Here is a 230,686-nt window from a genome sequence, read left to right on the forward strand (position 1 = left end):
ACAAATGTTTTTTTCCAAAACCGCTCACTCTGAGGACTCCATTCAAATAGTCTTCGTTTACCCATTAGGTAGCCAAGCAGGAAAAGTCCCAAAATAGTAAAAAAGCGACCATTTTCCCAGTTCCATAACATCACCGCCATCTTCCCATTAGTGAGATTCCCAATTATTGTGTCCCATAAGGAGGATTTCCCTACGTAAATTATCATTTTATCAAAATAACTCCAAGACTCCGGATTACTAATGCTCTCGTGAGGATGCTGCAAAGCATACAAAAGATTCATCCATTCATAAGGAAGTAATAGTAAAATAACAGCAATACCAAAAATAGCTTTTTCAGCTAACTTGCATAAAGGAATTAACAGCAGTCCCAAAACAGCATAAATTTCTAAGATATCTCCCTGATAAAAAGCAGAGTTGAATATTCCGAAGCCGAATAACAAGAGCATACGCCAGGCGAAGATGCCATCAAATGATTTTCCTTTTTCTTTTTGTCGGCTGAGCTGGATGGCATAGGTTACGCCAAAAAATAACGCAAAAATAGAATAGGATTTTCCTCCAAATAAGAAAAACAAGCTATCCCAAATGATCTTGTCCATACTTTTCATCCACAACGGTAAGTTTTCGGGGAGGAAGTAAAAGTCAAAATGTTCTATGTTGTGCAAGAGCATTATAGAAACTATGGCAAATCCTCTTAGAACATCTAAGACATCAATTCTGCGAAGGTTAGTTATAGCGGTATTCATGTATCACAAAAATTGAATTAATTATTGCATGCTCTTTTTAGCTTTTAGCCATTGCTACTGTTCCGGATTGTAGTGAGAGTTTTTTTCTAAACCCACCGCTACCACACGAAATGAATTCGATGTAGTCAATCCTTTCGTGTGTTGTCATTGCGAGGAACGAAGCAATCTCACTACAAAGAGCAGATAAGTTGAGCAACTTAGTAAGATGGCGTCCGTTCCTCGCAATGAACTTATACCAACTCCCTACTTACTTTTTAAAACCATATAAAGCGTTTGCAACGCGGCTCATACTGTATTTAGACATTATACATTACAAAACACAGTATTATTTTTCGTCATAATTTCTATCATGAAATATAATTCCAGCTTCTAAAGATAGCCGCGTTGCAAACGCTACGATTTATCTTTTAATTGATAATTGGTACTCGCCGCAGGCAAGCACCAGAGTTGCGGACAAACGAGACCCAGTGGGTGTATACTGTAAATATAAAATTTAGTTTAATATCACGAACCACACGAAAGGATTCGTGCGGTAGCGGGGAGGCAATTTGCTCAAATACTACTCATACATTTCAGGTTTGATAACATATGTTGTAACAAAATCCCCCATTTTATCATAATAAGAATAATTTAAAGTAACTTCATTGTCTCTCAAGAGCTTCATTGTTGGATCTGTTTTTACGTTTTGTAAAAGTTGAGGGAAAAAATATTTTTTCACTGTATCCAGTTTAACCTCTGCTTTTGTCATTTCTACCAAAGTATAATTATACTGCAAGGTTTTATCGGGCAGGGCAACAACATTTTTTAAAATGGTATATTGATCTACATTCATAGGACAGCTTTTATTCATTTCGTCGGCTATTGATTTTAATTTTGAGTCAATAGATGGGCTGAATAATGATTGAGAAACGTAGAACATTACAATAAATGCTATTACAAACCCAATCATTGCTTTCACATTCAATGGTCTTTTAGTTTTAGCAGCTTTTTGCTGTTCACTTACTGTTTTTGTAGTTTGGTTTTCAACAACAGCGAGCTGATACCCACAAACAGAACAATATTTTAAACTACTATCATTTTCTGTCTGGCAGTGGGTACAAATATTTTTCATCATTTTAGGTTATTAATGGTTATTTATGGGAAAACTTTATCAATTTCAAATATATTAAATTATTTTTACAAAAGTATTTTTAGTTAACAAACGTAACTACCCACAAACTTGTCATGCTGACGAAGGAAGCATCTTCGTAAGATGCTTTTTTACTCATTGTTGCTGGCACGGATTGCAAATCCGCGCGACCGGGTAGCTGTTGGCAGTAGCTTTTTATAATATAGGTTTTCGCATTGATGTTTTTCCGTTTGAAGGTTTTCCAGTTTTGTGGCAAAAATTTTCCGGATAATTTTCATTACCAAAAGATGCCCAACTTCTATAAGCTTGATTTGATAATGGTTTTTTTATATTAAATGCTATTTTTTCTCCTGTTCTAATACAAAATCCATTTGTTGGATTTTCAATTTCTTCTCTATTTGGCCTTGATTTTGGTTCTGAACCTAATTCTAATTCAAATGGGAAATCGTTTAATGTTTTTAGATCACTTAATTTATTTCTATTCCACGAAGAATAAAATTTGTCTGTAGTGTCGAATAAAACATCTGATTTTATGTAATTTTTACCAAGCAATGAACTTAATAATTTCTTTTCATAAACTGGTCGCTTAATATATATAGCCTCGCTTTTTTCTGCAAGTTCATAACAAGTTTGCCAAGCTTCATTGTCTGCGTTTGTTGTAAACTTATCTATAATGCTTATTTCAGAATAGACTCCAAATTCGACATTGTTTTTAAATGAGTAGTCATATAAGTTTATAGAAGTTATTACTCCTTTTTTCTCATTTCCATAATATTTTGCGTGTAGATTTGGTACATAAACTATGCTTATGTTTAGGAATTTTTTAAAATAGTCAAAATCATTTTTGCTTAAACTTCTGCTAACTTCTCTTTCATTTTTTCCAAAAACAATTAATATGTGAAGTTTTGGATTATTTATGTGATTGTCGAAAAGACTTTTAAAATAGTCATCTAGTTTTATAAATGGAGAAACAATTAAAAGGTTGGTTTTTGCTTCCCAAATTATTTCATAAACTGCATTTTCAAGATTTTCTCCTGTAATAAATTTTCCCATTTTAGTTAATTGTATTGAGTACGATTTTTTTAATTTTTTTTGGCTAATATATAAATAAATCTTACAAAATTTATGCTTGTGTATCATTCTCTTAAGGTTTCACTGCTACCTCACGAATCCTTTTGTGTGGCTCGTTGTTATCTTGTCTTGTGTTGTCATTGCGAGCGATAGCGTGGCACCCGAGCACAGCGAACGGAGCGTAGCTAATCTCACTACAAAGAGCAGATAAGTTGAGCAACTTAGTGAGATGGCGCTCGTTCCTCGCAATGAACTTATACCAACTCTCTCAAACTGGTGCTCGATTGTATCGAGTACCTACTTAATTTTGAAAACCATATAAAGCGTTTGCAACGCGGTTCAATACTGCTTTTAGACTTATACATTACAAAACACAGTTTATTTTCGACATAATTTCTATAATGAAATATAATTCCAGCTTCTAAAGATAGCCGCGTTGCAAACGCTACGATTTATCTTTTAATTGATAATTGGTACTCGCCGCAGGCAAGCACCAGAGTTGCGGACAAACGAGACCCAGTGGGGTGGTTTTATATTCCTAATTCTATTGATTTAATATTGAATAAGTTAATTTGACCAATTTTATCTTTATGAATAACAATTGTTAATTTAGCAGGATGTTTAAATTTCATTTCACTTAATTTAAATGTCCATAACATTATCTTTAATAAATCTTCATCGCTTATATTTTTGTGTTCTTTTATTCGTGTGATGCCAGAACCGAAAACAGGAACGGAAACAGTTTTTTGAGCGTAAACACGGTTGACTCTATCCCAAAAATTAATCAAAAATTCTATGTATTCGGGCATTGTCAGAGTTGCTTTATTATGCTCATCAAATTTAGAAAATGCAGTTAGTATAAATTCGTCATAAACAAAAATTGTACTTAATTTAAATTGAACTGTTTTACCCCCCAATCTTCTATTAACTTGATTATTAATCACGTCTAATTCATCTGATTTTTCTACTATAAAATTATCAAGTTCCTGTATCTTCCCGCTAAAATATTTATTAATAAAAATACCATTAAGTGATTTGTTAGATATTATTTTATCATCAACTATAGTATCAAAATACTCGTTAAATGCTATAGTTTTAAGACCGTCTTCGGAAAATAAATCTCCACATTTTATATTTACATTACTACCATCTATATCTATATCAATATTCTTAAGTTTATTAGCTCTACACCAAATAATTAAATATATAATTATCAAAATAAAAAAAGATAGATAACCAAAATATTTTAGACATTCTTTATGCTCTTCAGGTACAATATTAAAAAGCAATATGAATGATAAAATACCAGATATTACTGAAAAATAAATCCAGAATTTGTTTCTAACAGCTTTGTCAAAAAAATTAACTTTCATTGGTTATTTTTTATAACTATAATCATCAGGATTTTTTCCAGAATCAACTATAAAATCAGAATTATTTAAAGAATCTCGTATAACATCTTTGTTCATTGGAATATGTAGTACAGGTACTTTTGATTTAGAATCTCTGAGAATTGGTAATTTATTCCATAAATTTTTCACAGTATTGTTTAAATCAGTTTTAGCATTGTTAAGCAAATCTTCCTTTGTTTTTAAATCAGGATATATTACAATTACAGGTAAGTTTAAAGTGTTAATTCCGTAATCAATTTCTTCTCGTAAAGCTCTTGAATTCGTAGTATTCTCACTCAAAAATAAGATAATGTTCTTAGAATTTCTAAGTCTTTCCCTAAGTCGTGGTTTAAGAGTCAAATCCCAATCACTATTATCACGAACATTATAAGTTGTATCGTGTGCATTTTTAAATGGAAATGAATTATCTGAACCTTTCCACGCTTTGAGCAAATTATAATGACAAAAATCTTTAGTTGCGTGAGCACCTAGAGATGATTCATTGAATGGTTCATTTACATAAAAAGCGCAATAATTGTAAATTTTACTCATAATTTATTTTAAATAATTGGTTATTAAATTTAGGCGTTGTTTTGGTACCATTGCCTATAACGTTCTCGCGCTACAGCGGGTTTGGGACTAAATTAAGCCCTATTTTCGGATTTGCCAAATGATCCCAAATACAAAACCAACTTTCCATTAAGTCAATTGCCCAAATCCGTTGTAGCGTGTGTTGGCAGATCGTTGCTATTTTTCAGTTGCTATTTCAGTTTTCATAAAATCTAACATTAATATGTTTTCTTTGTTAACATTTTCCCAATCACTAAACTTTATATTCCATCTTTTCTCTAAAAAAGAAAGCATTTTTTTTCCTCTAATTTCAATTTCTTTTGGTGTCCAATTGTCAAAAGAAGAAACTTCAATTTCACTATATGCTCCATTATAAAAACCTACTTCTGAATTTAGATTATTCGTATGTTTCTTTTTAAAACTAAAACATTTGTTTTGGAATTCTGAATTTTTAGATTGACCTAATAATACTAAATTTCCCAAATTATTAAGTAAAATACTCCTCTCTTTTTTGTTATACATATTGAATTCAGTACTCCAACATTTATCAGTTGCAGTTTGTGGGTAGATATGTTCAATTGTGTCTTCTTTTTTTCTCTTATTAAAGTCAGACCATTTTACTTTTTGATTTCCGTTTGCTTTTTGTTGTAAATAAAGTTCATACTCAAAAAGAAAATATCTTAAACCATTCCAAGAATAAAAACCTTCACCTCTTTGATATTGGTCTTGAATATAAGTTTGAAATTTCCCTAAATCAAACCAACCGTGATAAACGTAATCGTCTCCTTCTCCAGATTCCCCTTGCGTTAACCAGTTTATATTTGAAATTACTGATTTTATTGTAGTTTCTTCTTTACCAAAATAAAATGAATTTGCGAGTCTATAAAAATGACTGTTTTTTGTGTTTGATGGTCTTTGAGATAATCTAAACACAAGAAAAATAAATTTTTCTGCGGATTGAAAAAGTGGCACAAATTCTTCTTCTGTGCACTTATTCATACTTGCCATAAATAAAGGAGGAAATGCACTCATAGATATTCTATTAAGTTTTTGAATCCATTCCTTTGTATCATCTGAATAAGAAGAAAATTGTGGATTAAATAAATAAAACCAAGATTTTACAGATTTAGCCAAACTATCTATATAGACCTTAATTTCTTTTAAATCTATTTTCCCCTTTATGGTGTTTTTTGCAGTAAATTTTTCATTCAATAAATATTTTGCATATGAACCGGATTCTTTTCTGTCATATTTAAAATACATAATCCAATGGTTTCTTAAAAACTCATCATCATCCATTGGATTATATTTATTCTTTCCTAAAAACTCATAAATAGTTTTCCACGTTTCGTTAATATCATTTCTTAATCTATTTCTAGTTGCTAAATCTATTTCCAATAATGTTGATAGATAAATTAATCTATTTTTTAACAACTCTAAATTTGATAAAGATTTTCCACGATTATTCATTGTTTCAAACGTAACAAATACATCTAACTCCTCATCAATTTCATAAAAATTAAACTTAAATTTCGAAATGATTTTTTTAAAAATATCTTCTAATTCAACTTTGTCTATTTTTTCTAATTTTTTTTCAAAAAAATGTTTTGAAGATTTTAAGTTTGCTGTATATAATGTTTCTTCGGGGAATTTATCCGCAGTAGATGATTCTTGATTTAGAATTTTTGTTTTGAAATATTCATCGCTTGGATTATCTTTTTCATATCCAAAAATATAAGATTTATAATCTTCGCCATATTTTTCAAATAAAAATTTGTTTGCCCAATACTCTTTGGATTTAAAATTTATACCTTCTTCATCTTTAAATTTATTTAATATTTCATTTATTAAAATGATTGAAGTCGTTAATCTTTGTTGACCATCAATTAAATAATATGCATTTAAACCTCGTTCAAAAAGCCACAAATCATCTTGCCATTTTTCAATTTTTTAAATATCTTTTTTTGAAACTGATTCAACAGTAAGTAGCCCAGTATAATGAATTTTATCTCCTTTAAGATTCATTAAATCTTCCCAAAAATCTTCTAATTGATTATTTTCCCAAGAATAACCTCTTTGAAAATCTGGAATTCTAAAAATTTTCTCGTTAAATATTTCAGTCAAAGATTGAAGTTTATTTTCTGCCATTTTTGATGTATTTTTCTTTGGTTCTTGTTTTTCCTGAGGTTCTAGGGCAATGTCTGCCAACTTGTATATAGGTCTGATAAAATCTGACTTATTATCCCAAAAATGGGTGGATAGGTCTGACGGCAATCAGATTTTATTTATTTTCAAATATATTCTTTTTCTTTCAGAATTTTACTCCAAAATACATTCTTATTTGTAAACGATTACTGTAAAATCTTTAAAAAGCATAATAACTCGTTGAAATACTCTTTTTTGTAGTAAAAATAGGCTTTTAAGTCATTGAGAAATTAAAAAGTAATGAATAGCCCTGATCGAGACGATATCCTCGTGTAGTGCAACGGAACGAGATAAAGGCAAGAGCAGGAGGGAAGTACTTATGGAAAATTATCCGTTATGCTCCTAAAAAAAAACACCAGCCGTGATGACTGGTGTGGTATGGTTAATCTTGTTAGATTTAGACACTCTGATAGGATTTTACGTAATGTATTATTGTGCTGCAGGAATGTAAATGTTAAAGGTGGCACCCTTATTTAATGTGGCATGGGCGGTAATAACGCCATTATGGTTTTCTACTATTTTTTTAGCAATGGTGAGCCCTATTCCGGTGCCTTCATATTTTCCTTTTTCATGCAGGCGCTGGAAGATTTCGAATATTTTATGTTTGAATTTTGGGTCGAAACCTATTCCGTTATCAGCAATGCTAATATGATGGTAATCCATTTTCAGAGCAGGTTTTTTAGTGTCTGACGGGTTGTATTCTATAAAATCACACTTGATGGTGATGTGTGATTTCTGTTCCGGGCTGCAAAACTTAAGGGAATTATTGATGAGGTTTTGCAACAGCTGACGAAACTGAAAAGGGATAATGTTAACGTTGCAAAGGGGATAGACTTCGATGGTGGCTTCTTTTTCCTGTATCTGTTCTTTGAGCGAAGCCATTACTTCCTGAACAATTTTATGAAGATCGCTGATTTCAAATTTCCTTTCGGTAACGCTGGTGCGGGAGTAGGCAAGGAGATCATTGATGAGATTTTGCATGTGCAATGCCGAAAGCCTGGTGCGTTCTACATAATATTTTCCTTTTACAGATAAATTTTCAGACTCTTCCTCGATGATTCTGGCAGAAAAAGCCTGAATTTTCCGCAAAGGTTCTTGTAAATCGTGGCTTGAAATGAAGGTGAAAGACTGGAGTTCTTTATGGGCAATGAGCAATTCGGCGGCACGTTTTTCTTTCTCTTCGTTTTGATAAGCCAGCTCTTTATTAGCTATTACGAGTTCGGCGGCGCGTTTTTCTTTTTCCTTATTTTGATAAATAAGCTCTTTGTTGGCGATGATTACTTCGGCAGCCCGTTTTTCTTTCTCAGTAGCCTGAATTTCCAGTTCTTTGTTGGCGATTATCAATTCGGCAGCCCTATTTTCCTTTTCCTGATTTTGATAGGCGAGTTCGATATTAGCGAGTACCAGTTCGGCAGCGCGTTTTTCTTTTTCTTTATTTTGAAAAACCAGCTCCTTGTTAGCGATGACTAATTCGGCGGCACGTTTTTCTTTTTCAATGATCTGAAATGCCAATTCTTTATTAGCAATTATTAATTCGGCTGCTCGGTCTTGTTTTTCCTGATTCTGATAAGCAAGTTCGATATTGGCAATTACCAGTTCGGCAGCGCGCTTTTCTTTTTCCATGTTTTGAAAAACAAGCTCTTTGTTGGCGATAATTAATTCGGCAGCGTGTTTTTTTCTTTCAATAACCTGTAGTGCCAGTTTTTTATTGACTATCATTAATTCGTCAGCACGTTTTTCCTTTTCGATGTTTTGAAGAGCAAGTTCTTTATTGGCGAGGATTAATTCTTGGGCATAATTAGTGTCTTCTGGCTGAAGAGCATTATTTGTAGTTGCGGGGATTGATTTTTTGCTCATCTATTTTTGGGATATCTTCCAAAGGTAGTTAAGTATATTGAGATTCAGTTATTTTCAGTGGAATGTTCCCATAATCTGAAACCGCTTTTTAGGAATTAGAAAAAGAGAAGTATAGTAAAAAAAACACCAGCCGTGATGACTGGTGTTAGGGGATTTTGTTGTTGTGTCATTGCGAGCACAGCGAATGGAGCGTAGCTAATCTCACTAAGTTATTCAACTTATCTGCTCTTTGTAGTGAGATTGCTTCGTTCCTCGCAATGACTTATACCGACTCAGTTTGATTTCTAAAAACCAAATGTCCGTCAAAAGCATCCAGAAGGATAATGCTGTCGGTGGTGATTTTGCCGGCCAGAATTTCTTTGGACAGCTGGTTCAACACCTCTCGCTGAATGACACGTTTTACAGGACGGGCTCCAAATTGCGGGTCAAATCCTTTGTCAGACAAGTACGCAATGGCTTCCGGTGTGGCGTCCATCGTAATGCCTTGCTGTGCCATCATCTTCGTTACTGATTTGAGTTGGAGGCCTACAATTTGCGCAATATTAGCATTGGTCAGCGGTGTAAACATCACAATTTCGTCAATACGGTTGATGAACTCCGGACGTACAGTTTGCTTCAGTAAGCCTAAAACTTCTGTTTTGGCAGCTTCCGTTGCGGCTTCAACGCTACCTTTCAGGTTTTCAAATTTCTCCTGAATAATCTGGCTTCCCATATTAGAAGTCATGATGATAATGGTGTTCTTGAAATCGGCAAGGCGTCCTTTGTTGTCTGTCAAACGACCTTCGTCCAAGACCTGCAACAAGATGTTAAACGTATCGGGATGCGCTTTTTCAATCTCATCCAGTAAAATCACCGAATAGGGTTTTCTACGTACTGCTTCGGTCAATTGTCCGCCTTCATCATAACCCACATATCCCGGAGGCGCTCCTACCAGGCGGCTCACAGCGTGGCGTTCCTGATATTCACTCATATCAATACGCGTCATGGCGTTTTCATCGTCGAATAAATATTCGGCTAAGGCTTTTGCCAATTCGGTTTTACCCACACCGGTTGTTCCCAGGAATAGGAAGGTTCCCACAGGTTTTTTCATGTCCTGCAATCCGGCACGGCTACGGCGTACGGCATCACTCACGGCTTCAATGGCTTCTTCCTGACCTACCACACGGCGGTGCAGTTCTTCTTCCAGATGCAGCAGTTTTTCACGCTCGCCCTGCAGCATTTTCACTACCGGAATTCCGGTCCATTTAGCCACCACTTCGGCAATGTCTTCACGGGTGACTTCTTCTTTTATCAACGAACTTCCACCGGATTGATTCTCTTGTAGCTCTTTTGTTAATTTGTCTAATTGTTCCTGAGCTTCTTTGATTTTTCCGTATCTTATTTCGGCTACTTTTCCATAATCACCATCACGCTCGGCACGTTCGGCTTCGTATTTAAAGTCTTCGATTTCTTTTTTAACCGCCTGAATGTTATCTACAACGTCTTTTTCGGTTTTCCACTTGGCGAAAATTTTGTTTCTTTCTTCTTTCAGGTTGGCTAATTCCAGACCTAAAATTTTCAATTTCGCCTCGTCTTTTTCTCTCTTAATCGCTTCAATTTCAATTTCGAGTTGCATTATTTTACGGTCTAAAACATCCAGTTCCTCCGGTTTTGAATTAATCTCCATTCGGATTTTTGAAGCGGCTTCGTCCATTAAGTCGATGGCTTTATCCGGTAAAAAACGATTGGTAATATAACGTTGCGACAATTCTACCGCAGCAATAATGGCTTCGTCTTTAATTTGTACCTGATGGTGTGTTTCGTATTTTTCTTTGATACCACGCAAAATGGAAATGGCACTTTCGGTATCCGGTTCTTCGATTTGTACTTTTTGGAAACGACGTTCCAGTGCTTTGTCTTTTTCGAAATATTTTTGGTATTCGTCCAAAGTCGTTGCCCCAATTGCTCTTAGTTCTCCACGAGCCAGAGCCGGTTTCAGGATATTTGCGGCATCCATAGCGCCTTCGCCACCGCCTGCACCTACAAGTGTGTGGATTTCGTCAATGAAAAGCACAATATCTCCTTCGGCAGAAGTAACTTCTTTCACTACCGATTTTAAACGTTCTTCAAATTCTCCTTTGTACTTCGCACCTGCAATCAAGGCTCCCATATCCAGTGAATACACGATTTTTTCTTTCAGGTTTTCAGGAACGTCGCCATCTACAATACGGTGTACTAATCCTTCGGCAATGGCGGTTTTACCCACACCGGGTTCTCCCACAAGCATCGGGTTGTTTTTGGTTCTTCGGGTTAGGATTTGTAATACTCTTCGAATTTCTTCATCACGACCAATTACCGGATCCAGTTTGCCTGATTTGGCCAACTCGTTCAGGTTTTTAGCGTATTTATTCAACGAATTATAGGTTTCCTCAGCCGATGCCGACGTAACTCTTTCGCCTTTACGTAATTCATCAATGGCTGCTTTCAATCCTTTTTCGGTAACGCCCTGATCTTTTAATATCTGGGATACTTTAGACTTAGAGTCAAAAATAGCTAAGATTAAATGCTCGATAGAAACATATTCATCGTTCATTTTTTTAGCAATATTTTCGGCTTCGTTCAATGCTTTATTGGCATCGCGTGAAAGCATCACATCACCGCCCGAAACTTTGGGGAAGCTTTGAATGGTGCTGTCCAGAACCTGTAAAAACAACGGCACATTTACATTGAGTTTTTTCAAAATAAAAGGTGCCACGTTTTCATCCACTTCAAAAATAGCTTTGAAGAGGTGTTCGTTTTCTATTTGCTGTTGGCCATTACTCTGAGCAAGTTGCTGAGAATGCTGAATAGCTTCCTGCGATTTAATGGTAAATTTATTAATGTTCATTTTTTTATAGATTTGGTTTGAAACTTAATACTTAACTTTGCAGAAAAGGGACAAATTATATTCCATCTATAAAATTACGGACAAAAAGGCATTTAAAAGCTGATTTTTATCATTTTAAAACGCCAAAAAGTCAGAAAATATGTCAAAATATGAGTTTTTTAAAAAATATTTTCGGGAGTGACGAAACTCCAAAACAACAAGAGTCTAAAATAAACTGGGTAAACCTGACCGATATGGATCAGTTAGGCGAAATCGTTTTTAATTCGAATGAGAAACCGGCGGTTATTTTTAAGCACAGTACCCGTTGCAGTATTAGCAGAATGGCTTTAAAGCAATTTGAAAGGGAGTTTGATTTGCAGGATGAGGTTACGCCTTATTTTCTGGATTTAATCGCTTATCGCGAAATTTCGAATGAAATAGCGAATCGTTTTAATGTGTATCATGAGTCGCCACAGCTTCTTTTGATTAAAGACGGGAAATCGGTTTATGATGCTTCGCATTCGGATATTGATGCTGTGGCGTTGAAAGGGAGGCTGTAGTGTTTTTTAGCCACGAATTCACGAATTATAATTCCTTTTTTTACTGCAGATTACACAAATTTTCGCAGATTTAAAGGATTTGAAAGGTTTTTTAGCCACGAATTCACAAATTAAATTTCCTGTTTTTTTACCGCAGATTACACGAATTTTAGCAGATTTATATTTGAAAAATTAAAAGCCACGAATTCACGAATTATTATTTTTAATTCGTGAATTCGTGGCTTTAAATATATTTGAATTTTCTTTTTAAAAAGCGCGGTTCATTTTTCCTTTGATTTCTTTCAGGCAAAGGTTGTTGATACTTCCTTCGTGGGTGTGTTTCGTTTCTTTTGGAGATTGGTAGGTTCCGGCTTCTAATTGCTCGGCAACGGCTTTGTAAGCATCTCTAAAAGGCATTCCGGCAACTACCATTTCGTTTAAGGTATCTACGGTAAACAGGTAATTGTATTTAGGATCGTTTAAGATTTCGTCTTTTACTTTGATGTCTTTAATAGAGAAAATAGCAATGTCCAGACAAGCTTGCAGGTTTTGGATAGCAGGAAACAATCCTTCTTTCAATAACTGCAAATCACGGTGGTAGCCACTTGGAAGATTATTAGTAATCAAAGTGATTTCGTAAGGTAAGGCCTGAATTTTGTTGCATTTTCCACGGATTAATTCAAAAACATCGGGGTTTTTCTTGTGCGGCATGATGCTGGAACCTGTAGTTAAATGAGCAGGTAAAGAGATAAAATCAAAATTCTGACTCATGTACAAACACACATCCATAGAAAACTTAGCCAGAGTTGCCGCCACACTGCTCATAGCAAAAGCGACTGTTTTCTCTGATTTTCCGCGGCTCATTTGTGCTGCCACCGAATTGTATTTTAAGGTTTCGAAACCTAATTCTTTTGTGGTATAGCTACGGTTGATAGGGAAGGAGCTTCCGTAACCGGCAGCCGAACCTAAAGGGTTTTGATCTACTACTTTTAAAGCAGCATTCAGCATCGTGATATCGTCAATCAAAGTTTCGGCATAAGCTGAAAACCACATTCCGAATGAGGATGGCATGGCGATTTGTAAATGGGTGTACCCCGGCAATAATACATTTTGATGTTGTTCTGCCGATTCCATCAACAAATCAAACAATGTTTTTACTTGTGTTTTAAGGTCTTTTACAACGTCTTTTAAGTACAAGTTGACATCGACTAAAACCTGATCGTTACGGGAACGGGCAGTATGGATTTTTTTTCCGGCATCGCCTAATTTCACCGTTAAAAGATATTCTATTTTGGAGTGTACATCTTCAAAACTGTCTTCGATTTCGAAATCTCCTTTTTCAACATCAGCGATAATTTCGTTTAACGCAAGTACTAATGAATCTGTTTCGGTCTGGGTCAATAAACCTATCTGTCCCAGCATTTTAGCGTGAGCAATAGAACCTAAAGCATCATATTTAGCTAATACTAAATCCAGTTCACGGTCGTTTCCTACTGTAAATTGTTCTATTTGTTTATCGGTTGGTATTCCTTTTTCCCAAAGTTTCATACGATATTTATTTTTTGTTGAAGGACAAGTCGCGACTTGTCCGTACTTATTATCCTTTATAATTTTTAGCCCCGATAGCAGCGAAAATCCTTTTTATCCCTTCTTTTGGGATAAAAAGATTGCAGCGAATAGCGGGATTAGCTCCTGAATATTCTAAATTTTAAAGAAATCGCTTAGTATTTTGATATACAATTCGATTCCTTCTTCGATTTCGTTCAAATAAATAAATTCATCTGCCGAATGCGAACGCAGACTGTCTCCAGGTCCTAATTTTAATGATTTACAATTCAAAACCGATTGATCAGAAAGGGTAGGAGAGCCATAAGTGGTTCTTCCCAGTGTGATTCCTGCCTGAACTAATCCGTGAGAAACAGGGATAGATGAGGCGTTTAAATGCATGGATCGCGGATTTACTTCGGCGTCAACATTAGCTCTTACCGTTTCTAAAATCTGACTGTTATTGTAGCAATCATTTACCCGGATATCTACGACCAAATCACATTCTGACGGGACTACATTGTGCTGTTTCCCGGCATTGATTTGAGTTACCGTCATTTTTACAGGTCCTAATTGCTCCGAAACTTTTTCGAAAGAATAGTTTTTAAACCATTCCACGATAGGCAATGTTTTATAGATGGCGCTGTCATCGTTTTGATGAGCCGCGTGACTTGGTGTTCCTTTTACCTTTACATCCAGGACTAATAATCCTTTCTCAGCAACGGCTAATTGCATTAAAGTAGGCTCGCCCACTATAGCGCATTCCAGTTCCGGTAAGTGTTTTAAAACGCTGTTTAAACCGTTTTTTCCGCTGCTTTCTTCTTCTGCAGAAGCAACCATTACAATATTATGTGCTAAGTTTTCTTTTTCATAAAAATAGACAAACGAAGCCAATAAGGAAACCAGACAGCCTCCGGCATCATTACTGCCTAAACCGTATAATTTTCCATCCTCAACAATAGCTTTAAAAGGATCATTAGTATACGCCTGATTAGGGCGTACGGTATCGTGGTGTGAATTTAATAAAAGGGTAGGTTTGTTTTTGTCAAAGTGTTTATTGAATGCCCAAACATTGTTGTTCTCTCTCTTGAAAGGTATTTCATTTTGGTTAAACCAATTTTCTATTAAAAGAGCTGTTTGTTGTTCTTCACTTGAAAAGGAAGGGGTTTCAATCAGGTTTTTTAATAGTGTAATTGCTTCTTGAGTAAGTGTTTCGATGTTTTTCATTGTGTTTTGTTTTTCCAATAAGAATTTACTCTTGGAGTTTTTTTAGAAGTTTTTCTTCTAATTTTTCAACGGTTGTTTTTTATTTAAAAAAAACGACTGTTGCTTATAATTGGATGCTTGTGCATACAGCAGCTGCATTTTTTAACATTTTGTGATGTCCTATTCGGATTTTCTGAACCCCTTTAGACAAGCTGTTAAAACAATTATCTAATTTAGGAATCATCCCGGAATGGATAGCACCTTCTGCTTTTAATTGGGCATAAAGCTCAGAATTTATTTGTTCAATTACGGAGTTTTCATCTTCAACATCGGTCAAAACGCCTGCTTTTTCGAAGCAATAATTCAAAGTTACTTCGAATACTTCTGATAAAGCTATCGCTAATTCGCTGGCAATAGTATCCGCATTTGTATTTAGTAATTGACCGTTTTTATCGTGGGTGATAGCGCAAAAAACAGGAACAATTCCGTTAGTAATTAAGGTTTCTAATAAAGGTGTATTTACTTTTTGTACATCACCTACAAATCCGTAATCAATCGTGGGATGATTTCTTTTAGTCGATTGAATCAAATTTCCGTCAGCTCCGGAAAAACCCATCGCATTGGTATTATTAGCCTGTAACTGCGCAACAACATTTTTATTAATTTCGCCGGCATAAATCATCACTACAACATCAAGCATGGGTTGGTCAGTAATGCGTCGTCCATCAATCATCTGAGGGACTAAACCAATACTTTGCGCCATTTTAGTTGCTGATTTTCCACCACCATGAACAAGTACTTTATTGCCTTCTATTTTAGAAAAATCAGCAAGAAACTGCGTTAATTCTGTGGGATTATCAATGATATTGCCGCCTATTTTTATTATCGAAAGTTGTTGTTTCATTATTTTAAAATTTTGAAGTACTGGTAAAATAGTAGTTTCGGTATTACTTATACACTTTTTTTAATATTTTTTCTAATACTAACTGAGCAGCATAGGTTCTGTTATTGGCCTGCTGAATTACAATGGAGTTTTCACTGTCAATTACTTCATCGGCAACAATTACATTACGTCTTACCGGCAAACAATGCATGAATTTGGCATTATTAGTCAAAGCCATTTTTTCGGCTGTTATTGTCCAGTTGGTATCCGCATTGGTAATTTGACCGTATTCTATATAGTTACTCCAGTTTTTTGCATAAATGAAATCGGCATTTTCAAAAGCCTTATCCTGATCGTGTTCTATTTTAGAATCTTTGGTAATTTCAGGATTCAATTCGTATCCTTCCGGATGCGTAATCACAAAATCAGCATCTTGTAACTGCATCATTTCTACAAATGAATTGGCAACAGCCTGAGGTAAAGCTTTAGGATGTGGTGCCCATGTTAAAACAACTTTTGGTCTGTGAGGTGTTTTAAATTCTTCCATAGTAATGGCATCTGCCAATGATTGTAATGGATGTCCCGTGCAACCTTCCATGTTTACAATAGGCACTGTAGCGTGTTTTAAGAAACCGGACAATACGATTTCGGCATTGTCTTTTTCTTTTTCTACCAATCCGGCAAAAGCTCTGATAGCGATAATATCACAATATTGAGACACTACTTCGGCAGCTTCTTTGATATGTTCTGAAGCGCCCTGACTCATAATAGCACCATCTTCAAATTCAAGTGTCCAGCCTTCATTAGTAAAGTTCATTACCATTACATTCATGCCTAAATTCAAGGCTGCTTTTTGAGTACTTAAGCGGGTTCTCAAACTAGGATTAAAAAATAACATTCCTAAGGTTTTGTGTTTTCCCAGTTTTTTATTCTTAAGAGGATTGGCTTTTATTTTAAGTGCATCCTGAACCCATTGGGATAAGTTGTCAATATTTTGAATGGAAATGTAGTTCATAGTGTAGAGGGTTATTTGTTAATCAGTTATTTGTTTATTGGATATCCAAATCAACAAATCACCGAATAGCTTCTTATATTATTTTAGTAAAAAGTATTTCGTTTTTTAATGCGTTCAATATAAAATTGTCGTTGAGACCATTCACAATCCAGGTTTCAATATTAGCTTCTTTTGCAATGGCTGCAGCTTCTATTTTAGATTGCATTCCGCCTGTTCCATGAGATGATTTTGATTCGCCAATTTCTTTTTCTAAAATTGTTAAATCATTTACAATCGCTATGGTTTCAGGGTTTGGATTGCTAATAGATGCTTTTGTGTAAATTCCATTGGTGTTTGTAGCAATAATCAAAATATCAACTTTTAGTAATACGGCAGCTAAAGCTGCTAATTTATCATTGTCACCAAATTTAATCTCATCCGTAGCAACGGTATCATTTTCGTTGATAATAGGAATGTAATTATTCTTTACTAATACGTTGATCGTATTTACAATGTTTTTCTTGGTCTGTTCTTTTTCGAAATCAGAATAAGAAAGCAAACACTGCGACGTATTTAAACCTAAATCCTTAAAGTTTTCATTGTAAATCCGCATTAAATGAGGCTGACCTATTGATGCTAAAGCTTGTTTGATAAAAACATCTTTATCATTATTGTCTAATTTGACAAATTGTTTTGCCGCAGCAATAGCCCCGGAACTCACAATGATAAATTCATATTCGTCATTTAAAGCAGCGATTTGCATACCAATATCCTCAATCTTTCCTCTCGAAATATGATTGGTTTCCTTGGTTAGCGTGTTGCTTCCCAGTTTTAATAAAATTCTTTTCTTCGCCATTCTTTTTTATTTTGTACAGACAAGTCGCGACTTGTCCCTACCTGATTTGCCCTTCGCCGTAAATATACCATTTATTGGTAACCAAATGCTGTAAACCAATAGGTCCTCGTTGGTGTAATTTATCGGTACTGATAGCTAATTCTCCACCTAAACCAAATTGTCCTCCATCCGTAAAACGGGTAGAAGCATTGTGATAAACTGATGAAGCATCAATATTTTCCATAAATTCCTGAGCTAAATCCCGGTTTTCAGTAATGATTGAAGCAGAGTGTCCTCCACAATATTTATTAATCATTTCAATCGCAGCCTGGTTTGAATTTATTGTTCCAATGACAATTTTGTAATCCAGAAACTCTTCGTACCAAATCAAATCATTTTCTATCGCAGGAACCTGAGTCGCTTTTGCGAAAGCGTCATCACCTAAAACAGTTACGTTGAAGTTCTTTAATTTAGTAACTAATTCATTAGCAAATGACTCCCAGTTGGGTAGATTTACATCAATTAATACTTTATCTAAAGCGTTGCAAACTGATATGTTTGAGGTTTTTCCGTTGATAATAATGTTCATGGCTTTGTCCAAATCGGCATCGGCACTTACATATACAAAATTGTTTCCGCGACCACTTACAATCACCGGACAACTTGCGTGTTTTTTAGTAAACTCAATCAGTTTTTCACCACCACGAGGTACAATTAAATCCACTCTTTGTGTTGGTTTTTCTAAGAAAGCCTGCGTTTGTACCCGGTCATAATTCAGATATTCGACCCAGTCAGTTGAAACTCCATTGCTTTCCAAAGCTTGGTGCCAAAGGCTTACAATCTTCTGGTTTGAAAGCAAGGATTCTTTTCCGCCTTTCAACAAAATTTTATTTCCTGATTTGAAAGCGATTCCGCCAGCTTCCACCGTTACATCAGGACGCGACTCGTAAATAATCAAAATCGTTCCAAAAGCAGCCGTTTTATTGCTGATTCTCATTCCGTTCTCATGAGTAAATTCATAACGAACCTGACCCACAGGATCTTCCTGACTAGCCAATTGTTGTACCGAAAGTATCATTCCGTCCACCTTAGCATCATCAACGAGTAGCCGTTTCTCCATAGCTAAGTCTTCACCGTTGTAATTGGCTAAATCCTGTTGATTGATAGCTTTCAAAGCTTCTCTTTCTTGTTCTAAAAGATCTGCCATCGTATTCAATACCGCGTTTCTTTTTTCTATGGATAATAATGTACTCATTTTGTTCTAGTATAAATGTTATTTTGTTTTGGACGTGTCCCTTCGTAAAAAAAACTCAGGGTCGGGCTATTCGCTGCAATCTTTTTTATTCATTTCCGCTACGCTACAATTAATAAAAAAGGATTTTCGCTGCTATCCCTCACGCAAACCAATCTTTGGCTTAAAAAAAACAGTCCTTATCTTTTTAATTTGCCCTGCCCCGCAAAGTCTGTGACTTTGTGGATGCGTTTGAAGGTTTTTAACCTTCGTTTTGTATGCGGTCAGAGACCGCTTATCACTTCCTCAAAGTCGGAGACTTTGCGGAGCGACCTTTAAAATTTTTTTAAATCTGCGTGAAAATAATAGCACGCTGATTTTACAGATTTTTACATTATTTTTAATTGTTACAACTAAAAATCTTGCTCCGCAAAGTCTGTGACTTTGTGGATGCGTTTGAAGGTTTTTAACCTTCGTTTTTGTTTATTCGGTCAGAGACCGTTTATCACTTCCTCAAAGTCACAGACTTTGCGGAGCGATGAGCGAAATGTTATTTCAATTCTGCCAGACTTTCTTGTAATGCTACGATAAAAGTATCAATTGCATCCGTTGTAATTGTCAATGGAGGAAGGATTCTCAATAAGTTTTTATTATTGGCTCCACCTGTAAAAATGTATTTTTCAATAATCATTTTCTTTCTCAAAGCACTCACGTCAAAATCAAATTCGACTCCTAACATCAGTCCTCTTCCTTTTACTTTGATGATTTCAGGAATTACTTTAATGGCTTCAAAAAAGTATTCAGATACTTTATTCGTGTTTTCGATTAGGTTTTTAGCTTCCATCACGTCTAAAACAGCAATTCCTGCAGCACAAGCCAAATGGCTTCCGCCAAAAGTAGTTCCTAATAATCCGTAACTTGCCTGGAATTTAGGAGAAATCAAAACGCCTCCAATAGGGAAACCGTTCCCCATTCCTTTAGCAGTAGTTACAATATCCGGATGGATTCCGTGGTGTTGAAAAGCAAAGAATTTTCCGCTTCTTCCGTAACCTGATTGTACTTCGTCCAAGATCAAAACTACGTCATTCGCTTTACATGCTTTTTCCAAAGCCTGAAAAAACTCAGTTGTTCCCTGGTCTAAACCACCAACACCCTGAATAGGTTCAATTATAACCGCACAAACATCACCTTTTTGCAATTCAGCTTCTACCAAATCAATTTGGTTCAACGGCAGGAAAGTAACCACTTGTTGTGCGTTTAATGGCGCTACAATTTTTTTGTTATCGGTAACTGCAACTGCTGCCGAAGTTCTTCCGTGAAACGAATTGTCAAAAGCAATTACTCTTGATTTATTCGTATGAAAAGAAGCTACTTTTAAAGCATTTTCATTGGCTTCAGCACCAGAACTACAAAGAAATAAGCTGAAATCAGTCAAGCCCGAAGCTTTTCCTAATTTCTCTGCTAATTCTACCTGTAAGGGATTCTGAATCGCATTCGAGTAAAAACTCAAATTATCCAGTTGTGCTTTTACTTTAGCCACATAATCCGGTTGGGTGTGACCAATAGAAATCACTCCGTGACCGGAGTATAAGTCTAAATATTCAATTCCTTTATCATCTGTAATGGTGCAATCTAATGCTTTTACAGGTGTAATAGGGTATAATGGGTAAACGTCAAATAAGTTCATTTTTTTCCTCCCCCTAACCCCCTCCAAAAGAGGGGGAATAAATATGTACAACGGGGGGTGTTGCTTTTGAGTTTTTATTTATTCTTTCTCTCTTTAGAAGAGAAAGAATAAATATTTCACGATTATATTAATTTAATTTATTTTTAATTATTTAGTCGCTAAAGACTAAAATAATTGACAATGTTGATAAAGGCTTGTCTCCCTCCCCTTCGGGGAGGGCTGGGGTGGGGATTAAAATCCACACGGTTTCAAATGCAATCCTGTAGTCTCGTCTAATCCAAACATTAAATTCATGTTTTGAATTGCCTGACCAGAGGCGCCTTTTAATAAATTATCAATTGTTGATGTTATTAAAACCCGGTTTCCTTTTTTCAATAAACTAATAATACATTTGTTCGTTTGTACTACCTGCTTCATGTTGATGTTAGTAGTTGTAACGGTTACAAACGGTTGATCAGCATAAAAAGCTTCGTATTTAGCCACTAAATCTTCTAAACTTTCTTCTGATTTTGTATATAATGTTGCAAAAATTCCTCTTGGAAAATCACCTCTGTTGGGAACAAAAATTAATTCGTCACTATACGAAGCCTGCAATTGATTGATGCTTTGATTGATTTCGCCCAAGTGTTGGTGTTCAAATGCTTTGTAATGAGAGAAGTTGTTGTTTCTCCAGCTAAAATGAGAAGTGGCAGCTAAACCAACTCCGGCACCGGTACTTCCTGTTGTGGCATTGATGTGAACATCATCATTCAATAATCCATCAGCTGCTAATGGCAGTAAAGCCAGTTGGATAGCGGTAGCAAAACAACCTGGATTAGCAATATAATTCGCTTTTTTAATATCGGATTTGTTGAGTTCAGGCAAGCCGTAAACAAATGTTTTTCCGTCAAATACTTTGTCTTTTGTCAAACGGAAATCGTTTCCTAAATCGATGATTTTTGTGTTGTCAGAGAATTTATTGTTCTCTAAAAACGAAATTGATTTTCCGTGACCCAGACATAAGAAAAGTACATCTACATTAGGATTAACGGTATCAGTAAAATTCATTTCGATATCACCCATCAAATCCTGATGTGCAATTGAAAGTGGTTTTCCGGCGTTGGTTGTACTATACACAAAATCCAATTTAGCATTAGGGTGGAACATTAATATTCTAATTAATTCTCCTGCTGTGTATCCTGAACCTCCAATTATTCCAATAGTAATCATAATCTTTATTTTTTTATTGAACCATTAAGAAATTAAGGTTATTAAGCTTAATGAAACTTAATTTCTTAATGGTTTAAAATTGTGTTTAAGTTTTAGATAAAACTCAGACTTTTTTAATTTGAAAACATTCTTAAAAAGCAAAATGTTTCTTTTTAGCCCCGATTGCAGTGAAAATCCTTTTCCTTTTTTAAGGAAAAGATTGAAACGGAAAGCGGGACGATTGTTTCCTATAAAGCAAATGTTTCTGCTCCAGAGAAAACTTTATATGCTATTCGTAAGTTTCATTGTTTACAGATGAAAATATGTTTTGAGCATTACCTAAAATTTTGATAAATCCTTTAGCGTCATCTGAAGTCCAGGCATTGTTCATTTCGCCATACTGACCAAAACCGGTATTCATTAAATCATTTTCAGATTCGATTCCGTCTAATGAAAAATGATACGGTTTCAACGAAACAAAAACTTTTCCGTTTACTGTTTTTTGAGTATCCTCAAGGAAAGACTCGATGTTACGCATTACAGGATCTAAAAATTGACCTTCATGGAATAACATTCCGTACCAGTTGCCCAATTGTTCTTTCCAGTATTGTTGCCATTTTCCAAGTGTATGCTTTTCTAATAAATGGTGCGCTTTGATGATGATAAGCGGAGCAGCAGCTTCAAAACCAACTCTTCCTTTGATCCCGATAATAGTATCACCCACGTGAGTATCCCTGCCGATAGCATAAGCACTGGCTAATTTTTCAAGTGCTACAATATTATTCGAAGGTTTATCAGCTACACCGTTTACGGCTACTAATTGGCCGCCTTTGAATTCTAAAGTTACTTTTTCTTCTCCTTCTTTCGTTAATTGAGAAGGATACGCTTCACTTGGTAAAGACTGGTGAGAAGTTAAGGTTTCTTTTCCGCCTACACTTGTTCCCCAAAGTCCTTTATTGATAGAATATTGTGCTTTTTCCCAGGAATAATGCACGCCGTTTTTAGACAGATAATCTACTTCTTCCTGACGAGATAATTTCAAGTCACGAATAGGAGTGATGATTTCGATTTCCGGAGCAATAGTCTGGAAAATTAGGTCAAAACGAATTTGGTCATTTCCGGCACCGGTACTTCCGTGTGCGATGGCACTTGCGCCAACCGATTTTGCATATTTTATAGCTTCAATTGCCTGAAAAACTCTTTCAGCACTTACTGATAGTGGATAAGTATTGTTTTTTAGAACATTACCATAAATCAAATATTTAATGGCTTTGTCGTAATATTTGTCTAAAATAGTCAGGTTAGCGTGTTTAGCGCTTCCCAATTCGTAGGCTCTGTCTTCAATCGCTTTTAATTCGGCATCATCAAAACCTCCTGTATTAATTAATACGGTGTGAACTTCATATCCTTTTTCATTTTTTAGATATTTAAGGCAATATGAGGTGTCTAAACCTCCACTATAAGCTAATACAACTTTTTTCATTTTTGTAACTATTATATATGCTATCCGCTTTTGGCTTTTAGCTGATTAGATTTAATTTTTTAAATAATTTGACATATTCGTCTTTATTCTCTAAAAACAAAGCTTGTTTGATTTTCTTTAAACGATTCCAAATCCGGACATTGAAAGGATGTTTAGGCGGATCTTTAGGTTTTTCGGCAGGATCATAAAGCATTCCTGTACACAAACACATTTTGTAATCTTTACTTTTTAAGATTTCAAAATTAGTACAGGTTTTACAGCCGGACCAAAAGGTAGGATCGCTGGTTAACTCAGAAAAAGGCACGGGTTTGTATCCTAAATCAGAATTAATTTTCATCACCGCTAAACCGGTTGTGATTCCAAAAACTTTAGCACCCGGATATTTTTTTAAGGAATAATCAAATACGAAGGTCTTTATTTTTTTGGCTAAGCCTAAATTTCTAAAATCAGGATGTACAATCAATCCGGAGTGAGCAACAAATTGTCCGTGTTGCCAACTTTCGATATAGCAGAAACCTGCAAAGTCACCGTTTTTATCTAATGCGATAACGGCATCCCTTTTTTCCATTTTTTTCTGGACATATTCAGGAGTTCTTTTTGCAATTCCGGTTCCTCTCAATAGGGCAGACGCTTCTATCGTATCACAAATAATTTGCGCATACTTAAAATGTTCTTCCTGAGCTATAACAATAGAGATATTCATTTCAAAAGATGAATTTTGGGTTAAAAAAAGTTGAATAATTATATTTTAGTTTTGAACCTTTTTTGAAATTGCTTGCAAAATTAACATAATAAAACCAACAAGAAAAAATGTAGGAATATAAAATAAATAAAATTTCACTTTCTGGATATATAAACCCAACGGATAACGGCTGTAATTTCAATGTGGTACTAATAAAATAATGAATATAATAAAACAAAAACATTTTTAGATACTATACAAGTATCCGTACTTCGGGCGAAGTAACTGGTTTGTCTATCCGTGACAATGTAGTAATATGTACACTTTTGTAATTCATTGCAGCAAAAGTAAGCATATTTTTGAAACTGAACACGGTTTTACAATTTATTTTAACATTTGGATACTCAGTTTAAATAGTTTAAATCTATTACAGATTACTCCGTAGGGTGGATTAATTACTAAATTTGTTTTTAGTAAAAATGTCTTTTAATCTCAGTTTTAAATCTTCTCCGGTGTTGTAAACCATTTGTTCATTGCTGGGAAACGGAACTAATTTTCGATTAAAATAAGAGTAATAAGCTTCTTCAGTAGCTCTTTTATCACCTTTGTAAGTTGCATAATCATTCCTGAAAACAGATTCAGAGGCTAAAGGAAAACTTTGTAAAAGCTGTTTGTTTTTATAATCAATATAATCCACATTGGCATTAATCTGACATGCTTTAAACTGATTAAATTCTCTTATTCTGATGACAATGGTTTTTAAATTATCCACTTTAATCACTTTTCCAAGGCTGTCTTTTACCTGCTTTCCGTTTTTATCTAAAAGATCTTTTAGACCATCTTTTATTATTTTTTCTTTAACAAATTCCTTTTCTTTAATTTGTTCCGGCGTGATATTGATGGCTTTAAAATTAACAATAATCTGGTAGTCATAGTGCACCTGATTTTGAAAAGTATTGTGATAAACGGTCCATTTATCATTCATCCCAAAAGTGTTAAAATCCAATAAATCATTTTGCAAAGCCACAGGAATAACCATATTAGTCTGATTGCGCAATGCTACATTTACATAATACCTTCCTTTGTTCAGTGCTTCTTGCTGAAGTTGTAAGCTGTTGCTGTAGTTAGGATTAATCTGATTCAGATATTCTAAATCGTCATACGCTTTTCTGATTTGCATTTTATCGGAAGATTTTAATAATGCCACACTATTAGCATATAAAAACTTAGATAAGGCAGTTTTACTTTCTGCAATTTGTTTGTTATAATTATCGAATGGAAATTTGGCATTCTTACCTTCTTTTAGAAATTTTAAAGGAAGCAAAGGTTTGATTTTTTCCTGTCTGTTGTTTAACAGAGCATAAGTATTAAAAATTTTCTCCAGATTCAATGGATTTTTCTCCTGTTCTAAAAGGTTTAAACTGTTTAAATCTCTTTCTTTTGCTTTTGCAAAAGCTTCTTCGAGTAAATAAACATAATCCTGATTTCCTTTCTTGTCTTTATTGGAACGCAAATTATAAATGGCATTATCAATGGCTTCGTCATAATTGCCGGAAGTCAGCAGGTTTCGGGTTTGTTTTACACCACAAGAAGTAATAAAAAGGATGCTTATAAAGAGGAGTAATTGTTTTTTCATTTTCAAAATTTTGAACAAATATATTTTTAAAAAAGCAATTAATCTATAATTTAAATCCCGAATCTGGTTTTCAAACAAAAAAGTCACCAAAAATAAATTTTGATGACTTTTTTGAATACTATAATAAAGCTTTTCTAGTGAGCTCCACCTTCGGTTTCGACATGAAAAACACCTTGTTTTTTTAGAATCCTTGGACAGTAAAAACCATAAAAACCTAAATAGGCAAATCCTAAAAGCGGTACAATATAAGAGAAATGAGTCCATGAAATCCCCATAATTCCTTCGGGATTACTTAAATCAATATCACATATTCCTCCCTGAATCAATGGAATTATACCACCTCCCAGAATCATCATAATCAGAAAAGAAGATGCTTTTCCGGTATTTTTTCCTAAACCAGCAATGGCTAAGTCAAAGATAGAAGGCCACATAATGGATAAGAACAATCCGCCGGAGATAAAAAAGAACATTGCAATTTCTTTATCGGGACAAACTAATCCAATAAACATCATTAGTAAGCCTGAAATCCCATACAGCATTAGCGTTTTTCCGGCATTTTTTCCGCCAATAAAACTAACAAATATGAAAATCAAGATCCAAACCGGATAGATATAAAAAGCAGAAACATCGTGTTGCGCAAAAATATTGGCAAAAATAATAACTCCAAAAGCCAGAGCAGGTACGATGAATTTAAGAGCTGTATTTACCATTTTAGAAGTATTAAATACGTTGACTCCTCCATTCCAGCGACCAATCATTAAACTCCCCCAATACAAAGCGATAAAAGGAGGGATGGCTTCTTCTAAAATATTTCCAAATTCACGAGTGTGTAATAAAGCCGGAAGATTACTGATGATGGTTACTTCGGTACCTACGTAAATAAAAATGGCAAGCATTCCTAAATACAATTGTGGATAATCCATAATGCTGAAATTTTTATGACCATCCTCAATTTTAGCTTCCTCTTCTTTAACCGGATCTTCAATTTTAGATAACAGCATAAAAATAGCTACCAGAATAAAAGCCAATCCAAGGATTATAAAGGGAAGTTTGATGTCTTCAAGAGAAAGCGTTGTGTTTTTATTGTCACCCATTCCAAATAAAGCGATACCAAGTAAAATAGCACCAATAGTGGTTCCGAATGAATTAACTCCTCCGGCTAATGTTAATCGGTGTGCTCCGGTTACAGGACTTCCCATTTTTATAGCTAACGGATTAGCTACAATTTGCTGGATTGAAAAACCTAATCCAACCGTAAAAAGGGCTGTTAAAAAGAACGGGAAACTTTGCATAGTTGCTGCAGGAACAAACAGGAAGGAACCAAATGCTGAAAGCATTAATCCGGCAGCCAGTGTTTTTTTGTATCCAAATCTTTGTAATACATCAGACTTTAAGGATATCAGGAAAAAAATTAAAGAACCCACAAAATACGCGGCATAAAAAGCCCAGGCTACTAATTGTGACTGAACTTGGGATAAAGTAAATACTTTTTTAAAGACAGGTATTAAAATGTCATTGGCGGAGCCCACAAAGCCCCAGAAAAAAAATACGGTTACAAGGGAGATAAATTGTCCCCATTTGGTTTGTGAATTTTCAGAATTCATAATTTTTAAGGTGTTATTTTTAGGTATGTGTTTTTTAGTTGCCGTAAATGTATGTTTTTAGTAGGCAACTAAAAAATAATTTATACATAACACCTGAATAAAAATACGAACGACATTTTTTAAGATATAAACGACCTGAATTAATTAAAAAAATGCTGAAAATACTATAGCTGAAGCAAGATTTTTATTCTAAAATTCTGCTCTTTACGTCTTTACTGTAGTTTCTCCCGATGGGTAATGTAAAGTTCATAATCTGGATTCGGTTTCCTTCTATAAATTTAATTTTATTTAATGCAATTGTATATGATTTGTGAATGCGGGCAAATTGATCTTCGGGTAATTCTTCAGACAATGAAGTTAATGATCTGTGCGTAATATAAGTTTTATCGGTTGTAACCACCTTTATGTATTCTTTCATTCCTTCGATAAAAAGAATATCATCAATAAAAATTTTCACCATTTTTTTATCCACCTTAAGAAACAGGTGTGGTTCAACTCTGAAATTTTCAACTTTAATATTGCTTTTAAAATTAATTTCAGTCATGATTTTGTTAATACACTTTATGAATCGTGGTAGCGGAATAGGTTTTACCAGATAATCTAAAACATCCAGGTCATAACTTTCGGCAGCAAACTCTCTAAATGCAGTGGTGATAATAATTTTGATTTTGTTCTTGTTTTCAATTAATTTAACAAGTTCAAATCCGGTCATCATAGGCATATTAATATCTAAGAATATCACATCTACAGCATTGTTGTTAATGTAATCCAGACCCATTATGGAGTTTGTAAATGTAGCGACGATTTCAAAATCAGGAAAATTACTAAAATAATTCTGCATCACTTTCATAGCAAGTGGTTCATCATCTATTATAACACATTTAATTTTCATTTTTGAAGTGGTATTTGCAGGTTAACAATGTAGTAATTAAACTTAATTTTTTGTTCCAATGTGTAATTGTTTTTAAAAATTAATTTTAATCTCTTTCTGGTGTTTGTTAATCCAATTCCGTTAGTAGATTTAGTATTTTCCGATTGCATAAAATTATTGATGATTACAAAATCTAATATATTGTCATTAATGATTTTAAAATTAATTCGGATACTTAGATTTTTGTTGTTATATCCTCCATGTTTAAAAGCATTTTCTAAAAGTGTAATAAGTAAAAGCGGCGGGACTTTAACATTATCAACATTAGAATTAATAGTAATGTTTACTTCGGCATTTTCAAAGCGGAGTTTTTCAATTTCGATATAATTTTGAATATAGTTTATTTCATGAATTAACAACGCATAGTTTTCTTTTTCAATACCATAAAGTACATATTCCATCAAACCGGAAAGCTTAAGAATAACATCAGGTACCTTATCTGATTTTTCTAATGAAAGCGCATAAAGGTTATTCAGGGTATTAAAGAAAAAATGAGGCTGAATCTGGTTTTTCAGGTATTTTAACTTAATCTTAAATTGTTCTTCTCTCAGAACTCTGTTTCGCTCTCTTTCTTTCAGCCATATTAACGTAAGATAAATAGAGGAAGCCATTGCAAGAACATATAATTCTCCTATACAAACCGCAATGATGTGATTGATTTCAAATGATTTGTATTCTCTGTTGGCTTCAGGCCAAATATTATTGGATATCAAAGAATAAGTAAGACCTGTTTTTAGTAAATATACAACAAACAAACTCACTAAAAGCAATGCTACATAGGTGATGTATTTGCCTTTTAAAACATAACGGGGAACTAAATAAAACAGGTTTAAGTATACCAGCGGAATATGGATAGAAAATTCAATAAGGTTTGAATTAAAAGAATATCCGTAATCATTAAAATAAGCACCCCAACGAAGAAAATTTAAAATAAAATAAATAGTCCAGAACCAAAAATGAAATTTAAATTTTATGTCAAATTTTATATCTTTTATCTTACTCATTTCAAAAACAACTAAGTATTAAATTATTAAAAAAATTAAGTATTTGTTTGGGATTTGATAGCTAATATAGGATGTTTTATAATAGAACACATAAAAACAATTAAAAAGTTATAAAAAATAAATTATGATTATCCTGTCATAGATGGATTTATGTCGTTCGTTTAAAAAAAGATACTGTTGGTTTAATTTATTTTTTTTAACATTATCTTAAGAATAAATTTACCGCTATAACTAACAAAAATAAATAAATATGAAAAAAATTATCTTAATCTTTATGATTGTTTTTACGGCGCAGGTTTCTCTTGCTCAGGTAAAAAATGTCAAGGGAGTTGTTACAGATTCTGACGGAGGACCTTTACCAGGAGTGTCTATCGCTGTACAAGGTGTGCAAAAAGGAGTCAGTAGTGATCTTGACGGTAAATTTACTATTCAGGTGCAAAAAGGACAAACTTTAATTTTTAGCTATGTAGGTTTAGAAACCCAAAATATTGTAGTGGGTGATGCTGAAACGATGAATGTAAAATTATTAGCAGCAGCATCAAATACGCTTAATGAAGTTGTGATTACTTCATTAGGTATTAAGAAAACAAGAAAATCTCTTACTTATGCTGCTCAGGAACTAAAAGGTGAAGAGCTGACACGTGTGAAAGATGCAAATGTTATTAATACTATTGCGGGTAAAATTGCTGGTGTAACTGTAACTAAAAGTTCATCAGGAACAGGAGGATCTACAAAGGTAGTCATTCGTGGAAATTCTTCTATTACTAACAATCAGCCTTTGTATGTTATTGATGGTGTACCGTTGTATAATTCAGGTTCAGGTCAGCCAAATGAATCTTTTGGTAATTTGGCCGGAGGTAATCGTGATGGAGGAGATGTTGTTTCTCTTTTAAATTCAGATGATTATGATGGTATGACTGTTCTTAAAGGTGCATCTGCTACTGCTTTATATGGTAGTGAAGGAGCTAATGGTGTTATTTTACTGACATCTAAAAAAGGAAAAGAAGGAAAATCAAATTTTGTAGCTTCTTCTGTTACTACTTTCGAAACAGCAGCTTATTTGCCAGAATTTCAAACCGATTATATCGCTGCTGCAGGTGCTGAAGAATCATGGGGAGCAAAACAAGCTTTTAAGGATCATGTGAAAGATTTCTTTAATACAGGAACTACACAAATAACATCATTACGATTCTCAACGGCTTCATCAGTTGCTTCAACAAGTATTTCTTATGCTAATACTTCGGCAACAGGTATTATTCCTGGAAATTCTGTTAAGAAAAACAACTTTGGAATAAATCAGTCAGGTAAGTTTTTTGATGACAAATTAACGGTTACAGGAAAAGCAAATTATACCAGTCAAACAGCAGTAAATCGTCCTGTGAATGGCTTTTATTTTAATCCGCTGACTGGGGTTTATTTGATGCCAAGAGGAAATGATTTTAATTCTTATAAAGAAAATTTCGAGGTATTTGATCCGGTAAGAAATTTAATGGCTCAAAACTGGATGACAGACAGAGATATTATGCAAAATCCGTATTGGGCAATAAACAGAAATAAATCTGAGGATAAGGACAATTATTTTAATGGAACTTTAGGATTGAATTATAAAGTTAATGATTGGTTAACAGTGGCTTCCAGATATAGTTTTAACCGTGTAGAACGCAACTTTGAGAAAAAGATTTACGCCACTACTCAAGGAACTCTTTCTCATGTAAATGGTAGATATATTGATATAAAATCGATAGGAACGCAACGCTATGGAGACATATTAGCAACAATTAATACCAAATTTAATGATGATTTTAGTTTTGTAGCTAATATTGGAGCAAGTATAAAAAACACCGTTTCAGATGATAAGACTGTTTTAGATTCCGGTATTGGAGGAGGTTTGGCTTATGCGAACTGGTTTACGTTAGGGAATTTTGTTAATAATGCCGAAAATATTCAGACTATTGGTGATAAAAGAGAAACTCAATCCGTTTTTGGAGCGACAACTTTTGGTTATAAAGATTATTTGTTTTTAGATGTTTCAGGCAGAAATGATTGGTCCTCTACATTGGTTAATACAAATAAAAAGGCTTTCTTCTATCCATCTGTTGGTTTGACAGCTATTATAAGCGATATGACAACAATGCCGGACTTTATCAATTTTAGTAAAGTCAGAGCTTCTTATGCACAGGTGGGTAATGATATTTCAGCATTTGTAACTTCCCCAACTTCTACTATTAAAGGAGGTGTTATTACGAATCCAACAGTAGGTCCAAGACCGGGAGAAACGTTGAAACCAGAATTGAAGTCAGAATTTGAAATAGGTACAGAATGGAGAATGTTTAATAACAAATTAGGTCTCGAAGTATCTTACTATAATTCGGTAACTAAAAATCAATATGTACAAGTTCCTGCACCATCAACAAATCCATATGGTTATATTAATTATGGTTTTAATGCCGGAAGTATTGAAAATAAAGGTGTCGAAATTATTTTAACCGGAAAAATAATTAATAAGGATAAATTTAATTGGGATACAACAGTAAACTTCTCTAAAAATAAAAACACAGTAAAAGAAATTCCATCAGAATTAGGAGGTCACATCAATTTAACTGATCCGGGGGTTAATAGCTACCGATATGCATTAGTAGAAGGAAGACCATTTGGAGTTATTGAAGGAATTAAAGTGAAGAAAGATGATCAGGGAAGAGTGCTTATGGCTGCACCTCAATATGACGGAAGCGGAGCATTAATTGCAGGAAGTGATCAGGTTATTCAAAAAAGTGCTGATTTTGAAGAGATTGGTAATTCAAATCCGGACTTTATGATAGGTTTTTCAAACTCCTTTAGAATGGGAGCATTTACAGCAAATGTTTTAATTGATGGTCGTTTTGGTGGGAATGTAATGAGTCTGACTCAGGCACAAAATGATTCTTTCGGAGTTTCTAAAGCAAGTGGTGATGCCAGAAATAACGGGGGAGTTGCTCTTAATGCAGTGTACCCTGATGGTTCTCCATATGCAGGAAAAATGAATGCTCAAACTTATTACTCACAAATAGGAGGCAGAGCAGGTGCAACGGGAGAATATATTTACGATGCAACAAATGTAAGTGTCAGAGAAATTTCTATAGGATATAGTTTTAACCCTAAAGTTTTACCTTTTATTCAAGCAGCAAGCATTTCACTTATTGCAAGAAACTTGTTCTTTATTTATAAAGATGCTCCTTTTGATCCAAATATTGCAATGAGCACCGGAGAAGGTTTACAAGGTGTTGATATCTATGGATTACCTTCAACCAGAAGTATCGGTCTTAATTTAAATGTAACTTTCTAATATAAAATATCATGAAAATAAATAATATAAAAAAATCATTAGTCTGTTTAGGACTTCTGAGTTTAGTAAGTTGTACTGATGATTTTCAGGAAATCAATACAAACACATATGGAGCTTCTAATGAACTTCTGGAACAGGATTTTAATAATATCAGAACATTATTTCCTCCTATTTTTAATAACATTATTGTATTAGATCCCGTATGGTGGTATCAGGTACAGCAAGGTTTACAAGGAGATATTTGGTCTGGTTATATGGCAACACCAACTCCTTTTGCAGGAGGAACTAATAATACAACTTATGATTTAGTTGACGGATGGAACGGCTATGCATGGACTTCCGGTTATAAAGATATTATGGCGAATGTTTACAAATTAGAACAAAGAACTAAAGGTAAATACGATCAGTTTTATGCGCTTTCTTTGATTTTAAAAGTAGAAGCAATGCATAGAATAACAGATACTTACGGCCCAATTGTTTATTCGGAATTTGGTACTGAAGATGCTCTGATTGAGTATGATGAACAAAAAGAGGTGTATAACCAAATGTTTAAAGAATTAGATATTGCTGTTACTGAACTTACGCCAAGAGCTACTGCTGATGGAGTTACTGAATTTACAGGAACTGATATAACAGGATATAAAGGAGACTTTAAAAAATGGGTAAAGTTTGCAAATACGTTGCGTTTAAGACTTGCAATGCATATTGTAAAAATTGATCCTTCATTAGCCAAAACGGAGGCTGAAAAAGCAGTTAGTCATTCTTTTGGAGTTTTAACTACTAATGAGGATACGTTTAAAATTATTTCTCCAAACTATAACAACCCAATTGCAACCATTAGTGATGCCTGGCAGGATATCAGAATGTCGGCTGATATGGAATCAATTATGGGTGGTTATAATGATCCAAGAACCTCCGTTTATTTTAAAACTTCTGATCAGTTTTCAGGACAGTATAAAGGTGTCAGAACAGGAATAGAAATTGCTGCTAAATCAGATCATTCCGGTTTTTCAGGTATTGGTTCTGTAGTAAACACTAAAGAGATTGTTTTGATGACAGCTGCTGAGGCTTATTTTTTAAGAGCAGAAGGTGCTTTAAGAGGCTGGAGTATGGGAGGAGACGCAAAATCCCTATATGAGCAAGGTATAACAACTTCTTTTAGTCAATATGGAGTTTCAGGAGCTGCAACATATATAGCTGACGGAACAGCTACTGCTAAACCGTATGTAGATCCTAATTTTCCAGTAAATAATTCTCCAGCAGTTAATACTGTTACAGTTGCATGGGATGCAGCAGCAACTAATGAAGTGAAATTACAAAAAATCATTACTCAAAAATGGATTGCTGGCTTCCCCGAAGGACAAGAAGCCTGGACGGAATGGCGAAGAACAGGATATCCAAAACTTTTTCCGGTACTTAAAAATACTAGTGGAGGAAAAATTACAACTCAGTTTGGAGTTAGAAGACTTAATTATCCTCAATCTGAAAAAGCAGGTAATCCGGATGGTTTAGCTACAGGAATCGCTAAACTGGGCGGTTCTGATACAGGAGGAACAAGATTATGGTGGGATGTTAATAAAGCAAACTTCTAAGAAACAAAGTTCAAAATAAAAATGAGTTGGGTTAATAAATGGTATAAGCAATGCAAGTTGCTTATGCCGTTTTAACAACTCTGGTAATTACTATAAAAAGAAAAAAATGAAAAGTGCTTTAGAAATAAAACCTGATATTAGTTACAAAAGTGCCGGTAAATTTGAAGAAACCAGATATGAAAAAATTCATAATGAAATCTTCAAAAATTCTGCAGAAGCGTCAAAAATTGTAGCAGAGGAAATTGCTCAGTTAATTAGATCTAAACAAGAAAAAAATAAAACTTGTGTGTTGGGTTTAGCAACAGGCTCGTCTCCTATTAAGGTTTATGAAGAATTGGTTAGAATGCACCGGGAAGAAGGACTAAGTTTTAGTAATGTAATCTCTTTTAATCTGGATGAATATTATCCAATGTCTAAAGAAAATAATCAGAGCTATCATTATTTCATGCATCAACATCTTTTTAATCATATTGATATTAAGCCTGAAAATATAAATATTCCTGACGGTACCGTATCGATTGATAAACTCAATCAATATTGTATTGATTACGAAATGAATATTAAAAATGTGGGTGGTCTTGATTTTCAATTATTAGGTATTGGAAGAACCGGTCACGTGGGTTTTAACGAACCCGGATCGCACATTAATTCAGGTACCCGAATTATTACTTTGGATCACATTACCAGAGTCGATGCTTCATCAGATTTTAATGGTATAGACAATGTTCCTAAAAGAGCTATCACGATGGGAGTTTCTACCATCATGAGATCTAAGCGGATTGTATTGATGGCCTGGGGACAAAACAAAGCAGATATCATCAAAAGAACAGTTCAGGGTGATATCAGTTCTGACGTTCCTGCTACATTTTTACAAAATCACAATAACGCTACTTTTGTTTTAGATCAGTCTGCTGCTTCCGAATTAACCCGATTTAAAACACCGTGGTTAGTAGGGCAATGCATCTGGACACACGAATTAAAAAGCAAAGCTATTGTATGGTTGTGTCAAAAAACCAAACGTACCATTTTAAAACTGACTGACCGTGATTACAACAACAACGGAATGTCTGATTTATTAGCTCAGGAAGGTTCAGCTTATGATTTGAATATTAATATGTTCAATGTACTACAGCATACCATTACGGGTTGGCCGGGTGGTAAACCCAATACAGATGATTCACATCGACCGGAAAGAGCTAACCCGGCTAAAAAACGGGTGATTTTATTTAGTCCGCATCCGGATGATGATGTCATTTCTATGGGGGGAACTTTTTCTAAATTAATTAAACAAGGACATGAGGTACATGTAGTGTATCAAACTTCCGGAAACATTGCTGTAACGGATGATGAGGCCTTAAAGTTTGCCGAAGTATGTAATGATTTTGTTGGTGATGCAGGCAACGGAGTAGACTTTAAATCCATAATTGACTTTTTGAATAATAAATCAGAAAACCAAATAGATTCATTAGAAGTTCGAAAATTAAAAGGGCTGATCAGAAGAAGAGAATCGTATGCTGCAACCCGATACATTGGCCTAAAAGATGAAAATACACATTTTCTCGATCTTCCTTTTTATGAAACCGGACAAGTAAAGAAAAAACCTTTAGGAACTGATGATATTGCTATCGTAAAGGATATTATTGCCAAAATAAAACCGCATCAGGTATTTGCTGCAGGAGATCTTGCTGATCCTCACGGAACTCACGAAGTTTGTCTGAACGCCATTTTTGCGGCTATGAAGGAACTTAAGCCGGAAAAATACATGAATGATTGTTGGTTGTGGTTGTACCGGGGTGCCTGGCACGAATGGGATATTCACGAAATTGATATGGCTGTTCCGTTAAGCCCATCAGAGGTGTTACTAAAACGTCACGCTATTTTATACCATCAGTCACAAAAAGACAGAGTGATGTTCCAGGGAAATGATTCTAGAGAATTCTGGGTCAGAGCCGAAGACCGTAATAAAAGTACAGCCATTTTATATGATGAATTAGGCTTGGCAGAATACGAAGCCATTGAAGCTTTTAAACGTTTTGATTACTAAAAAGTGCTCTGATTCGTATCAAACGGTCTGATAACAAAATCCGGATGGATTTCAAAAATGGTGATAAATTGTAATGGAAGTCACTCTGGATTTTGTTTGCTTTTAATTTTAAATAGAATGCTATCTAAACAGATTACATTTTTCAAACAGATGAAAATGAAATATTTAATAATTCTACTATTTGTAGGTCTGGTCTCGAATGCTCAAATGCAAAAGGAGTCATTAAATTTGATGCCCTGGCCTCAGAATATCGTTTTAAAGGAAGGTAATTTTGCTTTGACTAAAAATTTCAAAGTGAATATCAGCGGTAATCCTAATCCCCGGATTTTTGCAGGAGTAACTCGTTTTTTACGTCGCCTTGATGGGAGAACCGGACTTTTTTTCGAACAAGGTTTTATCACAAAACTAAACGAATTTCCTAATGCTGAATTACAAATTAACTGCACTAAAAGTGGCAAAATTGGTTTATATGAGGACGAAAGCTATGTTGTAGAGATTACAGCAAACCAGATCAAAATTAACGCTACCAGTGATTTAGGAGCGTTGCATGGTTTGGAATCCTTGTTACAAATGCTGCAAAACAACAGTACTTCTTATTATTTTCCAAATGCTCAGATTTTTGATTTTCCAAGGTTTACCTGGAGAGGTTTGATGATTGATGCTGCCAGACATTTTCAGCCAGTGGATGTTATCAAAAGAAATTTGGACGGATTAGCGGCAATGAAAATGAATGTTTTTCACTGGCATTTGGTAGATGATCAGGGATGGAGAATCGAAATGAAAAAGCATCCAAAACTAACCGAATTAGCTTCTGATGGTCAGTATTATACTCAGCAAGAAATTAAAGATATTGTAAAATATGCTGACGAACGCGGGATATTAATTGTTCCTGAAATAGACGTTCCTGGACATGGATCAGCAATATTAACGGCTTATCCGGAGATAGGCAGCAAATTTATTTCGTTAAAAACGGACTTTGAGAAAAAAAATCAGGGAGCAGCGATTGTTAATTATGGAATAGAAAGAAACGCAGGTGTTTTTTCGCCTACATTAGATCCTTCAAATCCTAAAACGTATCAGTTGTTAAGTGAATTTTTTGATGAGGTTTGTCCGTTGTTTCCGGGCGCTTATTTTCATATTGGAGGAGATGAAAATGAAGGCAAGGACTGGGATGAAAATCCTAAAATTCAGCAGTTTAAAAAAGCACATGGTTTAACTACTAATCATGAGTTACAGACTTATTTTACGATGCAATTAGTCCCGATGCTTAAAAAACACGGAAAACAATTGATGGGTTGGGAAGAAATTATGACTAAAAACATGTCTAAAGATGCTATTATTCACTCGTGGAAAGGGGTGAATGAAGGTGTACTACCCGGAAAATCATTGGTTGATGCAGTTAAAAATGGATACAAAACTGTTTTATCAAATGGGTTTTATATTGATTTGATGTATCCAGTTGCGAGTCATTATCTTACGGATCCCATGCCTCAAAATGCTGATTTATCTGCTGAAGAGAAAGCCAGAATTTTAGGAGGTGAAGCAACTATGTGGACAGAATTAGCCAGTTCAACAACTCTGGATTCCAGGATTTGGCCCAGAACAGCGGCAATTGCCGAAAGACTTTGGTCCGCTGAGGATATTAAACATGTTGCTAATATGCGTAAGCGTTTAGAAAATGTTTCTTTTAGATTAGAAGAGTTAGGATTAACACACATTCGCAATAAGGAAGTAATTTTAAGGAATATTGCTAACAACCAGAATACTGCTTCGTTAGCGGATTTTTCGAATGTTTGTGAACCTCTAAAGGGCTATTCCCGTAACAAAGGAGGGACGGAATACCAAATGTATTCACCGTTGACACTTTTTGCTGATGCTTGTACTCCTGATGCAACTGATGCTCTTGTTTTTAATAATGCTGTTGATGCATATTTAACGAATAAAACTCCTGAAAATAAAGCTAAAGTGGTGGTGTTTTTCAACAAATGGATTTCCGTTAATAAGGATTTAAAGACCTTGAGTGCTAATGCTCCATTGGTACAATCAATTTTGCCATTGGCACAAAAATTAAATAATGCTTCGGTGGCACTGTTATTAGTTTTAGATAATAAATCAACTTTGCAAAAAGAGGAATTGAAAAAAATAGTTGAACAATGTAATACTAAAGAACATGCAGATGTAGAGTTGGCAGTATATGAAAGCCTGCTCAAACTTATATAAAATTTTGGTTAAATTAGATTGTTATTTTGAATCATCTCTGCTCATTTTTAGTAGAGATGATTTTGTTTTTACCAGATAACGCATTTCCGGTTTTATACAATTAAAACCTGGCTTAAATTTTTATCTTTATGGAAATAAAAAAGAAACTACGTTTAATTCTGAAATAATGGGTACTATTAAAAAATTCTGTTTCCTGCTGCTGTTTGTTTTTGTGTCAAATGCCCAAATCAAAAAAGAACAATTAAATGTAATGCCATGGCCTCAGCAAATAGCAACTTCAGATGCTGTTTTTTTACTGAGTAAGAATTTTAAAATCAATTGTAATGCTACTGCTGATTCCAGAATTTATAAAGGTGCTACGCAGTTTTTAAGAAGACTGGACGAAAGAACCGGATTGTTTTTTACTCAGGATTTTATCAATAAACCGAATGAATTTCCGGAAGCCGAATTGCAAATTAATTATTTGCGAAAAGGCAAAAATGAATTATCCGAAGATGAAAGTTATCATTTGTCGGTGCTCTCCAATAAAATTGTAATTACCGCAACTACTGATTTAGGTGCTTTGCATGCTTTAGAAACGCTTTCGCAAATGGTACAAAACAATGGAAGTGAATTTTATTTTCCGGCAGTAGAAATTGAAGATAATCCAAGGTTTGCCTGGAGGGGATTAATGATTGATGCTGCCAGACATTTTATGCCTGTTGAGGTTATCAAAAGAAATTTAGACGGAATGGCTGCCATGAAAATGAATGTTTTCCATTGGCATTTAGCCGATAATCAGGGCTGGCGTGTTGAAATAAAAAAATATCCTCAATTGACCGCATTGGCTTCGGATGGTTCTTTTTATACTCAGGAAGAAATTAAAGCTGTTGTACAATATGCGGATGAAAAGGGGATTATGGTTGTGCCTGAAATTGATGTTCCGGGTCATGCTTCGGCATTGTTGACGGCATTTCCGGAAATTGGGAGTAATATCGAAAAAACGTATGCTGTATCCAGAAAATCGGGTATTCACGATGCCGCTTTAGACCCGACAAATCCTAAAACCTACCAGATTTTAGAAGCTATTTTTGATGAAGTTTGTCCGTTGTTTCCAGGTGCTTATTTCCACATTGGCGGAGACGAAAATAACGGAAAAGAGTGGAACGCTAATCCTAAGATTCAGGAATTTAAAAAGAAAAATAACTTGGCAACTAATCATGATTTGCAGACCTATTTCAACATGAAATTAATTCCTATTCTTAAAAAACAAGGAAAACAATTAATGGGCTGGGAAGAAATCATGACAAAGGACATGTCTAAGGATGCTATTATTCATGCCTGGCGTTCCGTTAAAGAAGGAATGGAAGCGGAGGGAGGATTAGCAAAAGCAGCTAAAAATGAGTATAAAGCCGTTTTGTCAACAGGTTTTTATATAGATTTAATGTTGCCTGTAGACAGTCATTATTTAAATGATCCTATGCCTAAAAATGTAGTTTTTACCGCGGAAGAAAAAGCAAGAATTCTGGGTGGCGAAGCGACTATGTGGAGCGAATTAGTAACGCCTTTGAATATTGATTCCAGAATTTGGCCCAGAACTGCCGCCATTGCCGAAAGATTATGGTCTAATGATACAGTGACAAATCTGGAAAGTATGCACAAACGATTGAAGCAAATTTCCTTTCGATTAGAAGAAATTGGTTTGACACATATCAGAAACAAAGCAGTGATTTTAAGGAATATTAGCAATTATCAGGATACAAAAGCGCTGCATGATTTTACTAATATTTGTGAACCTTATAAATTGTATAAACGCAATGGCGGAGGAAAAAAATATTTTATGTTTTCGCCGTTAACCTTATTTGCTGATGCTTGTACTGCCGATGCTTCGGATGCTTATGAGTTTAATAAAGCGGTTAATCGCTACCTGACAGATAAAGATGAACTCTCGCAAGAAGAAATTAAATATTATTTGAAACAGTGGATCAATATGAATATCGAATTGATTGTACTGAGTAAAAAAGCTCCTTTAATTCAACCGCTTTTGCCTTTGTCTAAAAATTTGAGTTTGGTTTGTAAACAACTTTTGGCTGCAATAGAACAAAAACAAAGCATTAATAAAACGGAGTTGAACATGTTATTCGAACAAATAAACACCAGAAATTCTGCCGATGTGGAACTGGCGGTTTATGATAGTTTAAAAAAGCTGGCAGAGTAAAAAAAGAATATTTAATGTTACACAAAAAAAGGAGATTAGAAAAGGATTGAGTGGGGCTTAATTTTGGATTAAATTAACAATTGCACCGCTTTAGTACTCAACATTTTTGAGTACTTTTGTCGCACTTTTATAAAACGCAATCCCTTTAAAATGGATAAAAAAATCTACTCTTTTTTGTTTTCTACTCGCTTAATGGCTTTTCTTTTTATTGCTTTTGCAGTAGCAATGGCAACTGGAACTTTCATCGAAAGTAAATACAATACGGATACCGCCCGAATCTGGATTTATAACACCTGGTGGTTTGAGGGAATTATGGTGTTTTTTATGATTAACTTCATTGGGAATATCAAGCGTTACCAATTATTGAAAAAAGAAAAATGGGCTACTTTATTGTTGCATTTGGCTTTTATTTTAATTCTGTTAGGTGCTTTTATCACGCGTTATATCAGTTATGAAGGAGTGATGCCTATACGCGAAGGCGCTGCCGAAAATCAATTTTATTCTGAGAAAACTTTTTTATCTGTTTTTGTTGATGGAGAATATAAGGGCGAAATGAAACGCCGCGTTTTTGAAAAACGTTTGTTGCTTTCGCCTGTAACCAATAATAATTTTTCGGTTTCAGGACAATTTGCCGATACCCCATTTGAAGTAAAATACAAAAACTTCATCATGGGAGCAAAGGAGTATATAAAACCTGATCCTAACGGAACTTTATACATGAAATTAGTGGAAGCCGGTGATGGCGGACGTGAAGAACATTTCCTGAAAGAAGGCGAAGTGCAGAACATTCACAATGTACTTTTTGCTTTGAATAAACCTACTGATGGAGCGATTAACATTAACTTTAACGGAAAAGAATACACTATAGAAACACCATTTGAAGGAAACTTTATGCGTATGGCTGATAAGTTTCAGGGAGCGGTAACTAAAGATAATGTTCAGCCGTTGATGATGCGTTCGCTATACAGTATTGGTGATATCAGAATCGTTTTCCCGGATCCTGCTGTAAGAGGGACTATTGAATATGAGTCTAATAACGATTTTAAAGCTAAAAACCACGAAGATGCTCTGGTTGTAACCGTACATGCCGACGGTCAGGAAAAAGAAATCACGCTGCTGGGTTCTAAAGGAAAAGTGGGGGAGCCTAAAACGGTAAAAATTGGAAACATTGAATATTCTTTATTTTATGGTAGTAAAGCTTATATTTTACCATTTAAAATTCAATTGAATGATTTCATTGCCGAAAAATATCCGGGAACAGAGAAAAGTTATTCTTCGTTTGAAAGTAAGGTAACGGTTCAGGATTCGGCAGAAAAACCATTTGATGCCCGAATTTATATGAATCACGTTTTAGACCACAAAGGCTATCGTTTTTTTCAATCGGGCTTTGATCCGGATGAAAAAGGAACCATATTATCAGTAAATCATGATTTTTGGGGAACGAACATTACCTATGCGGGTTATTTTTTATTGTTCTTTTCTATGATGGCTATTATGTTTACAAAACATTCTCGTTTTGCTGATTTGAAACGAAAATTAGATGTCGTTAAAACCAAAAAAGAAAAACTAATTACCATTTTAGTTTTGTTCTTAAGTTTAAATGGTTTTGCACAAATGCAGGATCATGACCATGATCATGAAGGACATGACCACAATCATGAACATACTGAACAGGAAGCAGGGCATAATCACGCACATACTGAAAAGGCTGGAACCATGCCGGCAAGAGTAGCACCAACAGAGAAACAAATCGATTCCTTAATTACTAAATATAAGGTTTCGGAAAAACACGCTGCTCAGTTTGGACGATTGATTATTCAGGATGCAGGCGGAAGAATGAAACCGATTAATACTTTTTCATCAGAATTGTTGCGAAAAGTAAGCCATGCTAATGAATACAAAGGCATGAACTCTGATCAGGTATTTTTGTCCATGTCGCAATATGCTCAGCTATGGATTGAAGTACCGCTGATTTACATCAAAAGTGGGAATGATAGTATTCGTAAAATTATTGGTATTGATGCTAAGGCAAAATACGCTCCTTTTATTGCTTTTTTTGACGGGCAGGGTAACTACAAATTATCACCTTATTTAGAAGCAGCATATCAGGCAGCTAATCCGAATCAGTTTGAAAAAGACTTTGTAGAAACAGATAAGAAAGTGAACCTGATGGAATCCGCTTTAAGCGGAAATATTTTGAAAATTTTCCCGATTCCGAATGATGCTAATAACAAATGGATTTCTGTTAACGATTTAGCAACAGCGGGCTTAAAAGGCATGGATTCTACGTACACTAAAAGCGTTTTACCATTGTATTTTGGTTCTTTGACGAATGCTGCTGTTTCGGGAGATTATAAAAATTCGGATGATTTGTTAGAAAGTATTCATGGTTTTCAAAGAAAATATGGTGAAAAAGTATTGCCTTCAGAAGACAAAGTCACTATGGAGATTTTGTATAACAAATATGATGTTTTCCAAAAATTACCGTATTGGTATTTAACGGCGGCTATTTTAATGCTTTTGTTCACCATCTTAAAAATTTTCAAAGAAAGAAAAGCATTGAATTATTTGGTTAACGGCATGCACATTTTCATTGGATTATTATTTGCATTGCATACCGCAGGATTAATTGCACGCTGGTACATTTCAGGCCATGCACCATGGAGTAATGCTTATGAATCGATTGTTTATGTTTCCTGGGCTACGATGTTCTTTGGTTTGGCTTTCGATATCAAATCCAAATTAACGGTGGCTTCATCAGCTTTTGTAACGGCTATGATTTTAATGGCAGCTTACATGAACTGGATTGATCCGGAAATTGCTAATCTGCAGCCGGTTTTAAATTCCTATTGGTTGATGATTCACGTTGCGGTAATTGTAGCGAGTTACGGGCCATTTGCATTAGGATTTATACTAGGTTTTGTATCGTTGTTGTTACTCTTTTTTACCAACGAAAAAAACAAAACCAAAATGGATTTGAATATCCAGGAGATCACTTATATCAACGAAATGGCATTGACGATTGGTTTGATTATGTTAACAATAGGAAACTTCCTGGGCGGACAATGGGCTAATGAAAGCTGGGGACGTTACTGGGGTTGGGACCCAAAAGAAACCTGGGCATTAATCAGTATTATGGTATATGCTTTTGTTATTCACGCTCGTTTTGTACCGGCTTTAAGAGGAAAATGGGTTTTTAACTTAATGAGTATGTTTGCTTTTATTTCGATTTTGTTCACGTATTACGGTGTCAATTTCCACCTTGTGGGACTGCATTCGTATGCCAGTGGAGAAGCGCATTCACTTAACTGGATTTATTATTCACTGGGAGGAATTGCTTTGATAGGAGCGATTACATATCCTAAATACCGAAAGCATTATAAAAAGTAATTAAATAGTATTACTGTAAATAAAAAGGTTCAACAGCACGTTGAACCTTTTTTTGTTTTAAACCAAAGTATGGATTTTATTTATATATTCCGCCGGTGCAATCCCCATGATTTCTTTAAAGCTCGTAAAAAAGGGATTGTAGGAAGTAAAACCTATTTTTTTTGAAAGGGAATCTAAAGTATTGTTTTTTAAATAGCCATTTTCAATAAGTTTAACAGCATCCTGAATGCGGATTATTTTTTTATATTCTGAAAAAGAAATAGTTGCGTGGTATTTGAATAAATAAGAAAGATGACTTTTAGGAATCCCCAGCTTAGTTGCTAAATCAGTAAGAGTCAGTTTAGAATCTCTGAAAAAATCGTATTGTAATGCTCCTTTTTCAATTGCTTCAAAATAATTTTGAAGGTTGTCATCTATTTTTTCTTTTAAAATAAAATGTTGTGAATTATTTATTTCAACAACAGGCTGCATGAGCCAAATTTCATTGAAAACCAAATGAGAGTTTCTGTTTTCCTTCAATTTTTCATCCAATAGTTTGTAACCATAAAGGATTTCGGGTGTGGCTAAAATTTTGATTAAAATAGCAATCCAGATTAAGGAAGAAATCCATTGGTAACTTAGACCTTTTGTCATGCCGTTATGAGACACTTCTATAAACAATGATATTAAAAGTCGAATGGAAGCTAACAATAATGCTGTGAATAAAAATACAGTCCAATTGTGAATTTTTTTGTTTTGTTTTCGAAGTGTTTTACTTTCTGCTGATGTTCTCCAAATCGTATTTTTTAGTGTTTCATAACTCCAGTAGAGGTAAATAATCAGGTATACTGAAAAAACTAAAAAGAACAACAGTTTTACCAAAAATCCTGGAGTAATATAGGTATAAGTTTGAGAGGTGATAATAAAATAACAAACAGGAAAGATGAAATGAAGTAATTCAGTCCGGTTAAACGACTGTGTTTTTTGAGCTAAATTTTTAAAATACAAATAACTTATCGGGATTACTAATGCGGATAAATTAGAATATTTAGTATAGCTTGTTAAAATTTCAGGATTCGAAATTAAATTGATTATTCCAAATAAAAAAAAACGACAAGAAATTACAGACATTAACAAAACCATATAAATATTCATTATAGGATTTGATTTGTAATTATTGAGGAGAATTGCTGTTATAATAAAACCAATTAGCCCTGCAATAACGCATAATGAATTTAATAGCATTTAATTTTTTTTTTAAAGGATTGCTTACTAAAAACTGCAAAACACCCAAATTTATATCAAAAATATCGATGAACCGCACCTTAATGTTAAAAAGTTCTAAATTTTTTGAAAAGAATACCTTTCATTTATTGTTGTTTTTTAACAAATGTGTTACTAAAAACCGAAAAACTATTACTGTTTCATTTAAAAACTCGACAAACGACATTAAAACTCGGCAAACAACACTTTTTATAGCTAATATTGTCATAAATAATTTTTGTATGAAGTATTTACTATTATTTTTTTCAGTTTCCTTTTACGGGCAAAATTTGCATCATCAGATGCTTTCTTCTCAAGGACAGACCAAAACAATTTCCAGTGGGCATACTATTAGCCAAACTATTGGTCAACAGAGTACAACTGGTAATTCTAATAATGAAACTGTGGTTATGCAGGGGTTTCAGCAAAGTCTTTGGAGCAGCTATATTGCTTCCAATGATAAAAATGAAATCATTGTAAAAACTTATCCCAATCCATTTATTGATAGCGTCAATTTTCAATTTTCAAAATCCATAAGCGATGAGATTTCGGTTTACATTTTTGATATCGTCGGACACTTAGTGTACCAGCATAAAGGAAAAACAGCGACTAGTATTTTAACTATTGATTTAACAAAGTTACCCCGATCCGAATATTTAGTTCAATTACGAGTAAATACAATGACCTACTATACTAAAATTATTAAAATATGATAAAAAACTACTTATTACTTACTTTTTTACTGGCAACTACAACTATTTTTTCTCAGGAAGTTTATTTTGCTTCAGGTAAAAATTATACTAAATATCTTTATAAAGACGCTAACCTTCAATCCAATCCAAATATCCAGACTGGAACGGGTAATTTTTATGAAATAGGTTACACCAAACCATTTATCACTAAAAAAATCTGGTATTCATTGGGACTTTCCTTGAATGATTACAATGCAATAGGAGGGAACTCGGCAAATTCTTATCGTTGGGATACTCAATATTTGGGTGTTCAAGGAGGTTTGTCCTATCAGTTTTATTCGATTGCAGCAACTTCGAAAAATAAAATTGATTTACTGCTTAAAACACGTTTAAATGTTGCAACCATTATTTATGGCAAACAAGAAATCAACGGTATTTATTATGATTTAATTCATGAGAATGAATTTTCAGGAATTGTATTAGAATCTTCTGTTGGATTAACGGCAAAATATGCTATTCCGTCATTTGGTGCTTTAAGTCTGGGTTATAGTTTTGGACAAAGTATCAATGTTAGTAATTCTTCGAGAGAAAAAATATCTTTTAGTACACATCAACTGCAATTAGGAGTTCATTTCAACATCAAATAATCAGGATATGAAAAAAATAATTACACTTTTTATACTTTTTGTAGCAACTCAAATCTTTGCTCAAAACAACGGAATTAGCTATCAGGCTATCATTTTGAATCCAAAAGGAGAACAATTACCTGGTGTCAATAATTCAACCAGCCCTCTTGCAAACAAGAATATCTGTATGGTATTTAAGTTTGTTGATGAATTTTCGAATATAGAATATCAGGAAACAATACAAACAAAAACAGACGGATTTGGTATGGTGAACCTGGTAATAGGTTCAGGTAATCAAACAGCCGGTTACGCAACTTCTTTTAAGGATATTGTTTGGAATATTTCTAAAAAAAGTTTGTCAGTTGGAATAAATACTGATGGCAGTTGCTCTAATTTTACTGAAATTAGTAATCAGGAATTTAGTTATGTTCCTTTGGCTTTTTCAGCTATAAATGCTGAAAATGTTACAGGTGTAGTTGCTATTGAAAATGGAGGAACTAATGCAACGACTTTACTGGGTGCTAAAACCAATTTAGAAATAAATAATGTTGACAATACAAGCGATTTAAATAAACCCATAAGTACAGCAACACAAACTGCTTTAAGTTTAAAAGAAGTTTTAAGCAATAAAAGTACTGATCTAGCAACTGATGGTGATTCTGATACGAAATATCCGAGTGTAAAGTCAGTAAAAATGTATGTGGATGGGAAGCTATTAACTTCATCGAATGCTTTAATAGCCGAAATAACTCGTGCTACAGCTGCTGAAAATACGATTGCAGCTGATTTAGCAACTGAAACTACTAATAGAACTTCAGCCGATGCGACTTTGACAAGCAATTTAGCTGCGGAAGTAACTCGTGCTACAGCAGCTGAAAACACAATTGCCGCTGATTTAGCAACTGAAACTACAAATCGTACTTCAGCTGATGCAACTTTGACAACTAATTTAACGGCTGAAGTAACTCGTGCTACAAATGCTGAAAATACAATTGTAGCTGATTTAGTGACTGAGACTACAAATCGTACTTCAGCTGATGCAACTTTGACAACTAATTTAGCTGCTGAAGTAACTCGTGCTACAGCTGCTGAAAACACCATTGCAGCTGATTTAGTTACTGAAACTACAAATCGTATTGCTACAGATGCTACCTTGACAACAAACTTGGCTACTGAAGTGAGTCGTGCTACAGCTGCTGAAAACACCATTGCAGCTGATTTAGCAACTGAAATAACTAATCGTACTTCATCCGATGCTATTTTAACAACGAATTTAGCGACAGAAGTGACCAACCGTACTAATGCTGATTTATTAAAAGAAGATTTGGCAAATAAAAGTACTGATGTTACTGCTGATGGAACTTCTGATACAAAGTATCCAACTGTTAAATCGGTAAAAACCTATGTTGATGCCAATGCAACAATTGCTTCCACAGCATTGACTAATGAAATAAATCGTGCTACAGCTGCAGAAGGTACTTTGACTACAAATTTAGCCATCGAAGTTGACAGAGCCATTGATGCAGAAGATGTAATCGCAGCTAATTTGCTTACAGAAACTACAAATCGTACTAATGCTGACGCTACTTTAACTGCAAATTTAGCTATCGAAGTTGACCGAGCTACTGATGCAGAAGATGCAATCGCAGCTAATTTGCTTACAGAAACTACAAATCGTACTAACGCTGACGATACTTTAACTGCAAGTTTAGCTACTGAAGTTGACCGAGCTACTGATGCAGAAGATGTAATCTCAGCTAATTTGCTTACAGAAACTACAAATCGTACTAATGCTGACGATACTTTAACAGCAAGTTTAGCTACTGAAGTTGACCGAGCTACTGATGCAGAAGATGCAATCGCAGCTAATTTGCTTACAGAAACTACAAATCGTACTAATGCTGACGATACTTTAACTGCAAGTTTAGCTACTGAAGTTGACCGAGCTACTGATGTAGAAGATGCTATCGCAGCTAATTTACTTACAGAAACTACAAATCGTACTTCAGCCGATGCAACTTTACAAACAAATATTAATTCAGTTCAGGCTGATGTTGATGCTAATGAATTGGCTACAAATAATGCTTTAGCTTTAAAAGCACCTCTAGCATCTCCAACTTTTACAGGAACAGTTTCAGGAATTGATAAAATGATGGTAGGACTGGGCAATGTAGATGATACAAGTGATTTGGATAAGCCTATTTCAACTGCTACGCAAACAGTATTGGATTTAAAAGCAGATTTATTTTCGCCAACATTTACAGGTGTACCATTGGCACCTACTGCAGATTCAGGAACTACTAGTACTCAAATTGCAACAACTAAATTTGTATCTGATGCTATTTCAACTTTAAGTGTTCCATATACAGGGGCAACAGGACCAGTTGATTTAGGAATTTATGATTTGAAAATAAATGGAACTAGTTTTGGAACCAATGGGCAACCTGGAAATATAGGTATTGGTATAAATGCTGGTTCAAATACTCAAGGATCTAATGCTGTTGCAATTGGAAATGAAACGGCTATGAATACTCAAGGATCTAACGCTGTTGCAATTGGAGCCTATACAGCAGGTATTACTCAAGGATCTAATGCTGTGGCAGTTGGTAATCAAGTAGCTTACACCAATCAGGGGGCTAGTGCTATAGCAATTGGAAATGAAACGGCTTCAATTAATCAAGGTGAAAATGCTATTGCAATTGGTAGTTCCACAGGATATAATAATCAAGGATCTTATGCTTTGGCTGTTGGAGGTTCAGCAGGTAATAATAATCAAGGTTCTTACGCTATTGCAGTGGGGGTTAATTCAGGTAATAATACTCAAGGATCCAACGCTATTGCTATTGGAAATGAAACAGGTAATGAAAATCAAGGATCCCATGCTGTCGCAGTAGGTAATATGGCAGGTAAAATTAATCAAGGATCCACTGCTATTTCAATTGGTTCAAATGCAGGTCGAGATAATCAAGGTGAAAATTCTATAGCAATTGGTTCAAATGCAGGTAAAAACAATCAAAATAGTAATAGCATTATTTTGAATGCTACTGGTGCTGATTTAGATACAACTACTTCTGGCTTTTTTGTAGATCCAATACGTAATGTTTCATCATCTACTGCTTTATTTTATAATACAGCAACAAAAGAGATAACATACGAAAGTCTTCCTTCAGTTTCTCTTACTTCAGGTGTTAACGATATACTACCGGTTTCAAATGGTGGATCAGGGGTAAATACATCAACAGGAACAGGAAGTTTAGTTTTATCGGCGTCTCCAACATTTACAGGAACGGTTTCAGGAATAGATAAAACAATGATTGGTTTATCAAATGCTGATGACACATCAGATTTGAACAAACCAATTTCTACGGCAACACAAACGGCTTTGGATTTAAAAGCACCTATAGAATCGCCAACGTTTACTGGAACACCATCTTTGCCAACAGGAACAATTGGAGTAACTCAAACCGCAGGAAATAATACAACAGCTTTGGCAACCACAGCTTTTGTAACGTCTGCAAATGCGACTAATGCAAATCTTACTGGTATGGTAACCAGTGTTGGAAATGCAACTACAGTTGTTACCAATGCTAACTTAACAGGACCAATAACGAGTTCAGGAAATGCTACTTCTGTTGCTTCACAAACGGGAACAGGTTCTAAATTTGTAATGGATACTGCACCAACTTTGGTTACGCCAGTTTTGGGAGTTGCCACTGCAACTAGTGTGAATGGAACTTCAATTCCAACTTCGAAAACTTTAGTGGTAACTACAGATAAATTAAGCGCCTTATCAGCAACAACTTCAGCTGAATTGGCAGGAGTTATTTCAGATGAAACAGGAACAGGAAGTGTGGTTTTATCAGCTTCGCCAACATTTACAGGAACGGTTTCAGGAATAGATAAAACAATGATTGGTTTGTCAAATGCTGATGATACATCAGATTTGAATAAACCAATTTCTACGGCAACACAAACGGCTTTAGATTTAAAAGCAAATTTAGCTTCGCCAATTTTTACTGGAACGGTAAGTGGAATAGACAAAACCATGGTTGGATTAGGGAATGTGGATAACATTAGCGATGCAAATAAACCTGTTTCAGCTGCTACACAAACGGCTTTAAATTTAAAAGCAAATTTAGCTTCGCCAACTTTTACTGGAACGGTAAGTGGAATAGACAAAACCATGGTAGGATTAGGAAATGTTGATAATACTAGTGATGCAAATAAACCAATTTCAACTGCTACACAAACGGCTTTGGATTTAAAAGCTCCTTTAGCTTCGCCAACATTTACTGGTACCGTTTCAGGAATTACTAAAGCGATGGTAAATTTAGGGAATGCTGATAATACTAGTGATGCTAATAAACCTGTTTCTGCTGCTACACAAACGGCTTTGGATTTAAAAGCTCCTTTAGAATCGCCAACATTTACTGGTACCGTTTCTGGAATTACTAAAGCGATGGTAAATTTAGGGAATGCTGATAATACTAGTGATGCTAATAAACCAATTTCAACTGCTACACAAACGGTATTGAATTTAAAAGTAGATAAGGTTTCAGGTAAGGGTTTATCAACAGAAGATTATACAACTACAGAGAAAACAAAATTAGCAGCTGTTACAGGAACTAATACAGGAGATCAGGACATTTCAGGAATTGCTATTAATACTACTAAAATAGGTGATTTAGCTAGTTTGACAACAACAAATACATCAAACATAGTAGCGGCGGTTAACGAAATTCAAGCAACTAAAGCTCCTTTGACATCTCCAACTTTTGCAGGTACAGTTACTGCAAGTGGGACATTAACAGCTAATGCAATAGTTAAATCCGGTGGTACATCTGCGCAATTTTTAAAGGCAGATGGTTCTGTAGATTCTAATGTTTATTTTATTCCAAATACCTCTAAAATTGCAATTGGATATATAGCTGGTAGCGGTGGACAAGGTGATCACTCAATAGCCATAGGTGGTAATACAGCCCAGGGAGTACAAGCCGAAAATGCAATAGGTATAGGTTATGCAGCTGGCCAATATTCTCAAGGTTTAAATTCAATCGCTATAGGGGCTTTTGCTGGTAACAATACTCAACCTGCAAATAGTATTGTGTTAAATGCAACAGGAGTTCCGCTTAATGGCTCGGCTTCCGGACTTTTTGTTGATCCAATACGTTCTGCATCAGGATCGTCATCATTATTCTACAATACAACTACAAAAGAGATAACTTATGGAAATAGCCCTTCAGTTTCTTTAATTTCGGGAGTAACTGGTACATTACCAATTGCTAATGGAGGTACGGGTTCTAGTACACAAAACTTTATAGATTTAACAACAAACCAAACTATTGCTGGAACAAAAACATTTTCTTCAAACATGAATATAAATGGAGTTACCATTGGAAAAAATGGTTCTCAAAGTATGATAATTGGAGAAAGCACCTATTCCGGAACAGATGGAAATGTTACGGCTGTTGGTTTTATGTCTTTAAACGGGAATTCAGGTGCAAACAATACAGCTTTAGGGTCAAATGCTTTAAGGAACTCAGGGGCAACCTCTTATAATACAGCAATAGGACTTGAAGCAGGTAGTTCTGTGAACACTGGCGGATATAACACTCTTCTGGGGTATAGTGCAAAAACCAATTCAGCTACACCAACAATCACAAATGCTGTAGCTATAGGAAATGGTGCAACAGTAAACGCCAGTAATACAATCCAATTAGGAAATACATCCATAACCAATGTAAATACCAGTGGAACACTTACATCAGGAGCTGTTACGTATCCAAAAACGCATGGTACTTCAGGTCAGGTTTTAAGTACTACAGGAAGTGGTACACTATCTTGGACAACACCAACTGGAGGTTCTGGGACTACTAATTATCTACCGAGGTTTACTTCTGCTTCCGCAATCGGTGACAGTAAAATTTCAGATGATGGTACGCGAATTTCTATAGGAAATCCAAATGGAGGACAGGGCTCGTATTCTGGTTTTAATAGTGATAATAACACCCGCCTTTTTGTAAATGGAGGTAGAGAATTGGAAAGTATTAAAATGTCTTTTCCTGGTGATCCTTATAATAATGTTCTTTCTTTTAATTGGTATAATACTGCCTGGAAATTGAGAACGGAGAGAAATTCTGCTAATATAACCGATTTATCATTTGCCAGATTTGATGGAACAAGTGATATTGAATATATGAAATTATCTCAATTGGGTAATTTAAGTGTTGTAGGAACAGTAACTGCAAATTCATTAGTCAAATTAGGTGGTACATCCTCTCAATATTTAATGGCAGATGGTTCGGTGTCAACTGGGGCTGCAGCCGTAAGAGAAGTAGCTGATGAATTTACAGCAACAGCTGCTCAAACCAGTTTTACTTTAACGCAAACACCATCTGTAAACAGTAAAGTAAAAATGTATGTTAATGGTATCCGAATCAGTAATACTGCTTACTCGGTGAGTGGAAATACACTGACTTATAATCCTGCTAATAATGGAGCATATGCACTTTCAGCAGGGGATAGAGTCCAAATGGATTATTACTGGTAAACTCAATTAAAAAAGATGAATTACAAATCTATATTAGTTTCTATGAAACAACTACTATTACTTCTACTAATTGTTACTTTAAATAATACGGTCTTAGGGCAAGGGTTGACTAGACATGGTCAAAATTCCTCAGTACCAGAAAGATTGTTAAACAGTTCGGGTGCGATAGGTAAAGATAACCTGGTAAGTAAAAATGGAGAAAAAGCTGCATCTCTTGTTTTGTATCAGAATTACCAGGGTGGAAAGATATTTTATTTTCTAAAACCTGGTGATCCTGGCTATGAAGAAGGTGAAACACATGGTTTAATCGCAGCTCTTAATGTTGTTAAAGAAACAACAAATAATAATCCAGTTTGGTCTACTAACGAAAACTTAACCACAGGTACTACAGCTGAAGGGGTTGGTGCAGGAAAAAACAATACCACTACTCTAATAGCGAGTGATGTAAATGCAAGGGCAGCTATATTGGTTTCTAATTATTCTGTTACGAGTGATGGTATAGTCTATGACGATTGGTATCTACCATCATTGGAAGAGGCTTTAATTTTTGTATCAGATTATAGAAAAATGTATAGCGCAAATATAACGTTCGGAATCTGGACTTCCACTGAGATAAGTTCAAGCCAAGCTAATTATATTGATACAGGCTCTAAAACTAGTGGGAGTTTTATGAAGAACAGAAACTTCGCAAGTACAGTTCCTATCCGACAATTTTAATTAAAAATCGTTTTATTCAGTAAAAATAGAAAATGAGTTAGGGTTTCTCAGAAGTATAGAGTTGGACTTTAGTAGTTTGGTAAAAAGTTCTAGAAGTACAGTTTTATTTATAGAAAGGAATCATCTTTTTTATCAAATACCCACTAGTAATTTCCAGACTGATGTAAAAAGTAATTTAAATAATTTTTCAATTAGACCAGGAGGAACTGTCAGAGTAAATGTAATTACTATTTCTGGTCAAAAACCAATTCATCTAACAGGATGTTTAATGGAAAATGTTCTATAATCTTTATTAAAAAAATAAAACGTTTCTTAAAAGAGAATAGATTTTAAATTAATCTAATTTCATCCCTCCTTAATAATCTCCCTAACTGCCTGCTCGTAATTCCGGATACTTTTTGCTTTTTTAATCTTCTTATTTACTTTGTGGGGATTGGAAAAAATCACCGAAAAGTACTCCCATAAATGGTGCATTTTTAGTAAAATATGAGTCGCTCCTGATAAAGATTCGCTATAGCCTGCGTATAGCGTATCATGAAAATCACTGAATAATTCCATTTTGTTTGATGGGTATTCGGAGCTGTTGTTTTTAATCATGGAAGGTAAAAACGGATCGGCAATTAAGCCACGACCTATCATCCAGTGATCTATCGTAGGAAAGCGTTCCTGCATTTTGTGAAATTGAGCCACCGAAGTAATATCACCGTTGTAGTAGAGTTTTAGTTTTGTATGGTCCACACATTGCTGAAAGCCGTCTAAATTGACTCCGCCATTGTATAATTGTTTACCAATGCGGGCATGAATGGCTATGTTTTTAATGGGATATTTTTCTAAAAGGGGTAAAACATCCAGAATTTCTTCGGCATTATCATACCCCAAACGCATTTTCATCGAAACAAGGATATCTGATTCGGCATGTACTCTATTAAGAATAGCATCAATTTTTTCACTCTGGCAAATCAGTCCGGAACCCATTCCGGATTTGGTAACCATAGGATACGGACAGCCTAAATTCCAATTCAATTCTTTATAACCTAATTCCTGAACATATTTGGAAACAAATAAAAATTCGTCCGCATCATTAGTAATCACTTGCGGAATCACCTCTAATCCTTCATTATTTTCAGGAAGCAAGTCCCGTTGATAAGAGGATTTGATAATGAGTTTTCCGTTTAAACGAATGTAAGGGGAATAAAAAGTATCAATACCTGCAAAGAATTTATTTTGGGCATTTCTAAAACGAAAATCGGTAAATCCCTGTAGAGGCGAGGAAAGAAGAGTATAGCTCATGAAAAAAATAATTGTGCAAATATAAACAATCTAAACTACAACTATACAAAACTAGGACAGCCACACAAGTTCTACCTTAGCCACAAATTACACTAATTGGCTCAAATTTTAGTATTTTTAAATAAATTACACTAAATTTTATCTGCCTTTGGCAGATTCGTGAAATATTGTAACATCTAAATTTGTGTTTTTTTGTGATATTCGTGGTTGTTTTTATTTTTGAAATTTTCTGTTCAAAACAAAAAAAAGACTTTCGTGAGAAAGCCTTTTTAGTATTGTAAATTTAGAATTGAATTATACTTTTCCTAAAGTATATAATTGTTCCATTGTAGGTGTTAAGCTTCCGCCTGCAGGTTCCAGAGTGATCCCGAAAGCTTCTGCATCACCGGTATTGTTAACAGCAAAAAAGCGTTGGTCGTTTTTATCAAAATTATCCAGTAATCCAATGCTTGTTGGCGTAAGCGGATTTAATTTTAAAGCCCAAACCTGATATACCATTCCTTTAGGCGGTTCCGGTAAGCCCGTTGCATCTACATAAACCACTTGTGTTTCTTTGTTCCAATACACTTTAGCGGAAGATTCCGGAGCTACAGCCTGACCACCCAGAGCTACTACTGTATTTTTTTCATCCTTTATTACTGCTAAAGTAGTTTCAATTGCTGCTTTTTTAAGAGTTAATTCATTGCGTTCTTTTTCAACTTTAGCTTTTTCGATGTTTGCATTGACTACCTGATTATTGGTTTCTTCTAATTGGTTGTATTGGAACACAATTCCAGCCAATAATACGATTGCTGCAGCCCAGCCAATGTATTGTGACCAATTTTTCTTAGGAGTCATTGGGATTACTTCGGAGGCTTTTAAATCCAATTTTTCTTTAATCTTAGCATAATTTTCAGCCGATTGAAAAGGTGAAAAACTAGAAGATAATGCTACAACTGATTTTTCAATAGCTATAATTTCAGCATTGATTTCCGGATGTTTTTTAGCCATTGCAGCTACTTCTTCGCTTTCAGCTTCTGTTAATGAGCCGTAAACATAAAGTTCTAATATGCCTGATTCTATATATTCTTTCGTTTCCATTGTACTATACTTTCAAATAGTTTCTTAAATCATTAATACAGTTTCTGTTGTGGGTTTTTACTGTTCCCAGAGGAATTTCCAGTTCTTCCGCTGCTTCTTGTTGAGTATAGCCTTTAAAAAATAATAAATCTATTATTTGGATACATTTTGGTTTTAACCTTTTAATAAATTCCTGCATTCCTATTCCGTCAACTTTACTGGTCAGTTTGTTACTGTCTTCTAATAGATTTACGAAATTATCAGAGGAAAGGTTTTTTTGACTGTTGTTAAAGTTTTTAGAACGCAATTTATCAATTGAAGTATTTCGGGCAATATTGAGAATCCAGGTATAAAAACGACCTTTACTTTCATTATAAGTATCCAGATTTTTCCAGATTTTTACAAATACTTCCTGAAGCACATCTTCTGCTTCCTCTGTGTTTTTAATGAGAACACTTATTACAGAAAAAAGACTTTTTGCATACATATCATACAGATGTGTAAAAGCCTTCTCGTCCTTCCTGTATATTAAAACTAATAATTCGTCTTGGCTCATAGTTTTTATTTTTTGGCAATACAAACTTATGAAACTTATTTAGAAATGTATGATTTTTATGCAATTAAAGAAGGAGAATTATTTTTTGAATCTGTCTTTTTATCCTGAACACAGGGAACCCTGAGTTGATATTAAGTTTTATTTAACCAATGTTTAATTGAAATTACTTTTCGAAAAGAATAGCAGTATGTAGAATTTAACTAATTTTATAAAAAAATTAATGATATGAAAAACCTATTATTTTCGGTTTGTACAGCCTTTATCCTTTTTAGCGGATTTACACAGGCACAGCATAAAAAAACAAAAGCCATGGATACACAAAGTATTTATCAGTTTAAAGCACAGGATTTATCAGGAAAGACTTTTGATTTTTCTACTTTAAAAGGCAAAAAAGTATTGATTGTAAATACAGCTTCAAAATGTGGTTTTACGCCCCAATATGAACAATTAGAGACTATTTATAAAGAATACAAAGACAAAGGTTTTACAGTAATTGGTTTTCCGGCTAATAATTTTAATGGTCAAGAACCCGGAACTAACGAAGAAATTGAAACGTTTTGCAAATTAAATTACGGAGTTACGTTCCCAATGATGGATAAAATTTCTGTAAAAGGAGCTGATATGAGTCCGATTTATCAATTTTTAACCCAAAAAGAGAAAAACGGAGTAAAAGATTCTGAAGTAAAATGGAATTTCCAAAAGTATTTGATTGATGAAAAAGGACATTTAGTGGAAGTTTATTATTCTAAAACAAAACCGGATGCTCCGGAAATTGTAAACTGGATCAAGCAGTAATTTTTTTCAATTTACCATTAAGAAATTAAGAAAATTTAGATTTTGGTGAAAGTGTTTTTTTTAAACATATAAGTGATTGAAGTTTTATTCACTAAAAAATTTTAGAAAAGAACATCTAACAATATTTACAACTTAACTTATCTTAATTTCTTAATGGTTTTAAAAAAGGTTTTAACAGAATAAAATTCATTTTTTTTCAACCTTAAAAGTATTGCATCTTTGTATCTTTGTTTTCTTTTTGAAATAAAAACAATGATTTACCCCAAAATACCTTTAGCGCAAAGCATCATCCAAATATGTTTAGCCAAAGGAATCACCGATATCGTAATTTCTCCCGGATCCAGAAATGCTCCGTTAACCATTGGTTTTGCCTCTAATCCTGATTTTAAATGTTATAGTATTGCTGATGAGCGTTGTGCGGCATTTTTCGCATTAGGAATAGCCCAGCAAATCCAGCGTCCCGTGGCGGTAGTATGTACTTCGGGTTCGGCATTGCTGAACTATTATCCGGCTGTTGCCGAAGCTTTTTACAGTCAGATTCCTTTAATTGTTATTTCGGCTGATAGACCGCAAAGCAAGATTGATATTGGCGATGGACAAACCATTCGTCAGGAAAATGTTTTTGCAAATCATTCTTTGTATAATGGTAATTTAACCGAAGAAGCTTCAAAAACAAACGATCATAAAATCAACGCAGCTATCGATGCCGCTTTTTATAAAAAAGGACCGGTTCATATTAACGCTCCTTTTGAAGAACCTTTATACGAAACAGTTTCAGAACTTTCGGTGGATGCGATGGTGCATCATTTTGCGGGTTTAAACCCAATTGCTCCGGTGGAAGATTTGACTGATTTTGCAGCCATCTGGAACCAATCGGCTAAGAAATTAGTATTAGTTGGTAATAACAATCCAAATTTAATTTCAGCGGCAACTATTGAGGCTTTCGCCAATGACGAATCGGTGGTAGTAATGACTGAAACTACGTCTAACTTGCATCATCCTGGTTTTATTTCGAATATTGACACCATCATTACGCCTTTTACTAATGAGGATTTTGAAGATTTCTGCCCGGATATTTTAGTCACTTTTGGCGGAATGATTGTTTCCAAACGTATCAAAGCTTTTTTACGAAAATACAAACCGAAACAGCATTGGCATATTGATCCTTTGCGTGCGTATGATACTTTTGGAGTTTTGACAAAACACTTCGAAGTTAGTCCGGCTGCTTTTTTTGAACGGTTTTTACCTTTGACTACTAGTATCAAAAGTGATTATTTTTCAAAAATGAATCAGCTTAAAACCATTCGAAAAGAAAAACAAGCGAACTTTATAACTAAAGTTCCATTCTCTGATTTTATGGTTTTTGATGCAGTAATTAAAAGTTTACCAAAGGACTGCCAGTTACAAATCAGTAACAGTTCGGCCATTCGATACGCACAATTAATGGAAATTGATCCTTCAATTGAAGTGTTTTGCAATCGCGGTACGAGCGGAATTGACGGAAGTACTTCTACCGCTATTGGTGCGGCTGTAGTCAATAATAAGCCAACGGTTTTTATAAGTGGCGATGTGAGTTTTTTATATGACAGTAACGCGCTTTGGAACAATTATATTCCGGATAATTTCAAAATTATTCTGATCAATAATGGAGGAGGAGGGATTTTCAGAATTTTGCCCGGGCATCAGGAAACTGCTGTTTTTAATACTTTTTTCGAAACAACACATCATTTAACTGCCGAACATTTAGCTAAAATGTATGGTTTTAAATACCTCACAGCTACTAATGAAGTTACTGTAAAAAAAGCATTAGAAGAATTGTATGATCAAAATACAGAACCAACTATTTTAGAGATTTTTACACCAACACTTGAAAATGATGCTGTTTTAAAACAGTTTTTTAGAGAGTTAGTTTAGTAAAAACAGCATTAATTTTAGTGAATGCTTTTTTGTGGTAAATCAACGTGTTTACTACAAAAAAGCATTTTTTATTGCTGATTTTTTGTTTTGAAAATAAATGATTTTTAAAAATTGAATAATGATAAAGTTTTAGTCTTTATTTTACAGGATAGTACAGGGTAGTTAATTTGTTTTAAGTAGTTATTTTAGTAAAATTTTACTTATCTTAATATTGAATTATCTAAGTGTTTTCATACTTATGACTAAGATAAATTAAAAAGAAGTATTATTTTGTATTAATATAAATTCTAAGTTTTATATGACTAAAGCTGTCCTTAGCAATAAAAATTGCTTTTTAATTTCTTTCTTCTGTTTGGTTACTTCATTGAGTTTTTTACAGGCACAGGACAAAAAAGCAATAAGTGATATCGAAAAAGTCTATCTTCATACAGACAGATCCATCTATTTTATGGGTGAAGATTTATGGTACAAAGCTTATAATGTCCGATCTTATAATCATCTATTATTTGATAACAGTAACATCTTGTATGTTGAATTGATTTCGGCTGATTCTAAAATCATTGCGAGAAACAAAACCAATTTAGAAATGGGATTGGGAAATGGCGATTTTCAATTGCAGGATTCTCTTGGTGTAAAACCGGGAGTGTATCAGTTGCGTGCTTATACGAATTGGAACAGGAATTTTGGCGAAGATTTTGTTTTTAAAAAAGAAATTCAAATTATTGATGTTTTCGAATCACATTCGAAGGCCAATAAATCCAAGTTTGAATTGGTTCAAAATAAAGGGGGGAATGTGGGTACACAAAATGCTATTAAGGTTGATTTTTTCCCGGAAGGTGGTTCGCTTTTAGAAAACGTAGCCAGTGTTGTAGGGTTTAAAGCTGTTGACGGTAACGGAAATCCAATAACTGTTACAGCAGATGTTTTTGATTCAGATAGTGAACTGGTTACTTCATTTGAAAGTGCTCATGATGGTATGGGTAAATTTCAAATAATACCTAATCAAGGCAAAAAATATTACGCAAAAATTAAAACGCAATCCGGAACAGTACAACGTACCGATCTTCCGGATGCACTAAAAAACGGTTATGCATTAAGCTTTAGAAATTTTAAAGGCAGAAATATTATCGTTATTAATACAAACCCGGAGACGTTAGCGCTTAGTCCTAGTGAACAGCTTACTGTTGTTTGTAAATCGCGAGGAGTCACTTATTTTGAAACCACTCAGACGCTAACTGAAAGCAATCTTTCTTTTGAATTGGCAAAAGACAAACTTCCTGAGGGGATATGCCAAATCACACTTTACGATAGTGGTTCTAAACCATTAAGCGAACGATTGGTTTATATCGAAAAAGAACATGATTTGGATGTCCAAATAACAACGGATAAAGCAACTTACCAGCCTAATGAAAAAGCGATTATTAATGTGACTTCAAAATCAAAAGCAGGGCTTGGAAAATCGGCCAGTTTTTCATTAAGTGTAACAGACAGGAACGGAGTAACAGAAGAGAAAGATGATGACTCCACTATTAGTTCTTATTATCTGATGGAATCAGACATAAGAGGGAAAGTACATAATCCTGCGTATTATTTTGATGCCAAAAATCCAAAACGATTAGAACATTTAGACAATTTATTATTAACTCAGGGTTGGCGTGATTTTCTTTGGAAAACAGCTCCTAAAATTAACGACTCTGTTTCTTATATAGCTGAAAAAGGAATTACGATATCGGGTAGGGTAAAGCAACTTCTTGGCGATAAGGCATTAGTCAATAATACGATGACACTGGCATTAATGAATAAAAAGCATTTTAATATTTTTAATGCTATTACAGATTCTGAGGGCGGTTTTAAGTTTGAAAACCTGATGTTTTCCGGAAAAACCGGTATGTTTTTAAATTCCAGAAATGCGAAAGGGAAGTTTAGAGGCGAATTAGTATTAGACCCAATAGAACAAAACCCTATTGGTATTTCGATCGAAAATAAAGCGATCCATTGGGACATAACAACAAGGATGCTGGTTGATAATGTGTACAGGAAATTTGCTGCTTTTGGAGTAAAACCTGAAAATATTCTGGACGAAGTAAAAATTGTTGCTAAAAAGAAAAGTCTGCCACCGGTTTTCTACGGAATTGCCGATAACAGCTATATTCCGGATGAAAGCGTAGCTACGTTTACGGATATTTTTCAGCTGATAGAACAAAATATTCCGGGTGTTGTTGCCACTGATGATTCCGTACGATTTACCCGTTTTGAAGGAGCACCACTTTTTATTATTGATGGTTTTGAAGCTATTGACAGAGGACAGGTAAGTTTTATCCAACCTGAAGATGTTTTAAAAATTGAAGCAGTAAAAGGAGCAACATCAGCTTATTACGGAGAAAAAGCTGCTAATGGTATTATTTCCATTTTTACTAAGGCTAATACCGGACAACATGCTAAAAAAGAAGTTTTTCATTCTATTAAAAAAGACATCGAGGGTTTTTATACCGCACGGACGTTTTATGTTCCCGATCCCGCGAAACCAAATCCGGAGTTAGATACTCAGGCTGCTGTAAGAAATACGATTTACTGGAATCCGTATGTGCATCCGGACAAAGAGGGAAACAGTACGCTGAATTATTACAATACAAAGGTAGAAACCAAAGTAAAAGTGGCTTTAGAAGGTATTACAGCTACCGGAATTCCTGTGGTTAAGAGTATATTTTATACTATTAAAAAGTAAAAGATTTTTTTGTTTAATTAAAACCAAAATTAAATGCCAGAATCTTTTTGTAAAACGCTTAGTTTACTTTATTTTTTACTGTCAATTGTTTTTTTGAATGCACAGGATAGAAAAGATATTGCTGATATTGAAAAAGTGTATCTGCATACTGATAGAAACACTTATTTTCTGGGTGAAGATTTATGGTACAAAGCTTATAATGTCAGAGCTTCTAATAATTTGCTTTTTGATAACAGTAATATTTTGTATGTCGAATTAATCTCGGCTGATTCTAAAATAATTGCCCGAAATAAAACCAATTTAGAAATGGGATTGGGACATGGCGACTTTCATTTGACCGACTCTCTTGGTGTAAAACCGGGAGTGTATCAGTTACGAGCTTATACGAATTGGAATCGGAATTTTGGAGATGATTTTGTGTTCCAAAAAGATATTGAAATTATTGATGTTTTTGCTCCAAATGACAAACTGAAAACAACTAAAAACATTCCTTTAGAATCTAAAATAGCTAAAAAAGAAGCCACAAAACCAAATCTTTTTCAAGTTGATTTTTTCCCTGAAGGCGGTTCACTTCTAGAAAATGTAGTCAGTGCTGTAGGTTTTAAAGCGGTTGATGCTAACGGAAAACCAATTACTATTAAAGGCGAAATCTATGATTCTAATAACGAATTAGTCTCTGTTTTTGAAAGTGTACATGATGGAATGGGAAAATTTCAAATGGTACCGATGGAAGGCAAAAGCTATTATGCAAAAATTAAAACTTCTACAGGATTAGAACTGCGTCAAGAACTTCCGAATGTTCTCAAACAAGGTTATTCATTGAGTTTTAGAGCCATAAAAGGTAGAAATATTATTAGTATCAGTACTAACCAAGCTACTTTGGCACAAAATCCAAATCCATCACTTACTATTGTTTGCAAATCCAGAGGAATCTCATATTTGGAAACTACTCAAACACTTACCGAAACGACAGTATCATTTGAATTACCAAAAGACAAAACTCCCGAAGGCATCAGCCAAATTACATTATTCGACAATACTAACAAACCGCAAAGCGAACGGTTGGTTTATATCGAAAAAGAGCATGATTTAGAGGTTCAACTTTTAACAGATAAACCGAGTTACCAACCTAATGAAAAAGTGACAATAAATGTTTCTTCAAAATCAAAGTCTGGAGAAGGAAGATCAGCCAGTTTCTCATTGAGTGTCACTGATACGAACGGAGTTGAAAATGATAATTTCGAATCAAATATAAGTTCGTATTTCCTGATGGAATCAGACATTCGGGGAAAAGTACATAACCCCAGCTATTATTTTGATGCCAAAAATCCAAAACGATTAGAACATTTAGACAATTTATTATTAACTCAGGGTTGGCGTGATTTTCTTTGGAAAACATCTCCAAAAATTGATGAAACTGCTAATTACAAAGCAGAAAAAGGAATTACAATTTCAGGTCGGGTAAAACAACTTTTTGCTGATAAGCCATTGGTAAATAATAATCTGACATTGGCTTTAATGAGTAAAAAGAATCGCAATATTTTTAATACTGTTACCGATTCTATTGGTCGTTTTCAATTTGCAAACTTAATGTTCTCTGGGAAAACAAATATGTATTTGAATACCAGGGATGAAAAAGGAAAATTCAGAGGTGAAATAGTTTTGGACTCTATTGAACTGGCTCCAATGTTGGTTTCTTTAAAAAAAGAATCAATCGTTTTACAACAAATAAATAATTCGTTTACTGAAAATGTACTAAAGAAATTTACAGTTTTTGGAGTAAAACCCGAAAATGTTTTGGATGAAGTTGTAGTTAAGGCTGCCAAAAATAAAATAAATCCAATGTATGGAGTTCCAGATTATAGTTATCAGGTAGATAAAAAAGAAGCAAATAAATTTTACAATTTTGTTGATTATCTTGAACAAGAATTAAGAGGTGTTGTAGCTGTTAATTACGATAGTATAGTTGCAACAGATGCGTCAAAATTACCATTTGCAATATTAATTGATGGCTTTCAAGCAGTAGATGGGAATCAATTAATTTCAGTTTCTGCTGATGAAGCTCTAAAAATAGAGGTTGTAAGAGGAATGCATATAGAGGCACTATATGGGAAGTTTACTCTTATTTCCATTTTTACAAATGCAAAAACAGGTCAAGCTGCTAAAAAAGTTCCTGTTTATTCCATTAAACAAGAACTAGAAGGTTTTTACACCGCACGTGTTTTTTATTCTCCAGATACGGAAAAACCAAATCCCGAATTAGATAAAAAAGCAGCTGTAAGAAACACCATTTACTGGAATCCTTATGTGCATCCGGACAAAACAGGAAATGCTGCTGTAAATTATTTAAACAGCAGTGTTGAAACTAAAGTAAAAGTTGCTCTTGAAGGGATTACCGGCAGTGGGATTCCTGTGGTTCGAAATGTTTTTTACACTATTAAAAATAATCAATAAAAGAGGTGTATGCTTAAATTTTATTATAAAAATTGCCGTATTCTTAGTTTTTTATTTTTGATTTTGATGTCTGTTTGTTCGCAGGCACAGGATAGAAAAGATATTGATAATATTGAAAAAGTGTATCTGCATACTGATAGAAACACTTATTTTCTGGGTGAAGATTTATGGTACAAAGCTTATAATGTCAGAGCTTCTAATAATTTGCTTTTTGATAACAGTAATATTTTGTATGTCGAATTAATCTCGGCTGATTCTAAAATAATTGCCCGAAATAAAACCAATTTAGAAATGGGATTGGGACATGGCGACTTTCATTTGACCGACTCTCTTGGTGTAAAACCGGGAGTGTATCAGTTACGAGCTTATACGAATTGGAATCGGAATTTTGGATATGATTTTATATTCCAAAAAGATATTGAAATTATTGATGTGTTTGCTCCAAATGACAAACCGAAAACAACTAAAAGCATTCCTTTAGAATCTAAGACAGCTAAAAAAGAAGTAACAAAACCAAATCCTTTTCGCATTGATTTTTTCCCTGAAGGCGGATCGCTTTTAGAAAATGTAGCCAGTGTCGTCGGTTTTAAAGCGGTTGATAATAATGGAAAACCCATTACTATTAAAGGCGAAATCTATGATTCTAATAATGAATTGGTAACTGTTTTTGAAAGCGTTCACGATGGTATGGGAAAATTGCAAATGGTACCGATGGAAGGCAAAAGCTATTATGCAAAAATTAAAACTTCAACAGGATTAGAATTGCGTCAAGAGCTTCCTAGTGTTCTCAAACAAGGTTATTTAGTTAGTTTTAGAGCCATAAAAGCTAGAAATATTATTAGTATTAGTACAAATCAAGCTACTTTGGCACAAAATCCAAATGCAGTTTTAACAATAGTTTGCAAATCCAAAGGAATCTCGTATTTAGAAACTCCTCAAATGCTTACCGAAACAACAGTATCATTTGAATTACCAAAAGACAAAACTCCCAAAGGAATTAGTCAAATCACTTTATTCGACAATACAAACAAACCGCAAAGTGAACGTTTGGTTTATATTGAAAAAGAGCATGATTTAGAGGTTCAACTTTTGACGGATAGTGATACTTACGTACCTAATGAAAAGGCAATAGTATATGTTTCATCTAAATCAAAGACAGGTCTGGCTAAATCAGCCAGTTTTTCATTGAGTGTCACCGATACAAATGGGGTAGATAATGCCAATTTTGATTCTAACATCTGTTCCTATTTCCTGATGGAATCAGACATTAGGGGAAAAGTCTATCATCCTGCCTATTATTTTGATACTACAAATCTAAAACGATTAGAACATCTAGATAATTTATTGTTGACCCAAGGTTGGCGCGATTTTGTTTGGAAAACAACTCCAAAAATTGATGAAACTGCTAATTACAAAGCAGAAAAAGGAATTACAATTTCAGGTCGGGTAAAACAACTTTTTGCTGATAAGCCATTGGTAAATAATAATCTGACATTGGCTTTAATGAGTAAAAAGAATCGGAATATTTTTAATACTGTTACCGATACTATTGGTCGCTTTCAATTTGAAAACCTGATGTTTTCGGGGAAAACCAATATGTATTTGAATACCAGGGATGAAAAAGGAAAATTTAGAGGAGAAATAGTTTTGGACTCAATTGAGCAAGCTCCAATAGCTGTTAAATTTAAAAAAGAAATAATCGATTTTTCTGCTACAGATAATTTATTTGCTGATAATGTGTTGAAGAAATTTACCGCTTTTGGAGTAAAACCAGAGAATATTTTGAAAGAAGTTTTAATTAAATCCAAAAATAAATTTGTCCGACCAGTATTTTATGGAGTTCCTGACTTTAGTTATGTAGCTGATAAAAACACAAAGAATTTGACTACAATTTATGACGTTTTAGAGAAAGTTCCAAGTGTTTTAGTTGTTGATAGAGCGGTTAGTGTTATAGGTGCTAGTGTTGTGGGGGTACGTGACGAAACACCGGAAGGTAAACCTATACCTAAAAACACACCGCTAATTTTAATAGACGGTAGTCCAATGATAGATACTAGGGAATTAGATTGGATTTTGCCTACTGATGTCGAAAAAATAGATGTAATACAAAGTTCAATTGTTAAGGATTTATACATATTAGAAAATGAATCAGATGGTAGTGTTATTTCAATTTTTACAAATGGAAATAGAGGAAATAAACCTAAAAAAGATCCTTTTCATTCTATTAAACAAGAACTAGAAGGTTTTTATACTGCACGTGTTTTTTATATGCCGGATCCTGAAAAACCCAATGAAGAATTAGATAAAAAAGCAGCGGTAAGAAACACCATTTACTGGAATCCTTATGTGCATCCCGATAAAACAGGAAATGCCGCTGTAAATTATTTTAATACAAAGGTAGAAACCAAAGTAAAAGTAGCTCTGGAAGGGATCACCGGAGGCGGAATTCCTGTGGTTCGAAATGTTTTTTACACTATTAAAAAATAATTTTCAGGAGGTTTTTTCATTTTTTCGGGACACTACAGGATAATATTCTAATTATCCTCATTTATATTAGCCTTCTAAAAAGTTAATAACACTCCAAATTATGATAATAACAAATATTTTAAAGTCTGGCTGCAAACTAATTTTCATTGGATTAACATTGTTGTTTTCTTCAAATGAAATTGTAGCACAGTATAAAAACATCAAAAACGATGTTTTTTGGGATACTAAAGAAGGACTTCCTATTTATAGTCAGGGCGGCGGAGTATTCAGGTTTAAGGATCCTAAAACCGGAATTGATAAATACTACTGGTACGGTGTACATTATGAAGAAGCAGAGAAATATCGGAATGAGCCTGTAAAGAAATACGATCATTGTACTTTTAAATCGATAAGCTGTTATAGTTCGACTGATTTGGTAAATTGGACTTTTGAAGCTGATGTTTTTACAGATGAGAAAGCATTTCCTGAAGGGAGGAAAACATGGGTGGGACGTTTAGGAGTCGCTTTTGTAAAAGAAATGAATAAATACAGCCTTTTTGTCCAGCATGGTAATCAGGTACTTATTCTGCTTGCCGATTCACCTGTTTCAGAATTTTCATGGCATCAAAAAATAAATATGGAACCCATAATTGGTACATCCAATACAGGAGATCAAACCGTTTTTACCGATGATGACGGAAAATCCTATTTGGTTTATTCTTATGGTAAGGGACGTAACAAAATTTATGTTTCTGAAATAGGTATAAAAGAAGGTAAAGTAAATATTTTAGATTGTACACAAATTTTTAAGGGAGCCAGCAGGGAAGGGAATTGTATGTTTAAATACAAAAACAAATACTATATGGCGGCTTCAAATATCTATGGATGGGATTCTTCTTTTGCCTATTATTTAGTTTCAGATAATATCAGAGGACCTTATTTACCTGCAAATGAAATGGAAATTATGGATGGTTCTGCGGAGGATTATGCCCATGTAACCCAAACAGGATTTTTCTATACGATAAAACGTAATGGTAAAGAAACGGTTATTTATTGTGGTGATCGCTGGGCTGATTTTGCCGGTAATGGTTTAGGGTACAATCAATGGGTGCCGCTTTCTTTTGACGGACATAAGCCTTATTTTAATTCGTTAAGTTCATGGAATTTGGATGAAAAAACAGGGGATTGGACTGTTGGTGCCGATAATAATTATGTAAAAAATGGCAGTTTTGAAGCTGACAGAAATAAAATACCCAGTGATGTAAAGCCTGTTCAGGAACAATTATTAGGCTGGAAAACGGTGGCAATCAAAGGAAATCCTATTGCTGTAAAAAGCGAAATCTCGCCACAATTAAATTATTTTAATACTGAAGAGGATCGTAAAGAAGTGATAGGCGAAAAGAGTTTGAATATTTCAGATACAGTCGATTTTACAAGAGAAATTACACAACAAATCAGTTCATCTCCTTATGTAGCTTTAGAAGATGGCGTGTATAATTTGACTGCAGAAATCAAAAACAGTAAAGGTTTTAGCGAACTTAGAATGTTTGCCAATACTGGGAGTGTGGATTATAAAGTTACTATTGATAAAGAGAATGATTCGTGGACAAGTATTAGTATTCCGGATATTAAGATACAAAAAGGAAAAATTATCATTGGATTTTATGCTGATGGATCAGCTAATGCACAATGTTTGATAGATGATGTCACATTGGTAAAAAAATAAAAGTATCCCCGAATTACACGAAATAACACCAATTTGATATCATATATTTCACGAATCTGTCAAAGACAGAAAAAACTGGTGACTCTGATAATAATCGGTTAGTTCAACGCAAAAATCACAAAGTTTAAAAAAAAAATCGGTGTTAATCTGTTTAATCCGTTTAATCTGTGTGCCTTAAATTTGGGTTCTAAAATTAACCACAAAGTTTGCCACAAGTAAAAATAGCAATTAACCGCAGATTCGCAAATTATATAATCAGCGAATCTGCGGTTTGTTTTTTTCTAAAAGTTTAGAACTTATTGTAAAACTTTGCTGTTTATTTTTTCTTCACATTACTATAAATTTCAAGTTATTTGAAGGGAAAAAGAACTTTGCGCAACTTTGTCTCTCTTTGGGAAACTTTGCGTAATAATTTCTTAGTACCTTTGCGGCTTAGAAAATTGAATAAAATGCTTAAAATAGGAAAATACAATACCTTAACAATATTAAGAGATACGCAGGTAGGTTTATTTTTGGGGAATCCGGAAAAAGATCCTGAAGGAATTCACGATGTACTGCTGCCTAATAAATATGTCCCTAACGAATTTGAAATAGGTGAGGAGCTGATTGTTTTTGTGTATTTAGATCACGAACAACGTCCTGTAGCTACCACATTAGAACCTTATATTTTGTTGAATGAATTTGCGCTTTTGCGTGTAAATTATATCAATCAGGTGGGTGCTTTTATGGATTGGGGAATGGAAAAAGACATTCTGGTTCCATTCAAGGAGCAGGCCAGACCAATGGAAAAAGGAAAACGCTACTTGGTTTACCTGTATATGGACGAAAAAACCAACCGATTAGTTGCTTCAAGTAAGACGAATCAATTCCTTGACAACGAAACGCTTACGGTTGAAAACGGAGAGGAAGTTGAGTTGATTGTTTCGCATATTACTGAAATCGGGATTAATGTGATTATCAACGAGAAACACAAAGGTCTTTTGTATAAAGATGAGGTTTATGATGATAGTATCCGTACCGGTGACAGAATGCGTGGTTTTATAAAAAACATTCGACCTGACAACAAAATTGATGTTTCGTTACAAAAACAAGGATATGAAAATATCGAACCTAATGCCGAGAAAATTTTAGACGAATTAAGAGCGAGTCGCGGGTTTTTAAGATTAAATGATAATTCCCATCCGGAAGATATTAAAACAGTACTTAAGATGAGTAAAAAGACTTTTAAGAAAGCCATTGGAGCTTTATATAAAGAGAAGCTCATTGAGATTAAAGAAGACGGAATTTATCTGATTAAAGAATAAATGATACAAATACAAAAAGCACAGCATAACACTGTGCTTTTTGCGTTTTTAGATGTTGTTTACAGATTCGGATGTTTTAAAAAAGCAACCGGGTTTATAGCCAACATTTATTTTTCGAAATCTACTTTAACTTTGTAATTGTTAGCCTTTAAGATGGTTTCAATTGAACCAAAAGATGCAATCGTTTTTTGGTATTCTTTTTCTTTTTTCAACGCAATTTGTCTTAATGCATTTTGAAAACGACTCACTTCTTTAAGCGTAGTCAAAATCAAACCCGGAACAGCCACATTCATACCTGCTTTATCTTTGGCAACCATTGTGAAATAAGACGAATTACAATGTTTAATCACTCCTGTTTGAATGTTTTCAGCTTCTACCCGAATGCCTACCACCATAGAACTGTTTCCCACATAATTCACACTGGCTTTCATGGTAACTAATTCTCCCACTTCAATAGGTTTAAGAAAATTTACGGTATCTACAGAAGCGGTTACACAATAATTTCCTGAAAATTTAGAGCCACAGGCAAAGGCAATCTGATCCATTAAAGATAAAATATAACCACCATGGATTTTTCCACTGAAATTAGTGTGCGAAGGCAGCATTAATTCCGAGATTGTTATTTTAGAAGAATCAACAGTTTTATATTCGGTATCCATATTTATTTAATTTTAGTGATAGTGTGTTTTAGATGTCTTGTTTTTCAGCGGTTAAAAGTACAAAATTAGATTTGGGTGCTTCACATAAAGAACAACAATAGCTGTCTGGTAAATTTTCAAATAAAACACCTTTTTCGATGCCTTGAACCGTATCCCCATATTCTGAATTGTAAATCGTCAGACATTCAGAACATTGGTACATATCCTGTTCCTGTTTTTCTTTCTTAGCAGTTGTTGCTGAATTGTTTTCAACCAGCGTATTGTTACCTAATTCGTTAAAATATTTTTTACTCAGTTCGATAAGAATACCTGGTAATTCCAGTTTGTCAATATCTTGTGTATGAATGATATAATCACGAGTATTGGGGTCAAAATGTTTGGCATACAACACATTATAAGTATCCCGGATTTTGATGGACTCTAAATCTTTAGGCAAATTGTTTTTTTCGATAACAATAGAAGTAAAATAATGTCCTTCTCTGTTATAATCAGAAATTCCAAACGTTAATCCGTATGTACTAATGTCAAATTGATCCAGTGTTCGTACCAGAAAAGTTTTCAGGTTCAGAGACCATTCTGTTGCTACAGGCAAATGCCAGTTTAATTCTAAAAGAGAATGTCTTACATTGATTCCTTTTTTTCCAAGGAATTTCTCCCAGTCCAGTTTTCTTTCTTTGGGAATTCCTTTTATGATGAAGGATTTCCAGGAGGTAATGCATATTTTTCCAATTTTACAATCAAAACACAAATCGCACATTTCTTTTAGAAATTCCAAATCGTACAGATTATTCCTCCAGTACAATCCCAGCCAGTATTGATCAATTCCCAGTCTGTTCATTCCTTCATAATAAGGAAACGGATAAAAAGGAACATTAAGTGCTTTGTCGATAGTTCGGTTATTGGTATCCAAATTTTCACTGACAAGATTAAAAATCATGTCAATTCCGATGGATTCTTCGCTAACAATGCGCTCAATTTCATAATAAATTTTAGCAATATCCCAGCTGTAAATTAATACCGGATAGACTTCCATACGCTGCCAGTTAGGCAAACGAATGTACAAATACCAATAATCTTCATGCTCAGAAGCTATAAAATTTATATGACCCGTAAACAAAGGAACCAGCTGTTGTTTAGGATCCGTTATATTTACTTTTAAAGCAGGCTGATCTTTAAATTGTTCTAATACATACAAGAATTTATTGCCTGTTAACCAGGCTGTATTTCTAAAAATATCAGTAGAAACATAAGAGGAAACAATATTATTGCCGCTCTGTTCATCAGGGTATACAATATGAAATTTACCATTATTTTCTGTTTCCGAATATTCAAACCCATTTGGGAAAATAATATCCTGTCTGGAACCAAAAGAAATGGTTTTAAGTCCTTGTGCCAAGCTCATGTTGACAATGCTACGTAATTCACCTGGCGAAAGAACGCCTCCTTTTACTATTAATCGGGTTAATTCCATGTTCTTGTTTTTTAGTCCTTAGTACTCAGTACTTAGTTGTTAGTGCCTAGTCCTTAGTTTTTAGTCCTTAGTAGTTTGAAAAACTAGGGACCAGGTACTAAGGACTCTTCAACTTATTTACACTTTGCTAATATTTCTTTTACTTCCGTTTTACAGCTTCCGCAACCTAAACCGGCTCCGGTTGATTTGCATAATTCGGTAAAATTAGTGGTTCCGGTTTTGATAGCTTCTTCAATATTCCCGCTTCCTACCTGACTGCACGAGCAAACTAATTTACCCACGACAGGCTTTGCCGCAGCGCTGCTTCCTCTTAATAGTTGGTTTCGTTTGTTTGACAATTCAATTTTGCTTTCGATCATGGTTTTGAATTCGGCAAATTCATTTTTGTCACCCATTAAAATAGCACCTACTAACAAATCGTCTTTAACGATACATTTTTTGTAATACCGTTTCTTTAAATCGGCAAATACAATTTCTTCATAATTGTCATCATTTTCAGGAATAGCCAGTTCGCCAATGCTGCAAAGATTGATATCCTCCAATTTCAGAATATTCATCAATACCGAACCTTTGTAATAACTGCTGATGTCGCCTGCTAAATAATTAGCCAGAGTATCAGCCTGTTCTTCAGCAGCCGATGTAATTCCGAATAGCTTTCCATTAAATTCAGCTATTTCCCCAATGGCAAAAACATCCGGATTCGAGGTTTGCAAATATTGATTTACTTTAACGCCACGTCCGCAGGCAATTCCGGATTCTTTAGCAATTTCTATATTCGGGATGGTTCCAATGGCGTACACAATAGCGTTTGCCGTTAATATTCGACCACTTTTTAATGCGATTTCAAGTTCGTTATCATTATCCGATTCAAAAACAGTGCTGACTTCATTATCAAAATAAATCTGAATATCCCGAAGCTGTACTTCTTCAGCTAACAATTTACAGGAAATTCGGTCTAATTGACGTTCCATTAATCGGGACGCTCTTTGAATAATAGTAATTTTTACTTTTTTATGTTTTAAGGCTGCGGCCAATTCTAATCCTAATAAACCACCACCTACAATGACAACATGCTGTTCTTCAGGAGCTAAATTAGTCTGATCTAAATAGTTTTTTAACTTGTCAGCGTCTTCTTTTTTACGCATTGTAAAACGTCCCGGAAGATGCAACTGAGCGTTTTCAGGAACAAAAGGACGGCTTCCTGTTGCCAGAATTAAGTTGTCAAAAGTGTGGGTTGTACCACTGCTGTCTGTGATGATTTTAGCAGTAGTATTGATATTTTCGATTCCTACAGAGGATTTTAAGGTGATATTTAGTTTTGTTAAAACATCTTCATTTCTTATTTTTAATAAACTTTCCCAGGTCAATTCATTGGTTACATATTCCGGCAAAAGCACCCGATTGTAAAACGGATTAGCCTCATTTGAAAAAACAATAATTTCATCGGTGGTATTGAGTTCTCTGTAATTTTGAATAAATCGGAAAGCGGCAGCTCCGGCACCTACAATAGCAATTTTCTGAAATGGTTTTTCGTATTTTTTTACTTTAACAGCAGTAAATTTAAAATCTGGTTCTTTAGAAACAGGATCGACAACCGTATTGGTCAAGTTATTGGCTCTGTTTAAGTCATTTTCTAATTGTTTTCCCCAGTGCATTGGTAAAAAAACAACGCCTTCCTTGATGGTATCGGTAACATTGGCTTTGACCCTGACTTCTCCGTTTTTACTGCTTACTACCACAATATCACCATTTTCAATCCCGGTTTTAAAAGCATCAATAGGATTGATTTCTAATAAAGGATTCGGAATATGAGAAAGTAAACGTGCTACTTTTCCTGTTTTAGTCATTGTATGCCATTGATCTCTGATGCGACCTGTGGTAAGGATAAAAGGAAATTTATCGTTTGGTTTTTCAGAGGTATTTTCAATAACAGCAGGCAGGTTAAAAATGGCTTTCTGAGACGGAGTATAGAATTTTTTGTCGGTAAAAAGGCGAGGTGTTCCCGGATGTCCGTAATCAGGAACCGGCCATTGAAAAGTACCTTCGTATTTTAATCGGTTGTAGTTCAGGTAGGAAATGTCAATATTTGTGTTTTTGGTCATTTGGCAATACTCCTTGTAAACTTCTTCGGCGGTATTAAAATTAAAACCACTGAATCCCATTTTTTTTGCAAAACGACACAGAATTTCAACATCCGAAAGCGCTTCTCCGGGAGCATTTATTCCTTTAGGTAAATACGAAATTCGTCTTTCCGAATTGGTCATGGTTCCTTCTTTCTCTAACCATCCGGCAGCAGGAAGCAGTAAATCGGCAAATTTTGCAGTATCGGAGTTGTGTGATATCTCCTGCACAACAACAAATTTGGCGTTTTGCAAGGCTTTTTCGACTCTTCGGGAATCAGGTAAACTCACCATTGGGTTGGTACAAATAATCCAAACGGCTTTCATTTTTCCAGATTCTAAAGCATCAAACATTTCTGTTGCTGTCAATCCCGGTTTTTCGGAAATACTGTCAACACCCCAAAAATCAGCCACTTCCTGACGGTGTTCCGGATTAGCGAGTTCTCTGTGTACAGCAAGCAAATTAGCCATTCCGCCCACTTCGCGTCCACCCATAGCATTAGGTTGCCCTGTTAATGAAAAAGGTCCTGAACCCGGTTTTCCTACATGTCCGGTTAATAAAGAGATATTGAGCAAGGCAGTGTTTTTATCCACTCCCACAGCACTTTGATTTAATCCCATGGCCCAAAGAGACAGGAAACCTTCGGCTTTACCTATTAAATCAACTGCCATATCAATTTCCTTAATGGAAATTCCGCACAATTGAGAAGCTTTTTCTAATGAAGTTCCCAATACCAAATCCTTATAAGCATTAAAGTTTTCGGTATGGTTTTTTATAAAATTATTGTCGGTGTATCCTTTTTCTATAATTCTTTTGGCTAAAGCATGGTATAAAATAATATCGCTTCCGGGAAGAATTTGCAAATGTAAATCGGCCGTTAAAGCCGTATCTGTTTTTCGGGGATCAATGACGATGACTTTTACTTTCGGGTTTTTCTCGCGGTGTTGCTCTAAACGTCTGAACAGGATAGGGTGACACCAGGCAGGATTGGCTCCTGTAATTAAGAAAGTATCAGCCAGTTCAATATCGTCATACGCAATAGGCACGGAGTCTTCACCAAAGGTTTTTTTATAACCCGCAACAGCCGAACTCATACAAAGGCGTGAATTAGTATCGATGTTATTGGTTTTCAAAAATCCTTTTACCAGCTTGTTTACCAAATAATATTCTTCGGTTAAGCATTGTCCGGAGATATAAAATCCCACACTGTCAGGTCCGTGTTTTTTTATTATCGAAGAAAACACCGCTGCTGCACGATCCAGTCCTTCGTCCCAGCTCACGCGTTCCATCGGATGTGATTTGCTCCATCGCATTTCAGGATAAAGGATTCTGTCAGAAATATCATTAGCTACATAATGCAGGTTCATTCCTTTTGAACACAGCATTCCTCTGTTTACAGGGTGATCCTGATCTCCTTTTACCGTCACTCCATTGCTGGGATCTTTGCTGACAATGATTCCGCATCCTACTCCACAATACGAACACGTAGTTTTGATTTCTGAATTTTGCATTAGCCTCTGTATTTTTTTATTGCGAAATCTCTTTTCAAGTATAATGGTACTTTTGAAATGTAAAAGTAAGTATTAATTAAGTATAAATACGTATTTTCATGTGTTAATTTTATCACTTTGATGAAATGACAAAAGAAGTCTAAAATAATGTTATTTCTCTTTTTTTTAGGCAAAAAAACATCCATTAATTCAAAAAAATAATTAGACTGAATGCCGTGTTTTCTGATTCGATACCATAAAAAGGGGAGAAGCAGCAGTGGTAGATGGTTAGATTTTGAAGAAATTATTGAAATAAATAGAGAAAACCCGTTTAAAATAAATTAAGCGGGTCTAAGAGTTGATTTATATTTATAAAAGAAAACCCGGTGGGTGTAATTAGTTTTTGATGCTAATTTTTCGTCAGTTCGAGTGATCCCGCTTTTGGGCGGGATTGTATCGAGAACAAGAAAAATTTCAGTTAAAAACGGTTCTCGATACATTTTTTGTTTCGTTATACTGCACAAAAAACACTCGAACTGACGTTTTTATAATTGCACCCGACGGTTTATATTTATTAAAAAAATAGATTTTCTGTTCTCTGTCTCTAAAGGGCAATGTCATTTAAGCTAAGCGAATTTTGTGTCATTTCGACAAAGGAGAAATCACATAACGCGAGCAGCTAGTGAGATTCCTCATTCTTCGGAATGACAAAACAAGGTGTATCTATCCTTAACTTAATGACATTGCTCTAAAGGGTGGAAAATTTATTCAAAATTCATCAAAATTACACACTTTAGGGTTCTGCGGAATTAATTTTGATGAATTTTAAGCAGGTATGAATTATTTTAGAATAAACAAATAACGCCTTTGTTGCTTATTTCATTCTTTTTAAGATCAATTTCATTTGGCTGATTTCTTCTTCCTGAGATTTTATAATACTATCCGAAAGCTGGCGGACTTCAGGATCTCGGATATTAGCATTTTTACTAGTCAGAATGGCAGAAGAGTGGTGCGGAATCATCGCTTTCATATATTGTGCATCACTGATAAAAGCCTGGCTTCGTAAAGCTGTCAACGCAAAAACAAAAACAACAATCGCCGAAACGGAAATTATTTTATTGGTTTTTTTATCAGGATACATCGCAGGCATCAGTAAAAGCATCAGCAAAGCCATAGGAGTAACCATTAATAGTGACATATAAGTTCTGGTATAGCTAAAATAGATGTGATTTAGTTTGTCGACATTTAAAAACATCACAGCGTACATGATTATAAAAGAAATGATTAACATTAAAAGCATTTTTTTATAGTTTGATTGCCCCATATTTTCCATAATTTCATTATTTTAAATTCACTGAAAGTTAGGAGATTCAACGCAGTTTTATTTATCCAAATACTTAAAATGTGTGCTTTTTTGAAATGTCGCTGTTTTTTAACTTATTGTTTTATAGGCTCATAATACAGAATGATGGCACCTGAAGTAAAGGTTTTGGTTTTTAAAAGTTTAAAAATGGTCTGGTTTTTTATTTTGTCGAATAGAGGAAGTCCTTTTCCTTCGATCATCGGGTGAATGCAAATTTGGAACTCATCAATCAAATTAAGGTTCAACAGCTGAATAATCAAACTCCTGCTTCCCACTAAAATGTCTTTGTCTGCTTGCTGCTTGAGTGCTGAAACTTCCTTTTCAATTTCGTTTGAAGCAAGTGTTGCTGTGTTCCAATCGGTATTTTTTAAGGTATTCGAAAAAACAATTTTAGGAATTCTGTCAATAGCCACAGCAAAATCGTCCATTGATTTTTCATCGGAAGGATTTATTAAGAGTGTTTGCCAGTACTGCATCAGTTGGTAAGTAGTACGACCATATAATATAACTCCTGCCTGATCTAAAAGTTCCTCATAATGCTTGTGTAAAGCTTCATCAGGAATCCCTGCGGTATGGTCACAAATCCCGTCAAGGGTCATGTTGATGGCTGCAATTACTTTTTTCATGGTTTTCAAATTAAAATATAGACTAAAATAATAATTTAAATGGCATTTTTCATTCGTTTGTTTTTTCAGAATAATAATTGTGAAATTTTATTTCGAATTAAGAATAAAACAATCAAAATCATTTAATGTAATTATGTTAGTTTTTGATTCAATATATTTTTGTTTTTTATATTTTAAAACTATTTAGGACGAGACAATTTAAATTTATATATTTTTAATTCTTTGAAGCTGGTCTTGAACACTTGTTTTTTCTTCTGATCGGGCACTTAAAAAACTCTGAATTATTTTCCAACAATCATCAAAATTTTCGAGCATTTTTTCTGTAAATGTTATTGTTGCGATTTCAAATAATGCAAAATATTCGTTTCGCTTTTCCATTTCTTTATGCCATTTTTGACTCAATTCTGCGTTTACCTCTAATTGTTTATCCTTATAACCTTTTACACTCATATGCGACGAAGATGGACTTATTTCAAATCCAATATATTGTTGAGTATGTTGATTAAGAATTGTAAAATCTAATCTATATTTATGTTGTTTTTCTAATCCCGCATACCTAACTTCAGGAATTAGAAATGGCTCTGAAAATACGTTATATGATGATTTTAGGTATTCAATATATCTTTCACAAATTTGTTTTTCATATTTAGAATTTGAAAGTTGTTTAAATATAGATAGATATATGCTTTCAAACTGATCTAATGATTTTATTATAAAAGGTTTGCTGCGCAAATTATCAATTAACCCCTCATGAAATACATGACCAATTGTCCAATATTCGTAGTTAGCTCTCCTAATCTCACTCTTGTCAATAACCCATTTTTCATCAGTATATTTTGGTGCTATCAATAATCCAAAAATGACGTTATACCCAAACCAAACGCTCCATAATTGTTCATCCGGCTTTAGTCTTGTTCTCGCTCTAAGATTACGATAAAAATTTCGTTCTAAAAAAAGTCTTACAAATCCTTCTAATTCTGAATCTTTCATCAATATTGCATTGTGGTTATTCTGTGAACCATATTTTAATCTTTGCTCATATTGATTAATAACACCTTTCAACCATTGTCCATAAAAATCATTAAAATCAGTAAATTGAGTCATTACACTATCCACATATATATTATTCTTTCCACCAAATAATCCGTTAAATCGTTGAAAGGAATAATAATCGTAGTTTAATCTTATTCTTAATTTCTCTAATATATAATCTTGTCTAGCTCGAATTTCATTTGTTAAATCCGATTCAATTTCATCTAATATATCTTGATTCATTTTCATTTTTAAAGTTTTAAGAATTGAAATTTAGGTATGTGCATTAAAATAAAATTCAGTATACTATTCTGTAGCTTGGCGCTAACGATAAAGTGCTTGGCCTACTTAATTAGCAGATTAGGCGGCTCTTTTTTATTGATTCGCACAACACAAAAATAAAAATATTTCTTACACATAAAAGCAATTCTATTTTTAATTTACGACATCACTAATCCTAAAACAGCGTTCAGTTCCCAGATACAAAGGATCACCATGTTTTTCAGACCAAAAACCATCTAATAAATCCTTAGAAATGCAGCGATAGACTACCACACCTTTGAAAGTTTTGTTGTCTTCTCCTTGGTATTTAAAGTTAATCACCAGAATATTATCTCTAAAGAAGCCGTTGCCGGTTTGAACCTGTTCGTTATTGATGAACCATTGGGCTTTAATTCTTTTATTGTGATCTAAACTTAAAGAAAGTGTTCCTTTGTAAGTATGGTCTTCGGCATCTTGATTGCTTCCTGTAATTTGGAATTTTCCCACCAGGTCTTCGATAGTCATGTTTTTTTGAAATTTATTGGTTACAGAAATAGTAAAACGTAGTCTGCCACGAATTCACAAATTACAGAAATTATATTCGTGAATTCGTGGCATTTTAAACTAAATTAATTTGCGAATTTGCGGTTCTTATTTCTTGCAAGAATACTAATTTCATTTGTAAAAAAGCATAAAAAAAGCCGAAGTTTTGAGGCTTCGGCTTTTAGAGTAAAAATAATTAAAGTAAGATTGTGGGGCAATTTTTATTTTGTCTTTTTCAAAATGAGTATTTATAATTTTCTTTTTTGCTTGATCAAAAAAGAAACAAAAAAATCAAGTCTTGCGCTTCCTCATCGGTCAAATAAGTTTTCAAATACTAAAAGAAAAGAACTCGCTACGCTCAAACAGCTTTTCTTTTTACGTATTTTTCAAACATTTGACGCTCGACTGCGGAAGCTAAGGACAGTTGTTAGTAGCGAGAACCCCTTTTTAACTGAAAGTTCCCGATACTGTTTTACAATTTTTCTTAGGGTAAATTTCAGGCGAATGTCTTTATATTAATGTTCCAGAAAATTAATTAAATGCTCTCTGTTGTCATAATAAGTAGCATGTTCCAGAATTGCTTTTCTATTTCGGGGTCTTTCGTAATTAATGTCTAAGATATCACCAATTTGCGCTCTTGGACCCGAAGTCATCATGATCACACGATCAGCAAGGAAAATAGACTCATCCACATCATGCGTAATCATGATTCCCGTAGTTTTTTCTTTGTTTAAAACCTCTAATAAAACGTCTTGTAACTCGCCACGGGTCAGGGAATCCAGCATCCCAAAAGGTTCGTCAAGCAACAATATTTGTGGCTTTAAGGCTAAGGCTCTGGCAATACCAACTCTTTGTTTCATTCCTTGCGAGAGGTCTTTGGCTTTCTTGTCAAAGGCACCGTCAAGTCCCACTTTGCTCAGATAATATTTGCATATATCCTGACGTTGTTTTTTAGTGGCATAGGCAAAAACTTTGTCAACTCCCAGTGCTACATTTTCTAAGGCTGACATCCAGGGTAACAAACTAGGGGACTGAAAGATAATTCCTCTGTCGGGTCCGGGACCTGAAATAGGGGAGCCATTTAGTACAATTTGTCCTCCAGTAATAGGATTTAATCCTGCAATCATCGAAAGTAATGTCGTTTTTCCACATCCGGAATGACCTATGATCGAAATAAATTCTCCTTCTTTGACTTTGAGATTTAGATTTTCTAATACTACAAAATCTCCTTGAGGCGTGGGATATACTTTTTTCAGGTTGTTTATCTCCAACATGTATTTTTCAAATCCTGCCGGATCATGGGGTATGTGCTGTGTTTTTTCTATCGTTGCTGTCATGATGTTTTTCTTTAAAAAGGTTACATATAAGTCATTAGCTTATTTGTGTCACACTGAGCTTGTCGAAGTGTTTTTTACTATCTAAAAGGAGTCTTCGACAGGCTCAGACTGACAGCAAAAAATATATTAGGACTTAAACATGCTCTACGTTTTATTCAGGTTTTAGCTTTTTAGCTTTAATCACTTTTATATTTAAAAAATTAACTGAATTGCATCGGCACTAAATCCGGTAATTCATAGGTGCTGACTTCCATTCCGGCAGTTCTTTCGGCACCTATTTCCATTAGGTATTCGATGATTCCGTTTCTTAATTTTTTAAAATTGTCATTGTGATTCAAATCGATTTTGTTTCGTGGTCTGTCAATTTTAATGTCAAATTCAGGTCCCAGAGTCGCTTTTGGCCCCGGACGAAGCGGAATCACTTTGTCAGCCATAAAAACACCTTCGTCTACATCATTTGTAATCAGTAAGGCAGTACGTTTGTCTTCGCTCCAGATATTCAGAATTTCTTCCTGCAAATTACCTCTGGTCAGTGCATCCAAAGCTCCTAAAGGCTCGTCCATCAGAATCAGCTCCGGTCTCATCGCTAAGGTTCTGGCTACAGCCACCCGCTGACGCATTCCGCCTGAAAGTTCTTTTGGTTTTTTATGTGCAGCATGCGAAAGATTTACTTTGGCAATAAAACCATTCACATGTTCTTCAATTTCTTTTGCTTTCCAGTCCGGAAAAACTGTTTTTACTGCCATGGCAATATTATCATAAACAGTTAACCACGGAAGTAAAGAGTAGTTTTGAAATATAATTCCGCGCTCGTGGCTGGTTCCCTGAATGGGTTTTCCTTTGAATAATACCTGACCGGAATCCGGTTCTATTAATCCTGCAATCAAATTGATCAACGTAGTTTTGCCACTTCCTGTAAAACCTACGATGGCTACAAACTCACCTTCTTCAATTTTTAAATTGATATTTTTTAATACTTCGGTTTTGTTTTTGCCTTCACCGTATGATTTGCAAACATTTTTAAGTTCTAAATAAGCCATGATTTTTTATTTTTTAAGCTACTAAGTTTCTAAGATTCTGAGTTACAAAGTTTTTTTAACTCTTATTCTCTTAAATGTCTAGTATCTTTAATTTATTATTTAGTCATTGAAATTCAGTTAAGTATCTAAGTTTCTTAGCATCTTAGTTACTTAGCAACTTCTTGTTAGTCATTAAAGGTTAGCAACTTTTGGAAAATCATCATGATTCTGTCCAGCATGAATCCGATAAGTCCGATCACAAACATGGCTACAATAATTTTCGAATTAGAATCGCTGGAACCATTTTGGAATTCTTCCCATACAAAAGAACCTAATCCCGGGCTTTGCGCCAATAATTCAATGGCAATCAATACCATCCACGCCACCGAAAGGGTGATTCTTAATCCTGTGAAAATCATTGGGAAAGAAGAAGGAAGGATGATTTTGAAAATCTTGCTGTAGGTTCCCAGTTGCAATACTCTGGCAACATTAATATAGTCCTTGTCTACAGAGGAAACTCCGGCACTGGTGTTGACTAAAGTGGCCCACATAGAACACAATCCCACACTGATAAACGAAATAACAAATGATTTTTCGACATCTACATTAGCTAAAACTGTTTTTACAATCATAGAAACCAGTAACAACCAGACTACAGGAGAAACCGGTTTGAAAATTTGAACAATCCAGTTGAAAGATGTTCGCAATGTCTCGCTTAATCCCAGTACAATCCCCATTGGGACAGCAATAATTACCGATAATAAAAATCCGGCAAAAACGGTTTTTAAACTCGTTTGTATCTGGTCAATAAAAGAAGGTCTTCCGGTATACACAATTTCCGATTCGCCTTTAGCAGCGCGTTCTTCGTTGATGCTGGCATACTGACTGATGAAGTCGTCTTTTTTAGCGGTCATAATTAAGTGATCATCCCATAATTTTCCTAAAGCACCCAGCACCATTACCGGAGAAGGTAAAGAATTAGGTCTGCAGCTGATATCACCTGAAGCAATACATTCTTCCAACTTTTTAGCCGCTTCCGGACCCTGGTCTTTTAAAGCTTTTTCAATTTTTATTTCTGATTCTACATTATTTAAATAATTAGAAAATGATTGCCATAACAGGATAAAAAGAAAAACAGAAAGTAAAGGAATAAAGATTCTCTTGAATACATCTTTCGCATTTTTTTTCACTTCTTCACCTGCAATCATTCGAATTAGCGGTTCTAAATAACCTAATCCCATAAATTTCACAGTTTTTATTGTCATTGTCTTCATAATACTTATATTTTATAATGTTGGTTTAAAAGAGATTAAAAAAGTATGATTTCGTAAAATCCTTTTTAAGCTTTTTAATAAAGAAATAAAGTGTTGAGTTTTAATTTCCAGAGACTCCGTATTTTTAGTTTTTTAAGAAGCAGAGGATGCTTTGAATCACATCCTCTGCTTTTTATTTTTAATTAGTTTTTGTTACCAATTTTCATGCTTTTGATGTATTCCAATGGTTTTTTACCATCATAAGTCAATCCATCAATAAATTCACTAGTAGCTGGCTTGTAACCGTCTGTTGTTGGGATATCAGCCTGATCTAAGTTACCTTCTTTAACCAGTAATTCAGCTGCTTTAGTCCAAATTTCAGGTTTGTAAACTTCTTTGATTTTAGAAGCATACCAGTCTGCCGGTTGCGCTTCAGTAATTTGTCCCCAACGTCTCATTTGAGTCATATACCAGATACCGTCAGAGTAGAATGGGTAAGTAGCATTGTATTTAAAGAATACGTTAAAGTCTGGTTCGTCACGTTTATCGCCTTTTTCATATTCAAATGTACCCGTCATTGAGTTTTTCAAAACATTTTCGTCAGCACCTACATAAGCCGGACTTGATAATATTTTTACTGCTTCCGCTCTGTTTTTTGGATCATCTAACCATTTACCGGCTCTGATTAATGCTTTAGTAATAGCAATGGCAGTATTTGGATTTTTCTTGATAAAAGCTTCTGTCATAACGAATACTTTTTCCGGATGATTTTTCCAGATATCGCTACTTGTAATTACCGGAACACCAATACCTTTAGCAACTGCTTGCTGGTTCCAAGGTTCCCCTACACAGTATCCGTTGATTGTTCCTGCTTCAAGCGTAGCCGGCATTTGTGGCGGAGGTGTTACTGAAAGCAATACATCTGAGTTGATGTTTCCCTGTACATTGTCTTTAGTATATTGTCCAGGATTAATTCCTCCTGCTGCAAGCCAGTATCTTAATTGGTAGTTGTGTGTAGAAACCGGGAATACCATACCCATTTTGAATGGTTTGTTAGCATTTTTGTAGTCTTTAATTACAGGTAATAAAGCACTGGCGCTAATAGGATGTACCGGTTTTCCGTCTTTCAAAGGAATACTTGGTTTCATTTTTGACCAGACATCATTAGAAACTGTGATGGCATTTCCGTTTAAATCCATAGAGAAAGTAGTTACTAATTTAGCTTGTCTTCCAAAACCTACTGCTGCTGCAATGGGTTGACCTGCCAGCATGTGCGAACCGTCAATTTGTTCGTCAATTACACGGTCTAAAACATTTTTCCAGTTAGATTGTGCTTCCAGTGTTACAAATAAACCTTCGTCTTCAAAGAATCCTTTTTCTTTGGCTATAGCCAATGGAGCCATATCAGTCAGTTTAATGAAACCCAATGTTACTTGTGGTTTTTCTAAAGCTAATTTTTCAGTTTTAGAAGCAGAAGCCGTTTCAGCTTCGCCAGCTTCTTTTTTAACTTCTTTTTTACAGCTAACAACACTCAGGGTTGTTAAAAGAATCATCGATAATCTTAATGCTATTTTTTTCATTTGAAATGTTTCTTAAGTTATGGTTTCAATTATTTTTTTACAGAGAATATTTGTGGGTTGATGTTTACCATTAAGTAAGCCCAGTTGTTTGCAGTATCTTTTAAACCGGTTCCTCCTTTAAGCGCAACCATAGATTCTGTGGCAAACATTTGAGAATATCCGGCAACAACTGTAATGTCTTTGCTTGCTTTGTAAACTGCAGTTAGATCAATTTCAGTTCCTAAGTATTTATCATCAGTTGCTGCCAATTCATTTGCAGTATAAAATAAATGAGGAGCAACAGACAGGTTTACTTTTTTGATAGGGAAATCTAATTTTAGAGTAACATCTTGTAAACCAACAGAGTTAGCGTGGTTTCCTACGTAGAAATAATCCATAAAACCATTGAAAGCGTGGTTAGTACCAAATACAGGGTTGAAAGATTTAACCATTGTCGAAGTAGCGGTTTGGTCTTTTCCGGATAAGAATTCATATCCTAAAGTTGCTTTGAATTTTGGAGCAAAAGCATATCCTAAATTAGCAGCTGTTTCCCAAGCGGAAACTTTGTTAGCACCAATTTTTCCGGTTTGTCCGTAGAAACTAAAATCGAATGTTAGTTTTTTACCGGCATAATTCAGATATGTTCCTAAGGTTTGAGAATAACTGGTTTCTATTTCTGAAGGTGATTTTTGATATTCTCTTCCAAGATTTAAAGCTAATAAACTAACACCTAATTTTTTAATACTGGTATGGTACCAGGCATATTGCATGTCTTTAAAATCGGTTGCAAATGGGGTAGAAGGAGCAACTTTAGCTTCCGAATCAGCATTTAAACCAAATCCTAAGTCTAATTGGCTTTTTTCTCCTTTGTATTTGATTAAAGCAGCATCAAAACTACGTCCCTGATTGGCCCAGTCTAATCCTCCAATAATTCTTTGGTTATCATAAGAAAGCATCTGACGACCTACTTTTGTGCTCCATTTATCAGTAAAACTGTATTGAGCCCATCCTTCATAAAGTGCCACTCCGTTTTTATCAGTTGACATATTTCCAAGAGTATTTACATTTCCCCAGGTACGTATATTTTGCAAAGCTACTTTTACTTTTAACTTGCTGTCTCCGTAATTAAGGTTGATTCGGGTACGTTGCCCTACAAATGAGGTATGGCTTGTTGTAGGTGTTAATAAAGTTCCAAAACCGTTAGTGTATTCATATCGGGGTCTGATCTGAATATCCGAACTAAATTCCTGAGCCATCGCTCCGGTGCCTATAAGCCCAATTAATGATAAAGAAAGTGTTTTGATTAATTTCATGATTATTAGGTTTTAAAATTGTTTTGTTAATTATTACACTGCAAACATACTTACGTAATTGTACTTATATGTAACGCCTTGCGCAATAAAAACAAGCTTTTTAAACCCACTTTATTTGTTTTATAAAACAGTAAAAAAAAGGTGTAAACACATAAAAATATTCTAATGTGTTGTTATTTAGTGTTTTGTAATCACGTATAAGTACTAAGTAGCTTTTAGAATTTATTGGTACTGAACTAGTTGGATATACGTAATGTCTAGTTTTTAGGATGTTAAAACAAAAAAAGCCCGACAGGATATCGGGCTTGAATAGTATAAATAATGTAAAATTGTTTTTTAGCAGTATGCTAATTTTTCCGGTAATTCATTTACTGATACATTTTGAAGTAATAATCAGCAGAGTTTTTTCCGCTTCCGTAAACCAGAAAAAAGAAACAAACGGCCAAAGTCACCAGGGCAAGAAATAAACTTTCAGTATGCATTTCGCCCATAAAATTAACTAATACAGCACCAATCAAAATAGGTAATTGTGCGATAATTGCCCAGCGGGTTAATAAGCCAAAAGCAATCATTATACCTCCAATCATGTGTGCAGGTGTAATGTAATGAACGAGAAACATTCCTCCTCCAATGTTGTCAATAGGAGAAATTAAATCTACTAAATAGGGGATATTAGTGATAAAATAAACTCCTTTTACGAATAAGAACACTCCCAGTGCAATTCGTACTAAATCCAAAGTAAAATAAGTGTGCGCATTGGCCCATTTATTTAATTCTTTTACATTGTTCATATTGCGGTATGTTTAAAATTACTACTACTAAGGTAGTGATTTTAAGTATGATAACTGCTTTTAGGTCGTTAAAAAAACAGCTGCTGAAGGAGATTTGTAAAGTGTATTTTTATTCTTTTAAATTTTTTTTCAGCCAATCGAGTTCGGGATCTTTTCGCTGAATGAGGTCTTCGAATGTTGGTTTTATTAAAATATCCGGATAAATACCATGTCCCGTTACATCGGTTTGATAATAAGGTTTTACATTCATAATCCCCATTCTCACTTTTAGTTCAGAGTGGGGTAGCTTCACAACAGGCATAAATCCTGCAACCGTACCATTATAATCGCCACCCGTTTCTTCTCCTATAAATAAGGCTCTGCCAGAACCTTTTAGATGGGAAGAAAGAATACTGGAAGCCGAAAAACTCCCGCCATTAATCAAAACATACATTTTTCCACTAAAAGCATTTTTATTGATTTTATGGGGTTTGGTTTCGGTAGCAAAATAGTTTTTACCGTCTTTATCCTTATGAACAGTAAAGAGTAAATAGCCATAAACAAAAGGGGAAAACAGTGTCTTTACCGCTTTTTCAGCTACAGAATTACTATTATAATAAGCACCTTCAAACACGCTGGCTCTTGAAACTACTTCTGATTTTTTCAAAAAAACAAAAGTAGAATCGGCAAGATAGGAGTAGAGGTTTACTATTTCTGCCAGTCGCCCGCCGCCGTTGTTTCTTAAATCGATAATAAGGGTTTTAGCATCTTGTTTTTGTATTTTGGCAAAACTCTCTTTGTAAAAACGATGGTATTTTCCTTTTTTAAAAGCTTTAATCTTCAGGATTGCCACACTGCTGTCTTTTGGAAAAAAATCCATACTTCTTATAAACGTTTTTGTGGTTTTATCGTAGCCGTTAATGCGTTTTTTTCGTCGGAATGCGTGTTGGCTTTTTGAGCTTAGCGGAGTTATTTTTGGAGATTTTTTGCTGTCTTTTTTAGTAATACTGTCTTTAAAGCGTTTGATCGTAACGGTTTTGATACTGTCATTTGATTTAAAAATATAGCTAAGACTGTCTTTTATGCCAAATTCGGTTGTGAAAGCAGCAACAAAGCGTCTTGCTGCCCCATTTTTTTTCAGCGTTTCATTAAAGCCGTCTGAACTGTAATACTGATTGTATTCAGCAATTAGTTTTTGAGGCTGTACACCGTTTACCGAAAGGACTTCAGTACCGGCTGCTATTGTTTTATTATGGGATTTGTTTTTGAAAACATACAACTTATTATCATAAAATGAAAAATCAAATTGGGAAAAAGGCCCGACTCCGTTTTTAATAATGGCTTTGGTTTCTTTTTTTGAATATTCCTTTTCGGGAGCTAAAACATACGTATGCCCCTGACGGATGGCAGCTACAACCGGACTGATTTTTTTATAGAATTCAAGAGGTTTTAACGGAGTTGTAATAGTTGTTTTTAAACTGTCAAATTTATAATCCAGTTTTTCTTTGCTGCTGTAATAGTACAGATTAGGATGGCGTTTTTGTAGTTTTTTGTAAATAAAATCTACATCTTTTTTCAGCTGATCCGGCAAAATTAATTGCTCTAAATGAGCATTGTTTTTTTTAACAGTACTACAATTCGTAAAAAGATGCAGTACAAAAAAGAGCAGCATTATTCGTTTCATTCTTTTGAAAAAACAGTTTGGTTGAACATTCAAAAGTATTGTTTAAATCTGGAAAAAGGTGTTTTTTGTCCAATTTTTAAAAGACTTTTAAGTTTTAAACATAAAAAAAACCAATCCGAAATGATTAAGATTGGTTTTGTTTGATGTTTTTACAAAAGAGCAAATCACTTTAGTTCCATTAATCATCTTTACCCTTGGTACTCAAATCATGTAGAACCATTGCGGCACTATTTTCGGTGTAAGCATTAAGTCCGGCGACAAAAACGCCTTTTTCGCCTGTTTTTGATTCAATTCCAAACACTGTGGCCTCATCACCCGGATCTGACTCTCCTTCATAGCGATAAATATGCTGGATTTCAAAATCATTTGGATTATTTATTATTTTGGACTCCTGAACATTGAAGTCTACCGTATATCCTTTATTGTTTAATTCCTCTAATGCTTTGCTGACAGTAGCATAATGATACATTTTATTATCCATAACTTTTAGCTTTAAATTGAGTCATAAAGTTACCGGAATCACAGCTTTTTTTTATTACAGAATTATTATGAAGTCTTGTAAAATTTTATGATGAAATAGCGGTTATGTCTAGTTAATCTACATAGGTTTCCTTCAGAACTTCTTTTACTTTTATAATTTCTTTATCGCTTATATCTCCTAAAACTTTTATTATTCTTTGCCTGTCAAGACTTCGGATTTGGTCTAAAACAATCCATCCCTTTTTGTCATTGTGGTGTATTTCAACTCTTGTAGGATAGACTTTTGAACTACTAGTCATTGGAGCAACTACAACTGTTTGTAAATATTTATTCATTTCGTTAGGAGATATAACAACACACGGTCGTGTTTTTTTCATTTCGCTTCCAATAGTGGGATCTAAATTTACTAATACGATTTGGTATTGTTTTATGACCATTCTTCAAGATTTTCGTCGTCAAAAACATCATCAATCAACAATTTATCATCTCCGTTTTCGTGCATTTTTTGGAATGCTTTTTCCCAACCATTTCTAGGTTCTGATTTTGGCTTAAGAATAATATAGCCCTTCTCAAGTATGAGTTCAACCTTATCGGTGATATTATATTTCTCAAGTAAAGTTTTCGATAAACGAATTCCTTTTGAGTTGCCTATAGGGATTACTGAAATTTCCATTACTACTTTTTTTGTAATTACAAAGTTATCACTTTTTTTTAAATTTCTTGATATTTATTTTTTGCTTTTGAAACCGATAGTCTTTTATATTTCTTAATACAGTAATTGCTAATTGGATTTCACACTATGACTTATTCGCAAGCTTTTCATCCTGACGAAACAAGGATCAATCAGTAGAGTATTTCTATTTGTTCACTGTTGCGGGCACGGATTACAAATCCGCGCTATCGGGGTTGTAAAGTTGTTATTTTTATTTTTGCTTCTAAAACGGATAGTCTTTGATTTAATACAGCAATTGCTAATTGGATTTCAGATTATGACTTACTCGCAAGCTTTTCATCCTGACGAAACAAGGATCATTCAGTAGAGTATTTCCATTTGCTCACTCATCTTTGCGGGGACGGATTACAAATCCGCTATCGGGAATCTCCGCGATTGCGGTTACAGGCTGTTAGCAACTGGCAATTACTGCTCAACTTTCGTCATAAATACTCTAATTTTTTCTATTATTTCTTCTCCATCTTCTTCTAATGCAAAATGCCCAGTATCATAAATATTATAGTCGATTTCCTTTACATCTTTTTTGAAAGCAACTGCTCCGCTTTCAGGAAAAAACTCATCATTTTTTCCCCAAACTATTAATAAAGGCGGTTGATTATCTCTTAAATACTGTTGCCATTTTGGATATAGTTTTAAGTTATTTTGATAGTCGTAAAATAAATCCATATTGACTTTATGTGCATTTGGTCTTGAAAGTCTTAAATAATCTAAATTCCAGGTGTCGGGATTTACTGTTTCAACATTTCTTGTTCCGTGTGTGTATTGCCATTTCAAACCATCTAATGAAAAGGCTGGTAGTATTGCTTTTTCGGTTTCAGGGTTTCGGTCTTTCCAAAGTGCTCTAATTCCAGCCCAAGCGTCGCCCAAACCTTCTAAATATGCGTTTCCGTTTTGATTTATTATTGCCGTAACCCTTTCTGGGTGTGCTGTAGCTATTCTGAAACCAATAGGTGCTCCATAATCTTGTATCATTAATGCATAAGAGTCAATTTTTTTCTTTTCTAGAAAGGCGTCTATTGTTTTTGCAATATTATCAAAAGTATATTCATATTCACTTGCCAACGGAAAATCGCTATTTCCAAATGAGGGATAATCTGGTGCAATCAAGTGAAAGTCATCAGATAATTGTGATAAAACTTTTCGGTATTGATGTGAAGATGAAGGAAAACCATGCAATAGCACTATTGTTGGATTTTTGGGATTTCCTGCCTCTCTGTAAGCAATGTTAATTCCATTAATTTCGATGGTTTTAAATAATGTGGGGTGTTTGTGTGTCATACTTTTTGATTTATCGGTAGTTTTACTGCTTGTTGCGTTTTTACATCCAAATAATGTGATTAGGATGATAAATTGTAATAGGATAATTTTTTTCATATTCTGATTGTTTATAACCTTCGTTCTGTTTCTTCAATTTTTAAGTCATTGATGCTTGCGAACCTTTTTGTCATTAATCCATTTTCATCAAATTCCCAGTTTTCGTTTCCGTAAGCTCTATACCATTGACCATTTTTATCCCGATATTCGTACTCAAATCTTACAGCAATACGATTGCCGTTAAATGTCCATAGCTGTTTTTTAAGCTTATAATCCAGTTCATTTTTCCATTTGTCAGCAAGAAAATCCTGTACTTCTTTTCTTCCGTTGATGAATTGATTTCGATTGCGCCATTCTGTATCAATCGTATATGCTTCTGAAATTCGAATTGGATCTTTGCTGTTCCAGGCATCTTCTGCCTTTTGAATTTTTTGCATTGCTGTCTCTTCGTTAAAAGGTGGTAGTGGATGTAATTGTATCATAATTTACCGAACGTTTGTTAATTTATTAATTCAAATTTTTTTACGCTATCGAATAGCGCTTTTCAATATTTTTTAATGTGTTTTTAAAAATACTTGTATCAGCTAAGCCTTTTGTTACAATGAGGCTGCCTTGCAATTCAATTAAGGTCTGAACAGCATTTTGCTGAGATTGCGTGGAAGTTAATTTTAAGGCAATACCCAATGCATTAAAAGCTGTAATCCATTTATCCATACCAGATTTCACCTGTTTCTCAAATAACGACAATCCGCTATGCATAGAAAAGGCTCTTAAAACACACGTATTTTTTCCGCTGTCATAAAGAATTTCAATATTTTTCAGCGCATCTTTTAGTCTCAATTCTGTTGGTTTATTTTCATCCATTAGGGGAAAGAAAATATGATCATCGACCCACTGATCTATATTGTTCAATACAGATTCTGCCATCTCTTGTTTTCCATTTGGAAATCGATGATATAGACTTGCTTTTTTTAATCCGGTTACTTCTGCTAGATCATTTAGGCTCGTTCCTTCATAGCCTTTATCTCTAAAAACTTTGGTAAGTCCGGATATCATATCTGTATCTAAAATTTTCTGTGGTCTCATGGTGCAAAAATAAGTAAAAATTAGTGATTACCTAACGTTCGTTAAAATATTTTTTCTTTTCGATTATACACGTTGTTTGTTTTGCTTGTTGCTAACTTGTTTATACCAGCCATAAAATGGCTCCAATCTACCTAATTTTGGCTGGCTTTGTGCCATAAGTAAGCTGACATTTATTTAGGTTAATATAGGAAAAATTCTCATAAATCATCAAATGGACTTTTTATTTGTTGCAAACTTTTCGTACTTAAATGAGTAGTTTTTTTATTTTGTATATTTGCGTGAGGGATGGATTTTGCTTCTAAAACTGATAGTCTTTGATTTAATAGAGCAATTACTAATTGTATTTCACACTATGACTTATTCGCAAGCTTGTCATCCTCACGAAACAAGGATCAATCAGTAGAGTATTTCTATTTGCTCATCTTTGCGGGCACGGATTACAAATCCGCTATTGGGCTTCCTGTGTTAGTTTGGTCTGAACCTTTCAAATGATTGCCAATATTTGTCTTTGTAAAGGTCATAACTCAAATCTAATTTGTCTGAATGTTTCTTTTTCAAATTGTGAAGAAGTTTTGATGGTTTTCTGAAGTCTTTGCAGGCGAAGTAAACAATTCTTTCACTGTCTGCTGTTTGTCTGCATATGTTCAAATACCCTTCAAAGTCTTTAAGTTCAGCCATTATTTCGTCTTCAAAGTTATTAAGTTGCTCATAAGTATTATTGTCGGGCATACCATTGTTTTTACTACCGTCAAATTTCATTTCAACTTTTAATATCCAAGGATGAGATGCTTTACTGTCCCAATCAAGTAAAGTTGAATTGATAATTGCAACTAATGGAAGTCCATTCTTAAGTGTCGCTTCTAAACTTGAATAACTATCATTCTCTGTGTTGTAACGAACACCATCATATTTTTCTAAAAACTCTTTCTCTCGCCAAATCAAATAGTCTTTCAGTTTCTCAATTGGCATCAACTCTTTTTCAGCTTGGTCTTTTGAAATTACAGTTAAATTGTCAATGGTTGTAACAGAATTGAGTTCACCGAGATAATTGTCAAGGAATAGGTATGTCCCATTTATAATGGTTGATTTGTCGTCTTCTTTATAATCGTTGTGGGCTAAAACTATGTCAACTTCATCTGGATAATTGTTATGCTCAATGGCGTAAAATGATAGATTATTACTGTCAAAAGTATAATCTGCCATTTTAATTCCAACATTCTCTATGTCAAGTGCAGGTTTTAATGCAGTAAATTTCCAATTTGGTATTTTTGGTGCTGAACTCACAAGTTCTTCAACAAAAACAATGTTCTTCAATACTCCATCGGGTGTAAATACCAATTCTGCTGTATTGTCGTCATACATACCTGTCAGGTAAAAGAAACCGTCTTTTAATTCTTCAAGTTTTGGTGAAAGTTTATTGAAAAAATCCGCTTCAATATTTTTACCTGTCTTTACTACTTTGTAGAAAGTCTGTTCGTTTGCCGAAAACCAATTCCAAAAGGCTTCATATGACTGAATTTTATCTTCTTTCTTTCCGAATATTTTGTCAAAAAGTCCCATTGTGTAATTTCGTTGTTTTTATGTTTATGTTTTGTGTTAGCCTTGCTGACAACGTTCCCAGGGTTTGCGATGTTGCGGATTAAAGAAGCCTAAACTTTCGGTTTAGCAGTGACTTCAAAGATATAAAACAAATTATCAATTGAGCCCAAAACCCGCCATTTTGCCAAACGCCAGTTTGCTGATGTTTTTATGCAGAACCGTTAACTTGTAAATCAAATAAAGTTTCAGATTCCAAGTAATATTTCACATTCCAAAAATGACTACAACCATCAAACCAGACTTGCCAATTCTTTTTCCAATCTCCAAGTTCATTGTAGTATTCCTTGTTTGGTTTTTCATGTAAACTAGAACTACTCCAAAGAAAATTAATTATCAAATATTTTTTTCCAGATTCATCTATAAATCCTAAATATTGTCTGATGTATTTTTGGAGGTTATTATGTATAACTGGACATTTACCTTTTTGATTCAAGCGCCTTTTATTTATCAGCTTTACTTTATCATGTAATTTTTTTTCAAATAACAGAATTTCTTCTTTCGTTGGTGTAAATCTATTTTTGTCTTCTAACCAATTGTATGAAGTATTCTTGTAAGAACTTGGAAATATTACGCCACGAAATTCCTTCCCTTCAATTAGACTAATTGATTGGCCAATCATAATGTTCGAAAACATTAGAAAAAAAATTGTTGTTATCAGAAATCTGTTCATGTAAAATTGCTACGTCCCCGCGCTACAAGCGGTTTGGGATTAAATAAAGCCTTATTTTCGGATTTGCCAAATCTTCCAAATACAAACCAATTTTTCCATTAAGACTATTGCCCAATTGCTTGCAGCGTGTGTTGGCAGTAGTTCTTATATTTTTATATTATGCATTTCTCTATAGGTTTCATCATAATTTTTTTCGGTCATTATTCCTGGATAAACTTCGTCAAAACCCATATTGTATGGATATTCTTCTAATAATTTTTTTTTATTTTGAAATATAAAGTTACCGTAGAATTCTATTACTAATCTATGATTTCTAATTAGTTTAAATATTCTTTTTTCCAATAGTGATGAATATCTATTTTCAGATTTTGAAGGCTTTGAATGAATAATTTCATCTCGCAACGTTTCAAGTTCAATAAACGTAGACCACCATTTTGAAATAGTTACATCTTGTATATCTAATATTTGAGGTAAAATTATTTTGAACTTATCTCGCAAACTAAAATTACGTTCAATGGCTTGTTTGCCATAAATGGTTTTAACATCATTTTTGTCAACTGTGTATTTATAATTAATTGGTATGCATATGTTAGCGAATGCTTCTAGTGCGGTATAAGAAAATATAATTGCTTGAATTATTAATTCAAAATAATCAAAATATTCTTTTTGTTCTGCTTCACTTGGAAAAGAACCGTGATAATTTTTATGTCGCGGTAAAATTATATCTTTGTAAAAGGTTTCTGCTCCTTGTAAATTTTTTTCTGCGATATTTGAATAAATTGAAACATCATTAGGTTGAGCCATCATAGTTTCTAAACCATCAAAAACTAAAACCCAATTTGTTTCAAAAACAAAATATTTAAAAATATTGTCTTCATTTACAACAATATGTGGTTTTTTAATACGTGAATCTTTATCATCACGATATTTATCATTTAAATCTTTTGTAATTAATATTAAAGGATCTATAATTTTCCAATCATTTTTTTTAAAGGAAAAAAAGCGTTGTTTATTTCCTTCGTCAAAAGTTTTGATTATTTGTTTTTCAATGTTTGGAATTAAATTCCTATTAAGTAGAAAAATTAGTTTTAAGGCATTTTCAAATGCAAGAATATAATTTTCTCCTAAAAAATTAAATGGAAAATGCAGAATAAAATCTTTGAATTTATATAAAACAGAAATTGAAGAAAATGATTGCATTTGTTTAATTATTTCATCAGTATTTTTTGAAATAAGTTGAAATATATTTTGAAACTCTTTTAATAGGTTTTTGTAATCTTCAGTTTGACACGCATAATGTTCCATTACAAAACTTTGTGAAACTTGAATTTTAAAAAAAGATGAATCACTTACCAATTGTGTTTTCTTTTTTGATTCTTTTTCAAGAATTGTAATACCTATTTTTATGGAATTATCTAATAATTTTTCGATTAAATATTTTTCAATCAATAATTTCAAACCTGTTTTTTCGATAATTATCTCTATATCCATTTATGATTGTTTTATCAAATTTCGTTATATTTTATGATTCTGCTGGCGCATTATTGCCAACGTTTGGCCGCTAAACGAGGTTGCCGATTGAAGCGAGCCGAGATCTCTCTGCCAAGATAAAACTTTCTTCGTGAAAATGATTATTCAATTTACCGAAATCTCGGCAATTTTGATTTAACGGCGGTTAGGCGAATGCTTGTTTAGAAATTTTTGATAAGAATTGAACAGTATATTTCAATTTATTACTCATTTTCTCAAATCTGTTTTTGCAGCTTTCATGTTTCTTACAAATATTGTTAATCATTACTGCGGTCATAAGAGTTGAACAAAAAAGTTGAATAAAAATTAGATCGGAATTTTCTTGTTTCGTGTTATTGTATTTTGCAGATTTCATTTGAATAGCACTCAGACCTTCTGTGTGGGCATATACGGATAATATGTAATATAGTTTAGAGAAGATTGCATTAGAAAAGCCAGAGTCCTTAAAAATAGTATCCCATGTTTTAAAAAGTTTCCCATTTCCTTTTTCGAGAAGGCTTTTTTGTTGTTTCTCTGAAAGGTTAGTTGAAGGGAAAAGACTTTCCATTTTTTTACGAAGAACATCCATGGCTTTGATGTCAGCTTCTTTTATTTGTTTTGCTTCTGCGGTGTCAGTGGGCATACTGCTTCTTTGCAATAAAGCTGTATAAATCCATGCATAGTACCGAAGCCAAAGTTCATTTTCATCTCCAGAATTTATATACAAATGCTGATACATCAATAGTGTTTCGAGTTGTGATCTACCAATAGTCAAAATTGACGCAATATCAACGAATTTGTTTTTGGCTACAGCACCGTTACCGAAATATTTTGATTGAAAATTGAAACCTTCTGAGATTTTATTTATTGTTAATCCATGAAAATAGAACTTTACAATAAGTTCTTCAGAAAGGATAATTGACTCATGGACTTTAACTTTTTCTTCAGCAAGAATTTCATGAAGATAAATTAGAAGGTCAAGCAAATCTTTAAAATAGCTTTTTAATTTTTCTTGATCTTTCGAATCGTACAAATTGGAAAGTTCAATTGCCCAGTAATTTTCTTCTGTTAATTCCATCTTCATGTTTTTGCGGTGAAGCTTTCGCCTAACTTGTTTATACCAGCCATAAAATGGCTCCAATCTACCTAATTTTGGCTGGCTTTGTGCCATTAGTAAGCTGATATTTATTTAGGCTAATATAGGAAAAATTCTCATAAATCATTAAATGAACTTTTATTTGTTGCAAACTTTTCGTACTTAAATGCGTAGTTTTATTCTGTGCGTTTGCGTGAGGGATGGAAGAGGAGCTCTCCCGATTTTTTATCGGGAAGCGGGAACGTACAGCCCGACCTCGTTGCTAAACAAAATTTCGAGTATTAAGTAAACGTTCTGCAACGAGGGCACGCCATAAAAAAAAAAACGGCTAAAGATTACTCCATAGCCGTTTGTATATTATGTTTGAAAGTCTATCCTAAAAATGCTTTCAATTCGTCATAAGTCTTGATTTTAGTACTTACTTTTTCTTTGTTTAGTACGCTTTCAATTTGCGTAGGAATTGGTAATTGTAGGTTTAAAGCGGGTTCTACAACGTCTAAAAACTTGATAGGATGAGCGGTTTCTAAGAAAACCCCAATAGCATTTGGGTAGTTTTCCAGTTCTTTTTTCAAACCTAAATAACCTACTGCTCCGTGTGGCTCAGCAATATAACCGTCAGTGTTGTAAATGGTTTTCATGGCTGCCAAGGTTTCTTCGTCATTATAGGTATAAGAAGAAAAATCCTTTTTAAACTGAGCCAAATCGTTTCCGTACATTTCCTGAATACGGATAAAGTTACTTGGATTTCCTACGTCCATTGCGTTTGAAATGGTTGCAATAGATGGTTTTGGATCATAATTTCCATTGACTAAAAATCTCGGCACGGTATCATTTACATTTGTAGCTGCAACAAAATGCTTCACCGGTAATCCCATTTTTTTAGCGATGATTCCGGCACAGATGTTTCCGAAATTTCCACTAGGACAAGAGAAAACCAATTCTTTATTTTGAGATTTCAATGCTTTGTAAGCAAAGAAGAAATAAAACATTTGTGGCAACCAGCGGGCAATATTAATGGAGTTAGCCGAAGTCAGGTTTTTGTGTTTCAGACTTTCGTCTAAAAATGCTTTCTTCACCATATCCTGGCAATCGTCAAAAACACCGTCAACTTCCAGCGCTTTGATGTTTTGCCCTAACGTAGTTAATTGTCTTTCCTGAATGTCGCTCACTTTTCCCGAAGGATAAAGAATAACGACTTCAACACCCTGAACAGCCAGGAATCCGCTTGCTACAGCACCTCCTGTGTCTCCGGAAGTTGCTACCAGAACCGTATTGGTATTGTCTTTTTTGTCTTTGTTAAAATAACCCAGACAACGGGACATAAAACGCGCTCCAACATCCTTAAACGCCATCGTAGGACCGTGGAATAATTCCAGAGAATAGATTCCGTTTTCTACAGGAACCACAGGAAAATCAAAACATAAGGTTTCGGAAATGATTTGTTTTAGGGTTTCTGCCGGAATTTCGTCACCTACAAATTGCTGAATCGCTTCAAAAGCAATTTCTTCGTGGCTTAAATTCTCAATGTTGTCAAAAAAAGATTGCGGAAGCGGTGTAATACTTTCCGGAAAATACAATCCTTTATCGGCTGCTAATCCCTGAATTACGGCTTCCTGAAAAGAAACTTTTGGTGCGTTATGGTTTAAACTGTAGTATTTCATTTTTTTATAATAGTCCTTAGTTTATTAGTACTTAGTCCTTAGTTTTATTTTTTATGAGTCCTTAGTTTGTTAGTACTTAGTCGTTAGTAGTGACTAAGGACTAATAATCACTAGGGACTAAATCACTCTCATTCCTGTATCATTCACTTTACACACATGGATTTCATAAGGTAAATTCATGGTGTCGTAAACTTCGCTCATTCCTTTGGCGATTTTTTCGGCGGTGTCTTTTCCTCTGCTTAAAGCAAAAATAGAAGGACCAGAACCGGATATTCCGGAACCTAAAGCGCCGTTTTCTAAAGCCGATTGTTTGATTAAATCAAAACCGGGAATTAATACGCTTCGTAACGGTTCTACAATCTCGTCATGTAACGAACGTCCGATTAAATCGTAATCCTGAGTGTATAATCCGGCAATTAATCCGCCTACATTTCCCCATTGCGTGATGGCGCTTTTTAAGGAAACAGTTTGTTTTAATACCGAACGTGCATCTGAAGTTTTTAACTCAATTTGCGGATGAATTACGGTAGCAAACAATTCGTCCGGACTATCGATTTTGATAATATCCAAAGGATTTGAACTCCTAACCAATGTAAATCCGCCTAAAAGGGCAGGGGCAACGTTGTCAGCATGTGCATTTCCCGAAGCTAATTTTTCGCCTTGCATCGCAAATTTTACCAGTTCTTTTCTGGTAAACGGATTGCCTAATAATTCGTTAGCCGCAAAAACTGCTCCTGCTGAACTGGCAGCCGAACTACCAATTCCGCTTCCGGCCTTGATGTGTTTGTAAATTTCGATTTCGAACCCAAAATCGGCATCTACTTCTTCCAGCATGGCTAATAAAGCTACTCCGGCTACGTTTTTTTCGGTTTCCAAAGGCAAATTGGCACCATCAATTTTGGTGATACGAATGCCTTTTTCAGCCGTTTTTCGAACAATCATTTCGTCACCTACATTGTCCAGACACAATCCCAGAACGTCAAATCCGCAGGAAAGGTTGGCAATAGTTGCAGGGCAAAATACTTTTACTTCATTCATTTTTTTATAGTTTCTAAGTCTCTAAGATTCTAAGTGACTAAGTTTCTAAGTTTTTTTAATCTTAGCAACTTAGTAACTGAGTTACTTAGCAACTCCTTTTAAACATTTCCTATTCTGATCACATCGGCAAAAATTCCCGAAGCGGTAACTGCTGCTCCGGCACCGGCTCCTTTGATTAATAAAGGCTGGTCTACATAACGATCAGTATAGAATAGCACAATGTTATCTTTTCCTTCTAAGTTGTAGAAAGGATGATCTTTTGGGATAAATTGCAATCCTACGCTTGCCTTTCCATTTTCAAACTGAGCTACAAATTTCAATCGGCTTTCTTTTTGTACGGCTTCCGCCAAAATGCCTTCAAAATGGCTGTTGTAGGTAATCAACGATTTGAAAAATTCTTCGTTATTAGCCGTATCCATACATTCCTTTGGTAGGAAAGCCTGGTTTTCAATATCTTCAATTTCCATTTTGTAACCGCTTTCGCGAATTAAAATCAGAATTTTTCTGGCAACGTCAATTCCACTTAAATCAATTTTTGGATCAGGCTCTGTAAATCCTTGAACACCTGCCTCTTTCACAACATCATGAAACGAATTGTCGTTATCGAAATTGTTAAAGATAAAGTTTAAACTTCCGGATAAAACTGCCTGAATTTTGTGTACTTTATCTCCTGAAGCGATTAAGTTTTTAACGGTATCAATAATTGGTAATCCTGCACCCACATTGGTTTCGAATAAAAATGGTGCATTGTATTGTCGTGATAGTTTTTTCAGGTTTTTGTAATTGTCATAAGCCGAAGCACAGGCAATTTTATTACAAGTAACCACACCCACACTTTGTTTTAAGAAGTGTTCGTAAGTAGCAGCAACATCAGCATTAGCAGTGATATCTACAAAAATAGAGTTACGTAAATTGAGCGCAGCTACTTTTTCAATAAACAATTCTTTACTTGCCGTTTCTCCATTTTCCAGAGCGGCTTGCCAGGAATCCAAATCAATTGCATCTTCATCAAAATGCATTTTTCTGGAGTTAGATAAGGCAATCACACGAACGTTGATTTTTAAATTTTCTTTTAAGAATTTCTTTTGCTGGTGGATTTGCTCGATGAATTTCTCTCCTACATTTCCAACACCCATTACAAACAGGTTTAATTGTTTGGTATTTTCCTCAAAGAAGTTTTCGTGTAAAGTATTCAACGCCTTCTTAACGTCTCTTTCGTTAATTACCGCCGAGATATTTCTTTCCGAAGCACCCTGAGCAATGGCTCTGATGTTTACGTTATTTTTACCCAGAGTACTAAACATTCTTCCGCTTAATCCCTGATGATTTTTCATGTTTTCACCTACCAATGCAATGATGCAAAGATTTTTCTCTACAATACAAGGATCGATTTTATTTTGAACAATTTCGATTTCAAATGCTCTGTTGATGGCATTTTCAGCTACTTCAGCATCAGAATTCAATATTCCGATACAGATAGAATGCTCGGAAGAAGCCTGAGTAATAAAAATTACATTGATGTTTTCCTGTGATAAAACTTCAAAAAGTCTTTTGGACGAACCCGAAACTCCGATCATTCCGGGACCTTCAAGCGTAATCAGACTGATGTTTTCGATATGACTGATACCTCTTACCGGATTTCCATTAGAAACAGAAACATTAGAAATAAAGGTTCCTTCTGATTCCGGTTCGAATGTGTTTTTTATATGAATAGGAATATTTTTTCTTAAAACCGGCTGAATGGTTGGCGGATATAAAACTTTGGCACCAAAATGCGATAATTCCATTGCTTCCTGATACGAAATAGTAGCAATAGGCTGTGCTTGTTTTACAATTTTTGGGTTGGCAGTAAACATTCCGTTTACGTCAGTCCATATTTCCAGTTCGCTGGCGTTTAATGCTCCAGCCATAATAGCTGCAGTATAATCAGAGCCGCCACGGCCTAAAGTAGTATTGATTTCGTCAAGAGAAGAAGCTATAAATCCGGGCATTACTACTACCTGAGACTCATTAGCACTAAAAAATGCAGTAGTCAGTAAGTTAGTAACTTCAAAGTTTACGGCTGCTTTTCCGTAATTGTTATTGGTTTTAATCAACTCGCGGCTGTCTTTGTAGCTGCTGTTTTTTAAGTTTTGTTTTAAGGATTCGGCAATAATGTAGGAAGAAAGTAATTCGCCAAAACTTAAAATAGTATCAGATGTTCTTGCTGATAATTCGCCAAGAAGAAAACAACCGTCCAGAATAGTTTCAAGGTGGTTAATGATTCTTTTAATATGGCTTAACAAACTGCTTTGCTCACTTACAGGAATTAATTCTTTTAAAGCGTCTAAGTGTTTCTTTTCGATTTCGGCAACAATATCTTTGTAGGTTTCATCATTAGAAGCTGCTTTTGAAGCTGCTAACTGCAACAAATCGGTTACTTTGCTAAGAGCAGAAACAACTACAATCAGTTTGTCATTTTTAGCTTTACTGAGAACAATATCTAGAACTAGTTTTATATTTTTTGCATTGGCAACCGAAGTTCCGCCAAATTTTAATACTTTCATTTTGTTTGTTTTATTTTAAAAATGCAATACTTTATATACACCCAATTACTTTCTTCTAATAAAAAAGCATGTATAAATTCAGGATTATATGTAATGATAAATACCCCTAAGGGGTAGTAGTAGTTGTAACAGAAATTGAAACCCAAATTTGAGTTGCTATCGGAGAGTGATATAGGTTTCTGTTGTCTTTCATAAGAGTTCCCAAAAATACAGTTTTTTATAAAAAGCAAAAACCTTTATTGGGTTTTTGTGAAAAAAAATTAAAAAAGAGCAAATATATGTTTTTACTGCTTTTAATTATAGAGATTTCTGTTGAAATTTTTATAATTAGCTTGTTTTTTGTGAAAATAATACGAACACATTTTGTAAAACCCCGTACCTATTGTAAGATATGAAAACAAAATTCATCTGAATTCAGGATTGGTCTTACTTTTTTTATCGTTTAAGCAGCTTTGTTATTTTTTAGGAATTCAGCAAATGAAAACTCGTATTCTTCGGGATATAATGATTTTTGGTGGGATTGCTTAGGAAACTATTTTCTATTTTGGTTAAAATATGATTTAAAATAAATTGCCTGCTGAAAAAAAACGCTTCGAATGAGTTATTAATTTTTAAAATAACTTTAACATGAAATAAAAAAAAGTATTTTTGCTATCTAAAAAATAAAGTAAAAAATGTCAATAAACAGTATTTTCCAATTTTTAGTACCAAAGGATAAAAAATTCTTTCCACTTTTTGAAGAAGCTTCTAGTAATTTGATTGAATTGGCTTCTAATTTGCACGAAGCAGTAAATCTTCCTTTAAAAGAAAGAGAAGTTCTTTTTCATAAAATAGATGAATTAGAGCAAAAAGGAGAAGATATTACCCGTCAGACAAATTTAGAATTGAGTCGTAACTTTATTACTCCGTTTGACAGAGAAGATATTCACTCTTTGGTAACTTCTATTGATAATGTTGCCGATCGTTTGCACGGTGCTTCCAGTATCATGAGATTGTATCAGGTAGATAAGATTACAAAGTCTATCAGAAAATTGACAGAGATTAATCTTGAAGCTTGTCAAAACATTGAAATTGCTGTAAAAGAATTAAGAGATTTTAAAAATGCACACAAAATCAAAGCAGCTTGTGCTAAAATTTCTAAGTTAGAAAACAAATCTGATAATGTTTATAACAAAGCCGTTTTTGAAATTTTTGAAAACGAAACAGATGCTAAGAACATCATTAAATACAAAGAAGTATTATCAATTCTGGAATCAGCTACTGATAAGTGTAAGAGTGTAGCTAGTGTTTTAGAATCTATTTCGGTTAAACATTCTTAAATTTAATTTATTCTTTTGAAGAAATAACACATGACTTTACTTATAACAATTATAGTTTTAGCTCTTGTTTTTGATTACATAAATGGTTTTCATGATGCTGCTAATGCTATTGCAACGGTAGTTGCGACTAAAGTACTGACACCTTTTCAGGCGGTTGTTTGGGCTGCTTTTTTTAATTTTTTAGCCTATTGGGTTTTTGGTTTTGGAGTTGCAGATACTGTAGCAAAAACAGCACACACTATTGATATCAACTTAATTGTGATTCTGGCAGGTGTTATTGCTGCCATTTGTTGGAATTTATTAACCTGGTGGTTAGGGATTCCGTCAAGTTCTTCTCATACTTTAATTGGCGGATTTGCCGGAGCTGCTGTAGCTCACGCTATTTATATGCACGGTTTTTCAGATTATACGGTTGTAGAAGACGGAGTAACTATTACAAGACACTGGTATAACATTGTGAACTGGTATGATCCGGGGAAACCGGGCGGATTACCAACAGGTGTAATTATCATTATTGCTTTTATATTTTTGGCGCCGTTAGTGGGAGCGATTGCTTCTTATTCAATTTCGATATGGTTGTTGAACGCTGCCAGAAAAAGTATTTACCCAAAGATTTTTACAGTAGCATTAATGATTGCTACAGTGTGGTTTGTAAGCCACATGATGATTAATGATATTGGGAAACCCAGGTTTGAATCTCATTTTTGGAGCGTAGCTTTTGAACCTCATAATATCAAGTGGCTTTTAGTTGGTTTTATTGTGTTGTCAATAAGTGTCTTTTGTTTGGTATTCAGTAGTTTAAGTCATCATCAGTCAGAAAAAATGCTGAAAAAGATGCAATTGTTGTCTTCAGCAGCATTTAGTTTAGGGCATGGAGGTAATGATTCTCAAAAAGTAATGGGTATTATTGCAGCAGCGGTAATTGTTTATGTGAACAGTGAAGGTGTTGCATTAGAAGAAATGCCTGCCTGGTTACAAGTAGCTTTACCTGAAGGGGAAACTCCAGGAATCATGCCAGAATGGATTCCGTTAGCGTGTTATTCGGCTATTGCAGCAGGAACGTTAAGCGGAGGATGGAAAATTGTAAAAACAATGGGGTCTAAAATCACAAAAGTTACTTCTTTTGAAGGAGTTGCTGCTGAAACAGCCGGAGCTTTGACTTTGTATTTTACAGAACATTTAAAAATACCTGTAAGTACAACCCACACTATAACAGGATCTATCATTGGAGTTGGATTGACTAAAAGAGTTTCTGCAGTACGATGGGGGGTAACTGTGAGTTTAATTTGGGCATGGATTTTAACCATTCCTATATCAGCGTTATTAGCAGCTATTTGCTATTATATTTTGAATATTTTCTTGTAAATTAATTTTTATACATAAACAAAGCCATTCGATACATCGGATGGCTTTTGTGTTTTTTAGCTTTTTAAATTTATGTTGTATTTATTACTAAGTATTGTTTGCAGTGTTTCAGTAGGAGTAATTTTTAAAATTGCCCGAAAATGGTCTGTCGACGCAAAACAAATCGTATTGTTTAATTATCTTTTTGCATTATTGCTTTGTTATGCGGTTTTTTCTCCGGATGTAACTGCAATTACCACAGCAACTCCGTTTTTACTGTATGGAAGTTTGGGGATTTTATTGCCAGTCATTTTTCTGTTTTTAATTGCTTCCATCAAAAATATCGGAATTGTAAAAACAGATGCCGCTCAAAGATTGTCCTTATTTGTTTCTATTTTGGCGGCTTGGTTGCTTTTTAATGAAGTGTTTTCTATAACTAAGCTAATTGGAATTGTAATTGGATTTCTGGCTTTATTTTGTGTGTTGTACAAAACAGATGATTCGGAAAAAGCGGATTTTAAATATCCTGTTTTAGTCTTTTTTGGTTTTGGTATTATTGATATTTTGTTTAAAAAAGTAGCAGCTTTTACCACAGTTCCCTACACAACGTCTTTGTTTGTGATTTTCGGAATCGCTTTGCTTTGCATGCTGATTGTAGTGCTTTACGAAATACTGATTGTAAAGAAATCTTTTAGCGTCAACAACCTGTTTTTTGGATTCTTAATTGGTTGTTTTAATTTTGGAAATATATTGTTTTATTTAAAAGCGCATCAGGCTTTCTCCACAAATCCTTCCACTGTTTTTGCGGGAATGAATATGGGAGTTATTCTGTTAGGAAGTATAACAGGATTGCTTGTTTTTAGAGAAAAATTATCAAAACTAAATTATGCAGGGCTTTGTTTAGCACTGTTTTCAATAGTAATTATTGTTCTCTCGGTTTAAGTCAGGGTTTTAGTAGTATCTAATTTAAAATTCTTTTCGATAGCCTTAATCATTTCTCCGGCAATATCTTTATTTGTTGCTGTTTCTATCCCTTCTAATCCGGGAGAAGAGTTTACTTCGAGTAATAAAGGGCCTTTTGAAGACCTGATAATGTCAACACCGGCTACTTTTAAATCCATTGCTTTAGCAGCTTTAATAGCGATTTTTTTCTCTTCAGCTGTTGCTTTTATCACTGATGCTGTTCCTCCAAGGTGAATGTTTGCTCTAAATTCGCCAGGCATTGCCTCACGTTGAATAGTTGCTACCACTTTTCCATCAACTACAAACAGACGTAAATCTTTTCCGTTGGCTTCTTTAATAAATTCCTGAACAAGAATATTAGCATTTAAACTTTTGAAAGCATTAATTACACTTTCGGCAGCTTTTTTTGTTTCGGCAAGAACTACACCTTTTCCCTGAGTTCCTTCCAGTAATTTTATGATTAAAGGTGAACCGCCAACCATTTTTATTAAATCATCTGTATCTAAAGGAGAATTGGCAAATCCCGTAGTAGGAATTCCGATTCCGCTGTGTAATAACAATTGTAAAGAAAAAAGTTTATCTCTGGATTGGGTTATAGCTGTTGATGAATTTAGACAAAAAACATTTAAAGCTTCAAACTGACGGGTTAAAGCACAGCCATAAAAGGTAATACTGGGGCGAATTCTGGGAATAATAGCGTCAAATTCATTTAAAATTTTTCCTCCACGATAATGAATTTCCGGTTTTTTAGCGTCTAGTTTCATGTAACATTCTTTAATATTTAAAAAATGCATCTCATGACCCCGCATTTCTCCGGCTTCCATGATTCTTTTATTGCTGTATAATTCAGGATTGCTTGCCAGTAAGCCAATGCGTAAGCCGCTTGGTGCTTTTTCTGAATTCTTATAAATTTCTTTTAGAGTATCACTTGTTGGTTGTCCTAATAAGAATTGTTGAGCCGGATCTACTAAGATTCTTCCGCTCATCGCTTCACGACCTAACAGCATACGGAAACCCATAGTATCCCTGTTAGTTAAGGTTACCTCAATAGACCATGTCGTTTCGCCAATTTTTAAATTGGTTAGAATAACATAGCGTTGTTCTCTAAATCCGCTCGAACTTTTTACAATTCGTTTGTCAATTAAAGGCGCTTCGCAGTGGATTATTGTTTTGGAATTGTTCTGGATAGGGTTGATGTCAAACTTAACCCAGTTAGATTCATTTTTGATAAAAGGAGCTATATTGATAGCGTGAAGGGCGGAAGTTTTGGCTCCCGAATCTACTCTGGCTTTTATGGTTGGGATTCCTAATTCAGGGAAAGAGCACCATTCTTCACTACCTACGACAACTTTATTCATTATGATTTTTATTGGGTTTGGGTCTGTTTTTGTAAACGCCAAATGTAGTTATTTGTTGCTGAAATAAAAGGAAATTATGTTAAAAGAATAAACCCGTTAAGTTAAGAAAACATAACGGGTTTATACTGTGAAGGAGAGCGGTTCGTTATAAATTAGTTGCTTCTCCTGTTTTATGAATTTTTACAGTTAATTCCTGAGCACCATCTTCGATATCCATGAAAATTTCATCACCGGAAGTAATTTTCGAAGTAATAATTTCTTCGGCAAGTGTGTCTTCGACATACTTTTGAATGGCTCTTTTTAGTGGTCTTGCACCAAATTGCTTATCAAAACCTTTTTCAGCAATAAATGCTTTTGCTTTTTCAGACAGTTTTAAATTATATCCTAAATCAGCAATTCTGGCATATAATTTTTTCAATTCGATTTCGATAATCAAATCAATATCATGTTTTTCTAAAGCGTTGAACACAATTACATCATCGATTCTGTTTAAGAATTCAGGTGCAAAAGTTTTCTTCAAAGCATTTTCGATGATACTTTTCGAATTATCATCTGCCTGAGCCACTTTAGCAGCTGTTCCAAAACCAACTCCCTGACCAAAATCTTTTAATTGTCTGGCTCCAACATTAGAAGTCATAATGATAATGGTGTTTTTAAAGTCAATTTTTCGACCTAAACTATCTGTTAAGAATCCGTCGTCTAATACTTGTAAAAGCATGTTGAAAACATCCGGATGTGCTTTTTCAATTTCGTCTAACAGGACAACAGCATACGGTTTTCTGCGAACTTTTTCAGTTAATTGTCCACCTTCTTCGTAACCTACGTATCCCGGAGGTGCACCAATTAAGCGGGAAATAGCAAATTTCTCCATGTACTCACTCATGTCGATGCGTACTAAAGCATCTTCAGAATCGAATAATTCTTTTGCCAAAACTTTAGCCAATTGTGTTTTACCAACACCTGTTTGTCCTAAGAATATAAAAGAACCAATAGGACGATTCGGATCTTTCAATCCGGCACGGTTTCTTTGGATAGAACGGGCTATTTTAAGCACCGCTTCTTTTTGCCCAATTACCTTACTTTCAATAAGTTCCGGTAATTTAGCTAATTTGTTACTTTCAGTTTGAGCAATACGATTCACAGGAATACCTGTCATCATAGAAACTACATCGGCAACATTGTCTTCAGTCACCTGAATTCGGTTGCTTTTTGCATCTTCTTCCCATTGTTCCTGGGCTATTGCTAAGTCTTTTTCAATACGTTTTTCGTCATCACGAAGCTTAGCTGCTTCTTCGTATTTCTGTTTTTTTACAACAGCATTTTTTAATTCTCTGATGTCTTCTAACTGACGTTCTAAATCTAATATTTTCTTAGGAACTTCAATGTTAGTGATGTGAACACGTGAACCTGCCTCATCCAATGCATCGATAGCTTTGTCCGGCAAGAAACGTTCAGACATGTATCGGTTTGTTAATTTTACACAAGCCTCGATTGCTTCTTGCGTATAAGTAACATTATGATGGTCTTCGTATTTATTTTTAACATTGTTCAGAATTGTGATTGTTTCTTCGACCGAAGTAGGTTCTACAATAATTTTTTGAAAACGTCTTTCTAAAGCGCCATCTTTTTCAATATATTGTCTGTATTCGTCAAGCGTTGTAGCACCGATGCATTGAATTTCGCCTCTGGCTAAAGCCGGTTTGAACATATTAGAAGCGTCTAAAGAACCTGTAGCTCCGCCTGCACCAACAATGGTGTGGATTTCATCAATGAAAAGAATAATGTCGTCATTTTTTTCTAATTCGTTCATTACCGCTTTCATGCGTTCTTCAAACTGACCACGGTATTTAGTGCCGGCAACTAAGCTGGCTAAATCTAAAGTAACAACACGCTTGTTGAACAGAATACGGGATACTTTCTTTTGAATAATACGTAATGCCAGTCCTTCGGCAATAGCTGATTTACCCACTCCCGGTTCTCCTATTAATAAAGGATTGTTTTTTTTGCGACGGCTTAAAATCTGACAAACACGCTCAATTTCTTTTTCGCGTCCTACAACAGGATCCAGTTTTCCTTCTTCGGCCATTTCTGTTAAATCTCTCCCAAAATTATCTAAAACAGGTGTTTTGGATTTTTTGTTAGACTTATTGGCGGGATTGTTGAAGTTTCCTTCTTTTAAACTGTCATCTTGTCCTAAATCGTCGTTATAAGAGTCTGTGGCTCTTGGTAAATTTTCTAAGAATTCTTCTTCGTTTGGTGTCATATTGAGATATTGTTCTTTAGCTATATCATAATCTATTTTAAGTTTATTCAATAGCTTGGTTGTAGGATCGTTTTCGTTTCTTAGGATACATAATAATAAATGAGCAGTACTCACTGATGGACTCTGGAAAACTTTAGCTTCAAGAAACGTGGTCTTTAGAGCACGCTCCGCCTGGCGAGTCAAATGCAGGTTTTTCTTTTCTAGATTACTATCTATTCCTGGGATTGCAGGGCTTAGGATTTCTACTTTTCTGCGTAAGTGATCTAAGTCAATTGATAAATTATTTAATATCTGTATCGCTTTGCCATTACCATCTCTAAGAATACCAAGCATCAAGTGTTCTGTCCCAATGAAGTCATGACCCAGTCGTAAAGCTTCTTCTTTACTGTAGGTAATAACATCTTTTACTCTTGGTGAAAAATTGTCATCCATAATATTTATTTCTTGTATGTGTAAATTTAGTGAATTACTATTTGAAAAACAAAAACTATACCTAAGTACTTATGTCAGCTAATAGACAAAAAAAATGGCAAAAAAGCTTCTGTTTAGCTATAATTTATTAAACAAAAGGTAATGTTAAGTTGTTAATAAATCGTTGAAATTAGTATATCTAAAAGCTTTTAAAAATTTCAAAAATCCGTATATTGGCACGTTTTGAAATGAATATAATTATTTAATATAACAACTTATGTCTGAAGGAGAAAAGTTAATTCCTATTAACATTGAAGATGAAATGAAATCAGCTTACATTGATTATTCAATGTCGGTAATTGTATCAAGAGCGCTTCCTGATGTTAGAGATGGCTTGAAACCAGTACATCGAAGAGTACTTTACGGAATGTATGATTTAGGAGTAACTTCAAGATCTGCCCACAAAAAATCTGCAAGAATTGTCGGAGAAGTTTTAGGAAAGTATCACCCGCATGGAGATACTTCCGTTTATGATGCCATGGTTCGTATGGCTCAGGAATGGAGTTTACGTTATTTATTAGTTGACGGTCAGGGTAACTTTGGTTCTGTAGATGGCGACAGCCCTGCAGCAATGCGTTATACGGAGGCCAGAATGCGTAAGATTTCGGAAGAAATAATGGCAGATATTGAAAAAGAAACAGTTGATTTCCAATTGAACTTTGATGATACTTTGTATGAGCCAAAAGTAATGCCTACCCGTGTTCCTACCTTATTAGTAAACGGTGCAACCGGTATTGCAGTAGGTATGGCTACTAATATGCCTCCTCATAACCTTACCGAAGTTATCAATGGTACACTTGCTTATTTAGATAATAACGATATTGAAATTGATGAATTAATGAATCATATTAAAGCCCCTGATTTTCCTACAGGTGGTGTAATATATGGTTACGAAGGCGTTCGCGAAGCTTTTAAAACAGGTAGAGGCCGTATTGTAATGCGTGCCAAAGTAAGTTTTGAAGAAGTAGATGGAAGAGAGTGCATTATTGCTACTGAAATCCCATATCAGGTGAATAAAGCCGATATGATTAAGCGTACTGCTGATTTAGTCAATGAGAAAAAAATAGACGGAATTGCAAATATTCGTGATGAGTCAGACAGAAACGGGATGCGTATCGTTTATATTCTGAAAAGAGATGCGACTCCTAATGTGGTTTTGAATACCTTATATAAGTTTACTCAACTGCAATCTTCTTTTAGTGTAAACAATATTGCTCTTGTTAAAGGACGCCCGCAAATGTTGAATCTAAAAGACATGATTCATTATTTTATTGAGCATCGTCATGACGTTGTGGTTCGCAGAACGCAGTTTGAATTGCGTAAAGCTGAAGAAAGAGCACATATTTTAGAAGGTTTAATTATTGCTTCGGATAATATTGATGAAGTAATTGCGTTGATTAGAGGTTCTAAAAACACGGAAGAAGCCCGTGAAAAATTAATCGAAAGATTTAAACTTTCTGACATTCAGGCACGTGCCATTGTTGAAATGCGTTTGCGTCAGTTAACTGGTCTGGAACAAGATAAGTTAAGAGCTGAATATGAGGAATTAATGAAATTAATCACACACTTAAAAGCATTATTAGCTGATGTGAATTTAAGAACGGAGTTAATTAAAGAAGAGTTAGCCGAAATACGTGATAAATATGGCGATGAGCGTCGTTCTACTATTGAGTATTCCGGTGGAGATGTAAGTATTGAAGATTTAATTGCCGATGAAAATGTGGTGATTACCATTTCGCATGCCGGTTATATTAAACGTACCAACTTAACCGAATACAAAACTCAGAACAGAGGAGGAGTAGGACAAAAAAGTGCCGGAACAAGAGATCAGGATTTCTTAGAGCATATGTTTGTGGCTACCAATCACCAATATATGATGTTCTTTACCCAAAAAGGAAAATGTTTCTGGATGCGTGTTTATGAAATTCCCGAAGGAAGCAAAACGGCTAAGGGGAGAGCCATTCAAAATCTTATCAATATAGAAAGTACTGATAAAGTAAAAGCCTTTATTTGTACTCAGGATTTAAAAGATCAGGATTACATTAAAACACATAATTTAGTGATGGTGACTAAGAAAGGACAGGTTAAGAAAACTTCTTTAGAGAAATATTCTAAACCAAGAGTAAATGGTGTTGCTGCAATTACTATTAAGGAAGGTGATGAGTTATTAGGAGCTGAATTGACAAATGGTGATAGCCAAATTATCCTGGCGGTTAAATCAGGGAAGTTAGTTCGTTTTGAAGAGACTAAAACCCGTCCGATGGGAAGAACAGCTTCCGGAGTACGTGGTATAACGCTAAAAGATGATACTGATGAAGTAATTAGTATGGTTACTGTTGATAAAGACAATATTAACGATACTCAAATTTTAGTGGTAACCGAAAAAGGTTACGGTAAACGTACTAAATTAGTAGATGACGATGGTGAAGATGTGTACAGAATCACTAATCGTGGTGGAAAAGGTGTGAAAACTCTAAATATTACTGAAAAAACAGGAAATTTAATTTCTATTAGTGCTGTAACCGATGCTGATGATTTAATGATTATTAATAAATCAGGATTAACTATCAGAATGGCTATTGAAGATTTAAGAGTAATGGGTCGTGCCACTCAGGGAGTTAAACTGATTAATCTGAAAGGAAACGATTCTATTGCAGCAGTTGCTAAAGTAATGAAAGACGATGTCGAGGAAGTAGTTCTTGACGAAGACGGAAATATCATAGAAAATGCTATAATAGAAAGAGTAAAACCGGTATTGGAAGTATTAGAAGATGATGGTGTTGTTGAAGATGAAGAGGAAGATGATGAAGACATTATTGACGATGACGAAGCTGACGATTCTGATGATGACGAAGCTTAAATTTTAACTCAAGTGAATTATTAAATATAAAAATGAATATTATGAATGGTAAATTTGTAATGCTGGCATCAGCTTTATTGCTGTCTGTAGCTACTTTTGCTCAGAAAAAAGAATTAAGAGCTGCCGAAAAAGCAGCAAAAGGGGACGATATGACAGAAGTGCTCCGAATTTTGAAAGAAGCAGAACCTGTGATGGCTAATGCTTCTGATGAAGAAAAAGCACAATATTTCTTTTTAAAAGGAAATGCATATATGGCTTTAGTAGAGAAAAAAGTCGATACTGATGCTAACATGGCTCAGGCTGCTAATACTTATAAAGAATTAATAGCTGCCGAAAAAGCTTCAGGTAAACAAAAGTATTCTACTCAGGCAGCAACATCTATCACAAGAATCAAAGGAATGTTGATTAATAGCGGTGTTGCAGCTACTAAAGAGAATAATAATACCGAAGCTGCTAAAAAATTATATGAAGCTTATCTTTTAGATAAAAAAGACACCATTAACCTTTATTATGCAGCTTCAACTTATGTAAGTGCTAAAGACTATGATAAAGCAATGGAATTGTATAACGAACTTAAAAAGTTAAACTATTCCGGTAAAGCAACTGAATACCTGGCAACAAGTAAAATAAATGGTGAAGAAAATGGATTTGCTACTGCTGCTGATAGAGATAAAGCAGTGAAATTAGGAACTCACGAAAATCCAAAAACTGAAGAAATCCCTTCTAAAAGAGGAGAGATTTATAAAAACATGGCATTAATTTTAGTTGAAAAAGGGCAAATTGCCGAAGCTAAAAAAGCTGTTTCTGAAGCCAGAGCAGCTAATCCTGATGATACTTCGCTAATGTTAACAGAAGCTAATTTATATTTACAAACTAAAGATTTTGATAAATACAAACAAATAATTACTGAAGTATTAGCTAAAAATCCTAATGATGCTGCATTAGTATATAATTTAGGGGTTATTTCTGCTAACGCAAATAACAATGCCGATGCTGAAAAATATTATAAAAGAGCTGTTGAAATTAAGCCGGATTATACTAATGCTTACATCAACTTAGCTGTTTTAAAATTGCAAAATGAAAAACCTCTTATCGAAGAAATGAATAAGTTAGGAACTTCTGATAAAGATATGAAGCGTTATGATGTTTTGAAAAAGAAAAGAGAAGACTTGTTTAAAAGTACTTTACCATACTTGAAAAAAGCATATGAATTAGATCCGCAAAACGAAGATATTGTAAAAACACTTTCTGGAGTTTACGGAGCATTAGAAATGACAGCTGAAAAGAATGCATTGAAAGCTAATATGAAAAAATAGACTTTCAGTTTTTTTAAATAATGGCCATCTTTGATAATTCAGAGATGGCTTTTTTATTTATAAAGGGAAGCAAAGACACCACTAATTTCAAAGCTCCCATTATAATTTGTAATTTTGTTTTTTTTAATTTTCGAAACTAATTTTCGAAATAAGTTTCATCAAAAACATTCGCTAATAAAATGATAATACACAATCAGGAATATAAATACTCGTTAGAAAATGTACTTTTTGTATTTGCTTTAGAAATGGAAGCAGCTGAAGTTTTTAAAAATCAGCATACATTGTTTACCGGAATAGGAAAAGTTCATGCCACTTATGAATTAACGAAAGCCATTTATCATAAAAAGCCTGATTTAATTATCAATTTGGGCTCTGCCGGCAGTGGTACTTTTTCTAAAGGTGATGTAGTTTGTTGTACCCAATTTGTGCAACGTGATATGGACGTGAGAGGTTTAGGGTATGCACTTTATGAAACCCCTTTTTCCGGAGTGTCATTGATTTTGCAATATGGTTTGCAAATTGAAAATCTTCCGCAGGGAATATGTGGTACAGGAGATAACTTCGAAATGAGCCATAACGAAACGAAATATAATGTTGTTGATATGGAAGCCTATGCTTTAGCTACTATTGCCATGAAGGAAAATATTCCGTTTGTATGCCTTAAATATATTTCTGACGGTGCTGATGATAATGCCGCTGATGACTGGACAGAATCGGTTCACAAGGCAGCTATTGCTTTTGGTAACATTTTTCAAATTAATGATTAGTGAAAATACAAGTTTTAAAAACAATTGAAAGTATCATTGAAACTCCATTTGTCGAAGATGAATTTGAGTCGGGTTCAGTTTGTTTTGCCAATGATGAAGACCTAAGAGCCAATTTTAAGCTTCAGTTTACTATTTATGATGTAGTGAATTATGTCTATGGCGTTTGCCAATTGCATTTGGAAAAAAATGAAAAATTAGAAATTTCACTTTTGAAAATTCCGTATCCTGTTAATGCGGATCTTTTTTGGAAATACAGTAATAGTGGAAAGAAAATACGTCAACAACAAGCTTTTAATGAAATCGAATTAACGGATGTGACTTTTTTAAATTGGATAGTTGTTTAGCACTAATTTTTTTATGGCTTTATGATGCAAATCATAAAAGTGAAGTACTGTTCTGGATTAGTTTTGAAAAAAATTAAAATCTCAATTATGAACAGTGAACAAAAACAATTAATTAAAGCTACTATTCCAATTCTGCAATCTTCAGGCGAAGTTCTTACTGCTTATTTTTATAAAAGAATGTTTGAACATAATCCCGAATTAAAATCGGTTTTTAATATGGGAAATCAGGCTAATGGTAAGCAAAAGCACGCACTTGCAGCAGCCGTTTTGGCTTATGCTGAAAACATTGATAATCCTTCGGTACTGATAAATGTTTTAAAAGGAATTGGAAATAAACACGTAAGTTTAAATATTAAAGCAGAAGATTATGCCATTGTAGGAGGTCATTTAATTGCTTCAATACAAGAAGTTTTAGGAGATGTAGCCACAGCAGAATTGTTAGAAGCATGGACGGCTGCTTACAATGAATTGGCAGCAATTATGATTGGTATTGAGGCTGAATTCTATCGTAATAATGAAACTAAAAAGGGTGGATGGAAAGGCTGGAGAAATTTCACCATCAAAGAAATTATTAACGAATCGGAAGAAATCAAATCATTTTATTTGTATCCAACGGATGGAAAAGAAATTGCAATGTACACCGCCGGACAATATTTAAGTGTACAGGTTTTTGTAGAAGAACTAGGATTATTACAACCAAGACAATACAGTCTTTCTAGTGCATTTCATCCAAATTATTATAGAATTTCGGTTAAAAAGGAAACTGCTTTGGAAAGTCAGCCCGAGGGTATGGTTTCAAATACATTACATCAGTTACATATTGGAGATACTATAAATGTATCGGCACCGGCAGGAAATTTTTATTTACAGGATGACAAAGCACCAATTGTTCTGATAAGTGGCGGAGTGGGAGTGACTCCGTTGTTGAGTATGTTAGAAACCAATAAAAAGAAAGCGAAAAACAAAACGGTTTGGATTCACGGATGCCGAAATAACGCTGTTCACGCTTTTAAAGATAGTGTAGCAACAATCGAAGAAGAATCAGACTGGTTAGAAACTTATATTTTTAATGAAGATCTGAATGAAAATGAGAGTAACAGAATTATCAAAGGAAGAGTAGATTTAAAAAAATGCAAAGACGCTATTTTACTGGAAAATGCCCGTTATTATTTATGTGGTCCGGCTCCTTTTATCAAAGCGCATTATGAATCATTAATTGCTTTTGATATTGACAAATCGAATATTTTCTATGAAGAATTTGGACCTCAGTCTGTTTCTTTAAATTAGATTTTTAGTTATTAGTAAGAGTAGTAAAAATTAACCCTTTCAGTTTTAGAGATTTGAAAGGGTTTAATATTTTTTAATAAAATGACTAAAATAAGTCGCTGTGAGTTCCTGTATTGATAAATAAAAGAGTAAGTTCATTGTCGTTTTGTAACCAAACTAAAAGCCAGTCACCCTTAATGTGGCATTCCCAGCAATTGTTATAATTTCCGGATAATTTATGTGGTTTGTATTTTTGAGGTAGTGTTCCTGTTTTTTCTAAAATAGAAATTACAGTTTCTAGTTTAGACATGTCATAACCTCTTTTTTTACAAAGCTTTAATTCTTTTTCAAATTGCTTAGTAGCTGAAATGGTATACATCAATTAACCTAAAACCTTATTGAAAAGGTCACTTGTACTTTTATAAGTAGTAACACGTCCTTTTTTTACATCTTCTAAAGATAAATCAATTGCCGTTTTTTCAATTTTTTTAAAAACGCCCAACGATAGTATATACGCAATAGTTTTTTTTGCGATAATGTTACGAGCATCATAAGATAATGTTATTGTGGCCATAAGATAAATTTTTAATATTACAAAGATATAAAATATTCCAAATTAAAAATCCTGACAAAGCAAAATTAGTATGAGTTTCGGCTATTGTTTAGGCTTTGTTGTAAAAACAGTTTGTAGTTCATAACTCCTGATGATTTCTCTTTATTTCCAATTTGGAAATTCTTAATTTGCGACCTTAAATTAGCAGGAAAAATGAAGGTCTGTATTGCCGAAAAACCAAGTGTAGCACGCGAAATTGCATCCGTTTTGGGAGCGAATACCAAGCATGATGGCTATTATGAAGGTAATGGCTATGCGGTAACCTACACTTTTGGACATTTATGCACCTTAAAAGAACCCAATGATTACAGACCTTATTGGAAAAGTTGGGATCTGAATAATCTACCGATGCTTCCCGATAAATTTGAAACTAAAGTAGTGGAAAATGCCGGGATTCAAAAGCAATTTAAAATTGTAAAAAGTTTATTTGACAAAGCCGAATTAGTCATCAACTGTGGCGATGCCGGTCAGGAAGGAGAACTCATTCAGCGATGGGTAATGAATGAGGCTAATTATAAAGGCGAGGTCAAGCGTTTGTGGATTTCTTCATTAACTACAGAAGCGATAAAAGAAGGTTTTGAAAACCTCAAACCGTCTGCCAATTATGATAATTTATATTATGCAGGATTTTCCAGAGCAATAGGAGACTGGTTGCTGGGTATGAATGCCACCCGTTTGTACACCGTAAAACATGGCGGGTACAAACAGGTATTGTCTATTGGTCGGGTGCAAACGCCAACATTAGCAATGGTTGTGGATCGTTTTGCAGCAATTGAAAATTTTAAACCACAGCCTTATTGGGAATTACAAACTTTATATCGGGAAATTCTTTTTAGCTATGAAGAAGGACGTTTTCTAAAAAAAGAAGACGGGCAACTCCTCGCAGATAAAGTCAAAGAAAGTGATTTCGAAATTGTTTCTGTCGAAAAAAAGAATGGAAACGAATATGCTCCGAAACTTTTTGATTTAACTGGTTTACAAGTGTATTGCAATACTAAATTTGGATTTTCGGCTGATGAAACTCTGAAAATAGTACAGACTTTATACGAACAAAAAGTGGTTACTTATCCCAGAGTGGATACGACATTTTTACCAACAGATATTTATCCTAAAGTACCCGGAATTTTGCAAAATCTGACTAATTATGCTTCATTAACCGAGGTTCTTTTAGGGAAGAAAATTAAAAAATCACCAAAAGTTTTTAATGATAAAAAAGTTACGGATCACCATGCTATAATCCCAACAGGGATACAAATCAATCTGCAATACAATCAACAGCAGGTGTATGATATTATTGTAAAGCGTTTTATTGCTGTTTTTTATGATGATTGTCTGGTTGCAAATACAACCGTAATTGGCAAAGCAGCCGATGTTACTTTTAAAACCACAGGAAAAGAAATTCTGAAAAAAGGTTTTCGGGTTGTTTTTGAAGATCCAAACGCAAAGGAAAAAGAAGCAGATTTGTTACCTGCTTTTGTTGTGGGAGAAAAAGGACCGCACGAACCTTCTTTTTTAGAAAAAGAAACGAAAGCTCCTAATCAGTTTACCGAGGCTTCCTTGTTAAGAGCAATGGAAACGGCAGGAAAACAGGTTGATGATGAAGATTTACGTGAATTAATGAAAGAGAACGGTATCGGAAGACCTTCTACAAGAGCTAATATTATTGAAACTTTGTTCAGGCGCCAATACATCATTCGAAACAAAAAACAAGTTTTACCTACGCCAACAGGGATTCAGCTTATTGATATCATACAAAATGAATTAATAAAATCGGCGGAATTGACGGGTTCTTGGGAAAAACAGTTGAAAGATATTGAGAAAGGAACTTTTACTGCAGCTGCATTTATCAATAACATGAAACGTATGGTCGATGCTTTGGTGTATGAAGTACGCAGCGAAACCACTCGTGCTAATATTTCGCATGCCGGAAGTATTCAAAAAGAAGAAGCCGCTGTTGAGAAAAAAAAGGCGGCCGGAATAGAATCCGAATCCTGTCCTAAGTGTAAAAAAGGAAATCTTATAAAAGGAAAATCGGCTTATGGATGCTCCGGATATAAGGCGGGTTGTGATTTTGTTTTACCCTTTATTTTTGCAGAGAAAAAAATATCAGAAAATCAATATTTACGATTGCTTCAAAAAGGTTCTACGGTAAATTTAAAAGATTTCAAAACAGATGAAGGTACAACTGTAGAAGGACTGCTTCGCTTTGATGATGCTTTTAAACTTAAATTAGAACCAAAGAAAACAGTTTCTAAGACAACATCAGAAACAAAATCGGATGAATTGGCATGTCCAAAATGTCAGGAAGGAACCATTATAAAAGGCAATTCAGCATATGGTTGCAGTCATTATAAATCAGGTTGCGATTTTAAAGTTCCTTTTGAAACCGTCAGAGAAAAATTAAAAGATCAAAAACCAACGCGAGAATTAGTGTATACTATTCTCAACGAAGGTTTTTAATGCTATGAAAAGGTTGTTTTTAGGCAACTTCTTTTCTGTCTTTTTTATTTTGCTTTGAGGTAACAGCATTTTGAAATATTAATTCAGGCATTTTGTACTCTCTTTTTTTAACCGACGAATTTTTAATCGAAAGTTTTATTTTACGGACGGAATTTTTTAGAAAAAGAATAAAACGGATGATCATGTTTTTTTTCATTCTTCTAATTTCTCTTTGAAGCTGTGTATTCTCTGCCTTTGCAAGTTGTAATTGATTTATGAAGTAAGCATTTTGATTTTGACTGGCAGTAACATCTTCAAAGTTAGTGTACAAATAATTCAACCTGTCTTTGATTAACAAGCCTATAGAGTGATAGGATAATCTGTCTTTTACATAATTACTGGCATTGGCAGCTTTTAAACTTCTTAAAGGAGCATTTTCATAGACTTCAGTAAATTTATCCACAGCACTCGACAGGATAGGATTAGCCCATAGTGTTTTAGCACAAAAGTTTTTGTCCGGATTTTTAATAAGTCCCGGTTTGTAATCAACCAGATAACTGTTATCATTATTCATAAATTCAGTATTTCCGGAATAATTAGTGGCTATGGTAGGTTTTCCTAAAAACATAGCTTCAGCAAGCGTTAGTCCAAAACCCTCTGAATGATGCAGTGAAACATAAGCATCACAATTATTTATTAACTGATTGACACTGTTTTTATCGAGTTCAATATCAAATATTTGTATGTTTTTTGTATCCGAAGTACATTGATACAATTGTTGTCTGGATTTTTTATAATGTTCAGCACCTACCGTTTTAATTACTAATTCTACGTTGTCATTATTTCCAAAAGCGGTTTTGAATGCTTCAATCAGGAAAAAAGGATTTTTACGTTCTATTGAACTATGATAGTTGAATATAAACAGAAAACTAAATTTTTTTTCGTCAAAAAAAGCAATCGTATTTTGTTTATCATTCGCTTCAAGAGCTACTTCAACAGGATGTGGAACTACAACTATGGGATTGTTATATGTTTTTTGGAATATAGATTTGCAATAGTCAGAAGTAGTCCAGATTTCATTAAAAAGATTCAGGTTTTCCAATAATTCAGGAGCAATATATTCTGATTCCCAAACTAAAAACAGAATGGTATACCTTCCTTTAAACAAATCCGGATTGATAATCCCAAAGAATGATTTAAGATCCTGTAGTGAAATTTGAACTAAATTTACCGGATAGTCAAATGAGTATTGGTATTTAGGATTGGCTTTAACCTTATCATAATCAATCAAAGTGAGCGGAATGCCGTGCTTTTTAGCTGCTTTAATGTTTAAACGCACTGCTTCCCCCAAGCCAAAACTGCCCTCTGTATATCCGATAATATTTATTCCTTCTTTGTATTTCTGCATTTTTATAGTGTTGAATTTTTTCTTGCAGGCATATTAAATCATTAAGCAACAACCTTCAGGATGATTATTTTCATTATTGTAAAATGCTTTTATATACGTTCATATACTCTTTAGCAGCATTTTCCCAGGTAAATTGTTTTGCACGATTTTTATATGCCGATAAATAGGTTTCTTTATTGTTATGAAATTTAATCATGCCTTCATTAAATACTTTTGCCATGTATTCAGGATCAAAATTTTCCCAGTAAAAAGCATCTTTACCACCTATTTCAGGTAAAGAGGTCTTGTTAGATAAGAATACCGGTTTACCAAAAGTCATCGCTTCCAGAACCGGTAAACCAAAACCTTCTCTCAAAGAAGGAAATGCAAAAGCAAGGCAGTTTTTATAATAAAATATTTTGTCTGATTCTGAAATAGGGCCTAGTAAAAAGACTCTGTTTTCTAATTTATAGGTTTGTATTTTTTGTTTTAATATTTCAGCATATTCATCTTTCATTTCTCCAGCAATAACTAAATTGATATCATTTAAAAACCGAAGCATTTCAATCAACGTGTGGAAATTCTTTTTTTCTACAACCTGACCAATTGAAAAAATAAAGGGTTTGTCAGGTACATAACCGGAACAATAAATTTCTGAATATTTAGAATATTTATAATTTAAATTATTGCCATTGTAGATCACAAATTCAGGGATATCAGGCATTTTGAAATGATTATGAGTATTGATTTTAGCAAATTCAGAGACATACACAATGGCATCGCTTCTTTCAATTTTACTTTTCAACTGATTGATTCTTAATTCAAGATCTTTTCCTTTTCTTTCTTCTAAAAAGTTGACATCATGAATAGTTAAAAGGTAAGGAGTAGAAGTACGGGCAGGTTCAATTTTGGTATTTTGATTTACCGAATGCCACAAATTGAAGTTTTTCTTTATTCTGAAAAACGGATACCGTGTTAGTGGGAGATATTTATTGTATGAAATACATTCTCCTAATTCTCTTTTTACTTTATCGTTATTGCAGTTCAAAATAAGCTGATGTTCATTTAAAAATTCCGTTTCCTTGCTTAAGGCTTTTGCCAGATTGAAATTGAATTGTCCAAATCCGCTGTATAAATTTCTAATATTATGAGTTTCAAGAAAGATCTTTTTTGTTGGGGCTGAATATTGCATAAATAATTTCGATTTTCAAGATTGATAAATACCTTACTCATTGTACAAATAAAATTCCTGTAAAAATTATAATGAAATAATACAAGGATATTGTAAAGATGTAAGAAAAGTAAATTGGTTGCGTGAGAATAAAATTTCTCTTTAATTTTTTTTTCACTTCCTATTAATTATAAGTATAAAAACGATTATTTTTTCATGTAAATAATTAATAATAAATGGTTTAAATAAAATAGCTACAGAATAGTTTTCTATAAAAGATTATTCTGTAGCTACATGATTTTTTTAGCTTGATGCTGGTTCGCCGCCATTGACATGAATAAATTGTCCGGTAACATAACTACTGTCTTCGCAAGCTAAATAAACATAAGCAGGGGCAACTTCAGAGGGCTGACCCACTCTCTTCATCGGGGTATCTTTACCAAAAGTAGTCACGTCTTTAAAACTGGCAGGGATTAAGGGAGTCCATATTGGGCCTGGAGCTACACCATTTACCCTAATATTTTTCTTTACTAAATTACTCGCCAGAGATCTTGTAAAACTTACAATTGCTCCTTTAGTACTGGCGTAATCCAGCAGATGCTCACTGCCGCGATAAGCCGTTATAGAACTTGTATTAATGATACAATCGCCATCATTCATGTGCGGAATCGCATTTTTAGTAATATAAAAATAAGGGTAAATGTTTGTTTCAAATGTCAGATGCAATTGCTCATTTGAAATATCTTCTAACTTGTTTTCAAGCATTTGGGTAGCAGCATTATTAACCAGAATATTTAATTTTCCATATTCTGCTACTACTTTTTCAACGGCACTTTTACAAAAATCCGAATCTTTCAAATCTCCCGGTATAAGTAAGCACTCGCTTTGTTCTGCTTCAACTAAATCTTTTGTGGTTTGAGCATCTTCATTTTCTTCCAGATAAATGATGGCGATTTTCGCGCCTTCTCTGGCAAAATGCACGGCCACACTTCGACCAATACCGCTATCACCACCGGTAATTAAAGCTACTTTTCCGGAAAGTTTATCAGAACCTTTATAATTTTCACGAATTATTTCCGGTTCAGGAATCATTTTTGACTGTTCGCCGGGTAAAGTTTGTTTTTGTAATGGTAGGCTTATATTCTTATCCATGTTTGTTACTTTTAAAATTCAACTTTATTTAACCATTTTTAAATAGCATCTAAAATTAAATTTTACGACAACCGGCTTTTTACATAATTACAGCTAAATATTATATAGTTTCATTTAGAAATTAGTTTAGAATTAGTTATTTGGGGTTTAATTTTCAAACGGTTTTTTAGAATAATAAAAAATAGTAAATGAGGAGAAGATTTTATGGAAGGGAAGAGGATTGAAAAAAAGTACCGATGCTTGTGCTATTGCTGTGTGACTGATTTCCTTTTTTAAGAAAACGTAGGATTGTTGTATGCACGAACGGGTGGAAAGCACATACTCCATTACAGTTACTGCAGCAACCTGACTACCCGTGATCTTCGTTGCAACAGGCATCGGTACAATTTTTATGCTTCACTTAAAGCATTTATTTAAAACTTAGAATAAAATTATCGATTCTACAGCAGGCTGGTTTATATAATTTTAGAAAAGAATTACAGTATTTCAAGATGGTTTTTATAGATTTTTTTTAAATGGAAATATTAATAATAAATCAAATAATCTTATAAGTTTTTTGTTTCCCATTCCGCTAATTTAGAAAAATGAATTTTTAAAAAAAGAAGAATCATGATTAGTGCAATAAGTGATATTCCACATCATGTTGTTGCTTTTAAAGCTTCGGGAGAAATAACCCTGGATGAGTAATCAAAATACTATTGTTCCTGCAATTAAAAAATTAGCGGCACAAACTAATGAAATTAATTTCATACTTTATCTGGATATTTATAGTGGTAATTTTACTACAAAAGCCTGGTGTAAGGATGCACTTTTAAATTTAAAAAGCCTTGGCAGATGGAATCGATCAGCCATAATCACTGATTCATCAAATATAACATCATTTACAAAAGCATTTAGCTATCTCGTGCCTGGTGAATTTAAAGGTTTCACAATAGAAAATTATGAGGAAGCTGTACTTTGGGTTAGCAGTACATCATAAATAACTGTTTTTAGACTAGCCTATTTTATTAATTTTTAATTCTAAACATTATGAAAACTGAAGAAGATAAAAATGACACCACAAAAAAAAGTTTTTCTGAAAAGCCTTATTCTAAAATTGATCCGGTAACCAATCATGATGCCGGTTTAACAAAAGATAACGAAGAACTGTATGGAACTCCGCAAAATGAAACACCATTAAAAGATATTAAACCGGACAAGAAACCCTATGAGGACTCCGTAAAAAATTCAGAAGAAAAGACTAATGATGAATTTACGGAGGAAGAAGATATTGTAAGAAACGATTCTGCTGCTGTAGAAAACAATGATCCCGATTGTTTTGACAAACAATATGGAAAAGATTCTATACCTAAGCCGTAAAATTGATTGTGAGTTTTGATTTTGCTCATAAAAAAACGTCCTGAAATTAGGACGTTTTTTTATTTATTTTTTCTCCTCGTTATTCATTTTGTCATCAAAATCAGGCTCTTCACCTTTGAATTTTTGAGTATCTACATCATAATTTTCATCATTGGTTAAAACTTCCTGATGATCTCTGTATTGATGTTTTCGCGTGTCGCTTCTGTTATCTGAACCTTTATTATTGTTGTTTTTTGGATTAAGCTTATTAGTACTCATAATTTTTATTTTTTAGGTTTATCTAAAATTACACAAGCTATGGAGTTTTATTTTATACAATTATTATTAAATATTGCACAATTTTAATTTATGATTTACTTGATTTCTGTAAAAACTCAAATGATGTGTATTTAGTGAATAATTAGCCGAAAAAATTACGAAATGAGATATTAATCGAAATAAATGCCTTTAAATGTGGATTTTTTTTGTATATTATGCAACCAAAATTTATTTCAATGACTTTGTGGAGATTCTGTAAACTATAAAAATAATACTATAATTTTTTTAAATACAGGCGTATTATTTTTATGCTATTCAAAAAAAGTCATTTTGGAAGAAGTGAAAAAACAATAATAAATATAAAATGGAAAAAACAATTATCGTTTCAAATAGGTTACCAGTAGATCTTAAATATAATGAAGGAAAATTAATAGTAAAGTCAAGTACCGGCGGATTGGCTACCGGAATGAAATCAGTTCATTCTGAGGGTAATGGTATTTGGATTGGGTGGTCAGGACTTACTGAAGAAGTGATTAGCCCAGAGCAAAAAACAGAAGTTAATGAAGCATTAGCTAAGGAAAAATGCGTTTCGGTACCACTTAATCAATATGATATTGACAATTATTATTATGGGTTTAGTAATGCTGCTTTGTGGCCTTTATTTCATTATTTTCAGGCTTATACCGAATTTGAACTCGTTCATTGGCAATCTTATGTAGAAGTTAATCAAAAATTTGCTGATGTTGTTTTGGAACATCTTAATGAAGGTGATACGGTGTGGATACATGATTACCAATTATTATTGTTGCCTGAACTGCTTAGAAAGAAAAGAAAGAATATCACCATTGGGTTCTTCCTGCATATTCCGTATCCATCTTATGAAATTTTCAGAACCTGTCCCTGGCGTGATGAGTTATTACAAGGGATGCTGGGTGCTGATTTGATAGGTTTTCATACCTATGATTATGTGCGACATTTTATCAGTTCAGTAGAGCGTTTGAAAGATATAGAGATAAATTTTAACGAAATATCATACGGAAACCGAATTATAAAAGTAGATTCATTTCCGATGGGAATTGATTATAACAAGTATCATAATGCCGCTCTGGAACATCATAAATATCCCGAAAGTTCGAAGTCGGAGTTGATGAAAAACATTGATTTTCATAATAAATCGAATGAAGAAAGTAAATTAATCCTGAGTATTGATCGAATGGATTATACTAAAGGAATTCCTAACCGAATAAAATCGTTCGAATATTTTCTTAATAAATATCCCGAATATAAGGGTAAAGTACGGCTTGTCATGCTGGCTGTTCCTTCGAGAGAAAATGTATTGCAATACCAACTCTTAAAAAAAGAAACAGATGAGCTCGTAGGAAGAATTAATGGAGACCTTTCCACTATCAGCTGGACACCAATTTGGTATTTTTACAGAGCATTACCTTTTGATGAGTTAATAGATTTGTATGTTTCTTCGGATGTAGCAATGGTTACTCCTGTAAGAGACGGAATGAATTTAGTAGCAAAAGAATATATAGCGACCCGAACTAAAGAAAATGGCGTTCTTATATTGAGCGAAATGGCTGGTGCTGCTAAGGAAATGCACGAAGCTTTAATCGTAAATCCGAATAACTTTGATCAGACTGCCGATTGTATCAAAGAAGCTTTAGAAATGTCTGCTGAGGAACAAAAAACAAGATTAGAAGCCCTGCAAAAAAGAATTTCCCGTTATGATGTAGAACGATGGGCTAAAGAATTTTTAAAAGGATTAAAAGTTGCTAAAAATACGGTTCCTGTACAAATTGCCCAAAAACTTGTTCCGGCTAAAATAGAGGAAATTGCTTCAGATTATAAAAAAGCTTCCCGAAAACTATTTTTACTCGATTATGACGGAACTTTAGTAGGATTTAAAAACAATCCTGCTGAAGCTATCCCCGGTCAGGAAGTATATGACTTACTGGATCAGATAAATGCTGATGAAAATACAGAAATAGCTATAATCAGCGGAAGAGATCGCAAAACACTTGAAGGCTGGTTTGGTAACAAAGACTATACCTTAGTTACTGATCATGGTGCCTGGATGAGAAAAAAAGGGGAAGACTGGGCTCCTTTAGATCATCTAAAATCCAACTGGAAAGAGAATATACGTCCGGTAATGGAAGCTTTTACCGATAGTACTCCTGGGGCTTTAATTGAAGAAAAAGAATATTCATTGGCCTGGCATTATAGAAAAGCCGATGCAAAAATGGCCGCATTAAGAACCATGGAATTAAAACACGTATTAAAAACGTTTCTGTCTAATCATACTCTTACTGTTCTGGAAGGAAATAAAGTACTGGAAGTAAAAAACAGTAATGTGAATAAAGGCCGTGCAGCTTCTGCTATAATTTTAAATAGTGATTATGATTTTATTTTTGCCATAGGAGATGACTGGACTGATGAATTTATGTTTGAAGAACTTCCTAATGATGCTCATACAGTAAAAGTAGGAAATGTAAAAACAATCGCTAATTATTACATAGAGGATAATACTGAAGTTCATGAACTTTTACATCAAATAACAACTATTTAGTGTTTGATATTTAGTTGTTTGTGATTAAAAAAGAGTCCTAATTTTACTAATTACGACTCTTTTTTTCTGAATTAAATTTTAATTTTTTAATGGTTTCCGGGTTTTTTCATAGCTCCAAGAACCTCTTCTTCTTCGGTAATATTAGAGAGATTAATAGCAGTTTCTATAAGTGCCAGATGCGAATATGCCTGAGGAAAATTACCTAACAATCGTTTGGTTTTAAAATCAATGTCTTCACTAAACAAGCCTAAATGGTTGCTGTAAGAAAGCAGTTGTGTAAAAAGATTTTCTGCTTTTTTAGTCTCTCCAATTTTGTACAGACTATTGATAAACCAGAACGTACAAATAGTAAAAGAAGAGGAGGGAAGTCCAAAATCATCTTTGTTTTTATAGCGATATAAAAGACCATCATTGCTTAAATCGCGTTCAATAGCTTTAACAGTAGCAACATACTTTGGATCTTTAGCTTCTATAAAGCCATAGTTTTCCATTAAAAGTACGGATGTGTCTAAATCATAGGAACCGTAAGATTGTGTAAAGGCCTGTACCGAATCGTTCCAGGCATATTCCATAATGTCATTTTTTATAGCTTCTGCTAGTGGCTCCCATTTTGTTACACTTGTTTTCTTACCTAAAATCTTTGCTACCTTGATTGCTTTGTCAACGGCGGTCCAGCATAAAATTTTAGAAAATGTAAAATGCCTTTCTTCTGTTCTGAATTCCCAGATTCCTTTATCAGGTTCCTGCCAGTGTTTTGCAACTACCCATACAATTCCCTGGGTTATATTCCATAATTCTTCGCCATTTTCGGTGTCATTATTAAAGGTTATGAGTTGTTGATGGATAACGTCCATCAAAATCCCATAAATATCATTTTGTCGTTGAGAATAGGCTGCATTTCCTATTCTTACGGGTTTGCTGCCCATATAGCCGCTCAGGTGATCTAAGGTTTCTTCAGTAAGTATTTTTTCTTTGTTGATTCCGTACATGATTTGCAATTTCTCATCCTTATCCGGAATTAAATCAATAATGAATTGGAGGTAGTTTTTAGCCATTTTTTTATGACCTAGTTCAGAAACTACTTTTACTACCATAGAAGCATCTCTAATCCAGCAAAAACGATAATCCCAGTTTCGGACTTCGCCTAATGTTTCCGGCAGGGAAGTGGTAGCAGCAGCGAGAACTGCACCTGTTTTTTCATAACTCAGCAGTTTGAGCGTTATGGCGCTTCTTATAATTTGCTTATTAAACTTTTTGTATTCGGTAGTTTTATCAGCCCATCCTAACCAATATGTTTTAGTTCTTTCAAATTCTAAATTTATTTTAGTTAGAGTAGGTGTGAATATTTTTTCATTATAGGCCAGTAAAATATAACCGTCTTCTTCCAGTGTGATTTCGTAGCTTTCTTTTATAGCTGTTAAGTCAAAGCTGCTATACATAAATAAGGAGTCAAATTTTGTAGAGCTACTCACACTGATAATATGATCTTCTTTTACATAACTAACAGTCTGGCCTGAGGCATATTCTAATTTAGGGTCATAAATGACTTTAAATACCGGAGAACCACTTATTTTTTTGAAATAGCGAATGATTTCAGGAGGTATCACATATCCTCCTTTATCTTTTCGGTATCGGGGCATAAAATCATTGATTTCAAAGGCATCTGTACCATTATCGAAAGTAGTTACAAGAATACTGGTGTTTTCAAGATATTTTTGGGTAATTATATAATCATCACTACAATGAATTTCAAAACTTCCGCCAATTTCAGCATCTAAAATTTTTCCAAATACAGAGGAAGAATCAAACTCAGGCAAGCAACACCACTCGATAGCTCCTGTATCCGAAACTAATGCAGCGCTTCTGCAATTACCTATTATTCCATAATTTAAATTTGTCATAAAGTAGTTTTTATATGTTATAAAGGGTTAATCACCTAAAATTAATAAAACCGTATTAGTTAACCAAGCTACTTCTTCCTAAATAAATACTAATTGTTTTTATTAACCGTTATTTTGAGGAAAATAAAGGCATAAAAAAAACGCTCCAATTTCTTGAAGCGTTTTGTGGGGAGAGCAGGATTCGAACCTGCGAAGTTTTCACAGCAGATTTACAGTCTGCCCTCGTTGGCCGCTTGAGTATCTCCCCGAAGCCTTTGAGTACAACAGTTGTTTGTTGTTGTTAGCGGTGCAAATATAGGAACACTTTTCATTTCTGCAAACTAATTTCGGACTAATTTTGCAATATTTTTTAAGGTATTTATAACATGTTGGTCTTGAATAAAATAAAAAATCTCCACTAGGGAGATTTTTTATTTTTATAGTATAAAACAACTTTATTTAGCTAAAAGTTCTATGATTTTTGCTTTCAGTTCAGCACCTCTCAAGTCTCTTGCAACTATTTTTCCGGAAGCATCAAGGATAAAAGTGGCAGGAATAGCGTCAACTTTATATTGAGCGGCAATTGGTTCTTCCCATCCTTTTAGATTAGAAACATGATTCCATGTTAATTTATCTTTTGCAATAGCTTCTTTCCATTTAGCAGCATCTTTGTCTAAAGAAACTCCTATGATGTTTAATCCTTTTGAATGTAGCTCATTGTACATGGCTACAACATTTGGATTTTCCTGTCTGCAAGGACCACACCATGATGCCCAAAAATCAACTATCGTAACTTTTCCTAAACTTTCTTTAAGCGAAATTACTTTTCCTTGTGGGTTTGGTGCAGAAAAATCTGCTCTTCAGTTTGCAGCACCTGGAGCTGGAGCAGCACCCGGAGCACCAGGAACAGAAGAATTTACAGCAGTAAGTCTTTCTTTGATAGCTTTACCTGGCTTAGTGTTTTTTAATTCTTCATCAAATCCGTTGTAGATTTTCTCTGCTTGTTTTACATCAGCAGATGGATCTTGCAACATGCTTTGAATGATTAATGCACTGATAAAAGATTTTGGGTGTGATTCTGAATAAGCGATGTATTTTGCTTTAGAATTAGTACCCACTTCTTCCTGAATTTTTTGATATTCACTCATCAGGCTATTGATTGTAGCAGTATCTTTAGTTTGTTGTGCTTGGTTCATTTTAAGCATATTAGCTGATTGGAAATCTACTAATTTCTTTTGAACCACTTTCATCTCTTCGTTAAATTTCACATACTCATCATTGTTATAAGTACCTGATATTTTAGATTTTTGAATGCTGTCTTTGTTAACTTCGATATTGATTTCTCCTTCTTCTAAAATAAAAGGGATTTTATCATTAACTGATTCTAATTGAAGTACATAGAAAGAAGGTTCAGTAACTTTTCCTTTGATTTCAAATTTTCCATTCTCTACTTTTACAGTATCAATATTGATTAATCCACCACCCATTCCGTTTGGATCCTGTGTTTGAAGAATAACAGTTTTTCCGTTTTCAATTCCTTTTGCAATACCTGTGATAATGTATTCGTCTTTACCAACTTTACTACAAGAAAATAGTACGGCAGAGGCAGAAAGTAATAAAAATAATTTTTTCATTATTAATTAGTTAAATTAGTTAAGTGTGCAAAAGTATTTAAATTTATAAAATGGCAATAATTTTAATCGCTAAATTTTTGTTATAATTATCAATATTAATGCTTATATAGGAATCATTCTGTTCAAGAGTTAAATCATTGTTGAAATAATAATTTGAAAAGCCGGCAAGAGCGTTTGTTTTTCTAGTGAGACTGGATTATTTTTGATAAAAAAAAGGAATACCGTTTTATGAAACGATTAAAAGAGATATTGCTAATTAAAGATGCAACAATCCATAAAAGACAGTATGATAAAGAATGGTTTTTTAAGCTTGATGATGTCGCTTTTTATTTGAAAGAAGATTTGTCAGAAGTAGAGTTTATTTATCTACCCATTATAATCGATGGGGAAGAGGAGTTTGTGAAATGTTGCTCTTTTGAAGATATACTCAGAGGCAGGAAAGAATTAGAATAAAAAAGAGAGAAGTTTTTTAGGCTTCTCTCTCTGTTTTTTATCGGTTGCTTAATTTTGCTTTTTCCTTAATAATGTCACTTATTTTTCGGTTTTCAATTTTGCTTTCCAGCCAGGAAATAATATCCAGATACAGAAAAGCTCTTTTTTCATAAGTGTTTTGTTCTAATTCGATAAAGCGCTCTTTCATTTTGATGAACTCTTTTTTGATGTCGCTTGGATAAATAGAATTCAGGTTTCTTAAAAATCGAATGATTTCTTTTTGTACTTCATGTAAATCATTCATTTTTATTAAAAACTTATAGGTGTTTTTTAATTGCGTTTCTAAATAAAAATCTTTTCCTAATTCATAATGCGCAATCAGGCATAAAATGCGGGCAAAACACATTAAGTCTTCGCGCATACTTAAGTTTTTGTTGTTAATGATTTTTTCTAAATAGAAAATAGATTCATTGTATTTTTCGACACCAAAATAAATACTGGCAATTTTGTAGAAAAACAACATTTCGTGATGCTCATCTAAATGTTCATTATGCAATTTTAGTTTGCTTAAAATTTCAGGAATTAAATATTCGCTTTCCGCAAATGTTCCTTCCATAATATGGTAATTCAATTTATTATTGTAAACATACAAGAAAGCTAACGAGGCAATGTTGTCGTTAATGGGAAAACGGTCATCTTTGATGGTTTCTTCTAGTAATGTTAAGTATTTTTTGAATTTGGTTTGGTACTTTAACATATATAATGATTCCAATAAATAATTGTTTCCTTTTAAGAAAAACACAGGATTCAAGAAAATCATATTCGAATTATCGTAAAAAAGTCTCACCCATTTTGAAGCAAATTTATAGCTGCCTAAAAAATCCTGAACTAAAAAACTACGCCAAAGACTGGCATTGTAAAACCAGTACTTTTCACGGAATCCAAACTTATTCTCGTCTAATTTAGAGATATGTTTGTTAAAATAATCATCAATATAAGTGTACTCTTCATCACTTTTTACATAACCAGTTTTAAGCATGATGCCGTACAATTGCAGTGATAAATTAGATAATTTACTGGAAATGGTATTCTGGTAATTCAGTTCCTTGGCCTGAATGACTAATTCGTCTGCTCTGCCCTGAATACTTCGGGTAATGTATTGTGATTCGATAAGTTTTTCGAATTCTACAATTTCATAAGCCATCAGTTTTTCGTCATTTTCTATGGCTTGCGTTTTAGTTTTGTCTAAAATCTTCAAACTTTGCTTGTACAAACCTTTGTTGTATAATATAGTAGCAAAGTCAATTTGTTCCCTTAGCTGATAACGGATATTCTGACTGGGAATATTTAATCTAATGCTTACTAATATTTGTTTGTACAAATATGATTTCAGATTAGATAATTGTACTTTTTTAATGATGCCACTTTTTAAAATAAGTTTTTCATCATAACTTTCTGATTTGTCTAAAATGTTAAATAGTTCAATGAATTTTGTATTCGAACTGGTCTCTAATCGACTGGCAAAAATCTTAAATTGTCGTTTTTCTGATTTAGACAAGGACTTTATTAGAACGAATAAAAAATCTTTTTGATGGTTAGCCATTGTAAAATAAATAGATTTAACTAGTTGATTTTTAATTATTTAAACCCTCTTTGGTAGGCTTATGAACAGTATATTCAAATAAAATGAATTTTATATCCAAAGTAAAGAATATATTTTTGTTATCAAGATGTGAAATTACATTAAATAAATGAAAATGAATAGAGAGAAAGTCCAAATTTTTGATACCACTTTGCGAGATGGCGAACAAGTCCCAGGATGTAAATTAGATACCAATCAGAAACTCATTATAGCAGAACGATTAGACGGAATGGGAGTTGATATCATTGAAGCTGGATTTCCTGTTTCTAGTCCCGGAGATTTTTTATCTGTTACAGAGATTAGTAAAATTGTGCAAAATGCAACAGTTTGCGGTCTTACCAGAGCAGTTAAAAACGATATCGACGTTGCTGCTGCTGCCTTAAAACATGCAAAAAGACCACGTATTCATACTGGTATCGGAACATCTGATTCTCATATTTTACACAAGTTAAATACTACCAGAGAAGATATTATTGCCAGAGCAAAAGCGGCGGTAGCTCATGCCAAATCTTATGTGGAAGACGTAGAGTTTTACGCAGAAGATGCCGGAAGAACGGATAATGCTTTCTTAGCACAGGTGTGCGAAGAAGTTATAAAATCAGGAGCTACAGTGCTTAATATTCCGGATACTACAGGATATTGCCTGCCGGATGAATATGGTGCAAAAATAAAATACCTTAAAGAAAATGTAAAAGGTATTGATAATGTCACTATTTCATGCCACTGTCATAATGATTTAGGAATGGCAACTGCCAATTCTATTTCGGGAGCTATTAATGGTGCCCGTCAAATAGAATGTACGATTAATGGTATTGGTGAAAGAGCCGGAAATACAGCACTTGAAGAAGTGGTGATGATTTTTAAACAGCATCCGGACCTTAATTTATATACAGATATCAATACGCGACAATTGAATGAAATGAGTCGTTTGGTTTCTGAAAGTATGGGAATGATGGTACAGCCAAATAAAGCGATTGTAGGAGCAAATGCTTTTGCACACAGTTCAGGAATTCATCAGGATGGTGTGATTAAGAACAGAGCAACTTATGAAATTATTGATCCTGTAGATGTAGGCGTCAATGAATCATCAATTGTTCTTACAGCCCGAAGCGGTAGAGCAGCATTAGCTTACCGTGCTAAAAAAGTAGGTTACGAATTGACAAAAACCCAATTAGACGTTGTATATGTTGAGTTTTTGAAATTCGCTGACGTTAAGAAAGAAGTTTTAGACGATGATATTCATTTAATTATTGCAGCTTCAAAAATTGAAGGTGATTTAATTAAACGATAGTTAGGGTTTAGGAGTTTTTAAATGAGTAAATTTGCAGCTTTTTAATTAAAAACAATCCGCATGAACTTAAAAATAGCTGTGTTATCGGGGGATGGAATAGGGCCGGAGGTGATTTTGCAAGCCAAAAAAGCCTTGTATGCAATAGGGGTTGTTTATGAGCATGATTTTATTTTTGAAGATGCCTTTATTGGTGCCATTGCAATAGATAAAACAGGTTCTTCACTTCCTGAGCAAACCTTGAATTTATGCCGGAATACTGATGCTGTTTTACTTGGAGCGATTGGTGATCCTAAATATGGTACCGAGACCGCTTCTGATACAGCTCCTGAAAACGGATTGTTAAAATTAAGAAAAGAGTTAGGACTTTTTGCAAATATCAGACCTCTCAAGCCTTTTAAAGGTTTGCTTGATGTTTCTCCTTTAAAAAGAGAAATAGTAGAAGGAGTAGATTTTGTTATTTACAGAGAACTGACGGCGGGAATTTATTTTGGAGAAAAAAAACTGAATGAATCCGGAACAATTGCTTCTGATTTATGTGAATATTCAGAAGATGAGATTACAAGAATTGCCCATTTGGCTTTTCAGTCTGCTCAAAAGAGGAGAAAAAAACTAACATTAGTAGATATGGCTAATGTTTTAGAATCTTCTCGCTTGTGGAGAAAAGTGGTTAAAAAGATTAGTGAAGGTTATCCGGATGTAGCATTGGATTTTTTATTTGCTGATAATGCCGCTAAACAGATTATATCAAATCCAAAACAATTTGATGTTATTTTGACAGGAAATTTATTTGGAGATATGTTGTCTGATGAAGCCAGTGTGATTACAGGTTCAATTGGGGTGTTAGCATCAGCTTCTTTAGGAGAAAAAAATGCGTTGTTTGAGCCGGTACACGGTTCTTATCCTCATGCAAAAGGACGCAATATTGCCAATCCGTTTGCAGCGATACTTTCGGCAGCAATGTTGTTAGAGCATTTTGGTTTAACCGAAGAGGCTAAAAAAATAAATCAGGGAGTAGAGAAGGCAATCGAATACAATGTTGTAACGATAGATTTGAATCCGGATACAAAATTTGGAACTAATGAAGTAGGAGAATTTATTTCCAACTTTATTTTAAACAAAGATGACTTAATGTATTTTAATAATGATAATGTACATTTAGGTCAGTCAACAATAGTATAATAGAATGTTTTGACAAATAATTTCGTTTAATGATAAGAAATTCGTAAAATTTTATTTTTTATTTTTTTAAATATAAAGGTTTTTATACTTTTGTTGCATCAAAAAAAGAAAATGAAAAATTTAATTGTAATAGTTTCTGTCATTAATGTCATTGTTGTTTCAACAAATGCATAAGGGAAGCTATTAATATAATTGAAAAATAATATTATAGAACTCCCATCAATTGGGAGTTTTTTTTTGGAATTATATTAGATAAAAAAAATAAATAGAAAAACATGGAATTAAATAAATACAGCAAGACAATTACTCAGGACGAAACACAACCCGCTTCACAGGCGATGTTTTACGGAATTGGTCTGACTGAAGAGGATCTTAAAAAAGCGCAGGTAGGAATTGTAAGTATGGGTTATGACGGAAATCCGTGTAATATGCACTTAAATGATCTGGCTCAGGATATTAAGACCGGTGTTTGGAAAGAAGATTTAGTAGGGTTGATTTTTAATACTATCGGTGTTAGTGATGGTATTTCAAATGGGAATGACGGAATGCGTTTTTCTTTAGTTTCCCGTGATGTAATTGCTGATTCTATCGAAACTGTTATGGGTGCACAATGGTACGATGGTATGATTGCTGTTCCGGGCTGTGATAAAAATATGCCGGGAGCTTTAATGGCCATGGGAAGAGTAAATCGTCCTTCTATTATGGTTTACGGTGGATCTATTCACCCTGGAAAATGGAAGGGTCAGGATTTAAATATTGTTTCCGCTTTTGAAGCTTTAGGAAAAAAAATAAGCAATACTATTACACCGGAAGATTTTAAAGGAGTGATTCAAAATGCTTGTCCGGGTGCAGGTGCTTGTGGCGGAATGTACACGGCTAATACCATGTCATCAGCAATTGAAGCATTAGGAATGAGTTTGCCTTACAGTTCATCGAATCCTGCTTTAAGTCCGGAGAAAAAACAAGAATGTGTTGATGCTGGTAAAGCAATCAGAATATTATTGGAAAAAGATATCAAGCCACGAGACATTATGACTCGTAAAGCTTTCGAAAATGCTATTACAATGGTAGCGGTTTTAGGAGGTTCTACTAATGCAGTAATGCACTTAATTGCAATGGCTCATTCAGTAGGAATTGAATTAACATTAAAAGATTTTCAGGATATCAGTGATAAAACACCATTGTTAGCTGACTTGAAACCAAGCGGTAAGTACTTAATGGAAGATTTACACAATGTAGGTGGTGTTCCTGCGGTAATGAAATATTTATTAAAAGAAGGTTTTTTACATGGAGATTGTTTGACGGTTACAGGAAAAACAATTGCTGAAAATTTAGCTTCAATTCCAGATTTACATGATGGACAAGAAGTAATTTTTGAAATCCAAAAAGCATTAAAACCAACAGGGAACATTCAGATTTTATACGGAAATATTGCTTCAGAAGGTTGTGTAGCAAAAATTAGCGGAAAAGAAGGAGAATTTTTTGAAGGTAAAGCAGTAGTTTTTGAAGGTGAAAAAGATGTAATCAGAGGAATCCAGGCCGGTGAAGTGAAACCGGGGAATGTCGTCATTATCCGCTATTGCGGCCCAAAAGGTGGTCCGGGAATGTCTGAAATGCTAAAACCAACTTCTGCTATTATGGGAGCCGGTTTAGGAAGCACAGTCGCTTTAATCACTGACGGACGTTTCTCAGGAGGTTCTCACGGTTTTGTTGTAGGACACGTTACTCCGGAAGCTTACGAAGGTGGCGGAATTGCATTAATCGAAAATGGAGATGTTATTACTATTGATGCGGTGAAAAACACCATCAATATGAAAATCTCTGATGAAGAATTTGCAAAACGTAAAGCCAATTGGAAACAACCGGAATCACCTATCAAACAAGGAGTTTTACTTAAATATATGCGTTCAGTATCCAGTGCATCGGAAGGATGTGTTACTGATAAATAAATTAATAACAATATCAAAAATCAATTGCAATATCAATAAAATATAAATAATCAGTTCTCTATTGAAATTGATTTTTGTCATTGCCATTGCCATTGATTTTTTGAAAAAAAATAAAGTATGAAAATATCAGGAGCAGAAGCAGTTATCAGATGCTTATTAGCCGAAGGAGTAGATTTGGTTTATGGATATCCGGGAGGTGCCATTATGCCGGTTTACGACGAATTATATAAATTTCAGGATCAATTGCACCACGTACTGGTGCGTCACGAACAAGGAGCTGCTCATGCTGCTCAGGGTTTTGCCAGAGCTACAGGAAAAGTAGGGGTTGCAATTGCTACTTCAGGACCGGGAGCTACTAACTTAGTTACAGGTATTGCCGATGCACAAATCGATTCTACTCCTATGGTTTGTATCACAGGACAAGTAGGGAAACATTTATTGGGTTCTGATGCTTTTCAGGAAACCGATATCATCGGGATTTCAACTCCGGTAACCAAATGGAATTACCAAATTACAGAAGCTGATGAGATTCCGGAAATCATGGCAAAGGCATTTTACATTGCCCGTTCAGGACGTCCGGGACCGGTATTAGTTGATATTACTAAAAATGCACAGTTTGATACTTTGGATTTTAGTTATAAAAAATGTACTGATATCAGAAGTTATCATCCAAAACCTGTTTTGAAAATAAACAAGGTTCAGGAAGCTGCCGAAATCATTAACAACGCTAAAAAACCAATGATCATTTTTGGTCAGGGAATTATTTTAAGTCAGGCTGAGGCCGAATTAAAAGCTTTGATTGAGAAATCAGGAATTCCTGCAGCATGGACTATTTTAGGACTTTCTGCTTTACCTACTGAACACGAACTGAATGTAGGAATGGTAGGAATGCATGGAAATTACGGTCCTAATATCTTAACAAATGAATGCGATGTTTTAATTGCATTAGGAATGCGTTTTGATGATCGTGTAACAGGTAATTTAGCGACTTATGCTAAGCAGGCAAAGGTTATTCATTTTGAAATTGACCCCGCTGAAATTGATAAAAACGTTAAAACAGAAGTTGCTGTATTAGCTGATTTGAAAGAAGCTTTAACCGCATTATTGCCTCTTATTGAAAAGAATTCCCACGAAGAATGGCATAATGAATTCAAGAAGAAATACGAAATTGAACTGGATGCAGTTATCAATGAGGAATTAGCGCCAACAAACGGAAAAGGAATTTCAATGGGTGAAACCATCGAAATGATTAACAAACACTCAAAAGGTGATGCGATAATGGTTTCTGACGTAGGACAACACCAAATGTTTACTTGCCGTTATTCGAAATTTAATCAAACCAAGAGTAATGTAACTTCCGGAGGTTTAGGTACGATGGGATTTGCTTTACCGGCAGCCATTGGAGCTAAAATGGGTCGTCCGGATCGCGAAGTAGTTGCTATCATTGGTGATGGTGGTTTCCAGATGAACATTCAGGAATTAGGAACAATTTATCAAACTAAAGTTCCGGTTAAGATTGTAGTTTTAAACAACGAATTTTTAGGAATGGTACGCCAATGGCAGGAATTATTTTTTGACTACAGATATGCTTCTACAGTAATGGTAAATCCTAACTTTTGTGCTATTGCCGAAGGTTATTACATCAAAGCCAGAAAAGTAACTAAGAGAGAAGAACTGGATGAAGCGATTGCTGAAATGATGGCTTCTAAAGACTCTTATTTCCTGGAAGTTATGGTGGAGAAAGAAAATAATGTATTCCCAATGATTCCAACAGGAGCTTCGGTTTCTGACATCCGATTAAGTTAATATTATGGAAGAAAATAAAACATTCACGATTTCTGTTTATTCAGAAAATAATGTAGGCTTGCTAAACAGAATATCTGGTATATTCCTGAAACGCCACATTAATATATTGAGTTTAAATGTATCCGAATCGGAAATTGAAAACGTTTCCCGATTTGTAATCGTAGTAGATACTACTGAGAAATGGGTACAGAATATTGTAGGTCAGATTGAAAAACAAATTGAAGTCATTAAAGCTTTCTATCACGTTGATGAAGAGACTATCTTCTTAGAAAGTGCTTTATTCAAAATAGCTTCTAATTTGTTATTTGACGAAAGACAAATTCAAAACATCATCAAAGAAAGTCATTCGGAAATTGTAACGGTATCAAGAGACTTTTTTGTAATCTCAAAATCAGGACGACGTTCTGAAATTGAAGAATTACATGCAAAATTAAAACCTTTCGGAATCATGCAGTTTGTACGTTCAGGAAGAATATCAGTTTCCAAAGAAAAAATGGAAGTGACAAGTTTATTATTAGAGGAATTAAAATCATAAATTAAATATTAAAAAATGGCAAATTATTTCAATTCATTACCACTTAGATTACAATTAGAACAATTAGGCGTTTGCGAATTCATGGATCAATCAGAATTTGCTAATGGAATCGAAGCTTTAAAAGGTAAAAAAGTAGTTATTGTAGGTTGTGGAGCTCAAGGTTTAAACCAAGGTTTGAACATGAGAGATTCAGGTTTAGATATTTCTTACGCTTTGCGTGCTGAAGCAATTGCTCAAAAAAGAGCTTCATTCATGAACGCTGCTGATAATGGTTTCAATGTGGGAACTTATGAAGAATTAATTCCAACGGCTGATTTAGTATGTAACCTTACACCAGATAAACAACATACTGCTGTAGTTACTGCTATTATGCCATTAATGAAACAAGGAGCTACTTTAGCTTATTCTCATGGTTTTAATATTGTAGAAGAAGGAATGCAAATTCGTAAAGACTTAACTGTTATTATGTGTGCTCCTAAATGTCCAGGATCTGAAGTACGTGAAGAGTACAAAAGAGGATTTGGTGTACCAACACTTATCGCTGTTCACCCTGAGAACGATCCAAACGGATTAGGTTTAGACCAAGCTAAAGCGTATGCTGTAGCAACAGGAGGAAATAGAGCAGGAGTATTGCGTTCTTCTTTCGTAGCAGAAGTAAAATCTGATTTAATGGGAGAGCAAACTATCCTTTGCGGATTGTTACAAACAGGTTCTATCTTATGTTTTGACAAAATGGTAGCTGAAGGTGTTGATGCTGGATATGCTTCTAAATTAATTCAATACGGATGGGAAACTATCACTGAAGGATTGAAACATGGTGGTATCACTAACATGATGGATCGTTTATCTAATCCTGCTAAAATTGCTGCTTTCAACGCTGCTGAAGAATTAAAAGACATCATGCGTCCATTGTTCCAAAAACACATGGATGATATTATCTCAGGTCATTTCTCTAAAACAATGATGGAAGACTGGGCTAATGATGATAAAAACTTATTGGCTTGGAGAGCTGCTACAGGAGAAACTAATTTCGAAAAAACACCAGCTGGTGATGTTGAAATTTCTGAGCAAGAATACTATGATAATGGTACATTAATGGTAGCTATGGTTAAAGCTGGAGTAGAATTAGCTTTTGAAGCTATGACTGATTCAGGAATCATCGAAGAGTCTGCTTACTATGAGTCATTACACGAAACACCACTTATTGCTAACACAATTGCAAGAAAGAAATTGTTCGAAATGAACCGTGTAATTTCTGACACTGCTGAGTACGGATGTTACTTATTTGACCACGCTTGTAAGCCATTAATCGCTGAGTACGTTAAAAATGCACCATCAAACTTAATTGGGCGTCCATTTAATGACGGAAACAACGGTGTAGATAATAAAGAATTAATTGAAGTAAATGATATCATCCGTAACCACCCAGTTGAAGAAGTGGGAGCATGGTTGAGAGAATCAATGACTGCAATGAAAAAAATTGTATAATTACAATTATTGTTAATTCCAAAAAGGCGGAGTATTTAATTACTTCGCCTTTTTTTGTGCCTAATATTCAGGAGCAGCACTTTTTCGTTATTCAATAACGAATGCTCCCGCTTTCCGTTACAATCTTTTCTTTTTTAAAGAAAAAAAGAAAAGGATTTTCACTTCAAATGAAATTCACTGAACTCCAATGAAAATAAATGTTAGGTGAAGTAATCGGGGCTAGGAATGGTGAATGGTTATTTCACAAAGATTCACAAAGAAAAAACACAAAGATTCACAAAAATTTAAATCAATTTTGCCTCTATCTTGTCATTCCGACGAAGGAGGAATCTCATCAAGTAACTCCACAAAGAATGTGTAAAGCATGTTGTTACCATCAGGGTAGAGAAAAAGGAGTTATTCTTATAATTCACCACCCAATATTGTCATTGCGAGGAACGAAACAATCACATTAGCAATAAATATTTATTTATTTATAAGATAAATTTTATATATTTGAAGTTAAATAGGATGCTAATTAATGCCGACAATCTACCCATTTTGAGTATATAGTCGCTATTCCGTAGTTATTATACAGAAGTTATGTATAATTCATAAAAATCTTTATCTACAATGAAACATTTTACCGAACCAAATGGTAAATTTATTATCGAATTACCTAATGATTGGCAATACAAAAATAAAATTGTAAGTGATGAAGAAATTTCACCATTTAGTTTCGAAAAATATGGTAAATCTATCGGTTGCTTTCAAATAAGTTGTTATTCTTCAATAGAAAAAGAGTTTTCGAAAATAGATGCTCAGAAAGTTGACAACGGCAACCTAAATTTCATCACAGCTAGAATGGATGGCGGAGGATTCAATATGCATCTATGGTATGCTGTCGTTGACGATCATCTTTTCATGATTAAATATATTTATGATACTGCAAAAGCAAATTCAAAAATCATCAAAAATGAATTACTCAAAGCTGAAAAGGCATTAAAAACGCTTGAACTGCTTGGAGAAACAAATCGCAAAAAAGCTTTAGTTCTCGATAAATATGAAAAATTTATGTCTTCTTTGGCAGCTTCATTTGATATAAAAAATCAAGCGTTTAAAAAACGTTCATTCATTGAGTTTATTATTATCGTTGCCAGTCAAATAGATGCTTACCTTCGGCTTTGTATTGTAATGAAAAAACAATTAAACGAGAAAACTGACGAAATAGACATCAAGTATTTATCTCAATCTGAAACAGATAAACCGGTAATGGAAAAGCAAATCTATAAACTCTCTAAGGAATTGGAAATAATAGATGATAACACTTACAGCAAATTATTTGAATTATATGAATTACGAAATAAGATGGTGCATCGCTACATAATTTCGGAAATAACAACAAAGGAAATTCATCTACTTGCCTTTGACTACGAAGAAATTTGCGAGGTTGTCCGAATTAATCTTAAAAACGTTGAAGAAACACAAGCAAAAGAAAAAATTGGTATTTATAAAAGAGGATGTCCTGTCAATGAAGATCTACCAAAGGAATTTATTAATTTCCTTTATTCTCAAGTCAATGATAAACATTCTTTAAAGAACCTTTACCGTAAAATTTGAATTCCGTTTCTGATCCTCATTTGCAACGAGGGTCAACTTAATTTTAAAATCAAAATATAACGTTTGCAACCTGGCATATAAAATGAGTTACTTGATGAGATTCCTCCTTCGTCGGAATGACAAGTTTGCGGAGAGATAAATAACCCAAATCTGATGCTCATCTGCAACAAGCACCTAATTAATTAAAAGCTAGATATTAGTTATTTGCAACGCAATTAATTACCAGAACGGTATTAAAGAATTTATTAGAAAATTTATAAAACAGCAACTTATGAATTCAATACTAGTTGACGAACAAAAAATCCGTGAAGTCGAAAATCAATTGCTCGAAGCAATGAAGAAAAGCGATATAAAAATGCTGGATCAATTGCTTCATGATGATTTATTGTTTGTTCTTCCCAGTGGTGAAGTAATTACTAAGGAAATAGATTTGGAAACTCATAAATCCGGAAACCTTGTTTTTGAAGAAATCACGTCATCCATAGATTCGATAAAACAAATTGGTGAAAATGTTGTGGTTACTTTGTCTTTAAAGATTGCGGGGAAAATGCTGGAGCAACACTTTGAAGGTCATTTTCGCTATTTGCGAGTTTGGAAAATGTTTGACAATCAGTTAAAAGTCATTGCCGGAAGCGGGGTTGCGATATAAAACAAGCTAAAATTGAGTAGCTATTTAGAGTAAATGATAAATTCTAGTGTTACATTTTTACCGCAAATTCGCAAATTTAGAGACTTAGAAAATGAAATAATTTGCGAATTTGCGGTAAATTTTTATAATTGAGTATTCAAAACTTTAAATCAACATACAAAATCATTCAGACGATGGATATAAAATTTGAAGCAGGGATTAATATTGCGATAAAAATTCCAAAAAGCAAGTATGATAAAACAGTAGCTTTTTACAGAGACATTTTAAAATTAAAAGTAGAAGAAAAATCAATTACGAATCCCACAGTTTCCAGAACTCATGAAGTAAAATTTGGAAACAATATAATTTGGCTAGACTGTGTGGACAACTACACCCATTCAGAAACCTGGTTACAGCTAACGGTTCCAAATGTTGCTGAGGCACAGGAATATTTGTTGTCAAATGGGGTGGAAACCTGTGACGAAATTGAGGAAATCCCTGAAAACATGCATTGGATACAAGATCCTGCAGGAACAGTATTTAATTTACAAACAACAGAAAAGAAGTAAATAAAAAAGAAGGATTGAAGGGGAATGGGTGAGTGTTCTATACAAAGAAATGTCACCCCCGCCTTTCTGGGTACTGCTCCAGAGCAGGAGAAATATCAATTTCCTGAATTGTATTTTTCTTTATAATCGATGGGTGATGCACCCGTAATCCGACTAAAGACTTCCCGAAAAGCTTTTGTGTCATTATAACCAACTTCATACATTACTTCATTGACCGATTTTCGAGAATTTTCAAATGCTTTTTTGGCCGCTTCCATTTTTAGTCTTTGCAAATAATCCAAAGGACGTAAAGCTGTTGCTTTTATAAATCTACGGTCAAAATTTCTTCGGCTCACCCCGAATTTAAAAGCCAGATCTTCAAAGGAAATTTTATCCTGATAATTATTTTCCATATAATGCTGAGCTTCAAGAATAATGGTATCGTTATGATTTTTATGCCCACTAAAAATTAAAAATTCCGATTGTTTATTTCTATCTAAATCTACTTGAAAATATTTAGCACAATAAATAGCTGTTTGTCGGTCATAAAATTTTTCAACTAAGTACATCAACAAATGTAAAAAGGAATAGGCGCCACCATTGGTATAAATTCCATTTTTATCGGTTATCAATTTATCGGTTTGTAAATCAACGTCGGGGAAAAGCGCTTTAAATTCCTGAGCATTTGCCCAATGAGCAGAACAAGTCATTCCTGAAAGCAAACCCGTTGAAGCCAGCATAAAACTTCCCGCACACATACTGGCAACTTCTGTACCTTCTTTATATTTATCTTTAACCCAATCGATTAATAATTTGTTGTTTGCTGTAGCAGTATCATAAGTACGAATTAAAGTTGCAGGAATAATGATAAGGTCACTCGCTGAACATTCTGTAATGCTAAGATTGGATTTTATGGATAAAAATCCATTGGTGAGTAATTTTTCATTGGTGGCACTTACCAGATTTATGCTGAAAACAGGCATCTTTCCCAGCTTTTCGTAATACGCATTAGCTGCCATAAAAACCTGATAACTCCCAATGATACAGGCAATGGTACTCATAGTAGTTTGGTCATCCGGAATTAAAATGCTCAAATGTTTCATTGTGAATTATTTGGCTTAAAGATACTAAATATAAATGTCCATATCAACCCTTCATAATGTCTAAACAACACCCTTTAAAAGTAAAAAATGGAAATTATCTTTGTAGAAACTAAATACATAAAAAAAATGAATAATTATACATACACTTTCGAAACGTCCCGATCAGCAAAGGAAATTTTTGAACTCTTGTTAACTATTAAAAAATGGTGGTCTGGCATTCATAATGAAACCATCACAGGAAACAGTCTGCAACTAAATGATGAATTTTCATTCTCCGCAGGTGGTGGAATGCATTTTTCTAAACAAAAATTAGTTGAATTAATTCCTGATACAAAAATTGTCTGGCTGGTAACGGAAAGCAATCTTTCTTTTTTAGACAATCCAACAGAATGGGAAAATACAAAACTCGTTTTTAATATTTTTGAAAAGGGAGGAAAAACACATGTACAATTTTCACATGTAGGATTGAACCAGCAGATTGAATGTTATGAAGGATGCTCGACCGCCTGGACACAATACCTTCATAACTTAAAAAATAAATTAAATAGTATATGAAAACGGTACTAACCATTGGTTTAATAATCACTTTGTTTTCATGCCATACAATTGACAGAACAACAAATCAAAATTCAAAAACAAAATTTATGGAAAATAAAAATTATACATCCGACATTCTGGTTGATGCAGATATTACAACTACTTTTAACGCCATTAAAAACTTTAGAGCCTGGTGGTCAGAAGAAATTGAGGGTCATACCGACAAACTGGGTGAAACGTTTTTCTATCATTTTAAAGATGTTCATTTGTGCAAACTGAAATTAATCGAAGAAGTTTCAAACAAGAAATTAGTTTATCTGGTTATCGATAACGATTTTAACTTCATAAAAGACAAAAAAGAATGGGTTAATACCAAACTGATTTTTGATATTTCTAAAATTGGAGAGCAAACAAAAGTAAGCTTTACACACGAAGGTTTAACACCGCAAAACGAATGTTATGAAGTGTGTAATGATGCCTGGAGAGGCTATATACAAGGTAGTTTAAAAGATTTAATAAACACCGGAATAGGAAAACCAAATGCTAAAGAAGGGGGACTCAATGCCGAATTGGTTGAGAAATGGGGACTTCCTAACAAATAACTACCATCAATATTTTGTAAAAATTACAACTATGCGACACTCCAGCATTAAGAATTAAGGGGGCTTCAATAGTAATTAGAGCCCATTTAATTGAATTTAGATAATAATTCGTTCGAAAAAATCTTACGCCCCCCACAAAAACTGACTGTCTCCGTAAACCACATACTTTTCATTGTTGTTAATTAAAAATAAGCAAAGTAGCCGAAAAGTTTGCTTTTTGATATTTTAAAAATAATCAGTTTTAAAGGGTTTTTTAAGTAATTTGCATTTTTATTAAGATTCCATTTCGTTATTTTGATTAAATTGCGGTGATTTATGATTTATTTTGTTATAAAAATAGAGGGAGATTTAATATATTTATAAAAAATATAAACAAAGGATGAGTTACTATAAAGTTGATAATTTAGAGCAATATTTTAAACATTACAATAAGTCAATTCGTGAACCCAGAAAATTTTGGGGAAAAATAGCCGAAGAAAATTTTACCTGGTACCAGCCATGGGACAAAGTAGTAGAGTTTGACATGACCGAAGCGGATGTGCAATGGTTTGCCGGTGCTAAATTAAATGTTACCAAAAACTGTATTGACAGACACCTAAACAAAAGAGGGGAGAAAACCGCTATTATTTTTGAACCCAACAATCCTGACGAAGAAGCATTACATATCACTTATAATGAATTGCACCAGCGAGTGTGCAAAATGGCAAATGTTTTGCGTGAGCAAGGCGTTAAAAAAGGAGATCGTGTGTGTATTTATTTACCGATGATTCCGGAACTGGCAGTAGCTATTTTAGCCTGTGCCAGAATAGGAGCGATCCATTCGGTAGTTTTTGCAGGTTTTTCATCTAAAGCATTAGCAACCCGAATCATTGATAGTGAAAGTAAAATGGTAATTACTTCTGACGGAGGTTTCCGTGGATCTAAGACCATCGAATTAAAAGAGATTGTTGATGAAGCATTACAAAAATGTCCTTCTGTAAGCACTGTTTTAGTGGTAAAAAGAACTAATACAGCAGTGAATATGAAAGAAGGTAGAGACATTTGGTTACAGCCTTTATTAGACGAAGCTTCAGATAATAGTGTTGCTGAAATCATGGATGCCGAAGATCCTTTATTTATTCTTTACACTTCCGGATCTACCGGAAATCCTAAGGGAATGGTGCATACAACTGCGGGTTATATGGTTTTTACAGCCTATACTTTTAAAAATGTTTTTAGTTATGAAGAAAATGACGTGCACTGGTGTACAGCTGATATTGGCTGGATAACAGGTCATTCTTATATCTTATACGGACCTTTATTAAATGGAGCTACCACTGTAATCTTTGAAGGAGTTCCGTCTTATCCTGATCACAGCCGCTTTTGGCAGGTGATTGAAAAACATAAAGTGAGCCAGTTTTATACCGCGCCAACGGCTATCAGAGCTTTAGCAAAAGAAAAATTAGAATACGTTCAAAAATACCAATTAAATAGTCTAAAAGTAATAGGATCCGTAGGAGAACCTATTAACGAAGAAGCCTGGCACTGGTTTAACGATCATGTAGGAAATAAAAAGTGTCCGGTTGTTGATACCTGGTGGCAAACGGAGACAGGAGGAATTATGATTTCGCCATTGGCTTTTATTACACCAACAAAACCAACGTATGCTACCTTTCCATTACCGGGGATTCAGGCGGTTTTAATGGACGATAAACGCAATGAAATTGAAGGTAATCAGGTAGTGGGGAGTTTGTGTATCAAATTTCCATGGCCGGGAATGGCAAGAACAATCTGGAATGACCATCAACGTTATAAAGACACTTATTTCTCCCAATATCCTGGAAAATATTTTACCGGTGACGGTGCCTTGCGTGATGAAGTAGGTTATTACCGAATTACGGGTCGCGTAGATGATGTTATCATTGTTTCAGGCCATAATTTAGGTACTGCTCCAATTGAAGATGCCATCAATGAACATCCGGCAGTTGCTGAAAGTGCCGTTGTAGGTTTCCCTCACGATGTAAAAGGAAATGCTTTGTACGGCTATGTGATACTAAAAGAAACAGGAGAAATAAGAAATAAAGAAAATTTATTTATCGAAATCAATCAGCATATCACTGATCACGTAGGTCCGATTGCTAAATTAGATAAAATTCAATTTGTTTCCGGATTGCCTAAAACCCGTTCCGGAAAGATTATGCGTAGAATCCTCAGAAAAATTGCAGAAGGTAATTTTACTGATTATGGAGATACCAGTACCTTATTGAATCCAGAAATTATTGAAGAGATTCAAAACGAAAAGAAATAAAACTAAAAAGCTGCTTCACAATACGAAGCAGCTTTTTTTTATTTTAATCCTAATTTAAATTTTAATTTTAAAAACAGTAAAGCTATGTTGTATGCTTTTTCGGTGACGGAATCATTTGTCGTGTTTTGGATGTGATAGCTTTCTGTTAATTCCTGAAGCGAAAATTCTTTTTCTTCCGGCAGATCGTTCAGTTTTCTATGCATGATATCAATGTCCAATGCTTCATTACGCAATTTTCCGCAATCCATTCGCTCTAAGGTAGCATTCAGCATTTCTACATCTTTTTCAACCTCATGTCCTACAATAATACTGTTACCCAGGTATTCTACAAAAGCTTTTAATGCTTCCGGTTCGGATAGTTTTAATAACTTACTTTCAATAATATATTCATTCGAAAGATGGTTGTCATGCAAAAAACGGTATTGCAGCAAAATTGTTTCAAAACTGTCTTTAATCAAAATAGCATTATCAACTACAGCAAAAGCGCTGATGTAGGTAATAACATCTTTTTCTAAAGAATCCCCTGTAGATTCAGTGGATAGTATAACATACCGATTGGATTTTTTAGAAAATTTAGCCAAATATTCTTTCCAGAATTCGGGATGTTCTTTATTTATATTTTTTAACCAGTCTAGCATAAACTTATGAGAATTGAGTAAGTTGAAACTTGTCTTTAATTAATTCTTCTAATTCCTTCATGGGCATCAGTGCATTCTTCAGTTTTTCTCTATCAATTTTTGATAGTTCCTCTAAGTTAATATATTGTCCTGAATCTTCATTTTTTAAACCTTCTAAAGTTCTTATTTTAGTTAAAAATAAATAAGCTTCCGCACAATTCAGGTAAATTTCCGAATGCTTTGGATCAGCTATCGCTAATTGTTTGAATCGGGTATAGGTGTTGTTAATTCCTTTGATTTCGTAACTTAAAGCAAAAAGTCGGGCACTGTCAACCAGTGGCATGATAGCTCTGGTTTTAATATCGAATTTATCTTTATGAATACCTTCTTCTTCAACAATAAATTTCTTAAAAAAACTTAAAGGCGAATTTTTTCTTAAAGCATCATTGCCTAGAAAATCAAAAAAGAGGGTATTGTTATAAGCATTCTCAAACACAATTTTATTGATTGCGGTTTCTATTTTTTGCTCACCAATAACCAATTCATAATCAAAGAAAATACTGCTCAGATTCTCCGTATTGTCTCTTGTAGTATTCATCCAGTTGTTGTACTGCTTAATCCAGTCGCTCAGCGACTTACACCACATCATATTGCTTCCCATGTGTCCATGGGGACATAATTTATAACCGATTTTTTCTAATATAGAAGTGGTCTTTTTGCCCAGATTTAAAAAATAGTCTTTAACTTCAATATACTTATCCTGAGCCACATCTTCAAATACCAGAATACTGTCCTGATCGGTTAGTAAAAGCTGTTCTTTTCGTCCCTGACTGCCTATACTTAACCAGGCAAAACGGGCAGGAGGTGAGCCTAACTCTAAAATCGATAATTCAACAGCACGTTTTAAGATCGCAAAATTAATTTCGCTGGCAATATTGGTAATATGAGTTAACGGAATATTTTTCTGAATAGAAGACTGAATTAAATTCGTCAGTCTCGATCTGATTTCTTTGAGTTCATTAGCAGATAGCGAACGCTTAATTTCTTTAATTAAAACTCCCGGATTACTGGCCTGAGCTGCAATTAAATCGTGTTCAGAAATCACTCCTTTTATAGGTGATTTATCAGTACCATCAATGGTTACACACAAATGGGTTACATTATTTTTTAGCATCAATAACTGAGCTTCGGCCAAAGAAACATTTTCTAAAACCGTGACTACGGGTGATGACATAATATTACTTACCTGCGTATGAACAGGATAACGTCCTGTGGCAATTTTTGAGGCTAAATCAGCATGAGTTACAATCCCAATTGGGCCGTTTCTTTCAAAAATGATGACATTATTCTTTAAGGATTCCGCCATTAATTGCGCTACTTCCTGAGCTGTATTGTCAGAAGTGGCTAAAAGAGGAGTGGTATTATAGGCTAAAGTTTGAAAAAACTGAGCTTCAGACTGTTTTTCAGAATAAAATCCATCAGAAACGATATTTCCTTGTGTAGAACGATCTTCGGGTAAATTGCTGGCAAAATTTTCTAAAAGGAAGTTTAAAACTTCCGAATTATTAGCTAATAAAGGCTTAAAAACTGCAATAGGAATGGCATATACCAAACTTTCTTCTCTGGCTTTAGCGGTTACTTTATAATTGTTTTTAGCAAAAAAAGGACGTAAACCAAAAATGGTTCCTTCATGACATTTATTAGTAATGCTTTCTTCGGCATCAGCAATAACTGAAATATTTACAACTCCCGAAGCTACAACATAAAAACTATCATGCAACGGATCATTGAATTTAAATAAAGTCTGTTTTTTTTCTAAACTTACAACACGAATATTGCTGGCTATTTCAGCTAACTCACCAGATGTAAGCTGATTAAAAGGGGCATATTTTTTTAAAAATTCTGCTATTTGTTCTGCAATTATATTCATTAGGTTGCTTATAAAATATACTACAAAACTACTAAATAAATGAGTTAAAAAGAATTTGATTATTAGCTAAAAAAAAAGTTTTTTTGATACAAACAATATAGGAAGGTATTTATAAAGATTCACCATAAATCAAATTTTCTATTTTACATAATATAAATTATAGTTCAAAAATAATCAATGTAATTTTTCACTTCATTTAATGATTTTGGCTTACATTCACAGTAATTAGTCATTCTGAGTAATTTCATTTTACTGTATGGAATTGTCGTAAAAAATTAGAAATCAAATAAAGTAGAAATGGTATTCTCATCATTAGAATGTGCATAATTTGTACTGGAATGAGATGTTCCATCACTAAAAATCGTAAGTGTTACTCTTGAATTTTTCAAATCTTCTTTTTTAATATTTGGTATGGAAAATTTTAAATTTGATAACGTATAAAAATCATCTCTGGATTGAAATATTTTGTTGATTATTATTTTTTCTCCAGTGGCTAAAATTTTAAATGATTTTTCACCGGGAAAATATCTGGAAATTCCAATTTGAATTGCGTATGCTGAAGAAGTTTTGAATCTGCTGTATATTGGATTTATTCGCATTTCGCCTTTTATAATTACGATATCTAATTTGTCCGGATAAACATCTACAAATCCATTGCCAGTGGTTTCCAATTGAAAACCATTAGGAATAAATTCGAATTCAACTCGTTTTTTTTGAACAACTGTCTCACTTACTTTTACTCTTTTTGAGGAACAATTAATCATAAATAAGCAGGTTGCGATGATGAGTACACACAAAAAGAACTCTTTAATTTTAAATTTTACCATTTCTATTTTTACCCAATATAATGATTTTAGTCAAAGTAATCTATTTCTTATTCAAAAAAATCCTATAAAAAACCGATACATCTCGGTATCGGTTTTCAGTATAATAATTATTTTGCAAGATCTTCAACTTTTACTTTTTTATCAGGTCTGATAATCATTCGTAACGAATTGTCTTTAGAAAAATAAGCAATCATCCAGTTGTAAAATGTTTTAATTCTGTTTCTGTATGTAATTAACGAAATCAGGTGAATAAATAACCAAATAATCCAGGCAAAAAATCCTTTAAAGTGCAATTTTGGTTTTGGTAAATCAACCACAGCTTTTGCTTTTCCAATAATTGCCATCGAACCTTTATCTAAATATTTAAACGGAGTCAGCGGTTTTTGTCTGATAGCATTTTTAAAATTCTTTGCTAAATTAACTCCTTGCTGGATTGCCACCTGAGCTACCTGAGGATGTCCGTGAGGAAAAGCTTCATCGTTAAACTGAATACAAGTATCCCCAATGGCGTAAATGTTAGCAGTTCCCTCAATTTTATTATAAGCATCTGTTTTTAAACGCTTTCCACGTCCGTAACTTTCGGCTGGAAGTCCTGTAAACTCACGTGCTGTAACTCCGGCTGCCCAAATTAAGTTCTTGGTCTGAATGGTTTCTCCATTGGCAAAATGAACCGTATCATCAACATAATCAACTACATTATTGTTTAATTTTACCACAACACCTAAATCAGTTAAAGCCTTGTAAGTGTCATCCTGAGACTCCTTACTCATGGGTGTTAACAATGCCGGGGCACCATCAACTAAATAAATATTACTGGCAGTTGTGGCTAATTCAGGATATTCTTTTAAAAAGATATTTCGGCGCATTTCAGCAAACATTCCTGAAATTTCTACTCCTGTAGGTCCTCCTCCGGCAACAACAATAGTTAATAATTTTCTGCGTTTGCGAATGTCTTTAGTAATGGCTGCTTTTTCTAGATTTTTAAGCAAGGTGTTACGCATAACGATAGCATCATTGAGCGTTTTCATTGGGATGGCATTCTTTTTTACATTTTCCATTCCAAAATAACTGGTCTCTGCTCCTGTTGCAAAAACTAGTTTGTCATACAGCAATTCACCATTATTTAAAATTATTTTGTTTTCTGAAGGAACAACTTCCAGAAGTTCTCCTAAACGAAATTGAAGGTTCTTTTTCCCTGCAAAAAATTTTCTGAAAGGATAACTGATACTTGATGGTTCCAGATATGCAGTTGCTACCTGATAAATAAGCGGTGGAAAAAAGTTATAGTTATTTTTATCCACAAGTGTTACACGCACTCCGTCCTGATTTAATAATTCTTTTGCAAGATTCAGTCCGGCAAAACCGCCTCCGATTATTACGATTTCCATATTTTTACAATTTTAAAAATAACATTCTCTTTTTTTGGCAAGAGGAATGTCAAACAGTTTTTATTTTTTTTGTTTTTGTCTTTTAACTGGTTTTTCGTTGGTTTGGTTTTTATTTTGTAATAAATGGTTAGCTAGTATTTTTTCTATTAATTCATCCTTGGTGAGGTGATGAAAAATAGTTTTTATTTTTGTTTTCAATTCGGCATCCACCTCATGATTTGGTTTTGTTTTGAAAATTTGTTTTGCCCAAAGCAAAGTGTTGTTGTCTTCAATACTGGCAACAGAAGGTTTAGAAAACGGTGTGAATTTAATCCCTAATTCTTTTTCAAAATCGGCAATTTCTATTTCTTCTTCGGCTTGTAATACCGTTAATGCCAGTCCGTTTGCCCCTGCCCTTGCCGTTCTTCCGCTACGGTGAACATAATTTTCATAAGTATCCGGTAAATGATAATTGACTACATAAGCAATTTCTTTTACGTCAATTCCTCTGGCAGCTAAATCAGTTGCTACTAATATATTAATGTGTCCTTCGCGAAATTGCTCCATGATACGATCCCGAATTCCCTGCGACAAACTGCCGTGTAATGCTCCGGATGAAAAACGGTTGATGGCCAAATTTTTTGCCAGTTTGTTTACAGCCGCTTTTGTTTTGCAAAAAATAATCCCGCGTTGTCCTTCTCTTGAATTTAAAAAGTGCATTAAAACATCTAATTTTTCAATAGGATCAACAATAATATATTGATGATCAATACTTTGATTTCCTGAAGTTTCCATGTTAGCGCTAACATGCACTACATTTTTATGCAAATAGTTCTGAATCAGCTGTTTTATAGTTCCGGGCATGGTAGCCGAAAATAAAAAAGTTCGGTGGTTTTTAGGAAGCTCAGCAACAATTTCATCCAGACTTTCTTTCAGGATGCTTACCATTTCATCGGCTTCATCGAGTACTAAAAATTGGGTTTGTGCTAAACTGATGGCTTTTCGTTGTAATAAATCAATTAAACGTCCCGGAGTTGCTACTACAATATGGGTGGGATTGCTTAAACGTTCTATTTGAGGTTTTATTGGGATTCCTCCGCAGCTTGCTGCTATGGAAACATTGGGTAAATTTTGAGCAAAACTTTCTAAGTTTTTAAAAACCTGATGGCCTAATTCTCTGGTGGGAACTAATATTACAGCTTGTACATGTGGTTTTGAAACATCAATTAATTGCAGCAGCGGTAAACCAAATGCGGCTGTTTTTCCGGTACCTGTTTTTGCTAGTCCCACTAAATCAGTCTGATTCGCTAAAAGCAACGGAATGACTTGTTCTTGTATAGCGGTAGGCACAACAAGATTCAATTCACTCAAGGATTGTAATAAAGCTGTCGAAATTCCTAATTCTGAGAATTGTTTTGACATTGTTTTGTTTTTATTATTCGTATGAAAAACAGTTTCTTAGCCCCGATAGTAGCGGTATCCTTAATGTTCTTTCTTTAAGAACATTAAGATAAAGCGGATAGCGGGAATCAGCTCCTTATTTTAGTTCTAATCCTCATCTTCATCAGGCTCGTTCATGATTTTTTCACGATACTTTTTACCTAACAGCAAGGTTAATTTTTGTTTATAATCATCTACAAGCCATTCGCGGTAATTTTTACTGCACTGACTTAAACATTTTGCATACCGTTTAATGCGGCATTCAATATCATCGTCTAATTCTTTGGCTAATAATTTAGCTTCCTGTAAAGTTTCGGTGTTGTAAACACACATGGTTGCGTGTTGATCCAATGATTTATCCAAAACCACTTTAGAGCGTAAATTTTGTTTTATTGCCAGTTTGTGTTCTTCGTCAACATCAAAAGTAACGTCTTCTGTATTGCTGAATTTAGCTCTCAATTCCGGCGGCATCGTATATTTAAAATACAATTCAATTTCAGCATCATCACGTAAATTTTCCAAATAAAATTCAGGTGATTTAAAGATGTGCTGCCAGTTTACAGGCTCACTCCAGAGTCCGAAACGAGCGGCGTTATTTCCTAAATCAATAACGGTAAATTCGTCTTTATTAGGTAATTTTCTGGAACCGCGCCCTATCATTTGATAATATAAAGTTAATGATTTTGTGGCACGATTTAAAATTATGGTTTCAACTGTAGGTTCATCAAATCCGGTTGTTAAAATCCCTACGGAAGTTAAAATGGCATCTTTTGTATGTTTGAACCAATGTAAAATTTCTTTTCTTTCTTCGTTACTGCTGGTATTATCCAGGTGACGGATTTCATATCCTGCTTCTCTGAAAGTTTCGTATACATACAAAGAGGTATTGATACCATTATTGAAAATCAAGGTCTTTTTTCCTAAAGATCTTTCAGTATAGGCATGTACCAGTTTTTCCTGCATTAAAGTATTGGTATACAAATCATCCGAAGATTTCACGGTATAATCTCCGTTAATACCTACTTTTAAGGAGGTCAGGCCTACATCATAGCTATAAGTTGTGGCTTTTGCCAAAAAACCTTTATCTATTAAGGAACTAATTGTATCTCCTACAATTAATTCATCATAACTCTGGTTCATAGGCAATTTTATATTAGAGCTCAGCGGTGTTGCTGTTACTCCTAATATAAAAGCATTAGTAAAGGAACTTAAAAGTTTTCTGAATGAATTATAATGTGCCTCATCAATAATAACTAAACCAATATTTTCGAGAGATAATTTCTCATCATTGATACGGTTTTTTAAGGTTTCCACCATGGCTACAAAACAGGAATAATCGTTTTGATCCGGTAAATCCTTAACCTTAGAATTGATAATTTTATTTTTTACACCAAAACCTTTTAACATTTTAGAAGTTTGTTTACACAACTCAATACGATGTGTCAAAACAACTACTTTTTTATTATGTTTAGATAAGTAACGGCGAACAATTTCTGAGAATATTACTGTTTTTCCGCCACCTGTAGGAAGCTGATACAGCAGGTGATGTTGTGCAGGACCGTTATCGATACGCTCAAAGATGGCATCAATATCGCCCTGTTGGTAGGCATAAAGTTCTTTTTTGTCTTCTTTTTCTATTTCTATCGTACTTTCGAACATTGCTTTTTGTTGAATTTTTGCAAAAATACGCTTAAAAAACAGTTATCCTGTTATATTTAATTTAAATTATTAACTTAATTTGAAATAATTTGATTTACAAGCCTCTTATTCGTCAATTCGTTCTGTAATTTGCAGGAAATCCATGCGGTTTTTCCATTTTTGTCTCACAATTTCTTCTGTAAGTGAATGTATTCTGGATTTAAAATCGTTTAAAACACCATTGGCAATCATAAATTGTATCGCCTGTTCGAAAGAAGTGTGCATGCTTTTGTAAAAAGTATCTTGTTTTATGAGATTTTCGGCTGAAAAAGCCTGCGCTATTTCTATATTGTACAACATCAAATCGCTAATTATAAAAGGGTCTACTCCTAGTGTTATAAAATGTTTGATGTTTTTTTGAGCTATAGATCGACGCATTTTAGGTCTTTTTCTTTTACCACGTGCAGCAACCGGAAAGTACTCCTGAGCGATTTTAAGCTTGGCTTCCTGCAATCGCTTTTCTTCTTTTGGATTGAAAACAAAGTCATAATATTCCTTGACAACACTAAATTTTTCATACAATTCAATCAGTTGTTCCTGCAATTGTTCTTTGTCGAGTTCGCCCAAATATTTTTTTAAATCTCTTTTACTCATTATGAAATTTTTATGATTACAAAAGTAAATTACTTTAAGGTTTAATACCTATAAAACGGATGATAATCCTTAATTTTGGCAGGAAACATTAAATAATAATAGTAATGCTTAAGATTTTTAAAATTACAGCTATCCTTGAAGGGATTTCTTTTTTAGTATTAATTGCTAATATGATTTTTCTAAAACCAAGTAATCCGGAACTTTATCACACAATTGTTAAACCTTTTGGCTATGGACATGGTGTTTTATTTATAGGTTATATCATTTTAGCATTTTTATTAAAAACACCACAAAAATGGAGTGTCAGAGATTTTGGGATTATTTTAATTGCTTCTTTGATTCCGTTTGGTACTTTTTATGTAGAAAAGAAATATTGCTAAAATGTTTGAATTATTAAAGCAGCTGTTTACGTTTTTATACCCGCTTTTTAGAAAATGGGGTTTAAATGTTACCATGGCCTCTTATTCGAGTTTGATAATTAACATTGTACTGCTTTGTTTTTTAGCTTATGTCATTTATTATATTTCCAGACAGCTGTTAGTTAGTTTAATAATTGTAATTGCCAGAAGGACAAAAACACAGTTTGACGATTTATTAGTTTCTAATAAAACAGCTAAATACATTGCTCATCTTATTCCTGTTTTATTTATCTATAAATCAGTTCCTGTCATTTTAGACCGATATGAATACTGGGATAGTGTCTTTGGGAAACTGGTAGGTATTTATATTGTTATTCTAGTGCTTTGGATAATTCGCACTGTTTTTAATGCACTGAGGGATTATTTAAAACAAAAAAAGCGTTACAGCGATAAACCCATTGATAGCTTTATTCAGGTTATCATGATTGTGCTGTGGTTAGTTGGGATTACCATTCTGATTTCCAGATTATTTGAGGTCGATTTCAACAATATGTTTACCACATTAGGTGCTGTTTCTGCTTTGATAATATTGATTTTCAGAGATATTATCCTGGGTTTCGTAGCCAGTGTTCAGGTATCCATAAACGACATGATCAGGATAGGCGACTGGATTACAATTGATAAATTTGGTGCCGATGGTGATGTTATCGAAATCAATCTAACTACGGTAAAAGTGCGTAATTTTGATAATACAACCACTACCATTCCTACTTATAGTTTGAGTTCTGATTCGTTTCAAAACTGGCGTGGCATGCTTAAATCGAATGGTCGCCGTATAAAAAGACATATTTTGATTAAAACCAACAGCATTCGTTTTCTCGAGGAAACAGAATTAGAGGAACTGAAAAAAATCAGTTTAATCAGTGATTATATTGTTAGCCGAAAAGCGGAAATTAATAAATACAATACCGATAGAGCAATCGACAAATCAATTGCAATAAACGGTCGAAATATGACTAACATGGGATTATTTCGAAAATATATTATTCAATACCTGCGTAATCATCCGGCTATCAATCAGGATATGGTTTTAATGTGTCGCCAGTTACAGTCCACTGCCGAAGGAGTTCCTTTAGAAATTTATACTTTTACAAAAGATAAAAAATGGGAAAACTACGAATATGTAATGTCGGATATTTTTGATCATGTCATCTCAGCTGTTCCCTATTTTGATCTTGAAATTTTTGAATTGCCTTCAAGAGGTGATTTCCTGAATAAATAAAATTAAGCCACAAATTCACTAATTTAATTAGATTCGCAAATTCGTGGCTTTTTATGCTGATTACAGCCGATTTTTTACAAACTCAATTTCTGTTTTTCCATGTGGTTTAGGTTTGCCGTCTTCGCCTAAATTGACCATTACTGATTTATCGATGGTAATGATAATTTCTCTGGTCATCATGTTACGGACTTTGCATTCCAACGAAATAGAAGTAGTTCCAAAATGAATCACATCAATTCCTATTTCGATAATATCCCCTTGTCTTGCCGAGCTTTTAAAATTTATCTCAGACATGTATTTAGTAACTACTCTGGAGTTTTCAAACTGAACAATGGTATAAAGAGCTAATTCTTCGTCTATCCATGATAATAATTTTCCTCCAAATAAAGTTCCGTTCGGATTGAGGTCTTCGGGCTTAACCCATTTTCTGGTATGAAATCGCATATATTTAATTATTTATGCTAAAATAAGGTTTCCCTGAGAATTTTTTTCCTATTTTTAAGAAAAAAAGATGAGCGAAAGAGACCGTTTTTTATCCGAATTCAGAGGAGACGCCATAGGAAGTGTCAGTGCCCAATCTTCAGCTGATGAAATTTTTCAAAATGAAGTTTTAAGACCCATATTGAAACTTCAAAATGATTTATTCATTGCTTCTTTTCACAATTATATCAGTAAATACAAACGGGATTTTTATTCGTTAAGTGTCGAAAAAAAGATTGCAACCATTGAAAATGCAATTCAAAAAGACATAAAGTTTAGAAATGCCTTAAAAGGAATGATCATCGCTCTGTTTACTGTGGAGGAATATACTTTATATATAAAAAACTCCTCCAGCTTAAATAAACGCATGATGAATATGCTGATTGAAAGATTAAAAAATCAGGTTCAGTTATTTGAAAAAAGCGTTGTTGATTAAGTGGAATTTGAAAATATAATCAGCCGTTTTTTTTAAAAATAATTTGAACTCTTCAAATCCAATTCTTTTTTTCAAAATGTCCACGCCGTTTGTGGACTAAGCTTTACAATTGTTTTTTCTTAGCCGTTTCCCTTGTTTAAGATATGTTACCAAATTGATTTAAAACACCCCATTTAAAGGCTTTAAAATAAATTATATGCAATAATATTAAACAAAGCGTTATTATTTCATTAAAAGTAAAGAACCATCTTCTGTTTGTAAATTTCATATTGATTATTTCAGTATAATTGTTAAAACCAAAATTATGAAAGAAGACTATTTCAAGTGGTATTCACCCAATTTAAACAGAGAGACTCAGATGCTCGTCTTTGGTCATTCAGGATATCCGGTAGTTTTGTTTCCTACTTCCATGGGAAGTTTTCATGAAAATAAAGATATGGGACTGATTGAATCAGCACGATGGTATCTCGAGCAGGGATTAATTCAGATTTATTGTCCTGACAGCATTGATAAAGACAGTTTTTATAACAAACAAATTCATCCTGTACACCGCATTGAAAATCATGACTGGTATGATAAAATGATTTGTCATGAAGTTGTTGAAAAAGTCAGGCATAATACCCCAACAGGAAAAGTGGTTATGGCCGGTTGCAGTTTTGGCGGTTATCATGCTGCTAATTTTGCCTTTAGACATCCGGGGTATGTAAGTCATTTGTTCAGTATGAGCGGAATTTTTAAGATTAAAAACTATCTTGAAGGCTTTCATAATGATACCGTTTTTTACCATAGTCCCCATGATTATCTGGAGGGTTTGAATGATTATGAATTATGGAACATGGATATCGTACTGGGTACTTCCAATTGGGATATTTGTTTTGATGCCAATTTAAAAATGAGCAAATTATTGTCTGATAAAAGCATGCACCACTGGCTGGATATCAGGCAGGATAAAGAACACGATTGGCCGTTATGGAAAGAAATGTTTCCCCATTATTTATCCCGAATAAAATTTTAGCTAAAACTGATTATAAAATAGTAAAAGAAAACAACGAATATGAAAAAGATTGGAATTTTATTTGGAATGGAAGATACCTTTCCTCAGGCTTTTATCGAAAGAGTCAATTCAAAAAACGAAAAAGATATCATAGCCGAAGCCGTTTCTATTGATAAAGTTATTCAAAACAAAGGAGGTGAATATGCCGTAATTATTGATAGGATTTCGCAGGATGTTCCTTTTTATCGTGCTTTTCTTAAAAATGCCGCTTTAACAGGAACTAATGTGATTAACAATCCTTTTTGGTGGAGTGCCGATGATAAATTTTTTAATAACGCATTAGCAGATACGCTGGGCGTTCCATTGCCTAATACGGTGATTCTTCCTTCAGCAGAACATCCAACGGATACTACTTCTAATTCTTTCAGAAACCTGAAGTTTCCATTAGACTGGGAAGGAATTTTTGAATATGTAAAATTTCCAGCCTACATGAAACCGTATGCCGGTGGCGGGTGGAAAAATGTGTACCGACTGGAAAATAAAGAAGAATTTTGGGAAAAGCATAAAGAAACCGGACAGTTAGTAATGCTGTTGCAGGAGGAAATTGTGTTTACGGAATATTTCAGAGTGTATTGTTTAGGTTGTAAAGCTGTTAAAATTATGCAATACGAACCCAGAAATCAGCCTCATTTGCGTTATGTACTTGATGGTCCTCCAGTAGATAAAAAATTATTGGCAACCATAAAGGATTATACACTCCGACTTTGTAAAGGTTTGGGATATGATTTCAATACAGTAGAATTTGCCGTTCGGGATGGGATTCCTTATGCTATTGATTTTGGAAATCCCGCTCCTGATGCTGATGTTAATTCAGTAGGTATGGAAAACTTTGAGTGGGTGGTTGAAGAATCTGCTAAAATGGCTATTGCTGCCGCAAAAAAACAAAAACCGGGAAAAATAAATCTGACCTGGGGAACCTTTATGAAAGATGCTGTTGGGTTAAAATAATAATCGGAATACTTTTAAATGAAAAAATTGCCTGTTTTTACGCTTGGTATAGAAGAAGAATACCAAATTATAGATCCCGAAACACGAGATCTCCGCTCCCACTTGTCTAAGATAGTCGATGGAGCAAAAATATTGTTGAATGAACAAGTAAAAGCTGAAATGCACCAATCGGTGGTCGAAGTAGGAACTAATATTTGTAAAAATGTAAAAGAAGCCGAGTGTGAGATTAAATTTTTACGAACTAAAATTGTAGAACTGGCCGATAAACAAGGACTTATTGTTGGCGGAGCCGGGACACATCCTTTTTCTAAATGGCAGGATCAGCCTATCACCGATGATCCGCGTTATCATACTATTATTAATGAGTTGCAAGATGCTGCACGTTCTAATCTGATTTTTGGAATGCATTGTCATGTGGGAATAGAAAGTCGTGAAGTAGGACTGAAATTAATCAATCAGGCCTGCTATTTCCTGCCGCATATATTTGCACTATCCACTAATTCCCCTTTTTGGGAAGGAAGACAAACCGGTTATAAATCCTTTAGAACAAAGGTTTTTGATAAGTTTCCACGAACAGGTTTGCCTGAATATTTTGATTCGGTGGCTTCTTATGATAACTTTCTGGATACTTTAGTAAAAACCAATTGTATTGATAATCCAAAGAAAATCTGGTGGGATTTACGTCTGCATCCTTTTTATGATACTATAGAATTCAGAATTTGTGATATGGCACTAACGGTTGAAGAAACTATGTGTATGGTATCTGTAATTCAGGCTGTAGTAGCTAAGTTGTATCGTCTTAATACACAAAATTTAAAATTTAACACCTATCGTTTAGCATTAATAAAAGAAAACAAATTCAGAGCTGCCCGATATGGAATAGAAGGACATTTAATTGATTTTGGACTTCAAAAAGAGGTAGAAACCCGATTATTGATTTTAGAATTACTGGATTTTATTGATGATGTTGTTGATGAATTGGGAAGCAGAGAGCATATCAATTACACACATGAAATTTTGAAAAACGGAACCGGTGCTGATAAGCAGATTGCTGTTTTTGAAGAAACAAAAAACTTGACTAAAGTAGTCGATTTTATTACAAAAGAATTTACTAAAGGACTATAAATTATTAGCTTATCTTTGCAAATAGTATAAAAGCAGGAACTAATGAAAAAGAAAAACATAACAATAGCAATATTGGACATGTACAATGGTGAGCCTAATCAGGGCATGCGATGTATCATTGATATCGTAAACCGTTTTACACCTTTTGTAAGTTTTAAAATATTTGATGTCCGCGGAAAATGTGAATTGCCCGAAATAGACAAATTTGACATTTATATTGCTACCGGAGGTCCCGGAAACCCGCTTGAAGGCGATGGTGTATGGGATGCAAAGTTCTTTGGTTTTATTGATGCTGTTTTAAAATGGAACAATGAAAATCCGATAAAAAAGCACGTGCTTTTTATCTGTCATTCCTATCAAATGGCCTGTAAACACTTTGGCTTAGCCGAAATTACAAAAAGAAATGATACGTCGTTTGGCGTTATGACAATTCATAAAACTAAGGAAGGTCTTAAGGATTTATTGTTCGAAGGACTGGACGATCCGTTTTATGCAATTGATTCCAGAGATTATCAGGTGGTTCAGCCTAAGTTGAGTGTTTTTGCTAAAAAAGGGGCTAAAATCCTTTCGTTAGAAAAAATAAGAGATCATGTGCAATATGAAAGAGCCATCATGGCAGTTCGTTTTACCGATCATTTAGTGGGGACACAATTTCATCCTGAGGCTGATCCTATTAGTTTTCTTTCCCATTTAAGAAATAAAGAAGTGAAAGAAAAAATTAGAAAAATGAAAGGTAAAAGGAAGTTTAGGAATATGCTTGAAGACTTAGTTGATGAAGATAAAATATACAGAACTAACGAGACTTTAATCCCAAATTTTCTTCGCTCTGCAATTACTGACCTGATGAGATCTAAAAAAATTATGTCCAATTAAAAAATGATAATTTCTTAACATCCAAAAAACTGTATGATTTCTAAATACCGAAAGCTATTTAATGAGCAATTTACCCAAGAGAAATATCAGGCTTTAAAGGATGATATTGCAGCCGATTTTGACTATGCTCCCACTTTTAGACTGGCAGAAACTCCTTTTTTTATTTCGAATGATTTAAAAAAGCAACTGATTGAAGGTTGTAACGAAGTGATAGCTTTGATTCAGCAGAGTGATTTTAAAGAATTAACTAACAAATCATTAGAACTAAACAGTAAAGTTCCTAATGAAGATGAACATACTACTTTTCTAGCTATTGATTTCGGAATTTGTGAAGAAGACAATCAGGTAGTTCCTAAACTGATTGAAGTTCAGGGATTCCCTTCGTTATTCAATTATCAGGTTAATTTATTTGAAAAGCTGAAGGTGCTTTATCCTTTTATGGAGCAATTAACACCCTTTGTAAATGATATAAGCTCACAAGAATATCTTGAAAATCTGGATGCTGTTTTTTGCAATAATCTTCCTAAAGAAAATGTGGTTCTGTTAGAAATTGAACCTGAAAAACAAAATACGCTTATCGATTTTTATTATTGCAAAAGAGATATTGGAATTCTTGTTATTTGTGTTACTGAGGTAATCAAAAAAGGAAATCAACTATTTTATAAAAACGAAAAAAATCAGGAAATCCAGATAAAGCGCATTTATAACAGAGTAATTTTTGATGAACTGGAACTGCGGACAGATTTAAAAATGAACTTTAGTTTTTCAGACGATTTGGATATAGAATGGGCAGGTCATCCTAACTGGTTTTTCAGAATCAGTAAATTCATTTTACCCTTGTTAAAAGGTAAATATTTTATTGAAACCACTTTGCTGAGTGAATTAAAAGAAATTCCAACCGACTTAGAAAATTATGTTTTAAAGCCCTTGTTTTCTTTCTCTGGTGCAGGAGTAGTTTTTCATGTAAAAAAAGAAGATATCGAAGCTGTTGTTGATAAAGAGCTTTATATTCTTCAGAAAAAAGTAAATTATTTACCCATTGTACAATCGCCTGACGGAAAAGTAAAAGCCGAAGTGAGAATGCTTTGTACCTGGAAAAAAGAGGATGCGGCTCCTACTCTTTTGTGCAATTTAGTGCGTTTGAGTCGCGGTGAAATGATAGGGGTAAAATACAACCAGGACAAAGACTGGGTAGGCGGAACTATTGGATTATTCGAACGATAATTTTTTGCATCAATCTGCTGTTTGTTACAATTTCGATTTTTTTTAATACTTTTAGAATAAATAATTCAGATATTTAATTCAAAATGATAAAGAGAAGAGATTTTATAATTAACAGCAGCTTGGCTTTAGGTGCATTAGCAATCGCTCCTTCCCTCGCCTTTTCTACGAAACAAAGAAATATCGGTTTACAATTGTACACTTTAAGAGAGCTATTTTCTAAAGATGTAAAGGGGACTTTAGAATTTGTTGCAAAAACAGGATATAAGGAAATAGAAACGTATGGTTACTCAGGCGAAAAAGGTTTTTTTGGAACTTCTGTAAAAGATTTCAAAAAAATACTGTCTGATAATGGCCTGAAAGCACCAAGCGGACATTATGAATTTAATTCTTTTATAAAAGACAATAATGCTGATTTTTTAAAATCCTGTATTGAATGCGCTAATCAATTAGAAAGTGAATATATTACTGTTCCACATTTAGATGAAAAATTAAGAAGTAATCTGGATGATTACAAGCGTATCGCTCAAAAAATAAATGAAGCTGCTGTTTTATGTAAACAAGCGGGGTTGAAATTAGGATATCACAACCATGATTTTGAGTTCAAAAAGTTTGGAAACCAAACAGGATATGATATTTTACTCTCGGAAACAGATAAAAACTTAGTCGATTTTGAATTGGATTTATACTGGGCAGTCCGGTCAGGAATTGATCCATTAGAATTGTTTAAAGCTAATCCCGGGCGATTTACCATGTGGCATGTAAAAGATATGGATCCATCTAAAACCGAATGGAATACCGAAGTTGGTCAAGGAGCTATCAACTTTAAATCTATTTTTGCAGCAGCAAAACTATCCGGAATGAAACACTTTTTTGTGGAACAAGAGACTAATTATAAGCCTAATCTTTTAGAGTCTTCTGTAAAAAGTTTTGACTATATAAAAAACAACCTGATTTGATTGTTGTACTTAAACCAAGTATTAAGTTTATTTTTTCCAGAACTTTTTAAATAAAACCGGACAAACTTTTTCCATTGTTTCAGGCTCGTCCACATTCCAGCTGAATTCTAATAGTGGATAATTTTCATCTGTAGTTTTAAAATTTTCGTAATCAAGATAGGCGTGTATTTCCTGATTTGTTGCGTTTTTAAAAGCATTCATCGCTACATACCAAAAACCTTCAAAATCATAAGCTTTTGGTTCATTTTCAACCAAATCTACTAATGCATCCGGATTTTGCTGTACTTTATAATACGCTTCTTTACCTCTTGAAATTAGCCAGCATCTAAAATAATCAAAACCATCCTCCGCAGCGCCATTGCTTATAATATAATTGGCACACCATAAATCAGAGGTGTAAGAATCAAACATGAGTTTATCGGTTCTTAAGCGAAAACCAACTATTTCCTGAGGAGAAAGTTGCTCTAAAATAGTAGTCAGGAAAATTTCCTGATCTTCCTGACTTTCAGTTTCTTTTAAGGAACTGTCTATAATTGTCCAGTAAACTTCCTCGTCAAGCATTTCATGTGAAGGAGCAAAATGAATGGAATCAAGATTTATTCTTGCAATATTTACGGTATCAACCATAAATTCAACAGAATCAACGTAAACTCCCTGTTCTTCTCTTTTTTCACTACTATTTTGACTATAGTGAATAAAGCTTAGCATCAGAAAAAAAGAGAGATATAAATACTTTGTTTTCATCTTATAAAATTAGATTAGTCACTACTCAAAATGAAAGATAAAATTAATCTATTTTATTGGGTACTGTTAACTCCAAGCACATAAAAATTTGCTTCAATAAGTAGTTTTGAATTTTCTGCAATATTTGTTTCGCTTTTCCAGTTTGTTTGCGGTTTTATCCACTTTTCCTCGCCGTTTATACTAATTTTGACAGGCATGTTAAACTCAGGAACACAGTTTATCCAACGATATACCAAATCATTATTTTTAAAATAATATTCCAGTTTTGGTATTCTGATATCCCGTAAATATTGATTAAAAAAGGGATTGAGATCCATTTCGGTTTCCTGACTCAGATAATCTTCAATTTGTTTTGTAGTCACGGTTTGATGGTAAAAAGTACTGTTTAATCCTCTTAATATACTTCTCCATTTTGTGTCATCATTCACAATTTGGCGTAAGGTATGCAACATATTAGAACCTTTGTAATACATGTCACTGGAGCCTTCATCATTGACATCATAATTTCCAATTATCGGTTTGTCATTTAAAATGTTTTTTCTAAGTCCTCGTAAATAAGTATAAGCCGCTTCTTTGCCATAATAATATTCGAGAAAAAGACTTTCGGAATAATTAGTAAAACTCTCATGAATCCACATATCCGCAATATCTTTATTGGTGATACTATTTGCAAACCATTCGTGTGCCGATTCATGCACAATAATAAAATCAAATTTCAATCCCCAGCCTGTTCCGCTTAAATCCCCGCCCAAATATCCATTTTGAAAACCATTTCCATAAGTGACAGAACTTTGATGCTCCATTCCTAAATAAGGTGCTTCAACCAATTTATATCCGTCTTCATAAAAAGGATAAGGACCCAACCAGTATTCAAGAGCTTTTAGCATTCGGGGAACTTCCTGGAATTGTTTTTTGGCTTTCGCCAAATTGTCTCTCAAAACATAATAGCTGCAATCCAGAGTTCCTTTTTCACCTTTGTATTTTTCTGAAAAAGAAACGTAATCTCCAACATTAATATTTACGCCATAATTATTTATAGGATTAGTAACATACCAATTATAAGTTTTGGTTCCGTTTTTATGTTTTTTTACACTCAGTAAACGACCATTGGATACATCCGTTAAATCATCAGGAACATTCACACTTATGTACATATCATCAACTTCGTCATACATGTGGTCTTTGTTAGGCCACCAGACACTGGCTCCTAATCCCTGACAGGATGAAGCGATAAATGGTTTTCCGTTGCTGTCTTTTTTCCATGTAATTCCTCCATCCCAGGGCGGATTGATAGCTACTTTAGGTTTTCCGCCATAAAAAACAGTCAGCTCTTTTACAGCATCTTTTTTTTGGGAAGCAACTAACTCAACAAAATACACATTTCCTTCTCTGTCAAATTTTAATTCTTTTTTATCCTGAATAATTTTGCTGATTTCTAAAGGATTTTGCAAATCAATTTGCATGACATGGTGTTCCTGTAAAACTTTATATTTTATAGTGTTATCCCCTGTAATTGTGCTGTCTAAAGGATTTACTTTTACAGTTAACCGATACTGTTTTAAATCCCACCAGGCTCTTTCTTTTGTAATGCTTCCTCGCAAACTATCCTGTCTGTCGAACTGATTTATTTTACGTTCCAAAAGTTGTTGCGCTTTTGTTTCATTCGAAAAAAGCAACAAGAAAAAAATAAAAAAACAAAATACTCTCATGTGTTAATGCAGTTTATCCACTTTTTTTTGTGCTACAACCACGGTATAATCAGCTATTAAACGATCAACATAGTTGTCTAATAATTCGAGAATTCTTTCGTTTTTATCAGATTTTACTATTAAACCGGCGTGGTAATCAAGGGGAACTCTGAAGTAAATTTCAGGATCTGAAAATGAAGATAAATCAGGATGCTGGAATTTAGATAAAGTCAGGACAATACCTGCATATTCTTTTTTCACTTCAGGCAATTGGTATTCCTTTTCTTTAACCAAAGCATCTTCTATAATCGCCCATTCTTTCCACAAATTAATACCGGAGGCAGCTTCTACCATTTCGGCAATATGAGCACCACCTACACGGGAAGAAGTTTCCAGAAAGTAAATTTTACCATCCTCAGTACATTTTATAAATTCGGTATGAGCAACGCCGTGCTTTAATCCAAAGCTTTTCAAAACGGCTTCGTTTACCTTTTTTATTTCTAAATCATCTTCAGAATCATATGGAATATTAGAACTTCTGAAAACACCGCCACCCTGAGTTATTTCCATCGGTGTTGCCAGATATTTTGAAGTAAGGCTGAAAATTATTTTTTTATCTGAAATTAAGCTGTCACAATGATAAACAGCACCGGGTTTAAACTGTTCTAATAAGTATTTAAAACGGTTATTCCCCATTTCGTTAATATGAATCCATAAGTTTTCTTTATCAAAAACTTTGATAATCCCGGAGGCAGAAGCTTCAGAACGTGGTTTTAAAACCCAGGGAGGAGAAACCGTATTAGCAAAAGTATTGATGTCATGATCATTGAATAAAGAGCAAAAAGGAGGAATAGGAATTCCACAACTTTTGGCTCTCATCCGCATCGCTAATTTGTCTCTAAAATAGCGACCGGTAGTTTGTCCCATTCCTCCTATTCGAAGATTTTCTCTAAGATAGGTGGCTTTTTCTACATCAAAATCATCTAAAGCAACGATCGAATCAACCTTAGTCGTAATCATTAAATTACCTATTCCCAATAATAAATGCTCTAAATTCCATTCGGTGTCCAGACCAGGCATATAAAATATTTCGTCTATAGCTTCATGAGGCCATGGCTTATCTCTTAATTTTTCACTGGTAACGAGATAGACTTTATTTCCTAAATTCTTTAACTGAATTAAAAAATCAGCGCCTTTAAAATAATTTGAAATACAAATGAAGGTTTTAGCATTTTCCATAAATTCATAAATTTTCTATGAATTTAGTTAATAAATGTACACCATAAGCAGTTGCGTGTTTACTTTTTGCAAATTCATCATCACCAAATGCCACTCCGGCAATGTCTAAATGAGCCCAAGCCTTGTGTTCTTTAGTAAAAAACTCTAAAAACTTAGCTGCACTGATAGCTCCTGCCACTGGTTTTCCACTAAAATTCTTTACATCAGCAATATCACTTTCAATATCACTTTTGTAAGCATCCCATAATGGTAACGGCCATAATCGTTCACCAATTGATGTACCGACTTCCTGGATTTTTTTAGAAATAAATTCATTATTGGTAAACAAAGCACCACATTCGTACCCAAAAGTCCCAACACTACTCCCTGTTAAGGTTGCAATGTCTATAATGTACTCCGGTTTGTAATTTTTAATTAAATAAGACAATCCATCGGCTAACACCAGACGGCCTTCGGCATCGGTATCAATTATTTCAATGGAGTTGCCGCTGTAGCTATGAATCACTTCACTGGGTAAAAATGATTTATTATCCACTGCATTTTCGGCACAGGGAACAATAGCAGTAACTTGTACGGGTAATTGTAAATCGGCAATGAGTTGCATGGCTCCAAAAACAGCAGCGCCACCAGCCATATCACACTTCATATGTACCATTCCAGCCGTTTTTATATTCAGACCACCTGTATCAAACGTAATTCCTTTCCCTACAAGTCCTACATGTTTTAATGAAGCAGGAGCAATTTTAGGCGTGTAATTCATAATTACAAACTGGGCTTCGTTATCACTGCCTCTTCCCACAGCTACAAAGGCACCCAAATATTCTTTCTTAGCGTCTTCCAGACCCAGCACTTTTACATCAAAACCGTATTGAATACCTTTATCCTGAGCCCATAATGCCAGGTATTTAGGAGTTACTTTATTAGGCGGTAAATCAACTAAGGATAGTGTTTCTAACTGGGCACGGGCTATTTTTATTGCTTTGCTAAGCCAAACAGAATAATCCTGAACTGCTAATATATTTAATTCAAAATCAGCCTTTAAAAATGGATGTTTTTCCTGTTCTTTATAATGACCTAAATCATAAGTTCCTAAAAGCAAACCTGACATAGCGGCTTCGGCCTGTTCTCCATCAAACTCTTCCGGAAAAAAAAGGCAGAGTTTTTTATTGAAAAGTGCTTTCTCTTTAAGTGAAACTCTTCTGAATATGGTTTTTAATGACTTATAATCAATGTTTTTTCCTAAGCCAATAAACAAATATAAATTTCCCCCTTTTTGAGTCAGATAGCTGCTGTCTTTTTTACCATAAAAAACAGCAGACGAAATTTCTATACCATCAAATTTTACAGGAATCAGATTTTTAGCAGTAGTTTCAAAAACCGGAATTAATACGGTTCCTGAAAAATTTTCTAAACTCTCAATTTTTGTTGTTATCATTTAATTGTCTTTTGTGTTAAAAAATAGCCATTCTATTGCTTTAGGGAATTCGTCACTCCAAAAGGTTTCATTGTGTTTTCCTAACTTATTGATACTAAGATTTATTTTCATTTTATCAGTCACAAACTCACTTTCAATCATTCGGTTTTTAAAAGTCTCCACATGTTCAATCATGGTCGCACTCTCCTCTCCTCCTGCGTATAAATAGATTTTAGTATTTCCGGTGTCCTCATAATTTTTAATCGTCATTTTAGGAGCAACCCACAGTGAAGGTGAAAAAATCATCAATTTACCAAAAATTTCAGGATATCTTAAACCACTAATAATACTCACTAAACCGCCCATAGAACTGCCTCCGATACCTGTAAATTCTCTTTCCTTTTTGGTTCTGAAATTTGCATCTACATACGGTTTTAAGGTTTCTGCTAAAAATTTAATGTATTTTTTTCCCCGGCCTTTTCCTAAAACTGTTTTCCCTACATTGTATTCTTTAACGCGGTCTTCTTCGGCATGTTCAACTGCTATAATGATGATTTTTCCAACATTATATTCCGACATTACCGCTAATTTTTTATCAATTTCCCAATTGCCGTATCCGGAATTTTCATTGAATAAATTCTGGGCATCCTGCAAATACATGACAGGATAATTTTCACTAGAAGCATCATAATCATAGGGTAATAATGCCCAGACTTTACGAGTAGTGTTCAATTGCGGAATTTCGAATTCATCGGAAATCAGCTGAATTTGGGGCAAAAAGTTAGGTTTGAACGGCATCCAGTTCTTTCTCCATCGAAAAACATGTTCGTTTTGAATACCGGTATGTTTGGATGTAGAACGGTTTTCTGTTCGCTCTTCATTAGCACCAATTTCTACCGCGCTCCAGTCGCCTTTAGTGAATTTATATAATAAAACTTCCGGATAATCAAAATCATGAGTAAATTTATAATGGTATAAAGCAGTACCCACTTTTTCCATCATAAATTCTTTATCCTGAGTACGCCAGTCATTAAAATTTCCGGAAATATAAACAGGGCGGGAATCGTCTTCGTCAGTAGTAAGTATAATATGCAATCCTGTTTCTATTTTATTGTCGATTAATTCTTTTGAAAAATGAGTTTTATCAAAAATCATAAGGTATTGATTATAAATAATTATTAAGCAATGTAAATATAACAGATTGGTTTTTGGTGGAAAAATAAAAACGAGTCTATAAAGTGTTTTTTGACACTTATAAACTCGTTTTCACTATAATTAACACAAAATAAGGCTGCTATTTCTGACGACTCTTTAAAACATTAATTACATCATTAAGTTTGTAACCTTTAGCTTGTAATAAAATCAAATAATGGAAAAGCAAATCGGCACTTTCGCTTAAAAACAAATTATCGTTTGCATCTTTAGCTTCAATAACCACTTCTACAGCTTCTTCACCTACTTTTTGTGCAATTTTATTAATTCCTTTTGCAAAAAGAGAAGCTACATAACTTTGCTCTGAATCGGCATTTTCTCTTCGGCTTTGGATAGTGTCTTCTAAATTCGAAATAAATCCGTAGCTTTCTTCGTTTGCAGTTTGCCAGCAAGTATCAGCACCTGTGTGACATGTAGGGCCAACAGGTTTTGCCTGAATTAACAAGGTATCTTCATCACAATCATTTTTGACATCTACCAAGTTCAAAAAGTGACCACTTTCTTCACCTTTTGTCCAAAGACGCTGCTTTGAACGGCTGTAAAAAGTTACTTTTCCTGTTTCGATTGTTTTTTGATACGCTTCGGCATTCATGTATCCTAACATCAAAACATTTTTTGTTTCACTATCCTGAATAATGGCAGGAATTAATCCGTGTGCCAATCTTGAAAAATCTATTTCCATTAATTTAAAATTTGAGATTAGAAGTTAGAAATTAGAAATAAAAGAAAGAAGATGAATACTTCTGACTTCTTATTTCTAAATTCTAACCTCAATATTGTTATTTTTAAGTTCTTTTTTCAAAGCCTTGATTTCGATTTCTTTAAAATGGAAAACGCTTGCAGCTAAGGCAGCATCCGCTTTTCCTTCGATGAAAGTGTCTGCAAAATGTTGCATATTCCCTGCTCCTCCCGAAGCAATAATGGGAATGTTAACTAAACCGGACAATTTAGCCAAAGCTTCATTAGCAAATCCATTTTTAGTTCCGTCGTGATTCATTGAGGTAAAAAGGATTTCTCCGGCGCCTCTTTGCTCCACTTCTTGTGCCCAGTCAAATAACTTAATATCTGTTGGCACTTTTCCACCTACTAAATGCACGATCCACTCACCATCAATTTGTTTGGCATCAATCGCTACTACCACACATTGGCTTCCAAATTTCTGAGCCAAATCATTAATTAATTGCGGATTTTTTACTGCCGAGGAATTAATAGAAACCTTGTCGGCTCCGTTTTGCAAAAGCACTTCCACATCCGAAACTGCCGAAATTCCACCACCTACAGTAAATGGAATATTAATGGTTGCAGCTACTTTTCGAACCAAGTCAACCAAAGTACGTCTTCTTTCCTCTGTAGCTGAAATATCCAAAAACACCAATTCATCCGCACCTTCATCCGAATAAATTTTGGCTAATTCCACAGGATCACCTGCATCGCGCAAATCTACGAAATTAACTCCTTTAACAGTTCTTCCGTTTTTGATATCCAGACAAGGTATTATTCTTTTTGTTAACATTATTTAAAGTTAGAGGTTAGAGGTTAGAATTTAGAAGTCCATAACCGAGAAAAAATTACTTTAATTTACTTTTTGCTGTATTAATTGAGGCTACTATTATTGCAACCAGCTCATTTGCTTCTTTACATAATCTTATCATTTCATTCTTTATATTTTCATCGCCCAAATCATATAGCTCCAATAAAATTTCAATAAAAAAATGACTTTCATCTGCTTCTTCTTCAACTATCTTTAATTTATTAATAAAATCGGCTGTAGACTTTCCTCTTTGAGAAGCTCTATAATTTGCACCAACGGAACTAGAACATCTTATTAATTGATTTACGTAGGCATTATATTCTCTTGTATGAGGAAAATTTCTGCATAGTTTACCGCAATCAATTGCAAATTTTTTAGTTCGTGCTTTTAAATCTTGCGCCATAATTTTAAAGTTAGAAGTTATTTGAGATAAGAGGTTAGAAGTTAGAAGTACGAAGTTAAAAATAAATTTGAAGCGATGATTTTCTATTCCAACCACTTCTAATCTCTAACTTCTTATTTCTAACCTTTTTTCACTTCTAATTTCTAACCTCTTATTTCTAACCTTGTATTATATAACCTTCTAATTGTTTCAACGAAATCCTTCCTTCATAAATCGCTTTTCCAATTATTGTTCCTTCGCAGCCTATTTCGGCCAGTTTAGGCAATTCATCAAAAGTAGAAATGCCACCAGAAGCAATTAATTTTAAACCTTTGGCTTGTGCCAAAATTTTAGCGTATAAGTCAAAACTTGGACCTTCCAGCATTCCGTCTTTAGCAATATCGGTACAAATTACGTATTCAATTCCTTTAGACTGATAGTTTTGAATAAAAGGAACTAAATCTTCATTTGATTCTTCTAACCAACCAGAAACGGCTACTTTCTCGTTATTAGCATCCGCTCCTAAAATAATTTTATCAGCTCCAAATGTACTAATCCACTGTTCAAAAACTTCTCGGTTTTTTACAGCTATACTTCCGCCTGTGATTTGGTTAGCTCCACTTTCGAAAGCGATTTTTAAATCAGCATCTGCTTTTAATCCACCACCAAAATCAATTTTTAAACTAGTTTGCGTCGCGATTTGTTCCAATATTTTATGGTTTACAATTCGGCTGGACTTGGCTCCGTCTAAATCTACCAAATGTAAATATTCGATTCCGTGTGCTTCAAACTCTTTAGCGACTTCAAGCGGATTTTCGTTGTATATAATCTTGGTATTGTAATCCCCTTTCGATAAACGAACACATTTTCCGTCGATGATGTCTATAGCTGGTATTATTCTCATTGTTAAGTTAGAAGTTAGGAGTTAGAAGTAAGAAGTTTTTTAAAATTTGTTCACCCACATCACCACTTTTTTCCGGGTGAAATTGTGTTCCAAAGAAATTTTTATTTTCTAAGGCCGATGAATAAGGTAATTCATAATCAGTTGTAGCAATGGTTTCTTCACATAATGGCGCATAAAAACTGTGAACCAGATACATGTATTCTTTTTCAGCTATTTCCTTAAACAAATCCGATTTTAGATTATAAATCGTATTCCAACCCATTTGTGGTACTTTCACTTTTGGTGTAAACTTAATAACATCTACATCAAAAATCCCTAAACCATCAGTGTTGCCTTCCTGAGTATGTTTACACATCAATTGCATTCCCAGACAAATTCCCAAAACAGGCTGAGTAAGTATTGGAATCAAAGTGTCTAATCCACTTTCTTTAAGCATTTTCATCGCATAACTTGCCTCACCTACACCCGGGAAAATAACTTTATCGGCTGCTTTGATTTCCTCAGGATTATTGGTTAACACAGCCGAATAACCAAGCCTTTCTATTGCAAACAGAATGCTTTGAATGTTTCCTGCTCCGTAATTTATGATAACTATTTTCATTATTCTAAGTTAGAAGTCAGAAGTTAGAAGTTGGAAGTTTCGAACCTCCCACTTCTAATTTCTAACTTTATTTTATAACATTCCTTTCGTACTTGGCAATATCATTTTTTCGGTGTCACGTTTTACCGCTACTTTTATCGCTTTCGCGAAAGCTTTAAAAATCGCTTCAATTTTATGATGCTCGTTATCGCCTTCCGCTTTGATATTGATATTGGCTTTTGCACCGTCAGAAAATGATTTGAAAAAGTGAAAAAACATCTCTGTTGGCATTTTACCCACCATTTCACGTTTGAATTCGGTTTCCCAGATCAACCAGTTTCTACCACCAAAATCGATGGCCACTTGTGCCAAACAATCGTCCATTGGTAAACAAAAACCGTAACGCTCAATTCCTAATTTATTTCCTAAAGCCTTAGCATAGACTTCACCTAAAGCAATCGCAGTATCTTCAATCGTGTGGTGTTCATCCACTTCTAAATCTCCTTTTACTTTAATGTCAAGATCCATTTGTCCATGACGTGAAATTTGATCCAGCATGTGGTCGAAGAATGCAATCCCTGTATCGATGTTGCTTTTTCCGGTTCCGTCCAGATTCAATTTGATGTAGATATCTGTTTCGTGTGTTTTTCTGGTAATTGAGGCAGTGCGTGCTTCTAATTTCAGGAACTCATATATTGTTTTCCAATCGGTAGATTGCAATGCAATAACAGCATCCAGTTCTTCTCTTTTAGCACTAATTTCGGCACTTCCGGCTCCATCAGTAGTATTTAAGAAGATGGCTTTTGCACCAAGGTTTTTAGCTAATTCAATATCGGTAAGTCGGTCACCAAGAACAAATGAGTTTGCCAAATCGTAGTTCGGATTATCAATATACTTCGTCAACATTCCTGTACGGGGCTTGCGTGTTGGCGCATTGTCTTCCGGAAAAGAACGGTCGATGAAGATATCATCAAAAAGCACTCCTTCATTTTGAAACGCTTTCAGAATAAAATCCTGTGTTGGCCAAAAAGTATCTTCAGGGAAACTTTCCGTTCCTAAACCATCCTGGTTAGTAACCATTGCTAATTCATAATCCAATTCGCTAGCAATTTTAGCCAAATATTGAAATGCTTTTGGATAAAATTCTAATTTCTCCAGGCTGTCTAATTGGTATCCTTCCGGTTCTAAAACAATCGTTCCATCACGATCTATAAAAAGTACTTTTTTCATTTATTTTGTAAATTAATATAGTCTATCTTAATTTAAAGACATTTTGTATCTTCTTCCATATTCGATATTTTTTGTGTTGCTGTATTTTCAGTTACTTCTTCACAATAAATATTATTAATAAAAAGACCCGTTTCAAAAACCAGTTGCACATAAGTAATTTTTCCTGGCTCTACCTGAACTTCGAATTTCTCCGCTTTTTCTTTTGATTTTTTTCCTCCAAATTGAACTGAACATTCATGTTTACCAGCAGGAACTTCATGAATAGAATACTTTTTATTATTCAGGCTGCATACAAATTCTCCATCAATAAAAGTTTTAAATGCCACTGCAGAACCTTGAAAACCTGTAGATCGCAAAAAATAAATTTTACCGGTTTGTGAATTTTCTTGAGCCGAAACAAATGAAGTAACCACTAACGAAATTAAAATTGAAAGTATTATTTTTCTCATTTTTTTATATTTATTGTTTTTATTTTACTACAGATTATATCGATTTAAAAATTATAATCGGTGATCTGTTTTTTTATTTCAATTCCTTTAAAGCCTCCATCAACTTCATATTCTCCTCTTCCGTTCCAATGGTCAAGCGCAAAGTATTTTCGCAAAGTGGTTGTGTGGTTCTGTTTCTGATTACAATTCCTTTTGCAATTAACTCATCATATCTTTTGTTAGCATTATCAACTTTTATTAGAATAAAATTCGCTTCCGTTGGATAAATTTTTTCCACAAAAGAAACCTCATTTAAAACTTGCAATAAAGCTTCTCTTTGTGCTATAATTGAGGCTATTTCACTATCAATTTTAGATTGATCTTTTAATCTTTCTAAAGCTCTTTGTTGCGTCAATTCGTTTACGTTATAAGGAGGTTTGATTTTATTCAACACCGCAATAACTTCAGCTGAACCATAACAAATTCCCAAACGAATTCCTGCCAAACCATACGCTTTAGACAAAGTTTGTGTAATGATTAGATTTGGATATTGATCCAATTTGGCTAACCAACTCGCCTTTTCAGAAAAGTCAATATAAGCTTCGTCAATTACCACAAAACCATTGAATTTTTCCAATATTGTTGTTACGCTTTCAGTAGTAAAAGAATTCCCTGTTGGGTTATTTGGAGAACACAAAAAGATGATTTTAGTGTTTGGCGTTACCGCTTCTAAAATTGCCTCCACTCTTGGTTGGAAACTTTCAGAAAGCAATATTTCTTTGTGTTCTACGTTGTTGATATTGGCCAAAACACCATACATTCCGTAAGTAGGCGGTAAGGAAATTACATTGTCTTCTTTTGGCTCACAAAAAGCTCTAAAAAGTAAATCCAGTACTTCGTCACTTCCATTTCCCAGCAAAATTTGCTTTGGACTCAATCCTTTATTTTTGGCTAAAACCACTTTTACACTCGCTTGTTGCGGGTCCGGATAGCGGTTAACCCCATTTTGATACGGATTTTCATTGGCATCCAAAAAAACCATATTAGCAGTATCAAAATCTTCAAACTCATCACGTGCAGACGAATAAGGCTTCAGCACCTTAACATTGTCACGAACTAAATTATTTATATCGAAATTTTTCATTTTCTTTTTTTAAAAAGAGCAAAGAAAATAGAGAATAGAACATAGACTGAGCTGTTGTTCAGATTCCTTTCTATTATCTTTTTTCTATATTCTATTATCTTTTTCTATCTGAGCTAAACGCAAACTCACTGCATTTTTATGCGCTTGTAAACCTTCGGCGTCTGCCATAATTTCAATGGCTTTTCCAATGTTTTGAATTCCTTCGGAAGATATTTTTTGAAAAGTCATCGATTTCATAAAACTATCGAGATTTACTCCGCTGTAATTCTTGGCATAACCATTCGTTGGCAACGTATGATTGGTTCCTGAAGCGTAATCTCCGGCACTTTCTGGCGTATAGTTGCCTATAAAAACAGATCCTGCATTCTGGATTCCATCTACATAGAAATCATTATTTGCAGTACAAACAATAAAATGTTCCGGTCCGTATTCGTTAATTAAATCTAATGCAACAGCATCATTTTCGACAAAAATCAGTTTTGAATTGGCAATGGCTTTTTCGGCAATGGCTTTTCTAGGTAGTACTTCTAATTGAATTTGGATTTCGTTTTCAACAGCATCCATCATGGTTTTAGAAGTTGAAACTAAAATTACCTGACTATCCGTTCCGTGTTCTGCTTGCGACAATAAATCAGAAGCTACAAAGGCTGGAACAGCCGTGTCATCAGCTACAACTAGTAATTCAGATGGTCCGGCAGGCATATCGATTGCCACACCAAATTGCGTTGCCAATTGTTTGGCTACCGTTACATATTGATTTCCGGGCCCAAAAATCTTGTACACTTTAGGAATTGCTTGTGTACCGAAAGTCATTCCTGCAATCGCCTGAATTCCTCCTACTTTGATGATTTTAGTAACACCACATAAATTAGCAGCATACAAAATCGCAGGATTTATATTTCCGTTTTTATCCGGAGGCGAACACAAAACAATTTCGCCACAACCTGCAATTTTAGCAGGAACAGCAAGCATTAGTACAGTTGAAAATAAAGGTGCCGTTCCTCCAGGAATGTACAAACCTACTTTTTGAATAGGTCTTTTTTCCTGCCAGCATTGTACGCCTGAAGCAGTTTCTACAGAAACACGAGTTGTTTTTTGTGCTTCGTGAAACTTTTCTACATTGGCTTTCGCCAAAGCAATCGCTTCTTTTAAATCATTTGGTAAACTAGCAACTGCAGCGTCGATTTCGGCAGCTGTTACTTCGATATTTTCAAATGAAACACCATCAAATTGCTTGGTATATTTGGCTACAGCCACATCTCCTTCTTTTTGAACAGCAGTAAAAATTTCTTTTACGGTTTGCTCAATATCGTTAACCGTTTTAGTGGGTCTTTCTAAAATAGAAACCCAGGTATCTGGTGTTGGATTGTATATTTTGTTCATTCTTGTGAGTTATGCGTTATGAGTTATGAGTTAAGTGTCAGTTATTATTCGATTACTTGAATACTTCTAACTCCCAGCTTCTAACTTCTAACTTTTTAAAGTACCATTTTCTCAATTGGGCAAACCAAAATTCCTTCGGCACCAGCTGCTTTCAATTGGTCAATAACTTCCCAAAAAGTATCTTTGTCAATCACCGTGTGCACACTACTCCAGCCTTCCTGAGCTAATGGCATTACTGTCGCGCTTTTTAAAACCGGAAGAATACTACTTACCGCTTCTATTTTATCGTTTGGCACATTCATCAAAATATATTTTGATTTACGGGCTCTTAAAACCGATTCGATTCTGAATTTTAAGGTATCAATGATTTTTTGAGAATCAGCAGAAACTTTTGGAGAAACGGCTAAAACTGCTTCGCTTTTAAAGATTACTTCTACTTCTTTCAAATTGTTTTTAAACAAGGTACTTCCGCTGGAAACGATATCTACAATAGCATCGGCTAAGCCAATGTTTGGTGCAATTTCTACCGAACCGGAAATTTGGTGAATATCAACTGTTACTCCTTTTGAATTGCAATAATCAATTACTGTGTTTGGATACGAAGTGGCAACACGCAAACCTTCTAAATCCTGAATAGAATTGTACTCAAATGTTTTTGGTACAGCAATAGAAACTTTACATTTAGAAAAACCTAATTTTTGAATTACTTCAATATTTTTTCCTTTTTCAACCAATAAATTGTCTCCTACAATAGCAATATCTACTACTCCATCAATTAAATATTGAGGAATATCGGAGTTTCTTAAATACAAAACTTCCAATGGAAAATTAGAAGCTTCGGCCTTTAACTGATCAATACCATTGTTGATAGAAATTCCCGCATCTTTAAGAATCTGGATACTTTCTTCGTTTAATCTGCCTGATTTTTGAATTGCAATTTTTAGCGTACTCATTGTTTTGTTTTTTTATATTTTATTGAATGTGTTTGAGTACAAAGGACTTAACACACAATGAAAAACCCGTTTGATGTACTCAAACGGGTTTATTAATATGATGACTTACACGCATACCATTAACACATCGCCTGAGAGCAATAATGTGAATGATGATGATGCAATTGATTTGATAACATTATGATTTTGTATTAATCTTAATTTTGTGCTGCAAATATAAGTGATAAAATAGTTACCACCAAATTTTTAATTTAACTAAATGTGTCGAAATTATTAAAAAAGAAATTTTCTTTTTCCCCATCCCTAAAGGATGAAAAATTTCTTTAAAATTCATCAAAATCACACTCTTCAGGAATAAGGAAAATTAATCTTGATGAATTTCAAACTCCAACTCTATTAATTAATTATTCCGGACTTTCAACATTAAGATTTTGAAACGCTTTTTCAGAACGAATTTCGGTATGGCGAATCTCTCCTCCTGATGTTCCTACTTTTGTAGAAAAGAATACAGCAACTAAAGCTATAATAGCAATAGCATACGAAAAGAATCCGGCTTTAGAATGTTTTTTGATATTGGTTATTAGTCCAATACTAGAAACAACTCCCAGTAAATACATGATAATTGCAAATTTCTCCGCTAATTCTTCATGATTATGGATGATTTCGTGACCAATATTTGGCATATCTTCGACTAATTCTTCAGCTCCTTCCCCTGTAGCCATACTAAAGACTGCGAAAATGGCAGCAATTATAAATAAAAAAAACGCGGTGTTTTTGACAGGAATATTTTTAAAATAAATTCCTCCTATTAAAACCAACAAACCTAAAATAGTACCAACGATTGGAAAATGATTTACCAACATGTGTAAGTGAGCGTCGTTCATAATAATCTTATTTTTTATATTAATTTTGTTTTAACCCGCTAAAGAAACCCCTATTAACGAACCTATTCCGTAAGTGACTGCAGCTGCAGCGAGACCAAATAAAACTTGTCTGAAACCTGAGAATAGAATTCCTTTCCCGGTCAGTAAAGTAATCGCTGCGCCAATACCAAAAAGACCAATAACACAGCTTCCTAAGCTCAATAAAATTGCTTTTTCTCCTTCAAGAAACAGAAAAGGATATAACGGAATAATTGCTCCAATTGAAAACAAAATAAATGATGCAATGGCTGCTTCCCAGGCTGAACCACCCAGTTCTTCTTTATCAATTCCTAATTCTTCGGTAATAATTGCATCTATCGCAGTATCGGGATTTTCAAATGCTTTTTCAGCTAATTTTTGCGCTTCATCCGCATTCATTCCTTTGGCTTGATAGAGCAAGACTAACTCTTTCTTTTCATCCTCAGGAGAAGCTTCCAGTTCTTCCATTTCTAAATCGATTTGGCGTTGGTTTAATTCTCTCGAACTTTGTACCGATAGCCATTCGCCTAATGCCATCGAAATTGATCCTGCCAAAAGTCCTGCAATTCCGGTTAACAGTACTGTATTATTGGAAACCGCAGCTCCAACAACTCCCATAACCAGACTCATATTAGAAACCAAACCATCATTAGCCCCTAAAACGGCAGCACGTAAAGCATTACCTCCAACTGATTTATGACGGCTTTCAAATTTAGACAATAAACCTCCTGAAACATTCAGAGCTTCATTTTGACTAACAGCTTCAATAATATTCAAATGATTGTGTTCAAAACCAGACGCTTTAATTCCTTTAACTTTTTTGTGTTTTATGGCATTTTCAGCAAATTCTTTTTCAATGTTAGACAAACTACTGATAATACTGCCGTAACCAAAATATTTTCCAGCTTTTAGCTGCCATTTAGCTCTTGTGGAAGCTTGTGGCATTTTGTAACTTTTCTCCATAGATTTTATTTTGGAAAGAATGTGATCAGCATGGCTATTTTCTATTTCGGCCAAACCATACAAAACTTTACTCAAATTTGGATCACTTTGAATGCTGGCAATATTCTGGTAAAGAAAAGCAGTATCTACTTCAGTCTGCAATTGATTTTTTAGCTTCTTTATATCCATTTTAAAAATATTAATTAGTAAAAGGAAAACTTAAGATAACTTGTGTGCCACTATTTTCTTTACTCGAAATTTCAATTTCAATATTTAGCAAAGTACATAATTTTCGAACAATAGATAAGCCTAATCCTGTTCCTTTAATTTCCGGATGACTTATGGAGTCAGAGCGATAAAACTGATGGAATATTTTTTCTAAATCAGCTTCAGCAATTCCTATCCCTTCATCAATAATAGCACATTTAATTGTATTATTTTCTTTATATAATTTAATAATTAAGACTGTGTCAGAATCTGAATATTTGATTGCATTCGAAATCAAATTAGTCAAAATAATAGACAGTAAATAAGGATCTGTATTTACTAAACTGTTTTTAGTGAATTCCGTTTTAATTTTAATTTTTTTCGCGTCTATAACAGTCGAAAACCTTGAAATAACTTCGAGAACAACACTATTTAAGGCTACATTTTCTATTTTAAGTGTTTGGTTTTGATTTTCAAATCTGGCTAATAACAGCAATTGATCCACCAGATGATTCAACCGATTAACTTCAGAAATACAATAATTAATTTTATCCTGATATTCTTGCTGATTACGGGGTTTTCTAATCAGGACTTCTAATGTTCCTTTAAGAACAGTTAATGGAGTTCTCAGCTCGTGAGAAGCATCTGAGGTGAATTGTTTTTCTCTCTCCACCGCATTTTCAATTCGATCCAATAAGTCATTTATAGTCTTGGATAGTATATACAATTCGTCTTTATTTTGCGGTAAAACAATCCGTTCTTTGAGATTGTCTTTAGTAATTTTGCTTGAAATTTCTGTAATTAGAGTTACCGGACTGATACTTCTTCCGGCAATCAATCTTGCAATGAGGAAAAGTAACAGTAATATTAACGGAAAAGCAATTAAGAGTGTTTCTCTTAAATTATTTAAAATCATTGTTGCATCATCCAGCGACATGGCAATAAATAAGTACCCGGTTACTTTATTTTTGTTTAGAAGCGGAACCTGAATTTGTCTTATGGGTTTTTTATTCAGGTAAGTGTCAATAAATTGATTGTTTAATTTTGTGGAATACATTTTAAGTTGCAGTCCTTTTAAATTGGGAGATTTATCAATTAATTGATGGTTAATATCTAAAAATTGTACAAAAACCGGATTCACATTTACAGTATTGTGTTCTCGTTCCCGCCATTCGTCCACTTGAATTAAATACGTTTCATTAGGGTCAAACTCAATTTCTTCTAAATGCTTATTGACTTCATCTGTAATATCTTCATTAATGTGACTATTTACACTATGATTAATAACATGATATATTACAAAAAAAACGACTCCTACCAGTAATCCGGTACTAATGATATAATAAAAAGCAATTCTGTTTTTGAATGAAAATGAAAACATAGCATTTAGTTTAAATCATTAGCAATATAGCCAACTCCCCTAATAGTTTTTATTAATTCTTCGTCTTTATTTAAATTTAATTTTTTACGAATGGAATTAATAAAAACATCTATAACACCCGTATCGTATTCAAAATGAATATTCCAGACATCCTCTATAATCTGAGTACGTGTGCAGACTTTTCCTTTGTTTTGAACCAAATAACAAAGTAATTCAAACTCTCGTTGAGTAAGATGAATTTCCTCTTTATTACTAATGACAAGATGTTTTGCCAGATTTATATCGATTGTGCCTAATCTCAATATTTCTGTTTCAGTTTGATTTCTAAAATGTACTTTTATTCTTTCGATTAATTCATCAAAACTAAATGGTTTTTTGATATAATCGTTAGCACCTGCCTGGAGTCCTTCAATAGTTTCCTGGATGGTATCTCTGGCAGTTAAAAAAAGAATGGGAGTTGTTTTATCCTGAATTCTAATAGCTTTACAAACTTCGAGACCAGTCATTTTAGGTAACATCCAATCCAGAAGGATGATATTTGCCTTTTGATTTAAAGCTTTTTCCAGTCCAGCCTCACCATCATTAGCAACCTCGACCGTGTAACCTTCCTCCTCTAAACCTTGTTGGAGAAAATTAGCAATTCCTATTTCATCTTCTACTATTAGAATTTTCATCTTATTGCATTATAAATTTAATTCCTAAAGATATGATATCTGCTTGTAAGCCGTCACTTCTGTCATAATGATTATATCTGAAATCTATATTTTTCAAGCCCAGTTTCCAGACTTTAGCATTTGTGAAAATATCAGTATAATTAATTCCAAAACCATATTGATTGGCATCAAAAGAAGATAAATCGTAATCAGAAGTGTAGTATTTCTCTGTTGATAAATGCGTATTTATTGGTGCAAAATAATCGGAAGCTGTTTGAATATAGTAACGATACATAGGGAAAACAGTAAACTTACTGCTAATTTTTACAGGTAATTCAATATTCGCGGTATGGGACTGGATGCCCCAATTATCAGAATAAAACCGATAATATGTTCGTAATACCATTCGCTCATTAATGTAATAATGCAATCTTGCCCCAATAGGTACTTTAAAACGACTATCAGGCAAGCGTTCAATATCATTTGCCAGCTGAAAATCATTGATAAAAGACGGATTAATATCTTTAAAATATACTCTTTGATAAGGTGTAGAAAGCAATCCCTGCTGTTGCAAAATATCTAAAAATACAGAAAGCTGTAGTTTTTTGGTAATAATTTGTGACAAGCTTAGAGAAACAGAATAGGAATTTCTGTTTTTATCCTGATGAAATGTAAACTGAGCAGGATTATAACTTGTATTTCCTGTAATGGTAAAATAATTAAAGATTCCTCCGTTTAAATTATTACCATTATCTTTAAAATCCTGTAATTCTTTAGGATATATAGGTTTCCAGGTATCTAAATAAGCACTTGCCGAAAGACTCAGTTCAGTATTTTTATCATTAAACTCTTTGGTTATTCCACCACCAAAACCAAGCGAAGAATAATCATATTCTTTTGAAGCAGAAATATGAGCATTCCAGATTGTATTTCTGTCATCTGAACTGGCTGAATAGGATAATGCTAAAGTAGCTAATTGATCAGATTGTGAGGCTCCTGAACTGGACTGCCAGGGAGTTGGGTTTTGAGTATCAAATGGATTAATATTACTGGATGAAGCTGAGGAATAAGCAGATATACCTACATCAGCAGTTAATATTTCATCATCACTCAAGGGCATCGCTACCACAATTGCAGCCGTTACATCGCTTAAGTTTTCTGTACCGCTTCCTCCTGAAACTGCCGAATGAATTCCGTCTTGCTGATAATAACTAGACAAAAAGTCAACTTCAGTAGTTTCTAAAACTCTTTTTTTGAAGCCCACTTCGGTAGCTTCTTTTTCTTGTGCAATACCTGAAAAAACAGAAAAAAGAAATAATATGAATGCTATTCTTTTCATACAAAAATTGGATTTATTATATCTTTTTTAGAATTAATTACAGCCACAGCCTCCGCCGGTTTTACCACCATTGGCTCCAGCCGATGCCTCTCTGTACACTTGAAAAGTAGTTTCAAATCTTTCAGATGTCCTTGCTGATAATTTCATATCCGGATCATTAATGGCTATTTTTTCATATTCTTTTACAGCTGAACAAGCTTGCAAACAAAATAAAACCAACAGACCAATTACTATTTTTCTCATTTAGTTAAATTTTTTAATATCAATATTTTTAGAAGTATGTATTTCGCCTTTGTCATCCACAATTATACACTCAATCCCTTTTAATTGATTGACTAAATCCAGTCCTGTTTCTACTCCCAAAACAAAAACGCCTGTGGCCAAAGCATCAGCAATTTCAGTTTGCCTGGCAAAAATGGAAACACTTACCACACCTTGAGCAGGGTAACCTGTTCTGGGATCTATGATATGTGCATAGCGGATACCATTAAAAATGACATATTTTTCATAACTGCCAGATGTTTCTACAGCACTGTCATCGAGTGAAAAAGTAGCAAAAATTTTATTTTTATTCATTGGATTGACAATCGCAACTGTCCAGGGTTTTCCGTTAGTTTGTTTTCCCCAGGCATTAATATCTCCTGAAACATTCACAATACCTGACAGGCAACCTTTATTTTTAAGTAATTCTTTAACTTTATCTGCAATATAACCCTGCCCTATTCCGCCAAGTCCCAGCTTCATTCCTTCCATTTTAAGAAATACTGTTTGCTCCTTAGCATTGAGAATGATTTTTTTATATCCAATTTTAGAAACCGAATTTTTGATTGCCTCTTCTGATGGCATTGTTGTCATACTGCCATCAAATTTCCATATTTTATCCATCGATGCATAGGAAATATCAAATGCTCCGGAAGTAATTTGGGAGACTTTAATAGCCCTTTCTATTAAATTAAATACTTCTTTATCTACTTTGACTGCTTTAATTCCTGCATTATTATTAACATTAGAAATTTGTGAACCCGGAATCCAATCAGAAATTAAATTTTCAATTCGTTTAACTTCAGCTACTGCCATATCGATATAAAAATCTGCCTGAATTGTATCTTTGGCAACCACTGTCATTTCAAATGGACTACCCAGCATCGATAATTTTCTTTTATGTGTAATTTGTCCAAAAGAAATAAAGCTTAAGCTAAAAAAAAGTAAACAGATGATGTTTTTCATTATTTTTCCAATGAATGAAGCAGTTGAATATAATCTGAAGCGGAGATATTTTTAAAACCTGTCATTCCTATTAATTCTTCATTTTTGTTTAAAAGAATAACCAATGGAAAGCTTCCGTTGCGATTGTATTTTTCAGCCAGTTTTTTGTTATTTTCTGCTTGTTCAGCAGTTAGTTGATTGGTTTTCTTTTTGGGAAAATCAGCTTTATAGATCACCCAGTTTTTATCGGATTCATTTTTAAAAGCTTCTGATTTCCAAACTACATTATCCAGCCGGATGCAAGGAGCACACCAATCAGAACCCGAAAAAACAAGAAGGATGTTTTTATTTTCCTTTAAAGCCTGAGCTTTGGCATCATCAAAATTAGTTTGCCAATTTTGAGCAAATCCAATTGAACTTAGCAATAGAAATAATAATAAAAATCTCTTTTTCATTTTATAACATTTAATTTATACCCCAAAAGTATTTCATTTATTAATATTAATGATTTATAAGAAGTTATTTTAAGGCAATCTTAATTTTATAACTTAAGCAAATCTTAAGTAAATACTAAATCAATCTTAAGCAAAAAAAACAAAGTTGAAAGTACTTTTGAAATAAAAAATAATGTCTTTTTTCAGAAAACTCAACTCGTTTTTTTATTTAGCATTCTTGTACCTGTTACTAAGTTTAGGATTAAGAATACTGCTCCTTTTTCATCCCATAACACAATCTTCTTTTTCAGGAATAGAAATTACAAAAATTCTTTCATTAGGCCTTGTTTCTGATATTTTTGTTTTTATACCTATTAGTAGTTTTTTATGGCTGTACCTTATTTTTATTTCTAATGCAAAATATCAGAAACCTTTTGGATACATTTATTTAGGATTATTAGTAGCACTATTTTTATACATTTTATCCGGAAAATCCATACTTACTGAATACGGCGGAGGTTTAGCTAAAGTTGGTTTAATTTTCATTGGAATCAAAACATTTTTATTCTCTTTATTACTTTTTTTACCCGGAAAACGGGATAAAATCCGGTATGGGTTATTTGCTTTTGTAATGTTCTTATATGTTGTTTTAATTTTACAAAATGCCATAAGCGAATACTTTTTCTGGAATGAATTTGGAGTGAAATACAATTTTATTGCTGTTAATTATTTGGTTTACACCAATGAAGTCATTGGAAATATCATGGAATCATATCCTGTGATTCCCATTTTTACTACTTTATTTTTAATAGCAGGGATTATTACTTATTTTATCATCAAAAGATCAAAGATTTATATCGAAAAAATTCCTTCTGTTTTTGAAAAAATCCAAATCACTTTTATTTATTTTCTGTTGTTCAGTATTTCACTTTGGGCTGTTCCTAATTTAGCTAAAGCAGAGAATGCAACAAATGTTTTCACTAATGAATTACAGGCAAACGGGATTTATCGCTTTTATCTGGCATATGAAAACAGTGAATTAGATTATTTTAAATTCTACAAAACCTTACCTGAAAATAAAGTTTACGAGTTATTAGCAAGACAAATTCCTCACATTATAAATTTTTCAACCGCTAGACAAATTCAGTCTAAAAGTGCTGAAATACACAAGAACGTAGTCTTGATTACAATTGAAAGCTATAGTGCTGATTTTATGAAAATGTACGGAAATGATAAAAACATCACTCCGTTTTTAGATGATTTAGCTACAAAAAGCTTAGTTTTTACTAATTTATATGCATCAGGAAACAGAACCGTTCGAGGACTTGAAGCAGTTACCTTATGTCTTCCTCCTACAGCAGGGGAAAGTGTGGTAAAAAGAAAAGACAATAAACACAAATTCTCTACGGGAAGTGTTTTTAAATCTAAAGGATATCAGGTAAAATACCTGTATGGAGGTGATGCTTTTTTTGATAATATGGAAGATTTTTTTAGTGGAAACAATTATAATATCGTAGACAAAAAAAGTTTCCAACCCGAAGAAATTACTTTTTCCAATATTTGGGGTGTTTGTGATGAAGATATGGTAAATAAAGCTATTCAAATCATGAATACCGAAGCTCAATCAGGAAAACCTTTTTTCAATCACTGGATGACGGTAAGTAATCACAGACCTTTTACGTATCCCAACAATAAAATTGATATTCCCGGAGACGCTAAATCCCGTGATGGGGGCGTAAAATATACCGATTACGCCCTGAAAAAATTCTTTTCGATGGCTCAAAAACAACCTTGGTTTAAGAATACTGTTTTTGTAATTGTTGCGGATCATTGTGCTTCCAGCGCAGGAAAAACAAAACTCCCCCTAGATAAATACCGAATTCCGGCGATGATTTATGCACCCGGATTTGTAAAACCAAAGCATTATATCCAACTGATGTCGCAAATTGACCTTATGCCTACTTTGTTTGGATTACTGAACTTCAATTACCAATCTAAATTTTTCGGACAGGATGTATTGAATAAGGACTACAAACCAAGAGCCTTAATTGCTACCTATCAGGATTTAGGTTTGATAAAAGACAATGTTTTAACCATCCTTTCGCCTAAGCAACAAGTAAAACAATATGAATTGATTTTGAAACCAAAAGAAGGTATAGAAGCCGATTGTCAGTTGTATTATGATGAAAAACCAATGAAAAAAGAAAGAATTGACTTAGTAAATGACGCAATTTCTTTTTATCAGACTGCCTCAGATGTTTTGAAGAAAAAGAAATACGAAAGACAGAAATTTTAAATTTAATTCAAATATAAAATAGCAATTAACGACAAAGATGCAATAAATCCCCACAACAAGATTCCTTGTATTAAGGGTTTTATTCCAACAGCCAGTAATACTGAACTACTAAGACCTGAACCAATAAAAAATAAAGTAACCGTTAGACCTATTTTTGCAACAGCAACAATATAAGGCGTTACAGTTGTCAATTGAGGAACATAAGTATTTAAGACCATAGCCAAGATAAAAAGCCCTATAAAATAAGGGATTTTAATTTTGCTTGTCTTATTCTTAAACAAAAAACTCGTTAACAAAACAACTGGAATAATCCATAAAGCACGCGCCAATTTTACGGTAGTTGCAATTTGCAAAGCTGTAGAACCATATTTATTAGCTGCTCCTACTACCGAACTTGTATCGTGAATGGCTAAGGCACACCACAATCCAAAATCTTCCTGAGATAAACTAAGCCAATGACCAATTGCAGGAAACAAAAACAAAGCAATGGAATTCAGAATAAAAATAACACCTAAGGCTACTGATGTCTGTTTTTCGTCTGATTTAATAACCGGAGTAATAGCTGCAATAGCACTGCCTCCGCAAATGGCAGTTCCGCACGAAATTAAATGAGAGGTTTTTTTATCGGTTTTAAACCATTTTCCTAATAATGTTCCCAGTAAAATAGTACTGAATAAAGTAGCCACAGTTAGTAAAAAGCCTTCTTTTCCCGAAAGCAGAGCATTAGAAACATTCATTCCGAAACCTAACCCAACTACCGAAACCTGAAGTAAAACATGAATTATTTTATGATTTAAATGCAACCAGGGATGTCCTGAAATATTAGCCACCAGTAATCCAAGTAACAATGCAATGGGCGGAGTTATGATTCCTGTCAGGCAAAAAATGAGTAAACTAACAAAAATGATTTGTTGTGTTTTACTGTGTTTTTCGAGATTAAAGATTCCGTTTTCAGGAAAAATATTTGATTTTTTATTCAAGAGAAATCTTTTTGTATTAAAATTTAAAACGGATTATAATAAACCATTGTATTTTCGAATGAACCATTCAGCAGCAAAAAAACTACAAATTAAAACCAATAGCCATTTCCAGTCAATTAACGGGGAACGGCTAATATTACTTTTTTCAATTGTTTTATAACTTTGATCGGCTAAAAGAGATTGAACTAAATCATCTGTCTGATTCGGAAAATAAACTTTTCCCTGAGTCAATGTGGCTAATTGTTTCAATTTATCCAAATCAGGATTTACAAATTGTTTTTCGATATCAAAATCCAATATTTCAAAACGACCGGAATAGCTTGATTTTGAGTTCAGTTCTTTTACTGTAAAATTATAAGTTCCCGCTGGTAAACCGTCTAAATTTACTTTGTAAGCGTTATTCCCTTTCAGTAAATCGTAAGTTTTAGTTTTTTTAGTTTTCGAATTAATTAATGAAATACTCAAATGGGCTTTGTCATCAAATTCGTAATTTTTGTTGAAATATTGTGCTGTAATTTCGATAGCATCGCCTGAATTATAGAAACTTTCATGGTTAACAATCAACGATTTTTTAGCGTTATTGCTCGCTAAAAACTGAATAATTTTATCCATAAAAACATCATATTTCGCGAAAGATTCCTCTTTAATATGACTTTCCATACGCCATTTCCAGCTATTTTCTCCTAACAAAAAGACTGAACGACTTCCTTGATTTTCGCTAAAAGCAAGCAAAGGCGCTCCGCTTTCCATGTTTCTGATTTTTGAAGAAAGTAACACACTGGTATTTCCATTGGTTTTGATTTTTCCATACGGATTTTGCAAAGGCGGAAAAATTTCGAAACCAATATTATCAAGAGCAAAAAGATTGAATTGCGAATTAAATCCGGCTAAATAATCTTCTTTTTGCGCAGTCATTTTAAATTCTAAATTGCTTTGTTGCTGGTTTAAAAAACCAAAATCAGTATGCGTACCGGTAACGATAAAGGTGTTAATTCCGGCATGTTTATTTGAATCGAAAATAGATTTGAATTCGGATGTAGGTTGGTACAGAATCAAAACATTATAATCTGTTAACTGATTGATTTGTTTTGGATTAAAAATAGTTACCTTACGCTGTGCATTAGATTCAATTGCTCGTTTTAAAGTAGCAATATCCGGATGATTTATCGATGAAATTATAGCAATATTTGTTTTTTGATCAATTACTTCTACAGCAAAATTTTTATGGTTATTATAGCTGTTTATTTCTTTTTCATTTGAAATCAAACTTGCTTTGTATAATTGCGTTCCTGTTTTATGGGCAGTCAAAAGTACGTTTATAACGGCTGTATTTTTTGTTGGAGAAAAAGAAACACGTTGTTTATTTAAAACGGAATTTCCCTGCGAAATTTGAAAATCAGCTGTGATGCTTTTTGTACCGGAGTATTGCAGAAAAACTTCAACCGGGAATTGATTTTTTAGAAAAGCGTATTTATTTACATTCAGATGGTTGATTTTTAAATCCAAAACTTTCGTTGTATCTCCCAGAATAACAGGGAAAACTTTATTGGAAATATCAAAACTGTATACATAATCATTCCCCGAGGTTTGATTTCCATCACTAATAAGTACGGTTGGAAAAGAATAATTGCGGTTAGTGGCTTTTAAATCTTTTGCAACAGCATCTAAATTAGTTTGCTTTCCTTTAAAATCTAATTGCTGAAAAGGCAAAAAATCCGAGTCAAACTGATAAGATTGAATCGTATATTTTTCCTTTAAATCATTATTTGATACCAGTTTAGAATGTAATTCGGTTGCTGTTTTATCAGCTTTTAAATTAATGACAGAACTGGAATTATCCACGACAACAGCCAGAATCGGTTTTTCTGTAACAGTTGTTTTAGAAGTGATTAACGGATTAATCAACAACAATAACAATCCAAAAATGCCTAAAAAACGCAAAAAAGCCAAGAGTAAATTAAAAGTTAATTTACTCTTGGCTTTGTAATAATATTGAAAATAAGACAACACAGCAGCTACTATTAAAGAAAGAATAATAAGCAGAATGGTGTTAGTTGTCATATTTACCAGTGATCAGTAATCAGTTATAGTGGCCAGTAATCAACTTTTCGTATTCGCTGAATACTGCAATCTGACTACTGAATACTTTTTATTAAGTAAGCATTCCTCCGCAAACATTTAATACTTGTCCGGTAACATAAGCACTCATGTCTGAAGCTAAGAACAAACAAGCATTTGCTACATCTTCAGTAGTTCCACCGCGTTTTAACGGAATACCTTCTCTCCAGCCTTTTACAACATCTTCGCTTAATTTAGCAGTCATCTCCGTTTCAATAAATCCCGGAGCAATAGCATTACAACGAATGTTACGGGAACCTAATTCTAAAGCTACTGATTTTGTAAACCCGATTGCACCAGCCTTAGAGGCAGCATAATTTGTTTGTCCGGCATTACCTGAAACACCTACTACTGAACTAATATTGATAATGGAACCGGCACGTTTTTTCAAAAATGTTTTTTGAATGGCTTTAGTCATATTAAAAACCGATTTCAAATTCACATCAATTACCTGATCAAAATCAGCTTCTGACATACGCATTAATAAATTGTCTTTAGTGATTCCGGCATTATTAATTAAAATATCTACTGTTCCAAAATCAGCCAAAACAGTATCTACTAAAGTTTGTGCTTCGTCAAAATCAGCTGCATTTGACTTATAGCCTTTTGCTTTAACTCCTAATGCATTTAATTCATTTTCTAAAGCCAAAGCTGATTCAGCAGATGCGCTGTAAGTAAAAGCCACATTAGCACCGTGTTTTGCAAAAACTTCGGCAATTCCTCTACCAATTCCGCGACTTGCGCCTGTAATAATGGCTACCTTTCCTTCAAGTAATTTCATATTGTGATATAAGTTTATTTTCTAAATCGAGTTACAAATATAAACGATTTAGCTGTTTTATAAAATTTATGTCATAAAAAAAGCCTTACCGAAGCAAGGCTAATCTTAATATAGATTTATTTTACTGAAAATGAACTAGAAAGCTACATTCCATCTTGGCAATTTAGCGTTTTCGCTTAAAAAGTTTTGTAAAACCTGTGCTTCAACAAACGTAGGAATCACTTTTTCATTTTCATTATAGGTTTCATACCAAACCACTTCTAAGCGGCTGATGTCTTCTTTTTTCATTTGTGCAGGCCAGGAATATTTTCTTCCTGTTTTAGCAAATTGATGACCGTTTACAATTTTATCATACAATCCGCCATTTTTAGTTTTCAAAGTACCATCATTTTGTACTGTTCCTGTAGAACCTACCATGATTAATTCTTTTGCTTCAGCAACATCATAAACTAAAAACACACCTGAACCTTCAGTAGCATTACACACTTCTTCTAAGTTGTCTTCTATGGTTAATGAAAACTGATTTTTTACTTTGAATCCTTCTAATTCTTTATACATAGTAATCTTTTTTGAATTTATTTCTATAAAATCAGCAGCACTGATTTTAATTGCGTGCAAATGTATTTCTTTAATTCTGTTTTATACTAAAAAAGCCCCACAAATGTGAGGCTTAATATATTTAAAATTCGGTTTTAGAGATTAACCTAAAACTTCTTTTACTTTTTTACCAATTTCAGCTGGTGAATCCACAACGTAAATTCCGTTGTCTCTCATGATTTGTTTTTTTGCAGCAGCAGTATCGTCAGAACCTCCAACAATAGCACCGGCATGTCCCATAGTTCTACCAGCAGGAGCAGTTTCTCCGGCGATAAAACCAATTACAGGTTTGCGGTTACCATCAGCTTTAATCCATTTAGCAGCATCAGCTTCTAATTGTCCACCAATTTCACCAATCATGATAATTGCCTCAGTTTCAGGGTCATTCATTAATAATTCAACTGCTTCTTTAGTAGTTGTTCCAATGATTGGGTCTCCGCCAATACCAATAGCAGTAGTGATTCCTAATCCTTGTTTTACAACCTGATCAGCAGCTTCGTAAGTTAAAGTACCTGATTTAGAAACGATACCGATAGTTCCTTTTTTGAAAACGAAACCTGGCATAATTCCAACTTTAGCCTCACCCGGAGTGATTACACCAGGACAGTTAGGGCCTATTAATCTTGCGTTTCTTTCTTTAACGTAGTTGTTAGCATTAATCATATCTGCAACAGGAATACCTTCAGTAATTGCAATAATTACTTTAATTCCTGCATCAGCAGCTTCCATAATTGCATCAGCAGCAAAAGCTGGTGGTACAAAAATAATAGAAGTATCAGCACCTGCCTGTTCAACAGCATCTTTAACGGTATTAAAAACAGGAAGATCTAAGTGAATTGAACCACCTTTTCCCGGAGTTACACCACCTACAACGTTTGTCCCGTATTCAATCATTTGAGAAGCGTGAAAAGTACCTTCACTTCCTGTAAATCCTTGAACAATTATTTTAGAATCTTTGTTAACTAAAACACTCATGATATATATTTTATATGATTTTTAAATTTGTGATGCAAAAATAGGGTTTTCGAAATTATTTTAAGCTCTTTTAGTATCAAAAAAAAGTTAGTAATTACATTCTTTTGTTAGCTTCGACACAAAATATTTATTTTTTAAACAAAATCAATAATTAATTTTCTCTTTTTTTAGGAATTCAATTTCATCCAGAATTTTCGGAATCTTCTTAATATTAACTAATTGTTTCAATGTTTCTCTGGATTCCTGAATTGGTGTACCAAAATAAGTTTTTCCACCGGCAACTGATTTAGTTACTCCGGTTTGTCCTAACAAGACTGCTTTCTCACCAATGGTAATGCCGCTTGTTGTTCCTACTTGTCCCCAAATAGTCACTTCGTCTTCGATAATAACACAACCTGCAATTCCTGTTTGAGAAGCTATTAAACATTTTTTTCCAATAACGGTATCATGACCTACATGCACCTGATTGTCAATTTTTGTTCCTTCTCCAATAGTAGTGTCTCCGGTAACTCCTTTGTCAATGGTACATAAAGCTCCAATTCCAACATTGTCTTTAATAACAACACGTCCGCCAGAAAGCAACTGATCAAAACCATCTGGACGTTTTTTATAATAAAAAGCATCTGCTCCAAGAATAGTTCCTGCGTGAATGATGACATTATCACCTAAAACCGTATTGTCGTAAATAGAAACATTAGAATGAATCAGACAATTTTTACCAATTACAACTCCGTTTCCAACAAACGAATTAGGCTGAATTACCGTTCCTTCACCAATAATAGCTGTCGGAGAAATTGCAGCTCCGCTAGACTGAAAAGGTCTGAAGTGTTTCGTTAATTTATTGAAATCTCTAAAGGGATCTTCCGAAATAAGAAGTGCTTTTCCTTCCGGGCAATCTACTTTTTTGTTAATTAAAACAATAGTTGCCGCCGAATTTAAAGCTTTGTCATAGTATTTAGGATGGTCTACAAAAACGATATCCCCCTGCTCTACTACATGAATTTCATTCATGCCCAAAACTTCAAAACCTTCCTCACCAACAAATTCACAATTAAGTAAAGTGGCTATTTCTTTTAAAGAATATGCTCTTGTAAATTTCATAAATTAATTTAAGTGTTGAAAAATTTAAAGATTAAAAATGCTATTGTCAACTTAAAGTTTAAAATCATTTAATCTTTAAATTTCTCAATTAAACTATTCTTTTACACGCTCCATGTAAGAACCTGAAGCAGTATCGATTTTAATTTTATCACCTTCATTGATAAACAAAGGAACGTTTACAGTAGCACCTGTTTCAACAGTTGCAGATTTTGTAGCATTTGTAGCTGTATTTCCTTTTACTCCCGGTTCAGCATACGTTACCTCAAGAATGATAGAAGCCGGCATATCCACTGAAAGTGGTAAATCAGTTTCAGTATTTACCTGAACCATTACATTTGTACCTTCTTTTAATAAATCCGGGTTGTCAAGAATGTTTTTGTTTAAAGTGATTTGTTCGAAAGATTCGTTATTCATAAAATGAAACTGATCTCCTTCTGCATACAAATACTGGTACGTATGTGTTTCAACACGAACATCTTCTATTTTATGTCCGGCAGAGAATGTATTATCTAATACTTTTCCGGTTGTTAAACTTTTTAATTTTGTTCTTACAAAAGCAGGTCCTTTTCCTGGTTTAACATGTAAAAATTCGATAATTTTATAAATATCGTGGTTGTATTTAATACAAAGTCCGTTTCTAATATCTGATGTAGATGCCATTTTTGTTGATTTTTCCCCACCCCGACCCTCCCCAAAGGGGAGGGAGACTGGATGGATTGTGTGTTATTAATTATTTATTTTTTTAATCTAAATGCTGCTTATCAAAACTTTCTAAAAATGAAAAATGCTTATATATTTTATAAAGTCTTTTATAATTCGAGTTTCATAATCTCTCCCTCTCCTTTGGAGAGGGCTGGGGAGAGGATTAATAATTTCCGCTGTAACCTTTCATAATTCCTCGGGAAGAGTTTCGGATAAAATCGATAATTTCATCTCTTTCCGGAGTTGCTTCCATTTCGGCTTCGATAATTCCTAAAGCCTGAGTAGTATTATAATTCTTTTGGTACAAAATTCGATAAATATCCTGAATTTCTCTGATTTTTTCGGTTGCAAAACCTCTTCTTCTAAGTCCTACGGAATTTATCCCTACATAAGATAAAGGCTCTTTAGCAGCTTTAGTATATGGAGGAACATCTTTACGAATTAATGAACCACCGGAAACCATAGCATGATCTCCAATATTGATAAACTGATGAACAGCAGCTAAGCCACCCAGTACAGCATGTTTACCTACAATTACGTGACCTCCTAAAAGCACACCATTTACAATGATAGCATTATCACCTACTACACAATCATGAGCAATATGAGCAGCTGCCATAATTAAACAATTGTTCCCTATAACAGTTTGTCCGGAAGCATTTGTACCTCTGTTAATAGTAACGCATTCTCTGATGGTACAGTTGTCTCCAATTATAGCCAGAGAATCTTCACCGCCAAATTTTAAATCCTGAGGAACTGCCGAGATAACTGCTCCTGGAAAAATGTTACAGTTTTTACCAATTCTTGCCCCTTCCATAATGGTTACATTAGAACCTATCCAGGTTCCGTCACCAATTACTACATTATTATGAATGGTTGTAAAAGGTTCAATAACTACATTTTTGGCAATTTTTGCGCCAGGATGAACATATGCTAATGGTTGATTCATCTATTTTTTGTTTTATAATTACCTTAATTACTATAAAAAACTATAGTAACAGAAAGGAAAACTGTTCTACTTATTGTTGTTTTTTTGCAATCTGAGCCATTAATTCAGCTTCAGCTACTAATTTTCCATTAGCATAAGCATTGGCTTGCATGTGACAAATACCTCTTCTGATAGGAGTAATTAAATCACATTTAAATATTAGTGTATCTCCCGGCAATACTTTATGCTTGAATTTAACATTGTCAATTTTCATGAAATAAGTTAAATAATTTTCAGGATCCGGCACGGTGCTTAAAACAAGAATTCCACCTGTTTGAGCCATGGCTTCTACAATTAAAACCCCCGGCATAACCGGTGCATCAGGAAAATGTCCTACAAAGAAATTTTCATTCATTGTAACATTTTTCATTCCCACAACATGACTATCCGACATTTCGATGATTCTGTCAATCAATAAAAACGGTGGTCTGTGTGGCAACATCGCCATGATTTTATGAATATCCATCAATGGCTCCTGATTTAAATCATAAACAGGAACGTAATTACGTTGTTCAATTTTAATCATTTTAGCCATTTTTTTAGCAAACTGAGTGTTTACAAAATGACCTGGTTTGTTTGCAATAATTTTTCCCTGAATTTTTGTTCCAATTAAAGCCAAATCACCAATTACATCTAATAATTTATGTCGTGCAGCTTCATTTGGGTAATGCAAAGTTAAATTATCAAGAATTCCATTTGGTTTCACATTAATGCTTTCTTTGCCAAAAGCTATTTTTAAATTTTCCATTGTAGTAGCAGATATTTCTTTATCTACATACACAATAGCATTATTTAAATCCCCACCTTTAATTAATCCGTTATCTAAAAGAGATTCTAATTCATGTAAGAAACTAAACGTTCTTGAAGAAGCAATTTCAGTTTTAAAATCGCCTATATTTTTAAGAGTTGCATTTTGTGTTCCTAAAATTTTAGTACCAAAATCAACCATCGTAGTTACGGTATAATGATCGCTAGGCATAACCAGAATTTCGCTGCCACTCGCTTCATCAGTAAATGAAATTACTTCTTTTACGACATACACATTACGGTTTGTGTTTTGTTCTTCAACACCTGCTTTTTCTAAGGCTTCAACAAAATATTTTGAAGAACCATCCATGATAGGTAGTTCTGAAGCATTTAATTCGATAATAACATTATCTAAATCACAACCCACTAAAGCCGCTAAAACGTGCTCAGGTGTCTGGATTTTAACGCCTAATTTCTCTAAATTTGTCCCGCGTTGTGTGTTTACAACATAATTAGCATCAGCTTCAATAATAGGATGTCCTTCAAGATCTACCCTGACAAAAGTAAAACCATTATTTACCGGAGCTGGTTTAAAAGTCATTTTAACTTCTTTTCCAGTATGTAAGCCAACCCCCGTTAATGAAATTTCTGTTTTGATGGTCTTCTGTTTAACCATTGTTTGCATTTTTTTGGTTTAATATTTGTTTTTTTAATTCGTCAATCTCTGCAATAATTTTAGGTAAATTTTTAAAATGTACATACGATTTACTAAAATCATTATAGCCAAATGTTGGGCTTCCCTGCAAAATTTCGTCGTCTTTTATGTTTCTGGCAACTCCTGACTGGGCCTGAATGCGAACATTGTTTCCAATGGTCAAATGTCCTGATATTCCTACCTGACCGCCTATCATTCCGTTTTTACCTATTTTAGTAGAACCTGCAATTCCTGTTTGTGCAGCAATTACGGTGTTCTCTCCTATTTCTACATTATGTGCAATCTGGATTTGATTGTCCAGCTTCACTCCTTTTCTTATAATTGTAGATCCTAATGTGGCTCTGTCAATTGTAGTACAGGATCCTACTTCAACATCATCTTCAATAATTACATTTCCTATTTGAGGAATTTTAGTGTAGCTCCCATCCGGATTTGGTGCAAAACCAAAGCCATCCGAACCAATTACTGTCCCAGCATGAATGGTACAATTATTACCAATCACCGATTCTGAATAAATCTTAGCGCCCGCAAAAATAGTGACATTATTACTAATGACAACATTATCTCCAATAAAACAATTAGGATAAATTTTTACATTATTACCTATGGTTACATTTGTACCTACATAGCTAAAACTGCCTAAATAAAAATTGTCACCATATCTAGCACTTTCAGAAATTACAGTATGTGCTTCAATACCTTGTTTACTGTCTTTTCTTGCCTGATCATAAAATTCTAATAATTTAGAAAAAGCCATATAAGCATCTTCAACCTTTATTAATGTTGTTTTTAATTCTGATTCAGGAATAAAAGTTTTGTTTACAATGGTTATTGTTGCTTCGGTAGTATAGATGTAGTTATTGTATTTCGGGTTGGATAAAAAAGTTAAAGAACCTGCTTTTCCTTCCTCAATTTTAGACAGCTCATGCACTTCAGCCTGGGAATTCCCAATAACTTCGCCATCTAAAACGCCCGCTATTTGTTCTGCTGTAAATTTCATTCCGACAAAAATATAAAAAAATAGATTTTAAATGTGGATTTATAGTAGTTGTTTTGGGAAACAAATATAATATTTAGTCACTGATTTTGATAAAGACTTTAAATTCAACTGATCGGATGATTCAATAACATCCTCTACAGTCCTGTCTTTTTTAAGGATTCTTATAGGTTCAGCTTCTTTGTCATAAGCCTGATTTTTAATTTTTCCTTTAAAAATGAAATAATTGGTATCGGCGATACTAATGTTGTTTTCAAGTGCAAAACGTTCTTTCAAAGGATTTAAATCATCAATAGCAATTTTCTCACTGGTTAATTGTATTTTCAATAAATCTCTGTTGATTATCATTTTACTCAAAGAAGACAAAATAAAATCATCATTTTTTTGCCAGGCTTTTAATGCGCTAATAATATCAAAATCATCCAGTTGAGAAAATAATTCTAAAGTTGTGGTGTCGAATAATTCTAATCCCACTTTATTTTGCATAAAAAATTGCAAAGGCTCGCTGCAAGGTAAAACAGTTCCTTTTAAAGTCAGTTCCTTGGCACGTTTTAAAATTCTGGTCAAAATTAATTCGCCCACCAGACTTGTTTTATGCAAATAAGCCTGCCAATACATTAATCGGCGGGACATTAAAAATTTTTCAACAGAATAAATCCCTTTTTCTTCTATAACCAAAAAATCATCCTGAACATTCATCATCTGGATTAAACGTTCGGAATTAACATTTCCCTCGGCAACACCTGAGTAAAAACTATCCCGTTTTAAGTAATCCATTCGATCCATATCCAACTGGCTTGAAATGAGCTGTAACATGAATTTTCGATGATAATCTCCTTCAAATATTTTAATTGCTAAACTTAATTGTCCTTTGAATTCCACATTGAGTTGTTTCATAAACAACAGTGAAATTTCTTCATGGTGCACATCTTCTACAATGCTTTTTTCCATAGCATGAGAAAACGGACCATGTCCTATATCGTGTAATAAAATGGCAATATAAAGCGCATTTTCTTCTTCTTCAGAAATGGATACTTCCTTAAAACGTAAAACATCGACTGCTTTTTGCATCAGATGCATACAGCCTAAAGCGTGATGAAAGCGGGTATGATTTGCTCCCGGATAGACTAAATAGGACAAACCCATTTGGGTAATTCGACGCAAACGCTGAAAATAAGGATGCTGTATTAAGTCGTAAATTAATGCATTAGGGATGGTTATAAACCCATAAATGGGATCGTTGAATATTTTTAATTTATTAATTTGACTCACTACAACTTGAATTTTAGGTTGACAAATATATAAAATTTAGATTTTAAAAACCGTAAAATTACTAATTGTAAAAGGTGTTCACTTCTAGAAAAAATTAGAAATTAATTACACCAATTGCCACTAATTCCAGCTGTTTTAATGATTTGCGTAATTAAAAACAACGTTTAATTGGTGCTTATTGATGCAATTTGTGGCAAAAAAAATAGTAATACGCTTGAGCTGCTAATTGCTGTTTTTAAAGTTTTCTAATCCAAATATTTCTATATTGGTTTTTAGAACCATGATCCTGAAGCGAAATAACATCATCACCATGAGGCGACGGATAATTGTGTAAACCGATATAAAGTGTTAAGCCGTTTATAGTTACATTATTTTGAATTAAAACCCCGTTTAAAAATACCGTAATTCTGGCTGGGGCATCAATTTTGCCATCTGCTTTAAATCGCGGTGCGGTATAAATAACATCATACATATTCCACTCTAACGGGCTTTTTACAGCATTTACTAAGGGTGCATGATCTTTATAAATACTACCCGCCTGACCATTACTATACGTTCGGTTATTGTAAGAATCTAATATTTGCAATTCATATCTGTTTTGGAAAAAAACACCACTATTGCCTCTCGCCTGTCCGCCGTGAACTGCAGCGTCATCAGCACTCCATTCTAAATGCAGCTGACAATCTCCAAATGTCATTTTGGTTTGGATATCTCCTGAACCGGGTACAATTTCCATATAATCATTATCCATTATTTTCCAAGGCGCGGGTTTATTGGGATTATTTTTACTTACCCATTGATCTAAATTTTTTCCGTCAAATAAAATAATGGCATCCGAAGGTGCGTTTCCGGGAATTTTAGCTGCTGTAATTATTTTTACTTCCGGTTCCCAAATTTCAGTCATTTCCGGTTTCATGGGCATCGGCGAAATCTCGGGTGGTGTATTTATATTTACAAATTGATGTTGGGCGATAGTTACCGTAGCCGAAAACAGACTTAAAATAACCAATAAGTAATGCAGTTTTTGAAGTTTCATAGTTAAAAATCTTTGGTTGGAGTAGTTAATTTTTATTCGAATATCAATATTAAGCATTTTTTAGCTTCATAAACCTTTCTTTTTTAGGAAAATAACCTTTTTTCGTGTCAAAAGGGTTAAATGTTTACAGAAAATTAACATAAAATTAAGTTCGATTAGTTCGGTGATTACCGAACCAATTGTAAATTTGCAAAAAATTTCAACATGGATATAGAAAAGGAAAGAGAAGAAATTATAGAATTATACGGAAATTATTTTGAAAAACTATATAATATTCCTCCGTTAGCGGCCAGGATATTAGGTACATTGATTATTGACGGCTGTAAAACCGGATTAACCTTTGAATCATTAGTTGGAAAATTAAGTGCCAGTAAAAGTTCTATTTCTACTAATCTTAATTTGCTTTTAAAAATGGATAAAATATCTTTTTTTACCAAAGCAGGTGATCGAAAAAAGTATTTTAAACCGGCTAATTTAAGTGAACGACTGGCTAATTTCCTAAAGTTGATTGACTCAGAAATGGCAATTATTAACCGGATGGTTGATTATAGAGAAGCTACTGCTTCCTGTCCTGAGGAAAGATGCAATCTGGAGAATGTAAAAGCTTACAGAACACACGTTATTGAAGTTGAAAAAGTGTTTACTAAGACTATCAACAACTTCAAAAAAATAGAAATAAATAATAATAACAATAAATAATTGATCCCAATGAAAAAACTTTCATTAACCATTATAAGCTTAGTAGTACTGGCTGCTTGTGGAAAAAAAGAACAACAAACCGCTCCCGTTATCCTGCCATACAAAGTTACTGCGGTAACGGAATCTAATACTACTTTACTATCAGAGTATCCTGCTACTTTAGAAGGAATTACTGATATTGATATTCGTGCAAAAGTAGATGGTTATATTGAAAAAATTTACATTCAGGAGGGACAGGAAGTCAAAAAAGGGCAATTGCTTTTTAAACTGGAAACCCAAACTGCAAATCAGGAAGCTGCTGCTGCTAAAGCCAAAGTTGCTGCCGCTCAGGTGGAAGTAAATCGTTTAAAACCATTAGTAGAACGTAATATTATAAGTGATGTCCAACTGGAAACAGCTAAAGCCAATCTAGCCAGTGCTAAAAGTACGTATCAAAGTATAGTGGCAAAAATAAATTATGCTTCTATCAAAAGCCCGGTTAACGGGATTGTAGGTACTTTACCGCTGCGATTAGGGAGTTATGTAAGCAGTCAAACCACGGAACCGTTGACCCGAATATCTGATGTAAGTACTATTTATGCTTATTTCTCCATGAATGAAAAACAACAATTAGATATTACCATGAATGCTGAAGGAAAATCATTTCAGGAAAAAATCACTAAAATGCCTGCTGTAAATTTAATTCTGAGCAACGGAATGGAATACGAACAAAAAGGAAAAATTGAAACCTTTAGCGGACAAGCAAATACCCAAACAGGTTCGTTTAATGTAAGAGCCAGTTTTCCCAACAGCAATAAATTATTACGTTCCGGAGGGACAGGAATCATCCAGATTCCTACCTACTTAAAAGATGTGATTATAATTCCGCAAAATGCTACCTTAGAATTACAAGACAAACGCATTGCATTAGTTGTTGATAAAGAAAACAAAGTAAAAGCAGTTCCTATTGAAGTTCGTGCCATCCCTGGTGGAAAATTCTTTGTAGTGGATAATGGATTGAATGTGAATGACAAAATCCTTATTGAGGGTGTAGGTATCGTAACAGAAGGAACTGAAATTAAGCCTGAAGTTGTTGATTATAATACAGTAATCAATCCCGAAAAAAAATAATTGATCAACTAACTATTGCATAAATAACAAAATATGTTTTCAAAATTCATTGACAGACCGGTATTGTCAACGGTGGTTTCTATCATCATCGTAATTTTGGGAGTTTTAGGGTTAATCTCGCTTCCTGTTTCTCAATATCCAGAAATAGCGCCACCTACCGTTACTGTATCCGCAAATTATCAGGGAGCAAGTGCCGAAGTGGTAATGAACTCGGTAGTAATTCCTCTGGAAGAACAAATTAATGGTGTTGAAGACATGACTTATATGACTTCAACCTCCAATAATGATGGTTCGGCTTCTATAAATATCTATTTTAAATTAGGTACAAATCCTGATTTAGCAGCGGTGAATGTACAAAATCGTGTCTCCCGTGCTACCCCTTTATTGCCTCAAGAGGTTACAAGAGCCGGTGTTACCACATCTAAAAGACAGAGTGATAACATCTTAATTTTATCATTATACAGTGAAAATCCGGATTATGATGATACTTTCCTTCAAAATTATGCCAACATCAATATTATTCCAAAAATAAAACGTGTTGCCGGAGTTGGAGAAGCGATGATTTTTGGTCAAAAAGACTACTCCATGCGTATTTGGTTAAAACCGGATATTATGGGTGCTTATGGTTTAGTTCCATCGGATATTACAACTTTATTAGCCGAACAAAATATTGAAGCCGCGCCAGGACAATTAGGGGAAAGCGGAGATCAGTCTTTTCAGTATACTTTAAAATATAAAGGACGTTTACAAAACGTAAAAGAATTTGAAGAAATTGTTGTTCGTTCCACTCCCAATGGAGAAATTCTAAAATTAGGTGATGTTGCAAGAATTGAATTGGGTGCTGTTAATTATGCCAGCAATGCTTATACAAATGGAAATAAATCGATAGCAATTGCAATTGCCCAAACCGCAGGTTCGAATGCGCAAGAAGTAATTGAAGGTTCGCTGGAGGTATTGAAAAATTCGGAAGTTAATTTTCCTAAAGGAGTAAAATATGCTACTTTAATTAATGCCAATGACTTCCTGGAAGAATCTATTTCGAAAGTAATTCATACCTTAATTGAAGCTTTTCTTTTAGTATTTATAGTCGTTTTCATCTTCTTACAAGATTGGAGATCTACCTTGATTCCTGCTATTTCTGTACCGGTAGCCATTGTAGGAACCTTCTTTTTTCTAAGTTTATTTGGTTTTACCATCAACTTATTAACGCTGTTTGCATTAGTATTGGCAGTGGGAATTGTTGTAGATGATGCCATTGTAGTTGTGGAAGCCGTTCATGCTAAAATGGAAGCGGGAGAACACAATCCCCGAAAAGCGGCTCATAGTGCCATGAATGATATTAGTAGTGCAATTATTTCTATTACGCTTGTAATGTCAGCGGTATTTATCCCCGTTTCTTTTATTAGCGGTTCAGCAGGGGTTTTCTACAAACAGTTTGGATTAACTTTAGCCGTTTCAATTGTATTGTCAGCTATTAATGCGCTTACACTTTCTCCGGCTTTATGTGCTATTTTCTTAAAAGAACATGATAAAAATGCCCCTAAAAAAGGTTTTATGGAACGTTTTTATTCAGCATTTAATGCCGGATTTGAAACTACAACGGCTAAATATAAAAGATCTGTTGAGTTTTTCATTAAACGTAAATGGTTAGCATTTGCAGGAATAGCTGTTTTTGCAGGATTATTTATTTTATTATTAAATATTACTCCAAAGGCTTTCGTTCCCGGCGAAGATACAGGTGCTATCCTTTCGGATGTTTCTCTTCCACCAGGTACTTCATTAGAAAGAACAGAGGAAGTTTTACTCCAAATTGAAAACAAAGTAAAAGATATTCCTGAAATACAAGAAGTACTTCGTATTTCCGGAAGAAGTTTGATTAGTGGTACCGGTAGTAATTACGGAATGGTGATTGTAAAATTAAAACCATGGGCAGAACGTAAACAAGACAATCAGGAAATTACAGCAGTTGTTACTGAATTATTTAAACGTACAGCAGCCATTAAAGATGCTAAAGTACTTTATTTTGCCCGCCCTACTCTTGTTGGATTTGGTTTTACCAATGGTTTCGAATTTCAATTACAGGATCAAAAAGGAGGAAGTATTCAGGAATTGAGTGAAGTAAATAATAAGTTTTTGGCAGCATTAAACAGTCGTCCGGAAATTAAGTACGCAGCAACTTCTTTCTCACCAAATTATCCACAATATCGTATAGATCTTAATGTTGCCGCGATCAAGAAATCAGGTTTAACCGTAACGGATGTTTTGGGAACAATGCAAGGCTATTATGGAGGAGTGTATGCTTCTAATTTTAATAAATTTGGAAAACAATACCGTGTAGTGTATCAATCTGATCCGGAATTTAGAAGCAATCCGGAATCTTTAAATCAGGTTTTGGTTAGAAACAATAATGGTCAAATGGCTCCTATTTCACAATTTGTGACTTTGGTTAAAGTATTTGGACCACAAGCTATAGATCGTTTTAACTTGTTTACTTCTGTAAAAGTAACCGGAGCTCCTAATGAAGGTTTTAGTTCGGGTGACGCCATTAAAGCCGTTGAAGAAGTAGCCAGTCAAAGTTTACCTCTGGGGTATGGTTATGAGTTCTCAGGAATGACTCGTGAGGAAATTAGCGCAGGCGGACAAACCCTGTATATCTTTTTATTGTGTTTGGTTTTTGTTTACTTCTTATTAGCTGCACAATATGAAAGTTATATGCTGCCTTTTGCAGTATTAATTTCATTACCAATTGGTTTAGCAGGTACCTATATGTTTGCTTATATGTTTAATGTAAGTAATAACATTTACCTCCAGATTACGCTCATTATGCTTATTGGATTACTGGCCAAAAATGCCATTTTGATAGTTGAATTCTCTGTAGACTCAAGGAAAAAAGGAATGACCGTAGTACAAGCAGCTATTCATGGTGCGGTTGCCCGTTTACGTCCTATTTTGATGACTTCATTTGCTTTTATCTTCGGATTATTGCCTTTGATGTTAGCTCAAGGTGCCGGAGCTGTAGGGAACAATGCCATTGGGACAGGAGCTATTGGAGGAATGTTGATAGGAACAATTTTAGGAGTATTTGTAATTCCGGTATTGTTTATTATTTTCCAAAATTTACAGGAAAAAATTTCTACAAAACCACTTCCTATAGAAAATCAGGATTCAGATGTTACACTTTTAGAAAATGAAAATGAAAAATAAAATATATAAAATCACTTTGTTTGTGGTATCGGCAACTTTATTACAATCGTGTTTTGTTGCTAAGGATTACAAACGCCCCGATTTAAAAACAGAAGATTTATACCGCAATGAAGCAGTCTCAGCCGATACTACTTCATTAGCAAATGTAACCTGGGATAAAATTTTTACGGATCCAATTTTGCAAAACTATATCAAAAAAGGATTGGAAAATAATTATGACGTGCGTATTGCTATGCAAAACTTAGCAGCTGCACAAGCGACAATGTTGCAGGGAAAAGCAGGCTACTTCCCTATATTATCCGCCGGGACAGACTGGACGCATCAGGAATTATCTAAAAACAGTCAGTTTGGTGCGATTGTCAATAACACCACTGTTAATCAATACCAACTAACAGGAACATTGAGCTGGGAAGCGGATATTTGGGGAAAAATAAGAAGTAATAAACGAGGCACACAAGCAGCCTACTTACAAACTAATGCGGCTAATCAGGCAATAAAAACACAATTAATTGCCAGTATCGCCACTACTTATTACCAATTATTAGCAGTTGATGAACAAATTAAGGTAGCCGAAGAAACTTTAATTAACAGAAATGAAAGTATCGAAACGATCACTGCTTTGAAAAAATCAGGAAACGTTACTGAAGTTGGAGTTAAACAAACCGAAGCTCAAAAATATGCCACTGAATTGATCATTGCCGATTTAAAAAACAACAGTATTCTGTTAGAAAATACTTTAAGCATCCTTTTAGCTCAGGCTCCTGCAAAAATAGAACGCAGTAGTTTTCAAGCTCAAAAACTGGAACCCGCTATTACGGTGGGTGTACCTGCCGCTTTGCTTAGAAACAGACCGGATGTAATTGCAGCGGAATACAATCTGATTAACAATTTTGAAATGACGAATGTTGCCAAAAGCAGCTTTTATCCTTCGTTAAAAGTAACAGCAACCGGAGGTTTACAAAGTATTGATATTCAAAAATGGCTGAGTGCCAATTCTGTTTTTGCAAATATTGTAACGGGATTAACACAGCCTATTTTTAATCAAAGACAGATTAAAACCAGATACGAAATTGCAAAAGCTAATCAGGAAAAAGCATATTTGCAATTTGAACAATCCCTTTTAACTGCCGGAAAAGAAGTTTCGGATGCTTTAGCCCAATACAAAAACGAAAGTTATAAAATTTCAATTAGAGAAAAACAGGTGGAATCTTTGACAAAAGCGGCTGATTTTTCAGATGAATTATTAACCTACGGATTAGCTAATTATCTGGAAGTGCTGACCTCTAAAAATGACGCCTTGAATGCACAATTAAATCTGGTTGATAATAAATTCCAACAATATAAAGCCATTATTCAATTATACAAAGCCTTAGGCGGCGGATGGCAGTAAGCTTAATTCTTTTACCCGGAATTAAATTAGGTTATATATTCAAAAAAATCCATTAAGTCTCGTGCTTAATGGATTTTTAATTTTAACCCGTTGTGTGTAGTTTTTGATAATTATTTTTCGTCAGTTCGAGTAATCCCGTTTTCGGACGGGATTGTATCGAGAACAAGAAAAATTTTATATAAAAGTGAGCAAATAACCAATAAAAGCTCCTCCAATAACAAGGAAGGCACTATTGATATTCTTATAATTAAAAGCAATAAAAATACTCACAACAGCAATTAGAATACTACGCCAATCCGTAATAGTCTCTGTCCCCATCTGAATACAAACAGCAATTATTATCGCTACCGAAGCCACATTTACGGCATCCAGAAAAACAGAAAAAGATTTAGAATTCCGTAATTTTTTAACTAATGGATTCAGTAAGGCTACAAATATAAAAGAGGGTAAAAATATAGCCAGGGTGGACACTAATGCACCTGAAAATCCATTAATTTGATAGCCCACAAATGTTACGGATGAAAAAACAGGCCCCGGAGTAAATTGTCCCACAGCAATGGCATCAATCAGTTGGGTTCGTGTCAGCAAACCTTTGGCAACTAATTCGGCGTCCAAAAAAGCAAATAATACATAACCACTTCCATAGAGTATGAAACCTATTTTTAAGAATATCAAAAATAAATTCCAATTACTGGCAGCGATTAAAGTGCTTTGAGAAAGAGGCAGCATTCCAAGAGGAAGCCAGTTTTTATTGGTAGTGGTTTTATTTTTTATCGAAAACCAAAATAACGACACAAATCCAGCTCCAAAAAGCAAAGCAATTTCATTATAATGCAAAAGCGAAAGAATCAAAACCAGTAGACCAATAACGACAAGTTGGACGGTTTTAAATGATTTTTTAGCCAAAGGAAAAATAGCTCCAAGAATAATGGCTATAATTGCTGGCTTGATTCCGTATAAAAAAGGTTGGATTTCCGGTAACTGACCGTATTCTTTGTACAACCATGCAAATCCGGCTGTGAGAAAAACAGCAGGCAAAATAAAACAAAGTCCGGAGACAATTAAGCCCTTTACTCCTGCTCTTTCATGCCCAATATGAATCGCCATTTCGGTACTATTAGGTCCCGGAATCAAGTGAGTAGCCCCTAATAAATCCAGAAAATGCTGCTCATCAAGCCATTTTCTTTTTGCAACGACTTCCTTTTGCATCATGGCTATATGTGCTGCAGGACCACCAAAACCAATGAATCCCAATTTGAGAAAAAGCTGAGCCAGCTCCTTTAAACGTTGTTTTTCATTCATTACCAATGACTATTTTTATGCAAAAATCAGCATTTCCACATAAATACAGATTAAATTAAAAACAAATAAAACTGATTTTTAAAAAATTTTTAATCTGTTAGAATCAGTTACTTCTATGATATAAAATTCGACTGCTTATTTTAGTCGAATGGGAATCCAAATTTCTTCTTCTGAATTGGGATCGCCCTTTTTGTAATTATTACCCAAAATTTCAAAATGAGGTCTGTCATCTACAACATAAGCCGAGTTAGGAATCCAGCTACTAAAGATGGATTCAAAAAAAGATGCCGCGTCGCTTCCGTCGCCTTTGTAATCAAAAACAGCATACCAGCCACCCGGAATCACCAGTGAATTCATATTAGCAGGAATATTTTCAAAATCAGATACTTCAACGGCAACCCATTTTTCAAACGCGGTTTCGGGATTAAAATGATTCCAAAATCCTTCTGGAAATTGCTGAACCGAAAACAAATCAGTACTTACCCTATTTGTAATTTCTTTTTCTAAAGGCATAAAACTTTGCCATAACAAAACCGGATTGTAAGTTGCATAATTCATGTTTTGCTTACATCCAATTAGTTTTTTCTCTACGAGTGGGGTTATTCTTGGTTTCATTTTTTGAATTTAATTAATTTATTATAACGCTGTTACCATCATTTAAACCTGAAGACTGCAAAATGATATCACCATTATTAACTAATAATTGATTTTGAAAATCAAGTAAATCTTTCTTCAATAAAAAATAGCCTCTTGAAAGTAAAAAATGATAATTGTAAATGGCTTTATAAAAAATTTGTATTTCATCATCAATATATTTGTCATTACTGAAATAAATCCAGTTTTCTTTTAAATACAATTCGAAACTTTCTTTTATTTCTACTGTTAATTCCTTAGTGTATAATTGGTTTCCAAGCATATTAGTAATCTCTTTTTTGATTTCAATTTCTGACTTGTAAAGTTTTTTAAAATTAGATTTAATTTCATCAATTGGTGTGATTAGTGTCATAAAATGAGATTGATTGATTAAATCATTGTAGAGTTCTATTTTTTGATCGTACTCATGGTCATAAGCAAAAAAAGCTTTATATCTCATAATTAATGCTCCATCCTGATAATCTTTTTTAGCTATATTTTGAAAATAGGAAAAGATGGCGATATCATTTTCTGTTATAGCTTTTTCTAAGTTTTCTACATTTTTTCTAATTTCAGGAATCAATTCAATCGCATTTTTAGCTTTGAATTTATGTCCATCATAATCAAATGATTTAATATTTAATTTTTTATCAGCTATATTTTCAATCAGCACTTCATCATTTTTTAACGCAATAAAATCATAAACCATATCTATTTTTTCTTTACTAAAAAGAGTTTCTAAACTATTTATTACTAAAGGTTTTTCCAATTTATTAATGTCAAAATAATTTGGATTTTTATTGTCATAATAGCCATTGTAAATTTTATTAAATGTGTTTTTTTCAAATTGATTTTGAAATTCATTTTTATATTCCTTCAAAGTAAATTCCTTAAACGTATCGACATTCTCAATAGAGGCAAATAATTTTGAAGTTAGTTTTTCTTGTGTACTTTCAATATCACAAAAAATAGTGTTTGCCAATTGTTGATTTGAATATTCTTTATAGACATTAACACGATCTAAATTAGAACAGCGATCTTCAACTGAAGGATGAGATGCCCATTGATTTTCTATTACTAGTTTTGATTTATTAAATTTACTTATATCTAACAAAGTAACAATAGGTAAATTATTTTTAAACTGTAATTGACTGTCTTTGGCTAAAAACTCTAACACAAATTCTTGCTCCTTATAAATATTCCTGCTTTTAAAACCTTGTACTATCTTATCTCCATAAAAATCAATAACAGCGTTGTAGGAGGCATCAACTAAATCCATTCTCAATAATGATTCCTGTAGAGGCAAAATTCCAGCAACATTAGCAGCCACTTCATCAGCATGAAATTCCATTTCTCTTGAAAGAGCTAAATAAGTAATATTAATTAATTCATACATTTTCTTTAACACCCACTGAATTCCCTCTATAATTTTAACAGAAATCATTAAAAAGATTGAGAAATAAGCGCTTGTATTTGCCCACTTTTGAATCATTTTGTCAAAAGTATCATTATCATAAAGCATATTAAATATTACCTGATTTACATAATATACATAGCTTCCTACTTTCATACTTCTTTGAGAAAAATGACCAAATTCATGTGCCAAAATAGCTTTAAATTCTTGTTCAGTGATAGTATTAACCAGTCCTAATCCTATCTGAAGATTTTTTTTGACAGGAAAAAACATACTCCAAAAACTGGAATCATAAAAAACACTTGCATTTACTTCTGGTGAAAGATATATTTTTTTAGGAAAATCAGTTCCTGCTTCATTTACAATAGTTTCTATAAAATGAAATAATTTTGGCTCGGTTTCTTTAGTAATTTCAGTTAAATGACTACGGTCTGCTTTATGTTTTTTAAACATAAATTTGAACAAAAATGCCAGAATAAAAAATCCTAAACTTGCTAATCCGATTCCTAACATCAAAGTTAAAAAAGAAGGTCTCGCAGTAATTACATACAACCCGCCTATTAGACATAAAGCTGTAAGCCCAATGGCTACCGCTAATAAAATCACGTATACAACTAAAAACAAAACAATAGATAAAATGGCTTTAGTTGTCATTTTTTTAAAGCTGGTAGAAATTTCGATATTCATAATCCATTAATTTTAAAAGTTCAATTTTATTTGTTTTTCATTATCAGATTATATAAATACAAAGACATACTTTTTTTTATTCTTATATATCAAATACAAATTGATTTTTTAAACAGTAATTTCAAATATAAGATATTTCTTTATAAGGTGTTTCCGGAGTTATCAACAATAATAAATAAGTTATAAATAATTATTTTCTTTTTCCTTACTAAGCTAAATTTTGAAAATGCTCAATCATTTTGGTTTCAGTGAAAATTATACTCTAATTAAAAATGTTTTTTATTATTGTTTTTCTTGCGTAATTTTATTAAATTAGTGCTTTATACTACTTTTTTTAAGCAAAATATTAAAAACAAATAATCTCGTATCCTATAAGAATAATAACGCCACAGACCCATAAATCAAATAATATCCACTAAAAACAACCCAAATGTATGAGTGAATATATTAAAATTAAGCAGGGATTAGATCTCAAATTAAGCGGTGAAGCTGCCAAGTCAGTTATTGCACTTCCAGTTGCCGAAATATTTGCCATCAAACCGAAAGATTTTGTGGGGCTTACGCCAAAATTATTAGTAAAAGCCGGGGCTAATGTTGCAGCAGGAACTCCTGTTTTCTTTGATAAAAATGATGAAAGCATTCTGTTTTGTTCTCCGGTAAGTGGTGAAATTATTGAAATTGTCCGTGGTGAAAAACGAGTAATTCTAGAAATTAAAATCCTTGCCGACAGGGAAATAAAATATGTTTCCTCTACTCCATCCAATCCTGACCAGCTTTCCCGAAACGAAATTATTGAAAAGTTGCTAAAAAGCGGCTGTTGGCCATTTATCCGTCAACGTCCTTACGGAACGATTGCCAACCCAAAAGACAAACCGAAGGCTATTTTTATTTCGGCATTTGATACCAATCCTTTGGCTCCTGATTATGACTTTATTTTGTCAGCAGAGGAAACTAATTTTCAAATCGGTATCAACGCCTTAAAGAAATTAACGACAGGCAAAATACATTTAAATATTAAAGCAAACAGCACTTCTGCTCCTGTTTTTACCCAGGCTCAGAATGTACAAATAAACACCATCTCCGGTCCTCATCCCGCAGGAAATGTTGGGGTGCAAATTCATCATATTGACCCAATTAACAAAGGTGAAGTGGTATGGCATATCAATCCGCAGGATGTAATAATTATTGGAAAATTATTCAATCAGGGAATTTTTGATGCTTCAAGAACTGTTGCAGTTACCGGTGCACAGCTTGAAAAACCTCAATATTACAAAACAATTGTGGGAACTAACATAAAAAACATACTTGCTGACGCAGTACTTAAAAAAGGCGATAACCGGATTATTAGTGGTTCTGTTTTATCTGGAAGCCAAATTCCTGTCGATGGTTTTTTAGGTTTTTATGACGCCCAAATTACCGTTATTTTAGAAGGAAATGAATATGAATTTATGGGATGGCTGGCTCCGGGATTCAATAAATTCAGTGTTTCGCGCACCTTTTTCTCTTGGTTATCCCCTAATAAAAAATACAATCTAAATACTAATCTGCATGGTGAAGAACGTCCTTTTGTAATGACCGGACAATATGAAAAAGTGTTTCCCATGGATATTTATCCGGTACAATTATTAAAATCTATTCTGATTGAAGATATTGAGTTAATGGAAAAATTAGGGATTTATGAAGTAGCGGAAGAAGATTTTGCACTCTGTGAATTGATTTGTACGTCTAAGATTAAATCGCAGGAAATCATTCGGCATGGTCTGGATATGGTTCGAAAAGAATTTAGTTAACGGCATTTGTTTTAGAAAATTAACTTCAAACGCTATTAATGTATTGGTTTATTATAATTATGATAATTTAATAAAAATCAGGCAGCTATTTAATTTAATCATTAAAAAACTGAAATTTGAAACCACTTAGAAAATTATTAAACAATCTCAAACCTAATTTTGAAAAAGGGGGAAAACTGGAAAAATTCTACCCGGCATTTGATGCGTTTGAAACTTTTCTGTTTGTTCCCAATCATACCACAGGCAGTAAAGGAACACACATTCGTGATGCGATAGATTTAAAGCGTACGATGATATTAGTAGTCTTATCACTAGTTCCCTGTTTGTTATTCGGAATGTGGAATATTGGTTACCAGCATCATCTGGCACTGGGAATGATGAATGTTTCAGTAATGGATAACTTTATTTTTGGAGCCATCAAAGTACTGCCGCTAATTTTAGTTTCTTACGGAGCAGGATTAACTACGGAATTCGTTTTTGCCATCATCAGAAAACATACTATTAATGAAGGTTTTTTAGTTTCAGGAATGTTGATTCCGTTAATAATGCCTATTGAAGTTCCTTTGTGGATGCTGGCGGTTGCTACCATTTTTGCTGTAATTATTGGGAAAGAAGTTTTTGGCGGTACCGGAATGAATATTTTAAACCCGGCATTAACAGCCAGAGCATTTTTGTTTTTTGCGTATCCTACTAAAATGTCCGGTGACGAAGTATGGATCAATACCAGTCCCGAAAAGGGACAGACCGTGGTGGATGCTTATACCGGAGCAACAGCCTTAGGAGATGCAGCTGCAGGATATCAGGATAAAATCCCCAATATTATCGATTCTTTTATAGGGATTATTCCTGGATCTGTGGGAGAAACGTCTACTGTTGCCTGCCTCATTGGAGCTGCTATTTTATTGTTTACAGGAATTGGCAGTTGGCGAATTATGACTTCCGTATTTGCAGGAGGTTTTTTGATGGCATTAGTATTCAATTTATTTGGACTGAATACTTTAATGCAAATAAGTCCGCTACATCATTTAACATTGGGAGGTTTTGCTTTTGGAGCTGTTTTCATGGCCACTGACCCAGTGAGTGCTACACAAACCAATACAGGAAAATATATTTATGGATTTTTAATCGGGTTTCTCGCCATTCTCTTTCGGGTCTTTAATCCCGCCTATCCTGAAGGAATGATGTTAGCTATTTTATTTATGAATGTCATGGCTCCGTTAATTGATCATTATGTTATTGAAGCCAATATTAAAAGAAGATTAAAAAGAATAAAGCCAATACAAAATCAAGATGGATAAAGACAATAATAAAACTACGTTTATATTTTCGTCAGTTATGGTAGTCATCGTTGCTGTGGTACTATCCGTAACTGCCATTAGTCTGGCGCCTTATCAGGAAAAAAACAGCAGAGTTGAAAAAATGAAAAACATACTCAGCAGTATTTCTATCACTACCGAAACGAATCAAACCGAAACGGCATTTGATAAGTACATAACCAAACAAATTGTTTTAAATAACAAAGGAGAAGAACTGACTAATAACGTAAAAGCTTTTGATATTGACCTTAAAAAAGAATTGGATAAATCAAAAACAGGCAATGCAGATAAACAGCTGTTTCCACTTTTTATTTGTAATAAAGACGGAAAGTCCTTTTATATCATTCCTGTAAGAGGAAAAGGTTTGTGGGGACCTATATGGGGCTATATTTCTTTAGAAAGTGATATGAATACGGTGTACGGAGTTAGTTTTGGTCATAAAAGTGAAACGCCCGGATTAGGTGCTGAAATTGAAACACAAAAATTCCAGCAGCAGTTTGTGGGTAAAAAGATTTTTGATGAATCAGGCAAGTTTGTTTCAGTGGATGTAATTAAAGGAGGAACAAATGCTGATGATTTACATGGAGTAGATGCTATTTCAGGAGCTACTATTACCAGTAACGGAGTAAGTAACATGCTGGAAAACATCCTTAAAAATTACATTCCGTATTTTAAAAAACAGCAGACTATTGCATTTACAAATTAAAACTAACAGGATATGAGCAAAGAAACTATCGCAGTTCCTGCAAAAAAGAAAAAAACAAAAGAGCCGTTGTTTTCAGCTAAAAACAAACGCCTTTTATACGATCCTTTAAATGATAACAATCCTATTACAGTTCAGGTATTAGGAATATGTTCAGCACTGGCAGTCACAGTTAAAATGAAACCATCTATTGTGATGGCTCTTGCTGTTGTGGTTGTTTGTGCTTTTTCAAATGTTATTATTTCTTTAATTCGAAATATAATCCCCAATCGCATCCGGATTATTGTTCAGCTCACTGTGGTTGCCACCATGGTAATTTTAGTAGATCAGTTTCTAAAAGCTTTCTTGTTTGATGTTAGTAAGCAATTGTCCGTTTTTGTGGGATTGATTATCACTAATTGCATTATTATGGGAAGATTAGAAGCTTTTGCAATGTCTAATAAGCCGTGGCCGGCATTTTTAGATGGTATTGGAAACGGTTTTGGATACGGAATGATTCTGATTATCGTTTCTATGTTTCGGGAATTATTTGGCTCCGGAGAATTATTAGGCTATCGTGTCGTTCCAGATTCTTTTTATGAATCAGGTTATTTTAATAATAGTCTGGCTATCATGCCGCCCATGGCGCTGATTATAGTAGGCATACTCATCTGGATTCAAAGAAGCCGAAATCAAAAATTAATCGAATCAAAATAAAATAATAATCATGGAATATGTCAATATTTTTATAAAAGGAATTTTTATCGAGAACATGATATTTGCTTATTTTTTAGGTATGTGTTCTTATTTGGCCATTTCTAAAACAGTAAAAAGTGCTGTAGGACTGGGACTTGCGGTAACTTTTGTATTGTTTGTATCTGTTCCGGTGTGTTACCTGTTAGAAAAATATGTTTTGAAAGCCGGTGCTTTACAATGGCTGTCACCTGATTTTTCAACGGTTGATCTTAGCTTTCTAAGTTTTATTATGTTTATTGCAACAATAGCCTCCATTGTACAACTGGTAGAGATGATTGTTGAAAAATTTGTACCGACACTATACACTTCACTAGGAATATTTTTACCGTTGATTGCAGTAAATTGTTCCATCCTGGGTGGTGCATTATTCATGCAGGAAAGAGAATACGCTAACTTAGGAGAAGTAAGCGCTTTTGCACTGGGATCTGGTGTAGGATGGTTTTTAGCCATAGTTGCTTTGTCTGCCATCCGTGAAAAATTACGGTATTCAAATGTTCCCGGACCTTTAAGAGGATTGGGAATTACGTTTATTTTGACCGGATTGATGGCAATTGCATTTATGAGTTTTATGGGGATTTCGTTATAAATATATAAACTAATGGAGATGAATATATCAGATTTTGATAGCACAACAATCATTTGTAGCGTAATTGTATTTTTACTCTTCAATTCTCTTCTGGTGTATATTATTTTGTACACCAAATCAAAGCTGACTCCTTCCGGGCTAGTTAATATCACCATAAATGAAGAGGAAGAACTTAAAACAGAAGCCGGTTCCTCATTACTTTCTACTTTATCCAATAAAAAAATATTTTTACCATCAGCCTGTGGCGGTGGCGGAACCTGTGGTTTGTGTAAATGCCAGGTTCTCTCTGGCGGTGGAGCAATTTTACCCACAGAAACACCTTATTTTTCCAGAAAAGAACAACAAAACAACTGGCGATTAGGATGTCAGGTGAAAGTTAAACAGGATATGGAAATTGTAATTCCTAAAAGTGTCATGGGAATTAAAAAATGGGAATGCGAAGTAGTTTCTAATAAAAATGTAGCGACTTACATCAAGGAACTCATCGTGAAATTGCCCGAAGGTGAATTTTTAGATTTTGAACCGGGCAGTTATATTCAGCTTGATGTTCCTGCATTCGAACTTGATTTTAAAAAGGATTTATATCAAATTGATGAACGTTTTCAATCCGATTACGATAAATTTAAAGTGTGGGATTTAAAAGCAAAAAATCCGGAGCCTGTTTTCAGAGCCTATTCTATGGCGAATCATCCTGCTGAAGGCAATATTATTATGCTAAATATTCGATTAGCTACTCCGCCTTTTGATCGAAAAGCGGGCGGATTTATGAAGGTATATCCCGGAGTATCTTCGTCTTATGTCTTTTCTTTGAAACCTCATGATAAGGTAAGTATTGCAGGACCTTTTGGAGATTTCCATATTAAAAATACCCAAAAAGAAATGATTTATATAGGTGGTGGAGCAGGTATGGCTCCGTTACGTTCTCATTTATTTCATTTGTTTCATACGCTGAAAGAAAAAGACCGAAAAGTAAGTTTCTGGTATGGAGGAAGATCTTTAAAAGAAGTGTTTTATACCGAAGATTTTAGAGAAATTGAAAAGGATTTTGATAATTTCAAATACAATATCGCACTTTCTGAACCATTACCGGAAGATGACTGGAAAGGATATACCGGTTTTATTCATAATGTATTATTTGAAAATTATTTAAAAGATCATGAAGCTCCCGAAGATATCGAATATTATGTTTGTGGTCCTCCGTTAATGAATGCAGCTGTGTTTAAAATGCTCGATGATCTGGGAGTTCCACAAGAAAATATTGCTTTTGATGATTTTGGAAGCTAAAACTATCGTATGATAAAAACTGTATTTATTTTTTTTACTCTAATGCTGATAATGGCTTGTACTTTCGAAAAAGAAACAATTTTCTTTCTTCAGGGAAATGCACAAGGAACCAGTTATCATATTACGTATATTTCTAAAGATAAGATTGTTTCCGAAAAAGAAATCGATTCTTTGTTAGCTGATATCGATGCTTCGATGTCAACATGGAGACCCAATTCCATTATTTCCAAAATAAATAGCAATGAGAAAAATGTAGTTATTGATACTTATTTCAAAACTGTTTTTAATAAAGCAGTTGAAGTATCGGAGAAAACAAATGGCGATTTTGATATTTCTGTCGGACCTTTAATAAACGCCTGGGGTTTTGGTCCAACACAAAAAAAATCTTTAAATCAAAACGAGGTGGATAGTTTGTTACAATTAGTCAATTATAAAAAGGTCAGTATTCAGGACAATAACATTATAAAAGAAAAACCAGAAATAAAAATTGACTTTAATGCTATTGCACAGGGATTTTCGGTGGATGTACTAGCTGCTTTTCTGGAGAAAAAAGGAATAGAAAATTATTTAGTTGAATTAGGAGGGGAAATAAAAGCCAAGGGGAAAAAAGAACAAGAAAAATGGAAAGTGGGCATAGAACAGCCTGATGCAGAAAATACATCAGAGAGAAAATTACAAGCCATTCTTAATTTAGATAATCGAGCACTGGCAACTTCCGGCAATTACCGCAAATTTTACAAAGAAGGCAATCAAAAATTTTCACATATCATAAATCCTAAAACAGGATATCCGGCTAAGCATAATCTGCTAAGCACCACCGTAATTGCTAATGATGCCATAACTGCCGATGCTTATGCAACCGCTTTTATGGTTATGGGATTGCAAAAAGCGATTGCTTTTGTCGAAAAAAACAAAGCATTAAATCTCGAAGTTTATTTTATTTATGATGAAAACGGAAAATGGAAAACCTATATTTCTCCAGGTTTAATAAAACAGATTGAAAAAACTTAAGATTTACATTTTTCCTGTGGTTTAGCCCCACAAATACTGCATACCTCACCTTCTTCACCTTGTAGCAATGGGTTATTACTGCTACAGGTGCCTGAAAAGCGTCCGTTTTTTTTAACTAATGATTTGATTGCAATTCCGGCAATTGCCACAGCCAAAAGAAAAACAGAAAGAATTATTGTTGCCATAATAAAATTTCTAATTGTTTTCTATTCCGCTTTCGTTCCATGAATATAGGAATCAAGATGATGAATGGTGTTTTCTTGCAATTCAATAATAGATTTTACCACATCACCAATAGAAACAATTCCTATCACTTTTGTTTCTGAAACTACCGGTAAGTGTCTGACTCTTTTATTGGTAATTAAATCCATACAATAATTAATATCGTCATCAGGTTTTACAGTTATAATGTCAGTATCCATAATTTCATGGACAAAAGTTTCTCTTGAAGTTTTATTCTTCAAAACAATTTTCCGGGCATAATCCCGCTCAGATAAAATTCCTTTCAAAATATTATCTTCAATCACTAAAACAGCACCAATGTTTCTTTCTCCCATTATTCGCAACGCTTGATAAACTGTAATGGTAGAAAGTATAGAATGAACTTCATTCCCTTTTACGTCTAATATTTGATTTACAGTCATAATAGATGGTTTTATGTTATCTATAAATTTAAGAAAAAAAAGAAGGTCATTATTATAAAATTGTATTAAATTTTTACTTAATATTCGTTTATTGAGGAGAAATTGCAAAATAAAGGACTGTTTTTTAGAAAGAAATTTTATCATAATATTAGGAACTCAGCTTGTATAAAATCTGTAATTTGCACAATGAACAGCTTTTTTTATCGTTGTTGAGTAACTATTAATTTGATTATTATTGAAACATATATGGATAAGATAAAAATACTTTGGGTTGATGATGAAATTGACTATCTAAAACCACACATTCTTTTTTTAGAGAAAAAAAATTACGAAGTCACGACTTGTAACAATGGTCTTGATGCTATCGAAATATTTGAAAACGAAAACTTTGATATTGTTTTCTTAGACGAAAATATGCCCGGAATGAGCGGTTTAGAAACCTTATCAGAAATGAAAGAGAAAAAAAGTGCTATCCCAATGATTATGATCACTAAAAGTGAGGAAGAATACATTATGGAAGAAGCTATTGGGTCTAAAATTGCTGATTATCTTATCAAGCCGGTAAATCCCAATCAGATATTACTAAGTCTGAAAAAGAATTTAGATAATTCAAAATTGATTTCGCAAAAAACTACTCTGGATTACCAGAAAGAATTTCGAAAAATAGCAATGGAATTAGGTATGGTAAACAGTTTTGAAGACTGGATCGAACTGTATAAAAAACTGTTATTCTGGGAATTACAATTGGAAGATATTAACGATCAGAGTATGATTGAAATTCTGGAATCGCAAAAAGTAGAAGCCAATTCGCAGTTTGGAAAATTCATTGAGCGAAATTACGAAGACTGGTTTGAACCCAAAGCAGACAAACCCATTCAGTCTCATACTTTATTTAAAGAATTAGTACTTCCCGAATTAAAAAAGAAGGAAAAACCGGTTTTATTTGTTGTAATTGATAATTTACGCTACGACCAATGGAAAGCCTTTGAAAGCGTAGTGGCCGATTATTACAAACTTGAAAAAGAAGTACCCTACTACTCTATTCTGCCTACTGCAACTCAATATGCCCGAAATGCTATTTTCTCAGGATTATTACCTTTGGATATGGAAAAGAAACATCCGGAATATTGGAAAAATGACCCTGATGAAGGCGGAAAAAACTTATTTGAAGCCGAATTTCTTTCGGCACAATTAAAACGTTTGGGCTTAAATATTAAAGAAGATTATTTCAAGATTACCAATATGGCTTCGGGTAAAAAACTCGTGGAGAATTTCAGGGCATTGAAAGAAAACGATTTGGTTACCATTGTCTATAATTTTGTTGACATGCTTTCACATGCTAAAACCGAAATGGATGTGGTAAAAGAACTTGCTCCGGATGATAAAGCGTATCGTTCTCTGACATTGAGCTGGTTCAAGAATTCTCCTTTGTTAGAAATCATCCAACAAGCACAAAAACTGGGTTTCAAGTTGATTTTAACCACTGATCATGGCACCATCAATGTCAAGAATCCATCTAAAGTAGTGGGTGATAAAAATACGAGCCTTAATTTACGTTATAAAACAGGTCGTAGTCTTACCTATGAGAACAAAGATGTTTATGCTGTAAAAGATCCAAAAAAAATTGGTTTACCTGCCATAAATATGAGTAGTTCTTATATTTTTGCAAAAAATGATTTGTTCCTGGCTTATGTCAACAATTACAATCATTATGTGAGTTATTATAAAAACACGTATCAGCATGGAGGGATTTCTCTGGAAGAAATGATCATTCCCTGTTTGATATTTAATCCAAAGTAGGGATTTAGTCCTTAGTTATCAGTCCTTAGAATCCAGTTCAAAAACTAAGGACTAAGGACTAACAACTAAGGACTAGGTACTAAAAACTAAAAACATGGAAATCACTTTTTCATTAGACGAAATAAACAATGTAGCCGAATTGATTGTGGCTGCAAAACCCCATAAAGTATTGCTTTTTAATGGTGAAATGGGTGTCGGAAAAACCACTTTTATCAAGCAATTGTGTAAAACTCTGGGTGTGACCGAAGCAACTAGTAGTCCAACTTTTTCTTTAGTTAACGAATATGAAACTACAGACAATCAGATTATTTACCATTTTGATTTTTACCGGTTGAAAAAAGAAACAGAAGCTTTAGATATGGGAGTTGATGATTATTTATATTCCGGACATTGGTGTTTTATCGAATGGGCCGAAAACATTGCTAATCTTCTGCCGGAGAACTATTCAACAATAACCATAGAAGTACTTCCTGACGAAAAACGCCTTTTAAAATTAAATTAAAATAGTTTTTATGTTAATTACTAATAACTGATTAATAGTGTTTTAAGTTTTTATTTCCAAGCTTATACCGAAAATACTTCTTAATTTAACCGACAAAATAAGTTTAAAAAATGCCAAATGTTAATAAATGAGACTTTTAAGTTTTTATAAAAATTTAAAGCTTATTTTTTTAATCTTTTTGTGTAATTTTACTTTTTAATAGTACAAAAAACGATGTCAATATCCATAACGCCATTTACTAAGCAACAGTTATTACCTCAGGAAGAAAAATTAGAAGTCGCCCGAAAAAAAGGCGAACTTTTTATTGGGATTCCTAAAGAGACTAGCTATCAGGAACGTCGCATTTGTTTAACGCCGGATGCTGTAAGTTCTTTAGTATGTCATGGTCATCGTGTAATGATTGAATCTGGTGCCGGAGAAAATGCAAGTTATTCAGACAAAGAATATTCCGAAGCAGGTGCCGAAGTGACTCAGGATACTCAAAAAGTTTTTGGTTGTCCAATGATTTTAAAGGTTGAACCCCCTACGGTTGCCGAAATCAATATGATGAATAATCAGGCAATTCTTATTTCGGCAATTCAATTAAAAACAAAGAAAAGAGAATATTTTGAAGCCTTAACTAAGAAAAAAATCACTGCACTAGCTTTCGAATATATCAAAGATGTAGATGAAACCTATCCTATCGTTAAATCTTTGAGCGAAATTGCCGGAACAGCTTCCGTACTAATTGCTGCTGAACTGATGATTGCCAATACTTTTGGAAAAGGACTTTTATTTGGTAATATTACTGGTGTTCCGCCTACTGAAGTAGTTATTTTAGGTGCAGGAACGGCGGGAGAATTTGCTACAAAAACCGCTATCGGATTAGGGGCAAATGTAAAAGTATTTGATAATTCCATCACTAAATTAAGAAGACTGCAAAACAGTTTGAGCCAACGTATTTTTACTTCGACCATTCAGCCAAAAGCTTTAATGAAGGCCTTAAGACGCTGTGATGTAGCCATTGGAGCCATGCGTGGTGTAGAACGCTGCCCTGTTGTAGTTACTGAAACCATGGTGGAACACATGAAAAAAGGCGCTGTAATTGTGGATGTAAGTATTGATACCGGAGGTTGTTTTGAAACTTCTGAAGTTACTACTCATGAAAAGCCAACTTTCATAAAAAACAATATTTTACATTATTGTGTGCCTAATATTCCTTCCCGATATTCTAAGACAGCTTCACTTTCTATTAGTAATATTATCACTCCTTATTTATTAAAAATTGCTGAAGATGGCGGTATCGAAAGCGCTATTCGTTGTGATAAAGGTCTGAAAAACGGAATTTATACCTATCACGGAATCCTTACTAACAGAGCCATCGGTGACTGGTTTGATTTACCTAACAACGATATTAATTTAATTGTGTTTTAAGCAAACTTTCAATTACCTTTGCAAAAAAAAAAATAATTCATGAAGTTTGCATATCGTTTTTCTTATTATTTAGTGGGTTTGGTTTTAGGCTGTTTTTTTGTAGCGCTTGTTTTTAGCGGAAAAGATACCCGTTGTAATTATTTCCCTAACGCCCGTGTTTTAAACGATATCAGAACTAAGCCTTTTGAATATTCTGAAGAAGCTTCTAAGGTTTTAGCCGAAGGATGGATTGATACTACTGATATCAAAAGATCTTTAGAATTTGGTGACGTAGATTTCGATAAAAGTGATACCGAATTTGGTAAAAATGTAAAATTATATGTTATCGAAGGTAAAACGGCTCAGAATATCGAAATTATTCTGACTGTAAAAAACCGGGCAGATAAAGCTATCCTTGAAAATATCATAAAGAAATAAGTTTCTTTTTTACGATACAAATAGGCCATTTAAGTTTCTTTTTAGGAATTTAAATGGCTTTTTCTTTACCAATTTATTTCCGGCTTATCATTCGCTTTTAAATATGCATTTGTTTGACTAAAATGTTTGTTTCCAAACCAAAATCCTCTGTTAGCGCTTAAAGGAGAAGGATGTCCTGATTTTAAAATATGATGTTTAGAAGCATCGATTAATGCTGCTTTCTTTTGGGCAAAACCGCCCCAAAGTAAAAACACCACCTTTTCTGATTCGGCTGATATTTTTTTAATTACTGCATCAGTAAATTTTTCCCAGCCTTTGCCCTGATGACTTCCGGCCTCTGATTGTCTGACCGTTAACGTAGCATTTAAAAGAAAAACACCCTGATCTGCCCATCGTTCTAAATTACCGGTTTTTGGAATGGGTATGGCTAAATCTTTTTCAATTTCTTTAAAAATATTAATTAAAGAGGGAGGAAACGGAATACCATCATTTACAGAAAAACACAATCCGTTAGCCTGATTGGGACCATGATACGGATCCTGACCGATTATCACCACTTTTACCTGATCAAAATGACAATGATCAAAAGCCGAAAATACCTGACTCCCTTTAGGATAACAAATCTTTTTTGCATATTCCTCTTTGACAAAATCAATTAATTCTTTGAAATAGCTTTTTTCAAATTCTTCATTTAAAACGGCTTTCCAGGAATCATGCATTTTTAGATCCATATCTTTTTTTTATGCGAATTTCAGAATTTTTTTAGTCAAATCATATTTACTTTCAATAAAAATCAGAAAGAAACTTACTGCAATCAATACTGGTATTTTTTGTACTTTTGCGATACTTTCTTAAAGAAAATAAATGATTAGTATTACCGAAAAAACATTACAGGATCTTCAGTTTCCAACGATTCTCGAAACTATTTCAGATATCTGTAACACCGAAATAGGAAAAGAAAAGGCACTTAGAATTACTCCGTTTAGAGACAAAGAAACTTTGATGCAGGCTTTGCTGCAAACGTCAGAGTATGTTTCTTCTTTTCAAAACAATAATGCCATTCCCAATCACGGATTTGATGCGATAACACACGAAATAAAATTCCTGGCCATTGAAGACAGTTTTCTGGAAGTGGGCAGTTTTAGAAAAATTGCCACTTTATCTTCAACAGTGAATTTTTTATTGAATTTCCTGAAAAAATTTGATGATTATTATCCCAATATCAATGCCCGTGCATCACGCGTGGAATTTACAAAAGAAATCATCACGCAAATTGATGCGGTAGTTGATAAATATGGCGAAATCAAAGACAATGCTTCTCCTGTTTTATTAGATATCCGCAGAAATATGAATCTGGTTCGAGGCAAAGTCAATCAGAGTTTTGGCGTTGCTTTGACGCAATACAACGGCCTGGGCTATTTAGATGATATTAAAGAAAGTTTTGTGCAAAACCGTCGTGTTCTGGCAGTTCTATCCATGTACCGACGAAAAGTAAGAGGAACGATTCTGGGAAGCTCAAAAACAGGAAGTATTGCCTACATTGAGCCTGAAATGACGCTGAAATACTCCAGAGAACTGAGCAATTTAGAATACGAAGAAAAAGAAGAAATCACCCGTATTTTAAAACAATTATCGAATGCTATTCGTCCCTTTTTACCTTTGTTAAAAGAATATCAGGAGTTTTTAAGTGATATAGATGTTATTGCTGCAAAAGCAAAATATGCTGAAAGAATCAACGGAATTTTACCGGCAATTACTGAGGAACGCCGCCTATATTTTAGAGATGCCTTCCATCCTATTTTGTATTTGACGAATAAGCAAAAAAAGGAAATTACCTATCCGCAAACTATAGAATTGCAACAGGAAAACCGAATTATTGTAATTTCCGGACCTAATGCCGGGGGTAAAACCATTTCGTTAAAAACAGTCGGATTACTGCAATTAATGCTGCAATCAGGAATGCTGATTCCGGTTCACGAACGTTCAGAAACCTTTTTATTTGACAGAATATTGACGGACATTGGAGATAATCAGTCTATTGAAAATCACCTGAGTACCTACAGTTACCGATTGAAAAACATGAATTATTTTTTAAAGAAGTGCAACAAGAAAACCATGTTTCTAATTGATGAATTTGGTACCGGTTCTGACCCCGAATTGGGTGGTGCTCTGGCTGAAATTTTCCTGGAAGAATTCTATCATCGGGAAGCTTTTGGAATCATCACAACGCATTATTCGAATTTAAAAATATTGGCTAACGAATTGCCTTTTGCTACCAATGCCAACATGATGTTTGATGAAAAGTCATTAGAACCCATGTACAAACTGGCTCTAGGACAAGCGGGAAGTTCGTTTACATTTGAAGTAGCACAGAAAAACGGAATCCCGTTTGGCTTAATCAATCGTGCCAAAAAGAAAATTGAAGTGGGTAAAGTACGCTTTGATAAAACCATTGCAACCTTGCAAAAAGAACGTTCCAAGCTCGAAAAAACATCTCAAAATTTAAAAGAAGAAGAAACCAGAGCCCGTGAAGAAGGTAAAAAAATGGAAACCATCAATGTCAAAATAAAACAAAAACTGGAAAGCTATCAGGAATTGTATGACAGCAATCAGAAAACGATTTACATTGGTCAAAAAATAGAAGATATTGCCGAGAAATATTTCAACAATAAAAACAAAAAAGAATTGATTGGCGAGTTTTTGAAGATTGTAGAAATCGAAAATTCTAAACGTAAAAAAGCAACACCAAAAGAAGCGAAAGCCATCATTGCTAAGAAAAAAGAAGTGATTGAAGAAGTTACGGTTCAGGTAGAAGAAATTCGAAAAGAGAAAAAAGAGAAAAAACTAAAACCTGTAATCGAAAAACCAAAAGCTATTTTAAAAGTGGGCGATCGTGTACGAATGCTGGATGGAAAAGCCGTAGGTAGCATTGATAAAATTGAAAAAAACAAAGCTGTTGTTAATTATGGACTTTTTACTTCTAAAGTGAGTCTGGAGGAATTGGATCTGGTAGAAGCGGTGAAGAAGTAATCAGTTTGTAGAAAGCAGAATTCAAAGTCATTGCGAGGAACGAAGCAATCACACTAAACACAAGTAAATGCAGTATAGAAAAATACTCACCAATTTTGTCATTTCGACAAAGGAGAAAACTCCGTTAGATATTCCGCAAACTGAATAAAAAGATGAATTGATAGTGGCGTTACTTGTGAAGATTCCTCCTTTCGTCAGAATGATAAACTACATCAAAATTAACGATATAATCACTGAATAACACCAATTGAAATGGAAATACGTAGTGAGATTGCTTCTTTCCTCGCAAAGACTGCTGAGCACAAAAAAATAATTCTCTTTGACGGGGTTTGCAATTTGTGTGATTCGGCGGTGCAGTTTATCATTAAAAACGATAAAAAAGATGTTTTTAGGTTTGTGGCTTTGCAATCTGATTTAGGTCAGGAAATTTGCAATCACATTGGTGTAAACCAAAAAATGATGGACAGTATAATCCTGTATGAACCCGGAATTGCTTATTACCATAAATCAGAAGCGGCTTTAAAAATTGCGTCTGATTTAGGCGGTATTTATGGATTTCTGTCTGTTTTTAGTGTTTTACCTAACAAAATTACCGATACTATTTATGATTATATTGCTAAAAACCGATACAAATGGTACGGCAAGAAAGAACAATGTATGATTCCAACTCCTGAGTTAAAAGCAAAATTTCTATAAATAATTTAAGTCTTTTTTCGTCGCTGGCGCTCTTTGATTATCATTTCGAGTTCTCTGCTTGTTTGACCTGCAACGGCTGTATTTTCCTGAGCACGGCGAATTAAATACGGAATCACTTCTTTCACCGGACCAAAAGGAACATATTTAGCTACATTATAACCATTGGCAGCCAAATTAAAACTAATCGTGTCACTCATACCATACAACTGCCCAAACCAAATTCGGAAATCATCTGTTGTTATGTTTTTTTCGCGCATCAATTCCATTAAATAATATGTACTCGTCTGGTTATGTGTTCCTGCAAAAAGAGAAAAAATATCTAAATTATCCGTAATATAGCGTAAAGCACTATTGTAATTTTCATCTGTTGCTGGTTTGCTGGCACAAATGGGTGATGGATAATTGTTTTCTTCAGCTCGTTCATTTTCTTTTTCCATGTAGGCGCCACGAACTAATTTTATTCCAATATAAAATGCTCCCTGCTTAGCTTCCTGATGGATTTTTTTCAAATATTCCATCCGATCCCAACGATACATTTGTAACGTATTATAAACAATCGCTTTTTCGGTATTGTATTTACGCATCATTTCAAGAATTAAACTGTCGGCAGCGGTTTGCATCCAGGATTCTTCGGCATCAATCAAAACGGGAACGTCTTTTTGATGAGCTGCCTGGCAAACTAAATCAAAACGGTTCACTACCCTGCTCCATTCCTCCTGCTCCGAATCTGTCAAAACAGTCGCGTTTCCTGTTTTTTCATACAAATCCATGCGTCCAAAACTTGTGGGTTTAAAAACAGCGAAAGGGATAGCCTGGCGTTCTTTAGCAAATTCAATGATTTTTAGCGTTTTTTCAAAAGCATTATTAAATTCTTCTTCATTTATTTTTCCTTCGACAGCATAATCTAAAACTGCCGAAACATCTTTAGTGTACAAGGTGTCAACTACTTTTAGGCAATCTTCTTCATTAACACCGCCACAAAATTGACTGAATATGGTTTTCTTAATTAAATTTTGAACCGGCAAATGTAATTTTAAAGCTAGCAAAAGAATTTTTGTCCCTAACTGAACCAAGAGTTTAAAATTCATCACTTTAAAAAGAAAATACGATAACTGTAATTGGTTATTGCTTTTTAAAGCAAAAGCGATTTGAGTATTTTCGAATATCT

At 34.0% G+C, this 230,686-nt stretch carries 185 protein-coding genes, 1 tRNA gene and 2 pseudogenes (2 of these 188 only partly in view); 70 read left to right on the forward strand and 118 right to left on the reverse strand.

The annotated features are described in order from the left end of the window. From BUB89_RS06335 to clpB, 9 genes and pseudogenes are all read right to left on the reverse strand, one after another. Nucleotides 1-743 carry the 5' portion of a DUF418 domain-containing protein gene (locus tag BUB89_RS06335; RefSeq protein ID WP_073243162.1) on the reverse strand. Its footprint begins 436 nt before the window's first position, so only the first 743 of its 1,179 coding nucleotides appear in the window; its start codon is at nucleotides 741-743; its stop codon lies off the left edge, out of view. A 559-nt stretch (nucleotides 744-1,302) separates the two neighbouring features. After that, nucleotides 1,303-1,857, reverse strand: a complete 555-nt coding sequence (locus tag BUB89_RS06340; RefSeq protein ID WP_141384660.1) for a zinc ribbon domain-containing protein — start codon at nucleotides 1,855-1,857, stop codon at nucleotides 1,303-1,305. A 210-nt stretch (nucleotides 1,858-2,067) separates the two neighbouring features. Continuing rightward, nucleotides 2,068-2,925: a phospholipase D family protein gene (locus BUB89_RS06345; RefSeq protein WP_073243166.1), complete on the reverse strand. Its 858-nt coding sequence runs from the start codon at nucleotides 2,923-2,925 to the stop codon at nucleotides 2,068-2,070. A 548-nt stretch (nucleotides 2,926-3,473) separates the two neighbouring features. After that, on the reverse strand, nucleotides 3,474-4,316 hold the full coding sequence (locus tag BUB89_RS06350) for a macro domain-containing protein (protein WP_073243168.1): 843 nt from the start codon (nucleotides 4,314-4,316) through the stop codon (nucleotides 3,474-3,476). 3 nt (nucleotides 4,317-4,319) lie between these two features. After that, nucleotides 4,320-4,886: a TIR domain-containing protein gene (locus tag BUB89_RS06355; RefSeq protein ID WP_073243170.1), complete on the reverse strand. Its 567-nt coding sequence runs from the start codon at nucleotides 4,884-4,886 to the stop codon at nucleotides 4,320-4,322. A gap of 195 nt (nucleotides 4,887-5,081) precedes the next feature. Beyond that, nucleotides 5,082-6,203: a GmrSD restriction endonuclease domain-containing protein gene (locus BUB89_RS18210; RefSeq protein ID WP_317048474.1), complete on the reverse strand. Its 1,122-nt coding sequence runs from the start codon at nucleotides 6,201-6,203 to the stop codon at nucleotides 5,082-5,084. Nucleotides 6,204-6,332: 129 nt separating this feature from the next. Beyond that, nucleotides 6,333-7,052 (reverse strand): annotated as a pseudogene (locus BUB89_RS18215) (DUF262 domain-containing protein); the annotation flags it as partial. A 486-nt stretch (nucleotides 7,053-7,538) separates the two neighbouring features. Continuing rightward, nucleotides 7,539-8,966, reverse strand: a complete 1,428-nt coding sequence (locus tag BUB89_RS06365) for a sensor histidine kinase (protein ID WP_083552576.1) — start codon at nucleotides 8,964-8,966, stop codon at nucleotides 7,539-7,541. A 262-nt stretch (nucleotides 8,967-9,228) separates the two neighbouring features. Further along, a complete protein-coding gene (clpB, locus tag BUB89_RS06370; protein WP_073243172.1) occupies nucleotides 9,229-11,832 on the reverse strand; it encodes an ATP-dependent chaperone ClpB in 2,604 nt (867 codons plus the stop codon). Nucleotides 11,833-11,981: 149 nt separating this feature from the next. Between clpB and ytxJ the strand changes: the two genes are divergently transcribed. After that, nucleotides 11,982-12,371: a bacillithiol system redox-active protein YtxJ gene (ytxJ, locus tag BUB89_RS06375; RefSeq protein WP_073243174.1), complete on the forward strand. Its 390-nt coding sequence runs from the start codon at nucleotides 11,982-11,984 to the stop codon at nucleotides 12,369-12,371. A gap of 246 nt (nucleotides 12,372-12,617) precedes the next feature. Here the strand turns inward: ytxJ and argH are convergent, their stop codons facing one another. The 14 genes from argH to BUB89_RS06450 form a co-directional block, all read right to left on the reverse strand. Further along, nucleotides 12,618-13,898 (reverse strand): argininosuccinate lyase, encoded by a 1,281-nt coding sequence (gene argH / locus BUB89_RS06380; protein WP_073243176.1) that lies wholly within the window; start codon nucleotides 13,896-13,898, stop codon nucleotides 12,618-12,620. 153 nt (nucleotides 13,899-14,051) lie between these two features. Further along, the gene (locus BUB89_RS06385) at nucleotides 14,052-15,122 is read right to left on the reverse strand and encodes a M20 family metallo-hydrolase (protein WP_073243178.1); all 1,071 of its coding nucleotides are present in this window, start codon (nucleotides 15,120-15,122) and stop codon (nucleotides 14,052-14,054) included. A gap of 103 nt (nucleotides 15,123-15,225) precedes the next feature. Next, on the reverse strand, nucleotides 15,226-16,005 hold the full coding sequence (gene argB / locus BUB89_RS06390) for an acetylglutamate kinase (protein ID WP_073243180.1): 780 nt from the start codon (nucleotides 16,003-16,005) through the stop codon (nucleotides 15,226-15,228). A 43-nt stretch (nucleotides 16,006-16,048) separates the two neighbouring features. Beyond that, a complete protein-coding gene (locus BUB89_RS06395; RefSeq protein ID WP_073243182.1) occupies nucleotides 16,049-16,999 on the reverse strand; it encodes an N-acetylornithine carbamoyltransferase in 951 nt (316 codons plus the stop codon). A 73-nt stretch (nucleotides 17,000-17,072) separates the two neighbouring features. Continuing rightward, complete coding sequence (proB, locus tag BUB89_RS06400) at nucleotides 17,073-17,834, reverse strand: glutamate 5-kinase (RefSeq protein ID WP_073243184.1); 762 nt, start codon at nucleotides 17,832-17,834, stop codon at nucleotides 17,073-17,075. A gap of 37 nt (nucleotides 17,835-17,871) precedes the next feature. Then, nucleotides 17,872-19,068, reverse strand: coding sequence for a glutamate-5-semialdehyde dehydrogenase (locus tag BUB89_RS06405; RefSeq protein ID WP_073243186.1), 1,197 nt, complete (start codon nucleotides 19,066-19,068; stop codon nucleotides 17,872-17,874). Between the two features lie 526 nt (nucleotides 19,069-19,594). Further along, the gene (locus tag BUB89_RS06410) at nucleotides 19,595-20,731 is read right to left on the reverse strand and encodes an aspartate aminotransferase family protein (protein ID WP_073243188.1); all 1,137 of its coding nucleotides are present in this window, start codon (nucleotides 20,729-20,731) and stop codon (nucleotides 19,595-19,597) included. Between the two features lie 231 nt (nucleotides 20,732-20,962). Then, nucleotides 20,963-21,940 carry an N-acetyl-gamma-glutamyl-phosphate reductase gene (argC, locus tag BUB89_RS06415; RefSeq protein ID WP_073243190.1) on the reverse strand — a complete coding sequence of 326 codons (978 nt, stop codon included), beginning with the start codon at nucleotides 21,938-21,940 and terminating at the stop codon, nucleotides 20,963-20,965. 268 nt (nucleotides 21,941-22,208) lie between these two features. Beyond that, nucleotides 22,209-23,402: an argininosuccinate synthase gene (locus BUB89_RS06420; protein WP_073243191.1), complete on the reverse strand. Its 1,194-nt coding sequence runs from the start codon at nucleotides 23,400-23,402 to the stop codon at nucleotides 22,209-22,211. Between the two features lie 37 nt (nucleotides 23,403-23,439). Then, nucleotides 23,440-24,105 (reverse strand): GNAT family N-acetyltransferase, encoded by a 666-nt coding sequence (locus BUB89_RS06425; protein WP_073243193.1) that lies wholly within the window; start codon nucleotides 24,103-24,105, stop codon nucleotides 23,440-23,442. Nucleotides 24,106-24,535: 430 nt separating this feature from the next. Further along, nucleotides 24,536-25,720 carry a hypothetical protein gene (locus BUB89_RS06435; protein ID WP_073243795.1) on the reverse strand — a complete coding sequence of 395 codons (1,185 nt, stop codon included), beginning with the start codon at nucleotides 25,718-25,720 and terminating at the stop codon, nucleotides 24,536-24,538. Between the two features lie 134 nt (nucleotides 25,721-25,854). Further along, nucleotides 25,855-27,324, reverse strand: coding sequence for an MFS transporter (locus BUB89_RS06440; RefSeq protein WP_073243197.1), 1,470 nt, complete (start codon nucleotides 27,322-27,324; stop codon nucleotides 25,855-25,857). A 184-nt stretch (nucleotides 27,325-27,508) separates the two neighbouring features. Continuing rightward, a complete protein-coding gene (locus BUB89_RS06445; RefSeq protein ID WP_073243199.1) occupies nucleotides 27,509-28,216 on the reverse strand; it encodes a LytR/AlgR family response regulator transcription factor in 708 nt (235 codons plus the stop codon). Beyond that, nucleotides 28,213-29,259, reverse strand: coding sequence for a sensor histidine kinase (locus BUB89_RS06450; RefSeq protein WP_073243201.1), 1,047 nt, complete (start codon nucleotides 29,257-29,259; stop codon nucleotides 28,213-28,215). The genes BUB89_RS06445 and BUB89_RS06450 overlap by 4 nt, the downstream gene beginning before the upstream one ends. A 250-nt stretch (nucleotides 29,260-29,509) precedes the next feature. On the opposite strand from BUB89_RS06450, the gene BUB89_RS06455 reads away from it, so the two are divergent. The 6 genes from BUB89_RS06455 to ccsA all read left to right on the forward strand — a co-directional run bounded on the left by BUB89_RS06455 (nucleotide 29,510) and on the right by ccsA (nucleotide 44,024). Next, nucleotides 29,510-32,581 carry a SusC/RagA family TonB-linked outer membrane protein gene (locus BUB89_RS06455; protein WP_073243203.1) on the forward strand — a complete coding sequence of 1,024 codons (3,072 nt, stop codon included), beginning with the start codon at nucleotides 29,510-29,512 and terminating at the stop codon, nucleotides 32,579-32,581. Nucleotides 32,582-32,592: 11 nt separating this feature from the next. Continuing rightward, nucleotides 32,593-34,173 (forward strand): RagB/SusD family nutrient uptake outer membrane protein, encoded by a 1,581-nt coding sequence (locus BUB89_RS06460; RefSeq protein ID WP_073243204.1) that lies wholly within the window; start codon nucleotides 32,593-32,595, stop codon nucleotides 34,171-34,173. 106 nt (nucleotides 34,174-34,279) lie between these two features. Next, nucleotides 34,280-36,217 carry a glucosamine-6-phosphate deaminase gene (nagB, locus tag BUB89_RS06465; RefSeq protein ID WP_073243206.1) on the forward strand — a complete coding sequence of 646 codons (1,938 nt, stop codon included), beginning with the start codon at nucleotides 34,280-34,282 and terminating at the stop codon, nucleotides 36,215-36,217. Between the two features lie 156 nt (nucleotides 36,218-36,373). Then, nucleotides 36,374-38,437 (forward strand): beta-N-acetylhexosaminidase, encoded by a 2,064-nt coding sequence (locus tag BUB89_RS06470; protein WP_073243797.1) that lies wholly within the window; start codon nucleotides 36,374-36,376, stop codon nucleotides 38,435-38,437. Nucleotides 38,438-38,603: 166 nt separating this feature from the next. Continuing rightward, nucleotides 38,604-40,634, forward strand: coding sequence for a beta-N-acetylhexosaminidase (locus tag BUB89_RS06475; protein WP_073243208.1), 2,031 nt, complete (start codon nucleotides 38,604-38,606; stop codon nucleotides 40,632-40,634). Nucleotides 40,635-40,784: 150 nt separating this feature from the next. Then, nucleotides 40,785-44,024 carry a cytochrome c biogenesis protein CcsA gene (gene ccsA / locus BUB89_RS06480; protein WP_073243210.1) on the forward strand — a complete coding sequence of 1,080 codons (3,240 nt, stop codon included), beginning with the start codon at nucleotides 40,785-40,787 and terminating at the stop codon, nucleotides 44,022-44,024. 57 nt (nucleotides 44,025-44,081) lie between these two features. On the opposite strand, the gene BUB89_RS06485 is transcribed toward ccsA, so the two are convergent. Further along, a complete protein-coding gene (locus tag BUB89_RS06485) occupies nucleotides 44,082-45,248 on the reverse strand; it encodes a helix-turn-helix domain-containing protein (RefSeq protein WP_073243213.1) in 1,167 nt (388 codons plus the stop codon). Nucleotides 45,249-45,508: 260 nt separating this feature from the next. Between BUB89_RS06485 and BUB89_RS18080 the strand changes: the two genes are divergently transcribed. The 4 genes from BUB89_RS18080 to BUB89_RS06505 are packed head-to-tail and all read left to right on the forward strand — an operon-like array spanning nucleotide 45,509 to nucleotide 53,851. Then, nucleotides 45,509-45,979 (forward strand): T9SS type A sorting domain-containing protein, encoded by a 471-nt coding sequence (locus BUB89_RS18080; RefSeq protein WP_159434569.1) that lies wholly within the window; start codon nucleotides 45,509-45,511, stop codon nucleotides 45,977-45,979. Beyond that, entirely contained in the window at nucleotides 45,976-46,605 is a 630-nt protein-coding gene (locus BUB89_RS06495) for a hypothetical protein (RefSeq protein ID WP_073243217.1), read from the forward strand. Before BUB89_RS18080 ends, BUB89_RS06495 begins: the two co-directional genes overlap by 4 nt. Nucleotides 46,606-46,612: 7 nt before the next feature. After that, on the forward strand, nucleotides 46,613-53,134 hold the full coding sequence (locus BUB89_RS06500; protein ID WP_073243219.1) for a beta strand repeat-containing protein: 6,522 nt from the start codon (nucleotides 46,613-46,615) through the stop codon (nucleotides 53,132-53,134). A gap of 42 nt (nucleotides 53,135-53,176) precedes the next feature. Next, the gene (locus tag BUB89_RS06505; RefSeq protein WP_141384619.1) at nucleotides 53,177-53,851 is read left to right on the forward strand and encodes a hypothetical protein; all 675 of its coding nucleotides are present in this window, start codon (nucleotides 53,177-53,179) and stop codon (nucleotides 53,849-53,851) included. A 345-nt stretch (nucleotides 53,852-54,196) separates the two neighbouring features. Here BUB89_RS06505 and BUB89_RS06510 read toward each other — a convergent pair whose 3' ends face one another. The 3 genes from BUB89_RS06510 to BUB89_RS06520 all read right to left on the reverse strand — a co-directional run bounded on the left by BUB89_RS06510 (nucleotide 54,197) and on the right by BUB89_RS06520 (nucleotide 56,756). After that, nucleotides 54,197-55,141, reverse strand: coding sequence for a tRNA dihydrouridine synthase (locus BUB89_RS06510; RefSeq protein ID WP_073243223.1), 945 nt, complete (start codon nucleotides 55,139-55,141; stop codon nucleotides 54,197-54,199). 294 nt (nucleotides 55,142-55,435) lie between these two features. Next, entirely contained in the window at nucleotides 55,436-56,221 is a 786-nt protein-coding gene (locus BUB89_RS06515; RefSeq protein ID WP_073243225.1) for an anti-sigma factor, read from the reverse strand. A gap of 4 nt (nucleotides 56,222-56,225) precedes the next feature. After that, the gene (locus BUB89_RS06520) at nucleotides 56,226-56,756 is read right to left on the reverse strand and encodes an RNA polymerase sigma factor (RefSeq protein ID WP_073243227.1); all 531 of its coding nucleotides are present in this window, start codon (nucleotides 56,754-56,756) and stop codon (nucleotides 56,226-56,228) included. A gap of 225 nt (nucleotides 56,757-56,981) precedes the next feature. Between BUB89_RS06520 and BUB89_RS06525 the strand changes: the two genes are divergently transcribed. From BUB89_RS06525 to BUB89_RS06555, 7 genes are all read left to right on the forward strand, one after another. Continuing rightward, entirely contained in the window at nucleotides 56,982-57,551 is a 570-nt protein-coding gene (locus BUB89_RS06525) for a glutathione peroxidase (protein WP_073243228.1), read from the forward strand. 252 nt (nucleotides 57,552-57,803) lie between these two features. Continuing rightward, nucleotides 57,804-59,465 carry a 2-succinyl-5-enolpyruvyl-6-hydroxy-3-cyclohexene-1-carboxylic-acid synthase gene (gene menD, locus BUB89_RS06530; RefSeq protein WP_073243230.1) on the forward strand — a complete coding sequence of 554 codons (1,662 nt, stop codon included), beginning with the start codon at nucleotides 57,804-57,806 and terminating at the stop codon, nucleotides 59,463-59,465. A 301-nt stretch (nucleotides 59,466-59,766) separates the two neighbouring features. Then, complete coding sequence (locus BUB89_RS06535) at nucleotides 59,767-62,193, forward strand: Plug domain-containing protein (RefSeq protein ID WP_073243232.1); 2,427 nt, start codon at nucleotides 59,767-59,769, stop codon at nucleotides 62,191-62,193. 33 nt (nucleotides 62,194-62,226) lie between these two features. After that, nucleotides 62,227-64,647: a hypothetical protein gene (locus BUB89_RS06540; protein ID WP_073243234.1), complete on the forward strand. Its 2,421-nt coding sequence runs from the start codon at nucleotides 62,227-62,229 to the stop codon at nucleotides 64,645-64,647. Between the two features lie 9 nt (nucleotides 64,648-64,656). Next, a complete protein-coding gene (locus BUB89_RS06545) occupies nucleotides 64,657-67,134 on the forward strand; it encodes a Plug domain-containing protein (RefSeq protein ID WP_073243236.1) in 2,478 nt (825 codons plus the stop codon). Between the two features lie 100 nt (nucleotides 67,135-67,234). Continuing rightward, the gene (locus BUB89_RS06550) at nucleotides 67,235-68,839 is read left to right on the forward strand and encodes a family 43 glycosylhydrolase (RefSeq protein ID WP_073243238.1); all 1,605 of its coding nucleotides are present in this window, start codon (nucleotides 67,235-67,237) and stop codon (nucleotides 68,837-68,839) included. Between the two features lie 449 nt (nucleotides 68,840-69,288). Further along, a complete protein-coding gene (locus tag BUB89_RS06555; RefSeq protein WP_073243240.1) occupies nucleotides 69,289-70,143 on the forward strand; it encodes a CvfB family protein in 855 nt (284 codons plus the stop codon). 107 nt (nucleotides 70,144-70,250) lie between these two features. On the opposite strand, the gene BUB89_RS06560 is transcribed toward BUB89_RS06555, so the two are convergent. The 27 genes from BUB89_RS06560 to thrA all read right to left on the reverse strand — a co-directional run bounded on the left by BUB89_RS06560 (nucleotide 70,251) and on the right by thrA (nucleotide 102,376). Next, nucleotides 70,251-70,802 (reverse strand): acyl-CoA thioesterase, encoded by a 552-nt coding sequence (locus BUB89_RS06560; RefSeq protein WP_073243242.1) that lies wholly within the window; start codon nucleotides 70,800-70,802, stop codon nucleotides 70,251-70,253. 28 nt (nucleotides 70,803-70,830) lie between these two features. After that, complete coding sequence (locus BUB89_RS06565) at nucleotides 70,831-72,273, reverse strand: rubredoxin (protein ID WP_073243244.1); 1,443 nt, start codon at nucleotides 72,271-72,273, stop codon at nucleotides 70,831-70,833. 113 nt (nucleotides 72,274-72,386) lie between these two features. Next, nucleotides 72,387-75,905 carry a nitrate reductase gene (locus tag BUB89_RS06570; protein ID WP_073243246.1) on the reverse strand — a complete coding sequence of 1,173 codons (3,519 nt, stop codon included), beginning with the start codon at nucleotides 75,903-75,905 and terminating at the stop codon, nucleotides 72,387-72,389. Nucleotides 75,906-76,758: 853 nt separating this feature from the next. Further along, the gene (locus BUB89_RS06575; RefSeq protein ID WP_200806822.1) at nucleotides 76,759-77,217 is read right to left on the reverse strand and encodes a DUF305 domain-containing protein; all 459 of its coding nucleotides are present in this window, start codon (nucleotides 77,215-77,217) and stop codon (nucleotides 76,759-76,761) included. 104 nt (nucleotides 77,218-77,321) lie between these two features. Further along, a complete protein-coding gene (locus tag BUB89_RS06580; protein ID WP_073243248.1) occupies nucleotides 77,322-77,873 on the reverse strand; it encodes a dihydrofolate reductase family protein in 552 nt (183 codons plus the stop codon). 204 nt (nucleotides 77,874-78,077) lie between these two features. Then, nucleotides 78,078-79,154 carry a hypothetical protein gene (locus tag BUB89_RS06585; protein ID WP_073243250.1) on the reverse strand — a complete coding sequence of 359 codons (1,077 nt, stop codon included), beginning with the start codon at nucleotides 79,152-79,154 and terminating at the stop codon, nucleotides 78,078-78,080. Between the two features lie 186 nt (nucleotides 79,155-79,340). Continuing rightward, a complete protein-coding gene (locus tag BUB89_RS06590) occupies nucleotides 79,341-79,691 on the reverse strand; it encodes a hypothetical protein (protein ID WP_073243252.1) in 351 nt (116 codons plus the stop codon). A 533-nt stretch (nucleotides 79,692-80,224) separates the two neighbouring features. Further along, on the reverse strand, nucleotides 80,225-81,046 hold the full coding sequence (locus tag BUB89_RS06600) for an ABC transporter ATP-binding protein (RefSeq protein ID WP_073243256.1): 822 nt from the start codon (nucleotides 81,044-81,046) through the stop codon (nucleotides 80,225-80,227). Between the two features lie 200 nt (nucleotides 81,047-81,246). Further along, on the reverse strand, nucleotides 81,247-82,086 hold the full coding sequence (locus tag BUB89_RS06605) for an ABC transporter ATP-binding protein (RefSeq protein WP_174799722.1): 840 nt from the start codon (nucleotides 82,084-82,086) through the stop codon (nucleotides 81,247-81,249). A 164-nt stretch (nucleotides 82,087-82,250) separates the two neighbouring features. Further along, the gene (locus BUB89_RS06610; RefSeq protein WP_073243260.1) at nucleotides 82,251-83,339 is read right to left on the reverse strand and encodes an ABC transporter permease; all 1,089 of its coding nucleotides are present in this window, start codon (nucleotides 83,337-83,339) and stop codon (nucleotides 82,251-82,253) included. 182 nt (nucleotides 83,340-83,521) lie between these two features. Then, nucleotides 83,522-84,898 carry a CmpA/NrtA family ABC transporter substrate-binding protein gene (locus tag BUB89_RS06615; RefSeq protein WP_073243262.1) on the reverse strand — a complete coding sequence of 459 codons (1,377 nt, stop codon included), beginning with the start codon at nucleotides 84,896-84,898 and terminating at the stop codon, nucleotides 83,522-83,524. A gap of 29 nt (nucleotides 84,899-84,927) precedes the next feature. Then, nucleotides 84,928-86,190, reverse strand: coding sequence for an alginate export family protein (locus BUB89_RS06620; RefSeq protein ID WP_073243264.1), 1,263 nt, complete (start codon nucleotides 86,188-86,190; stop codon nucleotides 84,928-84,930). A gap of 368 nt (nucleotides 86,191-86,558) precedes the next feature. Then, nucleotides 86,559-86,981 carry a DoxX family protein gene (locus BUB89_RS06625; RefSeq protein WP_073243266.1) on the reverse strand — a complete coding sequence of 141 codons (423 nt, stop codon included), beginning with the start codon at nucleotides 86,979-86,981 and terminating at the stop codon, nucleotides 86,559-86,561. Nucleotides 86,982-87,090: 109 nt separating this feature from the next. Beyond that, a complete protein-coding gene (locus BUB89_RS06630) occupies nucleotides 87,091-88,644 on the reverse strand; it encodes a S41 family peptidase (RefSeq protein WP_073243268.1) in 1,554 nt (517 codons plus the stop codon). A gap of 178 nt (nucleotides 88,645-88,822) precedes the next feature. After that, nucleotides 88,823-89,125, reverse strand: a complete 303-nt coding sequence (locus BUB89_RS06635; RefSeq protein ID WP_073243270.1) for a hypothetical protein — start codon at nucleotides 89,123-89,125, stop codon at nucleotides 88,823-88,825. A 112-nt stretch (nucleotides 89,126-89,237) separates the two neighbouring features. After that, entirely contained in the window at nucleotides 89,238-89,561 is a 324-nt protein-coding gene (locus tag BUB89_RS06640) for a type II toxin-antitoxin system PemK/MazF family toxin (protein ID WP_073243272.1), read from the reverse strand. Beyond that, nucleotides 89,552-89,797 (reverse strand): AbrB/MazE/SpoVT family DNA-binding domain-containing protein, encoded by a 246-nt coding sequence (locus BUB89_RS06645; RefSeq protein ID WP_073243274.1) that lies wholly within the window; start codon nucleotides 89,795-89,797, stop codon nucleotides 89,552-89,554. Before BUB89_RS06645 ends, BUB89_RS06640 begins: the two co-directional genes overlap by 10 nt. Nucleotides 89,798-90,262: 465 nt before the next feature. Then, a complete protein-coding gene (locus BUB89_RS06650) occupies nucleotides 90,263-91,231 on the reverse strand; it encodes an alpha/beta fold hydrolase (RefSeq protein ID WP_073243276.1) in 969 nt (322 codons plus the stop codon). A gap of 11 nt (nucleotides 91,232-91,242) precedes the next feature. Continuing rightward, nucleotides 91,243-91,653, reverse strand: coding sequence for a nuclear transport factor 2 family protein (locus BUB89_RS06655; protein WP_073243278.1), 411 nt, complete (start codon nucleotides 91,651-91,653; stop codon nucleotides 91,243-91,245). 40 nt (nucleotides 91,654-91,693) lie between these two features. Next, nucleotides 91,694-92,257 carry a TetR/AcrR family transcriptional regulator gene (locus BUB89_RS06660; RefSeq protein ID WP_073243280.1) on the reverse strand — a complete coding sequence of 188 codons (564 nt, stop codon included), beginning with the start codon at nucleotides 92,255-92,257 and terminating at the stop codon, nucleotides 91,694-91,696. A gap of 465 nt (nucleotides 92,258-92,722) precedes the next feature. Then, the gene (locus tag BUB89_RS06665; protein ID WP_073243282.1) at nucleotides 92,723-93,817 is read right to left on the reverse strand and encodes a DUF695 domain-containing protein; all 1,095 of its coding nucleotides are present in this window, start codon (nucleotides 93,815-93,817) and stop codon (nucleotides 92,723-92,725) included. 187 nt (nucleotides 93,818-94,004) lie between these two features. Then, complete coding sequence (locus BUB89_RS06670) at nucleotides 94,005-94,475, reverse strand: hypothetical protein (RefSeq protein ID WP_073243284.1); 471 nt, start codon at nucleotides 94,473-94,475, stop codon at nucleotides 94,005-94,007. Nucleotides 94,476-94,670: 195 nt separating this feature from the next. After that, nucleotides 94,671-96,017 (reverse strand): hypothetical protein, encoded by a 1,347-nt coding sequence (locus tag BUB89_RS06675; protein WP_073243286.1) that lies wholly within the window; start codon nucleotides 96,015-96,017, stop codon nucleotides 94,671-94,673. A 184-nt stretch (nucleotides 96,018-96,201) separates the two neighbouring features. Next, nucleotides 96,202-97,206, reverse strand: coding sequence for a hypothetical protein (locus BUB89_RS06680; RefSeq protein ID WP_073243288.1), 1,005 nt, complete (start codon nucleotides 97,204-97,206; stop codon nucleotides 96,202-96,204). 296 nt (nucleotides 97,207-97,502) lie between these two features. After that, the gene (gene thrC / locus BUB89_RS06685) at nucleotides 97,503-98,792 is read right to left on the reverse strand and encodes a threonine synthase (protein ID WP_073243290.1); all 1,290 of its coding nucleotides are present in this window, start codon (nucleotides 98,790-98,792) and stop codon (nucleotides 97,503-97,505) included. 117 nt (nucleotides 98,793-98,909) lie between these two features. Then, nucleotides 98,910-99,830 carry a homoserine kinase gene (locus BUB89_RS06690; protein WP_073243292.1) on the reverse strand — a complete coding sequence of 307 codons (921 nt, stop codon included), beginning with the start codon at nucleotides 99,828-99,830 and terminating at the stop codon, nucleotides 98,910-98,912. A gap of 98 nt (nucleotides 99,831-99,928) precedes the next feature. Beyond that, complete coding sequence (thrA, locus tag BUB89_RS06695) at nucleotides 99,929-102,376, reverse strand: bifunctional aspartate kinase/homoserine dehydrogenase I (RefSeq protein WP_073243294.1); 2,448 nt, start codon at nucleotides 102,374-102,376, stop codon at nucleotides 99,929-99,931. Nucleotides 102,377-103,050: 674 nt separating this feature from the next. Between thrA and BUB89_RS06700 the strand changes: the two genes are divergently transcribed. From BUB89_RS06700 to BUB89_RS06710, 3 genes are all read left to right on the forward strand, one after another. Continuing rightward, the gene (locus tag BUB89_RS06700) at nucleotides 103,051-103,695 is read left to right on the forward strand and encodes a DUF47 domain-containing protein (protein ID WP_073243296.1); all 645 of its coding nucleotides are present in this window, start codon (nucleotides 103,051-103,053) and stop codon (nucleotides 103,693-103,695) included. Between the two features lie 30 nt (nucleotides 103,696-103,725). Continuing rightward, nucleotides 103,726-105,060, forward strand: a complete 1,335-nt coding sequence (locus tag BUB89_RS06705; RefSeq protein ID WP_073243298.1) for an inorganic phosphate transporter — start codon at nucleotides 103,726-103,728, stop codon at nucleotides 105,058-105,060. Between the two features lie 72 nt (nucleotides 105,061-105,132). Beyond that, nucleotides 105,133-105,981, forward strand: coding sequence for an EamA family transporter (locus tag BUB89_RS06710; protein ID WP_073243300.1), 849 nt, complete (start codon nucleotides 105,133-105,135; stop codon nucleotides 105,979-105,981). Here BUB89_RS06710 and rimK read toward each other — a convergent pair. Continuing rightward, complete coding sequence (gene rimK / locus BUB89_RS06715) at nucleotides 105,978-107,366, reverse strand: 30S ribosomal protein S6--L-glutamate ligase (RefSeq protein WP_141384348.1); 1,389 nt, start codon at nucleotides 107,364-107,366, stop codon at nucleotides 105,978-105,980. The genes BUB89_RS06710 and rimK overlap by 4 nt on opposite strands. A gap of 139 nt (nucleotides 107,367-107,505) precedes the next feature. Further along, complete coding sequence (locus BUB89_RS06720; RefSeq protein WP_073243305.1) at nucleotides 107,506-110,055, reverse strand: ATP-dependent Clp protease ATP-binding subunit; 2,550 nt, start codon at nucleotides 110,053-110,055, stop codon at nucleotides 107,506-107,508. A 256-nt stretch (nucleotides 110,056-110,311) separates the two neighbouring features. On the opposite strand from BUB89_RS06720, the gene gyrA reads away from it, so the two are divergent. The 5 genes from gyrA (at nucleotide 110,312) to hmpA (ending at nucleotide 116,668) form a co-directional block, all read left to right on the forward strand. Then, nucleotides 110,312-112,954 carry a DNA gyrase subunit A gene (gene gyrA / locus BUB89_RS06725; RefSeq protein WP_073243307.1) on the forward strand — a complete coding sequence of 881 codons (2,643 nt, stop codon included), beginning with the start codon at nucleotides 110,312-110,314 and terminating at the stop codon, nucleotides 112,952-112,954. A gap of 41 nt (nucleotides 112,955-112,995) precedes the next feature. Continuing rightward, complete coding sequence (locus BUB89_RS06730) at nucleotides 112,996-114,270, forward strand: tetratricopeptide repeat protein (RefSeq protein WP_073243801.1); 1,275 nt, start codon at nucleotides 112,996-112,998, stop codon at nucleotides 114,268-114,270. 179 nt (nucleotides 114,271-114,449) lie between these two features. Beyond that, complete coding sequence (locus BUB89_RS06735; RefSeq protein WP_073243309.1) at nucleotides 114,450-115,037, forward strand: 5'-methylthioadenosine/S-adenosylhomocysteine nucleosidase family protein; 588 nt, start codon at nucleotides 114,450-114,452, stop codon at nucleotides 115,035-115,037. Beyond that, entirely contained in the window at nucleotides 115,037-115,381 is a 345-nt protein-coding gene (locus BUB89_RS06740) for a hypothetical protein (RefSeq protein WP_073243311.1), read from the forward strand. Before BUB89_RS06735 ends, BUB89_RS06740 begins: the two co-directional genes overlap by 1 nt. Before the next feature lie 87 nt (nucleotides 115,382-115,468). After that, nucleotides 115,469-116,668, forward strand: coding sequence for an NO-inducible flavohemoprotein (hmpA, locus tag BUB89_RS06745; protein WP_073243803.1), 1,200 nt, complete (start codon nucleotides 115,469-115,471; stop codon nucleotides 116,666-116,668). Between the two features lie 85 nt (nucleotides 116,669-116,753). Here the strand turns inward: hmpA and BUB89_RS06750 are convergent, their stop codons facing one another. After that, entirely contained in the window at nucleotides 116,754-117,026 is a 273-nt protein-coding gene (locus BUB89_RS06750) for a type II toxin-antitoxin system YafQ family toxin (protein WP_141384342.1), read from the reverse strand. A 3-nt stretch (nucleotides 117,027-117,029) separates the two neighbouring features. Continuing rightward, a complete protein-coding gene (locus BUB89_RS06755; RefSeq protein ID WP_073243315.1) occupies nucleotides 117,030-117,221 on the reverse strand; it encodes a hypothetical protein in 192 nt (63 codons plus the stop codon). A 192-nt stretch (nucleotides 117,222-117,413) separates the two neighbouring features. On the opposite strand from BUB89_RS06755, the gene BUB89_RS06760 reads away from it, so the two are divergent. Beyond that, on the forward strand, nucleotides 117,414-119,720 hold the full coding sequence (locus tag BUB89_RS06760) for a type IA DNA topoisomerase (protein WP_073243318.1): 2,307 nt from the start codon (nucleotides 117,414-117,416) through the stop codon (nucleotides 119,718-119,720). A gap of 19 nt (nucleotides 119,721-119,739) precedes the next feature. Here BUB89_RS06760 and BUB89_RS06765 read toward each other — a convergent pair whose 3' ends face one another. From BUB89_RS06765 to BUB89_RS06775, 3 genes are all read right to left on the reverse strand, one after another. Then, nucleotides 119,740-121,107, reverse strand: a complete 1,368-nt coding sequence (locus BUB89_RS06765) for a glycosyltransferase family 4 protein (protein WP_073243321.1) — start codon at nucleotides 121,105-121,107, stop codon at nucleotides 119,740-119,742. A 73-nt stretch (nucleotides 121,108-121,180) separates the two neighbouring features. After that, nucleotides 121,181-122,278, reverse strand: a complete 1,098-nt coding sequence (locus BUB89_RS06770; RefSeq protein WP_073243323.1) for a glycosyltransferase family 4 protein — start codon at nucleotides 122,276-122,278, stop codon at nucleotides 121,181-121,183. Nucleotides 122,279-122,560: 282 nt separating this feature from the next. Next, a complete protein-coding gene (locus BUB89_RS06775; RefSeq protein WP_073243325.1) occupies nucleotides 122,561-123,409 on the reverse strand; it encodes an SDR family oxidoreductase in 849 nt (282 codons plus the stop codon). A gap of 679 nt (nucleotides 123,410-124,088) precedes the next feature. On the opposite strand from BUB89_RS06775, the gene BUB89_RS06780 reads away from it, so the two are divergent. Continuing rightward, a complete protein-coding gene (locus BUB89_RS06780; protein ID WP_234982550.1) occupies nucleotides 124,089-124,388 on the forward strand; it encodes a SpoIIAA family protein in 300 nt (99 codons plus the stop codon). Between the two features lie 50 nt (nucleotides 124,389-124,438). Continuing rightward, nucleotides 124,439-124,768 (forward strand): hypothetical protein, encoded by a 330-nt coding sequence (locus BUB89_RS06785; protein WP_073243327.1) that lies wholly within the window; start codon nucleotides 124,439-124,441, stop codon nucleotides 124,766-124,768. Between the two features lie 63 nt (nucleotides 124,769-124,831). On the opposite strand, the gene BUB89_RS06790 is transcribed toward BUB89_RS06785, so the two are convergent. Next, on the reverse strand, nucleotides 124,832-125,026 hold the full coding sequence (locus tag BUB89_RS06790) for a hypothetical protein (protein ID WP_073243330.1): 195 nt from the start codon (nucleotides 125,024-125,026) through the stop codon (nucleotides 124,832-124,834). 364 nt (nucleotides 125,027-125,390) lie between these two features. Here BUB89_RS06790 and BUB89_RS06795 point away from each other — a divergent pair, with 364 nt between their 5' ends. Then, nucleotides 125,391-127,601: a bifunctional alpha,alpha-trehalose-phosphate synthase (UDP-forming)/trehalose-phosphatase gene (locus BUB89_RS06795; protein ID WP_073243332.1), complete on the forward strand. Its 2,211-nt coding sequence runs from the start codon at nucleotides 125,391-125,393 to the stop codon at nucleotides 127,599-127,601. A gap of 86 nt (nucleotides 127,602-127,687) precedes the next feature. On the opposite strand, the gene BUB89_RS06800 is transcribed toward BUB89_RS06795, so the two are convergent. The 4 genes and pseudogenes from BUB89_RS06800 to BUB89_RS06815 all read right to left on the reverse strand — a co-directional run bounded on the left by BUB89_RS06800 (nucleotide 127,688) and on the right by BUB89_RS06815 (nucleotide 131,115). Continuing rightward, entirely contained in the window at nucleotides 127,688-129,502 is a 1,815-nt protein-coding gene (locus tag BUB89_RS06800) for a glycoside hydrolase family 15 protein (protein WP_073243334.1), read from the reverse strand. Between the two features lie 166 nt (nucleotides 129,503-129,668). Then, a tRNA-Tyr gene (locus tag BUB89_RS06805) sits at nucleotides 129,669-129,749 on the reverse strand. Between the two features lie 187 nt (nucleotides 129,750-129,936). Beyond that, nucleotides 129,937-130,323: pseudogene (locus tag BUB89_RS06810) on the reverse strand (TlpA family protein disulfide reductase); the annotation flags it as partial. 18 nt (nucleotides 130,324-130,341) lie between these two features. Continuing rightward, complete coding sequence (locus BUB89_RS06815) at nucleotides 130,342-131,115, reverse strand: DUF4369 domain-containing protein (protein WP_073243338.1); 774 nt, start codon at nucleotides 131,113-131,115, stop codon at nucleotides 130,342-130,344. A gap of 228 nt (nucleotides 131,116-131,343) precedes the next feature. On the opposite strand from BUB89_RS06815, the gene BUB89_RS06820 reads away from it, so the two are divergent. Further along, complete coding sequence (locus BUB89_RS06820) at nucleotides 131,344-131,568, forward strand: hypothetical protein (protein WP_073243340.1); 225 nt, start codon at nucleotides 131,344-131,346, stop codon at nucleotides 131,566-131,568. Nucleotides 131,569-131,605: 37 nt separating this feature from the next. Here the strand turns inward: BUB89_RS06820 and BUB89_RS06825 are convergent, their stop codons facing one another. After that, nucleotides 131,606-133,150, reverse strand: a complete 1,545-nt coding sequence (locus tag BUB89_RS06825; RefSeq protein WP_073243343.1) for a hypothetical protein — start codon at nucleotides 133,148-133,150, stop codon at nucleotides 131,606-131,608. A gap of 154 nt (nucleotides 133,151-133,304) precedes the next feature. Here BUB89_RS06825 and BUB89_RS06830 point away from each other — a divergent pair, with 154 nt between their 5' ends. The 9 genes from BUB89_RS06830 to BUB89_RS06875 all read left to right on the forward strand — a co-directional run bounded on the left by BUB89_RS06830 (nucleotide 133,305) and on the right by BUB89_RS06875 (nucleotide 144,233). After that, nucleotides 133,305-134,480: a 2-isopropylmalate synthase gene (locus BUB89_RS06830; protein ID WP_073243805.1), complete on the forward strand. Its 1,176-nt coding sequence runs from the start codon at nucleotides 133,305-133,307 to the stop codon at nucleotides 134,478-134,480. Nucleotides 134,481-134,540: 60 nt separating this feature from the next. Then, nucleotides 134,541-135,659 carry a 3-isopropylmalate dehydrogenase gene (leuB, locus tag BUB89_RS06835; protein ID WP_073243345.1) on the forward strand — a complete coding sequence of 373 codons (1,119 nt, stop codon included), beginning with the start codon at nucleotides 134,541-134,543 and terminating at the stop codon, nucleotides 135,657-135,659. A gap of 275 nt (nucleotides 135,660-135,934) precedes the next feature. Continuing rightward, nucleotides 135,935-137,608 carry a dihydroxy-acid dehydratase gene (gene ilvD, locus BUB89_RS06840; protein ID WP_073243347.1) on the forward strand — a complete coding sequence of 558 codons (1,674 nt, stop codon included), beginning with the start codon at nucleotides 135,935-135,937 and terminating at the stop codon, nucleotides 137,606-137,608. Nucleotides 137,609-137,725: 117 nt separating this feature from the next. Beyond that, nucleotides 137,726-139,414, forward strand: coding sequence for a biosynthetic-type acetolactate synthase large subunit (gene ilvB, locus BUB89_RS06845; RefSeq protein WP_073243349.1), 1,689 nt, complete (start codon nucleotides 137,726-137,728; stop codon nucleotides 139,412-139,414). Between the two features lie 4 nt (nucleotides 139,415-139,418). Beyond that, nucleotides 139,419-139,949 (forward strand): acetolactate synthase small subunit, encoded by a 531-nt coding sequence (gene ilvN / locus BUB89_RS06850; protein ID WP_073243352.1) that lies wholly within the window; start codon nucleotides 139,419-139,421, stop codon nucleotides 139,947-139,949. Between the two features lie 15 nt (nucleotides 139,950-139,964). After that, the gene (gene ilvC / locus BUB89_RS06855) at nucleotides 139,965-141,437 is read left to right on the forward strand and encodes a ketol-acid reductoisomerase (protein WP_073243354.1); all 1,473 of its coding nucleotides are present in this window, start codon (nucleotides 139,965-139,967) and stop codon (nucleotides 141,435-141,437) included. 612 nt (nucleotides 141,438-142,049) lie between these two features. Beyond that, nucleotides 142,050-143,036 (forward strand): hypothetical protein, encoded by a 987-nt coding sequence (locus BUB89_RS06865; RefSeq protein WP_073243358.1) that lies wholly within the window; start codon nucleotides 142,050-142,052, stop codon nucleotides 143,034-143,036. Between the two features lie 271 nt (nucleotides 143,037-143,307). After that, complete coding sequence (locus tag BUB89_RS06870; protein ID WP_073243360.1) at nucleotides 143,308-143,685, forward strand: nuclear transport factor 2 family protein; 378 nt, start codon at nucleotides 143,308-143,310, stop codon at nucleotides 143,683-143,685. Nucleotides 143,686-143,858: 173 nt separating this feature from the next. Next, nucleotides 143,859-144,233: a VOC family protein gene (locus tag BUB89_RS06875; protein WP_073243807.1), complete on the forward strand. Its 375-nt coding sequence runs from the start codon at nucleotides 143,859-143,861 to the stop codon at nucleotides 144,231-144,233. Between the two features lie 95 nt (nucleotides 144,234-144,328). Here the strand turns inward: BUB89_RS06875 and BUB89_RS06880 are convergent, their stop codons facing one another. Beyond that, entirely contained in the window at nucleotides 144,329-145,315 is a 987-nt protein-coding gene (locus tag BUB89_RS06880; RefSeq protein WP_073243362.1) for a GlxA family transcriptional regulator, read from the reverse strand. 87 nt (nucleotides 145,316-145,402) lie between these two features. Between BUB89_RS06880 and BUB89_RS06885 the strand changes: the two genes are divergently transcribed. The 3 genes from BUB89_RS06885 (at nucleotide 145,403) to acs (ending at nucleotide 148,741) form a co-directional block, all read left to right on the forward strand. Then, nucleotides 145,403-145,870 carry an SRPBCC family protein gene (locus tag BUB89_RS06885; protein ID WP_141384346.1) on the forward strand — a complete coding sequence of 156 codons (468 nt, stop codon included), beginning with the start codon at nucleotides 145,403-145,405 and terminating at the stop codon, nucleotides 145,868-145,870. After that, entirely contained in the window at nucleotides 145,867-146,454 is a 588-nt protein-coding gene (locus BUB89_RS06890; protein ID WP_234982551.1) for an SRPBCC family protein, read from the forward strand. Before BUB89_RS06885 ends, BUB89_RS06890 begins: the two co-directional genes overlap by 4 nt. A 379-nt stretch (nucleotides 146,455-146,833) precedes the next feature. Next, a complete protein-coding gene (gene acs / locus BUB89_RS06895; RefSeq protein WP_073243366.1) occupies nucleotides 146,834-148,741 on the forward strand; it encodes an acetate--CoA ligase in 1,908 nt (635 codons plus the stop codon). Nucleotides 148,742-148,779: 38 nt separating this feature from the next. Here the strand turns inward: acs and BUB89_RS06900 are convergent, their stop codons facing one another. The 7 genes from BUB89_RS06900 to BUB89_RS06930 form a co-directional block, all read right to left on the reverse strand. After that, nucleotides 148,780-149,379 (reverse strand): 3'-5' exonuclease, encoded by a 600-nt coding sequence (locus BUB89_RS06900; RefSeq protein WP_073243368.1) that lies wholly within the window; start codon nucleotides 149,377-149,379, stop codon nucleotides 148,780-148,782. Between the two features lie 4 nt (nucleotides 149,380-149,383). Then, complete coding sequence (locus BUB89_RS06905) at nucleotides 149,384-151,288, reverse strand: DUF294 nucleotidyltransferase-like domain-containing protein (protein ID WP_073243371.1); 1,905 nt, start codon at nucleotides 151,286-151,288, stop codon at nucleotides 149,384-149,386. A gap of 275 nt (nucleotides 151,289-151,563) precedes the next feature. Beyond that, complete coding sequence (locus tag BUB89_RS06910; RefSeq protein ID WP_073243373.1) at nucleotides 151,564-152,052, reverse strand: hypothetical protein; 489 nt, start codon at nucleotides 152,050-152,052, stop codon at nucleotides 151,564-151,566. A 170-nt stretch (nucleotides 152,053-152,222) separates the two neighbouring features. Next, nucleotides 152,223-153,503: an NAD(P)/FAD-dependent oxidoreductase gene (locus tag BUB89_RS06915; protein WP_073243375.1), complete on the reverse strand. Its 1,281-nt coding sequence runs from the start codon at nucleotides 153,501-153,503 to the stop codon at nucleotides 152,223-152,225. A gap of 60 nt (nucleotides 153,504-153,563) precedes the next feature. Beyond that, nucleotides 153,564-154,904: a DEAD/DEAH box helicase gene (locus tag BUB89_RS06920; RefSeq protein ID WP_073243378.1), complete on the reverse strand. Its 1,341-nt coding sequence runs from the start codon at nucleotides 154,902-154,904 to the stop codon at nucleotides 153,564-153,566. A gap of 126 nt (nucleotides 154,905-155,030) precedes the next feature. Next, the gene (locus tag BUB89_RS06925; RefSeq protein WP_073243381.1) at nucleotides 155,031-156,581 is read right to left on the reverse strand and encodes a DEAD/DEAH box helicase; all 1,551 of its coding nucleotides are present in this window, start codon (nucleotides 156,579-156,581) and stop codon (nucleotides 155,031-155,033) included. A 105-nt stretch (nucleotides 156,582-156,686) separates the two neighbouring features. Beyond that, a complete protein-coding gene (locus tag BUB89_RS06930; RefSeq protein WP_073243383.1) occupies nucleotides 156,687-157,214 on the reverse strand; it encodes a DUF6155 family protein in 528 nt (175 codons plus the stop codon). Between the two features lie 104 nt (nucleotides 157,215-157,318). Here BUB89_RS06930 and BUB89_RS06935 point away from each other — a divergent pair, with 104 nt between their 5' ends. Next, nucleotides 157,319-157,594 carry a DUF3817 domain-containing protein gene (locus tag BUB89_RS06935; RefSeq protein WP_073243385.1) on the forward strand — a complete coding sequence of 92 codons (276 nt, stop codon included), beginning with the start codon at nucleotides 157,319-157,321 and terminating at the stop codon, nucleotides 157,592-157,594. Between the two features lies 1 nt (nucleotide 157,595). Further along, nucleotides 157,596-158,855, forward strand: coding sequence for a mechanosensitive ion channel family protein (locus tag BUB89_RS06940; protein WP_073243387.1), 1,260 nt, complete (start codon nucleotides 157,596-157,598; stop codon nucleotides 158,853-158,855). A 60-nt stretch (nucleotides 158,856-158,915) separates the two neighbouring features. On the opposite strand, the gene BUB89_RS06945 is transcribed toward BUB89_RS06940, so the two are convergent. After that, a complete protein-coding gene (locus BUB89_RS06945; protein ID WP_073243389.1) occupies nucleotides 158,916-159,299 on the reverse strand; it encodes an acyl-CoA thioesterase in 384 nt (127 codons plus the stop codon). 67 nt (nucleotides 159,300-159,366) lie between these two features. Between BUB89_RS06945 and BUB89_RS06950 the strand changes: the two genes are divergently transcribed. From BUB89_RS06950 to BUB89_RS06980, 7 genes are all read left to right on the forward strand, one after another. Beyond that, the gene (locus tag BUB89_RS06950; RefSeq protein ID WP_073243391.1) at nucleotides 159,367-159,771 is read left to right on the forward strand and encodes a glyoxalase; all 405 of its coding nucleotides are present in this window, start codon (nucleotides 159,367-159,369) and stop codon (nucleotides 159,769-159,771) included. 304 nt (nucleotides 159,772-160,075) lie between these two features. After that, on the forward strand, nucleotides 160,076-160,786 hold the full coding sequence (locus BUB89_RS06955; protein ID WP_073243393.1) for an alpha/beta fold hydrolase: 711 nt from the start codon (nucleotides 160,076-160,078) through the stop codon (nucleotides 160,784-160,786). Between the two features lie 39 nt (nucleotides 160,787-160,825). After that, a complete protein-coding gene (locus BUB89_RS06960; protein WP_073243395.1) occupies nucleotides 160,826-161,773 on the forward strand; it encodes an ATP-grasp domain-containing protein in 948 nt (315 codons plus the stop codon). A gap of 18 nt (nucleotides 161,774-161,791) precedes the next feature. Further along, the gene (locus BUB89_RS06965; protein ID WP_073243396.1) at nucleotides 161,792-162,898 is read left to right on the forward strand and encodes a carboxylate-amine ligase; all 1,107 of its coding nucleotides are present in this window, start codon (nucleotides 161,792-161,794) and stop codon (nucleotides 162,896-162,898) included. A gap of 42 nt (nucleotides 162,899-162,940) precedes the next feature. Continuing rightward, entirely contained in the window at nucleotides 162,941-163,771 is an 831-nt protein-coding gene (locus tag BUB89_RS06970; protein ID WP_073243398.1) for a type 1 glutamine amidotransferase, read from the forward strand. A gap of 33 nt (nucleotides 163,772-163,804) precedes the next feature. Continuing rightward, nucleotides 163,805-164,995: a hypothetical protein gene (locus tag BUB89_RS06975; RefSeq protein WP_073243400.1), complete on the forward strand. Its 1,191-nt coding sequence runs from the start codon at nucleotides 163,805-163,807 to the stop codon at nucleotides 164,993-164,995. Nucleotides 164,996-165,078: 83 nt separating this feature from the next. After that, a complete protein-coding gene (locus BUB89_RS06980) occupies nucleotides 165,079-165,951 on the forward strand; it encodes a sugar phosphate isomerase/epimerase family protein (protein ID WP_073243402.1) in 873 nt (290 codons plus the stop codon). Nucleotides 165,952-165,978: 27 nt separating this feature from the next. On the opposite strand, the gene BUB89_RS06985 is transcribed toward BUB89_RS06980, so the two are convergent. The 23 genes from BUB89_RS06985 to BUB89_RS07095 form a co-directional block, all read right to left on the reverse strand. Then, nucleotides 165,979-166,695 (reverse strand): DUF4240 domain-containing protein, encoded by a 717-nt coding sequence (locus BUB89_RS06985; RefSeq protein ID WP_083552582.1) that lies wholly within the window; start codon nucleotides 166,693-166,695, stop codon nucleotides 165,979-165,981. 53 nt (nucleotides 166,696-166,748) lie between these two features. Continuing rightward, nucleotides 166,749-168,404 (reverse strand): M1 family metallopeptidase, encoded by a 1,656-nt coding sequence (locus tag BUB89_RS06990; protein ID WP_073243404.1) that lies wholly within the window; start codon nucleotides 168,402-168,404, stop codon nucleotides 166,749-166,751. 3 nt (nucleotides 168,405-168,407) lie between these two features. Then, nucleotides 168,408-169,622, reverse strand: coding sequence for an ATP-grasp domain-containing protein (locus BUB89_RS06995; protein ID WP_073243407.1), 1,215 nt, complete (start codon nucleotides 169,620-169,622; stop codon nucleotides 168,408-168,410). Nucleotides 169,623-169,626: 4 nt separating this feature from the next. Further along, on the reverse strand, nucleotides 169,627-171,057 hold the full coding sequence (locus tag BUB89_RS07000) for a leucyl aminopeptidase family protein (protein ID WP_073243410.1): 1,431 nt from the start codon (nucleotides 171,055-171,057) through the stop codon (nucleotides 169,627-169,629). Further along, nucleotides 171,058-172,191, reverse strand: coding sequence for an alpha/beta hydrolase (locus BUB89_RS07005; protein WP_073243412.1), 1,134 nt, complete (start codon nucleotides 172,189-172,191; stop codon nucleotides 171,058-171,060). Nucleotides 172,192-172,330: 139 nt separating this feature from the next. Beyond that, nucleotides 172,331-172,930, reverse strand: coding sequence for a bifunctional phosphoribosyl-AMP cyclohydrolase/phosphoribosyl-ATP diphosphatase HisIE (gene hisIE / locus BUB89_RS07010; protein ID WP_073243414.1), 600 nt, complete (start codon nucleotides 172,928-172,930; stop codon nucleotides 172,331-172,333). Nucleotides 172,931-173,005: 75 nt separating this feature from the next. Beyond that, on the reverse strand, nucleotides 173,006-173,761 hold the full coding sequence (gene hisF / locus BUB89_RS07015; protein WP_073243416.1) for an imidazole glycerol phosphate synthase subunit HisF: 756 nt from the start codon (nucleotides 173,759-173,761) through the stop codon (nucleotides 173,006-173,008). A 55-nt stretch (nucleotides 173,762-173,816) separates the two neighbouring features. Continuing rightward, a complete protein-coding gene (locus BUB89_RS07020) occupies nucleotides 173,817-174,182 on the reverse strand; it encodes a four helix bundle protein (protein ID WP_073243418.1) in 366 nt (121 codons plus the stop codon). A 157-nt stretch (nucleotides 174,183-174,339) separates the two neighbouring features. After that, nucleotides 174,340-175,065, reverse strand: a complete 726-nt coding sequence (hisA, locus tag BUB89_RS07025; RefSeq protein WP_073243420.1) for a 1-(5-phosphoribosyl)-5-[(5-phosphoribosylamino)methylideneamino]imidazole-4-carboxamide isomerase — start codon at nucleotides 175,063-175,065, stop codon at nucleotides 174,340-174,342. 7 nt (nucleotides 175,066-175,072) lie between these two features. After that, nucleotides 175,073-175,666 carry an imidazole glycerol phosphate synthase subunit HisH gene (hisH, locus tag BUB89_RS07030; RefSeq protein WP_073243422.1) on the reverse strand — a complete coding sequence of 198 codons (594 nt, stop codon included), beginning with the start codon at nucleotides 175,664-175,666 and terminating at the stop codon, nucleotides 175,073-175,075. Between the two features lie 72 nt (nucleotides 175,667-175,738). Beyond that, the gene (gene hisB / locus BUB89_RS07035; RefSeq protein WP_073243424.1) at nucleotides 175,739-176,875 is read right to left on the reverse strand and encodes a bifunctional histidinol-phosphatase/imidazoleglycerol-phosphate dehydratase HisB; all 1,137 of its coding nucleotides are present in this window, start codon (nucleotides 176,873-176,875) and stop codon (nucleotides 175,739-175,741) included. 32 nt (nucleotides 176,876-176,907) lie between these two features. After that, on the reverse strand, nucleotides 176,908-177,324 hold the full coding sequence (locus BUB89_RS07040; protein WP_073243426.1) for a DUF2846 domain-containing protein: 417 nt from the start codon (nucleotides 177,322-177,324) through the stop codon (nucleotides 176,908-176,910). Between the two features lie 73 nt (nucleotides 177,325-177,397). After that, entirely contained in the window at nucleotides 177,398-178,447 is a 1,050-nt protein-coding gene (gene hisC / locus BUB89_RS07045) for a histidinol-phosphate transaminase (RefSeq protein ID WP_073243428.1), read from the reverse strand. Nucleotides 178,448-178,531: 84 nt separating this feature from the next. Next, complete coding sequence (gene hisD, locus BUB89_RS07050) at nucleotides 178,532-179,830, reverse strand: histidinol dehydrogenase (protein ID WP_073243430.1); 1,299 nt, start codon at nucleotides 179,828-179,830, stop codon at nucleotides 178,532-178,534. Between the two features lie 95 nt (nucleotides 179,831-179,925). Beyond that, nucleotides 179,926-180,783: an ATP phosphoribosyltransferase gene (hisG, locus tag BUB89_RS07055; RefSeq protein WP_073243432.1), complete on the reverse strand. Its 858-nt coding sequence runs from the start codon at nucleotides 180,781-180,783 to the stop codon at nucleotides 179,926-179,928. Between the two features lie 404 nt (nucleotides 180,784-181,187). Continuing rightward, on the reverse strand, nucleotides 181,188-181,667 hold the full coding sequence (locus BUB89_RS07060; protein ID WP_073243435.1) for a DUF2231 domain-containing protein: 480 nt from the start codon (nucleotides 181,665-181,667) through the stop codon (nucleotides 181,188-181,190). 30 nt (nucleotides 181,668-181,697) lie between these two features. Further along, complete coding sequence (locus BUB89_RS07065; protein ID WP_073243437.1) at nucleotides 181,698-182,816, reverse strand: VIT1/CCC1 transporter family protein; 1,119 nt, start codon at nucleotides 182,814-182,816, stop codon at nucleotides 181,698-181,700. A gap of 10 nt (nucleotides 182,817-182,826) precedes the next feature. Beyond that, complete coding sequence (locus tag BUB89_RS07070) at nucleotides 182,827-184,215, reverse strand: sensor histidine kinase (protein ID WP_073243439.1); 1,389 nt, start codon at nucleotides 184,213-184,215, stop codon at nucleotides 182,827-182,829. Between the two features lie 5 nt (nucleotides 184,216-184,220). Then, on the reverse strand, nucleotides 184,221-184,889 hold the full coding sequence (locus BUB89_RS07075) for a response regulator transcription factor (RefSeq protein ID WP_073243441.1): 669 nt from the start codon (nucleotides 184,887-184,889) through the stop codon (nucleotides 184,221-184,223). A gap of 1 nt (nucleotide 184,890) precedes the next feature. Beyond that, entirely contained in the window at nucleotides 184,891-186,207 is a 1,317-nt protein-coding gene (locus BUB89_RS07080; protein ID WP_073243443.1) for a DUF3570 domain-containing protein, read from the reverse strand. Between the two features lie 33 nt (nucleotides 186,208-186,240). Then, nucleotides 186,241-186,450 (reverse strand): DUF4266 domain-containing protein, encoded by a 210-nt coding sequence (locus BUB89_RS07085; protein ID WP_174799723.1) that lies wholly within the window; start codon nucleotides 186,448-186,450, stop codon nucleotides 186,241-186,243. Further along, on the reverse strand, nucleotides 186,451-187,434 hold the full coding sequence (locus BUB89_RS07090; RefSeq protein ID WP_073243445.1) for an FAD:protein FMN transferase: 984 nt from the start codon (nucleotides 187,432-187,434) through the stop codon (nucleotides 186,451-186,453). Continuing rightward, on the reverse strand, nucleotides 187,434-187,868 hold the full coding sequence (locus BUB89_RS07095) for a thioredoxin family protein (RefSeq protein ID WP_073243447.1): 435 nt from the start codon (nucleotides 187,866-187,868) through the stop codon (nucleotides 187,434-187,436). Before BUB89_RS07095 ends, BUB89_RS07090 begins: the two co-directional genes overlap by 1 nt. A gap of 172 nt (nucleotides 187,869-188,040) precedes the next feature. Here BUB89_RS07095 and BUB89_RS07100 point away from each other — a divergent pair, with 172 nt between their 5' ends. After that, the gene (locus tag BUB89_RS07100) at nucleotides 188,041-190,143 is read left to right on the forward strand and encodes an LTA synthase family protein (protein WP_073243449.1); all 2,103 of its coding nucleotides are present in this window, start codon (nucleotides 188,041-188,043) and stop codon (nucleotides 190,141-190,143) included. 2 nt (nucleotides 190,144-190,145) lie between these two features. On the opposite strand, the gene BUB89_RS07105 is transcribed toward BUB89_RS07100, so the two are convergent. From BUB89_RS07105 to BUB89_RS07160, 12 genes are all read right to left on the reverse strand, one after another. Next, on the reverse strand, nucleotides 190,146-191,105 hold the full coding sequence (locus BUB89_RS07105; RefSeq protein ID WP_073243815.1) for a YeiH family protein: 960 nt from the start codon (nucleotides 191,103-191,105) through the stop codon (nucleotides 190,146-190,148). A 51-nt stretch (nucleotides 191,106-191,156) separates the two neighbouring features. After that, nucleotides 191,157-193,184 carry a hypothetical protein gene (locus tag BUB89_RS07110; RefSeq protein ID WP_073243451.1) on the reverse strand — a complete coding sequence of 676 codons (2,028 nt, stop codon included), beginning with the start codon at nucleotides 193,182-193,184 and terminating at the stop codon, nucleotides 191,157-191,159. Nucleotides 193,185-193,275: 91 nt separating this feature from the next. Further along, complete coding sequence (fabG, locus tag BUB89_RS07115; RefSeq protein ID WP_073243453.1) at nucleotides 193,276-194,022, reverse strand: 3-oxoacyl-[acyl-carrier-protein] reductase; 747 nt, start codon at nucleotides 194,020-194,022, stop codon at nucleotides 193,276-193,278. Nucleotides 194,023-194,157: 135 nt separating this feature from the next. Further along, a complete protein-coding gene (locus tag BUB89_RS07120) occupies nucleotides 194,158-194,580 on the reverse strand; it encodes a hypothetical protein (protein ID WP_073243817.1) in 423 nt (140 codons plus the stop codon). A gap of 141 nt (nucleotides 194,581-194,721) precedes the next feature. Continuing rightward, on the reverse strand, nucleotides 194,722-195,594 hold the full coding sequence (sucD, locus tag BUB89_RS07125; RefSeq protein ID WP_073243455.1) for a succinate--CoA ligase subunit alpha: 873 nt from the start codon (nucleotides 195,592-195,594) through the stop codon (nucleotides 194,722-194,724). Nucleotides 195,595-195,738: 144 nt separating this feature from the next. Continuing rightward, nucleotides 195,739-196,695 carry a UDP-3-O-(3-hydroxymyristoyl)glucosamine N-acyltransferase gene (locus BUB89_RS07130; protein ID WP_073243457.1) on the reverse strand — a complete coding sequence of 319 codons (957 nt, stop codon included), beginning with the start codon at nucleotides 196,693-196,695 and terminating at the stop codon, nucleotides 195,739-195,741. 93 nt (nucleotides 196,696-196,788) lie between these two features. Further along, entirely contained in the window at nucleotides 196,789-197,355 is a 567-nt protein-coding gene (efp, locus tag BUB89_RS07135) for an elongation factor P (RefSeq protein ID WP_073243459.1), read from the reverse strand. Nucleotides 197,356-197,560: 205 nt separating this feature from the next. Continuing rightward, nucleotides 197,561-198,346, reverse strand: a complete 786-nt coding sequence (lpxA, locus tag BUB89_RS07140; protein ID WP_073243461.1) for an acyl-ACP--UDP-N-acetylglucosamine O-acyltransferase — start codon at nucleotides 198,344-198,346, stop codon at nucleotides 197,561-197,563. 70 nt (nucleotides 198,347-198,416) lie between these two features. Next, nucleotides 198,417-199,808 carry a bifunctional UDP-3-O-[3-hydroxymyristoyl] N-acetylglucosamine deacetylase/3-hydroxyacyl-ACP dehydratase gene (locus tag BUB89_RS07145; protein WP_073243819.1) on the reverse strand — a complete coding sequence of 464 codons (1,392 nt, stop codon included), beginning with the start codon at nucleotides 199,806-199,808 and terminating at the stop codon, nucleotides 198,417-198,419. Further along, the gene (gene lpxD / locus BUB89_RS07150; protein WP_073243463.1) at nucleotides 199,801-200,847 is read right to left on the reverse strand and encodes a UDP-3-O-(3-hydroxymyristoyl)glucosamine N-acyltransferase; all 1,047 of its coding nucleotides are present in this window, start codon (nucleotides 200,845-200,847) and stop codon (nucleotides 199,801-199,803) included. The genes BUB89_RS07145 and lpxD overlap by 8 nt, the downstream gene beginning before the upstream one ends. A gap of 39 nt (nucleotides 200,848-200,886) precedes the next feature. Next, the gene (locus BUB89_RS07155) at nucleotides 200,887-202,116 is read right to left on the reverse strand and encodes an HD domain-containing protein (RefSeq protein WP_073243465.1); all 1,230 of its coding nucleotides are present in this window, start codon (nucleotides 202,114-202,116) and stop codon (nucleotides 200,887-200,889) included. Between the two features lie 235 nt (nucleotides 202,117-202,351). Further along, a complete protein-coding gene (locus BUB89_RS07160) occupies nucleotides 202,352-203,152 on the reverse strand; it encodes a 3-keto-disaccharide hydrolase (protein ID WP_073243468.1) in 801 nt (266 codons plus the stop codon). A 204-nt stretch (nucleotides 203,153-203,356) separates the two neighbouring features. Between BUB89_RS07160 and BUB89_RS07165 the strand changes: the two genes are divergently transcribed. Genes BUB89_RS07165 through BUB89_RS07180 form a run of 4 tightly spaced genes read left to right on the forward strand, consistent with a single transcriptional unit; the run spans nucleotide 203,357 to nucleotide 209,555 of the window. Further along, nucleotides 203,357-203,851 (forward strand): GbsR/MarR family transcriptional regulator, encoded by a 495-nt coding sequence (locus tag BUB89_RS07165; protein ID WP_073243470.1) that lies wholly within the window; start codon nucleotides 203,357-203,359, stop codon nucleotides 203,849-203,851. Nucleotides 203,852-203,860: 9 nt separating this feature from the next. After that, entirely contained in the window at nucleotides 203,861-204,961 is a 1,101-nt protein-coding gene (locus BUB89_RS07170; RefSeq protein ID WP_073243472.1) for an efflux RND transporter periplasmic adaptor subunit, read from the forward strand. A gap of 33 nt (nucleotides 204,962-204,994) precedes the next feature. Further along, a complete protein-coding gene (locus BUB89_RS07175; protein ID WP_073243474.1) occupies nucleotides 204,995-208,165 on the forward strand; it encodes an efflux RND transporter permease subunit in 3,171 nt (1,056 codons plus the stop codon). Then, the gene (locus BUB89_RS07180) at nucleotides 208,155-209,555 is read left to right on the forward strand and encodes an efflux transporter outer membrane subunit (RefSeq protein ID WP_073243821.1); all 1,401 of its coding nucleotides are present in this window, start codon (nucleotides 208,155-208,157) and stop codon (nucleotides 209,553-209,555) included. The genes BUB89_RS07175 and BUB89_RS07180 overlap by 11 nt, the downstream gene beginning before the upstream one ends. A 174-nt stretch (nucleotides 209,556-209,729) precedes the next feature. Here BUB89_RS07180 and chrA read toward each other — a convergent pair whose 3' ends face one another. The 3 genes from chrA to BUB89_RS07195 all read right to left on the reverse strand — a co-directional run bounded on the left by chrA (nucleotide 209,730) and on the right by BUB89_RS07195 (nucleotide 213,591). Further along, nucleotides 209,730-210,857 carry a chromate efflux transporter gene (chrA, locus tag BUB89_RS07185; protein WP_073243476.1) on the reverse strand — a complete coding sequence of 376 codons (1,128 nt, stop codon included), beginning with the start codon at nucleotides 210,855-210,857 and terminating at the stop codon, nucleotides 209,730-209,732. A gap of 135 nt (nucleotides 210,858-210,992) precedes the next feature. Beyond that, on the reverse strand, nucleotides 210,993-211,472 hold the full coding sequence (locus BUB89_RS07190; RefSeq protein ID WP_073243478.1) for a GyrI-like domain-containing protein: 480 nt from the start codon (nucleotides 211,470-211,472) through the stop codon (nucleotides 210,993-210,995). Nucleotides 211,473-211,485: 13 nt separating this feature from the next. Further along, nucleotides 211,486-213,591 (reverse strand): M48 family metallopeptidase, encoded by a 2,106-nt coding sequence (locus BUB89_RS07195; protein ID WP_073243480.1) that lies wholly within the window; start codon nucleotides 213,589-213,591, stop codon nucleotides 211,486-211,488. Between the two features lie 434 nt (nucleotides 213,592-214,025). On the opposite strand from BUB89_RS07195, the gene BUB89_RS07200 reads away from it, so the two are divergent. The 7 genes from BUB89_RS07200 (at nucleotide 214,026) to BUB89_RS07230 (ending at nucleotide 221,016) form a co-directional block, all read left to right on the forward strand. Next, nucleotides 214,026-215,381, forward strand: a complete 1,356-nt coding sequence (locus BUB89_RS07200) for a Na(+)-translocating NADH-quinone reductase subunit A (protein WP_073243482.1) — start codon at nucleotides 214,026-214,028, stop codon at nucleotides 215,379-215,381. Between the two features lie 116 nt (nucleotides 215,382-215,497). Beyond that, complete coding sequence (locus BUB89_RS07205; RefSeq protein ID WP_073243484.1) at nucleotides 215,498-216,679, forward strand: NADH:ubiquinone reductase (Na(+)-transporting) subunit B; 1,182 nt, start codon at nucleotides 215,498-215,500, stop codon at nucleotides 216,677-216,679. After that, nucleotides 216,672-217,403 carry an NADH:ubiquinone reductase (Na(+)-transporting) subunit C gene (nqrC, locus tag BUB89_RS07210; protein ID WP_073243486.1) on the forward strand — a complete coding sequence of 244 codons (732 nt, stop codon included), beginning with the start codon at nucleotides 216,672-216,674 and terminating at the stop codon, nucleotides 217,401-217,403. The genes BUB89_RS07205 and nqrC overlap by 8 nt, the downstream gene beginning before the upstream one ends. Before the next feature lie 12 nt (nucleotides 217,404-217,415). Continuing rightward, the gene (locus BUB89_RS07215) at nucleotides 217,416-218,096 is read left to right on the forward strand and encodes an NADH:ubiquinone reductase (Na(+)-transporting) subunit D (protein WP_073243488.1); all 681 of its coding nucleotides are present in this window, start codon (nucleotides 217,416-217,418) and stop codon (nucleotides 218,094-218,096) included. A gap of 10 nt (nucleotides 218,097-218,106) precedes the next feature. Next, nucleotides 218,107-218,721, forward strand: a complete 615-nt coding sequence (gene nqrE, locus BUB89_RS07220) for an NADH:ubiquinone reductase (Na(+)-transporting) subunit E (protein WP_073243490.1) — start codon at nucleotides 218,107-218,109, stop codon at nucleotides 218,719-218,721. A gap of 18 nt (nucleotides 218,722-218,739) precedes the next feature. Then, on the forward strand, nucleotides 218,740-220,005 hold the full coding sequence (nqrF, locus tag BUB89_RS07225; RefSeq protein ID WP_073243493.1) for an NADH:ubiquinone reductase (Na(+)-transporting) subunit F: 1,266 nt from the start codon (nucleotides 218,740-218,742) through the stop codon (nucleotides 220,003-220,005). A 9-nt stretch (nucleotides 220,006-220,014) separates the two neighbouring features. Beyond that, the gene (locus BUB89_RS07230) at nucleotides 220,015-221,016 is read left to right on the forward strand and encodes an FAD:protein FMN transferase (protein WP_083552588.1); all 1,002 of its coding nucleotides are present in this window, start codon (nucleotides 220,015-220,017) and stop codon (nucleotides 221,014-221,016) included. Here BUB89_RS07230 and BUB89_RS07235 read toward each other — a convergent pair. Together BUB89_RS07235 and BUB89_RS07240 are read right to left on the reverse strand one after the other, a co-directional pair. Next, on the reverse strand, nucleotides 221,013-221,201 hold the full coding sequence (locus BUB89_RS07235) for a membrane or secreted protein (RefSeq protein ID WP_073243498.1): 189 nt from the start codon (nucleotides 221,199-221,201) through the stop codon (nucleotides 221,013-221,015). The genes BUB89_RS07230 and BUB89_RS07235 overlap by 4 nt on opposite strands. 21 nt (nucleotides 221,202-221,222) lie before the next feature. Further along, entirely contained in the window at nucleotides 221,223-221,660 is a 438-nt protein-coding gene (locus BUB89_RS07240; RefSeq protein ID WP_073243500.1) for a CBS domain-containing protein, read from the reverse strand. 246 nt (nucleotides 221,661-221,906) lie between these two features. Here BUB89_RS07240 and porX point away from each other — a divergent pair, with 246 nt between their 5' ends. The 4 genes from porX to BUB89_RS07260 all read left to right on the forward strand — a co-directional run bounded on the left by porX (nucleotide 221,907) and on the right by BUB89_RS07260 (nucleotide 225,792). Beyond that, nucleotides 221,907-223,460, forward strand: coding sequence for a T9SS response regulator signal transducer PorX (porX, locus tag BUB89_RS07245; RefSeq protein WP_073243503.1), 1,554 nt, complete (start codon nucleotides 221,907-221,909; stop codon nucleotides 223,458-223,460). Between the two features lie 94 nt (nucleotides 223,461-223,554). After that, the gene (tsaE, locus tag BUB89_RS07250) at nucleotides 223,555-223,962 is read left to right on the forward strand and encodes a tRNA (adenosine(37)-N6)-threonylcarbamoyltransferase complex ATPase subunit type 1 TsaE (protein ID WP_073243505.1); all 408 of its coding nucleotides are present in this window, start codon (nucleotides 223,555-223,557) and stop codon (nucleotides 223,960-223,962) included. A gap of 213 nt (nucleotides 223,963-224,175) precedes the next feature. Then, nucleotides 224,176-225,375: an alanine dehydrogenase gene (locus tag BUB89_RS07255; protein ID WP_073243507.1), complete on the forward strand. Its 1,200-nt coding sequence runs from the start codon at nucleotides 224,176-224,178 to the stop codon at nucleotides 225,373-225,375. A 39-nt stretch (nucleotides 225,376-225,414) separates the two neighbouring features. Next, on the forward strand, nucleotides 225,415-225,792 hold the full coding sequence (locus BUB89_RS07260) for a DUF4258 domain-containing protein (protein ID WP_073243509.1): 378 nt from the start codon (nucleotides 225,415-225,417) through the stop codon (nucleotides 225,790-225,792). 65 nt (nucleotides 225,793-225,857) lie between these two features. On the opposite strand, the gene BUB89_RS07265 is transcribed toward BUB89_RS07260, so the two are convergent. Beyond that, nucleotides 225,858-226,523, reverse strand: a complete 666-nt coding sequence (locus tag BUB89_RS07265) for a uracil-DNA glycosylase (RefSeq protein WP_073243511.1) — start codon at nucleotides 226,521-226,523, stop codon at nucleotides 225,858-225,860. Between the two features lie 133 nt (nucleotides 226,524-226,656). On the opposite strand from BUB89_RS07265, the gene BUB89_RS07270 reads away from it, so the two are divergent. Both BUB89_RS07270 and BUB89_RS07275 read left to right on the forward strand, forming a co-directional pair. Then, entirely contained in the window at nucleotides 226,657-228,822 is a 2,166-nt protein-coding gene (locus BUB89_RS07270; protein ID WP_073243513.1) for an endonuclease MutS2, read from the forward strand. A gap of 252 nt (nucleotides 228,823-229,074) precedes the next feature. After that, nucleotides 229,075-229,518, forward strand: coding sequence for a thiol-disulfide oxidoreductase DCC family protein (locus BUB89_RS07275; protein ID WP_073243515.1), 444 nt, complete (start codon nucleotides 229,075-229,077; stop codon nucleotides 229,516-229,518). A gap of 5 nt (nucleotides 229,519-229,523) precedes the next feature. Here BUB89_RS07275 and BUB89_RS07280 read toward each other — a convergent pair whose 3' ends face one another. Continuing rightward, nucleotides 229,524-230,686 carry the 3' portion of a proline dehydrogenase family protein gene (locus BUB89_RS07280; protein ID WP_073243517.1) on the reverse strand. 7 nt of this gene lie beyond the right edge of the window, so 1,163 of the gene's 1,170 nt are visible here — the last part of the coding sequence; its start codon lies beyond the right edge, outside the window — the gene reads right to left on this strand; the stop codon is at nucleotides 229,524-229,526.

The sequence above is a fragment of the Flavobacterium flevense genome (assembly GCF_900142775.1).
In the GTDB taxonomy this organism is placed as follows: Bacteria; Bacteroidota; Bacteroidia; order Flavobacteriales; family Flavobacteriaceae; genus Flavobacterium; species Flavobacterium flevense.

Excerpts from the sequence above, each read along its gene's own strand:
- BUB89_RS06900 (WP_073243368.1), bottom strand. The coding sequence starts at position 149,379 with ATGCTAGACTGGTTAAAAAATATAAATAAAGAACATCCCGAATTCTGG.
- BUB89_RS07100 (WP_073243449.1), top strand. The coding sequence starts at position 188,041 with ATGTCTTTTTTCAGAAAACTCAACTCGTTTTTTTATTTAGCATTCTTG.
- BUB89_RS06970 (WP_073243398.1), top strand. The coding sequence starts at position 162,941 with ATGAAAAAGAAAAACATAACAATAGCAATATTGGACATGTACAATGGT.
- BUB89_RS07255 (WP_073243507.1), top strand. The coding sequence starts at position 224,176 with ATGTCAATATCCATAACGCCATTTACTAAGCAACAGTTATTACCTCAG.
- BUB89_RS18080 (WP_159434569.1), top strand. The coding sequence starts at position 45,509 with ATGAAGTATTTACTATTATTTTTTTCAGTTTCCTTTTACGGGCAAAAT.
- BUB89_RS07200 (WP_073243482.1), top strand. The coding sequence starts at position 214,026 with ATGAGTGAATATATTAAAATTAAGCAGGGATTAGATCTCAAATTAAGC.
- BUB89_RS07270 (WP_073243513.1), top strand. The coding sequence starts at position 226,657 with ATGATTAGTATTACCGAAAAAACATTACAGGATCTTCAGTTTCCAACG.
- proB (WP_073243184.1), bottom strand. The coding sequence starts at position 17,834 with ATGGCGAAGAAAAGAATTTTATTAAAACTGGGAAGCAACACGCTAACC.
- BUB89_RS06865 (WP_073243358.1), top strand. The coding sequence starts at position 142,050 with ATGAAACATTTTACCGAACCAAATGGTAAATTTATTATCGAATTACCT.
- ccsA (WP_073243210.1), top strand. The coding sequence starts at position 40,785 with ATGGATAAAAAAATCTACTCTTTTTTGTTTTCTACTCGCTTAATGGCT.
- BUB89_RS06585 (WP_073243250.1), bottom strand. The coding sequence starts at position 79,154 with ATGAAAATGAATCAAGATATATTAGATGAAATTGAATCGGATTTAACA.
- BUB89_RS06350 (WP_073243168.1), bottom strand. The coding sequence starts at position 4,316 with ATGAAAGTTAATTTTTTTGACAAAGCTGTTAGAAACAAATTCTGGATT.
- BUB89_RS06825 (WP_073243343.1), bottom strand. The coding sequence starts at position 133,150 with ATGGCTAACCATCAAAAAGATTTTTTATTCGTTCTAATAAAGTCCTTG.
- BUB89_RS06560 (WP_073243242.1), bottom strand. The coding sequence starts at position 70,802 with ATGGATACCGAATATAAAACTGTTGATTCTTCTAAAATAACAATCTCG.
- hisF (WP_073243416.1), bottom strand. The coding sequence starts at position 173,761 with ATGTTAACAAAAAGAATAATACCTTGTCTGGATATCAAAAACGGAAGA.
- BUB89_RS06780 (WP_234982550.1), top strand. The coding sequence starts at position 124,089 with ATGAGTAATCAAAATACTATTGTTCCTGCAATTAAAAAATTAGCGGCA.
- BUB89_RS07160 (WP_073243468.1), bottom strand. The coding sequence starts at position 203,152 with ATGAAACTTCAAAAACTGCATTACTTATTGGTTATTTTAAGTCTGTTT.
- BUB89_RS06910 (WP_073243373.1), bottom strand. The coding sequence starts at position 152,052 with ATGATTAATTGTTCCTCAAAAAGAGTAAAAGTAAGTGAGACAGTTGTT.
- nqrF (WP_073243493.1), top strand. The coding sequence starts at position 218,740 with ATGAATATATCAGATTTTGATAGCACAACAATCATTTGTAGCGTAATT.
- BUB89_RS06440 (WP_073243197.1), bottom strand. The coding sequence starts at position 27,324 with ATGAATTCTGAAAATTCACAAACCAAATGGGGACAATTTATCTCCCTT.
- BUB89_RS06820 (WP_073243340.1), top strand. The coding sequence starts at position 131,344 with ATGAAACGATTAAAAGAGATATTGCTAATTAAAGATGCAACAATCCAT.
- BUB89_RS06455 (WP_073243203.1), top strand. The coding sequence starts at position 29,510 with ATGAAAAAAATTATCTTAATCTTTATGATTGTTTTTACGGCGCAGGTT.
- thrA (WP_073243294.1), bottom strand. The coding sequence starts at position 102,376 with ATGAAAGTATTAAAATTTGGCGGAACTTCGGTTGCCAATGCAAAAAAT.
- BUB89_RS07060 (WP_073243435.1), bottom strand. The coding sequence starts at position 181,667 with ATGAACGACGCTCACTTACACATGTTGGTAAATCATTTTCCAATCGTT.
- BUB89_RS07240 (WP_073243500.1), bottom strand. The coding sequence starts at position 221,660 with ATGACTGTAAATCAAATATTAGACGTAAAAGGGAATGAAGTTCATTCT.
- ilvB (WP_073243349.1), top strand. The coding sequence starts at position 137,726 with ATGAAAATATCAGGAGCAGAAGCAGTTATCAGATGCTTATTAGCCGAA.
- BUB89_RS06730 (WP_073243801.1), top strand. The coding sequence starts at position 112,996 with ATGAATGGTAAATTTGTAATGCTGGCATCAGCTTTATTGCTGTCTGTA.
- fabG (WP_073243453.1), bottom strand. The coding sequence starts at position 194,022 with ATGAAATTACTTGAAGGAAAGGTAGCCATTATTACAGGCGCAAGTCGC.
- argB (WP_073243180.1), bottom strand. The coding sequence starts at position 16,005 with ATGAAACAACAACTTTCGATAATAAAAATAGGCGGCAATATCATTGAT.
- BUB89_RS07170 (WP_073243472.1), top strand. The coding sequence starts at position 203,861 with ATGAAAAAACTTTCATTAACCATTATAAGCTTAGTAGTACTGGCTGCT.
- BUB89_RS06880 (WP_073243362.1), bottom strand. The coding sequence starts at position 145,315 with ATGAAACATTTGAGCATTTTAATTCCGGATGACCAAACTACTATGAGT.
- BUB89_RS06645 (WP_073243274.1), bottom strand. The coding sequence starts at position 89,797 with ATGGAAATTTCAGTAATCCCTATAGGCAACTCAAAAGGAATTCGTTTA.
- BUB89_RS07195 (WP_073243480.1), bottom strand. The coding sequence starts at position 213,591 with ATGAATATCGAAATTTCTACCAGCTTTAAAAAAATGACAACTAAAGCC.
- BUB89_RS06495 (WP_073243217.1), top strand. The coding sequence starts at position 45,976 with ATGATAAAAAACTACTTATTACTTACTTTTTTACTGGCAACTACAACT.
- BUB89_RS06800 (WP_073243334.1), bottom strand. The coding sequence starts at position 129,502 with ATGACAAATTTAAATTATGGAATAATAGGTAATTGCAGAAGCGCTGCA.
- BUB89_RS06515 (WP_073243225.1), bottom strand. The coding sequence starts at position 56,221 with ATGGAAACGAAAGAATATATAGAATCAGGCATATTAGAACTTTATGTT.
- argC (WP_073243190.1), bottom strand. The coding sequence starts at position 21,940 with ATGATTACTATTGGAATAATTGGAGGTTCAGGATACACAGCAGGAGAA.
- argH (WP_073243176.1), bottom strand. The coding sequence starts at position 13,898 with ATGAAACTTTGGGAAAAAGGAATACCAACCGATAAACAAATAGAACAA.
- menD (WP_073243230.1), top strand. The coding sequence starts at position 57,804 with ATGATTTACCCCAAAATACCTTTAGCGCAAAGCATCATCCAAATATGT.
- BUB89_RS06935 (WP_073243385.1), top strand. The coding sequence starts at position 157,319 with ATGCTTAAGATTTTTAAAATTACAGCTATCCTTGAAGGGATTTCTTTT.
- BUB89_RS06355 (WP_073243170.1), bottom strand. The coding sequence starts at position 4,886 with ATGAGTAAAATTTACAATTATTGCGCTTTTTATGTAAATGAACCATTC.
- BUB89_RS07145 (WP_073243819.1), bottom strand. The coding sequence starts at position 199,808 with ATGGTTAAACAGAAGACCATCAAAACAGAAATTTCATTAACGGGGGTT.
- BUB89_RS06505 (WP_141384619.1), top strand. The coding sequence starts at position 53,177 with ATGAAACAACTACTATTACTTCTACTAATTGTTACTTTAAATAATACG.
- BUB89_RS06510 (WP_073243223.1), bottom strand. The coding sequence starts at position 55,141 with ATGAGCTATACTCTTCTTTCCTCGCCTCTACAGGGATTTACCGATTTT.
- hisG (WP_073243432.1), bottom strand. The coding sequence starts at position 180,783 with ATGAGTACGCTAAAAATTGCAATTCAAAAATCAGGCAGATTAAACGAA.
- BUB89_RS07095 (WP_073243447.1), bottom strand. The coding sequence starts at position 187,868 with ATGAAAAAGAGATTTTTATTATTATTTCTATTGCTAAGTTCAATTGGA.
- BUB89_RS06815 (WP_073243338.1), bottom strand. The coding sequence starts at position 131,115 with ATGAAAAAATTATTTTTATTACTTTCTGCCTCTGCCGTACTATTTTCT.
- BUB89_RS06625 (WP_073243266.1), bottom strand. The coding sequence starts at position 86,981 with ATGAACAATGTAAAAGAATTAAATAAATGGGCCAATGCGCACACTTAT.
- BUB89_RS07260 (WP_073243509.1), top strand. The coding sequence starts at position 225,415 with ATGAAGTTTGCATATCGTTTTTCTTATTATTTAGTGGGTTTGGTTTTA.
- BUB89_RS06425 (WP_073243193.1), bottom strand. The coding sequence starts at position 24,105 with ATGAATATCTCTATTGTTATAGCTCAGGAAGAACATTTTAAGTATGCG.
- BUB89_RS06590 (WP_073243252.1), bottom strand. The coding sequence starts at position 79,691 with ATGACTATCGAAGACCTGGTGGGAAAATTCCAAATTACAGGAAGCAAT.
- BUB89_RS06890 (WP_234982551.1), top strand. The coding sequence starts at position 145,867 with ATGAAAACGGTACTAACCATTGGTTTAATAATCACTTTGTTTTCATGC.
- BUB89_RS06395 (WP_073243182.1), bottom strand. The coding sequence starts at position 16,999 with ATGAACTACATTTCCATTCAAAATATTGACAACTTATCCCAATGGGTT.
- BUB89_RS07180 (WP_073243821.1), top strand. The coding sequence starts at position 208,155 with ATGAAAAATAAAATATATAAAATCACTTTGTTTGTGGTATCGGCAACT.
- BUB89_RS06710 (WP_073243300.1), top strand. The coding sequence starts at position 105,133 with ATGTTGTATTTATTACTAAGTATTGTTTGCAGTGTTTCAGTAGGAGTA.
- lpxA (WP_073243461.1), bottom strand. The coding sequence starts at position 198,346 with ATGAATCAACCATTAGCATATGTTCATCCTGGCGCAAAAATTGCCAAA.
- BUB89_RS06475 (WP_073243208.1), top strand. The coding sequence starts at position 38,604 with ATGGGTACTATTAAAAAATTCTGTTTCCTGCTGCTGTTTGTTTTTGTG.
- BUB89_RS18210 (WP_317048474.1), bottom strand. The coding sequence starts at position 6,203 with ATGGATGATGATGAGTTTTTAAGAAACCATTGGATTATGTATTTTAAA.
- BUB89_RS06795 (WP_073243332.1), top strand. The coding sequence starts at position 125,391 with ATGGAAAAAACAATTATCGTTTCAAATAGGTTACCAGTAGATCTTAAA.
- BUB89_RS06945 (WP_073243389.1), bottom strand. The coding sequence starts at position 159,299 with ATGCGATTTCATACCAGAAAATGGGTTAAGCCCGAAGACCTCAATCCG.
- BUB89_RS06830 (WP_073243805.1), top strand. The coding sequence starts at position 133,305 with ATGAATAGAGAGAAAGTCCAAATTTTTGATACCACTTTGCGAGATGGC.
- BUB89_RS06765 (WP_073243321.1), bottom strand. The coding sequence starts at position 121,107 with ATGCAGAAATACAAAGAAGGAATAAATATTATCGGATATACAGAGGGC.
- BUB89_RS06905 (WP_073243371.1), bottom strand. The coding sequence starts at position 151,288 with ATGAATATAATTGCAGAACAAATAGCAGAATTTTTAAAAAAATATGCC.
- thrC (WP_073243290.1), bottom strand. The coding sequence starts at position 98,792 with ATGAAATACTACAGTTTAAACCATAACGCACCAAAAGTTTCTTTTCAG.
- hmpA (WP_073243803.1), top strand. The coding sequence starts at position 115,469 with ATGAACAGTGAACAAAAACAATTAATTAAAGCTACTATTCCAATTCTG.
- BUB89_RS07175 (WP_073243474.1), top strand. The coding sequence starts at position 204,995 with ATGTTTTCAAAATTCATTGACAGACCGGTATTGTCAACGGTGGTTTCT.
- BUB89_RS06790 (WP_073243330.1), bottom strand. The coding sequence starts at position 125,026 with ATGAGTACTAATAAGCTTAATCCAAAAAACAACAATAATAAAGGTTCA.
- BUB89_RS06665 (WP_073243282.1), bottom strand. The coding sequence starts at position 93,817 with ATGGGACTTTTTGACAAAATATTCGGAAAGAAAGAAGATAAAATTCAG.
- hisD (WP_073243430.1), bottom strand. The coding sequence starts at position 179,830 with ATGAACAAAATATACAATCCAACACCAGATACCTGGGTTTCTATTTTA.
- BUB89_RS06750 (WP_141384342.1), bottom strand. The coding sequence starts at position 117,026 with ATGTATACCATTTCAGCTACTAAGCAATTTGAAAAAGAATTAAAGCTT.
- BUB89_RS06525 (WP_073243228.1), top strand. The coding sequence starts at position 56,982 with ATGAAAAACCTATTATTTTCGGTTTGTACAGCCTTTATCCTTTTTAGC.
- BUB89_RS06925 (WP_073243381.1), bottom strand. The coding sequence starts at position 156,581 with ATGTTCGAAAGTACGATAGAAATAGAAAAAGAAGACAAAAAAGAACTT.
- ilvD (WP_073243347.1), top strand. The coding sequence starts at position 135,935 with ATGGAATTAAATAAATACAGCAAGACAATTACTCAGGACGAAACACAA.
- BUB89_RS06450 (WP_073243201.1), bottom strand. The coding sequence starts at position 29,259 with ATGAGTAAGATAAAAGATATAAAATTTGACATAAAATTTAAATTTCAT.
- BUB89_RS06650 (WP_073243276.1), bottom strand. The coding sequence starts at position 91,231 with ATGAAAAAAATTATCCTATTACAATTTATCATCCTAATCACATTATTT.
- nqrE (WP_073243490.1), top strand. The coding sequence starts at position 218,107 with ATGGAATATGTCAATATTTTTATAAAAGGAATTTTTATCGAGAACATG.
- BUB89_RS06605 (WP_174799722.1), bottom strand. The coding sequence starts at position 82,086 with ATGGCTTATTTAGAACTTAAAAATGTTTGCAAATCATACGGTGAAGGC.
- BUB89_RS06920 (WP_073243378.1), bottom strand. The coding sequence starts at position 154,904 with ATGTCAAAACAATTCTCAGAATTAGGAATTTCGACAGCTTTATTACAA.
- BUB89_RS06980 (WP_073243402.1), top strand. The coding sequence starts at position 165,079 with ATGATAAAGAGAAGAGATTTTATAATTAACAGCAGCTTGGCTTTAGGT.
- BUB89_RS06405 (WP_073243186.1), bottom strand. The coding sequence starts at position 19,068 with ATGAGTACATTATTATCCATAGAAAAAAGAAACGCGGTATTGAATACG.
- BUB89_RS06470 (WP_073243797.1), top strand. The coding sequence starts at position 36,374 with ATGAAATATTTAATAATTCTACTATTTGTAGGTCTGGTCTCGAATGCT.
- sucD (WP_073243455.1), bottom strand. The coding sequence starts at position 195,594 with ATGAGTGTTTTAGTTAACAAAGATTCTAAAATAATTGTTCAAGGATTT.
- nagB (WP_073243206.1), top strand. The coding sequence starts at position 34,280 with ATGAAAAGTGCTTTAGAAATAAAACCTGATATTAGTTACAAAAGTGCC.
- gyrA (WP_073243307.1), top strand. The coding sequence starts at position 110,312 with ATGTCTGAAGGAGAAAAGTTAATTCCTATTAACATTGAAGATGAAATG.
- hisH (WP_073243422.1), bottom strand. The coding sequence starts at position 175,666 with ATGAAAATAGTTATCATAAATTACGGAGCAGGAAACATTCAAAGCATT.
- BUB89_RS06555 (WP_073243240.1), top strand. The coding sequence starts at position 69,289 with ATGCTTAAAATAGGAAAATACAATACCTTAACAATATTAAGAGATACG.
- acs (WP_073243366.1), top strand. The coding sequence starts at position 146,834 with ATGAGTTACTATAAAGTTGATAATTTAGAGCAATATTTTAAACATTAC.
- BUB89_RS06990 (WP_073243404.1), bottom strand. The coding sequence starts at position 168,404 with ATGAGAGTATTTTGTTTTTTTATTTTTTTCTTGTTGCTTTTTTCGAAT.
- BUB89_RS06885 (WP_141384346.1), top strand. The coding sequence starts at position 145,403 with ATGGAAATTATCTTTGTAGAAACTAAATACATAAAAAAAATGAATAAT.
- BUB89_RS06630 (WP_073243268.1), bottom strand. The coding sequence starts at position 88,644 with ATGAAACGAATAATGCTGCTCTTTTTTGTACTGCATCTTTTTACGAAT.
- BUB89_RS06545 (WP_073243236.1), top strand. The coding sequence starts at position 64,657 with ATGCTTAAATTTTATTATAAAAATTGCCGTATTCTTAGTTTTTTATTT.
- BUB89_RS07275 (WP_073243515.1), top strand. The coding sequence starts at position 229,075 with ATGGAAATACGTAGTGAGATTGCTTCTTTCCTCGCAAAGACTGCTGAG.
- BUB89_RS07070 (WP_073243439.1), bottom strand. The coding sequence starts at position 184,215 with ATGTTTTCATTTTCATTCAAAAACAGAATTGCTTTTTATTATATCATT.
- BUB89_RS06365 (WP_083552576.1), bottom strand. The coding sequence starts at position 8,966 with ATGAGCAAAAAATCAATCCCCGCAACTACAAATAATGCTCTTCAGCCA.
- nqrC (WP_073243486.1), top strand. The coding sequence starts at position 216,672 with ATGGATAAAGACAATAATAAAACTACGTTTATATTTTCGTCAGTTATG.
- BUB89_RS06955 (WP_073243393.1), top strand. The coding sequence starts at position 160,076 with ATGAAAGAAGACTATTTCAAGTGGTATTCACCCAATTTAAACAGAGAG.
- BUB89_RS06930 (WP_073243383.1), bottom strand. The coding sequence starts at position 157,214 with ATGAGTAAAAGAGATTTAAAAAAATATTTGGGCGAACTCGACAAAGAA.
- porX (WP_073243503.1), top strand. The coding sequence starts at position 221,907 with ATGGATAAGATAAAAATACTTTGGGTTGATGATGAAATTGACTATCTA.
- BUB89_RS07235 (WP_073243498.1), bottom strand. The coding sequence starts at position 221,201 with ATGGCAACAATAATTCTTTCTGTTTTTCTTTTGGCTGTGGCAATTGCC.
- BUB89_RS06940 (WP_073243387.1), top strand. The coding sequence starts at position 157,596 with ATGTTTGAATTATTAAAGCAGCTGTTTACGTTTTTATACCCGCTTTTT.
- BUB89_RS06580 (WP_073243248.1), bottom strand. The coding sequence starts at position 77,873 with ATGAAAAAAGTAATTGCAGCCATCAACATGACCCTTGACGGGATTTGT.
- BUB89_RS07040 (WP_073243426.1), bottom strand. The coding sequence starts at position 177,324 with ATGAGAAAAATAATACTTTCAATTTTAATTTCGTTAGTGGTTACTTCA.
- BUB89_RS06975 (WP_073243400.1), top strand. The coding sequence starts at position 163,805 with ATGATTTCTAAATACCGAAAGCTATTTAATGAGCAATTTACCCAAGAG.
- BUB89_RS07000 (WP_073243410.1), bottom strand. The coding sequence starts at position 171,057 with ATGATAACAACAAAAATTGAGAGTTTAGAAAATTTTTCAGGAACCGTA.
- BUB89_RS06635 (WP_073243270.1), bottom strand. The coding sequence starts at position 89,125 with ATGGATAATAAAATGTATCATTATGCTACTGTCAGCAAAGCATTAGAG.
- BUB89_RS07215 (WP_073243488.1), top strand. The coding sequence starts at position 217,416 with ATGAGCAAAGAAACTATCGCAGTTCCTGCAAAAAAGAAAAAAACAAAA.
- ilvC (WP_073243354.1), top strand. The coding sequence starts at position 139,965 with ATGGCAAATTATTTCAATTCATTACCACTTAGATTACAATTAGAACAA.
- BUB89_RS07110 (WP_073243451.1), bottom strand. The coding sequence starts at position 193,184 with ATGACAACTAACACCATTCTGCTTATTATTCTTTCTTTAATAGTAGCT.
- BUB89_RS07065 (WP_073243437.1), bottom strand. The coding sequence starts at position 182,816 with ATGGATATAAAGAAGCTAAAAAATCAATTGCAGACTGAAGTAGATACT.
- ilvN (WP_073243352.1), top strand. The coding sequence starts at position 139,419 with ATGGAAGAAAATAAAACATTCACGATTTCTGTTTATTCAGAAAATAAT.
- BUB89_RS07120 (WP_073243817.1), bottom strand. The coding sequence starts at position 194,580 with ATGTATAAAGAATTAGAAGGATTCAAAGTAAAAAATCAGTTTTCATTA.
- BUB89_RS06950 (WP_073243391.1), top strand. The coding sequence starts at position 159,367 with ATGAGCGAAAGAGACCGTTTTTTATCCGAATTCAGAGGAGACGCCATA.
- BUB89_RS07090 (WP_073243445.1), bottom strand. The coding sequence starts at position 187,434 with ATGAAAAACATCATCTGTTTACTTTTTTTTAGCTTAAGCTTTATTTCT.
- BUB89_RS06460 (WP_073243204.1), top strand. The coding sequence starts at position 32,593 with ATGAAAATAAATAATATAAAAAAATCATTAGTCTGTTTAGGACTTCTG.
- BUB89_RS06720 (WP_073243305.1), bottom strand. The coding sequence starts at position 110,055 with ATGGATGACAATTTTTCACCAAGAGTAAAAGATGTTATTACCTACAGT.
- BUB89_RS06735 (WP_073243309.1), top strand. The coding sequence starts at position 114,450 with ATGATAATACACAATCAGGAATATAAATACTCGTTAGAAAATGTACTT.
- BUB89_RS06485 (WP_073243213.1), bottom strand. The coding sequence starts at position 45,248 with ATGCTATTAAATTCATTATGCGTTATTGCAGGGCTAATTGGTTTTATT.
- BUB89_RS06700 (WP_073243296.1), top strand. The coding sequence starts at position 103,051 with ATGTCAATAAACAGTATTTTCCAATTTTTAGTACCAAAGGATAAAAAA.
- BUB89_RS06705 (WP_073243298.1), top strand. The coding sequence starts at position 103,726 with ATGACTTTACTTATAACAATTATAGTTTTAGCTCTTGTTTTTGATTAC.
- BUB89_RS07190 (WP_073243478.1), bottom strand. The coding sequence starts at position 211,472 with ATGAAACCAAGAATAACCCCACTCGTAGAGAAAAAACTAATTGGATGT.
- BUB89_RS07165 (WP_073243470.1), top strand. The coding sequence starts at position 203,357 with ATGGATATAGAAAAGGAAAGAGAAGAAATTATAGAATTATACGGAAAT.
- lpxD (WP_073243463.1), bottom strand. The coding sequence starts at position 200,847 with ATGAAATTTACAGCAGAACAAATAGCGGGCGTTTTAGATGGCGAAGTT.
- BUB89_RS06575 (WP_200806822.1), bottom strand. The coding sequence starts at position 77,217 with ATGGAAAATATGGGGCAATCAAACTATAAAAAAATGCTTTTAATGTTA.
- BUB89_RS06960 (WP_073243395.1), top strand. The coding sequence starts at position 160,826 with ATGAAAAAGATTGGAATTTTATTTGGAATGGAAGATACCTTTCCTCAG.
- BUB89_RS07265 (WP_073243511.1), bottom strand. The coding sequence starts at position 226,523 with ATGGATCTAAAAATGCATGATTCCTGGAAAGCCGTTTTAAATGAAGAA.
- BUB89_RS06640 (WP_073243272.1), bottom strand. The coding sequence starts at position 89,561 with ATGGTCATAAAACAATACCAAATCGTATTAGTAAATTTAGATCCCACT.
- BUB89_RS06410 (WP_073243188.1), bottom strand. The coding sequence starts at position 20,731 with ATGAACTTATTTGACGTTTACCCATTATACCCTATTACACCTGTAAAA.
- BUB89_RS07230 (WP_083552588.1), top strand. The coding sequence starts at position 220,015 with ATGATAAAAACTGTATTTATTTTTTTTACTCTAATGCTGATAATGGCT.
- BUB89_RS06675 (WP_073243286.1), bottom strand. The coding sequence starts at position 96,017 with ATGGATATAGAGATAATTATCGAAAAAACAGGTTTGAAATTATTGATT.
- BUB89_RS06420 (WP_073243191.1), bottom strand. The coding sequence starts at position 23,402 with ATGAAAAAAGTTGTATTAGCTTATAGTGGAGGTTTAGACACCTCATAT.
- clpB (WP_073243172.1), bottom strand. The coding sequence starts at position 11,832 with ATGAACATTAATAAATTTACCATTAAATCGCAGGAAGCTATTCAGCAT.
- BUB89_RS07130 (WP_073243457.1), bottom strand. The coding sequence starts at position 196,695 with ATGAAATTTACAAGAGCATATTCTTTAAAAGAAATAGCCACTTTACTT.
- BUB89_RS06870 (WP_073243360.1), top strand. The coding sequence starts at position 143,308 with ATGAATTCAATACTAGTTGACGAACAAAAAATCCGTGAAGTCGAAAAT.
- BUB89_RS06965 (WP_073243396.1), top strand. The coding sequence starts at position 161,792 with ATGAAAAAATTGCCTGTTTTTACGCTTGGTATAGAAGAAGAATACCAA.
- BUB89_RS06915 (WP_073243375.1), bottom strand. The coding sequence starts at position 153,503 with ATGGAAATCGTAATAATCGGAGGCGGTTTTGCCGGACTGAATCTTGCA.
- BUB89_RS06610 (WP_073243260.1), bottom strand. The coding sequence starts at position 83,339 with ATGAAGACAATGACAATAAAAACTGTGAAATTTATGGGATTAGGTTAT.
- chrA (WP_073243476.1), bottom strand. The coding sequence starts at position 210,857 with ATGAATGAAAAACAACGTTTAAAGGAGCTGGCTCAGCTTTTTCTCAAA.
- BUB89_RS07075 (WP_073243441.1), bottom strand. The coding sequence starts at position 184,889 with ATGAAAATTCTAATAGTAGAAGATGAAATAGGAATTGCTAATTTTCTC.
- hisC (WP_073243428.1), bottom strand. The coding sequence starts at position 178,447 with ATGAAAAATTTCGATATAAATAATTTAGTTCGTGACAATGTTAAGGTG.
- BUB89_RS07005 (WP_073243412.1), bottom strand. The coding sequence starts at position 172,191 with ATGATTTTTGATAAAACTCATTTTTCAAAAGAATTAATCGACAATAAA.
- BUB89_RS07085 (WP_174799723.1), bottom strand. The coding sequence starts at position 186,450 with ATGAGAAAAATAGTAATTGGTCTGTTGGTTTTATTTTGTTTGCAAGCT.
- BUB89_RS06620 (WP_073243264.1), bottom strand. The coding sequence starts at position 86,190 with ATGAAATTAATCAAAACACTTTCTTTATCATTAATTGGGCTTATAGGC.
- BUB89_RS06680 (WP_073243288.1), bottom strand. The coding sequence starts at position 97,206 with ATGGCACAAAGCCAGCCAAAATTAGGTAGATTGGAGCCATTTTATGGC.
- BUB89_RS06445 (WP_073243199.1), bottom strand. The coding sequence starts at position 28,216 with ATGAAAATTAAATGTGTTATAATAGATGATGAACCACTTGCTATGAAA.
- efp (WP_073243459.1), bottom strand. The coding sequence starts at position 197,355 with ATGGCATCTACATCAGATATTAGAAACGGACTTTGTATTAAATACAAC.
- BUB89_RS06615 (WP_073243262.1), bottom strand. The coding sequence starts at position 84,898 with ATGAAAAAAATAGCATTAAGATTATCGATGATTCTTTTAACAACCCTG.
- BUB89_RS06760 (WP_073243318.1), top strand. The coding sequence starts at position 117,414 with ATGAAGGTCTGTATTGCCGAAAAACCAAGTGTAGCACGCGAAATTGCA.
- BUB89_RS06875 (WP_073243807.1), top strand. The coding sequence starts at position 143,859 with ATGGATATAAAATTTGAAGCAGGGATTAATATTGCGATAAAAATTCCA.
- BUB89_RS06785 (WP_073243327.1), top strand. The coding sequence starts at position 124,439 with ATGAAAACTGAAGAAGATAAAAATGACACCACAAAAAAAAGTTTTTCT.
- BUB89_RS06345 (WP_073243166.1), bottom strand. The coding sequence starts at position 2,925 with ATGGGAAAATTTATTACAGGAGAAAATCTTGAAAATGCAGTTTATGAA.
- BUB89_RS06995 (WP_073243407.1), bottom strand. The coding sequence starts at position 169,622 with ATGGAAAATGCTAAAACCTTCATTTGTATTTCAAATTATTTTAAAGGC.
- hisIE (WP_073243414.1), bottom strand. The coding sequence starts at position 172,930 with ATGGAAATAGATTTTTCAAGATTGGCACACGGATTAATTCCTGCCATT.
- BUB89_RS06690 (WP_073243292.1), bottom strand. The coding sequence starts at position 99,830 with ATGAATGAAGTAAAAGTATTTTGCCCTGCAACTATTGCCAACCTTTCC.
- BUB89_RS06670 (WP_073243284.1), bottom strand. The coding sequence starts at position 94,475 with ATGATTGGCCAATCAATTAGTCTAATTGAAGGGAAGGAATTTCGTGGC.
- BUB89_RS06570 (WP_073243246.1), bottom strand. The coding sequence starts at position 75,905 with ATGCAAAATTCAGAAATCAAAACTACGTGTTCGTATTGTGGAGTAGGA.
- BUB89_RS06985 (WP_083552582.1), bottom strand. The coding sequence starts at position 166,695 with ATGAAAACAAAGTATTTATATCTCTCTTTTTTTCTGATGCTAAGCTTT.
- BUB89_RS06655 (WP_073243278.1), bottom strand. The coding sequence starts at position 91,653 with ATGATACAATTACATCCACTACCACCTTTTAACGAAGAGACAGCAATG.
- tsaE (WP_073243505.1), top strand. The coding sequence starts at position 223,555 with ATGGAAATCACTTTTTCATTAGACGAAATAAACAATGTAGCCGAATTG.
- BUB89_RS06435 (WP_073243795.1), bottom strand. The coding sequence starts at position 25,720 with ATGAAAAAACAATTACTCCTCTTTATAAGCATCCTTTTTATTACTTCT.
- leuB (WP_073243345.1), top strand. The coding sequence starts at position 134,541 with ATGAACTTAAAAATAGCTGTGTTATCGGGGGATGGAATAGGGCCGGAG.
- BUB89_RS06340 (WP_141384660.1), bottom strand. The coding sequence starts at position 1,857 with ATGATGAAAAATATTTGTACCCACTGCCAGACAGAAAATGATAGTAGT.
- BUB89_RS07080 (WP_073243443.1), bottom strand. The coding sequence starts at position 186,207 with ATGAAAAGAATAGCATTCATATTATTTCTTTTTTCTGTTTTTTCAGGT.
- BUB89_RS06775 (WP_073243325.1), bottom strand. The coding sequence starts at position 123,409 with ATGGATAAGAATATAAGCCTACCATTACAAAAACAAACTTTACCCGGC.
- hisB (WP_073243424.1), bottom strand. The coding sequence starts at position 176,875 with ATGAAAAAAGTACTTTTTATAGATCGTGATGGAACGATTGTTTTAGAA.
- BUB89_RS06535 (WP_073243232.1), top strand. The coding sequence starts at position 59,767 with ATGACTAAAGCTGTCCTTAGCAATAAAAATTGCTTTTTAATTTCTTTC.
- BUB89_RS06565 (WP_073243244.1), bottom strand. The coding sequence starts at position 72,273 with ATGGAATTAACCCGATTAATAGTAAAAGGAGGCGTTCTTTCGCCAGGT.
- BUB89_RS07020 (WP_073243418.1), bottom strand. The coding sequence starts at position 174,182 with ATGGCGCAAGATTTAAAAGCACGAACTAAAAAATTTGCAATTGATTGC.
- ytxJ (WP_073243174.1), top strand. The coding sequence starts at position 11,982 with ATGAGTTTTTTAAAAAATATTTTCGGGAGTGACGAAACTCCAAAACAA.
- BUB89_RS06600 (WP_073243256.1), bottom strand. The coding sequence starts at position 81,046 with ATGACAGCAACGATAGAAAAAACACAGCACATACCCCATGATCCGGCA.
- BUB89_RS06550 (WP_073243238.1), top strand. The coding sequence starts at position 67,235 with ATGATAATAACAAATATTTTAAAGTCTGGCTGCAAACTAATTTTCATT.
- BUB89_RS06660 (WP_073243280.1), bottom strand. The coding sequence starts at position 92,257 with ATGAGACCACAGAAAATTTTAGATACAGATATGATATCCGGACTTACC.
- BUB89_RS06500 (WP_073243219.1), top strand. The coding sequence starts at position 46,613 with ATGAAAAAAATAATTACACTTTTTATACTTTTTGTAGCAACTCAAATC.
- BUB89_RS06540 (WP_073243234.1), top strand. The coding sequence starts at position 62,227 with ATGCCAGAATCTTTTTGTAAAACGCTTAGTTTACTTTATTTTTTACTG.
- BUB89_RS06755 (WP_073243315.1), bottom strand. The coding sequence starts at position 117,221 with ATGGCCACAATAACATTATCTTATGATGCTCGTAACATTATCGCAAAA.
- BUB89_RS06385 (WP_073243178.1), bottom strand. The coding sequence starts at position 15,122 with ATGAAAAACATCGAAACACTTACTCAAGAAGCAATTACACTATTAAAA.
- hisA (WP_073243420.1), bottom strand. The coding sequence starts at position 175,065 with ATGAGAATAATACCAGCTATAGACATCATCGACGGAAAATGTGTTCGT.
- BUB89_RS06520 (WP_073243227.1), bottom strand. The coding sequence starts at position 56,756 with ATGAGCCAAGACGAATTATTAGTTTTAATATACAGGAAGGACGAGAAG.
- BUB89_RS06770 (WP_073243323.1), bottom strand. The coding sequence starts at position 122,278 with ATGCAATATTCAGCCCCAACAAAAAAGATCTTTCTTGAAACTCATAAT.